132 protein-coding genes, 1 tRNA gene and 1 other RNA gene are annotated in these 164,444 nt (G+C 59.0%); 68 read left to right on the top strand and 66 right to left on the bottom strand.

The annotated features are described in order from the left end of the window. Positions 1-556: 556 nt before the first annotated feature. Positions 557-1,720, top strand: coding sequence for a putative zinc-binding metallopeptidase (locus tag RYB66_RS03900; RefSeq protein WP_005731470.1), 1,164 nt, complete (start codon positions 557-559; stop codon positions 1,718-1,720). Positions 1,721-1,772: 52 nt separating this feature from the next. On the opposite strand, the gene RYB66_RS03895 is transcribed toward RYB66_RS03900, so the two are convergent. Next, on the bottom strand, positions 1,773-2,261 hold the full coding sequence (locus RYB66_RS03895) for a GNAT family N-acetyltransferase (RefSeq protein ID WP_005782942.1): 489 nt from the start codon (positions 2,259-2,261) through the stop codon (positions 1,773-1,775). A 226-nt stretch (positions 2,262-2,487) separates the two neighbouring features. Between RYB66_RS03895 and ffs the strand changes: the two genes are divergently transcribed. After that, positions 2,488-2,584: signal recognition particle sRNA small type (ffs, locus tag RYB66_RS03890), an RNA gene on the top strand. A gap of 180 nt (positions 2,585-2,764) precedes the next feature. Here ffs and RYB66_RS03885 read toward each other — a convergent pair. Then, entirely contained in the window at positions 2,765-3,418 is a 654-nt protein-coding gene (locus RYB66_RS03885; protein ID WP_005744329.1) for a DUF1826 domain-containing protein, read from the bottom strand. A 336-nt stretch (positions 3,419-3,754) separates the two neighbouring features. On the opposite strand from RYB66_RS03885, the gene RYB66_RS03880 reads away from it, so the two are divergent. After that, a complete protein-coding gene (locus RYB66_RS03880; RefSeq protein WP_016981414.1) occupies positions 3,755-4,879 on the top strand; it encodes a mechanosensitive ion channel family protein in 1,125 nt (374 codons plus the stop codon). 17 nt (positions 4,880-4,896) lie between these two features. Here the strand turns inward: RYB66_RS03880 and acpA are convergent, their stop codons facing one another. Both acpA and RYB66_RS03870 read right to left on the bottom strand, forming a co-directional pair. Further along, a complete protein-coding gene (gene acpA, locus RYB66_RS03875) occupies positions 4,897-6,582 on the bottom strand; it encodes an acid phosphatase (protein ID WP_316893849.1) in 1,686 nt (561 codons plus the stop codon). A gap of 93 nt (positions 6,583-6,675) precedes the next feature. Then, positions 6,676-7,461, bottom strand: coding sequence for a substrate-binding periplasmic protein (locus RYB66_RS03870; RefSeq protein WP_004667473.1), 786 nt, complete (start codon positions 7,459-7,461; stop codon positions 6,676-6,678). A gap of 109 nt (positions 7,462-7,570) precedes the next feature. Between RYB66_RS03870 and dnaX the strand changes: the two genes are divergently transcribed. From dnaX to pdxB, 4 genes are all read left to right on the top strand, one after another. Further along, positions 7,571-9,784, top strand: a complete 2,214-nt coding sequence (dnaX, locus tag RYB66_RS03865; RefSeq protein ID WP_005782948.1) for a DNA polymerase III subunit gamma/tau — start codon at positions 7,571-7,573, stop codon at positions 9,782-9,784. A gap of 61 nt (positions 9,785-9,845) precedes the next feature. Then, complete coding sequence (locus RYB66_RS03860) at positions 9,846-10,172, top strand: YbaB/EbfC family nucleoid-associated protein (protein ID WP_002552818.1); 327 nt, start codon at positions 9,846-9,848, stop codon at positions 10,170-10,172. A gap of 156 nt (positions 10,173-10,328) precedes the next feature. Further along, positions 10,329-10,583 carry a sulfurtransferase TusA gene (gene tusA / locus RYB66_RS03855; RefSeq protein WP_002552819.1) on the top strand — a complete coding sequence of 85 codons (255 nt, stop codon included), beginning with the start codon at positions 10,329-10,331 and terminating at the stop codon, positions 10,581-10,583. 89 nt (positions 10,584-10,672) lie between these two features. Next, complete coding sequence (gene pdxB, locus RYB66_RS03850; protein ID WP_005744333.1) at positions 10,673-11,815, top strand: 4-phosphoerythronate dehydrogenase PdxB; 1,143 nt, start codon at positions 10,673-10,675, stop codon at positions 11,813-11,815. 72 nt (positions 11,816-11,887) lie between these two features. Here the strand turns inward: pdxB and RYB66_RS03845 are convergent, their stop codons facing one another. Continuing rightward, a complete protein-coding gene (locus RYB66_RS03845) occupies positions 11,888-12,058 on the bottom strand; it encodes a PA1571 family protein (protein WP_316893846.1) in 171 nt (56 codons plus the stop codon). 280 nt (positions 12,059-12,338) lie between these two features. Between RYB66_RS03845 and RYB66_RS03840 the strand changes: the two genes are divergently transcribed. Beyond that, positions 12,339-14,108: an ABC transporter transmembrane domain-containing protein gene (locus RYB66_RS03840; protein WP_117139978.1), complete on the top strand. Its 1,770-nt coding sequence runs from the start codon at positions 12,339-12,341 to the stop codon at positions 14,106-14,108. 63 nt (positions 14,109-14,171) lie between these two features. Here the strand turns inward: RYB66_RS03840 and RYB66_RS03835 are convergent, their stop codons facing one another. Continuing rightward, entirely contained in the window at positions 14,172-14,453 is a 282-nt protein-coding gene (locus tag RYB66_RS03835; protein WP_004658419.1) for a pyrimidine/purine nucleoside phosphorylase, read from the bottom strand. 112 nt (positions 14,454-14,565) lie between these two features. Continuing rightward, a complete protein-coding gene (locus tag RYB66_RS03830) occupies positions 14,566-15,108 on the bottom strand; it encodes an exonuclease domain-containing protein (protein WP_005744336.1) in 543 nt (180 codons plus the stop codon). Between the two features lie 249 nt (positions 15,109-15,357). Here RYB66_RS03830 and RYB66_RS03825 point away from each other — a divergent pair, with 249 nt between their 5' ends. Then, a complete protein-coding gene (locus RYB66_RS03825) occupies positions 15,358-16,194 on the top strand; it encodes a substrate-binding periplasmic protein (protein WP_016981409.1) in 837 nt (278 codons plus the stop codon). Positions 16,195-16,230: 36 nt separating this feature from the next. Here the strand turns inward: RYB66_RS03825 and RYB66_RS03820 are convergent, their stop codons facing one another. Both RYB66_RS03820 and eat read right to left on the bottom strand, forming a co-directional pair. Then, positions 16,231-16,398: a DUF2897 family protein gene (locus tag RYB66_RS03820; RefSeq protein ID WP_002552826.1), complete on the bottom strand. Its 168-nt coding sequence runs from the start codon at positions 16,396-16,398 to the stop codon at positions 16,231-16,233. 119 nt (positions 16,399-16,517) lie between these two features. Next, positions 16,518-17,882 carry an ethanolamine permease gene (gene eat, locus RYB66_RS03815; RefSeq protein WP_005744338.1) on the bottom strand — a complete coding sequence of 455 codons (1,365 nt, stop codon included), beginning with the start codon at positions 17,880-17,882 and terminating at the stop codon, positions 16,518-16,520. 291 nt (positions 17,883-18,173) lie between these two features. On the opposite strand from eat, the gene pyrF reads away from it, so the two are divergent. Next, positions 18,174-18,872 carry an orotidine-5'-phosphate decarboxylase gene (gene pyrF / locus RYB66_RS03810; RefSeq protein WP_057405192.1) on the top strand — a complete coding sequence of 233 codons (699 nt, stop codon included), beginning with the start codon at positions 18,174-18,176 and terminating at the stop codon, positions 18,870-18,872. Positions 18,873-18,939: 67 nt separating this feature from the next. Here pyrF and RYB66_RS03805 read toward each other — a convergent pair whose 3' ends face one another. Further along, positions 18,940-19,947, bottom strand: a complete 1,008-nt coding sequence (locus RYB66_RS03805) for an NADP-dependent oxidoreductase (protein WP_010197167.1) — start codon at positions 19,945-19,947, stop codon at positions 18,940-18,942. Between the two features lie 231 nt (positions 19,948-20,178). Between RYB66_RS03805 and RYB66_RS03800 the strand changes: the two genes are divergently transcribed. Beyond that, on the top strand, positions 20,179-21,114 hold the full coding sequence (locus RYB66_RS03800; protein WP_005744339.1) for an LD-carboxypeptidase: 936 nt from the start codon (positions 20,179-20,181) through the stop codon (positions 21,112-21,114). A 30-nt stretch (positions 21,115-21,144) separates the two neighbouring features. Here the strand turns inward: RYB66_RS03800 and RYB66_RS03795 are convergent, their stop codons facing one another. Both RYB66_RS03795 and RYB66_RS03790 read right to left on the bottom strand, forming a co-directional pair. Then, positions 21,145-22,338 (bottom strand): benzoate/H(+) symporter BenE family transporter, encoded by a 1,194-nt coding sequence (locus tag RYB66_RS03795; protein ID WP_016981406.1) that lies wholly within the window; start codon positions 22,336-22,338, stop codon positions 21,145-21,147. Positions 22,339-22,454: 116 nt separating this feature from the next. After that, a complete protein-coding gene (locus RYB66_RS03790; RefSeq protein WP_004658431.1) occupies positions 22,455-22,925 on the bottom strand; it encodes a MarR family transcriptional regulator in 471 nt (156 codons plus the stop codon). Between the two features lie 82 nt (positions 22,926-23,007). Here RYB66_RS03790 and RYB66_RS03785 point away from each other — a divergent pair, with 82 nt between their 5' ends. Genes RYB66_RS03785 through RYB66_RS03775 form a run of 3 tightly spaced genes read left to right on the top strand, consistent with a single transcriptional unit; the run spans position 23,008 to position 25,232 of the window. Further along, positions 23,008-24,174: a PLP-dependent aminotransferase family protein gene (locus RYB66_RS03785; RefSeq protein WP_316893841.1), complete on the top strand. Its 1,167-nt coding sequence runs from the start codon at positions 23,008-23,010 to the stop codon at positions 24,172-24,174. 38 nt (positions 24,175-24,212) lie between these two features. Further along, a complete protein-coding gene (locus tag RYB66_RS03780; protein ID WP_005744343.1) occupies positions 24,213-24,815 on the top strand; it encodes a glutathione S-transferase family protein in 603 nt (200 codons plus the stop codon). Positions 24,816-24,845: 30 nt separating this feature from the next. Beyond that, a complete protein-coding gene (locus RYB66_RS03775) occupies positions 24,846-25,232 on the top strand; it encodes a lysozyme inhibitor LprI family protein (protein ID WP_005744344.1) in 387 nt (128 codons plus the stop codon). Between the two features lie 21 nt (positions 25,233-25,253). Here RYB66_RS03775 and RYB66_RS03770 read toward each other — a convergent pair whose 3' ends face one another. The 5 genes from RYB66_RS03770 to RYB66_RS03750 all read right to left on the bottom strand — a co-directional run bounded on the left by RYB66_RS03770 (position 25,254) and on the right by RYB66_RS03750 (position 28,361). Next, complete coding sequence (locus RYB66_RS03770) at positions 25,254-25,631, bottom strand: glutathione S-transferase N-terminal domain-containing protein (RefSeq protein WP_005744345.1); 378 nt, start codon at positions 25,629-25,631, stop codon at positions 25,254-25,256. A 75-nt stretch (positions 25,632-25,706) separates the two neighbouring features. Further along, positions 25,707-26,252, bottom strand: coding sequence for a GTP cyclohydrolase I FolE (gene folE, locus RYB66_RS03765; protein ID WP_002552836.1), 546 nt, complete (start codon positions 26,250-26,252; stop codon positions 25,707-25,709). Between the two features lie 448 nt (positions 26,253-26,700). Continuing rightward, positions 26,701-27,258, bottom strand: coding sequence for a Smr/MutS family protein (locus RYB66_RS03760; protein ID WP_005755898.1), 558 nt, complete (start codon positions 27,256-27,258; stop codon positions 26,701-26,703). Positions 27,259-27,303: 45 nt separating this feature from the next. Beyond that, positions 27,304-27,621: a hypothetical protein gene (locus tag RYB66_RS03755; RefSeq protein WP_002552838.1), complete on the bottom strand. Its 318-nt coding sequence runs from the start codon at positions 27,619-27,621 to the stop codon at positions 27,304-27,306. A 149-nt stretch (positions 27,622-27,770) separates the two neighbouring features. Continuing rightward, positions 27,771-28,361 carry a cysteine hydrolase family protein gene (locus tag RYB66_RS03750; RefSeq protein WP_002552839.1) on the bottom strand — a complete coding sequence of 197 codons (591 nt, stop codon included), beginning with the start codon at positions 28,359-28,361 and terminating at the stop codon, positions 27,771-27,773. A 262-nt stretch (positions 28,362-28,623) separates the two neighbouring features. On the opposite strand from RYB66_RS03750, the gene prmB reads away from it, so the two are divergent. Further along, entirely contained in the window at positions 28,624-29,532 is a 909-nt protein-coding gene (gene prmB / locus RYB66_RS03745) for a 50S ribosomal protein L3 N(5)-glutamine methyltransferase (RefSeq protein WP_002552840.1), read from the top strand. Positions 29,533-29,576: 44 nt separating this feature from the next. Here prmB and RYB66_RS03740 read toward each other — a convergent pair whose 3' ends face one another. Together RYB66_RS03740 and RYB66_RS03735 are read right to left on the bottom strand one after the other, a co-directional pair. Further along, entirely contained in the window at positions 29,577-30,380 is an 804-nt protein-coding gene (locus RYB66_RS03740; protein ID WP_004665837.1) for a hypothetical protein, read from the bottom strand. A 101-nt stretch (positions 30,381-30,481) separates the two neighbouring features. Then, complete coding sequence (locus tag RYB66_RS03735; RefSeq protein WP_002552842.1) at positions 30,482-31,510, bottom strand: alpha/beta hydrolase; 1,029 nt, start codon at positions 31,508-31,510, stop codon at positions 30,482-30,484. A 141-nt stretch (positions 31,511-31,651) separates the two neighbouring features. Between RYB66_RS03735 and aroC the strand changes: the two genes are divergently transcribed. The 6 genes from aroC (at position 31,652) to RYB66_RS03705 (ending at position 36,855) form a co-directional block, all read left to right on the top strand. Then, positions 31,652-32,743 carry a chorismate synthase gene (gene aroC / locus RYB66_RS03730; RefSeq protein WP_316891970.1) on the top strand — a complete coding sequence of 364 codons (1,092 nt, stop codon included), beginning with the start codon at positions 31,652-31,654 and terminating at the stop codon, positions 32,741-32,743. A 30-nt stretch (positions 32,744-32,773) separates the two neighbouring features. After that, positions 32,774-33,937 carry an MFS transporter gene (locus tag RYB66_RS03725; RefSeq protein WP_010197160.1) on the top strand — a complete coding sequence of 388 codons (1,164 nt, stop codon included), beginning with the start codon at positions 32,774-32,776 and terminating at the stop codon, positions 33,935-33,937. Beyond that, positions 33,934-34,548 carry a methylthioribulose 1-phosphate dehydratase gene (locus tag RYB66_RS03720; protein ID WP_005731490.1) on the top strand — a complete coding sequence of 205 codons (615 nt, stop codon included), beginning with the start codon at positions 33,934-33,936 and terminating at the stop codon, positions 34,546-34,548. The genes RYB66_RS03725 and RYB66_RS03720 overlap by 4 nt, the downstream gene beginning before the upstream one ends. 82 nt (positions 34,549-34,630) lie before the next feature. Continuing rightward, positions 34,631-35,176 carry an acireductone dioxygenase gene (locus RYB66_RS03715; protein WP_316891969.1) on the top strand — a complete coding sequence of 182 codons (546 nt, stop codon included), beginning with the start codon at positions 34,631-34,633 and terminating at the stop codon, positions 35,174-35,176. 16 nt (positions 35,177-35,192) lie between these two features. Beyond that, on the top strand, positions 35,193-35,876 hold the full coding sequence (gene mtnC, locus RYB66_RS03710) for an acireductone synthase (protein WP_316891968.1): 684 nt from the start codon (positions 35,193-35,195) through the stop codon (positions 35,874-35,876). Between the two features lie 256 nt (positions 35,877-36,132). Then, a complete protein-coding gene (locus tag RYB66_RS03705; RefSeq protein WP_316891967.1) occupies positions 36,133-36,855 on the top strand; it encodes a helix-turn-helix transcriptional regulator in 723 nt (240 codons plus the stop codon). A 109-nt stretch (positions 36,856-36,964) separates the two neighbouring features. On the opposite strand, the gene RYB66_RS03700 is transcribed toward RYB66_RS03705, so the two are convergent. Then, positions 36,965-37,243 (bottom strand): DUF3509 domain-containing protein, encoded by a 279-nt coding sequence (locus RYB66_RS03700; protein ID WP_002552849.1) that lies wholly within the window; start codon positions 37,241-37,243, stop codon positions 36,965-36,967. Positions 37,244-37,589: 346 nt separating this feature from the next. On the opposite strand from RYB66_RS03700, the gene RYB66_RS03695 reads away from it, so the two are divergent. Beyond that, positions 37,590-38,135, top strand: coding sequence for an ankyrin repeat domain-containing protein (locus RYB66_RS03695; protein WP_316891966.1), 546 nt, complete (start codon positions 37,590-37,592; stop codon positions 38,133-38,135). A 95-nt stretch (positions 38,136-38,230) separates the two neighbouring features. Then, positions 38,231-38,749 (top strand): hypothetical protein, encoded by a 519-nt coding sequence (locus tag RYB66_RS03690; RefSeq protein ID WP_004658449.1) that lies wholly within the window; start codon positions 38,231-38,233, stop codon positions 38,747-38,749. On the opposite strand, the gene RYB66_RS03685 is transcribed toward RYB66_RS03690, so the two are convergent. After that, entirely contained in the window at positions 38,746-39,672 is a 927-nt protein-coding gene (locus RYB66_RS03685) for a ZIP family metal transporter (RefSeq protein ID WP_004665830.1), read from the bottom strand. The two genes, RYB66_RS03690 and RYB66_RS03685, sit on opposite strands and share 4 nt — an antisense overlap. A gap of 152 nt (positions 39,673-39,824) precedes the next feature. Between RYB66_RS03685 and RYB66_RS03680 the strand changes: the two genes are divergently transcribed. The 8 genes from RYB66_RS03680 to RYB66_RS03645 all read left to right on the top strand — a co-directional run bounded on the left by RYB66_RS03680 (position 39,825) and on the right by RYB66_RS03645 (position 48,105). Then, positions 39,825-40,016, top strand: coding sequence for a PLDc N-terminal domain-containing protein (locus RYB66_RS03680; RefSeq protein ID WP_002552853.1), 192 nt, complete (start codon positions 39,825-39,827; stop codon positions 40,014-40,016). 189 nt (positions 40,017-40,205) lie between these two features. After that, positions 40,206-41,066 carry a polyamine aminopropyltransferase gene (gene speE, locus RYB66_RS03675; RefSeq protein WP_005731500.1) on the top strand — a complete coding sequence of 287 codons (861 nt, stop codon included), beginning with the start codon at positions 40,206-40,208 and terminating at the stop codon, positions 41,064-41,066. 262 nt (positions 41,067-41,328) lie between these two features. Next, positions 41,329-43,416 carry an LTA synthase family protein gene (locus RYB66_RS03670; RefSeq protein ID WP_005782986.1) on the top strand — a complete coding sequence of 696 codons (2,088 nt, stop codon included), beginning with the start codon at positions 41,329-41,331 and terminating at the stop codon, positions 43,414-43,416. 192 nt (positions 43,417-43,608) lie between these two features. Continuing rightward, positions 43,609-43,845 (top strand): hypothetical protein, encoded by a 237-nt coding sequence (locus tag RYB66_RS03665; protein WP_002552856.1) that lies wholly within the window; start codon positions 43,609-43,611, stop codon positions 43,843-43,845. 248 nt (positions 43,846-44,093) lie between these two features. Next, positions 44,094-44,435: a ribonuclease E inhibitor RraB gene (locus RYB66_RS03660; RefSeq protein ID WP_002552857.1), complete on the top strand. Its 342-nt coding sequence runs from the start codon at positions 44,094-44,096 to the stop codon at positions 44,433-44,435. Between the two features lie 461 nt (positions 44,436-44,896). After that, positions 44,897-46,306: a circularly permuted type 2 ATP-grasp protein gene (locus tag RYB66_RS03655; protein ID WP_002552858.1), complete on the top strand. Its 1,410-nt coding sequence runs from the start codon at positions 44,897-44,899 to the stop codon at positions 46,304-46,306. Positions 46,307-46,318: 12 nt separating this feature from the next. After that, a complete protein-coding gene (locus RYB66_RS03650) occupies positions 46,319-47,278 on the top strand; it encodes an alpha-E domain-containing protein (RefSeq protein WP_003378609.1) in 960 nt (319 codons plus the stop codon). Then, the gene (locus RYB66_RS03645; RefSeq protein ID WP_002552860.1) at positions 47,275-48,105 is read left to right on the top strand and encodes a transglutaminase domain-containing protein; all 831 of its coding nucleotides are present in this window, start codon (positions 47,275-47,277) and stop codon (positions 48,103-48,105) included. Before RYB66_RS03650 ends, RYB66_RS03645 begins: the two co-directional genes overlap by 4 nt. Positions 48,106-48,164: 59 nt before the next feature. Here RYB66_RS03645 and RYB66_RS03640 read toward each other — a convergent pair whose 3' ends face one another. After that, the gene (locus RYB66_RS03640) at positions 48,165-48,536 is read right to left on the bottom strand and encodes a rhodanese-like domain-containing protein (protein WP_002552861.1); all 372 of its coding nucleotides are present in this window, start codon (positions 48,534-48,536) and stop codon (positions 48,165-48,167) included. 608 nt (positions 48,537-49,144) lie between these two features. Between RYB66_RS03640 and RYB66_RS03635 the strand changes: the two genes are divergently transcribed. Then, positions 49,145-49,873 carry an amidotransferase gene (locus tag RYB66_RS03635; protein ID WP_016981401.1) on the top strand — a complete coding sequence of 243 codons (729 nt, stop codon included), beginning with the start codon at positions 49,145-49,147 and terminating at the stop codon, positions 49,871-49,873. A gap of 40 nt (positions 49,874-49,913) precedes the next feature. On the opposite strand, the gene RYB66_RS03630 is transcribed toward RYB66_RS03635, so the two are convergent. The 3 genes from RYB66_RS03630 to RYB66_RS03620 form a co-directional block, all read right to left on the bottom strand. Beyond that, positions 49,914-50,885 (bottom strand): magnesium and cobalt transport protein CorA, encoded by a 972-nt coding sequence (locus RYB66_RS03630; RefSeq protein ID WP_004664514.1) that lies wholly within the window; start codon positions 50,883-50,885, stop codon positions 49,914-49,916. Positions 50,886-51,009: 124 nt separating this feature from the next. After that, positions 51,010-51,699: a crotonase/enoyl-CoA hydratase family protein gene (locus tag RYB66_RS03625; protein WP_005744361.1), complete on the bottom strand. Its 690-nt coding sequence runs from the start codon at positions 51,697-51,699 to the stop codon at positions 51,010-51,012. 125 nt (positions 51,700-51,824) lie between these two features. Continuing rightward, positions 51,825-52,118: a DUF6388 family protein gene (locus RYB66_RS03620; protein ID WP_004664517.1), complete on the bottom strand. Its 294-nt coding sequence runs from the start codon at positions 52,116-52,118 to the stop codon at positions 51,825-51,827. Between the two features lie 162 nt (positions 52,119-52,280). Here RYB66_RS03620 and RYB66_RS03615 point away from each other — a divergent pair, with 162 nt between their 5' ends. After that, complete coding sequence (locus RYB66_RS03615; RefSeq protein ID WP_316891963.1) at positions 52,281-52,610, top strand: EthD family reductase; 330 nt, start codon at positions 52,281-52,283, stop codon at positions 52,608-52,610. A 1-nt stretch (position 52,611) separates the two neighbouring features. On the opposite strand, the gene RYB66_RS03610 is transcribed toward RYB66_RS03615, so the two are convergent. After that, on the bottom strand, positions 52,612-53,031 hold the full coding sequence (locus RYB66_RS03610; RefSeq protein WP_005782994.1) for a DUF4124 domain-containing protein: 420 nt from the start codon (positions 53,029-53,031) through the stop codon (positions 52,612-52,614). 151 nt (positions 53,032-53,182) lie between these two features. Here RYB66_RS03610 and RYB66_RS03605 point away from each other — a divergent pair, with 151 nt between their 5' ends. Next, positions 53,183-53,353: a DUF6021 family protein gene (locus RYB66_RS03605; RefSeq protein WP_316891962.1), complete on the top strand. Its 171-nt coding sequence runs from the start codon at positions 53,183-53,185 to the stop codon at positions 53,351-53,353. Positions 53,354-53,405: 52 nt separating this feature from the next. On the opposite strand, the gene RYB66_RS03600 is transcribed toward RYB66_RS03605, so the two are convergent. The 3 genes from RYB66_RS03600 to RYB66_RS03590 all read right to left on the bottom strand — a co-directional run bounded on the left by RYB66_RS03600 (position 53,406) and on the right by RYB66_RS03590 (position 55,136). Then, a complete protein-coding gene (locus RYB66_RS03600) occupies positions 53,406-53,774 on the bottom strand; it encodes a c-type cytochrome (protein ID WP_316891961.1) in 369 nt (122 codons plus the stop codon). Between the two features lie 66 nt (positions 53,775-53,840). Continuing rightward, a complete protein-coding gene (locus RYB66_RS03595; RefSeq protein ID WP_316891960.1) occupies positions 53,841-54,371 on the bottom strand; it encodes a hypothetical protein in 531 nt (176 codons plus the stop codon). A gap of 261 nt (positions 54,372-54,632) precedes the next feature. Next, a complete protein-coding gene (locus tag RYB66_RS03590) occupies positions 54,633-55,136 on the bottom strand; it encodes a cupin domain-containing protein (protein ID WP_004661338.1) in 504 nt (167 codons plus the stop codon). Between the two features lie 214 nt (positions 55,137-55,350). Between RYB66_RS03590 and RYB66_RS03585 the strand changes: the two genes are divergently transcribed. From RYB66_RS03585 to RYB66_RS03575, 3 genes are all read left to right on the top strand, one after another. Next, positions 55,351-55,608 carry a DUF1652 domain-containing protein gene (locus tag RYB66_RS03585; RefSeq protein ID WP_004661336.1) on the top strand — a complete coding sequence of 86 codons (258 nt, stop codon included), beginning with the start codon at positions 55,351-55,353 and terminating at the stop codon, positions 55,606-55,608. Positions 55,609-55,954: 346 nt separating this feature from the next. Beyond that, complete coding sequence (locus RYB66_RS03580) at positions 55,955-56,575, top strand: hypothetical protein (RefSeq protein WP_316893837.1); 621 nt, start codon at positions 55,955-55,957, stop codon at positions 56,573-56,575. A gap of 1,393 nt (positions 56,576-57,968) precedes the next feature. Continuing rightward, positions 57,969-58,757 carry a hypothetical protein gene (locus RYB66_RS03575; protein ID WP_316893835.1) on the top strand — a complete coding sequence of 263 codons (789 nt, stop codon included), beginning with the start codon at positions 57,969-57,971 and terminating at the stop codon, positions 58,755-58,757. 137 nt (positions 58,758-58,894) lie between these two features. Here RYB66_RS03575 and RYB66_RS03570 read toward each other — a convergent pair whose 3' ends face one another. The 4 genes from RYB66_RS03570 to RYB66_RS03555 all read right to left on the bottom strand — a co-directional run bounded on the left by RYB66_RS03570 (position 58,895) and on the right by RYB66_RS03555 (position 61,953). After that, positions 58,895-59,704: a DUF6602 domain-containing protein gene (locus RYB66_RS03570; protein WP_316893833.1), complete on the bottom strand. Its 810-nt coding sequence runs from the start codon at positions 59,702-59,704 to the stop codon at positions 58,895-58,897. Between the two features lie 251 nt (positions 59,705-59,955). Next, the gene (locus tag RYB66_RS03565; protein ID WP_316893832.1) at positions 59,956-60,300 is read right to left on the bottom strand and encodes a hypothetical protein; all 345 of its coding nucleotides are present in this window, start codon (positions 60,298-60,300) and stop codon (positions 59,956-59,958) included. A 5-nt stretch (positions 60,301-60,305) separates the two neighbouring features. Beyond that, positions 60,306-60,956 carry a hypothetical protein gene (locus tag RYB66_RS03560; RefSeq protein ID WP_316893831.1) on the bottom strand — a complete coding sequence of 217 codons (651 nt, stop codon included), beginning with the start codon at positions 60,954-60,956 and terminating at the stop codon, positions 60,306-60,308. After that, positions 60,949-61,953, bottom strand: a complete 1,005-nt coding sequence (locus RYB66_RS03555) for a hypothetical protein (RefSeq protein WP_316893829.1) — start codon at positions 61,951-61,953, stop codon at positions 60,949-60,951. The genes RYB66_RS03560 and RYB66_RS03555 overlap by 8 nt, the downstream gene beginning before the upstream one ends. A gap of 228 nt (positions 61,954-62,181) precedes the next feature. Between RYB66_RS03555 and RYB66_RS03550 the strand changes: the two genes are divergently transcribed. Beyond that, positions 62,182-62,430 (top strand): hypothetical protein, encoded by a 249-nt coding sequence (locus tag RYB66_RS03550; protein ID WP_005783010.1) that lies wholly within the window; start codon positions 62,182-62,184, stop codon positions 62,428-62,430. 34 nt (positions 62,431-62,464) lie between these two features. Here RYB66_RS03550 and deoC read toward each other — a convergent pair whose 3' ends face one another. After that, complete coding sequence (gene deoC, locus RYB66_RS03545; protein WP_060403551.1) at positions 62,465-63,145, bottom strand: deoxyribose-phosphate aldolase; 681 nt, start codon at positions 63,143-63,145, stop codon at positions 62,465-62,467. A gap of 102 nt (positions 63,146-63,247) precedes the next feature. Here deoC and deoR point away from each other — a divergent pair, with 102 nt between their 5' ends. Beyond that, positions 63,248-64,018 carry a DNA-binding transcriptional repressor DeoR gene (gene deoR, locus RYB66_RS03540; RefSeq protein WP_004664542.1) on the top strand — a complete coding sequence of 257 codons (771 nt, stop codon included), beginning with the start codon at positions 63,248-63,250 and terminating at the stop codon, positions 64,016-64,018. Positions 64,019-64,023: 5 nt separating this feature from the next. On the opposite strand, the gene RYB66_RS03535 is transcribed toward deoR, so the two are convergent. Genes RYB66_RS03535 through rbsK form a run of 3 tightly spaced genes read right to left on the bottom strand, consistent with a single transcriptional unit; the run spans position 64,024 to position 67,375 of the window. Beyond that, positions 64,024-65,091 carry an aldose 1-epimerase family protein gene (locus RYB66_RS03535; protein ID WP_316893824.1) on the bottom strand — a complete coding sequence of 356 codons (1,068 nt, stop codon included), beginning with the start codon at positions 65,089-65,091 and terminating at the stop codon, positions 64,024-64,026. Next, on the bottom strand, positions 65,088-66,419 hold the full coding sequence (gene fucP / locus RYB66_RS03530; RefSeq protein ID WP_057401569.1) for an L-fucose:H+ symporter permease: 1,332 nt from the start codon (positions 66,417-66,419) through the stop codon (positions 65,088-65,090). The genes RYB66_RS03535 and fucP overlap by 4 nt, the downstream gene beginning before the upstream one ends. Positions 66,420-66,448: 29 nt before the next feature. Further along, positions 66,449-67,375 carry a ribokinase gene (gene rbsK / locus RYB66_RS03525; protein WP_316891954.1) on the bottom strand — a complete coding sequence of 309 codons (927 nt, stop codon included), beginning with the start codon at positions 67,373-67,375 and terminating at the stop codon, positions 66,449-66,451. A gap of 1,182 nt (positions 67,376-68,557) precedes the next feature. On the opposite strand from rbsK, the gene RYB66_RS03520 reads away from it, so the two are divergent. Then, positions 68,558-68,743, top strand: coding sequence for a hypothetical protein (locus tag RYB66_RS03520; RefSeq protein ID WP_004664555.1), 186 nt, complete (start codon positions 68,558-68,560; stop codon positions 68,741-68,743). A gap of 255 nt (positions 68,744-68,998) precedes the next feature. On the opposite strand, the gene RYB66_RS03515 is transcribed toward RYB66_RS03520, so the two are convergent. Both RYB66_RS03515 and RYB66_RS03510 read right to left on the bottom strand, forming a co-directional pair. Next, positions 68,999-69,088: transfer RNA gene (locus RYB66_RS03515), tRNA-Ser, on the bottom strand. Positions 69,089-69,266: 178 nt separating this feature from the next. Continuing rightward, positions 69,267-70,016, bottom strand: coding sequence for a 3-oxoacyl-ACP reductase family protein (locus RYB66_RS03510; RefSeq protein ID WP_316893822.1), 750 nt, complete (start codon positions 70,014-70,016; stop codon positions 69,267-69,269). Positions 70,017-70,130: 114 nt separating this feature from the next. On the opposite strand from RYB66_RS03510, the gene RYB66_RS03505 reads away from it, so the two are divergent. Further along, positions 70,131-70,697: a cysteine hydrolase family protein gene (locus RYB66_RS03505; RefSeq protein ID WP_316893820.1), complete on the top strand. Its 567-nt coding sequence runs from the start codon at positions 70,131-70,133 to the stop codon at positions 70,695-70,697. 12 nt (positions 70,698-70,709) lie between these two features. Here the strand turns inward: RYB66_RS03505 and RYB66_RS03500 are convergent, their stop codons facing one another. The 3 genes from RYB66_RS03500 to mfd form a co-directional block, all read right to left on the bottom strand. Beyond that, complete coding sequence (locus tag RYB66_RS03500) at positions 70,710-73,454, bottom strand: DEAD/DEAH box helicase (protein ID WP_004664558.1); 2,745 nt, start codon at positions 73,452-73,454, stop codon at positions 70,710-70,712. A 75-nt stretch (positions 73,455-73,529) separates the two neighbouring features. Next, positions 73,530-74,054 carry a CsiV family protein gene (locus RYB66_RS03495; RefSeq protein WP_057404814.1) on the bottom strand — a complete coding sequence of 175 codons (525 nt, stop codon included), beginning with the start codon at positions 74,052-74,054 and terminating at the stop codon, positions 73,530-73,532. 11 nt (positions 74,055-74,065) lie between these two features. Then, positions 74,066-77,518, bottom strand: a complete 3,453-nt coding sequence (gene mfd / locus RYB66_RS03490) for a transcription-repair coupling factor (RefSeq protein WP_316891944.1) — start codon at positions 77,516-77,518, stop codon at positions 74,066-74,068. A gap of 190 nt (positions 77,519-77,708) precedes the next feature. On the opposite strand from mfd, the gene RYB66_RS03485 reads away from it, so the two are divergent. Both RYB66_RS03485 and RYB66_RS03480 read left to right on the top strand, forming a co-directional pair. Next, positions 77,709-79,172, top strand: coding sequence for a glyceraldehyde-3-phosphate dehydrogenase (locus RYB66_RS03485; RefSeq protein WP_005734450.1), 1,464 nt, complete (start codon positions 77,709-77,711; stop codon positions 79,170-79,172). A gap of 146 nt (positions 79,173-79,318) precedes the next feature. Further along, positions 79,319-80,581, top strand: a complete 1,263-nt coding sequence (locus tag RYB66_RS03480; protein WP_316893817.1) for an MFS transporter — start codon at positions 79,319-79,321, stop codon at positions 80,579-80,581. 84 nt (positions 80,582-80,665) lie between these two features. Here the strand turns inward: RYB66_RS03480 and RYB66_RS03475 are convergent, their stop codons facing one another. Beyond that, positions 80,666-81,958 (bottom strand): MFS transporter, encoded by a 1,293-nt coding sequence (locus RYB66_RS03475; protein WP_002552884.1) that lies wholly within the window; start codon positions 81,956-81,958, stop codon positions 80,666-80,668. 417 nt (positions 81,959-82,375) lie between these two features. Here RYB66_RS03475 and RYB66_RS03470 point away from each other — a divergent pair, with 417 nt between their 5' ends. Then, positions 82,376-83,368 (top strand): FAD:protein FMN transferase, encoded by a 993-nt coding sequence (locus tag RYB66_RS03470; RefSeq protein WP_016982422.1) that lies wholly within the window; start codon positions 82,376-82,378, stop codon positions 83,366-83,368. 166 nt (positions 83,369-83,534) lie between these two features. Then, on the top strand, positions 83,535-84,929 hold the full coding sequence (gene sthA, locus RYB66_RS03465; RefSeq protein WP_004664563.1) for a Si-specific NAD(P)(+) transhydrogenase: 1,395 nt from the start codon (positions 83,535-83,537) through the stop codon (positions 84,927-84,929). 42 nt (positions 84,930-84,971) lie between these two features. On the opposite strand, the gene RYB66_RS03460 is transcribed toward sthA, so the two are convergent. Both RYB66_RS03460 and RYB66_RS03455 read right to left on the bottom strand, forming a co-directional pair. Then, a complete protein-coding gene (locus tag RYB66_RS03460) occupies positions 84,972-85,694 on the bottom strand; it encodes a glycerophosphodiester phosphodiesterase (RefSeq protein WP_005744379.1) in 723 nt (240 codons plus the stop codon). A 72-nt stretch (positions 85,695-85,766) separates the two neighbouring features. Next, complete coding sequence (locus RYB66_RS03455; RefSeq protein ID WP_002552888.1) at positions 85,767-86,354, bottom strand: PilZ domain-containing protein; 588 nt, start codon at positions 86,352-86,354, stop codon at positions 85,767-85,769. Positions 86,355-86,456: 102 nt separating this feature from the next. Between RYB66_RS03455 and RYB66_RS03450 the strand changes: the two genes are divergently transcribed. The 4 genes from RYB66_RS03450 to queF all read left to right on the top strand — a co-directional run bounded on the left by RYB66_RS03450 (position 86,457) and on the right by queF (position 90,680). Continuing rightward, on the top strand, positions 86,457-87,707 hold the full coding sequence (locus tag RYB66_RS03450) for a lipoprotein-releasing ABC transporter permease subunit (RefSeq protein ID WP_004659831.1): 1,251 nt from the start codon (positions 86,457-86,459) through the stop codon (positions 87,705-87,707). 7 nt (positions 87,708-87,714) lie between these two features. Further along, positions 87,715-88,398 carry a lipoprotein-releasing ABC transporter ATP-binding protein LolD gene (lolD, locus tag RYB66_RS03445; RefSeq protein WP_011168252.1) on the top strand — a complete coding sequence of 228 codons (684 nt, stop codon included), beginning with the start codon at positions 87,715-87,717 and terminating at the stop codon, positions 88,396-88,398. A gap of 77 nt (positions 88,399-88,475) precedes the next feature. Further along, positions 88,476-89,720 (top strand): lipoprotein-releasing ABC transporter permease subunit, encoded by a 1,245-nt coding sequence (locus tag RYB66_RS03440; protein ID WP_005744382.1) that lies wholly within the window; start codon positions 88,476-88,478, stop codon positions 89,718-89,720. A 129-nt stretch (positions 89,721-89,849) separates the two neighbouring features. Next, positions 89,850-90,680 (top strand): NADPH-dependent 7-cyano-7-deazaguanine reductase QueF, encoded by an 831-nt coding sequence (gene queF, locus RYB66_RS03435; RefSeq protein WP_316891943.1) that lies wholly within the window; start codon positions 89,850-89,852, stop codon positions 90,678-90,680. A gap of 254 nt (positions 90,681-90,934) precedes the next feature. On the opposite strand, the gene RYB66_RS03430 is transcribed toward queF, so the two are convergent. Further along, a complete protein-coding gene (locus RYB66_RS03430) occupies positions 90,935-91,204 on the bottom strand; it encodes a DUF4404 family protein (protein WP_005782883.1) in 270 nt (89 codons plus the stop codon). A 103-nt stretch (positions 91,205-91,307) separates the two neighbouring features. Beyond that, entirely contained in the window at positions 91,308-91,916 is a 609-nt protein-coding gene (locus tag RYB66_RS03425) for a hypothetical protein (RefSeq protein WP_005744386.1), read from the bottom strand. A gap of 198 nt (positions 91,917-92,114) precedes the next feature. Between RYB66_RS03425 and RYB66_RS03420 the strand changes: the two genes are divergently transcribed. Further along, positions 92,115-92,816 carry a VacJ family lipoprotein gene (locus tag RYB66_RS03420; protein ID WP_004659844.1) on the top strand — a complete coding sequence of 234 codons (702 nt, stop codon included), beginning with the start codon at positions 92,115-92,117 and terminating at the stop codon, positions 92,814-92,816. An 88-nt stretch (positions 92,817-92,904) separates the two neighbouring features. Here RYB66_RS03420 and RYB66_RS03415 read toward each other — a convergent pair whose 3' ends face one another. Further along, positions 92,905-93,204 carry a PilZ domain-containing protein gene (locus RYB66_RS03415; RefSeq protein WP_002552896.1) on the bottom strand — a complete coding sequence of 100 codons (300 nt, stop codon included), beginning with the start codon at positions 93,202-93,204 and terminating at the stop codon, positions 92,905-92,907. Between the two features lie 267 nt (positions 93,205-93,471). Between RYB66_RS03415 and rssB the strand changes: the two genes are divergently transcribed. Then, entirely contained in the window at positions 93,472-94,656 is a 1,185-nt protein-coding gene (gene rssB, locus RYB66_RS03410; RefSeq protein WP_316893814.1) for a two-component system response regulator RssB, read from the top strand. Continuing rightward, positions 94,653-95,138: an anti-sigma factor antagonist RssC gene (gene rssC, locus RYB66_RS03405; protein WP_002552898.1), complete on the top strand. Its 486-nt coding sequence runs from the start codon at positions 94,653-94,655 to the stop codon at positions 95,136-95,138. Before rssB ends, rssC begins: the two co-directional genes overlap by 4 nt. An 85-nt stretch (positions 95,139-95,223) precedes the next feature. Here the strand turns inward: rssC and tal are convergent, their stop codons facing one another. Next, on the bottom strand, positions 95,224-96,150 hold the full coding sequence (tal, locus tag RYB66_RS03400; protein ID WP_004659848.1) for a transaldolase: 927 nt from the start codon (positions 96,148-96,150) through the stop codon (positions 95,224-95,226). A 208-nt stretch (positions 96,151-96,358) separates the two neighbouring features. Then, the gene (locus tag RYB66_RS03395; RefSeq protein ID WP_316893811.1) at positions 96,359-98,728 is read right to left on the bottom strand and encodes a TonB-dependent siderophore receptor; all 2,370 of its coding nucleotides are present in this window, start codon (positions 98,726-98,728) and stop codon (positions 96,359-96,361) included. 240 nt (positions 98,729-98,968) lie between these two features. On the opposite strand from RYB66_RS03395, the gene RYB66_RS03390 reads away from it, so the two are divergent. The 4 genes from RYB66_RS03390 (at position 98,969) to RYB66_RS03375 (ending at position 102,371) form a co-directional block, all read left to right on the top strand. Continuing rightward, complete coding sequence (locus RYB66_RS03390; protein ID WP_316893810.1) at positions 98,969-100,213, top strand: M20/M25/M40 family metallo-hydrolase; 1,245 nt, start codon at positions 98,969-98,971, stop codon at positions 100,211-100,213. A 134-nt stretch (positions 100,214-100,347) separates the two neighbouring features. Beyond that, complete coding sequence (locus tag RYB66_RS03385; protein WP_029241055.1) at positions 100,348-100,791, top strand: LexA family protein; 444 nt, start codon at positions 100,348-100,350, stop codon at positions 100,789-100,791. A gap of 78 nt (positions 100,792-100,869) precedes the next feature. Continuing rightward, entirely contained in the window at positions 100,870-101,109 is a 240-nt protein-coding gene (locus tag RYB66_RS03380; protein ID WP_002552903.1) for a hypothetical protein, read from the top strand. A 134-nt stretch (positions 101,110-101,243) separates the two neighbouring features. Next, complete coding sequence (locus RYB66_RS03375; RefSeq protein WP_002552904.1) at positions 101,244-102,371, top strand: sensor histidine kinase; 1,128 nt, start codon at positions 101,244-101,246, stop codon at positions 102,369-102,371. A 632-nt stretch (positions 102,372-103,003) separates the two neighbouring features. Here the strand turns inward: RYB66_RS03375 and RYB66_RS03370 are convergent. After that, positions 103,004-103,543, bottom strand: coding sequence for a hypothetical protein (locus RYB66_RS03370; protein ID WP_316893808.1), 540 nt, complete (start codon positions 103,541-103,543; stop codon positions 103,004-103,006). A gap of 689 nt (positions 103,544-104,232) precedes the next feature. Between RYB66_RS03370 and dusA the strand changes: the two genes are divergently transcribed. Beyond that, positions 104,233-105,252: a tRNA dihydrouridine(20/20a) synthase DusA gene (dusA, locus tag RYB66_RS03365; RefSeq protein WP_316893806.1), complete on the top strand. Its 1,020-nt coding sequence runs from the start codon at positions 104,233-104,235 to the stop codon at positions 105,250-105,252. Between the two features lie 194 nt (positions 105,253-105,446). Beyond that, positions 105,447-106,934 carry a glucan biosynthesis protein D gene (locus RYB66_RS03360; RefSeq protein ID WP_316893857.1) on the top strand — a complete coding sequence of 496 codons (1,488 nt, stop codon included), beginning with the start codon at positions 105,447-105,449 and terminating at the stop codon, positions 106,932-106,934. 19 nt (positions 106,935-106,953) lie between these two features. Here the strand turns inward: RYB66_RS03360 and RYB66_RS03355 are convergent, their stop codons facing one another. Next, positions 106,954-108,360 carry a glucosyltransferase domain-containing protein gene (locus tag RYB66_RS03355; protein ID WP_016982468.1) on the bottom strand — a complete coding sequence of 469 codons (1,407 nt, stop codon included), beginning with the start codon at positions 108,358-108,360 and terminating at the stop codon, positions 106,954-106,956. Positions 108,361-108,481: 121 nt separating this feature from the next. Beyond that, complete coding sequence (locus RYB66_RS03350) at positions 108,482-109,960, bottom strand: hypothetical protein (protein WP_316893804.1); 1,479 nt, start codon at positions 109,958-109,960, stop codon at positions 108,482-108,484. 239 nt (positions 109,961-110,199) lie between these two features. Here RYB66_RS03350 and RYB66_RS03345 point away from each other — a divergent pair, with 239 nt between their 5' ends. Beyond that, entirely contained in the window at positions 110,200-110,631 is a 432-nt protein-coding gene (locus RYB66_RS03345; RefSeq protein WP_316893803.1) for a universal stress protein, read from the top strand. An 11-nt stretch (positions 110,632-110,642) separates the two neighbouring features. Here RYB66_RS03345 and RYB66_RS03340 read toward each other — a convergent pair whose 3' ends face one another. Genes RYB66_RS03340 through RYB66_RS03325 form a run of 4 tightly spaced genes read right to left on the bottom strand, consistent with a single transcriptional unit; the run spans position 110,643 to position 115,286 of the window. Continuing rightward, positions 110,643-111,107 (bottom strand): response regulator, encoded by a 465-nt coding sequence (locus RYB66_RS03340; protein WP_316893802.1) that lies wholly within the window; start codon positions 111,105-111,107, stop codon positions 110,643-110,645. After that, the gene (locus RYB66_RS03335) at positions 111,104-113,440 is read right to left on the bottom strand and encodes an ATP-binding protein (protein ID WP_316893801.1); all 2,337 of its coding nucleotides are present in this window, start codon (positions 113,438-113,440) and stop codon (positions 111,104-111,106) included. Before RYB66_RS03335 ends, RYB66_RS03340 begins: the two co-directional genes overlap by 4 nt. Beyond that, the gene (locus RYB66_RS03330; RefSeq protein ID WP_002552911.1) at positions 113,437-114,105 is read right to left on the bottom strand and encodes a response regulator; all 669 of its coding nucleotides are present in this window, start codon (positions 114,103-114,105) and stop codon (positions 113,437-113,439) included. The genes RYB66_RS03335 and RYB66_RS03330 overlap by 4 nt, the downstream gene beginning before the upstream one ends. Further along, positions 114,102-115,286: a sensor histidine kinase gene (locus RYB66_RS03325; RefSeq protein ID WP_057401603.1), complete on the bottom strand. Its 1,185-nt coding sequence runs from the start codon at positions 115,284-115,286 to the stop codon at positions 114,102-114,104. The genes RYB66_RS03330 and RYB66_RS03325 overlap by 4 nt, the downstream gene beginning before the upstream one ends. Positions 115,287-115,479: 193 nt before the next feature. On the opposite strand from RYB66_RS03325, the gene RYB66_RS03320 reads away from it, so the two are divergent. Then, entirely contained in the window at positions 115,480-116,004 is a 525-nt protein-coding gene (locus RYB66_RS03320) for an SgcJ/EcaC family oxidoreductase (protein WP_002552912.1), read from the top strand. A gap of 71 nt (positions 116,005-116,075) precedes the next feature. Here the strand turns inward: RYB66_RS03320 and RYB66_RS03315 are convergent, their stop codons facing one another. Next, positions 116,076-116,612, bottom strand: coding sequence for an RNA polymerase factor sigma-70 (locus RYB66_RS03315; protein WP_002552913.1), 537 nt, complete (start codon positions 116,610-116,612; stop codon positions 116,076-116,078). A 316-nt stretch (positions 116,613-116,928) separates the two neighbouring features. Here RYB66_RS03315 and RYB66_RS03310 point away from each other — a divergent pair, with 316 nt between their 5' ends. The 4 genes from RYB66_RS03310 (at position 116,929) to RYB66_RS03295 (ending at position 132,670) form a co-directional block, all read left to right on the top strand. Further along, positions 116,929-117,687, top strand: coding sequence for a thioesterase II family protein (locus tag RYB66_RS03310; RefSeq protein WP_316893799.1), 759 nt, complete (start codon positions 116,929-116,931; stop codon positions 117,685-117,687). A 96-nt stretch (positions 117,688-117,783) separates the two neighbouring features. Beyond that, positions 117,784-130,794, top strand: a complete 13,011-nt coding sequence (locus RYB66_RS03305; protein ID WP_316893797.1) for a non-ribosomal peptide synthetase — start codon at positions 117,784-117,786, stop codon at positions 130,792-130,794. Between the two features lie 163 nt (positions 130,795-130,957). After that, complete coding sequence (locus RYB66_RS03300) at positions 130,958-132,370, top strand: aspartate aminotransferase family protein (protein WP_117140018.1); 1,413 nt, start codon at positions 130,958-130,960, stop codon at positions 132,368-132,370. Between the two features lie 81 nt (positions 132,371-132,451). Then, on the top strand, positions 132,452-132,670 hold the full coding sequence (locus RYB66_RS03295; protein ID WP_003304661.1) for an MbtH family protein: 219 nt from the start codon (positions 132,452-132,454) through the stop codon (positions 132,668-132,670). A gap of 450 nt (positions 132,671-133,120) precedes the next feature. Here the strand turns inward: RYB66_RS03295 and RYB66_RS03290 are convergent, their stop codons facing one another. The 8 genes from RYB66_RS03290 to RYB66_RS03255 are packed head-to-tail and all read right to left on the bottom strand — an operon-like array spanning position 133,121 to position 139,324. After that, a complete protein-coding gene (locus RYB66_RS03290; RefSeq protein WP_005782918.1) occupies positions 133,121-134,038 on the bottom strand; it encodes a metal ABC transporter substrate-binding protein in 918 nt (305 codons plus the stop codon). Continuing rightward, positions 134,039-134,938, bottom strand: a complete 900-nt coding sequence (locus tag RYB66_RS03285) for a metal ABC transporter permease (RefSeq protein ID WP_005770695.1) — start codon at positions 134,936-134,938, stop codon at positions 134,039-134,041. Continuing rightward, the gene (locus RYB66_RS03280) at positions 134,938-135,702 is read right to left on the bottom strand and encodes a metal ABC transporter ATP-binding protein (protein WP_316893795.1); all 765 of its coding nucleotides are present in this window, start codon (positions 135,700-135,702) and stop codon (positions 134,938-134,940) included. Before RYB66_RS03280 ends, RYB66_RS03285 begins: the two co-directional genes overlap by 1 nt. After that, positions 135,699-136,631, bottom strand: coding sequence for a metal ABC transporter substrate-binding protein (locus RYB66_RS03275; protein WP_316893793.1), 933 nt, complete (start codon positions 136,629-136,631; stop codon positions 135,699-135,701). Before RYB66_RS03275 ends, RYB66_RS03280 begins: the two co-directional genes overlap by 4 nt. 35 nt (positions 136,632-136,666) lie before the next feature. Beyond that, on the bottom strand, positions 136,667-137,233 hold the full coding sequence (locus RYB66_RS03270; protein WP_316893791.1) for a DUF6162 family protein: 567 nt from the start codon (positions 137,231-137,233) through the stop codon (positions 136,667-136,669). Further along, positions 137,230-137,562: a hypothetical protein gene (locus tag RYB66_RS03265; protein WP_004664615.1), complete on the bottom strand. Its 333-nt coding sequence runs from the start codon at positions 137,560-137,562 to the stop codon at positions 137,230-137,232. Before RYB66_RS03265 ends, RYB66_RS03270 begins: the two co-directional genes overlap by 4 nt. Then, on the bottom strand, positions 137,559-138,101 hold the full coding sequence (locus RYB66_RS03260; RefSeq protein WP_005734059.1) for a hypothetical protein: 543 nt from the start codon (positions 138,099-138,101) through the stop codon (positions 137,559-137,561). The genes RYB66_RS03265 and RYB66_RS03260 overlap by 4 nt, the downstream gene beginning before the upstream one ends. Further along, positions 138,098-139,324: a PepSY-associated TM helix domain-containing protein gene (locus RYB66_RS03255; protein ID WP_016982538.1), complete on the bottom strand. Its 1,227-nt coding sequence runs from the start codon at positions 139,322-139,324 to the stop codon at positions 138,098-138,100. The genes RYB66_RS03260 and RYB66_RS03255 overlap by 4 nt, the downstream gene beginning before the upstream one ends. Positions 139,325-139,620: 296 nt before the next feature. Here RYB66_RS03255 and RYB66_RS03250 point away from each other — a divergent pair, with 296 nt between their 5' ends. From RYB66_RS03250 to RYB66_RS03235, 4 genes are all read left to right on the top strand, one after another. Then, positions 139,621-140,598, top strand: coding sequence for a TauD/TfdA family dioxygenase (locus tag RYB66_RS03250; RefSeq protein ID WP_005746825.1), 978 nt, complete (start codon positions 139,621-139,623; stop codon positions 140,596-140,598). A 355-nt stretch (positions 140,599-140,953) separates the two neighbouring features. Next, on the top strand, positions 140,954-144,364 hold the full coding sequence (locus RYB66_RS03245; protein ID WP_316893788.1) for an amino acid adenylation domain-containing protein: 3,411 nt from the start codon (positions 140,954-140,956) through the stop codon (positions 144,362-144,364). Further along, positions 144,361-155,421, top strand: a complete 11,061-nt coding sequence (locus tag RYB66_RS03240; RefSeq protein WP_316893787.1) for a non-ribosomal peptide synthetase — start codon at positions 144,361-144,363, stop codon at positions 155,419-155,421. The genes RYB66_RS03245 and RYB66_RS03240 overlap by 4 nt, the downstream gene beginning before the upstream one ends. A 1-nt stretch (position 155,422) precedes the next feature. Further along, a complete protein-coding gene (locus RYB66_RS03235; protein ID WP_316893785.1) occupies positions 155,423-164,050 on the top strand; it encodes a non-ribosomal peptide synthetase in 8,628 nt (2,875 codons plus the stop codon). The last annotated feature ends 394 nt before the right edge of the window (positions 164,051-164,444 follow it).

The following is a 164,444-nucleotide window of genomic DNA, read 5'->3' as shown; positions in this document are numbered from 1 at the left end:
ATCGTGCGACGCTCCGCGTCGCATGCCGTTCTGGACGCTCTGCGTCCGGTCTTGAATGTGATGGTGCGGCGTAGATCTGTGACGCAGAGCGTCACGCACTGCATTCCCACGCTGGAGCGTGCGGAACGATAATCCCAACTACCGTGCGATGCTCTGCTTAGGCATGTCTTGATCATCGTGAGACGCTCCGCGTCGCATGCCGTTCTGGACGCTCTGCGTCCAGTCTTGAGTGTGATGGTGCGGCGTAGATCTGTGACGCAGAGCGTCACGCACGGCATTCCCACGCTGGAGCGTGCGGAGCGATAGTCCCAACTACCGTGCGACGCTCTGCGTCCGATCTTGAATGTGATGGTGCGGCGTAGATCTGTGACGCAGAGCGTCACGCACGGCATTCCCACGCTGGAGCGTGCGGAACGATAATCCCAACTACCGTGCGACGCACCGTTTTCGCCCACGCAAACGCCGTCGACGCTATCCGTCCCCACCGTTCGATAATATTTTGAACCCCTGAAGCTTAGGCATGATCTAGTCCATGCAAGGCCAACGGGAGATCGCCATGTATCGCTTTTTCGAGCAATTGAGTTCACGCATTACCGCCCCATTTGTCGGCGAATCCAAACGTAACAGCAAGGTCTGGCAGTGCACATGCGGCCAGTCGGTGTTTTTCCCCAATTCCCAATGCCTGGCCTGTTCGGCTGCGCTGGGTTACCTGCCCGAGCAGGGCCGCGTGGCTACGCTTGAAGCGGGGCCTGAGCCTACCTGGCGCCTGAGCGACGAGCCGGGTGCTGGTCTGTATCGACGTTGCGCCAACCTCGATACCCCGGCAGCCTGTAACTGGCTGTTTCCGGAGCACAACGCCGGTGAGTTTTGCGTTGCGTGCAGCCTCAATCGCACCATTCCCGACCTGTCCATCGCCGAAAACGGTGAGCGCTGGCGCAAGGTCGAGACCGCCAAGCGTCGTCTGGTTGCGCAGCTGATTTCCCTGGGGCTGCAGGTCATCCCCAAGAGCGTCGATGAAGAAGCCGGCCTGGCCTTTGACTTTGTCGGTGTCGATCTGGAAGGCAAGCTGCCGACCACTGGCCACGCCAATGGCCTGATCACCCTGAACATCGAGGAGGCCGACGACGCTCACCGCGAAGCGATGCGCGTGCAGATGCACGAACCCTACCGCACCTTGCTCGGCCATTTCCGCCATGAAGTTGGCCATTATTACTGGGATCGACTGATCGCCAATACCCACTGGCAGGACGGTTGCCGCAATCTGTTCGGCGACGAGCGCGCCAGCTACGCCGATGCGCTTGATCACCACTATAAAAACGGCGCGCCCGACAACTGGCAGGAAAGCTTTGTCAGTGCTTACGCCACCATGCACCCGTGGGAAGACTGGGCCGAAACCTGGGCTCACTATCTGCACATGATGGACGCGGTTGACACTGCCTTGGGTTTTGGCATGAGCGCCCGCGACATGGAGCTGGACTACCAGCCATTCCCGCTGGAAGTGCTCTACGATCCACAGCACCCAGGCGGCCCGGCGTTCCTGTCGTTCGTCAACGCCTGGATCGAACTGGCCAGCATGCTCAACGAGCTGTCACGCAGTATGGGTCAGCCGGACTTCTATCCGTTCGTGCTGCCTCCTGCGGTAATCGCCAAGCTGCATTTTATCCACTTGGTGATTCAGGATGCGGGTGGCAAGGCCGACGAGGTGTTGCAGGCTCAGTAACCCAGACAGCGCCTGACATCGCTGGATGTCAGGCGCGTGCTCAAACTTCGTATCAAAGTGTCAGCACCAGCCTGCGCTCAAAACCGATCCTTCCGCGGTAAGCCTCTCCTGTGTCCACCCAGCCCTGACCTGAATAAAGCCCGATAGCAGCGCTATTATCTGCATCTACCGAGAGCATCAAATGCGTGATGTCTGGCCACTTCAGGCGTAGCGCCGCAGGCAACGCCTGCAAGCACGCTTTGCCTAGCCCCTTGCCCTGTTCGCGATGATCTATTTGCAACGCATGCAGCGTCGCAGCCAGCTCCTCCTGAGCCCAGTGCGGCAGACAGTCGCCACGCTTGAGCAGGAAAAAACCAACCGGCTTGTCGTCGCCCAGCAGCACAAAGCCGCAAACATTCGGGCTGGGGTTGACCAGCAGAGTATTGAGCGCGGTGTAAATATCACCGGAGAACTGTGTCTGCTCCTGCGTCACCTCAAGGTGTCCGAGCTGTTGACGTTGAGAGGCGTTGAGGTCGTGGTAGTCGACCAATCGAGTCTGCATGAGCAACCTGCTGGCTGATTATTGTTGAGGCGGGCAGGGTACAGGATCGAATAAGGGTGTTTCGAGGATTTGTGACATCAACGACCGATGCAGCTTTGCGTTTCAGCCCCTGCACACAAGTGCTTGAGCCCCCTCGAAATTTTTATCCGAACCAACGGTTGTAAACTCACGCCAGACCGGTACAATGGCGCGGCTCGCCAACTGGTGAGTGTCGTTATGGTGACCCCATCGGTCCCCCCGCAACGATTACCCGTGAACCTGGTCAGATCCGGAAGGAAGCAGCCACAGCGGGAACATTGTGTGCCGGGGTGTGGCTGGTGGGGGCACCACCTATCTCAAGGTCCTTTTCTGAAAGGGGCTTACCCGTAAAAATGAAAGCCTATTCCTGTTTCGACTGCGCCATGCGCTGGCGAGAACTTCGTGCGTCTGTAAAAACAGTTTGCCCGGCACGGAGATAACCGCCGGATGTCTCCAATCCGGCGGTTAATCCTGCGTGGCCTGCCTTACTGCCATCGTGCCAGGAAGATGGAGCGACCACTCTGATGGGGCGAGCGGTGTACCAGTTTGGGAATGCTGTCTTCGCAAATACCTTTGCCCGCAAAGAAATAGAAGCGGTCTTGCTTGGCTTCTTTGGTTCTCTGCTCAACAGCCCTGGCATCCAGAGGCGTCATTTTCCCAAAATGCCCCGCTTCAAATATTCCTTCTGATTCTGCGCGCTTCACGTATTCGGTGCCGCGACCCTCGATGGTGGCGATGCAGATGACCTTTTTCGGCCCTTTATCCTGATGCCATTGGTCTGCGCCCTGATTTTTGGCCCTTCGCAGTTGGAACTCATGAGGCCTCAATTGTTGTTGCTTCCCGGTAAGAGTGGTTGCAATGTCCTTCGCTACGGCTGTTGTTGATCGTTCGTAGTCGGTTGCTTTCAAATCAATAACCTTTCCAACGGTCTCCTGTCTCCAGGCGGGGTTACTGAGACTGCTTTGCTCATGCAAAAAACGTCTTGTAGGTTCTGCTATGGGAACGGTGAAATACCCTTTCTCCATGAGTTTTGCCGTCTTTTCCTGAATCTGTTCCGGCTTCAGCTTCAACTCATCAAAAGGCTGGGGCTGGGTGTAGTAAGCCGATGTGCCAACTCCGCCGCGAATGCCGTAGGTCACGGATATTTTCCTCTGGTTGAATGTGGTGTTAACCACGAATTGGCCTTTTGGGCCGCTTGAACGCTTGGTGCTTGGTAGCCCGTCGCTCGGGGCCGTGAGTGGCAACTCATTGAGGAGAGGTTCCATGCTGTCCGATCAGTTTCGACGAACAGTGAAAACTCGGTGTGCGTTCAGGTGATCGATCAATAGCCAATTCAACTGAACCCTCACTCCTACACACCCCCTAACCCCTTACGCGTCGCTTGAAACCGTTTTACGGCAAGGGGCAATTCAAGTCGCTGCGGGTGTCACGGGCTTTTCGGTCAGGCGTCTCGTAGCAGTGGAGCCGGGGGCCGGATGGAACAGGACATCATCAGATTTTTCACAGACTCGCAATTTCTGGGCATTTCGCTCGCCAACTGGATACTCGCTGTGTTCGCCTCGACCATGAGTTTTATTCTGGTCAGGGGGGTTATCGGTTTTGTGCTCCGAAAGATGCGCTCGCGGCCTGGTTCGCCCAGCACGCATATGCGCTACATCGTGGTGCAGGTGCTGTCGGGCACCAGTAATACGCTGTTGCTGCTGGCTTCGATTCTGATCGGGGTGGGCATGCTCGATCTGCCAGAGCGCTGGCTTGGGCGGGTCAGCAGTCTGTGGTTCGTGGTTGCTGCATTGCAGGTCGGGTTGTGGGCGAACCGGGCAATTGCACTCGCGCTGCAGCGCTACTTTGTACGTCACAACGCTGGCGGCACCTATCAGGGCAGTGCGCTGGCAACGTTGAGTCTGTGGGGTGCGAAGGTGTTGCTGTGGGCCACGGTGGTCATGGCGATGTTGTCGAACGTCGGGGTCAACATCACCGCGTTTGTCGCCAGCCTCGGGGTGGGCGGTATTGCGGTTGCGCTGGCGGTGCAGAACATTCTGGGTGATGTGTTTGCCTCACTCTCCATCGCAGTGGACAAGCCTTTTGAAGTGGGCGATTTCATTGTGGTTGGCGCGCTGTCCGGTACGGTCGAACATGTCGGTCTGAAGACCACGCGCATCCGCAGCCTGGGCGGCGAGCAGATAGTGATGGCCAACGCCGACATGATCAACAACACCATTCAGAACTACAAACGCTTGCAGGAGCGGCGCATTGTCTTCGAATTCAGGCTTACTTATGACTGCTCTGTCGATCAGATACGGGAAGTGCCAAAGAAAGTAGAAACGATCATCAACGCGCAGAAACTGGCCCGTTTCGACCGCTCGCATTTCCGTGGTTTTGGCGAAACGTCACTGGAGTTCGAGACCGTCTTTATCGTTCTCGACCCCAGCTACAACGTTTATATGGATGTGCAGCAGGCGATCAATCTGGACATCATGGAAGCCTTCGCCGAACTGGATGTGCGTTTCGCGTTCCCGTCCCGCACGGTGTATGTGGCGTCCCTGCCACCGGTCAAGACGTCGCGTCCGACTGCACTGGAGGCAGCCGACGCGAGTATCTGAGCTCTATAGCGACGGACTCAGGCAGGAAAGTGCAATGCGTTGGTCAGGTCGCCCATGGGAGCCTGGCCGCGCGCGATCATGGCGTCGTCGCGGCGCTTCAGCCCGTCGAGCTTTTCCAGGCCGTGAACACGGGTAATCAGGCGCAGAATCGAGGCCGTGTCGTAGACCGTGTGGTCCACCTTGCCTTTGCGGGCGAAGGGTGAAATGACCAGCGCCGGAACACGCGTGCCAGGGCCGAAGCGGTCGCCTTTGGGCGGTGCGACGTGGTCCCACCAGCCGCCGTTCTCGTCTACAGTCACGACGATCACCATGTTGTCCCATTGCGGGCTCTTGCGCAGCACCTTGATCACCCGGTCGATGTGCCGGTCACCCGCAGCCACGTCGGCATAACCGGCGTGCATGTTCAGGTTGCCCTGGGGCTTGTAGAAGGTTACCGCGGGCAACTTGCCGGCTTCGGCATCGGCGAGGAAGCGGTTGGTGCTCGACTCGTCACCCAGGCCGCCGTCACGCAAACGTTTTTTGCGTTCTTCAGGGTTTTGCGGACCCTGTTGCTTGAAGTAGTTGAACGGCTGGTGATGGTATTGAAAGTTAGGGATTTTCGGGATTCCCGTGGAGTCCTTGAACTCGTCCAGCGTCACTTGCCAGGCCCCAGCGTACCAGGCCCAGTCGACATTTCTTTTCGACAGTTTGTCGCCGATGTGTTCGTGGCTTTGCGGAACCAGCACGTTGGGCAGATCCGGTTTCGAGTAATCAGGGTTCTGCGGGTCGCGCAGCCAGGTTGGCCAGTAGGGCGGGGCCATGGTGTTGACGGCGTAGTTGTCCGGGGTAATGGCGCTGGGGCCAAACTGCGGTGGCCCCTCCATTGCGCTGGCAGGCGACTTGTCCAGTGGCTTGAGGCGCGGGTCTTGCGGGTTGAAGCTCTGCAGGGTTGCGATCTGGGATTTGGCCGGAGACTCGGCAGCGTTGGGGTAAATCGGCGCGGTGGCTGAAATCAGGTACTGGTGGTTGAGGAACGAGCCGCCGAATGCACCCTGAAAGAAGTTGTCGCACAGCACGAATTCCGAAGCAACGTCCCACAGGCGCAGCGAGTACTGAGTCTGTGCGTAGTTGCCCATGGTCAGCCCGCCAGCGTCGGCCCAGGCGACGAATCGATCATTGCGGCCGTCGTTGATCTGCATCTGATTCTGATAGAAAACGTGCCACAGGTCGCGAGTGACCAGACTCAGCGGCAGGTCTTCGCCGTTCGGCCCCTTGAGCGGGAAGGGAGCGTTGGGCAGGTCTTTCTGAAACTGCTCGCCTGCCGGGTAGGTCACGCCGTCAACGGTTTGCGGCCCGACCTGCAACACACCACCCCAGGCGGGCGGCAGTTTGGACAATAGCGTGCCGTCGCGGTCGCGCTGTTCATAGTCGGAAGGTCTGAGCGAGGAGAGTGGCTTCTGGACCCCGGGGAAATCGCCGAACAGGTTATTGAAGCTGCGGTTCTCGGCGTAGATCACCACAATGGTCTTCACGTTTTCGCGCAAGGCCCGGTCCAGCGCCGGCCCGGCAAGATGATGATGCTTGTCGTTGTCGGCGGGCGGTTTCTCGTGGGCCGAAACGTAACTGCTCAGCGTGACGCCTGCGCCCAAGGCAGCCATCCCGCCCAGAAAACGACGGCGGCTGGGGTTGTTGTTGGTGTCTTCGTCGTCTGGTCTGTCGCTCATCGCCAAATACTCGCGCTGGTTAATGTATTACCAAAGATTTCAGGCGAGCGTAACGACGGAATATGACGCTATTGCTACACCGCAGATGAAGGGTTACGGGGGCGTGGGCGCGGTGTAGTGATCGATGATTTGCTGAATCTCGCCCGACAGGCGCATTTGCACCAGTGTGCGCAGGATTTTACCTGTCGGCAGCTCGGGGGTGTTGCGTATCAGGCAGGCCGCAGGCTGCTCTGCAACCAGCGATATGGGCTTCAGCCTTCTGCCGACAGGCAGGTTTCGATTGGTCCATTCAAGGATCAACTGGTTGGTCACGGCGTAGTTGTAGCGTCCAGCCATCAGCTTGCCGAGCGTCTGGTTCTGTGTGCGCGCGTCTTCACGTATCAGTTGATGATTATCGAAAAGATGCTGCAGGGCAGGGTAGTTGTAGCCAAGTACCGTGCCGACGGTTTCATTGTCGAACTGCTCCGGGTAAGGACCCGCAGCTGTTTCGGCTGAAGCGACCAGCCAGTCGCGTTGGTAGAGAATCGGCAGGCTCCAGAGGTAATCCCCGGACAGATCGGGATACCACGCCTGTGAGCTGTAGCAATGCATGTCTACTTCGCCACGCTCAAGCGCCGACTGGATGCGCAGGCGCGGCATCACGTGGTACCTGGCTTCAAGGCCGACATGGTGCGCAACGCTTTGCATGATGTCGAACAGAATGCCGGATTCGGGCCGAAAGTCGGTGATATGCATCATCGGCATGGTCCACCCTTCGTTGACCGCGAAGTCCAGAGTGCCTTTGGCCGCGCTCACCGTCTGCATCGACAGCAACAGCATGCACGCCACGGCTGCACGAGGCAGCCGTGGCTCTGCAAAAGTCCGTTTAAAGCGCGTCATTGGATTCATTTGCTCAGCTTAGCCACAATAGAGGCGGACACCAGATGCAATTTTGCCCCTGCTCGGCTAGCATTGGCGGTCTTCCGCTTACCAGTTGCGACGGTTTTAAATGAGTTATCAGGTTCTTGCACGTAAATGGCGTCCGCGCTCGTTCCGCGAAATGGTCGGCCAGGCTCATGTGTTGAAGGCCCTGATCAACGCGCTGGACAGCCAGCGCCTGCACCATGCCTATTTGTTCACCGGCACGCGAGGCGTCGGCAAGACCACTATCGCGCGGATCATCGCCAAGTGCCTGAACTGCGAAACCGGCATCACCTCTACGCCCTGTGGCACCTGCTCGGTGTGCAAGGAGATCGACGAGGGCCGTTTCGTCGATCTGATCGAGATCGACGCCGCCAGCCGCACCAAGGTCGAAGACACGCGCGAACTGCTGGATAACGTGCAGTACGCGCCAAGTCGCGGTCGCTTCAAGGTCTACCTGATCGACGAAGTGCACATGCTCTCCAGTCACTCGTTCAACGCCTTGCTCAAGACGCTTGAAGAGCCGCCGCCCTACGTCAAGTTCATCCTCGCTACCACCGATCCGCAGAAGCTGCCTGCGACCATTCTGTCGCGCTGCCTGCAGTTCTCGCTGAAAAACATGACGCCAGAACGTGTGGTCGAGCACCTGACCCACGTGCTGGGCGTCGAGAATGTGCCGTTCGAAGACGATGCGCTGTGGCTGCTCGGGCGCGCTGCCGACGGTTCGATGCGTGACGCGATGAGCCTGACCGATCAGGCCATTGCCTTTGGTGAAGGCAAGGTCATGGCTGCCGATGTGCGCGCCATGCTCGGCACACTGGATCATGGTCAGGTGTTCGATGTGCTGACTGCGTTGCTGGAAGGCGACGCGCGCGGTGTGCTGGAGGCGGTACGCCACCTGGCCGAGCAGGGGCCTGACTGGAATGGTGTGCTCTCGGAAATTCTCAATGTTCTGCACCGCGTGGCGATTGCCCAGGCGTTGCCCGAAGGCGTCGACAACGGGCACGGCGACCGCGACCGGGTGTTGGCGCTGGCCCAGGCATTGCCTGCCGAAGACGTGCAGTTCTATTACCAGATGGGTCTGATTGGTCGTCGTGACTTGCCGCTGGCCCCGGATCCGCGTGGCGGTTTCGAGATGGTCCTGCTGCGCATGCTGGCATTCCGCCCGGCCGATAACGACGATGCGCCGAGGCAACCGCTAAAGCCGGTGGGGATCAGCCAGGCCACGGTTGATTCCCGAAAAGCAGTGGCCGATGCGACACCTGTTGCATCGGTAGCTCCCGCAGTTTCAACAGCACCGGTGATGGCTGCGCCCGATCCGGCCTTCGAAGCGCTGCCGCCAGCCGCCGCCCCGATGCCGACCGCTGCTGCACGAGCTGAGCCCGCAGCACAGCCAGAATCACAGCCGCAAGCACAGCCCGAGCCGGTCGAAGAAGTCGATCTGCCGTGGAATGAGCCAAAGGCACCGGTTGCCGAAAAAAACGCTGAATCCGCACCTGACACTGGCACTGTTGCAGAACCGGTAGCCGAGCCGGTTCTGGAGACTGTCTCCGAACAGCCAGACCTCACGCCAATGCCGACGCCTGCGCCCGCCAGCCCAGTGCCAGATGCGCCGGAGGCGGAACCTGCGCAGCCGGTTGCCGAGCAGCAGGTTACACCGGCGATGCTTGAAGCCATCCCTGATTCCGCCTATCTGTCCATGAATCCGGATTCGATGTCTTCGAATTCCGGCCCAATGGGGCGCGATGACGAGCCGCCAGCGGATGACGATTACGTCGAGCCGGATATCGACATCGACCCGGCGTCCTATAGCTATCTGGATGAACTGGCCCACGAGAGCGTCGTCGAGCTTGAAGCGGTCGAGCCCGAGCCCGCTCCGGCCGCCAAACCAGCCACCGGCCTTGCTGCCGACTGGCTGGAGGTATTCCCCAAACTGCCGATCTCCGGCATGACCGGCAGCATTGCCGCCAACTGCACCTTGATGGCGGTCGATGGCGATAAATGGCTGCTGCACCTGGACCCGGCGCACAGCGCCCTGTTCAACTCAACCCAGCAGCGCCGCCTGAACGATGCGTTGAACCAGTATCATGGTCGCACGATCAATCTGAGTATCGAGCTGATCAAGCCCGAGCAGGAAACTCCTGCCCAGGCTGCTTCGCGACTGCGTGCCGAGCGTCAGCGTCAGGCCGAAGCCTCGATCCAGGCCGACCCGTATATCCAGCAGATGTTGCAGCAGTTTGGCGCTGTTATCCGGGAAGATACTATCCAGCCCGTAGACGCGCCTGCGGTGCAGCCTCAATAACTGAACACAGGGCGCCATTGGCGCCGCGCAAAAAAACCATCCATTTTCGAGGAGATATCCCATGATGAAAGGTGGCATGGCTGGCCTGATGAAGCAGGCGCAGCAAATGCAGGAAAAAATGGCCAAGATGCAGGAAGAACTGGCCAACGCGGAAGTCACCGGTCAATCGGGCGCAGGCCTGGTGAGCGTCGTGATGACCGGTCGTCACGACGTCAAGCGCATCAATCTGGATGACAGCCTGATGCAGGAAGACAAGGAAGTGCTGGAAGACCTGATCGCCGCCGCCGTCAACGACGCCGTGCGCAAGATCGAGCAGGCCAGCCAGGACAAGACCGCTTCCATGACCGCAGGCATGCAGTTGCCACCGGGCATGAAACTGCCGTTCTGACGGTCGTCTGGGTCACGATCAATGCCAGGCCATGTGCCTGGCATTTTTCTGTCTGCTGTCTTGCTGCGCGCCGCCGTTCGGCATCAGTACAACCATCAGTATTTGGCCTGACCGACTGAATTGAGCGACAATCGTCACCCGCCTCTGGAGTGCCCCATGTCTGAGCCCATTGAAAACCTCACCGTCGACGCCGTGCTGGACGCTGTCGGCCTGTTCTGTCCGGAACCGGTGATGATGCTGCATCAAAAGGTGCGTGACTTGCCTGCGGGCGGCCTGCTCAAGGTGATCGCGACCGATCCGTCCACGCGCCGAGATATTCCGAAGTTCTGTGTATTTCTTGGGCATGAGCTGGTTGCGGAGCAGGCTGAAGAGGGCACGTTCCTGTACTGGATACGCAAAAAGCCTGATTGATTGTTACATCGCTGCAACCCGCGCCGGTTCACGACGCACCTGTTCCCACTGGGGACCGGTCCCTGCTCGCCAGACCCAGAGAGTCTTCCATGCGCATTGTTGCTGACGAAAATATTCCCCTGCTCGACGCTTTTTTCGCTCATTTCGGTGAGATTCATCGCTTGCCGGGACGCGCCATAGATCGCGCTGCGGTGGCGAACGCCGACATCCTGCTGGTGCGCTCCGTGACACCCGTAACCCGTGAGCTGCTCGAAGGCAGCCCGGTGCGGTTTGTCGGCACCTGCACCATCGGCACCGATCATCTGGATCTGGACGGGTTTCAGCAAGCCGGTATCCAGTGGGCCAGCGCACCGGGCTGCAATGCGCGCGGCGTGGTGGATTACGTGCTCGGCAGCCTGCTGACCCTGGCTGAAATCGAAGGCGTCGACCTCGCGCAACGTACTTACGGTGTGGTCGGTGCAGGGCAGGTGGGTGGTCGTCTGGTCGATGTCTTGAAGGCGCTTGGCTGGAACGTACTGGTCTGCGATCCGCCACGCGAGTCTGCCGAAGGTGGTGACTTCGTCAGCCTTGACGAGATATTGCAGCGCTGTGACGTCATCAGCCTGCACACGCCGTTGAGCAAGACCGGGGCGTTGGCAACCTGGCACCTGCTCGACGAAACCCGTTTGCGCCAACTCAGGCAGGGCGCCTGGCTGATCAATGCCAGCCGTGGTGCCGTGGTGGACAACACTGCGCTGCACGACGTGCTGCTTGAGCGCGAAGACCTGCAAGCCGTGCTGGATGTGTGGGAAGGTGAGCCGCAGGTCAACGTGGCGCTGGCCGACCTGTGCGTTCTGGGTACGCCGCACATCGCCGGTTACAGCCTTGATGGCAGGCAACGGGGTACTGCGCAGATCTATCAGGCGCTGTGTGCCTTTCTGGGGCAGCCTGCGGTGATAAAACTGGACGATCTGCTGCCCAAGCCGTGGCTGGCGCAGGTCAGTCTTGATGCTGCAAGCGATCCGGTCTGGGCACTGAACATGCTGTGCCGTGGCGTGTACGACCCGCGGCGTGACGATGCAGACTTTCGGCGCAGCCTCACCGGCGACACTGCCAGTCAGCGGCTGGCCTTCGATGCCCTGCGCAAGCATTACCCGCCACGTCGGGAAATCGAAGGTCTGAAGGTCCGTTTGGAAGGTGAGTCCGGGGGGCTGGCGCAACTCGTGCAGGCGCTGGGGGCCGTACTGGTCTGATCGTCCGGTAAACGCGGGACATAAAAAACCCGACTCAGGGTCGGGTTTCAAGACATTTGGTCAGGTTCGGTTTTATTTTTCCGGGGTTACCCAGTTCTTGTCGCATTCCTGGCAGGCGGCCTGAACCATTGCTTCAGTGATCAGGACTTCTTGCCCATGCTCGTCGAGAATTGTACCGCCAACCGGCAGATTGGGCGTGGCTCGAACGACTGGAACTTCGTTGCTGCGCTCTTGCAGGCTCATGGTGTTTCTCCTTTCATCAGGTAACGGCGTTAAATTAACCGCGCTTGATGACCGGTCCGTGACAGGTTCTGTCAGCCGCTCAAACGCGTTCCCAGTGCAACAGAAATGATGCAAATCTGCCAGCAGGCGCTTAGATCGATGTCTTATAGCGCCTCTGTAAAGCAGTCATAACCTGACCTTTGAAGCCGGGCGCAAGTTCATTCGAAATGATGCACAGCGCGTCATGCATGACAGGTGTAGGCTTCGCTATTCAGACAGATCGGGCAAACAGGCAGGCTTCATGATTTCACGGATTACCCGACGTCACCGCCAGGCACTTCGCCTGGCCGCGAGTTTCATTGCGCCGTATCGCTGGCAAGCGTTCGGAGCGTTGTTGGCACTGGTCATTACCGCGGGTATCACCCTGTCGATCGGCCAGGGCATCAAGCTGATGGTCGATCAGGGCTTCATGACCCGCTCGCCGCAGTTGCTCGAGCGCTCGATCGGCTTTTTCATGCTGCTGACGGTTGGCCTGGCCATCGGAACGTTCGCCCGCTTTTATCTGGTGTCATGGATCGGCGAGCGCGTGGTCGCCGACCTGCGCAAGAAAGTATTCGATCACCTGATAGAGCTGCATCCGGGCTTCTACGAGAACAATCGCAGCTCGGAAATCCAGTCGCGGCTGACTGCCGATACCACGTTGTTGCAGTCGGTGATCGGCTCGTCACTGTCGATGTTCCTGCGCAACGTACTGATGGTCGTTGGCGGCATCATGCTGTTGTTCATCACCAACCCCAAGCTCACCAGCATCGTGGTGGTGGCGTTGCCGCTGATCATCGCCCCCATTCTCATGTTCGGACGGCGGGTACGAAACCTGTCGCGCGAGAGCCAGGATCGGGTCGCCAATGTGGGCAGCTACGTGGCCGAAGCGCTGGGGCAGATCAAGACGGTGCAGGCGTACAACCATCAAGAGCAGGACAAACAGCGTTTTTCACATACGGTGGAGCAGGCGTTCGATACCGCTCGCAAACGGATTTTGCAGCGCTCCTGGCTGATTACGCTGGTGATCGTTCTGGTGCTGGGCGCAGTGGCGGTAATGCTGTGGGTGGGCGGCATGGACGTGATCAGCGGACGTATTTCCAGCGGGGAGCTGGCAGCGTTTGTGTTTTACGCGCTGATGGTCGGCATGGCGTTCGGAACGTTGAGCGAGGTGATTGGCGATTTGCAGCGCGCCGCCGGTGCCGCAGAGAGGATTGGCGAGCTGCTTCAGGCTCGCAGCGAGATCAAAGCGCCAGCCACAGAGCTGCAGAGCCTGCCGCAACGCATCAGCGGGCGGCTGGCGCTGGAGAATGTCACTTTCGCCTACCCGTCGCGTCCCGAGCGCAATGCGCTGGATAACCTGACCCTGAACATCGAGCCCGGTGAAACCCTGGCGCTGGTCGGGCCTTCCGGAGCAGGTAAGTCGACTATCCTCGACCTGCTGCTGCGTTTCTACGACCCGATTCAAGGGCGCATCCTGATTGAGGGCGTGCCGATCGCACAGCTCGATCCGCACGATCTGCGCCGCTGCTTCGCGCTGGTTTCACAATCACCCGCGCTGTTTTTTGGCAGTGTCGAGGACAACATTCGTTACGGAAACGCCACTGCGAGCCTTGAGCAGGTACAGGCAGCAGCGCGTATCGCCCATGCGCACGAGTTCATTCTCGACATGGCCGACGGCTACGGTACGCATCTGGGTGAGGGCGGGGTGGGATTGTCCGGCGGACAGCGGCAGCGTCTGGCGATTGCCCGCGCGTTACTGGTCGATGCGCCGATCCTGTTGCTGGACGAGGCGACCAGTGCGCTGGATGCGCAGAGTGAGCACTTGATTCAGCAAGCCTTGCCAAGCCTGATGCAGGGCCGTACTACGCTGGTCATCGCCCATCGACTGGCCACTGTGCAGAATGCCGACCGGATTGCCGTTATGGATCAGGGCCGGCTGGTGGCGGTCGGTACCCATCAGCAACTGATTGCCAGCAACCCGCTCTACGCACGTCTGGCGGCGTTGCAGTTCAATGCTGGCGTAGAATAGAAAGGGGCAGTATAGGCAGGTGTGCGGGCAAGGTGGGAGGTCAGGCCCCCCACGTGTTCAGTCTCAGCGGTATTCGCACAGGTAAGCGGTATCAACGCTGACCTTGAGCTGGAACTTGCTGTTGGCCGGGACATTGAACTGGCTGCCGGTGGAGAAAGTTTCCCAGTCGGTACTGTCCGGGAGCTTCACGTTCAGCTCGCCGGAGATCACGTGCATGATTTCCCGTTGCGCTGTACCGAACTCATATTCGCCCGCCGCCATGACACCGATGGTTGCCTGACCGTCGACCTGACTGAAGGCGATGGATTTGACGGTGCCGTCGAAGTACTCGTTGACCTTGAACATGGGCGATTCCTTTTGAAAGGGCTGGAAATGGCCAGCCAGTATGCCCAACACGGTAAAACTCGTCACGCCCCTTGCAAGTCGACGCTGAACAAACGACGACGTGCAGCGAGATTCAATTAGGCAGTATCAACGGCAAGAGCCGGGCGGTATTGCGTGCATCAACCAGTGCCCGGTGTTGCTGACCTGTGAATTGCATGCCTGCCAGTTGCAGGGCGCTGTTCAGGCCCATCGGCTTTTGTAACTGACGGGCCTGGGCGAATCGCTGTTTGAGGTTGACATGCGGCATGCTCGACAGTGCGCTGTCGAGGCGATGGTAGCGCCATTCCTCTTCCAGTTGCTGGCGGTCGTAATCCCCCCAGCTGGCCCATCCCAGCACGCGGGCACGGTGATGGCTCAACCAGCGCTCGAACTGAGGCCACACGGTCGTCAGGGGCGCAGCGCTGTCGATACTGCTTTGATTGATATGGGTCAGCTCTCGGCAAAAATGAGTCAGCACAGGCCTGCGTGCGGGTCGTACGAAGCGCTCGAAATGGTCCAGCTCGCGCCCGTCCTGATTGACCAGCGTCGCGCCTATTTCGATGACTTCCATTTCTGCGACCGGCCAGCCACCTTCTTCAGTGGTAGCCTCCAGATCAATCACCAGCCAATGCGGCATCATCAAGCTCCCTTACGATAGTCAATGGCTTCAGCGTAGCCAGATTAGCCTGTTGCGCCCACGCTTGAGGCTGCGCCGACAATATCGTTTTTACAACTGCCCTTACAGTGACCGCTGCTAATGGCATTGGTGCCTCACGCGAGTTCATCGCAGCGGTGCACAATAGTAACCACTGTGAGCAATGCTGACGCCGTTGATTTGACAGTTGTTTAAATCATGGAAACCGCATAGCGTGGAGGGCTTTGATTGATGTCGTGTTTTATGAAAAAATTTGCAGTATTAATTAATGGCGTCGCGCGCACGTTCGCCACAGGCCTTCTGCTCTTTGTGTCGTTCATGGCAACGTCCCAAGTCTATGCCGCGCAGGTCGTGCGGGTGGCCGCCGTGCATTTCCCTCCGTATATGGTCCGCCCTGAAAAAGGCGAAGACGCCGGTCTGTTGCCCAAGCTTATCGATGCCCTGAATGCCGAGCAGGACGATTACGAGTTTGTGATGATCCCCACCTCCGTGCCCCGGCGTTTTCGTGACTTTGCGGAAGGGCGTTTCGATGTTGCGATCTTCGAGAACCCTGACTGGGGCTGGAAGGATATTGCGCACGAAACCGTCGATCTGGGCCTTGAAGATGCCGAGGTCTATGTAGCAAGGCGGGTCGAAGGGCGTGATCAGAATTACTTCGATGATCTGTCTGACAAACGTCTGGCGTTGTTCAGTGGTTACCATTATGGATTTGCCAACTTCAATACCGATCAGAAGTACTTGAGTGAGCACTTCAATGTGACCTCCACCTATTCTCACGACAGTAATCTATTGATGGTGGTGCGCAATCGGGCGGATATCGCGCCTGTTACCCGTTCTTATCTGATTGATTTTATGGCACATAACAAAGATGAAGCGGCGCAGTTAATGGTCTCCGAACGCGTTGATCAGATCTACCGTCAATACGCGTTGTTGCGCCCCAATGGCAACATTGATGTTCCACACTTCAAAGCGCTGCTGGAGAAGTTGCGCGCGGACGGCGAGTTGGAGACGATCTTTCAGCCGCTTCATATCAAGGTGCTTTCGGTCAGCGCAGAGATCGGGAAATAGGCAGGGGCAGGTTTTCAGCCTGCCACCCGGACTTATTTAACGGTCCTTGGCTTCCTTGGCGTCCATTTCGGCGTTGCGCTCATGGACGCGCTTGAGTTGTTCTTCGGTGAGGGGCAGTTTCTTGGCTGTATCGCGCAGCATCATAAGACCGCCGACGATCGAGCCGATGGCTACGAGCAGAATTAACCAGGCATACCAGGGCATAGCGCTCTCCTTGTTGTGATACCGGTTTGAGCAGCGAGGCTGCTCAATGGTTCAAGTGTATGCGCCCTGATCGGGTTGCGTGCAAAACCCTTTGCACGCAACCCCGGAAAGTCTCTGAATTATTGCCCGGTCAGCATCGCGTCGGTCGGTGCATCGGCGCGCGATTTGGCAGTCAGGCTGAAGTAGATAAAACCGATGGCCATCAGCCCGAGGAAAATCAGGCCGATCAGCATGTTGAACCAGGCCATTGCCACCAGGCACACGACTGCCAGAGCCAGCGCAATACCGGGCACCACCGGGTAACCTGGCGCGCGGAAGCTGCGCTCAAGATCAGGCTCGGTCTTGCGCAGCTTGAACAGGCTGAGCATGCTCATGATGTACATGACGATAGCGCCGAAAACAGCCATGGTGATCATCGCGGCGGTGAGTGTCATGCCGCTCAGGTTGACCAGGCCATCGCTGTAAATGGCGGCGATGCCGATCAGGCCACCTGCGATGATCGCCCGGTGCGGTGTCTGAAAGCGTGACAGCTTGGCCAGCGAGGCAGGCAGGTAACCGGCACGGGCGAGGGCGAAGAACTGGCGCGAGTAACCCATGATGATGCCGTGGAAGCTGGCGACCAGACCGAACAGGCCGATCCACACCAGCATGTGCAGCCAGCCGGAGCTGTCACCGACCACGGCTTTCATTGCTTGCGGCAGTGGGTCGTTGATGTTGGCCAGGGTGCGCCAGTCACCTACGCCACCGGCAAACAGCATGACGCCGATCGCCAGTATCACCAAGGTCAGAATGCCGCTGATGTAGGCCTTCGGGATGGTGCGTTTCGGGTCCTTGGCTTCTTCGGCGGCCATTGCAGCGCCTTCAATGGCCAGGAAGAACCAGATCGCAAAGGGGATGGCGGCGAACATGCCGGCAATCGCTTCCGGCCCGAAGGTCTGGGAACCGGCCCAGCCGTTGAGGGCGAAGTTGCTGAAGCTGAATGCAGGTGCGACCACCCCCATGAACACCAGCAGCTCGGCCACGGCGAGAATGCACACGACCAGCTCAAAGGTTGCTGCCAGCTTTACGCCCACGATGTTGAGTGCCATGAACACGATGTAAGCGCCGACAGCCGCATGCTTAGGGTCAAGCCCCGGGTATTGCACGTTAAGGTACGCACCGATTGCCATGGCAATGGCCGGTGGCGCGAATACGAATTCGATCAGCGTGGCCATACCGGCGATCAGCCCGCCTTTTTCGCCAAAGGCGCGGCGGCTATAGGCAAATGGGCCGCCCGCGTGCGGGATGGCCGTAGTGAGCTCTGTAAAGCTGAAGATGAAGCAGGTGTACATGGTCGCAACCATCAAGGCTGTTACCAAAAAGCCCAGTGTACCCGCCACGCCCCAGCCGTAACTCCAGCCAAAGTACTCGCCGGAAATCACCAGCCCGACAGCGATCCCCCATAGATGAATCGTGCCCAGCGTTGGCTTGAGTTGCGTGCTCATGGTCATCTCCCTGAGATTCGGTAATCGTTGAAACATCCTGTTGCAGAGGCCGTGCCAGTGCACTGATCATTGTCGTGTTGCTTCAAAACGGGTCGTTTACAGAACGCTGCAGTGAACCGATTCATCGGGTTGTGCAGGTTTGGTGCAGGCCATCGAAGCAGTGGTCGCTGCGGGTGCAGGGAATCATGACTTTTTATGGACGCGACTGGCTAAATGCCGATCTACGGGTCCCGTCTGCTCGCCGGTTCGGCTACAATGCGCGCCGATTTCGACTTACCTGAGACCACGCTCATGTCCGCCTGCCAGACTCCCGTCATCGTCGCCCTGGATTTTCCGACCCGTGAAGCCGCCTTGCGTTTGGCTGATCAGCTCGATCCCAAGCTGTGCAGGGTCAAGGTCGGCAAGGAGCTGTTCACCAGTTGTGCGGCCGATATCGTCGAGACCCTGCGCAACAAGGGTTTCGAGGTGTTTCTTGATCTCAAATTCCACGATATCCCCAATACCACGGCGATGGCGGTCAAGGCCGCTGCCGAGATGGGCGTATGGATGGTCAACGTGCACTGTTCAGGCGGGCTACGCATGATGACGGCCTGCCGCGAAGTGCTCGAGCAGCGCAGCGGTCCTCAGCCACTGCTGATTGGCGTGACCGTTCTGACCAGCATGGAGCGGGAAGATCTTGCCGGTGTCGGCCTGGATATTGATCCGCAGGTGCAGGTGCTGCGCCTTGCAGCGCTGGCCGAGAAGGCCGGTATGGACGGTCTGGTCTGTTCGGCGCTGGAAGCGCAGGCCCTGAAAGCTGCTCACCCGTCGTTGCAACTGGTGACGCCCGGTATCCGCCCGGCGGGCAGTGCGCAGGACGATCAGCGGCGCATTCTGACCCCGCGCCAGGCCCTGGACGCCGGCTCCGATTACCTCGTTATCGGCCGCCCGATCAGCCAGGCAGCTGACCCGGCGAAGGCCCTGGCTGCGGTGGTTGCCGAGCTGGCTTGAGCGCAAGGGCGCACATCATCAGGCAAGGCACCCCATGCTGAAGCATGAGGTGCCCGGCCCGCGGGCTTTATTCCACTTTCAAGATCAGCTTGCCCTGGTTCTCACCGCTGAACAGCATCTGGAAGGTCTCCGGGAAAGTCTCGAGACCGTCGACGATATGCTCCTTGCTCTTGAGCTTGCCTTCCTTGATCCAGCCCGCCATCACCTCACCGGCTTCAGCGAAGCGCTCGGGGTGGTCCAGTACGATGAAGCCTTCCATGCGTGCACGGTTGACCAGCAGTGACATGTAGTTGGCCGGGCCTTTGATCGCCGTGGTGTTGTTGTACTGACTGATGGCACCGCAGATCACCACGCGCGCGCCGACCGCCAGCTGGCTGAGCGCCGCGTCCAGAATGTCGCCGCCAACGTTGTCGAAGTACACGTTCACGCCATCCGGACAGTGGCGCTTCAAACCATCCATAACGTCTTCGGACTTATAGTCGATGGCTGCATCGAAGCCCAATTCTTCGGTCAGTAAACGGCATTTTTCTGCGCCTCCTGCGATGCCGACAACCCGGCAGCCCTTGAGCTTGGCAATTTGTCCGGCGACGCTGCCGACAGCACCCGCTGCACCGGAAATCACTACGGTATCACCGCTTTTTGGCTGGCCGACATCCAGCAGCGCCAGGTAGGCAGTCATGCCGGTCATGCCCAGAGCAGACAGATAAAGCGGTAGCGGGGCAAGGCTGGTATCGACCTTGTAAAAGCCTTTTGGCTCGCCCACGAAGTAATCCTGAACGCCAAGTGCGCCTTGCAGATGGTCGCCTACGGCAAATTTCGGGTTTTTCGATTCGAGCACTTCGCCCACGCCCAGGGCGCGCATCACTTCGCCCAGCTTTACGGCCGGAATGTAGGATTTTCCGTCATTCATCCAGCCACGCATCGCCGGGTCCAGCGACAGGTATTTGTTCCTGACCAGTATCTGGCCTTCGGCAAGTGCGGTGACCGGAGCCTCTTGATAGGTGAAGTCTTCACGGCGCACATCGCCCGACGGACGCTTGGCGAGCAGGAACTGGCGGTTGGAAAGATCAGTCATGGCAGGGTCTCCAGAAAATGGTTCAAAGATGGATTCAAACGCTCGCCGCGTTGCTCAGGCAAGAAGCGATCATCAAGCGAATGCTGTTTGATCCATGTGATTGATAGGAGTCCGATGCGGCTTTGGCGTTCAGACGGATCTGCAGATGACGCAGGCTGAATGCCGATAGGGCTTGAGTCACTTACGCCGGTGCTCTAGATTCATCGCTCGACAAACGTCTGGATAACCGTAATGCCAGCTACTTCTCCACAGACGCTTCACCCTCAGGTCCTGCGTGCTGGCGACGCCGTGGCGTTGGTATCGCCTGCCGGGCCTGTTGACCCCGGCAAAATCGACGCTGCGGTCGCGGTACTCAAGGGGTGGGGGCTGCGTCCGCGTGTCTATCCGCATGCACTGGGCAAATACTCATTCTATTCGGGAACCGACGAGGAGCGGCTTGCTGACCTTAACGCCGCACTGGCTGATCCGGAGATCCGTGCGGTCATCTGCAACCGCGGCGGCTATGGCGTGCAGCGAATTGTCCAGCAGGTGGATATGGACGCTGTGCGTCGTGACCCCAAGCTGGTGACCGGCTTTTCCGATATCACCGCACTACATGGTGCGCTATGGAACCATGCGCGTCTGGCCACTATTCATGGCCCGGTCGCCTCGCAGCTGGAACGCGGTGGCCTGTTCGTCAGCGGCATGCACCATGTGCTGATGAGTACCGAGCCGGTATTGCTCAAGGCCGATCATGCCTCACCAACGGCGAAGGTCAGAACCGGCGGCAGCGCGCAGGGCCTGTTGCTGGGCGGCAATCTGTGCATCCTCGATACCTCGGTGGGTACGCCGTTCATGCCCGACATGACCGGTGCGATTTTGCTCATCGAAGAGGTCAACGAACCGGCCTATCGGGTTGACCGCATGCTGACCCATCTGGGTAACTGCGGCATCCTTGCGCGTCTGGCGGGTGTCGCGGTGGGCGAGTTCACCCCGGCCGCGAACACCGGCGGCACCATCAGCCCCGCCGATGTGTTGCTGGAACGGCTGGGCAGTCTGGGCATTCCGGTGCTGGGCGGCTTGCCGGTAGGGCATGGAGATCTCAATCAGGCCGTGCCCTTGGGAACGCAGGCAATACTCGATGCAGATGCCGGAACCTTGCTGGTGTCAGCCACTGCCCGTAGTTGATCGTTCTTATGACGTGGGCTTGAGGCAGGCTTATCCGGCCTTGCGTGCATTCAGGATCAGCATGGTCAGCAGGCCCGCAACAATGCCCCAGAATGCCGAACCTATGGAAAACAGCGTCAGCCCTGAGGCCGTCACCATGAAGGTGATAAGAGCGGGTTCGCGCTCGCGGGGCTCGGCCATGGCCACGGTCAGGCCATTGGTGATCGAACCGAGCAGCGCCAGTGCGGCAATCGAAATCATCAGCTCCGTGGGGAACGCACTGAACAGACCTGCCAGCGTGGCGCCGAAAATCCCGGCGATTGCGTAGAAAATCCCGGCCCATATCGCCGCTGTGTAGCGTTTGGACTTGTCCTCGTGCGCATGAGGGCTGGTACAGATGGCGGCGCTGATGGCGGCCAGGTTGATCCCGTGGCAGCCGAACGGTGCGGTAAGCAAAGAAGCAAAGCCTGTTACCGATATCAGCGGTGAGGTAGGCGGGTAGTAACCGTCGGCTCGCAACACCGCCACACCGGGCATGTTCTGCGAGGTCATAGCCACCACGAACAGCGGAATGCCGATGCTGACCGTCGCGGCCCAGGAAAACTCGGGAGTGGTCCAGACCGGCGCGGCGACTTGCAGCGCCAGACCGCTGAAGTTCAGCAAGCCCAGCGCGCCCGATATCCCGATGCCGACCAGCAGTGCGAGCAGCACCGAGTAGCGTGGCGAAAGACGCTTCACCACCAGATACGAGAAAAACATGCCCAACACCAGGCCGGTGCGGTGCTGGGCGGCGATGAAGATTTCACTGCCGATTCTGAACAGGATTCCCGCCAGCAAGGCCGCAGCCAGCGAGGCTGGCAAACGCCTCACGATACGTTCGAAGCTGCCCGTTACGCCGCACAGGATGACCAGCAGCGCGCTGGTCATGAACGCGCCAATTGCCTGCGGATATGTCACGCCACCCAGACTGGTGATCAGCAGTGCGGCACCAGGTGTGGACCACGCCACGGTAATCGGCATGCGGTAGCGCAACGAAAGACCGATGCTGCACACCGCCATGCCCATGAACAAGGCCCACAGCCAGGATGAGATCTGCACGCTGCTCAGCCCCGCCGCCTGTCCGGCCTGAAACATCAGCACCAGTGAGCTGGTGCAGCCAGTCATCATGGCAATGAAGCCGGCAACCACCGCAGACAGCGATGAGTCGGTCAGCGGGCGCAATGGCGCCTTGAGGGTCTCGTTCATGCAGGGCGTTCCTTGAAGCGGGCAGGTAGCAAAGGACGCCAAGCCTAAACGTATGGTCGCGTGGCTTTACGATACAGCGATACGAGTAAACGCCAGCACAGTTGCGACAGTGGCATTTACTCGACGTCAGTCCCGATTGGACACGCACCGGATTGCAGTGTCTGGCCCAGCGCCAGGTTGACTGTCATCCAGCCATCCACCGCTTCCTGACCCGCTTCGGCGAACACGCGTTGCAGCAGCTTGACCTGTTCACGCCGCAACGCCTGCTCGAAACGGGCGCCTTCATCGGTGAGCCCGAGTAGTCGTTTGCGTTTGTCGGTTTCCGGGGCGGTGCTGTGCACCAGGTCCATGCCGATCAGTTGGCGCAACGGGGCATTGAGCGCCTGCTTGCTCACGCCCAATACCGTGAGCAGTTCCTTGACGCTCAGTTCGGGATAGCGAGCGATGAAAAATACAATGCGCTGATGCACGCGACTGAAGCCGCGCTTGGCCAGCATTTCATCAGCCTTGGCGGTGAAGGCCTGATAGCCGAAGAAGAAGGCTTCCATGGCCATTTGTTGATTGGCAGGTTTTTTTAAGTCAAGCATGTTGACGTATCCGGGCTGGGCGTCGTAATTTGAGTCAACAAGTTTGACTTATTTTCCTTCGTCTCGGCTACAGGTAAGTGCCATGGCTTTTTCCGAACGCGTTTCCCGTCTGAAAAGTTCTCTGATTCGCGAGATCCTCGCCGCCGCTCAGCGCCCGCAAGTGATGTCGTTCGCCGGTGGCCTGCCTGCCGAGTCGATGCTGCCCAAAGTCGAGTGGGCTGACATGCCTGTTTCTCTGGGCCAGTACGGCATGAGCGAGGGCGAACCTGCGCTGCGCGAAGCGCTGGCTGCCGACGCCCGCGCCCTGGGTATTGCTTGCGATGCCAGTCAGGTCATGGTGGTCAGTGGTTCTCAACAGACGCTGGACCTTGCGGCCAAGCTCTACATCGACAAAGGCACCGAGATTCTGCTTGAAGCACCCACCTACCTGGCGGCGCTGCAGATATTTCAGCTGTTTGGTGCCGACTGCATCACCGTGCCCCTGCAGGCCGAAGGCCCGGACCTGGTTGCCATGCGCCAGCACCTGGAGCAGCACAGGCCCGCATTCGCCTACCTGATCCCGACGTTCCAGAACCCCTCGGCAGTGCGCTACAGCCAGGCCAGCCGCGATGCGGTTGCGGCTTTGCTTGACGAGTTCGGCGTCACGTTGATCGAGGATGAGCCGTACCGCGAGTTGAGTTTTGACGGCGGCAGTGCCAGGCCGATTGTCAGCGGCCTGAAGACAGCAAGCTGGATCTACACCGGCACGGTCTCCAAAACGCTATTGCCCGGCCTGCGTGTGGGTTATCTGATCGCCAGTCCCGATCTGTTTCCGCACCTGTTGCGCCTGAAGCAGTCCGCCGATCTACATACCAATCGCCTTGGCCAATGGCAGGCCTTGCAGTGGATTGGCACTGAGCACTATCGTGAACATCTGCTGACGCTGTGCGAGTTCTACCGTGGTCGCCGGGATGCATTCGAGGATGCCTTGCAGACGCATTTTTCAGACCTGGCCGAGTGGAACAGCCCGCAAGGTGGATTGTTCTTCTGGCTGACCCTGAAACAGCCGCTGGACACCCGTACCTTGCTGGATGCCGCGTTGGCGCAGGACGTCGCGTTCATGCCGGGCGAACCTTTTTTTGCTGACCCGGACGCCAATCACGGCCATCTGCGCCTCAATTTCAGTCATATCGACCCGGCGCGTCTGAATGAAGGCATAAAGCGACTGGCGTCCGTGGTCCGTGCGGCACAGAATCTGAAAGCCGCCTGATCAGAGCCGGCAATACAGGCATATCGAGGGAGCAGGCGATGTACAAGGTTTATGGCGATTACAACTCGGGCAACTGCTACAAGGTCAAGTTGATGCTTAACCTGTTGGGCAGTGAGTACGAGTGGGTGCCGGTCGATATTCTTAATGGCGAAACCCAGACCCCGGCTTTTCTGGAGAAGAACCCAAACGGCAAGATCCCGGTGTTGGAACTGGAAGACGGCACTTGTCTATGGGAGTCCAATGCGATTCTCAATTTTCTGGCTGATGGTTCCAGGTATCTTCCGAGCGAACCGCGGCTGCGCACCCAGGTTCTGCAATGGCAGTTTTTCGAGCAGTACAGCCATGAGCCGTCGGTTGCGGTTGCCCGCTTCATCCAGTTCTATCTGGGCTTGCCGGCTGAACGCATGACCGAGTATCGGGCCATGCAGAAATCCGGTTATCGAGCGCTGGCGGTCATGGAGCAGCAGCTTGATCGCACACCGTTTCTGGTCGGTGAGAGTTTCTCCATCGCCGATATCGCCCTGTACGCCTATACCCATGTCGCTCATCAGGGCGGTTTCGATCTGGCACCTTACACCGGAATTCGGCGCTGGCTGGATCGGGTCAAGGCGCAACCGGGTTATGTCGGTATGCTGGATTGATGCACCCATTGGCTGAATAAAAGGAAATTTATGCGTGTTTCAATAGCAATTCTGGCCGCTTTCATCGCGCTGGGTATCGGCTGCTCGGCACAGGCTCAGGATTGCGATGCCAATCAGGCCAGCATGAATCAGTGTGCTGCCAATGAGCTGTCGGCGCTCGATGCTGATCTCAACAAGCAGTACAAGGCGCAGATGACGTGGCTGAAGACGCCGGCCAAGAAGCAGGCGTTCAAGGATGCACAACTGAAGTGGATAGCCCTGCGTGACGCCGATTGCCTGTATCAGGCCGGCAAGCCCGAGGACTCAGGCTCCATCTGGCCGTTGCTGCAGTCGCAATGCCTGGCTGACCAGACCCGCGTGCGCCTCAAGCAATTGCAAGCCTATGTCGCCTGCCGCGAGGAAGGTTGCCCGCGTTGAGGCACGTCGGGCACGAGGTGTTCAGATCGCGCCGAACCGCTGATTCAGGTAGTCGATAATGACCTTGGATTCGTACATCCACACGGTTTTGTCGCCTTCTTCGATTCGCAGGCAAGGCACTTTGATTTTGCCGCCCTCGTTAAGCAGCGTCTGACGGTCAAGCTCGTTGTTCTTCGCATCGCGCAAAGCAACAGGAACATTGAGACGGTGCAGGGTACGACGGGTTTTCACGCAGAACGGGCAGGCGTGGAACTGGTACAGCGTCAGGTCTTGAGCCGCCTCAGCGACAACCGCCTGGGCCTGCGGATCGCGCTTCTTCTTGCTCGGGCGGGTCAGGAAGTCGATACCAATGACGAGCTGGCCAAGGCCGACTCTTAACGCTTTCATGAACACGGTCATACCTCTTGCGGACAGTGGCGGGAATCGGCCGGACGTTCAGCGTGCGCCGTGGCACGTGAACGCTGGCTGAACGGGTCACTTGATCAGGCTGAGAAACTCACTGCGAGTGGCAGCATTTTCACGGAATTCGCCGAGCATCACTGACGTGATCATGGCCGAGTTCTGCTTCTCGACACCGCGCATCATCATGCACATGTGCTTGGCTTCGATCACCACCGCCACACCCAGTGCACCGGTAACCTGCTGGATGGCCTCGGCGATCTGACGGCTGAGGTTTTCCTGGATTTGCAGACGGCGGGCGTACATATCAACGATCCGCGCCACCTTCGACAGGCCCAGCACCTTGCCGTTAGGAATGTAGGCGACATGTGCCTTGCCAATGAACGGCAGCAGATGATGCTCGCACAGCGAGTACAGCTCGATGTCCTTGACCATGACCATTTCACTGGCATCGGAGCTGAACAGCGCGCCGTTGGTGACTTCTTCCAGCGTTTGCGCGTAACCGCGACACAGGTACTGCATGGCCTTGGCGGCGCGTTTGGGGGTGTCCAGCAGACCTTCGCGCGAGACGTCCTCGCCCAGTTGCCCGAGTATGGCGGTGTAATTCTGTTCCAGTGTCACAGGGGTGTGTTTCCGTGTGGGTTTCGATGGGTGCGAGGGCAGGCCCGTCGCCGACGGCGCACATAGTAACTTACGCAAGAGTGCGGGTGCACGGCAGCGCTGCAAATCAACCGGGCGTTATGCGTTTTGTATCGTAGCGCTTACACGTTGGCGACCAGATCGCTACCCACTTCCCCGGTGCGGCGCTGTCTGACTGTGCAGGTTATTAATCAATTGCCTGTCGAGAGAGTGAATCCGGATGTTGAGTCGAGTAGCAAAAATAGCGTTGTTCGCAATCGTACTGTCGTCGGTTTCCGGCTGCTGGCCGTTTTGGCCTGGTCCGGGCGGACATGGCGGCGGCGGTGGCCATCATGAAGGGGGTGGACCTGGAGGCCCCGGCGGTCCTGGCCCGCGCTGAGTAATACGCCGGGCAGCAGATTGCTGTCCGGCAAGAGGGGCGCGAGGAGGATTACTCGTCGCGTCCTTCCATCATGGTGCGTCTGAGTATCACGTACACCGCACCCGCACCGCCATGTTTGGCCAGGCATGAACAAAAGCCCAGTACCTGCGAATGCTGACGCAGCCAGGTGTTGACGTGGCTCTTGATCATGGGGCGCTTGCCGTCGAGGCGTACCGCCTTGCCGTGGGTGACACGTACGCAGCGTATTTCCAGTCGAGTCGCTTCAGCCAGAAACTCCCACAGCGTCTCACGCGCCACTTCCACGCTCATGCCGTGTAAGTCCAGGCTGCCTTCGAAGCTGATCTGCCCGAGTTTGAGCTTGCGCATCTGGCCTTCCTGCACGCCGTCGCGCGACCAGCTCAGGATATCTTCCGGACCGACATCGATCACGAATTGATCCGACAAGCCGTCGACGGTCACCGAATCGGTGCGCACAGTCGCCGACTGACGCAGGCGGGCCAGCATTTTTCGATCGGTCTTGGGTTTGCCGACATCGGCGTGTTCATGCTTGAGCGGCTTTACGCCGCGCGTTTCGCTTCTGAACAGGGAAAAATCGTCGTCTTGCATGGGGCCTCCGCGAAGGAAGCCATTCTAACCGTTCAAGCGCCAGGGTCAGTTGTGTTTTTTCATCAGGTGCGCCGAGATACTCAAGCCGCTGGCACTGCGTTGACGGCGGCAGCGGCGCCATAGCCAGACACCCAGATAAAGCACCAGCAACCCGCCGACGGCGACAAATGCGGCGCCTCCAGGGCTGGCATTCAGCTCGCCGAGCATCTGCGGGTGAACGGTCAGGCTGGAAACTCCGGCAACGGTCAGCAACACGCCTGACGCCAAAAGAAGCAGCGCGATCAGCGTACCGATGCGTTTGCCCCAGTTGCCCTGACCCCTGGGGCGCAGGCGACGTGCATCGAAACCATCTGACGTTTTCATGCCTTTTCCTCAATAGGTATCGGCTCAATGGAGTAACGGCGCTGTGACCCGGAGAAGAAGGGGTGGTTCCCGACTCCGGGATGATACGAGCCGGCAAGGGATAGGCGGTTATGTGAATACGCCCACACAACCACTCGTTCCGGCGCAGATCAGATCAGGTCTTTGGTCAGCGCCAGTGTGGCGAAGTTGTCGGCCATGATCGCCATCTCGGTTCTATGCACCACCTGCGCGCTGACGACGCCGTGCGGGCTCGGCAAGTCGCGGGTTGCGCAGGCATCGTCGACCAGTGTGCAGCGATAACCATAGTCCTTGGTAGCGCGAACCGTGGTGCTGATGCTCGAGTGGCTCATGAAGCCGCAGACGATCAGGTCCAGATGACCCAGCTTTTGCAGAAGATCATGCAGCCCGGTGCCGTTGAAAGCGTTGGGCAGGCGTTTTTCGACCAGATGTTCGTCGTCCTTCGGCAACAGCTCCGGCACCAGTTGACCGCGCTCGCCCTGTGGGTCGAACAGGCCGCCCACAGTGCCCAGATGGCGAATATGAACAATCGGGCACTTGACCGCACGGGCCTTCTCGACCAATTGGCAGATGTTGGCCAGGGCTTCGTCGACGCCGGTCAGGGCCAGCGGGCCGCTGAGGTACTCTTTCTGGGCATCGATGATGATCAGCGTCGCATTGCTCAAATTGGCGGGCGCATGCACCCGGCCGCTGAGTTGGAACATGGTCTTTAAATCGGACATTCACGGGCTCCTTGGTGTGGGGCTTTTGTGACATTGTCCTCTGGCTGAGGCGTTCTGGGAATGGCAACCATCGCAGGCCACGGTTTTTATGGCCTGCAGGGCAGTTGGCGGTGGGGGTGGCTGGCGGTTTGCCTTGATGGCAGTACGCGAATCATGGAAACTTCCATGCCTATCGGGTACGAAGAATGTGCATTGTTCGGAACCAGACTTTTCACCGTGGCTCGTCTTACAGCAGCTCGTCGTCTTTCCAAGGAGTTTGTCCATGATCACTTCCCGTTTGCGTACCGTGCGCGACCATATACGGTGGGCCGTCAGCCGCTTTCACGAGGAAGACGTATTTTTCGGTCATGGCACCGACAATGCCTGGGATGAAGCGCGGCAGTTGGTGCTGGGCGCATTGCATCTGCCTTGGGAAATCGCCGACAGCTACCTGGATTGCCGCCTGGAAGTCGACGAAATATCCGAACTGCAACGCCTGATCAAACGCCGAATCGATGACCGTGTGCCAACGCCATATTTGCTGGGCGAAGCCTGGTTCTGCGGTATGTCGTTCATTGTCGATGATCGTGTATTGATCCCGCGTTCACCTATTGCCGAACTGATCGAAGAGCGTTTCGCGCCCTGGCTGGCCAACGAACCAGCCCGGATTCTGGACTTGTGCACCGGCTCCGGTTGCATCGGTATCGCTTGTGCCGAGGTGTTTCCCGAAGCTGAGGTGGCCTTGGCCGACTTGTCCTACGACGCACTGGAGGTGGCTAACCAGAACATCGAGCGTCACGGCATGGAGGATCGCGTCTACACCGTGCAGGGCGACGGGTTCGACGGTTTGCCGGGGCAGCGCTTCGACCTGATCGTGTCCAACCCGCCCTATGTGGACGCCGAAGACTTTGCCGACATGCCCGACGAGTATCAGCATGAGCCTGAGCTGGCGCTGGCCTGTGGCAGCGATGGTCTGAACCTGGTACGCCGTATGCTCGCCCAGGCAGCCGATCATCTGAACGAGAAAGGCTTGCTGATCGTCGAAGTAGGCAACAGCCAGGTGCACGTGCAGGCACTGTACCCGGAAGTCGATTTCGCCTGGCTGGATTTCCAGCGCGGCGGTCACGGGGTGTTCATGCTCACAGCAGAACAGTGCCGCAACCATCAGGCGTTGTTCCAGTCGAAGGTTTGATAGGGAAGACCGAGAGAAGGGGGAGCTGAGATCAGCTCCTTTTTTTATCGGTGGGTCGCGATCCAGATCAACAGTCCCGCCTGAAACACCGCGAAGGTCACCAGGCAGGCAATCGTGAAGCGCAGACCGGCGTCCTCGCGCTTGTACTTGCCGACCCGGTCCTCGTGCTGGCGAATGGTCACTTCCTGTTCGATCAGGTTCTTCTCGGCCTTTTCCAGCATTTGCGAGGCTTCGAGAATTTCGATGATCTGCACCTTGTCGTTGTTCCAGGTGCTGTGCAGGTTGCCGACGTGTACGTCCTTGATGGTGCCTTTCATGTGCTGGGCATCGGCGTACGCTACTTCAAAACCCAAGGTGCGCAGAAAGTGGTCACGACGCAGGCGTGTGTCTTCGTTCAGGCCGTCCTTGCTCGCCAGCGCTACGCCTTCAATCTTGTAGGATGACCATCTTTTCTGCGCCCAATGCACGGCATGGGCGATCATGAAACGACCGATGCCGCGGTTCCACGGCTCAATCTGCAAGCCTGATTCGGGACCGAAGCGCACAGTGCGCTTTTCGTGATCGGCCCAGACATCCAGATTGTTCTGCTCCTTGCGGACCCGTTGGCCTGGCAGCTGCACATTGATGCGCAGCAGGCTCAATTCCTTGCTGTGCCGCTCGGCACGACCAAACTGCACAAAACGCAAGGGCCGTCCGCCGGTGGCGCGGTCGGTAGGCTGTGGTGCCAGACGCAACATCTGAAAGTTCTCGGGCAGAACGTCTTCCCACGGCTGCGGCGGTGCCTGAACCTCGGCTTCTACGCTTTCGGGTGCTGCAGTGGTTTCAGTCATGATATTCGCGTCAGTCATAATGGTGTCCTTTCCTGGGCCTTGCACCGGGATACTTGCAACGGAACAAGAAGCCAGCAAACCGCTATCGGCCAGATATCCGAAGACTGAAGGGTTTGCAATTATCTGACGTCAGATTTTTTTCCTGGTTGGGGCAGGGCCTTGATGAAGGCCAGGATCCGCTTGGTCACTTCACTGGCCAGCGGCTGGGTCGGGTTGCGGTAGGACAACAACTGCTGCTGTAAGTCGTCTGGCACGATACGCAGCACATGATTCATTCCGTCGATCAGGGCCAGTTCAGCATCCGGTCTGGCTTTTTGCAGCAGCAGGGCATCGCCCACGCCCACCTGAATGTCGTTGCGCCCCTGAACGATCAGCGCCGGGATGTGCACCGCAGCGAAGGCTGCGGCGGGGTCCTGGCGAAACAGCGAGATCAGATACGGCTGGACACTGGGGCGAAATACCACTTCCAGCTCGGCGGGCACGTTGTCGTCGGTCTTGCCCGCCTTCAGTTCATCGAGCAACTGATTGCTGCGTTGCAGCAGATCCGGTGGCAAGCGCTCCTGAAATTGTTCGCGCAGCACCTGATCGACAGGCCGTCCGGTGCCCGCCACGGAAATCAGCGCCGCTGCACCCACTTTTTCAGCCGCCAGCGTCGCCACCAGCGCACCCTCGCTGTGGCCCAGAAGAATCAGCTGGCCAAGGCGCGGGTTGGCTTTGAGCGCTCTGGCCCAGAGTTGAACATCGGCCACGTAGCGCTCGACGCTCAGGTTGCGTTCATCCGGCGTGACTGCCTTGCTGGCTGCGACGCCGCGTTTGTCGTAGCGCACGCTGGCGATATTGTTTTTAGCCAGAACCACCGCCAGGCGTTTCATGCTGTCGTTGCGTCCACCCTCAGGGTTGTTGCCGTCGCGGTCGGTGGGGCCGGAACCGGCGATGATCAGCACCACCGGGACCGGTTTGTCCGAACGGGGCATCAGCAGAGTGCCGTACAGTTTGCCGTTTTCGGTATCCACCGTGATCGGCCGCTGCACCACGCTGGGCGCCGCAGCACTGGCTGTTCCGGCGATTAGGCTCAGGGTCAATGTTATCGGCAGGGCCAGCAGACGCAGCGCGTTTGGTACTCGAAGCAGGGAATTACCGGATAACATCGCAAGGCCATCATGGGGAGAGTCTCGCTTGGACGCGCGGCGTGACAGAAGGTTCGAGGATGAACTGAACCGCGAGCCTGCGTATACTGGCGCGCTTGGTTTAACGATCTGGTTTTTTGGCTGATTTTTCGGAGCGCCCGCATGTCCGGCAACACTTTCGGCAAGCTGTTCACTGTCACCACTGCCGGCGAAAGCCACGGCCCGGCGCTGGTCGCTATCGTCGACGGCTGCCCGCCGGGGCTGGAGCTGGACCTGCAAGACCTGCAGCGTGATCTGGACCGGCGCAAGCCAGGCACCAGCCGTCATACCACGCAGCGTCAGGAGGCCGATGAGGTCGAGATCCTGTCTGGCGTCTTCGAGGGCAAAACCACCGGTGCCTCCATAGGCCTGCTGATCCGCAACACAGACCAGAAGTCCAAGGACTATTCGGCCATCAAGGACCTGTTCCGTCCGGCCCATGCCGATTACACCTACCACCACAAGTACGGTATTCGCGATTACCGCGGCGGCGGCCGCAGTTCGGCACGGGAAACCGCCATGCGCGTGGCAGCGGGGGCGATTGCCAAGAAATACCTGGCAACCCAGGGCATCGTCATTCGCGGCTACATGAGCCAGCTGGGCCCGATCCAGATCCCGTTCAAGACCTGGGATTCGGTCGAAGACAACGCGTTTTTCTGCCCCGACCCTGACAAGGTGCTGGAACTGGAAGCCTACATGGACCAGCTGCGACGTGATCAGGACTCGGTCGGGGCGAAAATAACGGTAGTGGCCGAAGGCGTAATGCCCGGCCTCGGCGAGCCGATCTTTGATCGTCTGGACGCCGAGCTGGCACACGCGCTGATGAGCATCAATGCGGTCAAGGGCGTGGAGATCGGTGCCGGTTTCGACTGCGTTGCACAGCGCGGCACCGAGCACCGCGACGAGATGACCCCACAGGGTTTCCTGTCCAATCAGGCGGGCGGCATTCTTGGCGGCATTTCCTCCGGCCAGCCGATCATTGCGCATCTGGCGCTCAAACCAACCTCCAGCATCACCACGCCGGGGCGTTCGATCGATACCGATGGCAACGCGGCTGACGTCATCACCAAAGGCCGGCACGACCCGTGTGTCGGCATTCGCGCCACGCCAATTGCCGAGGCGATGATGGCCATCGTGTTGCTTGATCATCTGCTGCGTCATCGCGGTCAGAACGCCGATGTCAGCGTCAACACGCCTGTGCTGGGACAGTTGTAATGCGCGCTGTCACGGTCGCGGACTGCTAGCGTGACGCAAACATCCGGCGGACAGCTTCCTTACTGGCGGCTGTCCGGGTTCTACGTGTGCTATTTCGCTTTGCTCGGCCTGTCTGCGCCGTTCATGGCCCTTTATCTTCATCACTTGGGTTTTTCCAGCTCACGCATAGGCGAACTGATCGCCATCCCTATGCTGATGCGCTGCGTTGCGCCCAATCTCTGGGGGTGGCTGGGTGATCACACTGGTTGGCGTCTGACCATTGTGCGGTCTGGTGCCATCTGCACATTGTTGGCGTTTTCGCTGATTCTGTTCGAAAAAAGCTATGCCTGGCTGGCGATGGTCATGGCGTTCTATGCGTTCTTCTGGCATGCCATCCTGCCGCAGTTCGAAGTCATCACCCTCGCGCACCTGCAAGGCCAGACCTCGCGTTACAGCCAGATCCGGCTGTGGGGCTCGATCGGTTTCATTCTGGCGGTCGTGGTGCTGGGACGGGTGTTCGAATGGTTCAGTCTGGATCTGTTTCCTTACATCGCGCTGGCGATCATGGCCGGTATCGTTGTCAGCAGCTGGTGGGTGCCGAATGCGCATCCCTCACCGTCGAGCCGTGAAACCGTGTCGGGCGGCTTTCTCAGGCAACTGGCGCGTCCTGGTGTCTTGGCGTTCTACCTCAGTGTCGCGCTGATGGTGCTCAGCCATGGGCCGTATTACACCTTTTTGACCTTGCACCTCGAAGCGCTCGGTTACAGCCGTGGCCTGATCGGCCTGCTATGGGCGGTCGGTGTGGTGGCTGAAGTGCTGATGTTCATGGTCATGAGCCGGATTCTGCAGCGTTTCTCCGTGCGCCAGGTACTGTTCGCCAGTTTTCTGCTGGCCGCATTGCGCTGGCTGCTGCTGGGACTGTTTGCCGATCACCTGACCGCGCTGCTGATTGCCCAGGTGATGCACGCCGCCACGTTCGGCAGCTTTCACGCCGCTGCCATTCATTTCGTGCAAAGTAGCTTTGGCCCGCGTCAGCAAGGACAGGGGCAGGCACTGTATGCCGCGTTGTCCGGCGTGGGTGGCGCGTTGGGCGCTCTGTATTCCGGTTACAGCTGGAACGCGCTGGGGCCAGCCTGGACGTTTGCCATTGCCAGCCTTGTAGCCTTTGCCGCAGCCATCATGATTATCACACCCAAGAAAGAGGAAGGTGTATGAGCCGCGAACAACTTAGCGTGGAAATAATCGAGGCCGGGCGCTTCCTGTATGGCCGCGGCTGGTCGCCTGCCACCAGCAGCAATTACTCCGCGCGTCTTTCAGCCACCGAGGCGCTGCTGACCGTATCGGGCAGGCACAAGGGCCAGTTGGGTCCTGACGATGTGCTGGCTACCGATATGGCAGGCAACAGCCTGGAGCCCGGGAAAAAGCCGTCTGCTGAAACCTTGCTGCACACCCAGTTGTACAGCAGCAGGCCACAGGTCGGCGCGGTGCTGCACACCCACTCGGTGAATGCGACGGTGCTGTCGAGGCTGACTGCCGCCGATCATCTGGTGTTCGAGGATTACGAGCTGCAAAAGGCCTTTCACGGCGTGGTCACTCATCAGTCGCAGGTCGTGGTACCGATTTTCGACAACGATCAGGATATTGCCCGTCTCGCCGCAAAGGTGCAGCCTTGGCTGGACGCCCATCCCGAGTGCGCTGGTTACCTGATCCGCGGTCACGGTCTCTACACCTGGGGGGCAAAAATGAGCGACGCCTTGCGCCAGATCGAAGCGTTCGAGTTTCTGTTTGAATGCGAACTTAAAATGCGCGCGGTATTGAACCGTTGAAAACGTCGTATTAAAACCAGCCTGTAAGCCTGACCTGCCTGTAAAAGCCGGAAGGTGGTGCCCCAAACCGAGGATTCATGCCATGAGCAGCCTGTCCGTTTATCACGTTTCAAGCCCTGACACGCCCAACAAGGTGCTGACCCATCTGGAAGATATTGCTTCGACGCTGGCCGAGCACGGCGTGGCGTTCGACCGCTGGGAAGCGGCAGCGCCGATTACCCCCGGTGCCAGCCAGGAAGAAGTGATCAGCGCCTATCGTACCCAGATCGACAAGCTGATGACCGAGCATGGTTATGTCACCGTGGACGTCATCAGCCTCAACAGTGACCACCCGCAGAAAGCCGAATTGCGCGCCAAATTTCTTGAAGAGCATCGGCATGGCGAGGACGAAGTGCGCTTTTTCGTAGCCGGGCGGGGCTTGTTCACATTGCACATCGACGACTACGTATACGCCGTGCTGTGCGAAAAGAACGACCTGATTTCCGTACCGGCCGGCGCCCGGCACTGGTTCGATATGGGCGAAAACCCGCATTTCGTTGCCATCCGCCTGTTCAACAATCCGGAAGGCTGGGTGGCGAATTTTACCGGTGAAGACATTGCTGGCCGTTTTCCACGGCTGGAAGACTGACAGGAGCCCGATTCTGATGCCCATCAAAGCTATCCTCACGGATATTGAAGGCACCACCAGCGCAGTGAGTTTTGTTTTCGACGTGCTGTTTCCGTTTGCCAAAAAGCACCTGCCCGGGTTTGCTCGGCAAAACGCCGGACAACCGGCAGTGGCGTCGCAGCTGCAAGCGGTACGCAGCGAGGCCGGCGAGCCTGATGCCGATGTCGAGCGGGTTATTGCAATACTGCTGGAATGGATTGCCGAAGACCGCAAGGCCACGCCGCTCAAGGCGTTGCAGGGCATGGTCTGGGAGCAGGGCTATAACGCCGGACAGCTCAAGGGCCATGTTTACCCGGATGCTGTCGATGCCTTGAAACACTGGCATCAACAGGGCTACAGGCTTTACGTTTATTCCTCGGGCTCAATTCAGGCTCAGCAATTGATTTTCGGCTGTTCCGAGGCGGGCGATCTGTCCGGTCTGTTCAGTGGTTACTTCGATACGACGTCCGGCCCCAAGCGCGAAGCGCAGTCCTACCGGACGATTGCGCAGGCAATCGAGTGTCCTGCCGAGCACATTCTGTTCCTCTCGGATATCGTCGAAGAGCTCGACGCAGCGCAGGCCGCTGGCATGGTCACCTGCGGTCTGGCGCGTGACGGCGGGGTGCTTGCGGGTCACAGATATGTGAGCAGTTTCGCGCTCATTGACCCTGCTTCGTTCTAAACGACATCAGCCTGTCGTGCGCGGCATTGTCCTGATGCCGCGGTATGAAAATCTGCCCGCCGCAAGGCTTGCACGCTATTTTCTGTCTGGAGCGTCCTGTTTTTGAGTGGGACGTTGCCTACCTGAAAGTGCGTTGAGTCTGTTTGTTCTGCTCGTCATTCTTCAACGCGATTATTCGTGTAAGTTCTGCGCCCATCGTCCCCTGAGTCACGGACAACACCTGTACCGATTCACGGGCGCATAAGGAGCGGCAGCGATGTGCAGTGCCATTACAGAAAGCGCAAGCAGGGACTTATTGATACAGCAGATGGTGAGCACGATCAGCGAACTCGATGGCCAGACCGCTATCGAGAATGCCCTCGAATGGCTAAGGCGCGAATGCAACAGTGAGCGGGCGATGTTCTATCAGTTCAAAGGGCCGGTGCTGCTGACGTTCATTACCTGCAATGTCGATGATGCCTGGGGCAAGGCTTACCGCCAGCGCGAGTTCATCACCCAGGATCCGGTCATCCGCTGTTATCGCAATCAGTTCGGATTTGTGAACTGGCAGGATGCATTCAGACAGTATCCGGTGTCAGCGTGTTACGAAGAAATCGTCGATACGTGCGAACTGCTTCCGGCCATTTCCTACGGTTACATGAACCATTGCCGTGGTGCCGACAGCGTGACGTCGGTTTGTACGCTGGGTGAAGTGGGGCGAGCGATCTCCGCTGAACAAAAATACCTCATGAGCAGTCTCATGCCGGTGCTGCACAGCGTTGCGCGGGGTTTGAAGTTCTGCTCTCGCGGTTTGACCCATCGGGAACTGGAGGTACTGCAGTGGGCCAGGGATGGAAAAACTGCCTGGGAGATCTCAATGATCCGCGACGTGTCGGAGTCGACGGTGAAGTATCACCTCAAGACCATCTATTCCAAGCTCGGTGTCGCCAATAGGGCGCAGGCGGTAGGCGAAGCGCTTTGCCGGGGTTTGATCAGGTAATCGACACCTGAAAACGCGGGCAAAAAAAAGCCGCGAGAACAAGGTGTAATCGCGGCAAACAAGGGATGAGAGCGTACAGCGGGTGCCGCCTGTCAAGGCGGCGGGAAAATCAACGGGTGTGGTAAGTCGGCAGGTCGAAGCGGTGCTGACTTTGCAGCATCGAAATAGCTGGCAACTCGCTGGCTTGTGCAGCGAGGTCGCGGCGGATAGCACTGATTACCCATTCCAGCTGGACCGGAGTGTGCAACTGAGCATAAGACACGGAGCGACGGATCTGCTTGCCATCGTGAGTACGCAGTGACAACAGAACACCACCATCAGGACGTGGCTGGGTGGTAACGGTGTAGTCGGAGAATACGGAAGCGAATTTTTCTTGAATAAAAGTCATGTCAGGCGGCTCCATTGCTCATGGGATAATAAGCTTGGAAGTACTATTGCAGTGTCTGTGCCAGTCTTTGACTTAAAATAAATCCTTTAAAATCAATAACTTGAAATATTGTCTATTTTAAGGCTTCGTGCATTTTGCATGAACACCCTTCGTGCGCCCTGCATTTTGCCGTTTCCTGCACGATGGGTATCGGGCAGAAGGGGGATTGCATGGCTTGCGGTGATCAGGAGCAGGTATTGCGCATCCATATCCATGCTGATCGAACAGCTGGCGAGACTTGAGGTCAGTGTGTGTATCGACGCCGGGTCAACGCATGCCCGGAGTACCGTGCGCCAAGGAGTAGTTAATGACCGATACAAATATCAGCGCTTCGCAAACCATGACTGAAGACGAAGCCGCCGAGTTCGCCGAGCAGGTATTCGATGTGGCTCGCCAGGGAAATGCAGTCATGTTGGAGCGTCTGCTTGAAAAGGGCCTGCCTGCAGACTTGCGCAACCACAAGGGCGACACGCTGCTGATGCTGGCCAGTTATCACTGTCATGCGGATGCGGTCCGGGTGCTGCTTGATCACAAGGCCGATCCGGAAATTCGCAACGACAATGGTCAGAGCCCTATCGCCGGTGCCGCGTTCAAGGGCGATCTGGCGGTGGTGAGGCTGCTGGTCGAGGCCGGTGCAGACGTTGACGGCTCCTCTGCCGATGGTCGTACTGCGTTGATGATGGCGGCCATGTTCAATCGCAACGAGATAGTCGATTACCTGATCAGTCAGGGCGCGGACCCGCATGCCACTGATGCCAAGGGCATCACGGCACTGGGTGCCGCTCAGGCAATGGGTGCGACTGTCACCATTGATCAACTGATCAAACTGGGTGTGCAGCCGGCCCGGTCCTGATGCTGAGTGCCTTCAGGGCATGAACACATAGAGGCGCGATGGATTTACCGTTATCCTTCGCGCCTCTTTTTTTGCCCGTTATCAGGATCGCTCCCATGAAAGACTCACTGGTCGAATTAATCAGCAAAGTCAGCTCCGGCTGCATGGGCGACGACGAAATCGTGCGTATTGCCGATGAAGCCGCGCAGGCGTATGCCGACCCTCAGGCTTTTCTGGCCGCCAATCCTGATATCAACTACGACGACACCTTTCCGATTCCGCTGGGCGAATGGGTGGTGGTGGGCAGTCTGCCGGAAACCGTGCTGTTTCAGGCCGACAGTTATATGGACCTGTTCGAGCAGATCGTGCAGTCATTCGGCAAGGACGTGACGTTCAACATCAAGCCGAAACAATTGGCCAAGGTCGAACCACTGGTAGCGCTCAACCGGATTCAGATTCAATTGAGCAGCATGAACAAGGACATGGGCGGCTATGTGCTGATGAACTTCAGCCAGCCGCTGGATGACGAACTGCAGGCGGTGCTGGTGTACGGCCGTGACGAGGCGCGGGTGCTTGAACTGGCGGCGTTGGCCGGCATCCATGCCGCACCCGCTTTGCAGGCATTGCGCGGTTAACCCAGCGCCGTGTCGAGAAACATCATTACCGCGAAGCCGCCCATCAGGCCGAGCGTCGCCGAGGTCTGATGGCCGTTGCGGTGGGTTTCCGGGATGACTTCATGGGACACCACGAAGATCATCGCACCTGCCGCCAGCCCCATGCTGAGCGGGTAGGCGATGGCAAACCCGCTGGAAATACCCAGGCCCACCAGCGCGCCCAGCGGCTCCATGAGTCCTGAACCGATGGCCACCAGCATTGCCTTGAATGCCGACAGCCCGGTAGCACGCAGGGCCAGCGCAATGGCCAGGCCCTCAGGGATGTCCTGAATAGCAATGGCAGTAGTCAACGGCAGGCCGACGTTCATGTCGCCGCTGGCGAAGCTCACACCTATCGCCATGCCCTCCGGCAGGTTATGCAGGGTAATCGCCAGGACAAACAGCCAGACCCGGCTGATTCGCTCTGAATGAGGACCCTGACGGCCCACGCTTTCATGCTCGTGCGGGGTGAACTTGTCCAGCCCAAGCATCAACAGCACACCCAGGCCCAGACCGGTCACCACCGTCGCAGCGGCCCAAGGGCCGCTGTCGGTTATGCCCCGGGCGGCCTCCAGCCCTGGCAGTATCAGCGAGAACGAGCTGGCAGCCAGCATCATGCCGGCAGCAAAACCGAGCATGATGTCTTGAGCGCGTTGCGAAACGTTGCGCAGGGCGACCGCCATGACTGCACCCAGCGCCGTCGCCAGGAAGCCGGCCGTACCGCCCAGCAGTGCATGATTGAAGTTGACCTGGCTAGTGCCATAGAAGGCGTTGTAAAGACTGATGCCGCCGAGGCCGACGACGATCAGCAGAGCAAGGGCGAAACCCAGGCTCACCAGCGGGCTGCCCTGAAGATGGTTAAACCATGTCGCCCAAGGCGTTCGGGGTTGTGCGGGCGTTGGCATGAAGACGGCTACCTGTGTGAGGGTGAAAGCGATAATGAATGAAATGCGAAGTCGACCCCCGTTGGGAGCCTGAGAATATAAGGTTGGTTCAACGGAACCCCCGAACGGCGCAACTATCCTAGGAAGGTAAGCATTCAATTAGGGGCAACACCATGGGTTCTAGTTTCAACGGCCTGGTCGGCTTGATCATTCTGGCGCTCGATATCTGGGCCATCATCAATGTCTTGAAAAGCGGCGCCGAGACCGGCAAGAAAATTCTCTGGGTATTGTTGATCGTGCTGTTGCCTGTTGTGGGCCTGATCATCTGGGCAATCCTCGGACCGCGCGGCAACGTGCGAATCTGACACGCCGGAAGGTTGGCAGCGAACGCTTGATTACCCTGGGTAATCAGGCGTTTTTCGTTCATGGGCCAGGGCATTTGCAAGCAAGACGCTGCACAGAGGTTCGACCTGTCATGTTCCTCGACGTAGAATGCGCGCCTTTGTTGTGGGCGGTCGGCCGTCCTGTCATCAGTACCCAGCGGGAGCTTACCCATGAGCGATTATCAGGAAACGTTGTACGAAGGCTACGGCCAGCGCTTTCGTATGGAAAAAATGCTGCACGAAGTGCGTACCGAACACCAGCATCTGGTGATCTTCCAGAACCCGCGCATGGGCCGCGTCATGGCGCTGGACGGCGTGATCCAGACCACCGAGGCGGATGAGTTCATCTATCACGAAATGCTCACTCACGTGCCGATTCTGGCCCACGGCGCTGCCAAACGTGTACTGATCATTGGCGGCGGCGATGGCGGCATGCTGCGCGAAGTCGCCAAGCACCTGACCGTCGAGCACATCACCATGGTCGAGATCGACGCCACGGTGGTCGAGATGTGCAAGGAGTTCCTGCCCAATCACTCCAGTGGCGCTTTTGACGATTCGCGCTTGAACCTGGTCATCGACGACGGCATGCGCTTTGTCGCGACGACCGAAGAGAAGTTCGACGTGATCATCTCCGACTCCACTGATCCTATCGGTCCGGGCGAAGTGCTGTTTTCGGAGAACTTTTATCAGGCCTGTCATCGCTGCCTGAACGAGGGCGGCATTCTGGTTACCCAGAACGGTACGCCCTTCATGCAACTGAGCGGTGTGCAGACCACTGCAGGACGCATGAATGGCCTGTTTGCCGATTGGCATTTCTATCAGGCCGCCATCCCGACCTACATCGGCGGTGCAATGACTTTTGCCTGGGGCGCCACTGACAAGAGCTACCGCAAACTGCCACTGGAAACCCTGCGTCAGCGCTTCATGGGCAGCGGTATTGTTACGCGCTATTACAACCCGGAAGTTCACATTGGCGCATTCGCCTTGCCGCAGTACGTACTGCAGGCTGTGAGCAAGGCCAGCAACGACTGATCAATAGATCTGACGTTAGCGGCCGGGTCAGCCCTAACGCCGCCTGAGAGGCGTTGAAGCGCGCAACTGGCGACAGAAATTTCACACTTTCTTTCCCAGAATTGCGCGCGAAGCTGAACAGGCACGCGTATTCATGGGCCGCCCCGGCCCCTGGTGACCCGCAATCAAGTAATATCTGCGCCCTGTCGTACGCCGCCCGCCCTTGGTGAAGGGCGGTGCTGCACCCTGAACCTACCCCTGAATCCACCGGATCCTGACAACCATGGCTAAAACGGACGCCCAGATTCATCGGCAAGCCCGCCTGCTGAACCCGACTGTCAAATCGCATCTGGCTTACATCCTGCTCAGCGGTTTCGCTTTGATGGTGATGTACACGCTGTTGCGTATCGGTCTGCTGGTCTACAACCGCGAGATGATTGGCGACACGCCAGCCTCGACATTCCTTGAAGCACTGTTTAACGGCACGCGCTTCGACCTGCGCCTGACCATGTATCTGCTCATTCCGCTGGTGCTGTCGCTGTTCAGCGCCCGGGCCATGGCTGCACGCGGGTTTTTCCGGTTCTGGCTGACCTTGGTCGGCAGCATCACGCTGTTCTTCGGCTTGATGGAAATGGACTTCTACCGTGAGTTTCACCAGCGCCTGAACGGTCTGGTGTTTCAATATGTCAAGGAAGACCCCAAGACTGTCCTGAGCATGCTCTGGTATGGCTTTCCGGTGGTTCGCTACCTGCTCGCCTGGGCAATCGTGACCTGGCTGTTGAGCCTGGTGTTCAAGGGCATCGACCGCCTGACGCGGCCACGCCTCGTAACGACGAAGGGCACCCAGACGGTCAGTACAGTTGCGCCGTGGTACATGCGTGTTGGCGTTTTCGTGCTGGTATTGCTGGTTATGGTGGTGTGCATCCGTGGCACCCTGCGCCAGGGCCCACCGCTGCGTTGGGGTGACGCTTACACCACCGACTCCAACTTCGCCAACCAGCTGGGCCTGAACGGCACACTGACCCTGATTACGGCGGCCAAGAGCCGTATGTCCGAAGATCGCGACAACATCTGGAAGGCGACGCTGCCACAGGCCGAGGCGCAGCAGACGGTGCGCGACATGCTGCTGACCTCGCATGACAAGCTGGTGGAACCCGATATTGCCGCTGTGCGTCGTGACTTCACGCCACCGGCAGAGAACACCTTGCCGATCCGCAACGTGGTCGTGATCCTGATGGAAAGCTTCGCCGGTCACTCGGTAGGGGCGCTGGGCAACGATGCCAACATCACGCCGTATTTCGACAAGCTGTCGAAAGAGGGTCTGTTGTTCGACCACTTCTTCTCCAACGGCACCCACACCCATCAGGGCATGTTCGCCACCATGGCGTGCTTCCCGAACCTGCCGGGTTTTGAGTACCTGATGCAGACGCCAGAGGGCAGCCATAAGCTGTCGGGCCTTCCGCAATTGCTGAGCGCGGGTCGCAACTACGATGACGTCTATGTCTATAACGGCAACTTCGCCTGGGACAACCAGTCGGGCTTCTTCAGCAACCAGGGCATGACCAACTTTGTTGGTCGCGAGGACTTCGTCAATCCGGTGTTCTCCGATCCGACCTGGGGCGTTTCCGACCAGGACATGTTCGACCGTGGCGCCCAGGAGCTCAAAGCCCGTCAGGACGGCAAGCCGTTCTATGCGCTGCTGCAGACCCTTTCCAACCACACGCCGTATGCGTTGCCGGACCCGCTGCCGGTCGAGCGTGTGACCGGACACGGCTCGCTGGATGAGCATTTGACCGCCATGCGTTATGCCGACTGGGCGCTGGGCCAGTTCTTCGAGAAGGCCAAAAAAGAGCCTTACTACAAGAACACCCTGTTCGTGGTGCTGGGCGACCACGGTTTCGGCAATGACAAGCAGTTGACTGAAATGGACCTGGGGCGTTTCAACGTGCCATTGCTACTGATCGGGCCTGGTGTACAAGAGAAATTCGGCCAGCGCAGCAGCATTGTTGGCACGCAGGTTGACGTCGTGCCAACCATCATGGGTCGTCTGGGTGGCCTGAACCGCAACCAGTGCTGGGGCCGCGATCTGCTGAACCTGCCGGAAGGCGACAAGGGTTTTGGCGTGATCAAGCCGTCGGGCAGTGAGCAGGTGGTCGCGATCATCAGCGGCAACCGCATTCTGATCGAGCCGACAGAAATGCCGGCCAAGCTGTTGACCTACACACTGGGTGCCAAGCCGTCTGCCGAAGAAGTGCCTGATGCACCTGACACTCAGGAGCTCAAGCGCAAGCTGGAAAGCTTCCTGCAGACCGCCACCAAGAGCCTTCTGGACAACACGGCCGGTGTCGAGGCCAGCAAGAACCGTAACTGACCATGACTGACTTGTCCGGGTACCCGGCAAGTCGGATCAGCAGCACACAAAAGGCCCTCGGCATCCATTGCGAGGGCCTTTTGTTTTGCCCGTCATCGCGGGCTGTCCGGCGTAATTCGTTGGAACGAATGCGAGGGCCAAAAGGTCCTTATCACATAAGCCAGAGTGCCTGGCTTCGTTCTGGAGGCATTGATGAAACAGTGGGCCATTTCGTATCTGGACAAGGATGGTGTGCAGCAACTCCGTGAGGCTGGTTTTGACGAGCGTCCCAGTGAGGAGGAGGCCGCGCGTTTCCTGCGCAAGGACCTGTATCCAGTCACCGATGAGCTGGATCTCAATGATCTTGACGGGCGCACCGACGAGCCTACGGTTAAAACGCTTAAAGACCATAACAGTGTGCGGATCATTTCCATTACAGAAGTTGCCTGACCTGCGGTGATTCAAAAAGCTTTTCGTGGCAACCACTTGGCATCCTGCCCACGATGGGTCTACTCTGCAGATGAGGCTGTTCAAACGGCCTCTGACATCTCGATACCCGACCTGTGCCAAGCCTGGTCTGGTCAGCTACATGCTTGATTCCCCACGCCGGATTATCTGTCGTGCGGCGGCCCCCGATGATTCGGCGGTCGCTCTGGAAGAGTTGAAACTCTATCTATCGTTGCATAGGAGGACGTTTCATGAGCACAGCCTATCAAGAGGACATCAGCAGTAACGTACTGCGCCGCATGAAAGAAGGCGGTTTTGATTTCGCGCGAATCTATCCCATCGAGTTTTACGCCATCTTCCCGGATGAGGAGCGGGCACGGCAGGCTGCAGAGCAATTTCGCGGTGAATCCCTCAATACTCAGGTAAACGTACGTGATGACGGTAACTGGCACTTGCAGTTGAGCAAAGTGATGTACGCCACTTATGACGGTATCGGTGATTTCGAGCAGGACTTTCAGATGGTGATTTCGCCCATGGACGGTGAGGTCGAAGGTTGGGGTGTTACTCAGGAGATCAGAAGACTGCACGCTTGACGGCTTTTGATTGTCAGGCAACACATTACCGGCTGATTCGGGATACGTTCTGGATCGGCCGGTTCTGTTTTTGCTTCGCGCTCATAAACAGTGGTCAAAAAAAAGCCACTCAAATGAGTGGCGCAAAGGGAAGTCTGTTTAAAATCCGCACGCGTTCTTCGCCTGCTGGACAAAATAACGGTTAGCGCAAAAACGGCGTTTGGTGCCCTGTTTGCTCGGTTGCTGTGGAGTGTGGCGAACTAATGTTGTTGGCGGAAATCAACTCTGACTATGCTGATCATAGATTTCACGGTTGAATGACGCTTCCGAATGAGGCGCGAAATAATCGGCTTGGGCGTTTAGTGCACAGGAATGGTGCGTAGAACGTCGAGTGTTTACCTAACCTTTTGAAATCAAAGCGTTTATGCCGGTGGCACGGGCTTTGCGATGGTCTTGGTGTCCATGGTGACAAGGAGTACGGCATGATCCGCACCTTTTATGACGAGATGTACGATGCGGGCGGCGTAGTCCGTCCGCACTATCGGGAGTTCGCCCGCTGGCTGGGTGATACGCCTCCCGAGCTTTTGGCTCAACGCAGGCGCGAGGCCGATCTGCTGTTTCACCGCGCCGGGATCACGTTCACACTCTATGGTGATGAGCAGGGCACCGAGCGGCTTATCCCCTTCGATACCATCCCGCGCAGCATTCCCGCCAGCGAATGGCGTGTTGTCGAGCGTGGCTGTATCCAGCGCGTAAAGGCGCTGAACATGTTTCTGGCGGATCTTTATCACGACCAGCGGATTATCAAGGCCGGGATAATTCCTGCCGAACAGGTGCTGGCCAACGAGCAATATCAGTTGGCGATGCAGGGCCTGAACCTGCACCGCGATTTGTATTCGCACATTTCCGGCGTCGATCTGGTGCGCGACGGTGATGGCACGTATTACGTGCTGGAGGACAACCTGCGAACCCCGAGCGGCGTGAGCTACATGCTCGAAGACCGCAAGATGATGATGCGTTTGTTCCCCGAGCTGTTCTCGGCCCAGCGCATTGCACCGATCGATCACTATCCGAATCTGTTGCTCGACACGCTCAAGAGTTCCAGCCATCTGGACAACCCGAGTGTCGTGGTACTGACGCCCGGGCGTTTCAACAGCGCCTTTTTCGAGCATGCGTTTCTGGCTCGCGAGATGGGGGTCGAGTTGGTTGAAGGTGCCGATCTGTTTGTCCGCGACGACCGCGTGTTCATGCGTACCACCGACGGTCCCAAGGCTGTCGATGTTATCTACCGTCGGCTTGACGATGCATTCCTTGATCCGCTGGCGTTCAACCCTGATTCCATGCTGGGCGTTCCAGGACTTCTGGCCGCGTATCGCTCCGGCAATGTGGTTCTGGCCAATGCCATTGGTACCGGCGTTGCCGATGACAAGTCGGTTTACCCCTACGTCACCGACATGATTCGTTTCTATCTGGACGAAGAGCCAATTCTCAAGAACGTGCCGACCTGGCAGTGCCGCAAGCCGGAAGAGCTGTCACATGTGCTGGCTAACCTCGGCGACCTGGTCGTCAAGGAAACCCAGGGCTCCGGGGGCTACGGCATGCTGGTCGGCCCTGCAGCGACCGCCGCCGAGATCGAAGCCTTCCGGGCGCGCCTCAAGGCCAAGCCGCATGCGTACATCGCCCAACCCACCTTGTGCCTGTCGACTTGTCCGACCTTTGTCGAAAATGGCATAGCACCGCGACATATCGATCTGCGCCCCTTTGTTCTGTCCGGTCGCGAAACCCGCGTCGTACCTGGCGGGCTTACCCGAGTGGCCTTGCGTGAAGGCTCACTGGTGGTCAATTCGTCACAGGGTGGCGGAACCAAAGACACCTGGGTGGTCGAGGATTAAGGATGCCTGCCAATGTTAAGTAGAACTGCCTCTGATCTTTTCTGGATGTCGCGTTACCTGGAGCGAGCGGAGAACCTCGCCCGAATGCTGGACGTGAGCTATTCGCTGTCGCTGATGCCGCAGGACGGGCGGGGCGACGGGCTGGATGAAATAGCCATGCCGTTGCTGATTACCGGAACGCTGGAAACCTACATCGAGCGTCATGGTGAACTGCATGCCGAGCGCATGCTGCATTTTTTCGCGCTGGACGCGACCAACCCGGCCAGCATCTACAGCTGCCTGGGTGCCGCAAGGGCCAGTGCGCATGCCGTGCGTGGGCGTATCACTGCCGACATGTGGGAGAACATCAACTCCACCTGGCTGGAAATTCGCGGCATTGCTCAACAGGGTCTGACCCGTTACGGCATGAGTCGCTTTTGCGAGTGGGTCAAGGAGCGTTCGCACCTGTTCCGTGGTGCGACCTACGGCACCATCATGCGTAACGATGCGTTCCGTTTCATTCGTCTGGGAACGTTCATCGAGCGCGCTGACAACACCATGCGCATGCTCGACGCCCGCTATGAGATGCTCGAACTGCGTGGGCCACAGGCCAACGCCGCGGCGGACAACTCGGCGGCCGGTTATTACCAGTGGAGCGCCTTGCTGCGCGCACTGTCCTCGTTCGAGGCTTACACTGAAGTCTATCGGGATGCGCCAGGCGCGCGTCAGGTTGCCGAACTGTTGCTGCTGCGTGCCGACATTCCGCGCTCGTTGCGCGCCTGTCTGGAGGAAATGGACGTCATTCTGGCCAGTCTGCCCGGCGTCAATGGCCGACCTGCGCAGCGCATGGCCGCCGAGATGGATGCAAGATTGCGCTACACCAGTATCGACGAGATTCTGGATGAGGGCCTGCATGAGTGGTTGAACGAATTCATTCCAATGCTGGCCCAACTGGGTGATGCCATTCACACTTCGTACCTGGAGGCTGCATGAGACTTTCGATAAGCCATGAGACCACCTATCACTACGATGACCAGGTGCGCTCGAGTATCCAGTATCTGCGTCTAACGCCTCACGACAGTGAGCGCCAGCAAGTGCTCAGCTGGCAGCTGACGTTGCCACGTCCGGTGCGTGCGCAGATCGACCCCTTTGGCAATATCCTGCACGTCCTGAGCCTGGAAGAGCCGCACGAAGCGATCATCATCGGCGCGCGCGGGCAGGTGGAAATCGACGAAACCCGCGAGGCCGAGCACGAAAGCCAGTCGGCATTACCGTTTTTGCGCGTGACGCGACTGACCGAGCCTGACGAAGCGATTCGCAGTTTCGCAGCCAGGGAATGTCGCAAGCGCGCTGACCGTAGCGCATTGATCGACCTGATGCAGGCGCTTAACCAGCACATGACTTACACGCAGGGTGCGACCGAAGTCGACACCAGTGCCGCCCAAGCCTTCGCCGGACGCTCGGGAGTCTGTCAGGACCATACCCACGCCTTCTTGGCCTGCGCCCGCAGTCTTGGGGTGCCGGCACGTTATGTATCCGGTTACCTGTGCAGCGAAGACAGCGAACATTTATCCAGCCACGCCTGGGCCGAAGCCTGGATAGATGACGCCTGGTACAGTTTTGATGTCACCAACCAGCTGGCCATTCCTGAGCGCCATTTGAAGCTGGCGGTAGGGCTGGACTATCTGGATGCTTGCCCGGTGCGCGGCATGCGCCGGGGTGGCGGGTCTGAGCAGATGCACGCCAAGGTCGTGGTTTCACCCATGACCGGTACGCCAAAAGTGAAAACCCGCGTGCAGGTCCAGGCGCAGCATCAGTAGCTTTAACGCACTGACCTGCGCTTCACTGAAATGGCCGGAATTCAAACTCCGGCCATTGCTTATTCGGCAGGGTCGTCGGTGGTGCTGTAGAGCGCGTTGTGCAGCTCTTCGTAATTACCGCCATTGATGACGCTGAAATAGCCCGCCGCCCTGAGCTTTTCCTGAGCCTTGTCGGCTTTGCTGTCGGTGCTGCTGAAAATAACGAAAACCGCATTGCGGTCGTTGAGCACCTGCTTCATCTGATTGACCAGCCGCCGGTCATCGACCCGTACTGCATTCAATACCGTGCCAGCGTCATAGTCGGTCTGGCTGCGTACATCCATCGCCAGTTTGCCTTCCTTGAGCGCAGCCACCGCTGCAGCCTGATCTACCATGCCCGCGTGGGCTGCGAAGCTGCTGACAAGTGCAAAAACAGCAATCCATTGGCGCATAGGCGCGTCTCCTTCAGTCGAGTGGAAAGAGTGGCACAGTTACACACTGACCGAAAGCGTGTCAGATCAGCCGAACAACCTGTTCAGGTTAGGCACGATCAATAACAGCGCAGTGGTAAAGAGGATTAATCCCGCCTGACGTACTTTGGAGTGTTTGAACTTGAACATGGCTGACCGCCTTTTGTTGTTATTCCTGAGCGACAGAAGCAGGTCTATTCCGCAACGCAGAGAGTCGACCGCTGGCATGGGTGCGCATTGAACAGCTGGACCCGGTCATTTGACCGCTGGCTAGAGCGCTGAAAGGATTTTGCGCGCCTCCTGTTACAGATTTAACAATAGAGCCGAGGTGCCCCACGCCTTAGAACGGTTGGGAATTTAAACGTCTACTTATCCAACTTAACGTTATCAATCAACTGCTCGCCAGAGGCTCAGGCCTTTGCTAGACGCTTCATTCACATCGGTCAGCTTTGCACCGTTCGTCCGGGTCAGACTTTTCCTACGTGCATTAAACCTCCGACAAGGCGCGGGGTGCTGCTTGATTTGCCGATGCCTTCAAGGCAGGCTCTGCCCGTGCGCTATTGCCTCATCATTGTTTCAGGGCCTCTTTTATGTCTTTACGCATCTGTATTCTGGAAACCGACAACCTGCGACCGGAGCTGGTCGAGCAATACCAGGGGTACGGGCGGATGTTCGAATTGCTCTTCGCTCGCCAGCCAATCGCTGCAGAGCTGACGGTTTACAACGTGGTGCAAGGGGACTATCCACCTGCAGACGAGCAGTTCGATGCTTATCTGGTGACCGGCAGCAAGGCAGACTCGTTTGGCACCGATCCCTGGATTCAGACCTTGAAGGTTTATCTGCTGGAGCTGTATCAGCGCGGCGAAAAACTGCTGGGTATCTGCTTTGGTCACCAGTTGCTGGCCTTGCTCCTGGGCGGCAGGACCGAGCGTGCCGTGCAGGGTTGGGGTGTGGGTATTCATCACTATCAATTGGCACCCGCCAGACCGTGGATGACGCCAGCAATGGACAAGCTCACGTTGCTGATCAGCCATCAGGATCAGGTGACCGCGCTGCCCGAGAACGCAACGGTGCTTGCATCCAGCGAGTTCTGTCCATTTGCGGCCTACCATATCAATGATCAGGTGCTGTGTTTCCAGGGCCATCCCGAGTTCATTCACGAGTTTTCCCGGACCTTGCTTGATCTTCGTCAGGAAGCGCTGGGCGAACAGGTTTACCAACAGGGTGTTGCCAGCCTGGATCACGACCATCATGGGACGACGGTGGCAGAATGGATGATGCGCTTTGTGGCGCACAAGCCGGAAAAACAGTCTGTCTGATCCGGCGCATGGCTTTTTGAACGGGAATGCAGTGGCGGTGCTATAGCCAGCCAGAGCGCTTGAAGCTGGCAAACAGCGCCGTACACCCGCCCAGAATGACGCCCAGCACGATGAAGTAGCCGTACTCCCACTTGAGCTCCGGCATGTTCTCGAAGTTCATGCCGTAAATGCCGGCAATTGCGGTTGGAAAGGCCAGTATCGCTGCCCAGCCAGCAAACTTGCGCTGCACGATGCTTTGCCTCGAAGACTCCAGCAACAGGCCGATTTCGATTGTCTGGCTGGCGATGTCACACAGGTTGCCCAGGTCTTCCATCTGCCGCTTGACGTGAATTTCTACGTCGCGAAAGTAGGGGCGCATGTTCTTGTCGATGAACGGGAAACTGAGTCTCTGCAGTTCTTCACCCACTTCCACCATCGGCGCTACATAACGGCGCATGCGCAAAAGGTCACGGCGCAGTGCATGAATGTGCTGGATGTCGGATTCGCGCAACGAGCCGCCGATGACACTTTGCTCCAACAGTTCAAGTTCGGCATGGATGGCTTCGGTCACCGGTTGATAGTTCTCGGTGACGAAGTCCAGGAGGGCGTAGAGCACGAAGTCTTCGCCGTGCTCCAGCAGCAGTGGCCTGGCCTCGCAGCGCTGACGCACCAGCCCGTAGGACTTGGAATGGCCGTTGCGCGAGGTGATGACATAGCCCTTGCCCGCGAAGATATGGGTTTCGATGAACAGCAGCTTGCCGTTTTCGCGTACCGGCGCGTAGGTCACGATAAACAGCGCATCGCCAAAGGTTTCCAGCTTTGGACGGCTGTGAACCTCCATGGCATCTTCAAGGGCCAGTTCATGCAGGTTGAACTGTTCTTTCAGGCTGGTCAGTTCCTCATTACTGGGCTGCTCCAGGCCGATCCAGACGAAATGATCGGGTTTGGCGGCCCAGGCGGCACCCTCATCAAGGGTAATGTCGCGGACTTTTTTGCCTTTGCTGTACACCGCTGCTGCAACAACTCGACCCATGGCGCTATCGCTTCTTCAATATGTCAGTGGCGCAAAAAACATGCGCGGTAGCTGATCAGATTGATCAAATGCGTATGAGTTCGCCGGTAAACAAAAGCCCGCGCGGGCGGGCTTCGATTGGGTATCACAGCATGTGTTGCCGATCCTGCTCGATAGCTGCATCCAGTGTATCGAGCAAGGCTTTTCTGACCTTGAGTTTGGTCTTCTTGTGCGCGCTCATGTTGATCTTCTTCAACTGTGCGGCGACCGCAAGTGCGGTGCCTTGCAGTTCATCGACGCTGACCACCTTGTCCAGGAAGCCGGCGGCCATCGCTCCTTCAGGGTCGAACATTTCGGCATTGATCACCGAGCGATTGAAGGCTGATTTACGTAACCGGTCACGCGCCAGTTCGATGCCGGCGTGGTGCATGGTCATGCCGATCTGTACTTCGTTCAATCCGATACTGAATGGCCCTGCGACACCGATTCGATAATCGGCGGACAGCAGCAAAAAGGCACCCTTGGCAACGGCGTGGCCGGGGCAGGCGACGATGATCGGGAAGGGGTGCGACAGCATTCTGCGCGCCAGGGTGGAACCCTGAGCAACCAGATTGATCGCCGCTTCGGCGCTCGAGGTCATCACCTTGAGGTCGTAGCCGCCCGAGAGAATGCCGGGCTGTCCAGTGACGATCACGATTGCCCGGTCCTGTTCAGCCTGATCCAGCGCAGCATTGAACGCGATGATTACGTCCGGGGAAATGGCATTGACCTTGCCGTTGTTCAGGGTCAGCGTGGCGACACCGTCGTCCAGATGGTACGAGACCAGATCACTCATGACGTGATTCCTTTATTGAAGTGAGCAAACGTTACTCACCCATAAGGAACAGGTAAAGCGCTGACTGATGAGTCACTCGGTAGATCGCCAATCAATGGCCGATTTACCCTCAACGGCGGCTCGGGTCATGGCTGGATATCATTGAAGCCGCAATATTCTTCCCAGTCCATGCCCAGCGCCTCGGCCACCTGGCGGTGTGCTTCAAGGCGCATGCTCTGCAACTGTTCGGGCGACTCGGCAATCAGTTCCAGCGCCAGTTCCCAGGTCTCGATGCCCTGGCTCTCGGCCTCATCTTCAAAAGCCCACTGTAATTGCTGCTTTTGCTCTTTCGGGCTCAACGCGCTGATTTCGTCCTTCAAGGTCGGATGGGTAGCGAGGTATTTCGCCAGCGCGGCCTCGTTCCACTCAAGCGTATTCATGCGGGGTTCCTCAAAACGTTTCGATAGCCCGGCCGCTTTTCAGGGCAGGGGGCAAGACGGCGTGATTGTGAGGGAGCACGTCATTGATGTCAGCACCCGGCCGCAATAATCGCTAAAGTGCTCAGACGAATGTATTGATCCTTCACTCAGGAGCCTATCGAGATGATCAAAGTCAGTGTGCTGTATGCGTATGAAGAGGGTGCCCGTTTCGACCACGATTACTATCGCGACAAACACTTGCCGCTGGTGCAAGAGCTGATGGGCAGTTACTGCAAGGGCTACAGCGTCGACAGAGGCATAGGCGGAGCAACGCCGGGCTCGGAGCCTCGGTATATCGGCATGTGCCACATCTATTGCAATTCCATTGAAGACTTTGAAGCCGGCATGGGGCCGCATTCAAAGCAGATCAATGCCGACATCACCAACTACACCGACCTGATCCCGGAGATACAGATCAGCGAAGTGCGTGCCGATGTGAAAACCGCGCGATAGCTTATCGAGCGGCGTCCTGGCGAGCCGCTTGTTTTTTTGAAGACATGCCACCCGACGGATCAAAGCACTGGCTGTCGTAACGTGGGCTCTGGCACTGCGAAGGGATGTTCGGCGGTGGCGGGCGGTTTCGTTGATACGCCTTGTAGCGTTCCGTCTCGTAGACCGTCACGTGGGTGCGGCCACTGATCTTCAGGTATTCAGTGGCCTTGAGATTGGTCTGGTGAACATAATCGATAGGCTCACCCTCGCGCCGCATGTTCGGCGGGCCCTGGCGCTGCAGCGCGCTCTGTGCAGCGTTGTCACAGGGGATCGACGCATAGCTCACCTGTCCCTGCGCTGATGTGCATTTGAAGATCTCGCCGTACGCCGTGCCTGCACCCAGCAGCGCTAACACTGCCAGCGTGATTGAAAGCCTTTTCATGGTTCTCTCCTTACATGGCGCAAGGCTACCATTTGCCTATGGGTGTCGCCATATCTCCTTGCTGTCAGGCCCCGTTCGTCAGACATATCGCACGGCTATGTTGATCCGCTTTCTGACTATCAGGTTCTGAATTTAACCAGTGGAGGCTCACATGACCGGCACCAAGCCAGGCAGCAGCAACGAAGACAAGAATGATCCGGGTTTTGACGAAGAGTCACCGAGAACCCAGGACCCGCAAATCGATCCGAGCGAGCCCGCCAAGACTCCAGCCACTGACAAGGGCAGCAAGGATGATTACCCGCCGTACACCCCGGATAAGTAACTGAGCGACTGCCCTCGGTAAACACCGAGGGCGGTTTATCTACCTGTCCGTATTATTTGTTTGCGTCCAGGTATTCGAGCAGGTCTTCCATTCGCTCATCGTTGCCCATCCACCACAGTTTCATCCGCGTGCCAGGCACGACTTCGCCTGGGTCTTTGATATACGTGCGCAACTCTTCACGCGTCCAGACCAGTCCCGAGTTTTTCATCGCGTCGGTGTAGATGTAGCCTTCCTGTTGCCCTGCCTGACGACCAATAATGCCGTTAAGGGGTGGGCCAAATGCGCTGCGTGCAGAAGGGCCGATCTTGTGACAGCCGGAGCAGAGGCGGGTAAAGACTGCTTTTCCGGCCTCTGCATTACCTGCGCCATAAGCCAGCGGTTGCAGTGCCAGCGCCACTATGAATAAGGCAGTTTTTCTCATCGATATCCCACAGCGCGTGCGGCCGTCTGGTCAAAAGCGACGAATGTTAGCGCAATTATCGGAGGTTCACTTGCTGTCAGGTATCTGGCTCGACAACTCGTCGAAGTCACGCTTGTAACTCGCCATCTCTGCGGCACTGACGAAGCTCTGTTCAAGGACCACTTTCTTCGCGCCGGACTCGATGGTGTCCAGTTGATGAAGGAAGCGCTTCTTCTTTCTCGCCTCCATCCGTGCGCCAGCCTCATCGATAGCCGTGCGTAGCTCAGTTGCTCGCTGGTTTACGAAATCCTGGCCTCGACGATCAACGGTGAGCCCGTCGTTTTCGACATAGCCCTCCAGCCCGGTTTTCTTCAACACCAGCCAAAGCGCCTGATCCGGCGTGAACGTACCCTTGAATTTCTTGACCTTTCTGCTGCTGTCAGCGCCCAGGTCGACCTTCACCGGGCAGCCGGATCGATGCGCCAGTTGCTGCAAGGCCTCGTCCAAACGTTGCGAAGGCATGTCATACGCCACCGGCGTCATCTGACACGCAGCGAACGCGGGAGCAGCCGCCAGACACGCAACGGCGATGAGCAGTTTTTTCAGGGTATTTTTCATGATTGCAGGGTTTCATCCGGGAGGTAGGGCTTGGAAATCGTTTTCTGCATGATGTTCCCTGTCTGCCCGACGCTTGCTTGAGCAGTCGTGTCCCTGATGTCTTTTGACCCATGCCAGACGCTGCATGCTCAAATCGCAGACAAAGAAAAGCCCGCGATGGGGGGTAGCGGGCTTAAGGTCTTGCTGGGAATTAAGTTAACAATAAACCCGCGAACGTGAAAAAAGCGTGAACTGCCGGATACAATTTATGAACAATTGAAATCAGGGTTCGCCTTCCCAGTAATCGAGGTTTTCAGTGGTCCGCTGGTTAGCGGTAAACACCCGGGTTCCCTGCACTGAAACCATCGCCTGATACTTACCCGAGTCCGGGTATTCACAGACCTCCGGCGTTTCCCGGGTGCTGATCGACAGGTACTTCAGCGGCGCCTGCGAGGTGTTGATTATCTGATGAGGGTATTCGGAGCCCGCCGGGATAAACACGATGTCACCCGTCCGGATCGGCAGCATCTCGCCTGCGACACGCAAACTGCCTTCGCCCTCGATGATCACGAACATCTCTTCCTGCGCATGATGAAAGTGATAAGGGCACGAGCGCTTGCCCGGCGCCACGACATCAATAGAGGCCCCGAGCTTTTGCGCTGCCGTGCCTGTGCCCAGGCGGGCTGCCGAGCTTTCATAGAGAGGTTCACGAACCTCATGTTGGAGTGGGGCCTCATTGAAATTGCGAATCAGACGAGACGCCAGTTCACGTGCGCGTTCATTCATGTCGGTCGACGCTCGGGGAGTTCAGAAGAGGATACTTTAGACCAGACGGCGTGATGCGTTGCAGGCAGTTACCTTGATCAGGAAAAACAATCCCGGGCAGTCGCCACAAAAAGCCTGCCGCGCCGTGTGCAGCAGTTGCGCAGGTCGGAAACCTATTCACCTAAAACTCGTCTACTCTTTACATCACGATTCAGCCTTTTGCAGAGGACGCACCATGTTTTCAAAACCCGATATTCAACGCGTTCTTGAAACGGCCTTTCTGCCGTCAAAGTGCGAGTGTGTCGTCGCGTTGGATGAAACCTTTTCAGTGAAGCTCCTCCACCCCGAGTCAGGTGATATCCAGCTGTATGTAAAGGGGCTGTCCTTGTCCGAGGTAGAGAGCAGCCGATCCATCGCGCGGCTGGTGCTTTCGCTGAGAGAACAGAGAGATCTGATGGGGTTGATGGATTTGTCCATGAGGCGGTTGGCCTAGGGGCTGGGGGCGGATTTTGATTGTGGTTATTTGATTGCATTCACAGAACACTAGCGTTTCCAGGCTTGTAGCGGGTATCCGCCCATGTGGCGTCTGATAGCTGCTTTTTGAAACGTCGGAAACCGCAAAGCATGCGGAAGCCACAGATGACCTATTCAGCCGGTTCATCCATTGCGCTTGGATCTGCAGATGGTCAGATGCTGTATAGAAGCAAATTGCATTCGGGGTAGGCTTGAGGATCTTAAGAATACCTTTAAAGAATCTGTATAGATTCTTATAGGAAACCGTGTAGAATCTGAAAAGGCTCATTGTTGGGTCTTCTCGGAATCAATACGGAGCGATGTTGATGAGCGATTTCTTCTCAAAGTTGGAAGCTAAACGGAAAAGGGCTGCGCTGACCGAATCCATGACCATACGAGTCACCGTGGAAGAGGATGCGATCATCAAGGAGCTGGCGAGCGTTTTTGATCTGACCCGGCAGGACTTGATACATGATCTGATTGTTGAGTACCTGCTTCCTGCGTGGCGAAAAGTGGAGGCAGATTCAGCGTCGGTGGCGCCGCCACCACCAAGGGATGACGGGAGACTCTTCCACTACGTTCTCAATACGAACAAAGCGAATAGCTCTGAGGATCATGAGGCGATGCTATCGGAAGGGATCGCTGCTGCATTCGAGGATGGTTACAAGGAAAAAATTGATCGCATCAAGAAAAGCGACATAGTTTTCCTTTACGAGTCAGGTAAGGGGATTGTGGGATACGGTCTGGCCAATGGTATCACCGAGGAGCGCGATCATTTTGGTGTCCCCGGGAAGACTCGTTTCCAACGCCTTGATGCTTTCATTAGGCTCGGCAAGCCAGTGTCGGCAAAAGAGATTTGCCAGCGCCTAGGGCGGACTATAAGGTTTGCGCAGACCCTGACCTATCTATCAGATGGAAAGGTTTTGCTGGAGTCATTGAAGGAATAGTCTTATGAGGCGCCGGTAGGCGCTTATTGATTTACGGGGTTGTGTTTGTGTCGATTGGTGAGTTCGTCGATCCACTGGAACATCTCTTTGGCGCTTTCTCTTGGGACTCTGCCGCAGTTTTTGATTGAGCCAAGGTCAAGCTGGTGCTCTAGGGTCTGTACGAATCGATAAATGCTCTCGAAGAACGCCTTTCGCTCGTGGTCTTCATGTGCTCTTGGCCCGGATTTTCTGGGCCAAGCTTTTATAGCTCACGAAGGGTTTCATGGTTCAGATAGGCGCATACTCTGTTTCGAGCTTCCTTGGCAACGGCCATAGGGAATCCTTGAGCCACTTCGACGCATACAGCGATTTCCTGCCTAATAGCGTCGTCAGCGAGTAGGTCGCACGCATCAAAGGTCGGCTTGAACTCTAATGAACGTTAGATTCGCTCGCTCCTGACCCTTTCTGCCGGATGTAGCCTCGTCAGTAAGCTTGTGCACCTGAACCAGAAATTCGTTTAGGAGGATATAGCTCAGAGCGTTAAAGAAGTGAGGATCCATCCGCCGCATCAGTTCCCGCTGTCTTTCATCACCTTCAAACAAGTCCTCGTACATGTTCAGGTTTAGTTTCCAGTTGCTGACACTGGGCCCGGAACATTTCGAAGTCACTTGCAAGAGCCAAAGTCGCCTTACCCATCGCTAGCCCCTCGCTCTATCAAGAAACGTCATGCAGCATTATCGATTGCTGTTGGTCTCCGTGGATTCCAACTTTGCAACCTGCCTCGTGCTGAAAAGCCGTTTCAGCTTTTGACAACGGCTGCTCGCTGAGACAGCTTGGGCAAATCACTAGTCCGACAATCAACATCCAATTCGTGTTCCAATCGATCATGCCTTGATCCGTGTCCATACTGCGCATTTCGAAAAGCTCACGCGCAGAAATTTAGAGAAGGTCTGTGCGGCGTTCTTCGCCGGAGGCTGGTTAGTCGAGGACTGATATGTTCTACATCGCCGTGCAATGTCCACTGGATCGCGTCGGGTTGCAGGCGCCTCCGCTTGGGTTTGAATCTGCCGGTGGTGACTGACCGCTATCGGCCGATTGTGTTGAAAAATTCGGTCCTTCCAGGCTGCGCATGTACTAAGTGCTGAAAATGCCTTTTTCGCGCGCATCTACGCGAAATCTGAACCCGGAACCCTCTGCTCAAGCAACGATTTCAAGCTCAGACGCGTACTTCTCTACCGTGGAAACCATGGCCGACTTTTTCAACAGGACCGGCCAGAAGCAGTCTGTCGATTTAGGTGGCTTTTAACATGACCAGCCCCTAAAAGACGATAGACGCTTGGCTGTATAATTCTGACGATTGATAAATGGCTCCATGCTCAATAACATCAGTGCACAAAACAACCGAGAGTAAGGCATGGAAACCGCTTGGACGAAATTGCTCAGTCCTATACTCAAGGTATTTTTGGGGCCGATTTGGCGAATTCTAGCAGGGTACTTCGCACCTGGACTTTTATGGACGAGCTGCTTTAAACGGGCAGCGATCAGCGCTAACGTCGATCCGAAATTAGCACTTGCCTTGGCAAACTCTCCCTCCCTCAGACGGCTCATGATCAATACGTTCAAATCCGATCGCTCCGTACCTACGGCCACTGATTTTGCTGTATCTCTTCTGTTCGAACTCCATGAGCTAGGTCTGGCTGCGAGCGAGAAACCGTCATCTGCAAACATCAGGTACTTCGCAGTGGATTTACGCCGAGCCTGGATTAACGGCCTGATAAAAAACGCGATATTGAGAAGCCGTTTTCAATCGGTCCGAGACGAGCATCCCGCAAAATCTATCGCGGTGAACTCTTCCTGCCTTGATGCGCAAAGCCTGAATTTAGACGATCTGAAAGCACTGCAATGCCGGTATTTTGAAAGTTTCTCGGTTCCAGACGCGACCGAGGTCGTGTGCGTATGGCTTCCAGACCATGAAGGGATTGTTCATTACGATGCGCAGAAAAGTCACAGGATTGAGGTCGCACTTAACACGTCGACTGGAGCGGATCGAGGCTTCTTTCGAGTCGGATATGACTACTCGATAAAGCGAACGGGCGATCATCTCCACGTGTGCTTCTTGAATACGCAAACAGAGATGGAGGCCGGACACTTCGGTCGCTATTGTGTGGGGAGTGCAACTAGAATAACTTTGTGGGCTCGGTAATCATAATTCACATCCAACGTCTATCACTGCTGAGAGCCGCAGGGTTCCTTTGTCCTAAGCGTCTGCATCGGGTCGATTGCAGCCCTTCGCGAGAGGCAGCAGTCGGCCCAGAGCGGAGCATAGATAACTCATGACCATTATCTCGACGTAACATCTGCCTTCAAAGAATGCATATACGGCACCATATTTAGGAATGTCCCGCTGACATTCATTGAGGCTTGAGTGAGCATATGGAAAAGCCAGAGCATCGATCCATGAGCCATGGACGCAGCCACCCACTTCACCGTCGGAGCGCTTGCCCGGGCAATATCATTAAAAAAGCCCGTTGGAAAATTATCAAAGGTAATGAATCCTTTTCCCAACAGAAAAACTCCGTCTATGGACGCGCTTGCTGTTCTCAGCCTTTCCTCTCCTAAAGGAAGCGGCGGAAGCGATATCCCCATATCAGATTCTAGTTCACCAATCCAATTCAATACTGTATCCATTTGTTGAGGCCCGTCATAGGCAACGACAAGATTAAGAATTGCCGGGGGGATATAACCAGTGCGGAATGACCAAGTCTCGCTTTTTTTAAGCTTTTTCGCCTCCTGTGCGGCCGTCATAGCTTGATACATACCAGATTTATCAAGCAGCGACTTGACTTCGATTGTTGCTATCACCGATTCGGCCAAAAAACCACTGATTCCGCCACCAAAATCTAATTTTGGGAGATTTCTTTTGTAGACAACTAAATCGAATTGCCTGCGGGGACTCGCGGATTGCGATCCGCTATCAATTATCTCACCAGAACCAATAGCTAATGTACTAGGGAGGTGAGATTCTAAAAACTCTTTGATGAAAGCTTCGCGAGGTGTTCCTTTATGTAACGAATGACCAGAGTTAGCAGGAATTCGGGATGTCGCTAAGAGCTGGTCTTCCACCGCGGCCATGTGGGAAAAAAGCATCATGAATATCCTGATCATTAATTCTGTGAAAAGCTAGGATAGCAAACCTTAGGATGTTGAACACGCATTAAGGCCTCTTCCCTTAATGCAACGCTCCTAGACCGCTTCTGACCGTTTTCTGCCAGCCACCACTGGCAGCTGTGGGTCGACTACTGCTTGTCGCCAGAGGCGGCAGTCAACCCATGATAGACTCTTGTCCGGTGCTACCCTCAGCGGGCAGGATCACTGGGTATTGCGACTGGTCTGCTTGAGCTTTACACCCGCAATGGGTAGATGTGATAGCGATTCATCCCAGTTCTTTCAATTATTATCCGGCTACCAGCGGACAGGGAATGGGATTGGAAAAACGCCCCCAACCAAGAGCGTTTCCTAAAAATCTTCTTGTCACCTGCAATATCAGTAAAAACAGGCTCTGCAATGCCGCAGTGGATCTCAAGTTGAGCGCCAAGCTCGCTTTCATTGGGACCGCCAATGGATTCAGGCGGAAATAAGTCCATTATGCTAGAGAGGTAGATATGATTATTGTTCAAATTACCTTGCGTGAGTTCAATAGTTCGAAACAATATAAATTCCTCCTTAAGCAAAATAAAGCTGGCCATCGCTATCAGCGAGGCAGAGTCTGATATTGCCCGGGCTCGCCCTCCACCTTGCTGTACCTCACCGCGGCTGTCCCAGACAGAGCCTGAGATGCGTTGCCACCTAACAACAAGGCTTTGATAGGCTTGACGATAGAGGTCTGTACATCCGCAGAGCTATTAATGTCTGTCAGGCGCAGGCTATAGCACCACTCGTTTTCGAATAGCGAATGTGACCAAAAAAATAAGCGCTCTTCTTCAAGTGTCAAATTGTATCCATTTTCGAGACCCATTGGAAAACCCATCTGGATTTCGTCGAAATCGAGAGGATTGCCCCACCACCCAACGTGCAGCAATGGCTCGTGGTTGTCTTTTGCATCGACTCCGGGACCCGTGAGACTGATTTGGACGACGAGGTAACCGCCGACGGATCGCTTGGGCTTGATAATCACCGGTAGAGATGAGCCAAGCTCAGTATTTACCCAGTTCTGATCGTCACTTGCATAGGTATCCACCCATCCGCCGACTGCTCGGTAGCGTTTGGAGACTTCTGGAGCAAGCAGTAGTCGGCTCAACTCTTCTTTAATCAGTTTAGTCAGGTGAATGCATTCTGCGCCAAGCCTAGAAACGAACCTAATATTCTCAGTAATCGACTTGCCGATGTCAGATGGATTACTCATTGCGCTGAACTCCAACTAAAAAAGGCGACTGAAAGTCATTTGGCATGGAGGCAGGCGCTACGAGCCCTGAGAAACCATTCAATGGACTCCAGAACACTGGCGACTTGGTAGGTGCTAGCGGGGGTGAGAGGTATCTGAACCCTTGAAATCGATTGATCCCTAGTTGCCCGAGGAAAGCAATAACCTGAGACTTCCATTTCTCCAAGCCCGAGATTCTGGATCGATCCAGATGGCGCAATACATCAAGAATGGTGATCCAGGATCGTAAAATCAGTCTTCCGTTCCAGATGTCTTGTTCACCTAAGGCACTTAGGCCTGCACTGATCTCCGGGGCGATGAAAATGTGGTAGGCGTCTTTCAGCTCAGATGAGATCAGGAATTCTCGCCATTGCCGATGCAACTGATCATCACCACTTAGCGGAGCATTCCATTTGAACTCTACCAACAGAAGACGTCGCTCCGCCGTAGGCCAATGTAACTCGACAAGGAGGTCTGGCTCGATACCTCGACGTGGCCAAAAATGCATTTGAGCGCGACTGACAGGTCCAATGGGGAAAGGAGCAGGCAAATCTATGCCGCCATGTTCTACGAGCGCCCTCCAGAATATGCCACTTGCTTCGGCAGGCAGATAATCTAATGGTCCCATGATCAGCGCGGTGATCTCATCTTCTTCGCATACACGTTTTTCACTTGGCTCACGGTGTCCAAGGTAGCGTTTGTACAGGCCGCTTTTTCTGTGGCAAATGGCGTGCAACATTCCGTAGGTTTCGCTGTTTTTGGTGTTCCGCGATAATGGCGTTTTGCCGCCGTCTTGGCTAGAGCCATCATTAGAATTGCTAGAGTCAGTTTCAAACACGGGAGTACGTTTCCCCTCTACGACCGCTTCTTGGTCTGAACTGCCCCACACGATGGCTGCATCTGGCCGATTGCTGCATGTCGCGAGGGGCCACAAACGATCCAAAGCTGACATTGCTTGTAGCTGAAGTTGATCGGCCATGAGTCAGTATCGCAGTCATAGAATTGAGATGGCCTTCGGGCTGATTGCTTTTCTCGTTTTACAGCCTCCCTGAAGCCTCCCGGCGCAAGATAAATATGCAAATACCTAGAGTGTCGGGAGCCAGGCGCAAAGCCGAAATGACAGCTCATTCGCATCCCGCTCAAACCCGACTGAACTGTGAAGCCCTCACGGGGACTGAACTTAACACCCCTTGAAGGAGCCAGCCCCATGAACAGCGATCAACTCAATCAACACGACGCCGAGCGTCTTCACCAGCGAGTAGCGTCCGAACTGGGCATTACTGCCGAAGAGCTGACCACCTGGATGATCAACGATATCGAACGCGTGACCGAGGGCGGTAAGGACGTCGGGCACATGGTGGTGTTCCGCGAGTCGACCCCTGCGCAGGTTCTCGACAAGGTTCAGCACAAGCAAAGCCATTTCACGGCTATGACCGGCGTGATTGATCTGAGCTAAGTGCAGCGGGCTTTGATGTTCAAAGCCCGCGGACTCAATAGCCTGCCCCCGTACCCGCGCCTGTCACGATCGCAATCCCGGAACTGGTGCCCAGGCGTGTTGCGCCGGCTTCGATCATTGCTCTGGCCGTGGCCACGTCACGCACTCCGCCAGACGCCTTAACGCCGATATCGGGGCCTACTACGCGGCGCATCAGTGCCACATCCTCAAGCGTTGCGCCACTGCGGCTGAAGCCGGTGGAGGTCTTGACGAATGCCACGCCCAGTTCGCGGCAGATCTCGCAGGCGCGCACCTTCTGCGCTTCATCGAGCAGGCAGGTTTCCAGGATCACTTTGAGCGGTACCTTGCCACAGGCCTGCAACACCGCGGCGATATCGTCGCGGACCTCATCGAACAGGCCGTCCTTGAGGCAGCCGATGTTCAGCACCATGTCGATTTCCTGAGCTCCGGCGGCGATCGTCAGGGTTGCTTCCGACGCTTTGCTGGCACTCAGCCCGGCGCCTAACGGAAAGCCCACCACTGCACAGACCTTCACGGCAGACCCGGCCAGTTGTCGAGCGGCAAAAGGCACCTGGCTGGAGTTCACGCACACCGAGTAGAAGCCGTGTTCCCGGGCTTCGGCGCAAAGTGTGGCAATCTGCTCTCGGCTGGCATCCGCGGCCAGCAAGGTGTGATCGATGGCCTGGGCCAGTGCAGCGGGTTCGAGTGAATTCATCAAAGGATTCCTGTCATCATTAAAAACACTTGGGTGGATACCCGTAAGTTATAAAATTAACACTTGGTGTTACTCTAGCGACACCAACAACGGATTGCCGGGATGCCCGTGGACGTCAAGAAAACCGACCGCATCAAACAGATTCAACAGGCCCTCCAGGACCAGAAAGCCATCCATCTGCGGGAGATGGCGGCGCTGCTCGAGGTGTCCGAAATGACCTTGCGTCGCGACCTCAGCCGGCACCCCGGGCAGTTAAGGCTGCTGGGCGGCTACATCACCCGCGCCCACGATGATCCTGAACCGGGGGATTACCGGGTCAGCGAGCAGGGCACCCGCCATGTCGAGGAGAAGCGCCGCATCGGCAAGCTGGCCGCTGCTTTCATCAGTCCTGGCGACACGGTTTTTTTCGACTGTGGCACGACGATCCCTTTCGTGGTCGACTTCATCCCCGACGAGCTGGAGTTCACCGCGGTGTGCAACTCGCTCAACGTGCTGCTCAAGCTGCAGCAGAAACCCAACTGCAGCATCGTCCTGTGCGGCGGTGTATTCCACCGCAAGAACCAGGTGTTCGAGAGCCACGCCGAGACCAGCATCCTCGATGGTGTGCGCCTGACCTGGGCTTTTGTCTCGGCGGCCGGGGTCAGCTTGGACTGCGGCGTCACCTGCTTCAATTTTCACGAGGTGGAGGTCAAGCAGAAGGTCATGCGCCAGGCCCGGCAAAGTCTGCTGCTGGCTGATCATTCCAAATTCGACGCCGTACGCACTGCGCACTTCGGTGCCTTGAGCGACTTCCATTGCGTGGTCAGCGATAAGAAAATCCCGCGTAGCTACCGCGAGGCCATCGAGGCCGGCGGGGCGCAGCTTGTAATCTAGAGACATCACGGTTGCAGCGCCCGGCGTTCGGCTGCGTTCAGGTAACCGGTGGTCACGCTGAACTCAGCGCTGGCACCGGGCGCGAGGCTGCGCACGTTGCCTTTGGCGAGTTCGGCGCGGTAGCCCTCCGGTTCACAGGTGGCGGGCAGGACGAAGGCCGCCACCTGCTGATCGGTGTTATGCAGGATCCAGCGCGCGGCATGTTCAAATTGCCGGGGGCTGTAGCGGGTGTAGAACGCCGCGCCGTCGGGATGATCAAGGAAGAAGTGCGCCTGTCCCTGGGCGTCGCTGCGCACGTCGTCGAAGAAGCAGACGATCTCTGGGTCATACAGCGCAGGCGAGTCGAGCACCTTGAGGCGAGTCGGGTCCTGACTGAGTTCGGCGATATAGGCGCTCCAGGTCGGCGTCGGCCGCACATGGGCCGGCACGCTGGTGCGCACCCGTGTGCGCTCGCAGCCCAGCGGCTGGGTGAGGAGGGCGTCTTCGACGTAGGCGTAGTTCATGTGCGCCATGTACATCAGGTCCATGGCCTTGCCGGCCAGATTGACCACCTGCATGTCGATCTCGAACAGCCCGCTGGCCGGGCGCAGGGTCACGCTTGGGCTGGCCCGGTAATGGTCGCCGAAGCCTTGCACATATTCATAGGTGCCGCTGAGGCGCAGATACGCACCGTGCTCGTCTTCGCCTGTTTGCAGCCAGGCATCGTCCATCGGTGCGCAAGGCATTTCGCCGTGCAGCGCATGATCATCCTCGGGCCCCGGGCAACCGTTGCGCAACAGGCCGCTGTGAAACATGAAGCAGCCGTAAGTGCCGATCACGCTGGCACTGGGCCGCGGCTGGGTGAACATATTGAGCATGGTCAAATCAACGCCGTCGAATTCGGCCGACCAGATCATTTGCCCCTGCCAGGGCAGGATTACCAGCTTGCCGCGGCTGTTTTCCAGTGACAGCGCCTTGACCCCGCTGGGGTAGGTCCACGCACGCACGCTGAAATTCGCGGATTCGAGCAGTAGCCTGCTGGTCTGGTCCCAGAGCTGTGGGTAGAGCGGCAGGCGCAACGTTTCGCTACTCATTGCGCCACCGCCGTGGCCGAGCCACCCAGTACCGGTTGCGGCTGACGCATGCAGTGCACTGCGTACATCACGATGACCACGAAGCACAGCAGCGGCACGCTATAGGCAATCTGCATGTTGCCGCCATTGGCATCGCTGAGCAGGCCCTGGAAGATCGGCATCACGCCACCGCCGACGATGCTCATCACCAGCAACGAGCCGCCGACACCGGTGTCCTCGCCGAGCCCGTCGATGGTCAGACCATAGATGGTCGGCCAGCAAGGCCCGAGAAACACACTGACCCCCACGGCGGCATACACTGCGGTGATGTTCGGCACCAGAATGGTGTAGGCCAGTAGCACGATGCACAGCACGCCATACACCGCGAGAACTTTGGCCGGGTGCATTTTGCGCATCAGCAGGTTGGCGATCATCTTGCCGATAAAATAGGCGGCAAAGGTGGTCAGCAGGAACCACGAGGCACTGCGCTCGTTCATGCCGCCCATTTGCATGGCCAGGCGAATAGTGAAGCTCCACACCCCGACCTGCGCGCCGACGTAGAGGAACTGCGCCAGTACACCGAAGCAGAAGCGCGGATTGCGTCGCAGACGGCCAAGGCTCTGGCCGATGCTCGTCCGCGGTTCGCTGACGGTGCTGTTGCCCTTGCACGCGGGAAAGCGGGTGATGGCGATCAGAATGAACATCAATATGAGTACCGCGATCATCCATTTGTACGGCAGCAGGGTCGACTGGATCATTTGCAATTGCTGCGCCGCTGCCTCGCTGGCGCTCATCTGGGCCAACTGTTCGCTGGTGGCGTCGGTGTCCTTGAACATCACGAAGCTGCCGACGTATACCCCGGTCATGGCGCCGAACGGGTGGAAGGTCTGCGAGATGTTCAGGCGCCGTGTGCCGGTTTCCCGCGGCCCCATCAGTGTCGAATAGGTGTTGCACGCGGTCTCGAGAAACGACAGGCCGGCAGCGATGACGAACAGCGCCATCAGGAACATGCCGTACTTGGCGGTCGACGCCGCCGGAAAGAACAGGGCGCAGCCGAACAGGTACAGCATCAGGCCGATGAGGATGGTGGTCTTGTAGCTGAAGCGGCGCACCACCAGTGCCGCCGGAATGGCGACGAAAAAGTAGCCCAGGTAGAACGCCGACTGGACGAAAGCGGTCTGGAAGTCGCTAAGCATGAAGGCTTTCTTGAAGTGCGCGATCAGCACGTCGTTCATGCTCGCGGCCGCCGCCCAAAGGGCGAAGATGCTACAGAGCAGGAGGAAGGCGAACCACGGCGTGCGGTTCAGGTAGAACCCGTCCGGGGTTTGTTGCAGCGCAGGCTTATTCATTATTGTTCTCCGCGAGATGCTGGTGAGTGTCAGTTGGCCGATGCATCGAGGAATCGTGCAAACGTGGACGCATCGGGGTAAGAAGATTGCGTGCCGAGGCCGGTGACCGAGCAGGCGGAGTAGGCCACCGCCTGCTGCATGGCCTGGCGAATATTGCCGTCCTGGCTCCAGTGTCGGGCGAAGCAGCCAATGAAGGCGTCACCGGCACCGGTGGTGTCACGCGCCTGAACCTTGACCCCTGGCACCTGCCATTCGCCTTCGTTGCCGACGTACAACGCCCCTTGTTCGCCCAGGGTGACGATGACGTGGCGCACGCCAAGCGCGACCAATTGGCGTGCAGCCTGAGCCGCTTCCTCGGCGCACGTGACCGGCTGGCCGCTGATCAGTGCCAGCTCGCTTTCGTTGGGGATCAGGAAATCCAGCTGCGCCAAGTGCTCGCGGCTCAGGCCGGCCAAGGCCGGGGCGGGGTTGAGCAGCACCGGGATGGCATGCCGGTGAGCGAAGGCGATGGCGTGGTAAACGGTCGCCAGCTCGACTTCCAGTTGCAGCACAATCAAAGCGCAATCGCGCAGCTGCGCCTCGGCACGGTCGATATCGGCCGGGCTCAGGTGGGCATTGGCGCCTTTGACGATGAGGATGCTGTTGTGGGAGTTCTCCTGAACGAAGATCGGCGCCACGCCGCTCGACACGCCCGGCACCCGTTCGACAAAGCGCGTATCAATGCCCAACCGTTGAAAATTGGCCAGGGTGGTATCGGCAAAAGCATCGTCGCCGACCTTGCTGAGCATCAGTACGTCGGCACCCAACAGCGCCGCAGCGGCGGCCTGGTTGGCGCCCTTACCACCGCAGCCCATGGCAAACCGCGGTGCTTCGAGCGTTTCGCCTTGGGCAGGCATGCGTTCGATGTAAGTGATCAGGTCGACCATGTTGCTGCCGATGACTGCAATCTTGCTCATTGTTATTTTGACCTCACCAGCGCCGACGGAAGCATCGGCGGCCTTTATTTCTGTTATTTAAATAACATTTTTTGTGAGGATTCAATCTTTATTTTTGATGTGAGCGTGCGCTATCAAAACGCCTTCAGGGCGTTTCGGTGGCCGTTTGAATCGGAGAAAGGGGGGGGCGCGTGTGAGGCCTGCTGCTAAACAAATCGATCCCACGACCATTTTTTCAAGCCTAGAAACCACTAAGCCCCTGAAGCTCTTCAACGAATTCAGGGGGGTTGTGTGTTTCAAATATGACGTTGAAGGAGGGATTCGAACCTGCCCGATATAGACCTCGGAAGGAAAAGGGTGTCTAAATTAGTGCAATCTTGGATGTTTTAGTCGGATGCACCTGACCGCTTTTTAAGTCGTCAACAATTTCTTGGACACATCTGGCCGACAGCTTTTGGTCGACTCTTTTGAACATGTCGTTTTTCTTCGAAATCGTCAGTAGGCTGGCCAGGAAACTTTGGCGGTGCACGTCACGTTTTCATATCACTGCTTTTCGCGCAAATAAAGCGCGGAGAAATATTCTGCTGGTGAACCGATTATTGATCCGACCAGCCAGCGACCACGCACGTTCTGTCCGATCCGTTATCGGCTGCCCAAGCAGCTGCCAGCATTGATCCTTGATCTGATTCACCGAAGTGCAAAGTGAGCCAGACCAAGGCGCTACGAAATTGGGTATACACCCTGCACATCAACGATCCATCGGGGCCGTAGTACGTCATCTTCTAGATCCGCAAAGCGGTGCAGCCAGGACGGCAGAAACAGGATCTGATAATCAGAAAAGCTTGTGGACGCGATTTCTGACGGCAATCTAGTACTTTTCAGAAAAACCCTAGGAAAAACCGGAGAGGCGACAAATATTCTGACACCGGGACGCGTGTGCTGCCTGACCTTGTGGCATGAGGCTATTAGCCCATTTGTGCTATTGATCGTATTGGGTTTCAGTACTCAAATGTGCCATAGAGAAGCGCATCTCTAAATCAAAAATCATACAGCTGACTTAGGGTCGCTGTTTGCCTGGTCACGTTTTAGGGCCGCGGCAGTGTACCTTGAGTGCCGATAATAAAGCGTTAAAGTCGGTAAGGTATTGTGACGTTCATGCAGCCTTTACAGGTTCGCATTACCTGCTAAAACTATGGAGCATTTATGAAAGATAATATGAAGAAAGTGCGTTCGCGAAATATTGGAATCGCCTTGGCGCTCGCATTGGGCGTTGCATTCAGCGGCACTGCAAGTGCGTTTACATTTGAACACGGGTGGAGTTGCCAGAATAAATGGTATCAAATGGGACTTATTGAACTGATTTCGTGCGGCGGTGGCGGCGAAGGTTGAGTTTTTTACGATACACGCTATGTGCGGTAAAAATAACATGTGCTTCAAGCCTGTACATGCCTGTGAAGATGCGGTCACACGGTCGCATCTTCACGCCGCATCATCGTGTCCGACGTCCTTGGCATTGCCACCCTTAATTTCTGCTCTGTCCCAGCTCTGTCCCATGTAGCGTCCAACGATCACTTTTTCAGACCCCAGAAACCACAAAACCCCTGAATTCTTCAGCGAATTCAGGGGTTTTGTGTGTTTCAAATATGGCGGTGAAGGAGGGATTCGAACCCTCGATACAATTTCTTGTATACACACTTTCCAGGCGTGCTCCTTAAGCCACTCGGACACCTCACCGTATCTCGATGACAACGTTGTGTCTGTCGAGGCGCGCTAATGTAGTCGAAACCTTTTCCTAACGCAAAACTTTTTTTCAGATTTTTCATGCGGTTAAGCAAATAAACGCTTATGCGCCACTGAAAAGCCCAAGAAGGCGGTGCGGCGCTGAGGCGCACCGCCGCTCGTATCGTGAAGTTCAGGCGCTGAAGCCGCCGTCGATGGTCAGGCTGGCGCCGGTTATGTAGCCGGCTTCCGGGCCTGCCAGGTAGGCAACGAAGCTGGCGATTTCTTCGCTTGTGCCGTAGCGGGGCAGGGCCATCAGTGCTTTCAGGGTTTCGGCGAATTCGCCCTGTGCCGGGTTCATGTCGGTATCCACCGGGCCGGGTTGGACGTTGTTGACGGTGATGCCCTGCGGACCGAGGTCGCGGGCCATGCCTTTGGTGAGGCCAATCAGCGCCGATTTGCTCATGGCGTAGGTTGCTCCGCCTGCAAAAGGCATGCGGTCGGCGTTGGTGCTGCCAATGTTGATGATGCGGCCGCCTTCTTCCATGTACCGGGCGGCTTCCTGGCTGGCGATGAACACGCTACGCACGTTGATCGCCAGGGTTTTGTCGAAGTCCTGCATGCTGAATTCATTGAGTGGCGCAATGGCCAGAATGCCGGCGTTGTTGACCAGAATGTCCAGCCTGCCAAGGGTTTCGGCGGTGGTCTGCACGGCCTGGCGAATGGCTTTCTCATCGGAGCTGTCTGCGCGAATGGCCAGGGCCCGGCCGCCATTGGCGACGATGCTGTCCTGAATCTCCAGAGCGTTGACCTCGGAGCTGACGTAGGTAAATGCCACGGCGGCGCCTTCTTTGGCCAGTCGCTGGACGATGGCTGCACCGATGCCTCGGGAGCCGCCCTGCACGAGCGCTACTTTGCCAGCGAGTTTAAGGTGTTCGATCATGATGTTCTCCTTGGGGGGCGGGTCTCGGACAAGCCTGAGCCTGTCGACGATTGCGACCAGAATAGACCTTGATTGCGATAGTCTTGCTGAACCAAAAGTTCGGACTGATTCATCATGGATATTCAAGGCAACAGCGCGCTGATCCTGATCGACATGCAGCAGGGGATCAATCATCCCAGGCTGGGGCGGCGTAACAATCCGCAAGCCGAGGCGAATATAGGCGCGCTGCTGGGTGCCTGGCGACAATCCGGGCGTCCGGTGATTCACGTTCGGCATTTCTCGACGTCGCCGCAATCAGTGTTCTGGCCGGAGCAGTCGGGGGTCGAGTACCAGTCAGCGTTCTTGCCGCACGCCGATGAGCGGGAGTTGAGCAAGCAGGTGCCTGACGCGTTTTGCGGGTCGTTTCTGGAGATGTGGTTACGCTCGGACGGGATCGGGCAGGTGGTGATTGTCGGTGTGATTACCAACAATTCCGTCGAGTCCACCGCGCGCAGTGGAGGCAATCTTGGCTTTAACGTGATCGTCGCGCATGACGCCTGCTTTACATTTGATCAAGCAGACTTCTTCGGCACGCCGCGCAGTGCCGAAGATGTGCACGCGATGTCGCTGGCCAACCTGCACGGTGAATACGCTACGGTGTTGTCCACGGCGCAGATCCTTCAGCATATTGCTGTCGAATAGCGCCGGACGGGTTTACTTGCGGGTTTTCTTCGGGGCTGCGGGAAGCGGGGCAAACAGGGCCTGAAGGTCTTCGTCGCGCAGTTTCCAGTCGCCGGTTGTGCGGCCATCAAGCACACCGGCTGCCAGCGCTGATTTTTCCCGTTGCAGGCGCTGGATTTTCTCTTCCACGGTGCCGCGCGCGATCATCTTGTAGACGAACACCGGCTTGTCCTGACCGATACGATAAGCACGGTCGGTCGCTTGATTCTCCGCTGCCGGGTTCCACCACGGGTCATAGTGGATCACGGTATCGGCGGCAGTCAGGTTGAGGCCGGTGCCGCCAGCTTTCAGGCTGATCAGGAAGATCGGCAGCTTGCCGCTCTGGAAGTCATGAATCGGCGTGCGTCGATCCCGGGTCGAGCCGGTCAGCAGGGCGTAGGCGATACCGCGCTGCTTGAGCTCTTCCTCGATCAGGCTGAGCATCGAAGTGAACTGCGAGAACAACAGAATCTTGCGACCTTCGGCCAGCAGTTCTTCGAACATCTCCATCAGGCTGTTGAGCTTGCCTGAAGTGCCCTGTTTGCTGTTGACCGGCATGTCCTGATTGACCAGACGCAGGTCACAGCACACCTGGCGCAGCTTGAGCAACGCTTCGAGAATGATTATCTGGCTGCGTGCCACGCCCTTGCGGGTGATTTCGTCCCTGACCTTCTTGTCCATCGCCAGGCGTACAGTTTCGTACACGTCGCGCTGGGCATCGTTAAGGTCGACCCAGTGGATGATCTCGGTCTTGGGTGGCAGCTCGGTGGCCACTTGCTCCTTGGTGCGACGCAGCAGAAACGGCTTGATACGCGCATTGAGGTGGTGGAGGCGGTCCTGGTTGCCATGCTTTTCGATGGCGGTGCGGTAATTGCTGTTGAATTCCTTGCTGTTGCCCAGCCAGCCGGGCATCAGGAAGTGGAACAGTGACCACAGCTCGCCCAGGTGGTTTTCCAGTGGCGTACCGCTCAGGCACAGGCGCTGACGTGCGTTGAGGTTGCGTGCGGCCTGGGCGGCCTTGCTGTTGGGGTTCTTGATGTACTGCGCTTCATCGAGAATCAGCACGTGGAAGGGCTGTTTTTCGAGCAGTTCCAGGTCCCGTGGCAGCAATGCGTAAGTGGTCAGGATCAGGTCGTAATCCTGCAGGTTGCCAGCGTCCTGATGACGATTGGCGCCATACAGGGCCAGTACCTTGAGGTCCGGGGTAAAGTGCTCGGCTTCATCCAGCCAGTTGGGTATCAGGCTGGTCGGCATGACGGCCAGCGCGGGTCGGTCGAGGCGTCCGGCCTGTTTTTCCATCAGCAGGTGAGCCAGGGTCTGCAGCGTTTTGCCCAGCCCCATGTCATCAGCCAGCACGCCGCCGACTTCCAGCTCGCGTAGCGACTGCATCCAGCTCAGGCCTTCCAGCTGATAAGGGCGCAGTGTGGCGTTAAGGCCATCGGGCAGGCTGACCGGCGCGTCCTTGATGTTGATCAGGCGTTCGGCGAAATGGCGCAGACGGTCGCCACCCTGCCAGGTCAGCGGCAGGTCTTCTAGCTGGGTAAGGCGCGCGGCATCGGCTTTACTCATGCGCAGCGCGTTGTTGCCCTCCTGACGCCAGTAGAAATCGCCCAGCGTCGCCAGTACCGGCTTGAGTCGGCCGTAGGGCAGGGCGATCTGCACCGGGCTGCCGCCGCTCTGGGTGAAGTGGTTGAGCTGCACCAGCAGTTGTTCTTCGTCGCCGCGCTTGGCCACTGCCGACGGGCTCATCAGTTCGGGGTGGCTGCGAATCAGGTTGATCAGGATCGGCAGCAGGCTCAGGCGTTCGCCGTTGACGATGATGCCCAGTTCCAGGTCGAACCAGTCGCGCTCGTTCTCTTCATCAATGACGGCATACCAGTCTTCCACGGGAGTAACGTCGAAGCCGAACTCGTCCTGAATGTCGATTTCCCAGCCTTGCTCGCGCAACCGTGGCAGGTCGTCGAGGACGAAATGCAGCCAGGCCTTGTCATTGGGCAGTTCGTACATGTCGCCGGCGCTGTCGGGCAGTGCCTTGCTTTGCCGGGTGGCGACCTTGAAGCCCAGGTCGGCCAGTTCCTGACGCAACTGCCGCTCCCGTTCGCCCTGACGACGGATGCGCAGGGTTTCGGTGTCGGTGTGCTCGATGATGTCGCTTTTCTGATTCACCAGATCGCTGCCCAGAGAACTGACCAGAATGCTGACGTTGGTGGTGCCGACCGCGTAATGCTTGCCGTAGGCAAAGGCGAGCGCGGCACGGTGCTGAATGTGCCGCTGCATGCGCCCGTTGCGCGGCTCGTAGGCACTGAACTCGATGCTGGCCAGAATCAGCCTGGGCCGTGGCTGCAGGTCATCGATCAGGCGCTCCGGCAGCCTGGGTTTTTGCTCGACGGGCTTTTCCGGCTCTTGCTGGTGCGAGGCCAGTGCGGCCTGCAGCAACGGACGGTTTTGCGGGTCCTGCAGAAACAGCAGGGCGGCCACGCAATGTTTGCAATCGTTGCGAACCGGACAGGTGCATTTGCAGGTCAGGTAATTCTTGTAGCGATCGGGGTCCTTGAACAGCAGTGTCTGGGTATAGATTTCCAGGCCCGAGCCCCGACAGGCGGTGCGGATGATCTGCGGGCTGGAGTCTTCCAGCACGATGCGTTTTTGCCGGGCGTAGTCGCGCCCTCGCTCGAGCGTTCGCTCGTGGAATAGGTCTGTCCAGGCCGCAGCCAGGACTTTTTCGAGAATGGACGACAAGTTTTAAAAAGCCCTACGCCGCAGCGATGCTCAAAAAGAAAGGGGGCGCCTTGGCGTCCCTTGCGTACGTAAAGATCAAAGAGGAGAAACTTTGATCAGCAACGCGAGGTTGCCATTGTCCAGATAGGTCAGCTCACCGTTTTTTACCCTGGCGGTCTGCTTCAATCGTTCACTGCTGATGACCACGCCATGCGGGTCCAGCTGGTTGACCCAGAATTGTGCACCAATATCGGTAAAACGTGCCATCGCCAGACTCACGGTGCCCTCGATAGGGAAGTGCCCAAGCCGCTCGTCACCACTGGTGACGGCAACCTTGCCCGGCTCGGTGCCGATGCTCTGCTGCCAGGCGCGCTGCATCAGCACCTGGTAATTGCCACTGCCCTGCAGTTTGCTGGCCAGATCATTGAGGGCGGGGCTTCGTTCATCGGTCGCGGCGATCTTCTGCGCGTCCTTGTCCCAGTTTTCCGGGACAAGCTGACGGGTCGAGGCGGGTTCGCCGTTCTGGCGAAACAGCAGAATCTCGACCTGATACAAGCCGTCGGCGAACGCGGTCGGCGCGATCAGCGTCAGCAGCAGGACCAATGAACGAAACAGACGCATGCGTGAATCCTTCAAGCAGTTTTCGGGGTCAGGCGCTCAAGCAGCGCTTCGATGGTATTGAAACGCTCTTCCGGGCGCTCCATGGGCACCAGGAATTTGAACAGCGTGGCACCTTCGAACTTGTAACGGTTGGGCTGGCTCTGGATCAGCTTGATCAGGGTCAGCGGATCAACTGGAGTCTCGGTCGCGAATTCGATGCGTCCACCTTGCGGGCCGCCGTCGATTTTCTTGATACCCAGCTGTTCGGCGTGCAGTTTGAGCTGCGTGATGCGCACCAGGTTCTTGGTCGGCTCCGGCAACAGGCCGAAGCGGTCGATCATTTCTACCTGCAAGTCTTTCAACGCCTCTTCGTCTGCCGCGTTGGCGATGCGTTTGTAGAGAATCAGGCGGGTGTGTACATCCGGCAGGTAGGCTTCGGGGATCAATGCCGGTACACGCAGGTTGATTTCCGGTCCGCCGCCCAACGGTTGATCGAGATTGGGCTGTTCGCCCTTGCGAATCGACTTGACCGCGCGCTCGAGCATTTCCATGTACAGGGTAAAACCTACGGCCTGGATCTGACCGCTCTGGCCGTCCCCGAGCAGTTCGCCTGCGCCTCGGATCTCCAGGTCATTGGTGGCGAGCACGAAGCCCGCGCCCAGGTCCTGGGTGTTGGCAATCGCTTCCAGACGCTTTTCCGCGTCGGGGGTGATTTGCTTGCGCGGCGGGGTCAGCAGATAGGCATAGGCCTGGTGGTGACTGCGTCCGACGCGGCCGCGCAACTGGTGCAACTGGGCCAGGCCGAACTTGTCGGCACGCTCGATGATGATGGTGTTGGCGCTCGGCACGTCGATGCCGGTCTCGATGATGGTCGAGGCGATCAGTACATTGAAGCGCTTGTGATAGAAGTCGCTCATCACCTGTTCGAGTTCGCGCTCGCGCATCTGCCCGTGGCCGATGCCGATACGGGCTTCCGGCACCAGTTCGGCCAGATCCGCCGCGCATTTCTCGATGGTTTTGACGTCGTTGTGCAGGTAGTAGACCTGGCCGCCGCGCAGCAACTCGCGCAGCAGGGCTTCCTTGATGGTCGGCTTGTTCTGCTCCATGACGAAGGTGCGTACCGACAGCCTGCGCGCCGGTGGCGTGGCGATGATCGACAGATCACGCATGCCCGACACGGCCATGTTCAGGGTTCGCGGAATCGGCGTTGCGGTGAGGGTCAGAATGTCGACCTCGCTGCGCAGTGCCTTGAGCTGTTCTTTCTGGCGGACACCGAAGCGGTGTTCTTCGTCGATGATCACCAGACCGAGATTCTTGATCTTGACGTCATCCTGCAACAGCTTGTGTGTACCGATGACGATGTCGATCTTGCCCTCGGCCAGATCGGCAACGGCGGCACTGACTTCCTTGGCCGACTTGAAGCGGCTCATCACTTCGACCGTCACCGGCCAGTCTGCGAAACGGTCGCGGAAGCTGTTGTAGTGCTGCTGGGCGAGCAGGGTGGTCGGCACCAGAATGGCCACCTGACGCCCGCCGTGCACGGCAATGAAGGCGGCGCGCATGGCCACTTCGGTCTTGCCGAAGCCCACGTCGCCACACACCAGGCGATCCATCGGTTTGGGTGCCAGCATGTCGGCGCGCACGGCCTCGATGGTGGTCTGCTGATCCGGCGTTTCTTCGAACGGGAAGCCCGCGCTGAAAGTGGCGTAGTCGGCTTTCGGGTCGGCGAAGGCATAACCCTCGCGGGCTGCCCGGCGTGCGTAGATATCCAGCAGCTCGGCAGCTACGTCGCGAACTTGTTCAGCCGCCTTGCGCTTGGCTTTCTGCCAGGTTTCCGAGCCCAGGCGGTGCAGTGGCGCGCTCTCGTCGTCGCTGCCGGTGTAGCGGGCAATCAGGTGCAGGTTGGCGACCGGGACGTACAGCTTGGCGTCCTCGGCGTAGGCCAGCATCAGGAATTCGGCGACCTGATTTTCGACTTCCAGTGTCGCCAGCCCCAGATAGCGGCCCACGCCATGGTCGATGTGCACCACCGGCGCGCCTTCACGCAGTTCGGTAAGGTTCTTGATGACGGCGTCGTTATTGCCGCCATCGGTGCGCTTTTCGCGACGGCGGCGCTGCATGACCCGCTGGCCGAACAGCGGGCTTTCAGCGACCAGCGCCAGTGCCGGTTGCTCCAGCAGCAGGCCGTCGTCCAGCGGGGCGATGGTGATTGCCAGCCTGTCCTTGCCATCGACGAAGTCCTGCCAGCTGTCGACCGTTTTCGGCCGCAGCTTCAGGCGTTCAAGCAGTTCCAGCAGCACTTCACGGCGACCGGCGGACTCGGCGGTAAACAGCACGCGACCGGGGAAGTCATCAAGAAATGTCGACAATGCCGCCAATGGCTGACTGGCCTTGGCTTCAATGGACAGATCCGGCAGGGTCTGGGCCGGGAAGCGTTCGCGTCCGGCTCCGGCATCGACATCCTGCTGGCTGGCCACCACGCGCGGCCAGTTTTTCAAGCGTGCAAAGCAGTCTTCCACCGGCAGGAATAGCTCGGCCGGTGGCAGCAGTGGCCGTGCAGGGTCGACGCGGCGTTCTTCATAACGGTTGCGCACGTCGTTCCAGAAATTCTCTGCGGCCTGCTCGATACCCGGCAGGGAAAACACCTGAGTGTCCTGCGGCAGATAATCGAACAGCGTCGAGGTTTCTTCGAAGAACAATGGAATGTAGTACTCGATACCGGCAGGCGTGATGCCGCTGCTCAAGTCCTGGAAAATCGGGCTGCGCCGGAAGTCCACATCGAAACGCTCGCGAAAGCGTGCCTTGAAGCGCGTGACTTCTTCTTTTTGTAGCGGGAACTCACGAGCAGGCAACAGGCGCACCGACTCGACCTTGTCGATGGAACGCTGCGTGTCCGGATCGAAGGTGCGCAGGGTTTCGATTTCATCGTCGAACAGGTCAATACGGAACGGCAGCTTGCTGCCCATCGGGAACAGGTCGATCAATGCGCCGCGCACGGTGAACTCGCCGTGCTCGTAAACCGTGTCCACGTAGCGATAGCCGCTGGCTTCCAGGCGCGTGCGCATGGCCTCCACATCAAGCTTCTGGCCGACATCCAGCACCAGGCTGCTGCCGAGCAGGAATTTGGTCGGCGCGAGTCTGTGTAGGGCGGTCGTGATCGGTACTACCAAAACGCCATGCTCCAGCTCCGGCAGGCGATAAAGGCTGGCGATGCGCTGGGAAATGATGTCCTGGTGCGGCGAAAACAGGTCGTAGGGCAGGGTTTCCCAGTCCGGGAAGTGCAGAACCGGCAGCGTGGGCGCGAAAAACTTCAGCTCCTGCTCCAGCCGCTCGGCGCTCTGGCTGTCGGCGGTCAGTAGCAGGGTAAAGCGCTTGGCTGCGCTGGCGGCCTCGGCAATGGCCAGGCTCAGTGCGGCACCGGGAAGATTGCCCCAGTGTTGTTTGCCTGCAGCGGCAGAAAGATGCGGTAGACGCAGAACTGGCACGGGAAGGTCGGGCTCCAGGCGTTGCAACAGGGGCGGCGATTGTAACGGGGGAAGGTGGTGGCTGTCAGTTTTCCAGAGTGTTACCGCGTATTTACGGGCGAAAATTATGTAGTGCCCATCGATATGACAGTCGCGCATTGCTCATAAACAAAGGCGCGGTCATAATGTAGCCCCTTTTTTCAGCCCCTACATGTGGAAGGTTCCCGTGACTCAGAAGCCCGACCAGTGTCTTGGTGAATGGATCGATCGTGAAGCTCTCGCCGAAGCGATGATCCCGCTCATCGGTCAGCTCTACCGCAATAATAATGTGGTGAGTTCGATCTATGGCCGCAGCCTGATCAACCGTTCAGTCATCGCGATTCTCAAAGCTCACCGCTTTGCGCGTCATCGTCAGTCCGATGCGGTTGAGTTGTCCGTACACGAGACGTTCCCGCTTGTAAAAGCGATGAGCGAGCTCAAACTGGGTGCCGCTTCGGTGGACCTGGGTAAGCTGGCCGTGAAGTTCAAGACTGAAGGCAACGGCCGCACGCCCGAGCAGTTCGTACGTGAGGAGCTGGCCAGTGTAGTGGGTCAGCAGGGCACCAGCCCGCGCAAGGGCACCGATGTCGTGCTTTACGGTTTCGGTCGTATCGGTCGCCTGCTGGCGCGGATTCTGATCGAGAAGACCGGTGGTGGCGACGGTCTGCGTCTGCGTGCCATCGTGGTCCGCAAAGGCGCGGAAAACGATCTGGTCAAGCGTGCCAGCCTGCTGCGTCGTGACTCGGTACATGGTCCGTTCGATGGCACCATCACCATTGATGAAGCCAACAGCACCATCACTGCCAACGGTAACCTGATTCAGGTCATCTACGCCAAGAACCCGTCCGAGGTGGATTACACCCAATACGGTATCAAGGACGCTCTGCTGGTGGACAACACCGGTGTATGGCGTGATGCCGACGGTCTGGGTCAGCATCTGGCCTGCCCTGGCGTCGACCGCGTGGTATTGACCGCGCCGGGCAAAGGCAAGCTGAAGAACATCGTGCACGGTATCAACCACGGTGAAATCACGGCGGACGACAAGATCGTGTCCGCGGCATCCTGCACCACCAACGCCATCGTGCCGGTGCTCAAGGCTGTCAACGACAAGTTCGGCATCACCAATGGTCACGTTGAAACGGTTCACTCGTACACTAACGACCAGAACCTGATCGACAACTTCCACAAGGGTGACCGTCGTGGTCGCAGCGCTGCGTTGAACATGGTGATCACCGAAACCGGTGCCGCCACCGCTGCTGCCAAGGCACTGCCTGAACTGGCCGGCAAGCTGACCGGTAACGCGATCCGCGTTCCAACGCCGAACGTGTCCATGGCCATTCTCAACCTCAACCTCGAGAAGCCGACCACCCGTGAAGAAATGAACGAGTACCTGCGCTACATGGCGCTGCACTCGGACCTGCACAAGCAGATCGACTTTGTGAACTCGCAGGAAGTGGTGTCCACTGACTTCGTCGGCTCGCGTCACGCCGGTGTTGTGGATGCCGAAGCCACCATTGTCAACGATAACCGCGTTGTGCTGTACGTCTGGTACGACAACGAGTTTGGCTACAGCCACCAGGTTGTTCGCGTGATGGAAGACATGGCAGACGTCAATCCGCCTGCCTTTCCGCAGTAAATGTTGAACGCTTGAACTGCCCGGTCTGACCGGGGCATCAGATAAACGGGCCGAACCCTGCGCATGCAGGTTTCGGCCCGTTTTGTTTTGTGGCTGACCATGAGAATCTGTCACGCGCAGATTTTCTGGACGATGGAGTATCAAGGATGAGCAGTTCGGCCATGGACGGTTCGCAACCCCCCCTCAAAAGCAGCTTCTTCCTGCTGTTTCTGACGATCTTCATCCCCTTTGGTCTGGGGCATTTCGTTTCCTACCTGTTTCGTACCGTCAATGCGGTGATCTATGTCGATCTGCAGGCCGACCTGAGTTTGCCCGCGAGCAGCCTGGGGTTGTTGACTGGCGTGTATTTTCTGACCTTCGCTGCCGCACAGATTCCCCTCGGCGTCATGCTTGATCGTTACGGCCCGCGCAGCGTGCAGGCGCCGATGCTGTTGTTCGCAGTCGCCGGTTCGGTCATCTTCAGTATTTCCAGCACCGAGACAGGGTTGTTGATCGGGCGGGGTCTGATTGGTCTGGGCGTGGCGGGTTCGCTGATGAGTGCGATCAAGGCATGTGCCATCTGGTTGCCGGTCGAGCGTTTGCCACTGAGTACTGCCTGCCTGCTGTCGATTGGCGGGCTGGGCGCGATGGCGTCGACCACGCCTTTGCATGCGTTGCTGAGCTGGCTGACCTGGCGAGAAGCGTTTCTGATGCTGGCGCTGCTGACCTTTTGTGTGGCCGTGGTCATACACCTCAGTGTTCCCAAAGCCTACGAGACCAGAAACACCCGCTACAGCGATATGTTTGCCGCAGTCGGCAAACTTTACTCTTCCTGGACGTTCTGGCGTCTGGCGTTGTATTCAGTGTTTTCGCACGCCATCTACATGTCGGTACTGTCGCTGTGGATGGGTCCGTGGTTGCGTGACATGGCCGGGCTGAGCGATTCAGGCATGGCCAATGTACTGCTGTTCGGCGCCATCGCGATGGTGGCAGGGTCTCTGACGTTTGGCACGATCACTGATTATCTGCGCAGGTTCGGTGTACAGCCGATCATGGTCTGTGGTGCAGGGATGGTGATCTTCATCGGCTTCCAGATGCTGATGGCCAGTGGTCTACCGGTGTCACCCTATATTGTTGCGATGGGCTTCAGCTTCTTCGGCACGTCGACCACCATGAACTACGCCATTGTGGCGCAATCGGTGGCACCGGAGCTGGCGGGCAGGGTCAGCTCTTCCTTCAATCTGGTGGTGTTTGTGCTCGCGTTCTTCCTCCAGTGGCTGATGGGATTGGTGCTCAACCTGTGGCCGGTTGCGCAGGGTGCCGGTCATCCGCTTGAGGCCTATCAGTGGTCGCTGGGTTTAATGATTGCGTTGCAATTGCCCGGGGTGCTGCTCTGGCTTGGCTTTCGACCCTGGAGGCGCGCTGTCTGAAAAAGCAAAACCCCGGCCGAGATCAACTCGTGCCGGGGTTTTTGCTTTTAGCCGTTACGGCTATCTGATCGATCAAGCGATGAATCAGGCGGTTGCAGGTGCTCCGGGCGCTTCCAGCTTCTGCCCGCCTTTGCGGAACAGCACCAGCGTAGCAACCAGACCCAGCACAGCGGCACCCGTCAGCCAGATACCGGGCGCTGCCTTGTTACCCAATTCGTGAATCAGGTAAGTACAGGCCGCCGGGGTGAAGCCACCAAAGGTTGCGGTCGCCAGGCTGTAGGCCAGCGAGAAGCCGGTGGTGCGGACTTCGACCGGCATGATCTCGGTCAGCGCCACGACCATTGCGCCGTTGTAGGAACCGTACAGGAACGAGAACCACAGCTCGACCATCAGCAGGTGGCTGAAGCTTGGGTGCTCTACCAACCACGACAGCGCAGGGTAGGCGGTGGCGATGGCCAGCACGGTCGCTGCAATCAACAGCGGCTTGCGGCCGATACGATCCGAGAACGAGCCCATGATCGGCAGCCAGATGAAGTTGGACACGCCGACGCAGACGGTCACCAGCAAGCTTTCCAGGTCAGTCAGGTTCAGTTCGTTCTTGCCGAAGGTCGGGGTATAGGCGGTAATCAGGTAAAACGACACCGTGGTCATCACTACCAGCGCCATGCCGCCCAGCACCAGACCAAAGTTCTGGCTGATGGAGCGCACCACTTCACGCAGCGTCGGGCGGTGCGTGCGGGCTTCGAACTCCGGTGACTCTTCCAGCGAACGGCGGATGATGAAGATCGCCGGCACAATCAGGCAGCCGATCAGGAACGGCACGCGCCAGCCCCATTCGCCCATTTGCTCCGGGCTCAGCCAGTGGTTCAGACCAACGCCCAGCAAACCGGCGAATACCACTGCAGCCTGTTGGCTGGCGGACTGCCAACTGACGAAGAAGCCTTTGCGACCTGGTGTCGAGATTTCAGCGAGGTACACCGAAACACCACCCAGCTCGACGCCAGCCGAGAAGCCTTGCAGCAGGCGACCGAGCAGCACCAGCAGCGGTGCAACAACGCCCAGAGTGGCGTAACCCGGCACACAGGCAATCAGCAAAGTGCCCATTGCCATCATCGCGAGGGTGATAATCAGGCCCTTGCGACGTCCGTGACGGTCGATATAGGCACCGAGAAAGATCGCGCCCAAGGGTCGCATCAGGAAGCCTGCGCCGAAGGTCGCCAGCGACAGCATCAACGAAGCGAATGCGCTGTCGGATGGGAAAAATGTCTTGGCAATGGCCGTGGCGTAAAAGCCGTAGACCATGAAATCGAACATCTCGAGGAAGTTACCGCTGACAACGCGAAAGATCGCTTTGCCCTTACTTGTTGTGGAGGCCATTTAGTTACTCGCTCAGGCTCGTCGGCTTGGAGTCCGTTGTCGTTTTTTTATCCCGTTTACATCGCCATTACGTGTGTGCGACTGGCGATGCACATTTGTAACAGTATGTGTAACAGGGCTCAAAGACAACCGTTTCGGCGATTTGCTATTACTTAACAGACGCTTGACAGGTATGACTGGTCGATGCGTGCACGGCTTATCAACCAGATGAAACCGGATGAACAGGCATGCCGTATGGGAACCATAAGCCCGACACTGACCACTCAATGCTTTGGTCGGCCTCATATGGTTGAAGCCGGCCCTGGTCCGAGCGGGCCGCTACGGAAGGTTTCTGTCTTGCCTGCCAATGATGGCAAGTCACTCTGAAAGGTTTTTTTAGTGCGGGGCATCAGTTTGCGTGGGTTTTGCAGGGTTGCAGTGTGCCTGGTGCTGCTGGCGTGTGCTGGTTGCGGTCAGGAACGCAAGCTGGAGAGCTTTGGCGGGCCGGCCATGGGCAGTCACTATTCAGTGGTGTACGTGCGCGCCTCCGGGCAGCCTGAACCTGAGGTCGTGCGCCCGCAGATCGAATCAATTCTGGCCGAAGTCGATCAACAGATGTCGCTTTGGCGCAGTGACTCGGATATCGAGCTTTTCAATGCATTGCCTGCCAATAGCTGCCAGACCATGCCCGAACCGGTTTTGAAACTGATCGGTGTTGGCGAGCAGCTGTCACGGGACAGTGATGGTGCGTTCGACCTGACGGTGAAGCCGCTGATGGACCTGTGGGGGCTGGGCGCTCATGCACTGTTTGAGCAAATGCCGCTGGTGCGCCAGTTGGCCCGCACTCGGGCGACGGTGGGCTATCGCGGTCTGCGTGTCGTCGGGCAGCAGTTGTGCAAAAGCGACGCTGTGCAAGTGGACCTCAACAGTATTGCCGCCGGTTATGCGGTAGATCGCATCAGTGAGCGCATGGAAAAGCTGGGGTTGCACGATTATCTGGTGCAAGCCACGGGTGAACTGAAAGTCAGCGGGCTCAAGCCCGACGGTTCGCCCTGGCGAGTAACGCTGGACGCGCCGCTCGACGATGGCAATGTCACGCAAAAAGTATTTCCGCTGAAGGGCTACGCCGTATCTACGTCGGGCGACTATCGTCGTTACGCCGACCATGACGGGTGGCGCATTTCCGATACGCTCGATGCCTTGACCGGTAAGCCGATCAGCCACAGCCTGGCGTCGGTGACGGTCATTCATCCCTCGGCGCTGATGGCTGACGGCCTCTCCTCACTGCTGTTGATTCTCGGCCCGCGGCGCGGCTGGAATTATGCGCAAGAACATAAAATCCCTGCTTTTTTTGTGATTCGTGCCGATAAGCGCTTTATCATCCGCAGCAACGCGTCGTTTGATCGTCTGGCAGTGGAGCAGCCACGGTAAGTCAAGAGGCCGGAACTTCCGGTCAATTGCCACCTTGCACAGACAAAAATTGGCCTTCGACGCGACCAAGGGTTAATGTTCGCCGCCTCGGTGCAGCGCTAGACTGCGCCGCGTGATTTAGCCAGAGATGCCAGAGTGGCGCCTCGGTCTGTTTAAAGGAGTACGCATGGCTGTCTACAACTACGACGTAGTGGTACTGGGTTCCGGCCCTGCCGGAGAAGGCGCGGCAATGAACGCCGCCAAGGCGGGGCGCAAGGTCGCCATGGTCGACAGCCGTCGGCAAGTGGGCGGTAACTGCACCCATTTGGGCACCATTCCGTCCAAGGCTCTGCGTCACTCGGTCAAGCAGATCATTCAGTTCAACACCAATCCCATGTTCCGTGCCATCGGCGAGCCACGCTGGTTTTCGTTTCCGGATGTGTTGAAAAACGCCGAAATGGTCATCTCCAAGCAAGTGGCCTCGCGCACCAGTTACTACGCCCGCAACCGCGTCGACGTATTCTTCGGCACCGGCAGTTTTGCCGACGAGACCAGTGTCAACGTGGTCTGCTCCAACGGCGTAGTCGAAAAGCTGGTGGCCAACCAGATCATCATCGCCACCGGTTCGCGCCCCTATCGTCCGGCCGACATCGATTTCAGTCACAAGCGCATCTACGACAGCGACACCATCCTCAGCCTGGGCCATACCCCGCGCAAGCTGATCATTTATGGCGCGGGCGTGATCGGCTGTGAATACGCCTCGATCTTCAGCGGTCTGGGTGTTCTGGTCGAGCTGGTGGACAACCGTGACCAGTTGCTGAGCTTCCTGGATTCGGAAATCTCTCAGGCATTGAGTTATCACTTCAGCAACAACAACGTGATGGTTCGCCACAACGAAGAATACGAGAGGGTCGAAGGCCTGGACAACGGCGTTATCCTGCACCTCAAGTCCGGCAAGAAAATCAAGGCAGATGCGTTGCTCTGGTGCAATGGCCGTACCGGCAACACCGACAAGCTGGGGCTGGAAAATATCGGTCTCAAGGCCAACGGTCGTGGCCAGATCGAGGTGGACGAGAACTATCGCACCAGCGTTTCCAATGTCTATGGCGCAGGCGACGTTATCGGCTGGCCAAGTCTGGCAAGCGCTGCCTACGATCAGGGCCGCTCGGCGGCTGGCAGCATGGTCGACAACGGCAGCTGGCGCTATGTCAACGACGTACCAACCGGGATCTATACCATTCCGGAGATCAGTTCGATCGGCAAGAACGAGCACGAGCTGACCCAGGCCAAGGTGCCGTACGAAGTGGGCAAGGCGTTCTTCAAGGGCATGGCCCGTGCGCAGATTTCCGGTGAGCGGGTCGGGATGCTGAAGATCCTGTTCCACCGCGAAACGCTGGAAGTGCTGGGCGTGCATTGCTTCGGTGACCAGGCTTCCGAGATCGTGCACATCGGTCAGGCGATCATGAGCCAGCCGGGTGAAGCGAACACCATGAAGTACTTCGTCAACACCACGTTCAACTACCCGACCATGGCCGAAGCCTATCGGGTAGCGGCATACGACGGCCTCAACCGGCTTTTTTAAGCGACTCCGGCCGGTGGCCTGAGCCGGCCGGGGAGACCGACTTCAGCGACTCCCGAGCGTGGCGGTGGCCAAACCGGGAAAGTCTGTAATCAGGCTGTCGACGCCGAAATCAGCGAGCCTGCGCATCAGTGCAGGCTCGTTGACTGTCCACACTGACACATGCAGGCCCTGACGCTGTGCTTTCTGCAGGCGCTCCGGGGTACACAGTGTCCAGTTCAATGCCAGAATTTCACAGCCGTAGCTTTGCGCGACCTTCAACGGGTCGAGCCAGGCGTACTCGGCCACCAGCCCGCGCGAGATGTCCGGCGTCAGGTCCAGCGCGGCGCGCAACACTTCACGAGAGCTGGAAGTGATGGTGACCTTGTCGAGCAAGCCATGACGCTGAGCCATTTCACGAATGGCCAGAACGGTGTTGGCGGCGCGGGTGCGTGAAGCGCTTTTGACTTCCAGTTGCCAGTGCTCGAAATCGCATTGCTCGAACAACTCTTCAAGACGCGGAATCGGGCAGGGCGAGACCCAGCCGGGGCCACCTTTGCGCGCGTCATAGGTCACCAGGTCGGCCGCCAGATGCTCATTGACCTTGCCGCGTCGGTCGGTGGTGCGCTTGAGGGTCGGGTCGTGAATGACCATCAACTCTCCGTCCAGTGAAAGATGCAGGTCCAGTTCACAGCGGCGCACGCCGTGCTTGATGCATTCCTGGAAGCTGACCAGGGTGTTTTCCGGTGCTTCGCCCTTGGCGCCGCGGTGGCCGTAGATAAAGGTCACGTTTACTCCTGGCCGTTAAGGCACCCACTGCTGATATGAAAATGATGAGGTGAAAAGAGATATACCGGAAGCTCAATTGCCGGATGGCTGACCCTGTTCAAGGGCCTGGCGTCGATGCTGAGCCTGACGCTGCAACACGTGCCGTGCGAGCAATTGACGTTGAGCGTCCGGCAGATTGACGAAGTCGGTGCTGATGTCAAAACCGCCATCTGCCCGTGCATCGCACTGGCTGACCCTGGCGCGCAGCATCAGACCTGCCGCCTGGGGCATCAGCACCATCTTGATCGACAGCTGTTCGCCCACGGCAAAACCTTGTTGTGAATTGAATTGAATGCCGCCTTCGGACAGTTTTACCGGCTGTGGAGCGCCCAGTTTGCCCAGTGCCGTGTGTGCAACCACTTCGCCCAGCAGGTCGATGCGCTTGCTCAACGACTTGAGAAAACTGTTCAGCACCCGGTCGCGCTCGTCGAGTTGGCGCATCAAATGCTGTGATTCGAACTCGCTGACGTGTAGCTCGCTGAGCAGGTCGAACAGTGTCGAGGTGTCCTGCATGGCGTCCTGACTTGCCTGGTCGGCACCAGACAGGGGGTTAATTTCCAGTGCGACGCTGTCGTCGATACGGTAGTATTCGCGGCGTCCTGCTTCATCTAATGTCGACATGGCGAACCCAAGCTAGCGGCGGTGGTCTGAGAGTTTCGAGTGTAAAGCTGCACGTCAAGGCCCGCCACATGGACGTCCTCATTCCTGCGAACAAATTCCTACATGTTCAGACCTCTTTTTGTATTTATCGGCACGCGCTACACACGTGCCAAGCGACGCAACCATTTTGTTTCGTTCATTTCCCTGACGTCCATGATCGGCCTCGCCCTCGGCGTGGTAGTGATGATAGTCGTGTTATCGGTGATGAATGGCTTCGATCACGAAATGCGTACCCGCGTGCTGGGCATGGTGCCGCACGCGACCATCGAATCGGCTGACCCGATCACCGACTGGCGTGGCCTGGCCGCGAAGGTTCAGGAAAACCCGCAGGTGCTGGCCGTTGCGCCATTCACACAAATGCAGGGTTTGCTGACCCACGACGGCAAGGTTCAGAAGGTGCTGCTCAATGGCATCGACCCGGCCGAGGAGCGCAAGGTCTCGATCATTGACCACTTCATCAAGCAGGGCCAGCTCGACAGCCTGTCTCCCGGCAGTTTCGGCATCATGATCGGCGACAAGGCGGCTGCCAAACTGGGCGTCGTGGTCGGCGACAAACTGACCTTTGTCGCGCCTGAGGTGACTGTCACGCCTGCCGGCATGTTCCCGCGCATGAAGCGTTTCGAGGTGACCGGTATATTTCATGTCGGCGCTGGCGAAATCGACGGCTTTCTGGGGCTGACCAACCTCGATGACCTGGCCCGTCTGCACCGCTGGAAGCCCAATCAGGTGCAGGGCCTGCGGCTCAAGTTCGATGATCTGTTTGCAGCGCCGCGCACTTCGTGGGAAATCGCCCAGAAACTGGGCGAAAACAATTTCTATTCCCGTGACTGGACACGCACCCACGGCAACCTCTATCAGGCCATCCGCATGGAAAAAGCCATGATTGGCCTGTTGCTGTTGCTGATTGTGGCCGTTGCGGCATTCAACATCATTTCCACGCTGGTGATGGTGGTCAATGACAAGAAGGGCGATATCGCCATTTTGCGCACACTGGGCGCGACACCGCGGCAGATCATGGCGATCTTCATGGTGCAGGGCACGGTGATCGGGGTGGTCGGTACGCTGATTGGCGCTGCGCTGGGCATCCTTGCAGCGCTTAACGTCAGTGCTGCCATCGCTGCGCTGGAAGGGCTGATCGGCCACAAGTTTCTCAACGCCGACGTCTATTTCATTGATTACCTGCCTTCGCAACTGATGGCCCAGGACGTATTCCAGGTCTGCGGTGCGGCGTTGGTCCTGAGTTTCCTCGCCACCCTGTATCCCGCCTGGCGTGCTGCGCGCACCCAGCCGGCGGAGGCGTTACGTTATGAGTGAGTCGGGCATGTCTGATAAAGCAGTATTGAGTTGCCGCAACCTGGGTAAATCCTACGAGGAAGGCCCGGAGTCGGTCGTGGTGTTGTCCGGTCTGCAACTGGAGCTGCATCCCGGTGAGCGGGTGGCTATTGTCGGCAGTTCGGGGTCGGGCAAAAGTACTTTGCTCAATCTTCTCGGCGGCCTGGACACACCTTCCGAAGGCAGTGTCTGGCTGGCGGGCGAAGAATTGTCGGCGCTGGGCGAAAAGGCGCGTGGCTTGCTGCGTAACCGGGCATTGGGTTTTGTCTACCAGTTCCACCATTTGCTGCCCGAATTCACGGCGCTGGAAAACGTCTGCATGCCCTTGCTGATCGGTCGGACGGCGATACCCGAGGCCCGTAAACGCTCCACCGCGTTGCTCGAACGTGTCGGCCTAGGCCATCGTCTTGCGCACAAGCCTTCGGAGCTTTCCGGTGGCGAGCGGCAGCGTGTGGCCATTGCTCGTGCGCTGATCAATCAGCCCGGTCTGGTGATGCTTGACGAGCCGACCGGCAACCTCGATCACCACACCGCGCAGGGCATTCAGGACCTGATGCGTGAGTTGAGCACTTCATCGCGTACGGCGTTTCTGATCGTGACCCACGACATGAGCCTCGCCAGGCAGATGGACCGCGTCCTGCGTCTGGAAGACGGCCGCCTCGTCGAGGCCTGATTGACCCGGCCCGGCGCAACTCATCGCGTCGGGTTCTACGTTTTTTATACGGTGTTTTTTCCCACGGTGCTTCGCGAATGTTCAGACCGTTACCCATCTTCATCGGCATGCGCTATACCCGCGCCAAACGCCGCAAAAGCTTCATCTCGTTCATTTCGATGACTTCGATGATCGGGCTGGCACTCGGTGTGCTGGCGATGATCGTGGTGCTGTCGGTCATGAACGGTTTCCAGCGGGAAATGAGTTCGCGAATCCTGGGCATGGTGCCGCATGCGGTTATCGCCGGTGCCACACCTGTGGATGACTGGAAACCGCTGGCCGACGCAGCGTTGAAAAATCCTGAAGTCACCGCTGCTGTACCGTTTACCGACATGGAAGGCATGCTGTCCTACAAGGGCTCGATGCAGCCGATCCAGATCAGCGGCGTTGACCCTGCGCTGGAGCATGAGGTGTCGATCGTCACTCAACACATTACGCGTGGAAGTCTTGAAGACCTGAAGCCGGGCGAATTTGGTGTGGTACTTGGCGATATAACCGCGCGTCGCTTTCGCTTGAGCATCGGCGACAAGCTGACCCTGATCGTACCGGAAGTCAGCAGTGCGCCGGGCGGCATCACGCCGCGCCTGCAACGTCTGACCGTCGTGGGTATTTTCAAGGTCGGTGCCGAGCTGGACGGCTCGATGGGCTTGATCAACATTGCCGACGCCGCGCAGATGCAACGCTGGCAACCCAATCAGGTTCAAGGCGTGCGACTGGCGCTCAAGGACCTGTACAAGGCGCCTCAGGTGTCCACAGCCATTGCTGCCGGTCTGGGTGCCGGGTATCACGCCGATGACTGGACCCACACTCAGGGAAGCCTGTTCAGCGCCATGAAAATGGAAAAGACCATGATCGGCCTGTTGCTGCTGATGATCGTTGCGGTTGCGGCGTTCAACATCATTGCCACGCTGATCATGGTGGTCAATGACAAGGGCGCGGACATCGCCATTCTGCGTACCATCGGCGCCACGCCGCGGCAAATCATGGCGATCTTCATGGTCCAGGGCACGGTGATCGGTATTGTCGGCACCCTGATCGGCGGCGTGCTGGGCATTATTGCCGCGCTGAACGTCAGCAGTCTGGTCGGTTGGGTCGAGCGGGTCAGTGGCCAGCACATCTTCAGTTCCGACGTGTACTTCATCAGCAACCTGCCTTCCCAATTGCAGGGCGGCGATGTGCTGCTGATCTGCAGTGCCGGGTTTATCCTGAGCTTTCTGGCCACGATCTACCCAGCCTGGCGCGCCGCGCAGATCCAGCCTGCGCATGCATTGCGTTATGAGTGATCAGAACCGAGTGTCCTCGCCGAGGCCGCATTGCGGCCCGCGACGGCTGCGGGCTGAAGCGGATTTTCGCTGAAAGCCCGTCGCAAACGCTATAAACTCGCCGCGTTAATTCATGATCCAGGTATCGCCATGCATCCCGCAGCCGAACACTCGCCGCTGGGCAAGTCCAGTGAGTACATCGCCACCTATACGCCGTCTTTGTTGTTCCCGATCCCCCGCGCTGCAAAATGGGCCGAGCTTGGGCTGACGGCTCAGACGCTGCCTTATCAGGGTGTCGATTTCTGGAACTGTTACGAGTTGTCCTGGTTGCTGCCATCCGGCAAGCCAGTGGTGGCCATTGCCGAGTTCAGCATTCCGGCCGATTCGCCGAACATCATCGAATCGAAGTCCTTCAAGCTGTACCTGAACTCGCTGAATCAGACCGCCTTCGCCACTGTCGAGGAGGTGCAGACAACCCTCGAACGGGATCTGTCAACTGCGGCCGGAAAGCCGGTTGGCGTGCGCATTCGCAGTCTGAGCGACATTGAGGGGGAGGGTGTGGCGACTTTGCCGGGCGTTTGCATCGACGATCTGGATATCACGGTCAGTAGCTACGATCGCCCTCAGCCAGAGCTGCTGCGCTGCGATGAGTCGCAAATTATCGAAGAAAGCGTGCACAGTCATTTGCTCAAATCGAACTGCCCGGTTACCAGTCAGCCCGACTGGGGCAGTGTGGTGGTCGAGTATCGCGGGGCGGCGCTGGATCACAGCAGCCTGCTGGCTTACATCGTCAGCTTCCGCCAGCATTCGGACTTTCACGAGCAATGTGTGGAAAGAATCTTCCTCGACCTGCAGCGTTTGCTCAAACCGGAAAAACTGACGGTTTACGCACGCTACGTGCGCCGCGGTGGTCTGGATATCAACCCGTATCGCAGCACAGAAACGCTGGACGTGAATAATCGCAGGCTGGCGCGGCAGTAGTATCGTCTGGGGCTCAGGGCGTGGACGCAGAGCGTCCGCAACGGCATTCCCACGCGGAGCGTGTGGAACGATAGTTGTCTGTGTCCATCAGTGCCGATGCAGCGCGTCGTTACCCACTGGCTGATATTTCCAGGTTCAGGATTGTCGTGCCGACGCTCCGCGTCGGCATGCATTGGGTGACGCTCTGCGTCACAACTCTACGCCTCACCATGCATCAGCGGCCTTACGCAGAGCCAGCAGAGCGGCATTCCCCATCAGACTCCGATATTGCCCAGCGTCTGCACGATGTTGCGCAAGGTGCCAGCGATGGTCGGATGCTCCAGCTCGAAACGCTCGACGGCCAGGTTCACGCCGTCAGCCAGACTGCTGTCCTGTTCATGGGTGGCGTGTTCCAGCTGAATTTCAGTTTCGATTTGTTGCATGAGTTCGTGAAGATTTTCCCGGTCAGACTCCGAAAGCGGGGGGTTATGCTCCAGTTGCTCGCGCAGGGTGTTGAGTTGTTCTTGCAGTTCGCGGGCGGGCATGACGTGCTCCTTGATTGATAAGTCTGTCTCATGGACTTCGCCGAAGAGCTAAAGGTCCGTGATCACTCAAGACTAATCCAGTCAGTGCCTGACTGCATGTGTATCAGGGTTTTTCACCTTTGCTGCGGCGTAATGCGATATCGGCCAGGCAGGACTCCAGATCGCCAAGGTGATCAATGACCGAGTGTACTCCCAGCGAATAGAGTTTGAGCGTGGCCTGCGCGCGTCGCTGCTCGCGTTCGGCGTCACTCAGTGCCTGCCATTGCGAAGGCGAAAGTCCGCACAGTGGCCCGCAAGACGCCAGGCCAATGGTCCACAGCCCGGCATTCAGCCCTGACTGTAGCAAGCGCGGGTCGCCGCTGATCAGCACGCAGCCATCCAGCTGGCTGACCTTCAGGGCCATCAGCGCCATCCAGCAAGCATCCGGGGCGGGCCATTTGGCGGTTGGGCGAGGGGCGGGAATCATCCAGTCACTTACTGGCTCAGCCAGCGTAGCGCTGACGGTTTCAGGCAGCTCGTCAAGCCAGGCGCAAGGCATTCCCTGATCACGTAGAGTGCGCAGAATATCCGTTGCGCCAGGTGTGAGCTGTGTGTGCTCATGGCCTGGTGCAAGCGAGGTCGCGGCCTGTGCACCGAAGTCCACCAGACAGCCGCTAAGGCCGAACAGCAGGGCGGGGAAGGTTGGCAGAGGCGTGAGGACCGGCGCGAGCATGAGGAACTCTCTGAAATATCCAGAAACGCTACCGGTATTTTGTGACACTTCGATGAATGTGCGATGACGGGGTTTATCCGGAACCCTTTGCTGACAGACCTGCCTTATTCATGACAGAAGGCTTTATACTCCCTGTCCTAGCGTGTGGGGCGTAGCACCCGCGTCATTATTTCGATATCTCGATCAGGAGTGTCAGCTATGCCCGTGACCGGTGCAGGCTTTATCAAGCGTTTGCTGCAATTGTCCCTCTGTGCCGGCATTGCGCTGGTGCCGGTAGCCGTTCAGGCCGCCGAAGATGACCCGTGGGAAGGCATCAACCGCTCCATTTTCAGCTTCAACGATACCCTCGACGCTTATACGCTCAAGCCGCTGGCTAAGGGTTATCAGTACATCGCGCCACAATTTGTCGAAGACGGTATCCATAACTTCTTCAACAACATCGGCGATGTCGGCAACCTGGCGAACAACGTGCTGCAAGCCAAGCCTGAAGCGGCCGGTGTCGACACTGCGCGCCTGATCGTCAACACCACGTTCGGGCTGCTGGGTTTCATTGACGTGGGTACCCGCATGGGCCTGCAACGCAACGATGAAGATTTTGGCCAGACACTGGGCTACTGGGGTGTGCCGAGCGGCCCGTTCGTGGTGATTCCGCTGCTGGGTCCAAGCACCGTGCGTGATGCCTTCGCCAAATACCCGGACACCTACACGTCTCCGTACCGCTACATCGATCATGTGCCGACCCGTAACACGGCGCTGGGCGTCAACCTCATCGATACGCGTGCCAGCCTGCTGTCTGCCGAGCGTATGGTCAGCGGTGATCGTTACACGTTCATCCGTAACGCTTACCTGCAGAACCGCGAGTTCAAGGTCAAGGACGGAAAGGTCGAAGACGATTTTTAATCGACACTTTACCTCTGCGTGAATCAATAAAGGCGACCCTGGGTCGCCTTTATTATTTTTTGAAAGTGTGAAGTAATTCCGCCTGCAGTCAGCGCATCGAGACGATGGAAAGCCCCAGTTTCTGTCCGCCGCCTTCTTCGTCATTGACCCACACCACCTCGGTTTCGGCCTCAAGTCCCTTGAGCGCAGGATGATCAGAGTCGATGCTCACGCTAAGCTTGTCCCCGACCTGGAATGAGCGTGGTGCCTGGACCTGCATGCCTGAGCTGGAAAGGTCAATGCATACGGCGGGAATCACCTGGCCCGCGTGGATCAGGTTGACGTCTGCTTCGACGCGCATGCGGATGTAATCCCGCTTTTCCTCGTAGTTGCGATCATTTCCACTCATGTACAGTCCTTCGTTTTAGTTGCTGATTTGTGAGTTCTTATAACTCCGGGTGATTTGCGATGTAAAGAGCGCAAAGTGAGGATAGGAGCATGCTTGAAACACCCGTCGGATGGGAGTACCGTCTGCGCCTTGAAGGGCACCTCTGAGACACGCCACGCACATCCAGTTGTCGCGTGTTATTACGGAGAGGCTAGAAGCGAATCCAGTAAGCTGGTTCCGGAAACACCGGGCCGCCTACGCCAACCTGATCTGGCGCCGTTTGCCCCCATGCCAAAAACCAGTGCCAAGCTGCTGATTATCGATGACGACGACGTAGTGCGCGCGAGCCTTGCCGCCTACCTTGAAGACAGTGGCTTCAGCGTTCTGCAAGCGAGTAATGGCTTGCAGGGAATTCAGATGTTCGAGCAAGAGAACCCCGATCTGGTGGTCTGCGATCTACGCATGCCTGAGATGGGCGGTCTTGAGCTGATCCGTCAGGTCACCGCCATTGCTCCGCAGACGCCTGTCATCGTTGTATCCGGTGCGGGCGTTATGAGCGATGCGGTAGAGGCCTTGCGCCTCGGCGCTGCCGATTATCTGATCAAGCCCCTTGAAGATCTTGCCGTGCTGGAGCATTCAGTGCGTCGGGCGCTGGACAGGGCTCGTCTTCTCACTGAAAACCAGGTCTACCGCGAAAAGCTGGAAAAGGCCAATCGCGAACTCGAAGCCAGTCTTCACCTGTTGCAGGAAGATCAGGATGCCGGTCGGCAAGTGCAGATGAACATGTTGCCGATCACCCCGTGGTCGATTGACGAATTCAAGTTTGCGCATCAGATCATTCCGTCGTTGTACCTGTCCGGCGATTTTGTCGATTACTTCAGGGTCGACGAACGGCGTGTTGCCTTCTACCTGGCAGATGTTTCAGGTCACGGTGCGTCATCGGCATTCATCACGGTGCTGCTGAAGTTCATGACCACGCGGCTGCTGTTTGAGTCCAGGCGCGGCGGAACGCTGCCGGAATTCAAACCGTCTGATGTGCTGGGGCATATCAACCGCGGGCTTATCAGTTGCAAACTGGGCAAGCACGTTACGATGGTCGGCGGTGTTATTGATGAAGAGTCAGGTAAACTGACGTATGCCGTGGGTGGTCATCTGCCACTGCCGGTGTTGTATTCCGAAGGGCAGGCGCGTTATCTGGACGGCCGCGGGCTTCCGGTCGGTTTGTTTAACGAAGCGACCTATCAGGATCACGAAATCGACCTGCCAGCATCCTTCAGTCTGACCATGTTGTCTGATGGCATACTGGATCTGTTGCCCGGTGATACACTCAAAGAGAAAGAAGCCGTCCTTCCCGAGTTGGTCAAGACGGCTGGCGGCAGCCTGGATGGCTTGCAGCGGGTTTTTGAATTGGCAACGCTAGGGGAGATGCCGGATGATATCGCCTTGTTAGTGTTAAGCAGGAATCTTGAATGAGTACCGGTAGAATCCAGTTCGCCGAGCAGGAAGGCACCTTCGTTCTCAAGTTCGTGGGTGAAGTGCGGTTGACGCTGTGTTCGGCCCTGGATGCGACTATCGAGCGTATCTTCACTGCGTTGAATTTCTCGGCGGTGGTCATCGATCTTACCGAGACACGCAGCATTGACAGCACAACGCTTGGCTTGCTGGCCAAACTTTCGATCCTGTCGCGCCAGAAGGTCGGACTGTTGCCGACTCTCGTGACCACTCACGAGGACATCACGCGCCTGTTGCAGTCGATGGGCTTTGATCAGGTGTTCAACATCGTTGACCGGCCCCTGCCGCGGCCTGAGAGCCTGACTGACCTGCCTTCGCAGGATCAGTGCGAGGAAGTGGTCAAGGCCAAGGTACTTGAGGCGCACAAGATCCTCATGGGCCTTAACGACTCGAATCGTGAAGCATTCCATGATCTGGTCAATGCACTGGAAGGTCAGCGCTAGGGGCCATTGGCGTCTGTCCTTCTGATCACTGAACGACAGGCAGCAAAAAGGGCGACACCCGTTAAGGTGTCGCCCTTTTTTGTTATCAGGCTTTTGCGGAGAGCAGCGCTTCCAGCTTTTCCTGATCGCGAGCGAACTGACGAATGCCTTCAGCCAGTTTTTCAGTGGCCATGGCATCTTCATTGGAGGCCCAGCGGAACTGGCTCTCTGTCAGGCTCTGGCGAGCCTCACCGGCATTGCCCGGTGCAAGCTTGCGTTCCAGCGTACCGGTATCTTCAGCCAGTTTCTTGAGCAGGTCGGTGCTGATGGTCAGGCGATCACAGCCCGCCAGCTGTTCGATCTGGTTCAGATTGCGGAAGCTTGCCCCCATGACCACGGTCTTGAAGTCGTTGGCCTTGTAGTAGTTGTAGATGCGCGTCACGGACTGCACACCCGGATCCTCTGCGCCTACGTAGTCGGTGCCTGAAGATTTCTTGTACCAGTCGTAGATACGGCCCACGAACGGAGAAATCAGGAACACGCCAGCCTCGGCACAGGCGATTGCCTGGGCAAAGGAAAACAGCAACGTCAGATTGGTCTGAATGCCGTCCTTCTCCAGCTTCTCAGCGGCACGGATACCTTCCCACGTCGCTGCCAGCTTGATCAGCACTCGATCACGTTTGATACCGGCGGCATCGTAAAGGCCGATCAAGCGCTCGCTGCGCTCAATCAGGGCATTGGTGTCGAACGAGAGGCGTGCGTCCACTTCAGTGGATACGCGGCCCGGAACCACCTTGAGAATTTCCTGACCGATGGCGACTGCAAAGCGGTCGCAGGCCAGGCCGATGTCACCCTTGGCACCGCTGAATGCGTCGGCAAGCATCTGAGCGTTGTTTACGTCGGATGCGGCCTTGAGCAGCAGCGAAGGGTTGGTGGTGGCGTCCTCTGGTTCGAGGCTTTTGATTGCGCCGAAGTCGCCTGTGTCAGCAACAACGGTAGTGAATTTCTTGAGTTGATCCAGCTTGGAAGTCATGAGCGTGCTCTGTCCTGTGCGGTTGGATGACATTACCCGAGCGCTGCCGACCACTCAAGGCCGCAGCGTTTCCTGCTGCCGATGATAGGCCCTGAGGGACGGCATTGTCGTGAATACCTTTGTCGAGACTGTTTTTGAGCCTCGCATGCACTGCTTGTTCCCTTGATGTGAATTTAACGGCTATCAGGTAGCTTGCAGCGTGCAAGAGTCATAGCGACCACTTCAGCGAGACCATCAGGTTGCGCGGGTCACCGTAAACGCCGCTACCGGTCGCCAAGGGAATGCCCTGCCAGTATTTTTCGTCGAATACGTTGTTGAGGTTGACCCGCGCGTCCCAGTGCTCGTCGAAGCGGTAGCCTGCCATCAGTCCCACAACCGCATAGGCGTCCTGCTCGGAGTGGCCGGTGCCGACCCGGTTGTACGTCTCGCTTTGCGCCAGAACGTCGGCACCCACGCGCCATTTGTTCAGGTTGCCGGGCAGGTGATAGGACGTTGCTGCCTTGAATAGGTGTTTCGGTTGATTGGGCGCAAACAGGTCGCCCTTGTCATTGGTGCGGTCCTTGACGTACTGGCTCAACACCAGTGTGTAGGAGGCGGAAGCCTGCCAGTCAGGTGTCAGCTGGCCGCTGATTTCTGCGTCGATCCCTCGGCTGCGCACTTCACCGGCTGCTTCGTAGCAGACGCGATTCTGCTGCTGGCAAGTGACTGGCGGATTGACGATGGCGTACGCGCGGTTTTCCTGGGTCATGTCGAAGACTGCCAGCGATGCGTTCAGACCACCGTCGAAGTATTCGCCTTTCAGGCCGATTTCGTAACTTTCGCCCGTCATCGGGTCCAATACGCCGCCTCCCACATCCAGCTGGTTCTGCGGCTTGAAGATCTCGGTATAGCTTGCGTAGGCCGAGTAGGTATCGTTCAGGTCATAGACGATGCCGGCATAAGGCGTGACCTCACGAATGACTTTGTAGTCACCATTGCTGGCCGAACGATTCTGATAGTCGTACCAGCTTACCCGGCTGCCGACGATAACGTGCAATGGATCAATCGGGTTGAAACGTGCGGCGGCGTAGACGCCTTCCTCGGTGGCGGTGTTCTGATTGACGTAGGCGGTACGCGTGGCAGGGTCCGGTTTTGCAATGAGATTGGGGTTGAAGGTGTAGATATCGACCGGCGTGGAGCCGTAAAAGCCGCCTTTCTGGTCAAACTTTTCTTCGCGCCGACTGACGCCGAGCATCAGCTCGTGCTGCCGGCCAAACAGCTGGAATGGACCGGACAGCGAACCATCCAGACTGGTCTGCACGTCTGTGGTGTCGTACTCGCCAGCCGCCTGGCCGTAACCGGTGCCACTGGCGGTCAGGTAGTTGGAGTACATGTCGGATTCAGCCCAGATTCTGGTCGCCGCCAGTTTGCTGCTCCAGCCGTTGTCGAAGCGATGAGTCAGGTCCGTGAAAACACTGACGTTTTCCCTGTCCCAATACGCCCAGTCGTTACTGAGGAAGGTGGAACGTGGCAGGTGAAGGTTTTCACCGTTAGGGCCGGATGGCAGGCTGCCCCAGTCCGACGTTGCATCATCGCGCTGCTTCGAGGCCCCGATGGTCCAGGTGGTCGACTCGTTAAGGTCGGCTTCCAGAACGCCATAGAACGTCTGACGCTCTTTATCGCGCTCATCGACAAAACTGTTGCCCGTTTCATAGGCTGCCACCACCCGGCCACGTAACGTACCGGAATCGTTGAGCCTATTCGACGCGTCCACCTCGGTACGGTAGCGGTCCCAGCTCCCGGCGCTGGTGGTCACGCTGACTTGCGGGGTAGCAGTAGGGCGCTTGCGAATCAGATTGAGTGTCGCCGAGGGGCTGCCTGCACCGGTCATCAGCCCCGTAGCGCCGCGTACCACTTCAACGCGGTCGTACAAGGCCAGGTCAGCACCGGAGATGGTGTCCAGTGTAAAGGTGCTGACGATGGTCGGCAGACCGTCATACATCAGGTTATCGATGGTAAAGCCGCGCGCCAGAAACTGCTGACGGTCCGAGCCGAATTTGCGCAGTGTCACGCCGGGTGCATATTTGACGACATCATTGAGGTCGTTCATGCCCTGATCTTCAATTCGCTGGCGAGTGATCACGCTTACCGACTGCGGCGTCTCGCGAATCGAAAGGGGCAACCCGGTCGCGCTGCTCATCGAGCCCGTGGTGTACGAACCGCTGCCTTCTGTGGTGGCCATTCCTGCAATGCCCGCCTGAGCGCTGATGTCCACGTTGCCCAGCGTCATCGAGCCACCGCTCGATGGCTGGAACACCCTCACAGCATTGCCCTGTGCCTGCGTATCTAGGCCGCTGCCCAACAGTAGCTGATTCAATGCCTGAGCCGGTTCCAGGCTGCCGCTAATGGCTGGAGCCTGCTTGCTTGCAATCAATTTGTCATCCACTGATATCTGCATACCGCTCGCTTGGCTCAGCTGTGCGAGCGATCTGGAAAGCGCCTGTGCAGGCAGATCGAGTTGAACGGGACTGGCCAGAGCGGCGGCCGACAGACCGAGAGTCACAAGGCTGGCCAACGAAGGTAGAAGCGGACGAAGCATTGGGGTAATTCCTGCAGGAACTGGGACGTGGCGGGACACCTGGATGATGGTGTGCTGGCTGGCAGGTCGTGACAGACGGCAGCGGAGGGCGAGACTAACAAATTTTTCACATTTTATTAAATGCTAATCACTATCAGTTACATTCTCATACATATCTGTCTGATGAGACTCGTTTGTAGCGTCGAGCAGTGCATTGGGGTAAAGATGCTGTTCAACTCGCGATGATCTGAAGGAGCCAGCATGCATTCACGACGTTTCCCCATCACTGCCGCAATCGGCTTTTCATTGTTTTCCATGGGCGTCATCGCCGCCGAGCTGCCATCTGATCTGTTACTGAAAAAAGCCCAGGCCGAACAACAGTCCTACCTCAAAACCGTCCGGCAACTCGTGGATATCGATACGGGCACTGGTCAGGCACCCGGACTGAAAACAGTCAGCGCGATGCTGGTGGAGCGTCTCAAGGCATTGGGTGCCGAAGTTTCCACCACGCCGGCAGACCCTTCTGCGGGTGACAACATCGTCGGCAGGTTCAAAGGTAATGGCAGCCGGTCCTTTCTGTTGATGGTCCACTACGACACAGTCTTCGGGCCGGGCACTGCCGCGAAACGCCCGTTCAGGCTCGACAGCGAACGCGCCTATGGCCCCGGTGTGGCAGATGCGAAGGGCGGTGTTGCGATGATTCTGCATTCTCTGCAACTGCTGCAGGACCAGAATTTCAAGGATTTCGGCACGCTCACCGTGCTTTTCAACCCGGACGAGGAGACCGGCTCCAGCGGGTCGAAAAAAGTCATAGCCGAACTCGCTCGTCAGCATGACTACGTGTTTTCGTATGAGCCGCCTGACAAAGACGCCGTGACTGTCGCCACCAATGGCATTAATGGCCTGCTCCTCGACGTCAAAGGCAAGTCGTCACACGCAGGCTCGGCCCCTGAAGCCGGGCGCAACGCGGCCATCGAGCTGGCGCACCAACTGCTGCAACTCAAGGACCTTGGCGATCCGGGCAAGGGTACGACCGTCAACTGGACGCTTGTCAAAGGCGGTGAGAAGCGCAACATCATCCCGTCCAGCGCTTCGGCCGAGGCGGACATGCGCTACTCCGATCTGAGCGAGAGCGACAGGGTGCTCGCTGACGGTCAGCGGATTGTGAAGAAAACCCTCGTTGATGGCACCGAAGTGACCTTGCGCATGGAGAAAGGCCGTCCGCCACTGGCCAGGAACCCTGGTTCCGAGCAACTGGCGAAAACCGCGCAGACGCTCTATGAAAAAATAGGTCGCAGTATCGAGCCGATCGCCATGCGCTTCGGCACCGATGCGGGCTACGCCTACGTACCGGGCAGCGCAAAGCCTGCCGTGCTGGAAACCATGGGCGTTGTCGGGGCTGGCTTGCATGCGGACGATGAGTACATCGAACTGTCGAGCATCGCGCCCAGGCTTTACCTGACAGTGGCGCTGATTACCCGATTGTCGCAAGACGAAGCGCCGTGACAGTACGCGAGCATTGACCGTGCATCGGGTTGAGTCCACACCATTTGTCGATGTGTCAGGTCGTGGAGATTGACCTGGCCCCTGATAAACGATTAACTGTATATGTATACAGCTAATCATAAAAGGCTCGTCCCATGAGTGTCACATTCCTTGGCCCCTTGTCGGCAGGGGGCATCAAGCTCCCTTTGCTATCCTTGTCATCCGTCGGCTCCAGGTCGCCAGTGGTCGAGAAGCATGTCTCTATCGCAGAGCTTTGTGAGGTCCGTGAGCCGCACGTTTATCTGGCCAGGGTCGAGGATGAAGGGATGCAGGGAGGCGGCATGCGCACCGGTGACATGCTGGTTGTCGACCGCAGTCAGTACGCCGAGCACGGTGACATCGTCGTCGCCTCACTCAACGCAAGGCAGATGTGTCGGCGTTTGCACATGCGTGGCGACGTCGTGATCCTCAAGTCCGAACACCCGGATTATCCACCACTGCATGTCACTGACCATGACGACCTGATCATTCTGGGTGTGGTGACCTACAGCCTGAAAAACCTTCTTGAAGGGCGCACCGCCTCTTCAGCTCATCGATGAGCGGGCTCATGGCCTTGCATTGCACGCTTCACCGTGATCTGCTGCCGACCCTATAGTTTTAACCCGGAAATTGAGCGAATGCAGGAACAACTTGACCAGTTACGGCTCCCCAAGGCTGTCCAGGGGGCTATCAGTGATCTGGTAAGAGCGCTCGAGGCAACCAGCACCCGCGCTGACGTGGAGGCCGAAGGGGCGTTGCAGATCGAATACATTCACGGTCTTGAGACAAGCAGAAAACTGCGTCCCGCCGATGCCGAGGCGCTCTACATCATTTTTGACGACGCAGTTCAGGCTCGTTTACAAGCGCTTTCCGATTAGCTCCGGGCCTCGATATTTTCCTGGTCTGCGTGAAATTCATTTAACAAATGTATCCGTCTTTTTGATCGGAATTGTTGTTTAACTCGCCCCACGAATCTGCAATTCGCGGGGTTCATTTTCGGGTTTTAATTGCTATGCGGTTATCGGGCTTCATCCTTGAGAACATCGAGCCTATTGTACTGGAGTGGACCGACTTCGCGCGCACCATGTCCACGCTCGGCGAGCCTCTGGATACCAAGGAGCTCAGAGATCACGCCGAGCAGATGCTTCGGGCCATTGCCACCGATTTGAGGACTGATCAGTCGTCGCAGCAACAGGTCGAAAAATCTCAGGGCCAGGTCGTATCGCAAGAAGACACCGCGGCGAAAAGCCATGCGATCACTCGTTTGATGTCAGGTTTCACCATCGATCAGGTGGTCTCGGAGTTTCGAGCGTTACGCGCGAGCGTGATAAAACAATGGATGATGCGCGCGACCTCGGACACCCAGCAGCAGATGGAGGACATGATCCGCTTCAACGAAGCAATAGATCAGGCTCTCGCGGAATCCATCTCCAGCTATACCGGTGCGGTTCAGGCCTCGCGCAATATCTTTCTGGGCATCCTCGGGCACGACTTGCGCACACCGTTAAGTGCCATATTGCTGGGTGCAGACGTGCTGTTGCGTACCAATGACCTGGGCGCGCGGCCGACCAAGGTGGCATCAAGGATCTACTCAAGCGTGAAACGAGCCAATCAGATCGTTGGCGATCTGCTCGACTTCACACGCTCACAGATCGGTCCCGGCATTCCGTTGAAAAAGACTCAGACAGACATCCAGCCCGTCTGTGCTCGCATCGTTGACGAATCGCGTACGGTCAATCCAGAGGCGGATATTCACCTCACTTCCAACGATCCGGTCATTGGCAATTTTGATGGTGATCGCCTGGAGCAGGTCTTCTCGAACCTCATTGGCAATGCCATACAACACGGCAACAGCCGCGACCCTGTCGAGGTAACGCTGGCAGCTTCTGACGGCACACTTCAGTTCACCGTGCACAACACAGGCAGTCCAATTCCCGAAGACGTGCTTCCTTTCATCTTCAACCCGATGGATCGCTACTCGCCCGAGAAAATGACTGACAACGGTCCCTACTCAAGCCTTGGGCTTGGCTTGTTCATCGTCGCCAAGATCGTCGATGCCCATGGCGGGCGTATTGAAGTGACATCAAAAGCGGATCTTGGGACTACCTTTGCGGTGTTTATTCCGTTGAATGCGGAGTGAGCCCCCGACAGATGGAGTGCGCTTACCGTGTTAGTTACCACCTGTGCAGTTTTGCAAATCCAGGTGTTCTCCAAGCCAAATAAGTGTAACAACCTCACTCAACGAATACTCATGCGCTCCAAGCAGATAGTCTGTCCTGGCTGTGACGATAAAATAGGCATTAGGCGCATGGACTGCCTAACTGGCAGCACGCTTACCTCACACCACGCATTGGGCATGACGAATAACTCATCGTGTTCATGTGGTTTTCTGAATGCTTGAGTAGTGTTCACGGCGACTCCCTGAGAGCGCAATGTTAGTACCTTCACAATAGACAGGATTAAAAAAGTTAGGGTGGTTACAAAGGTTAAGCAGGCAAAAGGTAGCGCATATGAGATGCTTTATTCACTTTATCTCACGTGCGTCGGCTGATGGGAAGAATTGCTTCTGCCGAGTTATTTTCTTCCTGTACCACCGCCTTAATGGTGGATACCTTCCCTGTGCTTGCTACAGCGGCGCGTCTGTGCGTGGAAGCTCTTGTATGGCCCCACGCTACGGCCATGCAAATGCGCCATTTTTATTCGCCGTCTTTTAATGAGCGTTTTTCGGATGCCTATTTGTCGCGTCACTGAAGCTTTCGTGGCAAACATGACTCAGTATTTCAAACGACTGCCCAATTTGATTGGGTTTTTATTGTCGATATTTTTTCCCGCAGCTGCCAAGAAATCGTGAAGTATGGAAAGAGCACCGCTAAACATTAACGTCATGATGATGTAACCAATAACATCCAGGTGCTGGTTAGGCAAAAGTTGAACGGTGTTTTTAAATAAAACGACTGCGTAAAAGCCTATGAGTGCGCCCAGTCCTGTCCTTAGCATTGTCAAAAAGCTTGCGCCAACCTCTGCAAAAATCTTATAGATGAATCGGAAACTTTCCACCGCAGCGTCTGACCTAAAACGCAGCGCAAATTTTAAAGCGCACACCAGTAAGTAGGGGATTAAAAGTGTGAAGTAATGCTTTATCAATGCTTCGGGCGCCAAGAGCATAGAGAAGGCATCATCAATTTCTTTTTCCGTGCTTGAATACTCCAGAATGGGAATGGTCCCAAGCAGAAAACCCACGATGAGCTCTGTTGGGAGCTTTTTTGCGTAGGCAATACTTTCAGTTTTTAAATTGTTGGTTCTTTTTCTCATGATTCTCCTGAATGGGCTTGTCAGCCTCAAATGTTTGTACTGGCTGAAGAGGTGACTGAGACGATTGCCGCAGCGTTCGACCAATCCACTGTCCTCTCAGCTTACTCTTGCAAGTCCAACCATCGCCTCTGCTCTGTGCTCTAAGTGGAGCTCAGCGCCTCGTTCGTATCCTGTGAGGGCTTGCTTTGGCCCTTTGGCTAAAAAATACGTAACGCCGCTCATACACCTCCGGCGTCAGATCCAATCAGGTCAATACGTTGGTTTCGTGCATTTCCTGCCACTGCTCTGACGCGGCACCATTTGAACTACCGATAGGCTTACAGCTGTCATAGGCTACACCTGTAGCGCGTGTCGGCCTGTCAAAATGTAGCCCGGTCGCCGATCTGCATCAGCACGAAGGCCAGCGGTTACCGTTTGAGATATCGAGCAGAGTTTGACTTCTATCCCCACTGGGCCTTGACCTGAGCCACCTACTGCACTCCACAGCCTGCCTTCCTGTTAAACTGCCGCGCATTCCTGACAATCCGTATCTGCGCCGTGAGACCAGTGGTTTTACCGTTGCGTTTACGTGCTGTGATCGTACCCATCTCACATTGCTACATTTCCAGCGTCGGTTGCTACATTGTGGCAACCGCTTGCTGAAAATGTAGCAACCCGGGTAGGAGCGGCTGCATAAAAGATCAATTCACATGACAACTGAAAACCACGAAACCCCTGCAATCATTGGCCAATCAGCCACCACGCTGTCCCGTCGCTTCTCCGTCGCCCCGATGATGGATTGGACCGACCACCATTGTCGCTACTTCATGCGCAAGCTCTCAAAGCATGCCTTGCTGTACACCGAAATGGTCACCACCGGTGCCTTGCTGCACGGCGACCGTGAGCGGTTCTTGCGTCATGACGAGACCGAGCACCCGTTGGCGTTGCAGCTGGGCGGCAGCACGGCGGCGGACTTGGCTGCCTGTTCCCGGTTGGCTGAGGAGGCGGGCTACGACGAGGTCAATCTGAACGTCGGTTGCCCAAGCGACCGGGTGCAGAACAACATGATCGGCGCATGCTTGATGGCGCATCCTGAGTTGGTGGCGGATTGCGTGAAGGCGATGCGCGATGCGGTTGGTATTCCAGTTACGGTCAAGCACCGGATCGGTATCAATGGCCGCGACAGCTACGCCGAGTTGTCTGATTTCGTCGGCAAGGTTCATGAGGCCGGTTGCGAGAGTTTTACGGTTCACGCGCGCATCGCGATTCTGGAGGGCCTGTCGCCTAAGGAAAACCGCGATATTCCGCCGCTGCGTTATGACGTGGTCGCGCAACTGAAGTCTGACTTTCCTGACCTGGAGATTGTACTCAACGGCGGCATCAAGACGCTGGACCAGTGCGGCGAGCATTTGCAGACCTTCGACGGCGTCATGCTGGGGCGTGAGGCTTATCACAACCCGTATCTGTTGGCGCATGTTGATCAGCAGTTGTTCGGCAGTACAGCACCGGCCATCAGCCGTCATGAAGCGTTGGAAGCGATGCGGCCTTACATTGCGGCGCATATTGCCAGCGGCGGCAATATGCACCATGTCACCCGGCACATGCTCGGGCTTGGTTTGGGGTTCCCCGGCGCACGGCGTTTCCGTCAGTTGCTGTCGGTTGATATACACAAGGCCGAAAATCCCATGCTGTTGCTGGATCAGGCAGCGGCGTTCCTCGAGGGGCATTGAGTTAATCGGACGAACTGAACGGGTGGCTTTGGCGGGCTGATCTATGCTCAGGTCTACCGCCCACCAGATCCACCCCCACCAGGTCACTCCCCACCATGTTGAATCGACGAAACTTTCTCGAGTTTTCTTCGATATCTGCTCTGTTGTTCGTATCAGGTATCCCTTCTTCCTCACAGGCTGACGAGCCGCTGAAAATGGCCGATAGCGAGCCCTTTTCGTTCGATCTTTTAGTGCAGCGCGCAAAAGAGGCCGCCTCACAGCCGTATATTGTGCCGTCAACTCTTTCGGCGGAGGTACTGGCGAAACTGGACTATGACGCTCACGGCAAGATTCGCTTCAAGCCGGAGTACGCATTGTTCGCGGAGGGACCGGGGCAGTTTCCGGTCACTTTTTTCCATCCGGGGAAGTTCTTCCCCAAGCCTGTGCGGCTCTATGTCGTCGATAAGGGGGCTGCCAAGGAAATTCTCTACGATCAGGCGTATTTCGACATGCCCGAAGACAGCCCTGCGCGTCAGTTGACTCAGGGTGTTGGCTTTGCCGGGTTTCGCTTTCAGGAAAGTCGAACAGGCGATCAGAAAAAACTGGATTGGCGTAATAACGATTGGACGGCTTTTCTCGGCGCTGCGTACTTTCGTGCCATTGGCGAGCTGTATCAATATGGACTTTCCGCACGGGGTATTGCGCTGGATGTCGCCCAGCCCGAGCGTGCGGAAGAATTTCCCGATTTCACTCACTTCTGGTTTGAATCGCCGGATAGCAATACATCCGACTCGGTCGTTGTCTATGCACTGCTTTACGGGCCGAGTATCTGTGGGGCGTATCGCTTTGCCATACAGCGGGGCAAAGGGGTGGTGATGGAGGTCGAGGCCGCACTGTTCATGCGCGGCGAAGTGCAAAGGTTCGGCATCGCGCCGATCAGTTCGATGTACTGGTTCAGCGAACAGGCCAAGAAAACAGCTGCTGACTGGCGGCCCGAGGTGCATGACTCCGACGGACTGGCGATCTGGACCGGTGCAGGCGAGCGAATATGGCGACCGTTGAACAACCCGCCGAGAACCATGGCATCTGCGTTCAGTGACAATAACCCGCGAGGTTTCGGTCTGCTGCAGCGGGATCGCGAATTCAGCCATTACCTGGATGGCGTGCATTATGAACGGCGGCCGAGCCTGTGGATCGAGCCCTTGGGCGATTGGGGGAAAGGCGCCGTACAGTTGGTTGAAATTCCCACTGACGATGAGATCCACGACAATATCGTCGCCATGTGGGTGCCTGAAAAACCGGCAGGCCCCGGAACAGATTACCGGCTGCGTTATCGTCTGCACTGGCTGGCGGACGAGCCATACCCCGGTGAGTTGGCACATTGCATGGCGACGCGCTTCGGTAATGGAGGCCGGCCCGGACAGACGCGACCGCAAGGCGTGCGAAAATTTGTCGTCGAATTTCAGGGCCGCACTCTGGAAAACGTGCCGTTCAATACGTTTCCGGAAGCGGTATTGTCCAGCTCAAGAGGGACTTTCTCCAATATTTTCACTGAGGCGGTGCCTGACGGTATGGCGGGGCATTGGCGGGCGCAATTCGACCTGACGGTAGAAGGTGCAGAACCGGTAGACATGCGTCTGTATCTGCGGCTGGGTGAGCAGACGTTAACCGAGAGCTGGCTGTACCAATACCATCCATCCTGACGGATGAGGCCCGATGCGGTCAGTGCTCTGGATGATAGTCCTGCGGCTCGGTGATTTTTTTGAGTACCAGATAACCCGTATTTTCAGACAGGTGAACGCGATAAAGCGGCCTGATCAGCACCGGGGGCTGAAGATGTTCACCGACTGGCGGTTCGGTATATTTATGGACATTGATGATGCCGGTTCTCGGCAGTGCTTCCGGCAGCGTCAGGTAATGAGTATTCAGTAGGTAACCCAGTACCGGTAAGACGTTTGAGGCCGACTGCGCCGCGGGCAACCAGTTTTGCAAATAGAACCCTCGCAAATGTATACGCTCCAGCGTTCTCGACTGTGATAGCGCGTCGATGTCGTAGGCAATGCTTCGTGCAACATGCTGGCCCAGCTCTTTTTGCGCGCTCAGAACATTCCCGTAGACAAACGAAAGCGAGAGCATGCCCGCCAGTGGCAGGACGATAAACAGTCTGGGTAACAGCGTTTCCGGCGGGCAGGAACGTTCGTAAAGATAGAGCGCTGCGACAATCAGTATCGAAAAACCGGTCAGGGTTCGGGCCTCCGGGATGAAGTCTTTGAGCATCAGGGTTGTACCCGATACAAGAAATATCAGCAGTGGGGCGGTGACCAGAAATATGAAAAACACGCCCACTCTGCGCCAGAGGGGCTCGGAATATTGCAGCAGGGCTGTCGCGATGGAAATGAGTTTCACAGTGGCAACAAGGGTGATAATCGTGGCGGTCATTTCAAGTAACTCACCGTGCACGAGCAGTGCTATTTGCTGAGCCAGAAACTGTATACGGTCATCTAACTCCTGTAACGCGCCCTGATTTATATTCAGCAGATGCGTGCGGCTGCCTTTGATGAACGGTATCGCCAGGCACGCATAAATCAGAAGCCCCATTGCCAGGATGATCAGTTGGCTCAGTAGTGAAGAGAACAAGGCGTTGAACGTCTTTCTCACCTCGACGCTGCGAATAAACTCAATACAGTACAGGCCCACTAAAACATTGAGTGCCGGCTGATAGAGTGCAAGCGCTGCAGCCACCCATAAGGCCGCTTTCCAACTGCTTTTCAACGGCTTGCAGGTCGAATGCAGCAGTGCCTCCACCGCCAGGCACAGGCTCAGTACCATCCCAGGACCGTCGTATTGGTAAGACAGGTTCTGCAGGAAGAAGGGGTTGTACAGAACAGGCAACACAATCAGGCAGTTCAGCGCGGTAGGGCGGCTAAAGTAATGATGCGCCAAGCGGGTCAGGGATACCGCCAGCAGGCCAGTGGTCAGCAATAACGGCAGCGGGAACAGATTGATCGCGCCTGACGAAAAACCGAGCACCATATAAAGCAGGTCTACGCCGGGGCGGCCTTGTTCTGTCCAGCGACCCTGTGCAAGTTGCGACCTCCAGTAGTCATCGGCGTAAGTCTGGTCGGCCATGAGAAACGGAACTATGTACAGCAGGCTTGCCCCGAGCAGTAGCCAATATGAGTGTTGCCAGGAAAGTGCTTGACTCAGCCATCTGATAGGGGGCATGGGAAGTGTCGCTGCGGAAAGTGGGTTACGGTTCCCAGATATAAGTATCGGGGGTTGTAATTTTTTTCATGACGATGCAGCCGGTCTGCTGATGAACCTTAATGCTGTAGAACGTGCGATCAACTATCGGTGCACTGGACGTCAGGTCCTGTGCAGTGCATGGCGATGTCAGCCATTCACCGCGAGTGATACCAACGCGTTGCAGTCTTGCAGGTGTCGCGCGCTCGTCGACATTCATGATGTATTTGATCGCAGGAAGTTTTTCGAAGGTCCCGCTGGCCGCTGGCAGCCAGTTTTGAAGTGGCTGACTGTCGAAGTGAAAAGTGTCTATATTTTGCAGATCAGGCAGGGTGTCGATGTCGTAGGCAAGGCTGAAAAGTACATAAGTGCCGAGCTCTTTCTGCAGGATCAGCACCCTGGCGTAGGCATAAGAAAAGGACAGCATGCACACGACCGGCAGGATCAGCACCAGACGCACTGCATCATGCTGTTTCCAGGCATGCGTGTTGATCAGGAAAAAAAGCGCGATCAGCAGTGTCGAGAATCCCGTCAATGTTCCGGCCCGGCCGGCGAAATCATTCGCCAACAAGGCTGTTCCGGGAATCAGCAGCAAGAGTGCAACAGACAGGCTCAGGTAAAAGAGGACAGCGACTGCCTTGTGGGCAACGCCGTTCGGTCGCCTGAATGCATTGAGTACGTGGCTGACGTAACCAGGTAGCGCAACCAGTAAAAGCGCGATAGCCAGCCAGGTGGTGCCTGTGTTGAACAAAAATCCCACGTTCTGGTGGAGCAGGGCCAGCCGCCTGATTATTTCCGCAAGCCAGTGACTGTCCATTGTCAGCAAGTCGTATGCGCCGACCGTCGCGTAAAGGCACAATCCGCACAACAACTGCGTCAGCCTGATCATCAGTAGCCTGCCAATGAAACCCGGAATGCGCTGCTGTATCAGCGCTCTCATGCATTCAACGCAACAGAGGCCGAGGAAAACATTGAGGCTTGTTGTACTGGACGCCAGTGCGCAGGCGATCATCAGGCCTGGAATGGCCAGTTTTCTGACCATTGCGGGGGAGTCATAAACAATTGCGAAAACGATCAAAGCGATGCCCAGCGCAATGATCGGGCCGTCGTAGTGGCTAGAAAGGCTTTGCAGGAGGAACGGGTTGTACCAAAGCGGCAGTACCACCAGACAGTCAATCACTGTGGGCGTCGCAAAGCAGTCACGCACCCACTTGAACATGGCCCACGAAATCAGCGCTGTAGCGATTAACAGTGGCAGTGGGAAGAGTTCGGGTGCGCCGGTTGTAAAGGTCAGCGCGCGATAGGCGAGGGTGGCAAGTGGATATCCTTGCTCTGCCCATTGCCCCTGAGCATTGCTTGAGATCCGGTCATCTTCGGCAGAGGGCGCATTGGCGAGCAGTAACGGCAGAATATAGAAAACGTTGGCAGCCAGGATGAATAGCAGCGTGGCCTGTTTCGAGAGGCGTTTGTTCCAATGGGCAGTCATTGACTGATCGTTCCATGAGACCGATACCGCCACTGCCGGTCGTTGCTGGCACTACTGCACTCACTCTAGAAGAATAAATGCCTTCGTCAAATCAAATCATCTTCCAGCCCATCGTGTGTTGCGGTCGCAGAGGTGTAGGCCAGCACACATTGCCCTGAATCAACAAGCTGCCGTTCAGCAGTGGTTGCCTGCCAGTCAACGGATTATATTGATCGCATACCCCCTCAAGGAAAGCGCACATGCACAAAGTTTTGGTTCCCTTCGACGGCTCCGAGCACGCCATGCGTGCCTTGGGCTATGTCATCGAATTGTCTAGCGACCTCACCAAATCGCTTGAGGTGCATATCCTCAATGTGCAGGCCAGCCCCATTGATTACAGCCTTTATCTGGCCCCCGACATGATTGATGGTGTGAAGGCCGGGCTGACCAATGAAGGCAAGCGGGTGCTCGATGATGCGATTGCGCTGCTGACCGCAGCGGGCGTGCCGTTCCAGGCCCACGTCGAGCTGGGCAACGTCGCCGAGCAGGTAGAAGCCGAGGTTCAGCGATTGGGGTGTGATGCTGTGGTCATGGGCACCCGCGGGCTAGGCAACTTTGGCGGCCTGCTACTGGGCTCGGTAGCCACGCGGGTGATCCATGAAGTGTCAGTGCCGGTGACGCTCATCAAATAAATAAAGACGCCTCACTGTTGCGCCAGCGTCCATGGCTGGCGCAACAGCTCGATGTTTTCCGGCGGCACCAGCTTGCGCAGCGATTTATACAGCGCGCGGGTTTCCAGCAGGTTCCAGATACGCAACATGGTTTCCAGCGCATCCAGCGGCTTGCTGATGAAATCCCGTGCGCCCAGCGCCAGTGCGCGTAGTCGGGTATCGCGTGTCGCGTCGGCGGTCAGCACCATGATCGGCAGATAGTCATTGGCCGGAATGCGCCGGTTGAGCTGTTCCAGAACCGCAAAACCATCGAATTCGGGCATGTGTAGATCAAGCACCACCAGGTCCGGCTCAAAGCTGTTGAACAGGTCCAGCGTGCGCAACGGCTCGGTGCTGCTCAGCACATTGGTCAGGCCCTCGCGGGCAAGCAGTTGCTCCATCAGATCAAGGTTGGGCCGCTGGTCGTCAATGATCAGAATGCGAAAATCTCCGGTCATGTTGGCTCCGGTAAATACTGGTCCAGGAGGGCAAGAAACACCGGCACCTGAATGGGTTTGGTCAGAATGGCCGTTGCACCGGCCTGTTTCAGTTCGCAACTGGCTTTATCGCTGGTGTCGGCTGTAATCATCAGTACGGGGGTATTGGCCGTAGCCGGCAAGCGCCGCAGACGTTGCAGCACCTCAAGGCCTTTGATGTCCGGCAGGTTCAGGTCCAGCAGAATCAGCTGCGGCGCATGCTGGCGGGCCAGATCCAGCCCCAGCTGCCCCTGCATGCTCGACAGCAGCTGGATACCGGGCCTGCGCTGCATCAGCGTCTCGATCAAGGCCATGCTCGACAGGTTGTCTTCGATGCACAGCAGCTTGCCGTGATAAGCCGGGCGAGCAGGCGGGCGGGCGACAGGGGCGGCGTCAGCAGGCATGCCAGTCTGTGGCAGGGGAGCTGTGGGGGCGTGCACCAGAACAAGTGGCAGCTCCAGTATGAAGCGGCAGCCTTCAGCCGGTGTGTTCTGCACTGACAGGGTACCGTGCATCATTTCCAGCATGCTTTTGCTCAGCGCCAGCCCCAGCCCGGTGCCCTCGACGCTCGGGTTGGCATCCAGTCGTTCGAACGGTTTGAACAACTGCCCGATACGCTCTGGCGCAATTCCGTAGCCTGTATCGATTACGCTCACGGTAACGCGCTCGTCCGACTGCTCGACTTCAATCCGCACCTGACCTTCGGGACGGTTGTATTTGATGGCGTTGGACAGCAGGTTGAGCAACACCTGAATCAAGCGCTGGCGGTCCGCGACCACGCCAAGCTTGTCAGGCAACTGCGGCAACGCCTTCAATTCGATGTTGGCATCAGCCGCCATCGGCGAGACCAGCACCAGCGCTTCTTCAAGTACGCTCGACAGTGATACCGGCTCCAGGCTCAGGGACACATGCCCGGCTTCGATTCTGGCGATGTCGAGCACTTCATTGATCAGTTTCAGCAGGTGCTGGCCGGCTCTCAGGATATGGCCGATTTGCGGTCGCTGGCTTGCAGGCGAGTCCATGTCCAGCAACTGGGCAAAGCCCAGAATCGAGTTCAGGGGCGTGCGCAACTCGTGGCTCATGCGCGAGAGAAACTCGCTTTTCGCCCGGCTGGCCCGCTCGGCTTCCTCGCGGGCCGTACCCAGGGCTATTTCGGCGACACGACGATCACTGATGTCACGGGTGATCTTGGAAAAGCCGCGCAGTTCATCATTGCCATCGTATTGGGCGGTAATCACCACGCTGGCCCAGAAACGGCTGCCGTCCTTGCGTCTGCGCCAGCTTTCTTCTGTGTAGCGGCCGTTGACCGTTGCTTCACGCAATGCCATGTCAGGGTGTTGCGGACATTCCTCCGGCAGGTAGAAAACAGAGAAGTGCTTACCGATGATCTCTTGCTCTGTGTAGCCCTTGATGCGCTCGGCACCTGCGTTCCAAGTGGTGACATAGCCGTTGCGGTCCAGCGCAAAGATGCCGTAGTCCTTCACGCCTTCGATAATCAGCCGCAAACGTTCTTCATTGTCGCGCAGGGCGCGTTCGCGTTCGGCCAGCAATTGGCCGGCTTCGACCAGTCGGGTGCCGAGCTGGCCGATTTCGTCCTTTTCCGGGGGTTGGGGCAGCAACGGGTGCCCGAGCGCCAGCCGCTGAGCATTGCGTTGCACCTGATGCACTCTCGCGACGATGCCTTTGGACAGCATCAGCACGGCAAGAATGGCTCCGAATATTCCGCAGGCGGCTGCCAGCAGGGTCGAGCGCAGCAGGCGTTCGCGGGTAGCGGCCGCCGCTTCGGTGCGTTCGGCGAGCAAGGCGTCTTCGCGCTCGCGCATGATGCCGATCCGCTCGCGCAACTGGTCGAGCACGTACTTGTTTTCGACCAGAATGCGGGCAACGGTTTGTTGATCTTCCATGCTCATCGAGCGCAGTTTTTCCAGGCCGTCGACCTTGGTGTTGATCAGCGGCTCGATGGCTTTGAGGTGTTCGCGCATCTGCTCATCGCGCACATTGTCGTTGAGTCGCGCCAATGCCGCACCGATCAGCGGCTGCGCGTTGATGTAGCCAGGCAGGAAGTCTTCCTGATGAGTCAGCAGGTAGCCGCGTACGCTGGCCGCACCTTCTGCGATCTGGGTGTGCAGTGTCTGGATGTCGCCTTGCACCAGCAGCACACGGCGTACATCTTCCTCTGCCTGAGCGGTCTGGCGTTCAGCGATATAGATGAGCACCAGCGAGAACATGAGAATCGCCAGCGGCAAAGAAATGGCCACCAGCGCCTTGCCGCGTAACGGAAGGTCTTCCCAGCGACTGCTTCCGGTTGTCGTCATCGCCACTCGCTCGTCGACTGGCTCACCAGGCCCAGCGCCACGCCACGCACGGCGGCCTGAGTACGGTCCGAGGCACCCAGTTTGCCGATGACCTTTTCCACGTGTGCCTTGGCGGTGCCGGTAGTAATGCCGAGTTTTTCGCCGATTTCACGATTGCTGAAGCCGCCCGCCACCAGTCCCAGTACCTGACGTTCGCGGGGTGTGAGGGATTCCGGCAGAGCTGCGCCACTGGTGTTGCGCTCGGTCATGCGCCTTAGCAGGCGCGCACTGACGGTGCTGTTCAAGGCTTCTTCGCCACGGGCCACACGTTGCAGACCGGCGATTACTTCGTCGCGGCTGGCGTCCTTGAGCAGATAGCCCACCGCCCCCGCGCTGATCGCGGCTTCCAGATGATCAGTGCTGTCGTCCATGGTGAAAATCACCACTTTCAGGTCCGGCATACGCTGCTGGAGAATTCGCGCAGCGCCCAGTCCGTTGAGCACTGGCATGCGAATGTCGAGAATTGCGATGTCCGGTTGCAGTTCCTGGCACAGGTCGATGGCTTGCTGGCCGTCTGCGGCCTGGCCGACCACTTCGAATTCCGGATGCCCCGCCAGCAGCGAGACGAACCCGGTGCGGGTCACTTCATGATCGTCCGCCAAAACCAGTCGCACAGTGTCAGTCATGTTGTTGCCTTGTCTGCGGTAAAAGGGACGATGGCGCGCAGCCGGGTGCCGCGCTCAAGGCGGCTGAAGCAGGTCAGGCGACCGCCCAGAAGGCTGGCGCGTTCCTGCATGGCCACCAAGCCCAGCTTTTGAACGCTACTGCCGTTACGCGGCTTTTCGGTGATGAAACCCCGGCCGTTGTCTTCCAGGCTTAGTGAAACATTGTCGTTACTCAGTTCCAACGCCAATTCTACGCGGCTGGCACCGGCGTGTTTGAAGACATTGTTGATGCCTTCCTGAGCGATGCGGAATAACGCAATTTCCAGGTGGCTGGGCAAGCGTGCCTGGGAACGCGAAGTCCACTGCACGGCGATGCCCGCTTCACGCAGCCGGTCGGCTTCCTTGTCGACTGCCTGCAACAGCCCGAAATCATCCAGCACGCTTGGTCGCAGACCGCTGATCAACTGCCGACCTTCACCGACGCAGTGCTGCGCCAGCTTGAGAATGGCTTGCAGGTCGGCATCCAGCGGTTCAGGCAGTTGCGGACAGCGACCGGCAAAACCCTGCAGTCGCTGGTGCAGACCGGCGAGTGTCTGGGCCAGCCCGTCGTGCAGGTCGTAGGCCATGCGTTTGCGTTCGTCTTCCTGAGCGGTGAACAACTGGCGGACCAGTTCGGACATGGTGCGCTCTCTGACGACCAGCGCTTCAAGCAGCCGATTGTTTTCCAGATGTGCCGCCAGCAACGTTGCCAGCAGTTGCAGGGACTCGATGTCCTCATTGTCCGGGGCATTGATGCCTACGCTGTTGGCCAGCATCAAGGTGCCGAAACAGCCTTCGTCGGCACCACGCAACGGCAATAACAGCACACAAGGCAAGTCGGGACCGCTGCGCTCCAGCCATTGCGGGCCGATGGCCAGCGGGTCGGCAACTGTTTCAAGGGTACTCAGGCGGTCGGCATTGCCATGGCTGGCGGTGGTCTGCACATTGTTGTCGGTGCCCCATTCCAGCAGCAGGCCATGGTCCATGGCGACGAATGCGCAGGCGCGCTGCAGCACTCGCTGGCGCATGGCCTCGGGAGGTAATTGTGTCAGCTCCTGACCGGTATCCACTAACAGACGCAGGCGAGCAGCGCGGCTTTGCGACTGGCGATACTGATTGCGGATTGCCAGCGCGCTTGCCGGGTCATGGGGGGGGCTTTGCATGGGGAGCTCCAGCGAGGGTGGATGCCCGCGCGGGCATAACGGAAGTGACGCTATTAGAACTTTATCAGGAGATAAAGCCTATCTGCCGATTGGCATACACAGTTAACCCCGGTTGGCCGATGGCGCGCAGTGGCGGGGAGGGCAAAGTGGCACTCACTGAATCCCTGAACAGATACCCCGTAGGAGAGTAGCGATGAAAACTAAATTGACCGCCCTGGCCCTGTTGCTGGCTGTGAGTGCACCGATGGTTCAGGCTGCTGCCGAGCCGTCCGGCTACACCTACCGCATGGTGGCCGAGACGCCAAGCAATGTGAATGACAAGGAAATCGCCGGTCTGTTTGACCGCTGGAATAAAGCCCTGCAGACCGGTAACTCAAAGACAGTCGCCTCGTTGTATGCGCAGGACGCAGTATTGCAGCCAACGGTCTCCAATAAGGTACGTGCTACTCCGGCAGAGATTACCGACTACTTCGATCACTTCCTGGCGCTCAAACCGGTTGGCGAGATCAACTACCGTGAGATTCGTCGTCTGGGGCCTGATGCCGCTGCGGACAACGGTGTCTACACCTTCACTCTGACGGCTGCAGACGGCAAGAAAACCAAGGTACAGGCGCGTTATTCGTTCCTTTACCACCGCATCGGCAACGAGTGGAAGATTCTCAACCACCACTCTTCGGCCATGCCGGAAGTACAGCCTGAATATCAGGTCAGCCGCTGATCGACTGTCTATTCAAGGCAGAAACAAAAAATCCGGAGCCAGTGCTCCGGATTTTTTGTCTTTCTGAATTATCACGCTTCAGCGTTGGCACCGTTGACCTTGCGGCAATGAACAAGCGCATCGCGGATCATGAAGTTGACCAGCGTCGGCGACACACCCAGTTCCTTGGCGATGTCCTTTTGTGGCACGCCGTGCAGACGGTACATCTCGAACGCGTAGCGCGTGCGGGGCGGCAGTTCGGTCAGGGCGTCGGCAATTTTCTCCAGGCTGGAGAAGTTGATGTGCGAGGTTTCCGGCGATGCACCCTGAATGACCACATTCAGCCCCTCGGCCTCGGGGCCGGTGTATTTCTGTTCCAGCGCCTGCTTGCGGTAATGATCGATGGCCAGATTGCGCACGATCTGAAACAGGTAACTGAGCTGGGCCTTGAAAGTCAGCGTGGCTTGAGGTGCCGAGCGCAGTCTGAAAAAGGCGTCCTGCACTACGTCCTCGGCCCGGGACCGGCAACCCACGATGCGCGCCGCGATTTTGACCAGCAGCAAGTAGTTGTCGACGAATGCCTGGAGTAATGGTGAGTCGCACTTACTTGTGATTACGTGTTCCGTCATGGAATTCACCTTGCTGCTTGAACAATTGAGGGGGAGGGCCGCAGGAGGTGCAGCGCCGTCACATGGGGCAACAAATTAGCCTTAATGATAATTATTGTCAAATGCGAAAGCCAATCAGCGCACTTTAACAGTGCGGCCTCGTCAGGCGCGCTCTCGCGACGCGCATCTCCACTAATTATTTGCAGACGCCATCCGTTCTCATTGGTGACAGGCCCGACCACGGTTGCGGCCAGAGAATACCTCAGGAGAACCCCATGCGCTTCGATCACGCGCAACGCCGCTTTCACATCCGCGCCAACAGACGGACGGTTCAGATATGAGTACGTCCGTGAGCCTGACGCTGTTCTGCCTGCCTTTTTCCGGTGCCAGTGCGATGTTCTACAGCCCCTGGCGGCGCAAATTGCCGGAGTGGCTGAACGTACGGCCTCTGGAGCTTCCCGGCCGCGGTATGCGTATGGAAGAGGCGTTACAGACCGATATCGTGCAACTGGCCAACCGTCTGGCCGACGAAATCAGCGCCGAGCTGGACAAGCCCTATGCGTTGTTTGGCCACAGTCTGGGCGGGCTGCTGGCCTTTGAGCTGGCGCACGCCTTGCGCGAGCGCGGTCTGCCCGCACCGCTGGCGCTGTTCGCATCAGCGACTGCCGGTCCGGTGCGCCGCGATGTCAGCGAATACGTCGCCGCCAAGACCGATGCTCAACTGATCGACCGGCTGCGCACGCTCAAGGGCACCAGCGAAAACGTCATCGCCAATCAGGAGCTCATGCAGTTGATGCTGCCGATCCTGCGCGCCGATTTTCTGCTCTGCGGCAGCTTTGTGTATGGCGTGCGCGAGCCACTCAGCGTGCCGATCCATGTATTTGGCGGCAAGCAGGACAGCATCAGCGTCGAGGAACTGCTCGACTGGCAGGAAGAGACCCGCACCGGATTCTCTTTGGACATGTTCGAGGGCCATCACTTTTATCTGGTCGACGAGCAAACACAGCTGCTCCGTCTGCTGCGGCGCTATTGCGAACAGCACCTGGCCCGCTGGCGCAACAGCACCTCACGGCAAATGAACCGGGCCGCCGGTTGACCCTGTTTGCCTCGCGCGCGGCCTCTCTGCAGGGCGCGTGTCTTTTTTTGAAATTCAGATCTTATCTGGCACGCCGAATCTAGCAGGAACTCCATCATGGATGCGTTTGAACTCCCCGACACTCTGGCCCAGGCTCTTCAGCGTCGCGCCTTGCACACGCCGGATCGGCTGGCGCTGCGTTTCCTCACCGACGAGAAAGACCAGGGGCTGGTGTTGACCTACCGTGACCTGGACCTGCGCGCGCGGACCATCGCTGCTGCGCTGCAACGTCAAGCCGTGCCGGGTGATCGGGCAATTCTGCTGTTTCACAGTGGGCCGGACTATGTCGCTGCGTTTTTCGGCTGCCTGTACGCCGGGGTCATTGCGGTGCCGGCTTACCCGCCGGAATCCAATCGTCGTCATCATCAGGAACGGCTGCTGTCGATCATCGCCGATGCCGAGCCACGGCTGGTACTGACCGGTTCCGACCTGCAGCCCGCCTTGCTGCAGATGGATGAGCTGGCTGCTGCCGATGCCCCGCAACTGCTCTGCGTCGATACGCTGAACAGTGCGTCTGCCGACAATTGGCAGGGGCCACAATTGCAGGCCGACGACATCGCGTTCCTGCAATACACCTCGGGCTCGACCGCCTTGCCCAAGGGCGTGCAGGTCAGCCATGGCAACCTGGTTGCCAACGAACTGTTGATTCGTCATGGCTTTGGCATCGACGTCAATCCGGACGACGTGATCGTCAGCTGGCTGCCGCTGTACCACGACATGGGCCTGATCGGCGGCTTGTTGCAGCCGATTTTCAGTGGCGTTCCGTGCATCCTTATGGCCCCCGCTTACTTCCTCACGCGGCCATTGCGCTGGCTGGAAGCTATCAGCGAATACGGCGGCACCATCAGCGGCGGGCCCGACTTTGCCTACCAGCTGTGCAGCGCGCGGGTCAGTGATTCGGCGCTGGAGCGGCTCGACCTGAGTCGCTGGCGCGTGGCGTATTCCGGCTCCGAGCCTATCCGCGAAGACAGCCTGAATGTGTTTGCCGATAAATTCGCCAGTTGCGGCTTCACGCCTGACAGCTTCATGGCCTCCTATGGGCTGGCCGAAGCCACGCTGTATGTAGCGGGTGGCAAACGCGGCAAAGGCATTCCTTCGCTGCGTTTGAACGCGCAGGCGCTGGCGCGCAATGTGGCAGAGTTGGGCGACGGTCAGCCGGTCATGAGTTGCGGCACCGGCCAGCCGGGGCATGGCGTATTGATTGCCGACCCCGCCACACTGCAAATACTGGACGAAAACCGTATCGGCGAAGTGTGGGCCAGTGGGCCGAGCATCGCCCACGGTTACTGGCGCAACCCTGAAGCCACCGCCAAGGCGTTCGTCCAGCATGACGGCCAGACCTGGCTGCGTACCGGCGACCTGGGCTTTCAGCGGCATGGCGAGTTGTACATCACCGGTCGTTTGAAAGACATGCTGATCGTCCGTGGCCACAACCTGTACCCGCAGGACATCGAGAAAGTCGTCGAGCGCGAGGTCGATGTGGTGCGCAAAGGCCGTATTGCGGCATTTGCGGTCAATCAGGACGGTAGCGAAGGCATTGGGATCGCTGCCGAAGTGAGCCGCAGCGTGCAGAAAATACTGTCCGCCGAGGCGCTGATCAAGATCATTCGCCAAGCCGTTGCCGAGGCGTTTCAGGAGGCGCCGAGCGTTGTGGTGCTGCTCAATCCGGGCGCTCTGCCCAAAACCTCCAGCGGCAAGTTGCAGCGCTCGGCCTGCCGCACGCGTCTGGCCGATGGCAGCCTGGACAGCTACGCGGTGTTTCCCGCGAACGATACGACGCTTCAAAACCGGACCCTGAGCACAGGATCGGACCTGCAAGCGCAGATCGCCAGCGTCTGGTGCGAGCATTTGCAGTGTGAGCAGGTCAGCGCCGACGATCATTTCTTTCTGCTGGGCGGCAACTCCATCGTCGCCACCCAAGTGGTGGCAAGGTTGCGTGAAACACTGGGCATCGACCTGAACCTGCGCCTGCTGTTCGAAGCGCCGACGCTGGCCGCCTTTGCGGCGCAGATCGAAGCGCTTCAAATCGCCGCATCGCAAGGCGACAGCCAGACGCAGAACGCTATCGTCCGCCTGCCGGGCAACGAGCATCTGCCACAATCGCTGGCACAGAACCGCCTGTGGTTCCTTTGGCAACTTGACCCGCAAAGCAGCGCCTACAACATTCCCGGTGGTCTGTACCTGCGTGGCGAACTGGACACCACGGCGTTGCGTACCAGCTTCCAGCGCCTGATCGAGCGCCATGAATCGCTGCGCACGCGCTTCTATGAGCATGACGGTGTCGCCCTGCAGCGCATCGACGCGCCCGGTGAGTTCCATTTCGACACTCTGGATATCAGCGACCTGCCGAGCGACGAACGCCAGACGCGTGCGCTGGCGATCCGCGAAGAGCAGGCGCGTCTGCCATTCGATCTGCAAAACGGCCCGTTGCTGCGCGTTACGCTGCTGCGACTGGACGAGGAAGAGCATCAGTTGCTGGTCACGCTGCACCACATCATTGCCGATGGCTGGTCGCTGAATGTGCTGATCGACGAATTCTCGCGGCTCTATGCGTCGGCTGTTCAGGGGCAGCCACTGGAACTGGCACCTCTGCCACTGCGTTACGCCGACTATGGCCAATGGCAGCGCGAATGGCTGGCAAACGGCGAGGCCGAGCGCCAGCTCGACTACTGGAAGCAGCAACTGGGCGATGAGCAGCCAACCCTGGAATTGAGCACTGATCGTCCGCGCTCGGCACATCAGCAGCACAGCGCTTCGCGTTACAGCCTGCGCCTGAGTGCCGAGCTGAGCGCCGCCGTACGCAACACCGCGCAAGCCTGGCAATCAACGTCGTTCATGCTCTTGCTGGCGGGCTTCCAGGCCTTGTTGCATCGCTACAGCGGGCAGACCGACATTCGCATCGGCGTGCCCGGTGCCAACCGTCCTCGTCATGAAACCCAGGGCCTGATCGGCTTCTTCATCAACACCCTGGTGCTGCGTGCGCAACTCGATCCGCGCCTGCCGTTTTCCACACTGCTGGCCCAGACCCGCCAGGCCGCGCTGGACGCTCAGGCGCATCAGGACGTGCCGTTCGAACAACTGGTCGAAGCGTTTCCGCAGGCCCGTGAACGCGGGCTGTTTCAAGTCATGTTCAACCACCAGCAACGCGACCTCGGCGCACTGCGTCGTCTGCCGGGGCTGCTCGCCGAAGAACTGCCGTGGCACAGCCGCGAGGCCAAGTTCGACCTGCAACTGCACAGCGAGGAAGACCGTAACGGTCGCCTCAACCTGTCCTTCGATTACGCCGACGAGCTGTTCGAGTGCGACACCATCGTGCGTCTGGCGCGGCACTACGTTCAGTTGCTGACCCAGGTCAGTCAGCAGGCGCAGGTTGCGCTGGGCGACGTGCAATTACTTGGCGCTGACGAGCTGGCCGAACAGGCGCAGTGGAGCGCTGCCGCCTGCACGCCTGCACACATCTGGCTGCCTGAAATGCTGGAGCGTCAGGCGCTGCAAACCCCGGAACGCATCGCGCTGGTGTGGGAGGGCGGCAGCCTCGATTTCGCCAGCCTGCATGCCCAGGCCAACCGTCTGGCGCATTACCTGCGCGACAAGGGCGTCGGCCCGGACGTCAAGGTGGCAATCGCCGCCGAGCGTTCGCCGCAACTGTTGATCGGTCTGTTGGCAATCCTCAAGGCCGGGGGCGCCTACGTGCCGCTGGACCCGGATTACCCGATTGAACGACTGGCCTACATGCTGCAAGACAGCGGCGTCGAGCTGCTGTTGACCCAGAGCCATCTGCTCGGCGACCTGCCGAGCGCAGACGGGGTCTGCACGGTTGCGATGGACATGCTGCACCTGGACAACTGGCCGGTCAGCGCGCCGGGCCTGCACCTGCACGGCGACAACCTGGCCTACGTGATTTACACCTCCGGCTCCACCGGTCAGCCCAAAGGCGTCGGCAACACCCACGCGGCACTGGCCGAGCGCCTGCAATGGATGCAGGACACTTATGGGCTGGATGAAAGCGACGTGCTGATGCAGAAGGCGCCGATCAGCTTTGACGTGTCGGTCTGGGAATGCTTCTGGCCGCTGATTACCGGTTGCCGACTGCTGCTGGCAGGCCCCGGCGAACACCGCGACCCGCATCGCATCGCGCAATTGGTCAACGAGCACAATGTGACCACGCTGCACTTTGTGCCGCCCCTGTTACAGCTGTTTGTCAACGAGCCGCTGGCGCAGCAATGCACCAGCCTGCGTCGCCTGTTCTCTGGCGGCGAAGCGTTGCCGAGCGAACTGCGCAACCGGGTGCTGGAGCATCTGCCGGGCGTACAACTGCACAACCGTTATGGCCCGACCGAAACTGCGATCAACGTCACCCATTGGCAATGTCAGGTTAGCGACGGCCTGCGTTCACCGATTGGTCGTCCGCTGGGTAACGTGCTGTGCCGGGTGCTGGACAGCGAGCTCAACCTGCTGCCGCGTGGGGTTGCCGGGGAACTGTGCATCGGTGGCATCGGCTTGGCGCGTGGCTACCTGAATCGTCCGGGCCTGACCGCCGAGCGCTTTATCGCCGATCCGCTGGGCCAGCCGGGTGAGCGCTTGTACCGCACCGGCGACCTGGTGCGCTGGGCCGCTGACGGTGCGCTGGAATACCTTGGGCGTCTGGATCAGCAGGTCAAACTGCGTGGCTTTCGCGTCGAACCGCAGGAGATCGAAGCCCGTCTGCTGGCCCAGCCGGGTGTTGGTCATGCTGCCGTGCTGGTGCGCGAAACCGCCGCCGGCCCGCAACTGATCGGTTACTACACTGCCGAAGCCGGGCAGGATGTTCAGGCCGAGCGCATCAAATCGGCGCTGGCTCTGGAACTGCCGGATTACATGGTCCCGGCGCAGCTGGTGCGCCTCGACAGCATGCCGCTGAGCCCGAGTGGCAAGCTGGATCGACGCGCCTTGCCCGAGCCTCAATGGCAGACTCGCGAGCATGTCGAGCCGCAAACCGACCTGCAAAAGCAGATCGCCGCTGTCTGGCGCCAGGTGCTGGGCGTGCCGCGCGTCGGCCTGCGCGACGACTTTTTCGAGCTGGGCGGGCACTCGTTGCTGGCCACGCAGATCATTTCCCGGGTGCGTCAGGTCTGCGATATCGATTTGCCGTTGCGTGCGCTGTTCGAAGCCAGCGAGCTGGGCGCGTTTGTCGAACAGGTTCAAACCATTCAGCTGTCGGGCGAGCGCAGCAGCCTGCAACCGATCGCCCGTGTCGACCGCAGTCAAGCGGTGCCGCTGTCTTATTCCCAACAGCGTATGTGGTTCCTCTGGCAGATGGAACCGGACAGCCCGGCGTACAACGTCGGCGGCATGGCACGCCTGAACGGCGTGCTCGATATCGAACGTTTCGAAGCCGCGCTGCAAGCCTTGATCCTGCGCCACGAAACCCTGCGCACCACCTTCCCGAGCGTCAACGGCGTAGCCTGCCAGAAGGTCAGCGAACAGACCGGCCTGCGCGTGCAATGGCAGGATTACTCGGCCCTGCCTGCCGAGCTTCGTCAGCAGCGCCTTCAGGCACTGGCCGACAGCGAGGCGCATCAGCCTTTTGATCTGGAGACCGGTCCGCTGCTGCGTGCCTGTCTGGTCAAGGCGGCTGATCTTGAGCATTACTTCGTTCTGACCCTGCACCACATCGTCACCGAAGGCTGGGCGATGGACATTTTCGCTCGCGAACTGGGCCTGCTCTACGAAGCATTTCTGCAAGGCAAGCCGTCGCCGCTGGAACCGCTGGCGGTGCAATATCTGGATTACAGTGTCTGGCAGCGTCAGTGGATGGAGGCGGGCGAGCGCCAGCGCCAGCTGGATTACTGGACCGCGCAGTTGGGTAACGAGCATCCGCTGCTGGAACTGCCCGCTGACCGGCCACGCCCAGCGGTACAAAGTCACCAGGGCGAACTGTACCGTTTCGACCTGAATCCCGAACTGGCCGCCAAAGTCCGCGCGTTCAACGCCCGCAATGGCTTGACCCTGTTCATGACCATGACCGCCACACTGGCGGTGCTGCTCTACCGTTACAGCGGCCAGAATGACCTGCGCATCGGTGCGCCGGTGGCCAACCGCATCCGTCCGGAAAGCGAAGGGCTGATCGGCGCGTTCCTCAACACCCAGGTGCTGCGCGTGCAGCTTGACGGGCAAATGAGCGTTGCGCAGCTGTTCGAACAGGTTCGTCACACCGTCATTGAAGGCCAGTCGCATCAGGACCTGCCGTTCGATCATCTGGTCGAAGCCCTGCAACCGCCACGCAGCGCGGCCTACAACCCGCTGTTCCAGGTGATGTGCAACGTGCAGCGCTGGGAATTCCAGCAAAGTCGCGAGCTGGCGGGCATGACCGTTGACTATCTGGTCAACGATGCGCGTGCCACCAAATTCGACCTCAACCTGGAGGTCACTGAGCTGGATCACCGCTTGGGTTGCTGCCTGACCTACAGCACCGATCTGTTCGACGAGCCGCGCATCGCGCAGATGGCCGGGCACTGGCTGAACCTGCTACAAGCACTGCTCGCCGACCCGCAACAGCGCCTGAGTGAACTGCCGCTGTTGCAGGACGCCGAACGTCAGCAACTGCTCGACAGCCTGGGCGTCGAAGCCGGCGAACAACGGCTTGATCAGTGCATTCACAGCCTGTTCGCCGAGCAGGCCCGGCTGCGCGCAGATGCGCCTGCGTTGACCTTTGCCGGGGAAACCCTGAGCTACGCCGAGCTGGACGCCCGCGCCAACCAACTGGCCGGAATGCTGCGCCAGCGCGGCGTCGGCCCGCAGGTTCGCGTCGGCCTGGCGCTGCCGCGCTCGCTGGACATGGTCGTCGGCCTGCTGGCGATCCTCAAGGCCGGTGGTGCCTACGTGCCACTGGACCCGGAATATCCGTTGGAACGCCTGCACTACATGATCGAAGACAGCGGCGTCGGCCTGCTGTTGAGCGACCGTGCGCTGTTTGCCGCGCTGGGCGAGCTGCCTGCCGGTGTGGCCCGCTGGTGCCTGGAAGACGATCAGCCGCTGCTGGCGTCTTTCTCAACCGATGAACTGCCGTTTATCAGCCTGCCGCAGCATCAGGCGTACCTGATTTACACCTCCGGCTCTACCGGCAAGCCCAAGGGGGTGGTGGTGTCCCACGGTGAAATCGCCATGCATTGTCAGGCGGTGATTCGTCGCTTCGACATGCAGCCCGATGACTGCGAACTGCATTTCTATTCGATCAACTTCGATGCCGCCACTGAGCGCCTGCTGGTGCCACTGCTCAGCGGTGCGCGCGTGGTATTGCGCGCCCAAGGCCAGTGGGACGCCGAAGAAATCTGCACGCTGATTCGCCAGCAGCAGGTCAATATTCTCGGCTTCACCCCCAGCTATGGCAGCCAGTTGGCGCAGTGGCTGGCCACTCAAGGCCAGACCTTGCCGGTGCGCATGTGCATCACCGGCGGTGAAGCGCTGACCGGTGAACACTTGCAGCGTATTCGCGCAGTCTTCCAGCCGGAACTGTTGTTCAACGCCTATGGCCCGACCGAAACCGTGGTCATGCCGTTGGCCAGCCTGGCCCCGCAGCAATTGGAAGAGGGCGAAGCCAGCGTACCGATCGGTCGTGTGGTCGGGGCGCGGGTTGCCTATATTCTCGACGCCGATCTGGCCCTGGTGCCACAGGGCGCGAGCGGCGAACTGTATATCGGCGGTGCCGGTCTGGCGCAGGGCTACCATCAGCGCCCCGGCATGAGCGCCGAGCGCTTCGTGGCCGACCCGTTTGCCAGCAACGGCGGGCGTCTGTATCGAACCGGCGACCTGGTGCGCCAGCGCGCCGATGGGCTGGTGGAATATCTGGGGCGTATCGACCATCAGGTGAAGATTCGTGGCTTCCGTATCGAACTGGGGGAAATCGAAACCCGTTTGCTGGAACACGAGGCCATCCGCGAAGCCGTGGTGCTGGCGTTGGACACGCCGTCGGGCAAGCAACTGGCGGGTTATCTGGTCAGTGATGTGGCCGGGCAGGGCGACGAGCAGCAGGCGCAATTGCGTGAATCGCTCAAGTCGCACCTCAAGGCGCAACTGCCGGATTACATGGTGCCAACTCACCTGATCCTGCTCGACAGCATGCCGCTGACCGCCAACGGCAAGCTCGACCGACGCGCATTGCCTGCACCGGACCCGGAACTCAATCGTCAGCATTACGTAGCCCCGGCCAGTGAACTGGAGCAACAGCTGGCAGCGATCTGGTGTGCGGTGCTGAATGTGGAGAAAGTCGGCCTCAACGACAACTTCTTCGAACTGGGCGGCGATTCGATCCTGTCGATTCAGGTGGTCAGCCGGGCGCGTCAGGTGGGTATTCATTTCAGCCCGCGTGATCTGTTCCAGCACCAGACCGTGCAGACCCTGGCCGCCGTGGCGACCGCCAGCGAACTGATTCAGGCCGAACAGGGCCTACTGCAAGGCGCATCCGTGCTGACGCCGATCCAGCACTGGTTCTTCGACACGCCGATCCCCGAGCGTCAGCACTGGAACCAGTCGCTGGTGCTGGAACCGATCAATGCACTCGACCCGCGTCTGCTGGAGCAGGCACTGCGGGCGCTGCTCGAACAGCATGACGCACTGCGCCTGAGCTTCACCGGGCAAAACGGCAAATGGCAGGCCGAGCACCGCGCCGTCACCGCCGAAACCCTGTTAATACAGGCGCAGGTCGCCGACATGGCCGAATGTGCCGCGCTGTACGCCGACACCCAGCGCAGCCTCGACCTGCAAAACGGCCCGCTGTTGCGCGCCTTGCTGGTCGATGGTCCGCAGGGTCAGCAACGTCTGCTGATGGTCATTCACCACCTGGTGGTCGATGGCGTTTCGTGGCGGGTGCTGCTCGACGATTTGCAAACTGCCTATCGACAGTTGAGCGAAGCAACGCCAGTGCGCTTTGCCGCCAAGACCAGTGCGTTCCGTGACTGGGCCGCACGTTTGCAGGCCTACGCGGGTAACGAATCGTTACGTGAAGAGCTGCACGTGTGGCAGCGTCAGCTTGGCGGTCCAGTGGCGCAGTTGCCGTGCCACAACCCGCAGGGCGGCCAGCAGAATCGTCATGCGCAAACCGTCAGCGTGCGGCTGGATGCCGAACGTACCCGACAACTGCTGCAACAGGCACCCAGCGCATACCGCACTCAGGTCAACGACCTGCTGCTGACGGCGTTGGCGCAAGTGGTCTGCCGCTGGAGCGGGCAACCATCGACGCTGGTCCAGCTGGAAGGGCACGGCCGCGAAACCCTGTTTGACGACATCGACCTGACCCGCACGGTCGGCTGGTTCACCAGCGCTTATCCGCTGCGCCTCACGCCAGCAGTGGCTGGCGATGCAGCGCCGGGGGAGTCGATCAAGGCGATCAAGGAGCAGCTGCGTCAGGTGCCGCACAAAGGCCTGGGCTATGGCGTGCTGCGCTATCTGGCCGACAGTGCCAGCAAAGCCGCCATGCAGGCGCTGCCGGTGGCACCGATCACCTTCAACTACCTCGGTCAGTTCGACCAGAGCTTCGCCAGCGATGCGTTGTTCCGTCCGCTGGAAGAGTCAGCGGGCGCGGCCCACGATCCGCATGCGCCGCTGCCCAACGAGCTGAGCATCGACAGCCAGGTGTATGGCGGCGAACTGCTGCTGCGCTGGACTTTCAGTGCCGAGCGTTATCAACCCGCCGCCATCGAAGCGCTGGCGCAGGATTACCTGGCCCGGTTGCAGGCGCTGATTGCCCATTGCCTGAGCGATGGCAGCGGTGGCCTGACGCCTTCGGACTTCCCGCTGGCCGATCTGGATCAGGCGCAACTCGACGCACTGCCGGTCGCTGCGACGCACATCGAGGACGTCTACCCGCTGACACCAATGCAGGAGGGCATGCTGCTGCACACCCTGCTGGAACCGGGCACCGGCCTGTATTACATGCAGGACCGCTATCGCATCAACAGCGCGCTCGACCCAGAGCGTTTTGCCCAGGCCTGGCAGGCGGTGATCGCCCGTCATGAAGCGCTGCGCGCCTCGTTCTGCTGGGACATCGGCGAAACCATGCTGCAGGTCATCCACAAGCCGGGTAGCACGCCGATTGATTATCTGGACTGGCGTGACGTACCGGAGGACCAGCAGGAGCCGCGTTTGCAGGCCTTGCTCAAGTCCGAGCGCGAGGCCGGTTTCAACCTGCTCGATCAGCCGCCGTTCCACCTGCGCCTGATTCGCGTCGATGAAGCGCGCTACTGGTTCATGATGAGCAACCACCACATCCTCATCGATGCCTGGTGCCGTTCGCTGCTGATGAACGACTTCTTCGATATCTACACTGCGCTGGGCGAAGGTCGTGAAGCACAACTGACGCCTGCCCCGCGTTATCGCGACTACATCGGCTGGCTGCAGCGCCGTGGCCTGGCGCAGGCGCGTGACTGGTGGCAAGACAACCTGCGCGGCTTCGAACGGCCGACGCCGATCCCCAGCGACCGGCCGTTCCTGCGTGAACATGCGGGCGACAGCGGCGGCATGGTCGTGGGCGATTGCTACACCCGTCTCGATGAACGCGACGGCGCACGACTGCGCGAGCTGGCGCAGCAGCATCAACTGACCGTCAACACCTTCGCCCAGGCAGCGTGGGCATTGACCCTGCGGCGTATGAGCGGTGATCGCGACGTGGTGTTCGGCGTCACGGTGGCCGGTCGTCCGGTGGAACTGCCGCAAATGCAGCGCACCGTTGGGCTGTTCATCAACACCATCGCGCTGCGCGTCGGCATGCCCGGCGACGATCAGCGTTGCAGCGTGCGCCAGTGGCTGAGCCAGTTGCTGGACAGCAACATGCAACTGCGCGAGTACGAATACCTGCCGCTGGTGACCATTCAGGAAAACAGCGAACTGCCCAAAGGCCAGCCGCTGTTCGACAGCCTGTTCGTGTTCGAGAATGCGCCGGTGGAAGTCTCGGTGCTCGACCGTGCGCAAAGCCTCAACGCCACGTCGGATTCCGGCCGCACCCACACCAACTATCCGCTGACGGCCGTCTGCTATCCGGGCGATGATCTGGGCCTGCATCTGTCTTACGACCAGCGTTATTTCGATGAGTCCACCGTGCAGAACATGCTCGGCGAGTTCAAGCGTCTGCTGCTGGCGCTGATCGAGGGCTTCCACGGCGACATGAGCGAACTGGCACTGGTCAGCGAGCAGGAGCGCACGTTCCTGATCGAGGGCTGCAACCAGAGCGAGCACGCGTACCCGCTGGATAAAAGCTACGTCGAACTGTTCGAAGCGCAGGTCGAAGCACATCCGCAGCGCATTGCGGTCAGTTGCCTGGATCGCCAGCTCAGTTATGCCGAGCTGAATATTGCCAGCAACCGTCTGGGCCATGCCCTGATCGAGGCCGGTGTCAGTTTCGATCAGCCGGTTGCCTTGCTCGCCGAGCGTGGCGTTGAACTGCCGGGCATGATCATCGGCAGCTTCAAGGCCGGTGGCGGTTACCTGCCGCTGGACCCGGCGCTGCCCGATTCGCGACTGAGCGGCATCATCGGCCAGAGCGGCACGCCGCTGCTGGTGTGCAGCGCGCAATGTCTGGAACAGGGCAGGGCGCTACTTGAAGCGCTGCCCGAGTCCGCTCGTCCGCAGTTGCTGATCTGGGAAACTGTGCAGCAGCGCGAATCAGCGCAGCACAACCCCGGCCGCTACAGCGCACCGGAAAACCTCGCTTACGTGATTTTCACCTCCGGCTCCACCGGGCTGCCGAAGGGCGTGATGGTCGAGCAGCGCGGCATGCTCAACAACCAGTTGAGCAAGGTGCCGTACCTGAGCCTGAGCGAAAGAGATGTCATCGCCCAGACCGCTTCGCAGAGTTTCGACATCTCGGTCTGGCAGTTCCTCGCTGCGCCGCTGTTTGGCGCGCGGGTGGACATTGTGCCGAACGACATCGCCCGCGACCCGCAGGCCTTGTTGGCGCATGTGCAGGCCCAGCGCATCAGCGTGCTGGAAAGCGTGCCGTCGCTGATAACCGGCCTGCTCGCCGAGCAGCAGGCAACGCTCGACAGCCTGCGCTGGATGCTGCCTACCGGCGAAGCCATGCCGCCCGAGCTGGCCAGCCAGTGGCTGCAACGCTACCCGCAGATTGGGCTGGTAAATGCCTATGGCCCGGCTGAGTGTTCCGACGACGTGGCGTTCTTCCGCGTTGATGCAGCGTCCACACGCAGCGCTTATCTGCCGATCGGTTCGCCGACCGACAACAACCGCCTGTACCTGCTCGACGAAGCGCTGGACCTCGTGCCGCTGGGCGCAGTGGGTGAGCTGTGCGTGGCCGGGGCCGGAGTCGGCCGTGGTTACGTCGCTGATCCCTCGCGCAGCGTGCCGGTGTTCGTGCCGCATCCGTTCGGTGCACCGGGCGAGCGTCTATACCGCACCGGTGACTTGGCGCGGCGGCGCAAGGACGGCGTGCTGGAGTACGTCGGCAGGGTCGATCACCAAGTGAAGATTCGCGGTTATCGTATCGAGCTGGGCGAAATCGAAACCCGCTTGCTGGAGCATTCGGCGATCCGCGACACGGTGGTACTGGACGTCGACGGTCCGCTGGGCAAAGTGCTGGCGGCCTATCTGGTGCCAAGCGCTGCCACGCAGGATCCCGATGCGCTACGAGACGAGCTGAAAAACCATCTCAAAGCCAGCCTGCCGGACTACATGGTACCTGCGCATCTGGTGATTCTGGAGGCCATGCCGCTGACGCCGAACGGCAAGCTTGACCGCAAGGCCTTGCCTGCGCCGGACGTCAGTCAGGCGCAGCAGGAATACCTCGCGCCGCAGACCGAGATGGAGCAGCAACTGGCGACCATCTGGGCCGATGTGCTCAAGGTCGAGCGGGTGGGCATTACCGACAACTTCTTCGAGTTGGGAGGACACTCGCTGCTCGCTACCCAGGTCGTCACCCGTGCGCAGAAGCTGTTGCAGCGCAACGTGCCATTGCGGGCGATGTTCGAATTCAACACCGTTCAGGCGTTGGCCGAGCATCTGCAAAGCCTTGGCGGAGCGCAGGTTGACGAGCAGAAATTCGACCGTCTGGCGGACTTGATGGCGGAACTGGAAGGGCTCTGATCGGCCTCTCGTCGGCGCGCTGGCGTTGCGGATAAAAAACTCGTTACCGGGTGTAAATCCGCAGCTCGCTGGCGCGTTTTCAAGGGAAGGAATAAACGCCTGAGCCCGCATGGCCAACCGTCATGCATCAGGTCATTCAACCAGCGTATTGAGGGTTGCACAGATGTCAGTTGCTACCAGGCTTATCGATGATCAGTTGACACGGGTTGCCCCGGCAGCGGCTGAAACGCTCTACCAATTCGAAGAGTCGCCATTGCTGGCGCGGCAAAATCGCCAGGAATCCAATGCGCGCAGTTACCCGCGGCGTATCCCGCTGGCGCTCAAGCGAGCCAAGGGCATTCACGTCGAGGATGTCGAAGGGCGGCGCTTCATCGATTGCCTGGCAGGCGCGGGCACGCTGGCGTTGGGGCATAACCATCCAGTGATCATCGAAGCGATTCAGCAGGTGATCAGTGATGAGTTGCCGCTGCACACCCTGGACCTGACCACGCCAGTCAAAGACCAGTTCGTTCAGGACCTTTTCGGTCTGTTGCCCCCAGCGCTGGCCGATGACGCGAAGATTCAGTTCTGTGGCCCGACCGGCACCGATGCGGTGGAAGCCGCGTTGAAACTGGTACGCACTGCCACGGGACGCAGTACGGTACTGTCGTTTCAGGGCGGTTATCACGGCATGAGCCAGGGCGCGTTGAGCCTGATGGGCAGCCTGGGGCCGAAAAAGCCGCTCGGCGCGTTGCTCGGCACAGGCGTGCAGTTTCTGCCGTACCCCTATGATTACCGCTGCCCGTTCGGGCTTGGCGGCGAACAGGGCGTGCGCGCCAACCTGCATTATCTGGAGAACCTGCTCAACGACCCGGAAGCCGGTGTGCAGTTGCCTGCAGCGGTCATTCTTGAAGTGGTGCAGGGCGAGGGCGGGGTCATTCCTGCTGACCTGGACTGGTTGCGCGGCGTGCGGCGTATTACTGAAAAGGCCGGTGTGGCGCTGATTGTCGATGAGATCCAGAGCGGTTTTGCCCGCACCGGCAAGATGTTCGCCTTCGAACACGCCGGGATCATCCCGGACGTCGTGGTCATGTCCAAAGCCATCGGCGGCAGCCTGCCGCTGGCGGTGGTGGTCTATCGTTCATGGCTCGACACCTGGCTGCCAGGTGCCCACGCAGGAACTTTCCGTGGCAACCAGATGGCGATGGCTACCGGTTCGGCGGTAATGCGCTATCTTCAGGAACACAATATTTGCGAGCACGCGACGGCGATGGGCGCGCGTCTGTCCAGGCACTTGCATGCCTTGCAGCGTGACTTCCCGCAACTGGGCGATATTCGCGGGCGCGGGCTGATGCTGGGTGTCGAATTGGTCGATCCGGCCGGTACGCGCGATGCGCAGGGTCATCCGCCGGTATTTGCCCGTCTGGCCCCGCTGGTCCAGCGCGAATGCCTCAAGCGCGGGCTGATTCTGGAACTGGGTGGTCGACACGGCAGCGTGGTGCGCTTCCTGCCACCGCTGGTGATCACCGCCGAGCAGGTCGACGAAGTGGCCGAAATCTTTGGTCGCGCACTCAACGCCGCTGTCGCACAGCTTTAATTTTTCGACGTAGCGATACGTTCAATCCCTATAGCTGCTATGAATTGGCACAGCAGCACTGAACCAACACGGAGAGCAGCAATGACTTCAGTATTCGATCGGGAAGACATCGTCTTTCAAGTTGTGGTCAACCACGAAGAACAGTATTCGATCTGGCCCGACTACAAAGCCATCCCCAACGGCTGGCGCACCGTTGGCAAAAGCGGCTTCAAGAAAGAGTGCCTGGCCTACATCGAAGAAGTCTGGACCGACATGCGCCCCCTGAGCCTGCGCCAGAAAATGGAAGCGCAGACGGCCTGATTGGCTGGTAGACCAACCAGGCTGTCGTGCGACGCTCCGCGTCGTCATGCCGTTCGGGACGCTCCGCGTCCTCTTGCGACGCAGAGCGTCGCGACCTGCATTCCCACGCTGGAGCGTGCGGAACGATAATCTCAACTATCGTGCCGATGCTCCGCGTCGTCACGCCGTTCTGGACGCTCCGCGTCCTCTTGCGACGCAGAGCGTCGAGACCTGTATTCCCACGCTGGAGCGTGCGCAACGATAACTGACTATCGTGCGACGCTCCGCGTCGTCATGCCGTTCTGGACGCTCCGCGTCCTCTTGCGACGCAGAGCGTCGCGACCTGCATTCCCACGCTGGAGCGTGCGGAACGATAATCTCAACTATCGTGCCGATGCTCCGCGCGGCTATCGTGCGACGCAGAGGTTCGCGACCTGCATTCCCCACGCTGGAGCGTGAGCAACGATAAGCTCACCCCTTGCCAGCCAGCACCTCGATAACCCCCTGAATATCCCCCTGCAACTCCGCCAGCGGATCAGCGCCATCAATCCCCAGCACCAGCAACGTGCTGCCTGCCGCTTCAATTGCAGACTTCACCGCTTCTGGCGGCTGACGATGATCAAGCACCAGCGCCACGTCGTTATCCTTGAGGGTCGCGCTCAGTTTGCTCAATGCCTCGGGCGTCCACTGTTCGTCGGTCAGCACTAGGCTGTCGATCAGCTCCAGATTCAGCCCGCTGATCAGGTAGCCGAAGCGGTCTGACAAACTCACCACACTTAAATTGTCGGCACCGGCCAGTGCCGCTTCGCTGCTGGCACTCAGTTTGAGCAGTTGCTGCTTGAACGCCGCCAGATTGGCCTCGATCTTCGGCTTTGCGCTCGGCGCCAGGCGCACAAGGTCCGCCGCCAGCACATCGGCCATGCGCCCCATGTTGTTGCTCGCCAGCCACGGCTGACTGTTCAGCCCGTCAGTGCCCTGGCCCGGCTGCACGGCAATCCCCGGTAAACCACCGTCCACCGGGCGGGCTGCATCAATTTCGACGATGCGAATATTACTGCGGCGTGCGTTCGGGTAAAGCGGGTCATCGGCCCAGATCGACCGCAAGCCGATTACCGCATCGGCGTTGTTCGCCAAGCCGCGCAATGCATCGGCACCGCGCCCTGTGAAGTAAGCAGTCTGGCGCGAGCCGGGCAGGTTGGCCGCGGCAGCGCGTTCCAGCATTACACCGCTGTCCTTGAGCAGAATTTCCCCCAGCCCGTAGGTAATCGGCAGGCTGGCCAGCACCCGTACCGGTTGAGCGCTGTCGGCTTTGGCGTCGGCGGCATACAGGCTGTTGCTGAACAGGCCGGTCATGGCCAGCGCCAGGGTCAATGTACGTAAAGTAGGCATTTATCCAATATTCCCTTTCAGGCCGGGCAGCGTGCCGCGGGCGATGGCGGCCAGGGCAAAGGCAACGCCAGCCACCAAAATGATCGCCGCGCCGGACGGCACAGGCAGGTCGAAGACGATAGGCAGCAGAATGCCGCACAGGGTGCTGACGGTAGCAATCGCCACCGATATCCAGAAAAAGCCTTTCAGCGACTGGCTCAACAGGCGTGCCGCCGCCGCTGGAATCACCAGCAACGCTCCGACCAGAATCGCGCCGATGACTTTCACGGCTGCAACAGTGATCAGCGTGACCAGGATCACGAACAGGTAATCCAGCGTCTTCACTGCCACACCGCGCACTGCAGCCAGTTGCGGATTGAAGCTGGCCAGCATGATGCGGTTGTATAACGGCAGGCTCAGGCCCATGACCAGCGAACCAACGATCAGCAACACCAGCAGGTCATTGCCGTTGACAGTCAGTACCGAGCCGAACAGCACGTTTTCCAGAATGTGCACGTTGATCTTGCCGGCCAGCACCAGCAGCAGGCTTGCGCCGAGCGCAAGGGACACCGAGAGGAACACGCCAATCAGCGTGTCCGGTGCCAGTCCGGTGCGGTTGCGCAGGTAGTTGAGGACGATACCGAACAGCAGGCAATAGCCGAACAGCGCGCCATAAGGCCCGGTGTACGGCTCACCGAGCAGAATACCGATGGCCACGCCGGTCAGTGCCGCATGGCCCACCGCTTCGGAGAAGAACGCAAAGCGCTTGACCACCACCAGCGTGCCCAGACCGCCCAGCACCGGACCGATCAACAGGCCCGCAAGCAGGGCGTTGACCACAAAGCCATAGGCCAGCGCCTCCGGCAGATAGCCGGATGAAGCGAGGCCCTGAATGAACAGGCGAAACGTTTCGTAATCCATCACGCAGCGCTCCCGTTAACGGCATCGGCAGTGCGCGGATGAGCAGAAAACAACGTCAGCAGGCGTTCCGGCGTCAGTGCTGTGGCGGCAGGCTCGTCGAACAATACGCGGCGATTGAGCCCGGTCACCTGATCCGCCAGCCGCCGTACTGCATCCAGATCGTGCTCGATCCACAACACGGTGATACCGCTTCGGCGCCAGTCACCGAGCAGGCGCTCGAAGACTTGAATCCCTGCTTCATCCAGAGCCGACATCGGCTCATCCAGCACCAGTAATTGCGGCGCAGGAATCAGCCCCTGCGCCAGCAGCACGCGCTGCCGTTCACCACCGGACAACGCGCCCATGCGCCGCTTGCGCTTGTCCTGCATGCCGACCCGTTCCAGCGCATCGCCAATTGCTGCCGCGTAGTGTTTCGACAAGCCCAGAAACGCCGGGCGTCGCTGGCACATGGCAGCCATGAAATCGTCGACGGTCATCGGCAGGCCGCGATCGAACTCCAGCGCCTGCGGCACATAGCCAATCAGGCCCGGCGCGGCAGGCCATTGCAGGCTCAATTGGCCTTGATGCGGTGTCTGCCCGAGCAGGGTCTTGATCAGCGAGCTTTTGCCGCCGCCGTTCGGCCCGACCAGCGCGTGTACGCTGCCAGCGCGCACGTTGAAATGCACGCGGTCGAGAATCGTTGTGCGGCCCAGGGTCAGGCTCACCTGGTTAAACTCGATGCCTGGCCCCTGGCTGACGATGTCGAGGCTCTGCGCGACAGTCATGTGCCCGACTCCTGAATGGCCCGCACCACGGTGTCGAGGTTGCCGGCCATTTCCTTCTCGTACTTGTCGGCGGTGTATTCGCCATAGGAAATGTGTGACAGCGGGTACAGCTTGACCCCGGATTCACGCTGGATGGTGTCGACGTAAGTGGACGGGAAATCCATCTCCGAGAAGATCACCTTCACGTCCAGTTCGCGCAGTTGGTCGATGGTCTTTTTCAACTGGCTCGGGCTGGGCTCGATGCCATGTGCCGGTTCCACCACTGCTGTCACTTCCAGGCCGAATTCACGCAGCAGGTAGTCGTAGGCGGCGTGTACCGTGGCCACGCGCAGGTCGGCGTTGGGGGCCTTGGTCAGTTTGGCGAGGGCGTCGGCGCGCATCTGCCGCAGTCGCTTGCCATAGGCGCGGGCGTTGGCAGTGTAGGTTTTGGCGTTGTCCGGGTCCAGCTTGCCCAGCTCGCGGGCGATGTTGTTGACCTGGGCGATGGACGCGCTGATCGACAGAAAGGTGTGCGGGTTGACCACCTTGCCTGCGCCGCGTGCTGCAACCCCGGTGGCAGCCAGCAACGGCACGTCGGCGTTGGCTTCGATGGTCTTGATGTTCGGCGTTTCGCTGGCCGCGATCATGTGGTCGGCGAAATCGTCGTGGCCGACGCCATTGAGCACGATCACGTCCAGCGAACCGATGCGTTTGATGTCCTCGGCGCGCGGTTCGTAGGCATGCGGGTTGAAACCGGCCGGGATCAGCGGCACGACGTCGGCCTTGTCACCGACAATATTGCTCACGTAGCTGTAATACGGGTGCAGCGTGATGCCGATGCGCAGGCGCTTGGCCGGGTCGGCGGCGTAGCTGGACGGTGCCAGCAGGGCGGCAAACAACCCTGCCAACAGGACGCGCAGCAAGGGACGGCGTTTGAATGAAATAGGCATGGGCAAGCGGTCTTCTTTCAAAGGAATGCGAAGTTTCAGTGTGGGTGCTGACGGGTTACGCCAGCATCGAATTGCGCGACGACCTGTTTCCAGCCCGCGTCGACCAGGGCTTTGTCGCCGAGGTCGCTGACAGGTGCGATGGAGGCGCTGCGGTTGATCCAGATGTCAGGCTGGTTGTCCGAATCGATGCGCATCAGAAACGAGCCGGCCACGTTCGGCGTCTGGCTCAGGCCCAGATAGGACTGCTCGACCATTTGCCACTCGTGACCGCCACGGCTCACCGAACTGGCGTCCTGGGCGAACGGCGCAAAGCCCTCGTCACCCAGTTGTTGCGGGGTAACAGGGGTTTGCTGTTCGGTTGCCAGCAGGCGAATTTCGTCGAGGGTCACGCGCAGGTCGGCGTAGATGCCTTGTTCGGCAGCGGTCAGGTCTCGTCGCGCATCAAGTTGATGGCTGGCAAGGCTGTGTGTTTCCTGAGTATCACGGTGCAGGCTGACGACTCCGGCCGCGACGCCGAGGATCAGTAGGCACAGCAGCAGGACGTACAGGGTTTCATGCCCGGCGCCGGCCGGGCGGACGATTTGTCGGGTTGGCGCACTCATGGGCTGGGGATGTCCGCCTGATCGATTTCCACCACATGGCCGGGGCCGGCATCGAACAGCACATAGAACTCGGAAGCCGGACGCTTGAAGGTCACGGTCGAATCCTCACCGAGCTTGCCGGGCACCAGAATGGTTTCGTCGTAGCCGATCACGTCGAGGGTCACGCCCGGTGCGCCACTGCCGTCGGAAAAACCGCCGGTGCAGCGAATCTGCTCGTTGTCGATCTGTTTGCATTCGCACATCGGGTTGTGCGCCAGTGCGTTGCCACTCAAGCCAAGCAGGCACAGGGCACTGGCCGTCAGCCAGCGCAGGGAAGGGCGGGCACTCATGGTTTGGCTCCTTGTTTTTTCAGCCACGCCACGGTGGTGGGCGAAGCCTGTTGCAGCGGAATGGAAGTCTGATGCACGGCGCCGTCCCAGCCTTCCATGGTGATCCACAGGTCTGAGTCGGGGCTGGTGTTTTCGGGAATCTGCATGAACGCACTCATGCGGTAGCCACCGCCAAAGAAAATAACCCCGGCGGTGCGCAGGCTGCGTGGTTTGCCGATGCGCAGGTAAGTGGCCTTGACCCGGTCGATGCAGGCGTTGCACAGCGCGGCATTGAAGCTTTTCATGTAGCCCGACGGACCGGACAGGCGCGGGGCTTCGTTACGGTCTTCGGCCAGACGCAGGCTCCACGGGCCGACCTGAATCTCGCCGACGTCGCGTTGGCCAAGGCCCTGATCGCCGCGATCCAGCGCGTTGTCGGAGAAGTACTTGGGCATGAAGCCCAGCGGAATCAGCACCAGCAGCACGTTGATGTGGAAGCGCCACTTGTACCAGAAACGACTCAGCGACGATGCAGGTTGTGCAACAGCGGCCTTGCTCACAGGCTGTTCTCCGGGGTGCGGGTCGCCAGTGGCGAGTGGGTGGTGTCCGGAGTCGATGCCGGGGTGAAGGTGGCCGGGCTGGTTCTGGACTCACGCTTGAGGGCATTGAGCGTCGCCAGCGCGGTGCGCTTGCTCCAGATCAGCAACCCGCTGAGCACCATCATGCTCAACAGCAGGCCGAAGAACGCCCAGATCAGCTTGATCCAGATACCGCCGAAGTCGCCGGTGTGCAGTGGGCGCATGGATTCGGTGACGAACTCCAGCTTGTTGCGGTCCGACAACAGGTGTGACGCTGCGATTTCGCCACTGTACGGGTTGATTTCGGCGGTCTGAAACATCAGCGGATACCAGCTGCGCCCGCCAACCTGCATGTTGCTGTAGGCATTGAAGGGCGGAGTGATGAAGCTTGCTTCAAGACCTGGAATCCGCTCCTTGGCGATTTCCACGGCCTTTTCCAGACTGATGGTCTGTGCCGGGCGGCCGTCGGCAGTCAGCGGCACGGCGCTGTGTGGAATGATCGAGGCAACCTGGGATTTGCTCGAGATACTGATCTGGTTATCGCCAAGAATTGCCTGAATCAAAAACCACGTGCCGGTGATGGAAATCACCGCAATGAACCAGATCGACCACACGCCGCTGAGGCGATGCAGGTCGCCCCAGAAAATCCGCGGGCCCTGGCTGAAGCGTACCGGCTTGAAAAAGCCGCGCCAGAATTTCTTGTAGACCACCAGCCCGGTCACCAGCGACGCGAGCAGGGGCAGGCCGAGAATCGACACCAGGTACCAGCCCCACGAATAGCCATTGGTGAACGGCACCAGCCACCAGCCGTGCAGCGCGCGGGTGAAGCGGCGGAAGTCGAACGACGGCGTGAGGCCCTGAATCACCCCGGTGTAAGGGTTGACGTAAGCCGGCACCGAGCGGCCGTCCGGGTAGGTGACGAACACGCTCAGGGCGAAGTAATCGCCGTCAGGCTGCATGATCGTACCGACGATGAGGTCCGGCTCGTTGCGCTCGATGGTTGCGCGAATCTGCTCGAAGCTCATGCGCTGGGCGTCGTCGGAGGGGCGGTTGTCACGCATCTCCGGGTTGGCCAGCCACATGATTTCCTTGCTGATGACCGCCAGCGTGCCGGTCACACAGACGATCAGCACAAAAAACCAGATGGGCAGGGCAAGCCAGCTGTGGACGAGAAACCAGATTTTTGAACGGGACTTCTTCGACATGGATAAACAATCTCGATTCACGATGTAAAGCAGCCGCAAAGCGACTCCTTCTGTCTGTACGCGCGGGCGATATAAAGCCTCGCATTCAATTAAAGACGAATGAGAATGAGATTCCTGTAGGAATATTTTGCGTTTAAATGAAAAAAATTGTTTCAGAGCTACCGGAATCCCCCGTATGGCACAGGAAAAGGGCTTGGACGGCTAATTTTCTCGTGGCGAAGTACGTTCAATCTGGACATTGGTGTTGCGCCAGGCCGCAGGGGCTCGGGCGCTTTTGCCATCAAGGGAGAGACATCATGAGTCATGCGTTGAGTTTGGATATCCGGCCGCTGCTTGCAGGGGCGGGCAGCTTGCCCATGCTGGTACAGGCACCCGAACCCGGTCTGGACTTGATGGAAGCGCTGGGCGAACTCAAGCCACTGGTGGCCGCGCACCTGTACAGCGCGGGCGGCATTCTGTTTCGCGGCTTCGACGTCGGCGGTGCGGAAGCGTTTCGTGAGTTCGCTGCCGGTTTCGGCGATCCGCTGCTCAACTACGAGTTTGGCTCCACGCCGCGCAGTAACGTGACCAAGGGTGTGTATACCTCCACCGAATACCCGGCGCATCAGAGCATCCCGTTGCACAACGAGCAGGCCTACACGCTGGACTGGCCGATGAAGATCTGGTTCTACAGCATGATCGCGGCGCAGACCGGTGGCGAAACGCCGATTGCCGACAGCCGTGAGATCTACCGGCGCATTCCGGCGCGTATTCGTGATCGCTTCATCGAAAAGAAGCTGATGTACGTGCGTAACTACGGCAACGGGCTCGATGTGGAATGGAGTCAGGTATTCAATACCGAAGATGAGTCCGTGGTCGAAGCCTACTGCCGGGCGCACAACATCGAGTGCGAATGGAAAGACGACGGCGAACTGCGCACCCGGCAGATCTGCCAGGCCGTGTCCCGCCATCCAGTGACCGGCGATACCGTCTGGTTCAATCAGGCGCACCTGTTTCACATCTCCAACCTGCAACCGGAAGTGCGCGAAACCCTGCTGGATGTCGTGGATGAAGAAGACCTGCCGCGCAATGTTTACTACGGCGACGGCTCACCCCTCGAAGAAAGCCTGCTGGACGAGATTCGTGGCGTGCTCGACGACTGCACCGTCAGCTTTCCATGGCTGGAAAACGACGTACTGATGCTCGACAACATGCTCACCGCCCACTCCCGTGCACCGTTCACCGGCAAACGCAAAGTGGTGGTGGCCATGGCGCAGGGGCATTCGGATAAGTAGTTGTTTATTGATTTCCGTGCCAACGCTCCGCGCCAGCGTTATACCCCGGTCCTGCAGAACTCAAGTAATCGTGCTTTTGTGGGAGCGGACTTGTCCGCGAAGACGGTAGTTCAGCCGGTACATTTTTGGAGAATGTACCTGCCCTTTCGCGAACAAGTTCGCTCCCACAAGGTTTTAACTACCGTGCGATGCTCCGCTTAGGCATGCAGTTCTGGACGCTCTGCGTCATCGCTTGAGTGTGCGATGCAATGCAGAGCACCAGCCTTGAGAAACCTTTCTAAATATTTCCCCGCCAATTCGTTCTTGTTGATACGACCCCGCCCGACGGTCAGCCCCATTCAGCAAGGATCGACCCATGAACCCCGAACACGCCCAGAAACTCGCTCGTCGTTTTGTCGAGTTGCCCCTTGAAAAACGTCGTCTGTTTCTCGATGGCATGCGCAAGGAGAACATGGATTTCTCGCTGTTCCCGATCCCTTCCTGCGCAGGGCTGGCCGAGCGTGACGGGCTGTCTTATGCCCAGCAACGCATGTGGTTTCTCTGGCAACTGGACCCGCACAGCGCAGCCTACAACCTGCCGATGTCGGTGTGCCTGAATGGCCCGCTGGAGCTGCCGTTGCTGGAGCGAGCCTTCAGTGCGCTGGTCGAGCGGCATGAAAGTCTGCGCACCACCTTCGGTCAGGACGGCGACCGGGCGTTTCAGCGTGTTGCGCCGCCGACACCCGTCAGCATCCGTCTGATCGACCTGAGCCAGCAGCCTTGCGAACAGCGCTGGGCGAGTGCGCGGCAGGCGATGGCCGAACAGTCGGCGCAGACCTTCGACCTGCAGCGCGGGCCATTGTTTACCGTGCAGGTATTGCGCCTCGCCGAACAGGAACACCTACTGCTGCTCAACCTGCACCACATGATCACCGACGGTTGGTCGATGAACGTGCTGATCGACGAATGGCTGCGCGGCTATGATGCGCTGCTGGCTGGTAAACCGCTGCCTTTTCAGCCGCTGCCTGTGCAGTACCGCGACTATGCGCTGTGGCAACGCAGCTGGCTGGAGGCTGGCGAACAGGAACGTCAGCTGGATTACTGGCGCAGCCATCTGGGCGAAGAGCACCCGGTACTGGAGCTGCCCACAGACCGCCCGTACCCGGCACTGCCCAGCCATGATGGCGCGCGCCTGGAACTGGCGCTGGAGCCCGAGCTGCTGCGCAACCTGAAAAACCTCGCGCAACGTCAGGGCGTGACTCTTTTCGTCGTGTTGTTGGCAACCTTCAAAAGCCTGCTGCACCGCTACAGCGGGCAGACCGACATTCGTGTCGGCGGCCTGATCGCCAACCGCACCCGAAGCGAAACCGAAGGGCTGATCGGCTGTTTTATCAACACCCAAGTGCTGCGCAGTGAAGTGACGGCGCAGACGCGCTTTATCGATTTGCTGCACACCGTGCGCAATGCCTCGACCGGTGCTCAGGCGCATCAGGAGTTGCCGTTCGACGCGATCATCGACGCCTTGCAACCCGAGCGCAGCCAGAGCCACAACCCGCTGTTTCAAGTGATGTTCAACCACCAGCCGGTGGTTGCCGACCTGCTGGACAAACAATTGAGCGGCGGCCTGCGCGTGGCCAATTTGCCTGCCGAGCAACAGGCACTTGCCCAGCGTTCGCACGCCGCGGCCAGTGATCTGATGCTTGCCACCAGCGGCGAAGGCGAGCAGCTGAACGCCGCTTTCACCTACGCCACCGATATTTTCGACCAGGCGACCATCGCTTGTCTGGCCGCACATTGGCGCAACCTGCTGGCGTCGGTCTGTGCCGACCCGCTGCAAACCGTTGCCGAACTGTCGATGCTGTCGACCGATGAGCGCGCTCAGTTGCTGGATATCGACAGCGCAGCCAAAGCCGACACCACAACCCCCGCGCATCGCCAGTTCGAAGCGCAAGTGCAGCGCACACCGAGCGCCCCGGCATTGATCCTCGCCCGTGAAGGCCAGGCGCCCAGCCTGAGTTACACCGAACTGAATGAGCGCAGCAACCGTCTGGCCTGGCAACTGCGTGAGCAAGGCGTCGGCCCGGACGTGCTGGTCGGCGTGGCGCTGGGCCGTTCGCTGGACATGCCCGTCGCGCTGCTGGCGGTGCTCAAGGCAGGCGGTGCCTATGTGCCGCTGGACCTGAGCGCGCCGAGCGAGCGTCTACGTCATGTGCTGCAGGACAGCGGCCTGAAACTGCTGCTGACCCACAGCCAGCAAAAGACGACGCTGCCTGAGCTGGCGGGTATTCAGTGCCTGTGCATCGATCAGATGAGCAGTGCGGCAGCCAGCCCGCAAAACCCGGACATTGCCGTTGATCCGGCCAATCTGGCCTACGTGATCTACACCTCGGGCTCTACCGGTCGGCCAAAAGGCGTGGCGATCAGTCATGGCGCGCTGGCCGAATTTGTAACGTTGGGCGCGAACTACAGCGGCCTGCGCGAAGGCGACCGGGTGCTGCAATTTGCCACCCATAGCTTCGACGGCTTCGTCGAGCAGTTCTACCCACCGCTGTGTCGCGGCGCGGCCGTGGTCTTGCGTGACGAGCGTTTGTGGGACAGCGCCACCTTCCATCAGGCTGTCGTCGAACATGGCGTAACCCTGGCTGACCTGCCTGCGGCCTACTGGCTGACACTGGTTCAGGATTTTGCCGCCAGCCCGCCCGCGCATTACGGCGTGCTGCGGCAGATTCACGTCGGCGGCGAAGCGATGGCCGTCGAAGGCCTGCGCCTGTGGCAGCAGGCCGGGCTCGGGCACGTGCGCCTGCTCAACACCTATGGGCCGACCGAAGCCACGGTGGTGTCGAGTATTCATGATTGCAGCGCGCTGACTGCGGAACAGGTGTCGTGGCGCGGCGTGCCGATTGGTAAAGCGCTGGCGGGACGACGGCTGTACGTGCTCGACGATCAACTGAATCTGCTGCCGCAGGGCGCAGTGGGCGAGTTGTATATCGGCGGTCCCGGCCTGGCGCGGGGTTATCACGCCCAGCCCGGCCTGAGCGCCGAGCGTTTCGTGGCTGATCCGTTCGTGCCCGGTGAGCGCCTGTATCGCACCGGTGACCGCGCCAGGCTGCGCGCTGACGGCGCTGTCGAGTACATCGGACGGGTCGACCATCAAGTGAAAATCCGCGGTTTCCGTATTGAACTGGGCGAAATCGAATCGCGCCTGCAGCAATGCACAGGCGTGCGCGAAGCGGTGGTACTGGCTGTCGAGCTGGCGGGCAGCACGCAACTGGTCGCTTACGTGGTGCCGCAGGTCATGGCGAACGGCGATGCCGAGCAACTGGCGCTGCGCCAGGGCATCAAGAGCCAGTTGCAATCCAGCCTGCCGGATTACATGGTGCCGACGCATTTATTGCTGCTCCCGGAGTTGCCACTCACGCCCAGCGGCAAACTGGACCGCAAGGCACTGCCAGCGCCCGATTCAAGCCAGTTGCAGGCGCGTTATCGCGCGCCGCACAGCGATGTGGAAATCTGCCTCGCTGCTATTTGGCAAGAAGTCCTGCACGCACAGCAGGTCGGTCTGGATGATCACTTTTTCGAGCTGGGCGGCCATTCGTTGCTTGCCGCGCAAGTCATCGCCCGGATCAAGACGCGACTGGGCATCAGCCTGCCGTTGCGCACCCTGTTTGAAAAACCGCTGCTCAGCGATCTCGCCTTCGAAGTGGCCGCGCTGACCGACAACACAACGGATAACGACTGGAGCGACATGGACCAGTTCATGGACTCACTGGAGGAATTTGGCGCATGACCGGGACCACCGCTGCACGCATCGCGAAACGTTTTGTCGGCCTGCCGCTGGAACAACGCCAGCAGTTCCTCGCCCGCTTGCGCCAGGAAGGCAAGGATTTCAGCCTGTTGCCGGTACCGGTCAGCCGTCATGATTTCAGCGCGATTCCGCTGTCGTTCGCCCAGCAACGCCTGCTGTTCCTCTGGCAGCTCGACCCGCAGAGCGACGCCTACAAGATGACCACCGGCCTGCGTCTGCAAGGCCCGCTGAACGAGTCGGCATTGCGCCGCGCCTTTGATCATCTGATCGAGCGCCATGAGGTGCTGCGTACCGTGTTCCATACCGACGGTGATCAGGCGCAGCAAGTGCTGCTGCATGATCAGACCGTGGCGCTGGACAGCATTGATTTGTCCGGTCTGGCTGATGTCGAACTGCGCGATGCCGAACTGGCGTTGCGAGTTATTACCGTCACCAGCCAGCCGTTTGATTTGCGCACAGGCCCGTTGCTGCGTGCGCACCTGTTCCGTCTTGCCAGTGACGAGCATGTGCTGGTGGTGAGCATGCACCACATCGTCTCCGACGGCTGGTCGATGGACGTCATGATTCAGGAGTTCGTGCACTGCTATCAGGCGTATTGCGAAGGTCGCGAACCAGCGCTGCCAGAGCTGCCGCTGCAATACGCCGACTACGCTATCTGGCAGCGCAGCTGGCTGGAGGCGGGCGAGGGCGCGCGGCAACTGGATTACTGGCGCAGCCAGTTGGGTGACGAACAACCTTTGCTGGACGCCGCGCAGGATTTCCCGCGCCCGGTGACACAAAGCTATCAGGGCGAGCACCTGCGCTTTGATTTCGGCGCTGATCTGTCGCGCCAGCTCAACGCCTTTGCGCGCACGCAGGGCATGACCCTGTTCATGCTGGTGCTGGCCGGTTTTTCGCTGTTTCTGTCGCGCAAGGCCGGGCAGCGCGATATCCGCATCGGCGTGCCAAACGCCAACCGCGGTCGTGCTGAAACCGAAGGGTTGATCGGCTTCTTCATCAATACTCAGGTTTTGCGCTGCCAGGTGGACGAGCGCCTGAGCTACCTTGACCTGCTGGCGCAGATCCGTGACACCTCGTTCGGCGCGCAGGCGCATCAGGACGTACCCTTTGAGCAACTGGTCGATCAACTGGCACCCGAGCGCAGCCTGGGCCACAACCCGCTGTTTCAGGCCAAGTTCAACCAGAACGTAATCCTCAAACAGAAAACCGCGCTCAAGCTGGCCGGGCTGGAAGTCAGCGAATACGCCTTCGACAAGCAGGGCGCGCATTTCGATCTGGCGCTGGACATCACCGACGATGGCACGCTGATTCATGGCGACATGGCCTACGCCAGCGACCTGTATCGACGCGCCACCGTCGAAGGGTTCATTCCCGAAATGCTTGCGCTGTTCAAAACCCTGCTCGATGCGCCGCAGGCGCCGTTGTTCAGCCTCGGTGCACTGGCAATCGAGCCACCGCGCCAAGTGCGCGAGGCAGCGCCTCAGGTGCTGCAACTCTGGGACCAGCAGGTGCGGACGCAGCCTGATGCGCTGGCCGCTCGGTGTCTGGATCGTAGCCTGACGACACTGGAGCTGGATCAGGCCGCCAATCAACTGGCCCATCATCTGATCCGTATGGGTATTGGCGAAGGCCAGCCGGTTGCGGTGTTGATGGAGCGTTCGCTGGACTGGCTCACGGCGGTGCTGGCGATCTTCAAGGCCGGTGGCGTGTACATGCCGCTGGACGTCAAAGCCCCGGATGCGCGCCTGCAACAGATGCTCTGCAACGCCGAGGCCAAACTGCTGCTGTGCGCCGAAGGCGATGTGCGTAAGACGTCACTGGATGTTGCCGGTTGTGAGGGCCTGGCCTGGACACCTGCGCTGTGGCAGGACTTGCCGGTCAGTCGTCCTGATATCACGCTGTCAGCCGATTCAGCGGCTTACGTTATTCATACCTCCGGCTCCACCGGTCAGCCCAAGGGCGTATTGGTCAGCCAGGGCGCGCTGGCCTCTTACGTGCGTGGACTGCTGGAGCAGTTGCAACTGGCTCCCGAGGCGAGCATGGCGCTGGTCTCGACCATCGCCGCCGACCTTGGTCATACCGTGCTGTTCGGCGCGCTGTGTTCAGGACGCACGCTGCATGTGCTGACCGAGGCGCTGGGTTTCGACCCGGATGCCTTTGCGGCTTACATGGCCGAGCATCAGGTTGGCGTGCTGAAGATCGTGCCCGGTCATCTGGCCGCGCTGTTGCAGGCCAGCCAGCCTGCCGATGTGTTGCCGCAGCATGCACTGATCGTCGGCGGCGAAGCCTGTTCGCCTGCGCTGGTCGAGCAGGTGCGTCAGCTCAAACCGGATTGCCGGGTGATCAACCACTACGGCCCGAGCGAAACCACTGTTGGCGTACTGACCCATGAATTGAAAGTGGACACGATTCCCTGTGGGAGCGAACTTGTTCGCGAAGAGGCCAGCACAGGCTTGCAAAAGGCTGAGGCCCTACCACCGCTTTCGCGAGCAAGCGAAGCGTCGCCCGGCTCGCTCCCACAAGGTTTATATCTATCCACTAAGGTGCCGGTCGGTGCGCCATTGCCGGGGGCCAGTGCTTATGTGCTGGATGATGTGCTGAACCCCGTTGGCACTCAGGTCGCGGGCGAGCTGTACATCGGTGGCGACAGTGTCGCGCTGGGCTACATCGGTCAGCCTGCGCTGACCGCCGAGCGTTTCGTGCCGGACCCGTTTGCAGAGAATGGCGCACGCGCCTATCGCAGCGGCGACCGCATGCGTCGCAATCATCAGGGCTTGCTGGAATTCATCGGCCGTGCCGACGATCAAGTGAAAGTGCGCGGTTATCGTGTCGAGCCTGCCGAAGTGGCGCGGGTGCTGCTGAACCTGCCGTCGGTTGCGCAAGCCAGCGTGCTGGCATTGCCTGTCGATGAAGACGAATCGCGCCTGCAACTGGTGGCCTATTGCGTCGCGGCAGCCGGTGCCAGCCTGACCGTCGACAACCTGCGCGAGCAATTGGCTGCACGCTTGCCCGACTACATGGTGCCCGCACAGATTATGCTGCTGGACAGCCTGCCACTGACCGCCAACGGCAAACTCGACAAGCGCGCCTTGCCCAAGCCGGGCGTGGTCAAACAGCGTTACACCGCGCCGGTCGGCGAGATCGAGGAAAAGCTCGCCGCCGTATGGGCTGACGTACTGAAACTGGAACAAGTCGGCAGCACCGACAACTTCTTCGAACTGGGCGGCGACTCGATCCTCAGCCTGCAGATCATCGCCCGCGCCAAGCGCCAAGGCATCAAGCTCAGCCCCAAGCAGTTGTTCGAAAAACAGACCATCAGCCAGTTGGCCTCGGTGGCAAAACTGATCCAGAAAAAGCCTGCTGCGCCGGTCGAACAGATCAGTGGTTCGCTGCCGTTGCTGCCGATTCAGGCGCGCTTCTTCGAACTGGACATTCCCGAGCGTCAGCACTGGAATCAGGCGCTGATGCTCAAGCCTTTGCAAACGCTGGATGCAATCCACCTTCAAGCTGCACTGACCGCGCTGATCGAACAGCACGACGCGCTGCGTCTGGGTTTCACCCAGCAAGACGGCCAATGGCAAGCCACATTCGGCGCGCTGAACACTCGCGACCTGCTGTGGATTCATGAGCTGGACAGCATCGAGCGCTTGCCTGAACTGGCCGACGAGGCGCAGCGCAGTCTTGACCTGAAAAACGGCCCGTTGCTGCGTGCGGTGCTGATCGACTTGCCGCAGGGCGAGCAGCGTTTGTTGCTGGTGATCCATCACTTGGTGGTGGATGGTGTGTCGTGGCGGGTGCTGCTGGAAGACTTGCAACAGGCTTACGTCGCCCTGACTAAGGGCCAGCTTGTGGCGTTGGCAGCGAAAACCACGTCGCTCAAGCATTGGGCCGAGCAATTGCAACAGCATGCGACCGGCGAAACGCTGACCGCCGAGCGCGATTACTGGCTACACGCTTTACAAGGCGCAGATCAACCGTTGCCGCGCGATAAGCCCGAAGGTTCGATGCGCAATCGCGATGCGGCCCATGCGTCATCCTGGTTGAGCAAGGACCTGACCCACAAACTGCTGAAAGTCGCACCTGCCGCGTACCGCACGCAAGTTAACGATCTGCTGTTGACCGCGCTGGCGCAAGTGTTGTGCGAGTGGAGTCAGCAGCCGTCGGTGCTGATCCAGCTGGAAGGGCATGGCCGCGAAGACTTGTTTGACGACACCGATCTCAGCCGTACCGTCGGCTGGTTCAGCAGCCTGTTTCCGGTTCGCCTCACGCCGCAAATCGCGCCGGGTGCGAGCCTGTGCGGGATCAAGGAACAACTGCGTGCCGTACCGAACAAAGGTATTGGTTACGGCGTATTACGTCATCTCGGCGAGCCGTCGTTTAAGCAACAATTGGCCGCCTTGCCGCAGGCACGAGTCACGTTCAATTACCTGGGCCAGTTCGACGGCAGCTTCAACGAACAACAAGGCGCGTTGTTCATGCCGAGTGCCGACAAAACTGGCACTGCGCTGTGCGAAGACGGCCCGCTGGGCAACTGGCTGAGCCTCAATGGTCAGGTGTTCGATGGCCAGCTGCAACTGGACTGGAGCTTCAGCCGTGAGGTGTACCACGCCTCGACCATCGATACCCTGGCGCGCCGCTACGAGCAGGCGCTGACCACGCTGATCGACCACTGCACCGTCGGGCATCAGGGCGTCACGCCGTCGGACTTCCCGCTGGCGCGCCTCACTCAAACGCAACTCGACGGCTTGCCGATTGCCGCGGGCGAGATCGAAGACATCTACCCGCTGTCGCCGATGCAGCAGGGCATGCTGTTCCACTCGCTGTTCGATGAGAGCGCGGGCAACTACATCAACCAGATGCGCGTGAGCATCAGCGGGCTGGATGTGCCGCGTTTCCATAACGCATGGCAATCAGCGGTGAACAACCACGAAGTGCTGCGCAGTTGTTTTATCAGCCAGAGCGAACAGTCACTGCAAGTCGTGCAACGTCAGGTCACACTGCCTTTTGTCGAGCTGGATGCGCGTGGCAAGCCGCAAAACTGGCTCGACGACTGGGCGCAGGCCGACCGTCAGCAGGGTTTTGATCTGGCGCACGGTCCGCTGTTGCGCCTGGCGGTAGTGCGCACTGGCGACGACGCGTGGCAGCTGGTCTACACCAGTCACCATATTTTGATGGATGGCTGGAGCAGCTCGCGGCTGCTGGGCGAAGTGCTGCAACGCTACAGCGGTGAGACGCCGCCGAAACAGGCGGGACGTTATCGCGATTACATCCAGTGGCTACAGGATCAGGACGCCGATGTCAGCGAGCGCTTCTGGACCGCAGAGCTGGCCGAACTGGACGAGCCGACCCGCTTGCTGCAAGCCTTCAAAACATCAACCGATCAGCAGGGCTATGGCGATTACATTCAGCTGATCGACGCCGACGGCACCCGGCGCTTGAGCGAGTTTGCCCGCGAGCAGCACGTGACCCTCAATACGCTGGTGCAATCCGCCTGGCTGTTGCTGCTGCAACGCTATACCGGTCAGTCCAGCGTGACCTTTGGTGCCACGGTGGCCGGGCGTCCGGCTGAATTGCCGGGCGTCGAGGAGCAACTGGGCCTGTTCATCAACACCTTGCCGGTGATCGCCAGCCCGCGTTCGGAACAGACCGTCGGCGACTGGGTGCAGCAGGTGCAGGCGAAGAACATTGCCCTGCGCGAGCATGAGCACACGCCGCTGTATGACATCCAGCGCTGGGCACGTAACAGTGGCGAGGCGCTGTTCGACAACATACTGGTATTCGAAAACTACCCGGTGTCTGAAGCCTTGCAGCGCGCGCCGGACGGTCTGACGTTCAGCGACCTGCGCAATCAGGAACAAGCGCATTACCCGCTGACCCTGGTGGTCGAGGCCAACGACGTGCTGTCGGTACGTTTCAGTTACGACCGGCAACACTTCAGTGCAGAAGGCATTCTGCAACTGGCGGCGCATTTCGATCACTTGCTGCAAAGCCTCAGTACATCCGCAACGGCACGTCTCGGCGAGCTGACCCTGCCGACTGCCTGGACGCAAAGCGTGCAGCATTACCCGACCGGGCAGTGCGCCCATCAACGTATCGAAACCCAGGCCGAGCGCACGCCGTTGGCCATCGCCCTGACTTTTGCTGGCGAGCAATTGAGCTATCAACAGCTCAACAGCCGCGCCAACCAACTGGCCCATAAACTGCGCGAGCAGGGCGTCGGCCCGGATGTTCGCGTGGGGCTGGCCGCTGAACGCAGTCTGGACATGATCGTAGGGATGCTGGCGATCCTCAAGGCCGGTGGTGCATACGTGCCGCTGGATCCGGATTACCCGCAGGATCGCCTGAGCTTTCTGATGCAGGACAGCGGTATCGAATTGTTGCTGAATCAAGCACATTTGTTGGGCCAACTGCCGATTCCTGCACATGTTCAGACACTGGATCTGGCGGATTCGCTGGACGGTTACAGCACCGAAAACCCGGTCAACCAGACCTCGCCGGACAACCTGGCCTACGTGATCTACACCTCCGGCTCGACTGGCAAGCCGAAAGGCACCTTACTCGCCCATCACAACCTGATGCGCCTGTTTGCCGCCACGAACGAGTGGTTTGCTTTCAACGAAAAGGACGTGTGGACGCTATTCCATTCCTTCGCCTTCGACTTCTCGGTGTGGGAAATCTTCGGCGCGCTGCTGCATGGCGGCCGACTGGTGATCGTGCCGCGCGAAGTGACCCGCTCGCCGGAAGAGTTTCATGCGCTGCTGGTTGAACAGCAGGTCACGGTGCTTAACCAGACGCCGTCGGCGTTCAAGCAGTTGATGCGTGTGGCGTGTGATTCGCCTGTGCCGATGTCACTGGAAAAAGTCATCTTCGGCGGCGAAGCGCTGGACGTGGCCAGCCTGAAGCCGTGGTTCGACCGTTTCGGCGATCAGGCAGCGCAGCTAATCAACATGTACGGCATTACCGAAACCACGGTTCACGTGACCTACAGGCCAATAACCGAGGCCGACACGCAAAACCCGGCCAGCCCGATTGGCGAGGCGATCCCGGATTTGTCGTGGTACGTGCTGGACGCTGATTTCAACCCGGTCGCCCAGGGTTGCAGCGGTGAACTGCACATCGGCCATGCCGGTCTGGCGCGCGGTTATCACAATCGCGCGGCGCTGACTGCCGAACGCTTCGTGCCGGACCCGTTCTCCAGCGACGGCGGTCGCCTGTACCGCACCGGCGACCTGGCCCGTTATCGCGCTGCCGGAGTGATCGAATACGCCGGGCGTATCGACCATCAGGTGAAGATCCGTGGTTTCCGCATTGAACTGGGTGAAATCGAAGCGCGGCTGCAAGCGCACCCGACCGTGCGCGAAGTGATCGTGCTGGCCGTGGACGGGCGATTGGCCGCGTATCTAGTCCCAGCCGAGCCTGATCAGGATCAGCAAAGCCTGCGCGAAACCCTGAAGACCGAGCTCCGTGCGCATCTGCCGGATTACATGGTGCCGACGCATTTTATCGTCCTCGACAAGATGCCGCTGACCGCCAACGGCAAGCTGGACCGCAAGGCGCTGCCCGCGCCGGATGCCAGCCAGTTGCAGGCGACCTACATCGCCCCGCAAGGCGATCTGGAGCAACAACTGGCGGCGATCTGGGCCGATGTGCTGAAAGTTGAGCAGGTCGGGCGTAGCGACAACTTTTTTGAACTGGGCGGGCATTCGTTGCTCGCCACTCAGGTGATCTCGCGCATCCGTCAGCAACTGGACGTCGAACTGTCGTTGCGCGACCTGTTCGAAGCCCGTGATCTGGCAGCTTTCGCCCAGGCTGCGGGCAACGGGCAGGGCAATGCTGCGCCACGCTTTATCAAGGCCGACCGCAGCCAGCCGCTGGGCTTGTCTTACGCGCAGCAGCGCCAGTGGTTTCTCTGGCAGCTTGATCCTGAAAGCACTGCTTACACCATTCCTGCGGCCCTGCGTCTGAGCGGCTCGCTGGACATTGCCGCGCTGGAGCACAGTTTCAGCGCATTGATTGCCCGCCACGAAACCCTGCGCACTACCTTCCGCCAGCAGGGCGAACAGGCTGTGCAGATCATCCATGCGCCGCGTGCCTTGACCCTGATGGTCGAGTCCGTGCCTGCCGGTCAACCCCTTGAAGCCTGCGTGGAGCAGGAAATGCAGCGCCCGTTCGATCTGGAAAAGGGCCCGCTGCTGCGCGTCCGCTTGCTGAACCTTGCTGCTGACGAACATGTGCTGATTCTGACCCAGCACCACATCGTTTCCGATGGCTGGTCAATGCCGATCATGGTCGATGAACTGGTGCGCCTGTACGAAGGCTACAGCCAGGGCCGTGAGGTGGTGTTGACCGCGCTGGACATGCAATACGCCGACTACGCGCTGTGGCAGCGCAACTGGATGGACGCCGGAGAACAGGCGCGGCAGCTGGATTACTGGAAGCAGCAACTGGGCGAACAGCAGCCTATTCTGGAATTGCCCGCCGATCATCCGCGCCCGGTGGTGCAAAGCCACGCCGGTGCGCGGCTGGCGGTCGAGCTGGCGCCAGCGTTGATCGACGACTTGAAACAGGTCGCGCGGCAACAGGGCGTCACACTGTTCATGCTGTTGCTGGCGTCGTTCCAGACCTTGCTGCATCGCCACAGCGGCCAGTCGGACATTCGTGTCGGCGTGCCGATTGCCAACCGCACCCGCGCGGAAACCGAAGGCCTGATCGGTTTCTTCGTCAACACCCAGGTGCTGCGCGCCGAATTCGACCTGCACACCACGTTCAGCGAGCTGCTGCAACAGGTCAAACAGGCGGCCCTGCAAGCTCAAGCGCATCAGGAACTGCCGTTCGAACAGCTGGTCGAGGCCTTGCAACCTCAACGCAGCCTCAGCCACAGCCCGCTGTTCCAGGTGATGTTCAACCACCAGAGCCAGGCCAGTGCTGAGGTGCGCGCACTGCCCGGTTTGCAGGTCGAAGCGCTGACGTCCGAGAGCTATCCGGCGCAGTTCGACCTGACCCTCAACACCGCCGAACACGATGGCGGTTTGAGCGCGGGCCTGACCTATGCCACCGCGCTGTTCGAACGCAGCACCATCGAGCGCATGGCCGGGCACTGGCTCGCGCTGTTGCAGGCCATTTGCGCCAATGCGGGTCAGCGTATTGCTGAGGTGCCAATGCTTGACGCTGCCGAACAGCAGCAGATTGTTCGCGACTGGAACGCCACGGCTGCCGATTTCCCTGGCGAGCACTGCCTGCACAGCCTGATCGAAGCCCAGGTACAGGCTACGCCGGACGCTCCGGCACTGATTTTTGCGGCTGAACAACTGAGCTACGCGCAACTCAACGCCCGCGCCAACCAGCTTGCCCATCGCTTGCGTGAAGCGGGTGTTGGCCCGGATGTGCTGGTGGGGATTTGTGTCGAGCGCAGCCTCGAGCTGGTCATCGGCCTGTTGGCGATCATCAAGGCTGGTGGCGCTTATGTGCCGCTGGACCCGGATTACCCTGAAGATCGTTTGGCCTACATGATGCAGGACAGCGGCATTGGCTTGCTTTTGACCCAGAGTGCGCTGCTACAGGGCCTGCCGGTTCAGGTGCAGAGCCTTTGTCTGGATCAGGAGGGCGATTGGCTTGACGGTTACAGCACCGCCAACCCGATCAACCTCAGTCACCCGCAGAACCTGGCATACGTAATTTACACCTCCGGTTCGACCGGCAAGCCCAAGGGCGCCGGCAACAGCCATCGCGCCCTGGTCAACCGTTTGCACTGGATGCAGAAGGCCTACGGGCTGGATGGCAGCGATACGGTATTGCAGAAAACCCCGTTCAGCTTCGACGTGTCGGTCTGGGAATTCTTCTGGCCGCTCATGACCGGTGCACGTTTAGCCGTGGCGCTGCCGGGCGATCATCGCGACCCTGAACGGCTGGTGCAGACCATCCGCGTACATCAGGTCACGACACTGCACTTTGTCCCGTCGATGCTCCAGGCGTTTCTGACTCATCCGCAGGTAGAAGGCTGTAACAGCCTGCGTCGTGTGGTTTGCAGCGGCGAAGCACTGCCTTCCGAACTGGCCGGTCAGGTGCTCAAGCGTCTGCCGCAGACGGGTTTGTTCAACCTGTACGGCCCGACCGAAGCGGCTATCGACGTGACGCATTGGACCTGCACCAAGGACGACGTGCTCAGCGTGCCGATTGGTCGACCCATCGATAACCTGAAAACCCACATTCTGGATGACGGCTTGCTGCCTGCCGCGCAAGGCGTTGCGGCAGAGCTGTACCTGGGCGGTGTGGGTCTGGCGCGGGGTTATCACAACCGTGCAGCGCTGACGGCTGAACGCTTTGTGCCGGACCCTTTCGACGAGCAGGGCGGGCGTCTTTACCGCACCGGAGATCTGGCGCGTTATCGCGATGAAGGCGTTATCGAATACGCCGGGCGTATCGACCATCAGGTGAAAATTCGCGGCCTGCGTATCGAGTTGGGCGAGATCGAAGCCAGCCTTCTGGAACACGAAAACGTTCAGGAAGCTGTAGTTGTCGACGTTGACGGCCCGTCCGGCAAGCAGCTGGCAGCCTATCTGGTGGCTGAGCACAGCGGCGATAACCTGCGTGATGCACTCAAGGTGTATCTCAAGGAAACACTGCCCGATTACATGGTGCCGACCCACTTCGTCTGGCTGGCAAGCATGCCGCTGAGCGCCAACGGCAAGCTGGATCGCAAAGCCCTGCCGGCACCGGACGCCAGCCAGTTGCAGCGCCAGTACGTCGCGCCGTCGACTGAACAGGAGCAGCAAATGGCTGCGATCTGGGCCGACGTGCTGAAAGTCGAGCGCGTCGGGTTGAGCGACGATTTCTTCGAACTGGGCGGCCATTCGCTGCTGGCCACACAACTGATTTCCAGAATTCAAACGGGCCTGGGGATCGACATCCCGCTGCGCCTGATTTTCGAGAAACCGCAATTGAACGAATTTATTCAGGCTTTCGCCAGCAGCGGTTTGTCGCTGACCGAGGACGGCTTGTCCGATATTGAAAAAATGATGAATGAAATGGCGGGTATCTGACATGGACAAGTCTGCAGCAGAGCGTATCGCCCAGCGTTTCGTTGGTTTGCCCGTCGAACAGCGCCGCCAGATTCTGAACAAGATGCACGAGACCGGGCAGAGCTTCAAACTGCTGCCCATCGCTGTAACCCGGCATGATGTAGCGCGTATCCCGCTGTCCTACGCCCAGCAGCGCATGCTGTTTCTCTGGCAGATGGAACCGGGCAACGCCGCGTACAACGTGCCTATGGCAGTGCGTCTGAATGGCCCGCTGGACCGCCAGGCATTGAGCGCAGCGCTGGACAATCTGGTGCAGCGCCACGAAACCCTGCGCACCCGGTTTGTTTCCGAGGACGGCGCGTTCTATCAGGAGATTCTTCAGCAGGCGACCGTTGCCCTTGAGTTTGCCTCGGTTGCGCCAGCCGACATCGAAAACCAGGTGCGCGCCGAGCTGCAAAAGCCCTTCGATTTGCTCAGCGGTACATTACTGCGGGTCAGGCTGTTTCAGCTGGGCGAAGCCGAACACGTCCTGACCGTGTGCATGCATCACATCGTCTCCGATGGGTGGTCCGGTGAAGTGCTGATTCGTGAGTTTGTGCAGTTGTATCAGGCTCAGGTCTCCGGGCAGCCAGCGCAATTGCCTGCGCTGGCCATTCAATATGCCGACTACGCGATCTGGCAGCGCGCATGGCTGGAGGCCGGGGAGGGCGAGCGGCAGTTGAATTACTGGAAACAGCAGTTGGGCACTGAGCATCCGCTATTGAGTCTGCCGCTGGATCATCAGCGTCCGCTGCAACCGAGCCAGCGTGGCGCGACGGTGCGCGTCGATGTGCCGGAACAATTGTCCGCGCAACTGAAAAGCCTGGCGCGTAACAGTGGCCAGACCTTGTTCATGCTGACTCTGGCGGCACTGTCGGTGGTGCTGTCGCGTTTCAGTGGTCAGGCCGACATTCGCATTGGTGCGCCCAACGCCGGGCGCACCCGCAGCGAGCTGGAAGGCCTGATCGGCTTCTTCATCAACACTCAGGTACTGCGTGTGCAGGTGGATGAGCAGCAGAGCTTTGCGCAGTTGCTGGATCAGGTGAAACAGGTCGTGACCGGTGCCCAGTCGCATCAGGAGCTGCCCTTTGAACATCTGGTGGACGCGCTGGCACCCGAGCGTAATCTGGGCCACAACCCGTTGTTCCAGTTCAAGATCAATCAGCACGTGCTGGCGGCCGACGACAGCGGGCAACGTGTGTCGGGTCTGACTGTCGATGAATTTCCGATTGGCAGCAGCGATGCGCGCTTTGATCTGGCCTTCGACTTCACCGACACGCCGGGCGGCATACGCGGTTATTTCACTTACGCCACCGACCTGTTCGAGCCATCGACCATCGAGCGCATGGCCGAGGCGCTACGCGCTGTACTGCAAGCGCTGGTCGCAGACACCGACCAGCGACTTGCCGATCAGCCGCAAGCATTGTCGTTGCCGGTCGCTGAGCAGAGCGCAGATTTTGCCTGCGACGACTTCCTCAGCCTGTGGCAACAGGGCCTGCACATCGGGCGCGGCAAGACCGCGTTGCGCGTTGGCCAGCAGGTGTTGAGCTTTGATGAACTTGAACAACGCAGTAACCAGTTCGCCCGCTACCTGCATGCGCAGGACATCAAACCGGGCATGACCATTGCGCTGTGCCTGGACCGCTCTGTGGAATGGGTGGTCAGCCTGCTGGCGGTGCTTAAACTCGGTGCCGTTTACCTGCCGCTGGACAGCGCACAGCCCGCCGAGCGTTTGCAGCAACTGGTTCGTGACAGCGGCGCGGCGTTGTTGATTCACGCGTTCGGCGACGACAAGGCCGCGCAACTGGGTGTGTGCCCGGTGCTGGCCTTCGATGCTGCGCTATGGTCCGAGGTGGATGGCAGTACGCTTAATGTGCGTGTCATCGCCGAACAACCGGCGTACATCATCTACACCTCCGGCTCCACCGGGCAGCCGAAGGGCGTGGTGATCAGCCACGGCGCGCTGGCCAACTACGTGCAGGGCGTGCTTGAGCGCCTGTCGCTGGATGACGGGGCGAGCATGGCGATGGTGTCGACTGTCGCCGCAGACCTGGGCCATACCTTGCTGTTTGGTGCGCTGGCGTCTGGGCGCCCGCTGCATCTGCTGTCCCACGAGCAAGCGTTCGACCCTGATGGCTTCGCCCGTTACATGGCCGAGCATCAGGTTGAAGTGCTGAAAATCGTACCCAGCCATTTGCAGGGGCTGCTGCAAGCCGCCAACCCGACCGACGTGCTGCCGGGCCAATTGCTGATTCTGGGTGGCGAGGCCAGTTCCTGGGCGTTGATCGAGCAAATCCGCGCGCTCAAACCGGGCTGCCGGATCGTCAACCACTACGGCCCGACGGAAACCACGGTCGGCATCCTCACCCATGAAGTCGCCGAGCGCGTTGACGCTTGCCGCAGTGTGCCGGTCGGTCAACCACTGGCCAATGGCAAAGCGCGGGTGCTGGACGCCTATCTCAACCCGGTTGCCGAGCGTGTGGCGGGCGAGCTGTATCTGGGCGGTCAAGGCTTGGCGCAGGGCTATCTGGGCCGTGCGGCGATGACCGCCGAACGCTTCGTGCCGGACCCGCACGCCGAGGGTCAGCGCCTTTACCGTGCGGGTGACCGCGCGCGCTGGGTGGACGGCGTGCTGGAGTACTTGGGGCGCGCGGATGATCAGGTGAAAATCCGCGGTTACCGGGTCGAGCCGGGGGAAGTCGGCCAGTTGCTGCAAACCCTGGAAAACGTCGCCGAAGCCGTGGTGCTGGCGCAGCCGCTGGAAAGCGACGAAACACGCCTGCAACTGGTGGCGTACTGCGTTGCGGCGGCCGGTGCGAGCCTCAGTGTCGACAGCCTGCGCGAGCAACTGGCTGCGCGCTTGCCCGAATACCTGGTGCCCGCGCAGATCATGCTGCTGGACAGGCTGCCCGTGACCGCCAACGGCAAGCTCGACAAGCGCGCCTTGCCTAAACCCGGCGTGGTCAAACAGCGCTACACCGCGCCAGTTGGCGAGATCGAGGAAAAGCTCGCCACCGTGTGGGCGGACGTATTGAAACTGGAGCAGGTCGGCAGCACCGACAACTTCTTCGAACTGGGCGGCGATTCGATTCTCAGCCTGCAGATCATCGCTCGCGCCAAGCGCCAGGGCATCAAGCTCAGCCCCAAGCAGTTGTTCGAAAAGCAGACCATCGGCCAGCTGGCCTCGGTGGCAAAACTGATCCAGAAAAAGCCTGCTGCGGCGGCTGAACAGGTCAGTGGCTCGCTGTCGCTGCTGCCGATTCAGGCACGTTTCTTTGAGCAGGATATCCCAGAGCGTCAGCACTGGAATCAGGCGCTGATGCTCAAGCCTCTGCAAACGCTGGATGCAATCCACCTTCAAGCTGCACTGACCGCGCTGATCGAACAGCACGACGCGCTGCGCCTGGGTTTCACCCAGCAAGACGGCCAATGGCACGCCACATTCGGTGCGCTGAACACTCGCGACCTGCTCTGGACCCACGAACTGGACAGTGCCGAGCGCTTGCCTGAACTGGCCGATGAAGCACAACGCAGTCTGGACCTGAAAAACGGCCCGTTGCTGCGTGCGGTGCTGATCGACTTGCCGCAGGGCGAGCAGCGTTTGTTGCTGGTGATCCATCACCTGGTGGTGGATGGCGTGTCGTGGCGGGTGCTGCTGGAAGACCTGCAACAGGCGTATGTCGCCATCGCAGCAGGCCGGCCATTGGCGCTGGCGACGAAAACCAGCTCGCTGCAAAGCTGGGCCGAGCACTTGCAGGCCTACGCGCAAAGCCCTGCGTTGACGCAGGAACTGGATTATTGGCAGACGCAGTTGCAGGATGTCAGCGACGCCTTGCCCTGCGATCACCCGCACGGCGGTCAGCAACAGAAGCACGCGCTGTCGGTGGTCACGCAACTGAATGGCGAGCAGACCCGGCAACTGCTGCAAGACGCTCCGGCGGCTTATCGCACGCAGATCAACGACCTGCTGCTGACCGCGCTGGCGCGGGTGGTCAGTCGCTGGACCGCGCAGCCGCATGCCCTGATTCGTCTGGAAGGGCATGGCCGCGAAGACCTCTTCGACACGCTGGACATCACCCGTACGGTCGGCTGGTTCAGCAACCTGTACCCGGTCCGGCTCACGCCGCAGGCCACGTTGGCTGATTCGCTCATGGCCATCAAGGAACAGCTGCGCGCAGTGCCCGACAAGGGCATTGGTTACGGCGCCCTGCGTTATCTGGGCAGTGAATCGGCGCGGCAGACCCTGCAAGCGTTGCCGCTGGGCAGTATCGTGTTCAATTACCTCGGGCAGTTCGACGGCAGCTTCGACGCACAAGGCGCGTTGTTCACGCCCTCGGCCGAGAGCAGCGGCGCGTCGCAGAGCGCCGATGCACCGTTGGCTGCGCCGCTCAGCATCAATGGCCAGGTGTATGGCGGCGAATTGCGCCTGAGCTGGACCTTCAGCGGTGCGGTATTTGAACGCGACACCGTGCAGCGGCTGGCCGACGAATACGCGGTTGAACTGCAACAATTGATTGCGCATTGCACCACTGATGGCGCGGCTGGGGTAACTCCGTCGGACTTCCCGCTGGCACGCCTGAGCCAGTCGCAGTTGAGCAGTTTGCCAATCCCTGCGGCGCAGATCGAAGACATCTACCCGCTGGCACCGATGCAGCAGGGCATGCTGTTCCACACCCTGTTCGAGCAGGACGCGGGCAATTACATCAACCAGATGCGCGTCGAGGTCAGTGGCCTGGACGTGCCGCGTTTCCGTGCCGCCTGGCAGGCCACGCTGGATGCCCATGAAGTACTGCGCAGCGGCTTTGTCAGCCATCTTGAGCAGTCGCTGCAAGTGGTGTTGCGCAATGTCAGCATGCCGTTTGTCGAACTGGATGCCCGTGCGCAATCAGGCGAATGGATCGACGATTGGGCGAATGCCGATCGCCAGCAGGGCTTCGACCTGGCTCGGGGGCCACTTCTGCGCCTGGCCGTATTGCGCACTGGCGAACAGACGCATCAACTGATCTACACCAGCCATCACATTCTCATGGATGGCTGGAGCAGCTCGCGTCTGCTGGGCGAGGTGCTGCAACGCTACAGCGGCCAGACGCTGCCGAGGCAAGTCAGTCGTTATCGCGACTATATCGAATGGCTGCAACGCCAGGATGCTGCGCTCAGTGAACGTTTCTGGACCGGCCAGCTTGCCGAACTGGACGAGCCGACCCGGCTGGTTCAGGCCTTCAAAGCGTCCGGGAGCGAGCAGGGGCATGGCGATTACCTGCAACTGATCGATGCCGATGGCACCCGCCAGTTGAGCGAGTTTGCCCGCGAGCAGCGCGTCACCCTCAACACGCTGGTGCAATCGGCCTGGCTGCTGGTGCTGCAACGCTACACGGGGCAGTCCAGCGTGACCTTCGGCGCAACCGTGGCCGGGCGTCCGGCTGACCTGCCGGGCGTCGAGGAGCAACTGGGGCTGTTCATCAACACCTTGCCGGTAATTGCCAGCCCGCGCCCGGAACAGCGGGTGGCGGACTGGGTTCAGCAAGTGCAGGCGAAGAACATCGCCCTGCGTGAGCATGAACACACACCGTTGTACGAGATTCAACGCTGGGCACGCAGCGCTGGCGAGGCGCTGTTCGACAACATTCTGGTGTTCGAAAACTACCCGGTGTCCGAAGCGCTGCAACAGTCCGCGCCGCAGGGGCTGGTGTTCGGCGGCCTGCACACCCAGGAGCAGACTCATTACCCGCTGACTCTGGTGGTCAATCTGGGCGAAACCCTGTCGATGCGCTTCAGCTATGCCCGCCAGCATTTCAGCGAGCAGCACATGGCGCAGTTGTCGGCGCATCTGAGCCAGGTTTTGCAGGCATTGGTGCGTGATCCGCAGGCGGCGATTGGTGAGCTGGCGTTGTTGGATGATCACGAACAGCAGCAGATTGTTCGCGACTGGAACGCCACGGCTGCCGATTTCCCTAGTGAGCACTGCCTGCACGGCCTGATCGAAGCGCAGGTGCTGGCCACGCCGGACGCTCCGGCACTGATTTTTGCGGCTGAACAACTGAGCTATGCGCAACTTAACGCCCGCGCTAATCAGCTTGCCCATCGCTTGCGTGAGGCGGGTGTTGGCCCGGATGTGCTGGTGGGGATTTGTGTCGAGCGCAGTCTGGAACTGGTCATCGGCCTGCTGGCAATCATCAAGGCCGGTGGCGCTTACGTACCGCTGGACCCGGATTACCCTGAAGATCGTTTGGCGTACATGATGCAGGACAGCGGTATCGGTTTGCTGCTGACCCAGACTTTCTTGCTGGAAAGTCTGCCGGTTTCTGCGCAGCTACAAAGTCTGTGCCTGGATCAGGACGGCGACTGGCTGGTCGGTTACAGCACTGCCAACCCGGAAAACCTCAGCCACCCGCTAAATCTGGCGTATGTGATTTACACCTCCGGCTCGACCGGCAAGCCCAAGGGCGCGGGTAATAGCCATCGCGCCCTGGTCAACCGTTTGCACTGGATGCAGAAGGCTTACGCGCTGGATGGCAGCGATACGGTATTGCAGAAAACCCCGTTCAGCTTCGACGTGTCGGTGTGGGAATTCTTCTGGCCGCTCATGACCGGCGCACGTTTGGCCGTGGCGTTGCCGGGCGATCATCGCGATCCGGAGCGGCTGGTGCAGACCATCCGCGAACATCAGGTCACGACGCTGCACTTTGTCCCGTCGATGCTCCAGGCGTTTCTGACTCATCCTCAGGTGGAAAGCTGTAACAGCCTGCATCGTGTGGTGTGCAGCGGCGAAGCACTGCCTGCCGAACTCGCCGGTCAGGTGCTCAAGCGTCTCCCGCAGGCGGGTTTGTTCAACCTGTACGGCCCGACCGAAGCGGCTATCGACGTCACCCACTGGACCTGCACCCCGGACGACGTGCTCAGCGTGCCGATTGGTCGACCCATCGATAACCTGAAAACCCACATTCTGGATGACGGCTTGCTGCCTGCCGCGCAAGGCGTTGCGGCAGAGCTGTATCTGGGTGGCGTTGGCCTGGCGCGGGGTTATCACAACCGTGCAGCGCTGACGGCTGAACGCTTTGTGCCGGACCCGTTCGACGAGCAGGGCGGGCGTCTTTACCGCACCGGGGATCTGGCGCGTTATCGTGACGAAGGCGTTATCGAATACGCCGGGCGTATCGACCATCAAGTGAAAATTCGCGGGCTGCGTATCGAGCTGGGCGAGATCGAAGCGCGTCTGCATGAGCATGCCGGTGTGCGAGAAGCCAATGTAATCGACATTGACGGGCCTTCCGGCAAGCAGCTGGTGGCGTATCTGGTGCGCACTGATGCTGGTCTGGATTCGGACGCTCTGCGCGAAACCCTGAAAACGCACCTCAAGGCTCACGTGCCGGATTACATGGTGCCGACATACTTTGCCTTCATTGATGTGATGCCGCTGACCGCCAACGGTAAGCTGGATCGCCGGGCACTGCCTAAACCGGACGTGGCTCGTTCACAGCAAGGCCACGTCGTGCCACGTACGGAATTCGAGCAACGTCTTGCCGCGTTGTGGGAGCAGGTGCTGCAGGTCGAACCGGTAGGGCTCAACGACAACTTCTTCGCCCTGGGCGGCCACTCGCTGCTGGCGGTTTCGCTGGCAGGCAGGATTCGCGAGACGTTTGATGTCTCCATCAAACTGCATGATTTCCTGTTGATGCAGACCCTCGGTGAGCTGGCCGATTTCATGCGTACCAATGAGGCTAAGGTCAAATCGGCGGTCATCGTCATGAACGCCAATCGATCGGACAATGCGCCGTTGTTCTGCCTGCCACCGGGCGGTGGCGGCACCTACTCGTATTACCCGCTGGCGGGTCAATTGAGCGACAGCCGACCGGTTTACGGGCTGGTCAACAAGGCTTACGTGGTGCCGGGCTGGTTTGATACGTCGTGGCAGGAAATGGTCGATTACTACGTCGAGCAAATCCGTATGACTCAATCGCACGGGCCTTACAACCTGCTGGGCTGGTCGATGGGCGGTGCGTTGGCCATCGAGGTGGCGCATGTACTTGAGCGTGAGGGCGACACGGTGAGCTTTCTCGGGCTGGTGGACACCCAGTTGCCTGCCTCGGTGGGGATGGAGTGGGTCGAAGAAGCGCCGGAAGTCACCACGCAAAAACAGGGCGAAAACTACTACCGCAGCCTGATCAAAAGCTTGCAGGCGTTTGTGCCGGGCTTGCAGGAAGCGTCGATTGTGGGGCTTATCGAAACCGCCCGGCAGTCGCTGTCCAGCGAGGGCGAGGTGATTGACTGGGTGGTCGACCATGTCGCGCTGGAGGCCGGCATGAACGCCGACAACCTGCGCAGCATATTCCAGGACATCGCCGTGCAGGACGAGATCGAAACCGGTTACAAACTACTGGAAGCCAACGCACAACTGAGCCAGGCATTTACCCTGAAAACGCTTAACGTACAGGCCGATTGCTGGTGGGCCGGGCAGAGCCGTGCGCCAGGGCAGATTGCCCGGGCTGAAGCGGTGCTGCTTGAACAGTGCTCGGTGAACGGGCTGCGCAGCTCGACAACGGTTGATCAGCGGCATGACAACGTGGTGCTCGCGGAAGTGTTTCTGCAGGGGCTTGCCGAGCGGCTTGTGTGACGCAGAGCGTCACGAACGGCATTCCCACGCGGAGCGTGCGGAACGATAGGTGTCTGGTCCGGCGACTATCGTGCGGCGCTCTGCGTCGCATGCAGTTCTGGACGCTCTGCGTCCGATCTTGACTGTGTGGGGCGGCGCAGATCTGTGGCGCGAAGCGTCACGCACGACATTCCCACGCGGAGCGTGCGGAACGATAATCCCAACTATCGTGCGGCGCTCCGCGTCGCATGCAGTTCTGGACGCTCTGCGTCCGGTCTTGAGGTTGCGGCGCGGCACAGATCTGTGACGCAGAGCGTCACGCACGGCATTCCCACGCTGGAGCGTGCGGAACGATAATCTCGACTATCGTGCGGCGCTCTGCGTCGCATGCAGTTCTGGACGCTCTGCGTCCGAT

This window comes from Pseudomonas syringae group sp. 243L2, from assembly GCF_032587875.1.
GTDB lineage: Bacteria > Pseudomonadota > Gammaproteobacteria > Pseudomonadales > Pseudomonadaceae > Aquipseudomonas > Aquipseudomonas amygdali.
This window is presented reverse-complemented; position numbering and strand designations above follow the sequence as displayed.

Coding starts and splice junctions, on each gene's coding strand:
- RYB66_RS03900 (WP_005731470.1), top strand. CDS start 557: ATGTATCGCTTTTTCGAGCAATTGAGTTCACGCATTACCGCCCCATTT.
- RYB66_RS03895 (WP_005782942.1), bottom strand. CDS start 2,261: ATGCAGACTCGATTGGTCGACTACCACGACCTCAACGCCTCTCAACGT.
- RYB66_RS03880 (WP_016981414.1), top strand. CDS start 3,755: ATGGAACAGGACATCATCAGATTTTTCACAGACTCGCAATTTCTGGGC.
- acpA (WP_316893849.1), bottom strand. CDS start 6,582: ATGAGCGACAGACCAGACGACGAAGACACCAACAACAACCCCAGCCGC.
- RYB66_RS03870 (WP_004667473.1), bottom strand. CDS start 7,461: ATGACGCGCTTTAAACGGACTTTTGCAGAGCCACGGCTGCCTCGTGCA.
- dnaX (WP_005782948.1), top strand. CDS start 7,571: ATGAGTTATCAGGTTCTTGCACGTAAATGGCGTCCGCGCTCGTTCCGC.
- RYB66_RS03860 (WP_002552818.1), top strand. CDS start 9,846: ATGATGAAAGGTGGCATGGCTGGCCTGATGAAGCAGGCGCAGCAAATG.
- tusA (WP_002552819.1), top strand. CDS start 10,329: ATGTCTGAGCCCATTGAAAACCTCACCGTCGACGCCGTGCTGGACGCT.
- pdxB (WP_005744333.1), top strand. CDS start 10,673: ATGCGCATTGTTGCTGACGAAAATATTCCCCTGCTCGACGCTTTTTTC.
- RYB66_RS03845 (WP_316893846.1), bottom strand. CDS start 12,058: ATGAGCCTGCAAGAGCGCAGCAACGAAGTTCCAGTCGTTCGAGCCACG.
- RYB66_RS03840 (WP_117139978.1), top strand. CDS start 12,339: ATGATTTCACGGATTACCCGACGTCACCGCCAGGCACTTCGCCTGGCC.
- RYB66_RS03835 (WP_004658419.1), bottom strand. CDS start 14,453: ATGTTCAAGGTCAACGAGTACTTCGACGGCACCGTCAAATCCATCGCC.
- RYB66_RS03830 (WP_005744336.1), bottom strand. CDS start 15,108: ATGCCGCATTGGCTGGTGATTGATCTGGAGGCTACCACTGAAGAAGGT.
- RYB66_RS03825 (WP_016981409.1), top strand. CDS start 15,358: ATGTCGTGTTTTATGAAAAAATTTGCAGTATTAATTAATGGCGTCGCG.
- RYB66_RS03820 (WP_002552826.1), bottom strand. CDS start 16,398: ATGCCCTGGTATGCCTGGTTAATTCTGCTCGTAGCCATCGGCTCGATC.
- eat (WP_005744338.1), bottom strand. CDS start 17,882: ATGAGCACGCAACTCAAGCCAACGCTGGGCACGATTCATCTATGGGGG.
- pyrF (WP_057405192.1), top strand. CDS start 18,174: ATGTCCGCCTGCCAGACTCCCGTCATCGTCGCCCTGGATTTTCCGACC.
- RYB66_RS03805 (WP_010197167.1), bottom strand. CDS start 19,947: ATGACTGATCTTTCCAACCGCCAGTTCCTGCTCGCCAAGCGTCCGTCG.
- RYB66_RS03800 (WP_005744339.1), top strand. CDS start 20,179: ATGCCAGCTACTTCTCCACAGACGCTTCACCCTCAGGTCCTGCGTGCT.
- RYB66_RS03795 (WP_016981406.1), bottom strand. CDS start 22,338: ATGAACGAGACCCTCAAGGCGCCATTGCGCCCGCTGACCGACTCATCG.
- RYB66_RS03790 (WP_004658431.1), bottom strand. CDS start 22,925: ATGCTTGACTTAAAAAAACCTGCCAATCAACAAATGGCCATGGAAGCC.
- RYB66_RS03785 (WP_316893841.1), top strand. CDS start 23,008: ATGGCTTTTTCCGAACGCGTTTCCCGTCTGAAAAGTTCTCTGATTCGC.
- RYB66_RS03780 (WP_005744343.1), top strand. CDS start 24,213: ATGTACAAGGTTTATGGCGATTACAACTCGGGCAACTGCTACAAGGTC.
- RYB66_RS03775 (WP_005744344.1), top strand. CDS start 24,846: ATGCGTGTTTCAATAGCAATTCTGGCCGCTTTCATCGCGCTGGGTATC.
- RYB66_RS03770 (WP_005744345.1), bottom strand. CDS start 25,631: ATGACCGTGTTCATGAAAGCGTTAAGAGTCGGCCTTGGCCAGCTCGTC.
- RYB66_RS03760 (WP_005755898.1), bottom strand. CDS start 27,258: ATGCAAGACGACGATTTTTCCCTGTTCAGAAGCGAAACGCGCGGCGTA.
- RYB66_RS03755 (WP_002552838.1), bottom strand. CDS start 27,621: ATGAAAACGTCAGATGGTTTCGATGCACGTCGCCTGCGCCCCAGGGGT.
- RYB66_RS03750 (WP_002552839.1), bottom strand. CDS start 28,361: ATGTCCGATTTAAAGACCATGTTCCAACTCAGCGGCCGGGTGCATGCG.
- prmB (WP_002552840.1), top strand. CDS start 28,624: ATGATCACTTCCCGTTTGCGTACCGTGCGCGACCATATACGGTGGGCC.
- RYB66_RS03740 (WP_004665837.1), bottom strand. CDS start 30,380: ATGACTGACGCGAATATCATGACTGAAACCACTGCAGCACCCGAAAGC.
- RYB66_RS03735 (WP_002552842.1), bottom strand. CDS start 31,510: ATGTTATCCGGTAATTCCCTGCTTCGAGTACCAAACGCGCTGCGTCTG.
- aroC (WP_316891970.1), top strand. CDS start 31,652: ATGTCCGGCAACACTTTCGGCAAGCTGTTCACTGTCACCACTGCCGGC.
- RYB66_RS03720 (WP_005731490.1), top strand. CDS start 33,934: ATGAGCCGCGAACAACTTAGCGTGGAAATAATCGAGGCCGGGCGCTTC.
- RYB66_RS03715 (WP_316891969.1), top strand. CDS start 34,631: ATGAGCAGCCTGTCCGTTTATCACGTTTCAAGCCCTGACACGCCCAAC.
- mtnC (WP_316891968.1), top strand. CDS start 35,193: ATGCCCATCAAAGCTATCCTCACGGATATTGAAGGCACCACCAGCGCA.
- RYB66_RS03705 (WP_316891967.1), top strand. CDS start 36,133: ATGTGCAGTGCCATTACAGAAAGCGCAAGCAGGGACTTATTGATACAG.
- RYB66_RS03700 (WP_002552849.1), bottom strand. CDS start 37,243: ATGACTTTTATTCAAGAAAAATTCGCTTCCGTATTCTCCGACTACACC.
- RYB66_RS03695 (WP_316891966.1), top strand. CDS start 37,590: ATGACCGATACAAATATCAGCGCTTCGCAAACCATGACTGAAGACGAA.
- RYB66_RS03690 (WP_004658449.1), top strand. CDS start 38,231: ATGAAAGACTCACTGGTCGAATTAATCAGCAAAGTCAGCTCCGGCTGC.
- RYB66_RS03685 (WP_004665830.1), bottom strand. CDS start 39,672: ATGCCAACGCCCGCACAACCCCGAACGCCTTGGGCGACATGGTTTAAC.
- RYB66_RS03680 (WP_002552853.1), top strand. CDS start 39,825: ATGGGTTCTAGTTTCAACGGCCTGGTCGGCTTGATCATTCTGGCGCTC.
- speE (WP_005731500.1), top strand. CDS start 40,206: ATGAGCGATTATCAGGAAACGTTGTACGAAGGCTACGGCCAGCGCTTT.
- RYB66_RS03670 (WP_005782986.1), top strand. CDS start 41,329: ATGGCTAAAACGGACGCCCAGATTCATCGGCAAGCCCGCCTGCTGAAC.
- RYB66_RS03665 (WP_002552856.1), top strand. CDS start 43,609: ATGAAACAGTGGGCCATTTCGTATCTGGACAAGGATGGTGTGCAGCAA.
- RYB66_RS03660 (WP_002552857.1), top strand. CDS start 44,094: ATGAGCACAGCCTATCAAGAGGACATCAGCAGTAACGTACTGCGCCGC.
- RYB66_RS03655 (WP_002552858.1), top strand. CDS start 44,897: ATGATCCGCACCTTTTATGACGAGATGTACGATGCGGGCGGCGTAGTC.
- RYB66_RS03650 (WP_003378609.1), top strand. CDS start 46,319: ATGTTAAGTAGAACTGCCTCTGATCTTTTCTGGATGTCGCGTTACCTG.
- RYB66_RS03645 (WP_002552860.1), top strand. CDS start 47,275: ATGAGACTTTCGATAAGCCATGAGACCACCTATCACTACGATGACCAG.
- RYB66_RS03640 (WP_002552861.1), bottom strand. CDS start 48,536: ATGCGCCAATGGATTGCTGTTTTTGCACTTGTCAGCAGCTTCGCAGCC.
- RYB66_RS03635 (WP_016981401.1), top strand. CDS start 49,145: ATGTCTTTACGCATCTGTATTCTGGAAACCGACAACCTGCGACCGGAG.
- RYB66_RS03630 (WP_004664514.1), bottom strand. CDS start 50,885: ATGGGTCGAGTTGTTGCAGCAGCGGTGTACAGCAAAGGCAAAAAAGTC.
- RYB66_RS03625 (WP_005744361.1), bottom strand. CDS start 51,699: ATGAGTGATCTGGTCTCGTACCATCTGGACGACGGTGTCGCCACGCTG.
- RYB66_RS03620 (WP_004664517.1), bottom strand. CDS start 52,118: ATGAATACGCTTGAGTGGAACGAGGCCGCGCTGGCGAAATACCTCGCT.
- RYB66_RS03615 (WP_316891963.1), top strand. CDS start 52,281: ATGATCAAAGTCAGTGTGCTGTATGCGTATGAAGAGGGTGCCCGTTTC.
- RYB66_RS03610 (WP_005782994.1), bottom strand. CDS start 53,031: ATGAAAAGGCTTTCAATCACGCTGGCAGTGTTAGCGCTGCTGGGTGCA.
- RYB66_RS03605 (WP_316891962.1), top strand. CDS start 53,183: ATGACCGGCACCAAGCCAGGCAGCAGCAACGAAGACAAGAATGATCCG.
- RYB66_RS03600 (WP_316891961.1), bottom strand. CDS start 53,774: ATGAGAAAAACTGCCTTATTCATAGTGGCGCTGGCACTGCAACCGCTG.
- RYB66_RS03595 (WP_316891960.1), bottom strand. CDS start 54,371: ATGAAAAATACCCTGAAAAAACTGCTCATCGCCGTTGCGTGTCTGGCG.
- RYB66_RS03590 (WP_004661338.1), bottom strand. CDS start 55,136: ATGAATGAACGCGCACGTGAACTGGCGTCTCGTCTGATTCGCAATTTC.
- RYB66_RS03585 (WP_004661336.1), top strand. CDS start 55,351: ATGTTTTCAAAACCCGATATTCAACGCGTTCTTGAAACGGCCTTTCTG.
- RYB66_RS03580 (WP_316893837.1), top strand. CDS start 55,955: ATGAGCGATTTCTTCTCAAAGTTGGAAGCTAAACGGAAAAGGGCTGCG.
- RYB66_RS03575 (WP_316893835.1), top strand. CDS start 57,969: ATGGAAACCGCTTGGACGAAATTGCTCAGTCCTATACTCAAGGTATTT.
- RYB66_RS03570 (WP_316893833.1), bottom strand. CDS start 59,704: ATGATGCTTTTTTCCCACATGGCCGCGGTGGAAGACCAGCTCTTAGCG.
- RYB66_RS03565 (WP_316893832.1), bottom strand. CDS start 60,300: ATGGCCAGCTTTATTTTGCTTAAGGAGGAATTTATATTGTTTCGAACT.
- RYB66_RS03560 (WP_316893831.1), bottom strand. CDS start 60,956: ATGAGTAATCCATCTGACATCGGCAAGTCGATTACTGAGAATATTAGG.
- RYB66_RS03555 (WP_316893829.1), bottom strand. CDS start 61,953: ATGGCCGATCAACTTCAGCTACAAGCAATGTCAGCTTTGGATCGTTTG.
- RYB66_RS03550 (WP_005783010.1), top strand. CDS start 62,182: ATGAACAGCGATCAACTCAATCAACACGACGCCGAGCGTCTTCACCAG.
- deoC (WP_060403551.1), bottom strand. CDS start 63,145: ATGAATTCACTCGAACCCGCTGCACTGGCCCAGGCCATCGATCACACC.
- deoR (WP_004664542.1), top strand. CDS start 63,248: ATGCCCGTGGACGTCAAGAAAACCGACCGCATCAAACAGATTCAACAG.
- RYB66_RS03535 (WP_316893824.1), bottom strand. CDS start 65,091: ATGAGTAGCGAAACGTTGCGCCTGCCGCTCTACCCACAGCTCTGGGAC.
- fucP (WP_057401569.1), bottom strand. CDS start 66,419: ATGAATAAGCCTGCGCTGCAACAAACCCCGGACGGGTTCTACCTGAAC.
- rbsK (WP_316891954.1), bottom strand. CDS start 67,375: ATGAGCAAGATTGCAGTCATCGGCAGCAACATGGTCGACCTGATCACT.
- RYB66_RS03520 (WP_004664555.1), top strand. CDS start 68,558: ATGAAAGATAATATGAAGAAAGTGCGTTCGCGAAATATTGGAATCGCC.
- RYB66_RS03510 (WP_316893822.1), bottom strand. CDS start 70,016: ATGATCGAACACCTTAAACTCGCTGGCAAAGTAGCGCTCGTGCAGGGC.
- RYB66_RS03505 (WP_316893820.1), top strand. CDS start 70,131: ATGGATATTCAAGGCAACAGCGCGCTGATCCTGATCGACATGCAGCAG.
- RYB66_RS03495 (WP_057404814.1), bottom strand. CDS start 74,054: ATGCGTCTGTTTCGTTCATTGGTCCTGCTGCTGACGCTGATCGCGCCG.
- RYB66_RS03485 (WP_005734450.1), top strand. CDS start 77,709: ATGTGGAAGGTTCCCGTGACTCAGAAGCCCGACCAGTGTCTTGGTGAA.
- RYB66_RS03480 (WP_316893817.1), top strand. CDS start 79,319: ATGAGCAGTTCGGCCATGGACGGTTCGCAACCCCCCCTCAAAAGCAGC.
- RYB66_RS03475 (WP_002552884.1), bottom strand. CDS start 81,958: ATGGCCTCCACAACAAGTAAGGGCAAAGCGATCTTTCGCGTTGTCAGC.
- sthA (WP_004664563.1), top strand. CDS start 83,535: ATGGCTGTCTACAACTACGACGTAGTGGTACTGGGTTCCGGCCCTGCC.
- RYB66_RS03455 (WP_002552888.1), bottom strand. CDS start 86,354: ATGTCGACATTAGATGAAGCAGGACGCCGCGAATACTACCGTATCGAC.
- RYB66_RS03450 (WP_004659831.1), top strand. CDS start 86,457: ATGTTCAGACCTCTTTTTGTATTTATCGGCACGCGCTACACACGTGCC.
- lolD (WP_011168252.1), top strand. CDS start 87,715: ATGTCTGATAAAGCAGTATTGAGTTGCCGCAACCTGGGTAAATCCTAC.
- RYB66_RS03440 (WP_005744382.1), top strand. CDS start 88,476: ATGTTCAGACCGTTACCCATCTTCATCGGCATGCGCTATACCCGCGCC.
- queF (WP_316891943.1), top strand. CDS start 89,850: ATGCATCCCGCAGCCGAACACTCGCCGCTGGGCAAGTCCAGTGAGTAC.
- RYB66_RS03430 (WP_005782883.1), bottom strand. CDS start 91,204: ATGCCCGCCCGCGAACTGCAAGAACAACTCAACACCCTGCGCGAGCAA.
- RYB66_RS03425 (WP_005744386.1), bottom strand. CDS start 91,916: ATGCTCGCGCCGGTCCTCACGCCTCTGCCAACCTTCCCCGCCCTGCTG.
- RYB66_RS03420 (WP_004659844.1), top strand. CDS start 92,115: ATGCCCGTGACCGGTGCAGGCTTTATCAAGCGTTTGCTGCAATTGTCC.
- RYB66_RS03415 (WP_002552896.1), bottom strand. CDS start 93,204: ATGAGTGGAAATGATCGCAACTACGAGGAAAAGCGGGATTACATCCGC.
- rssB (WP_316893814.1), top strand. CDS start 93,472: ATGCCAAAAACCAGTGCCAAGCTGCTGATTATCGATGACGACGACGTA.
- rssC (WP_002552898.1), top strand. CDS start 94,653: ATGAGTACCGGTAGAATCCAGTTCGCCGAGCAGGAAGGCACCTTCGTT.
- tal (WP_004659848.1), bottom strand. CDS start 96,150: ATGACTTCCAAGCTGGATCAACTCAAGAAATTCACTACCGTTGTTGCT.
- RYB66_RS03395 (WP_316893811.1), bottom strand. CDS start 98,728: ATGCTTCGTCCGCTTCTACCTTCGTTGGCCAGCCTTGTGACTCTCGGT.
- RYB66_RS03390 (WP_316893810.1), top strand. CDS start 98,969: ATGCATTCACGACGTTTCCCCATCACTGCCGCAATCGGCTTTTCATTG.
- RYB66_RS03385 (WP_029241055.1), top strand. CDS start 100,348: ATGAGTGTCACATTCCTTGGCCCCTTGTCGGCAGGGGGCATCAAGCTC.
- RYB66_RS03380 (WP_002552903.1), top strand. CDS start 100,870: ATGCAGGAACAACTTGACCAGTTACGGCTCCCCAAGGCTGTCCAGGGG.
- RYB66_RS03375 (WP_002552904.1), top strand. CDS start 101,244: ATGCGGTTATCGGGCTTCATCCTTGAGAACATCGAGCCTATTGTACTG.
- RYB66_RS03370 (WP_316893808.1), bottom strand. CDS start 103,543: ATGAGAAAAAGAACCAACAATTTAAAAACTGAAAGTATTGCCTACGCA.
- dusA (WP_316893806.1), top strand. CDS start 104,233: ATGACAACTGAAAACCACGAAACCCCTGCAATCATTGGCCAATCAGCC.
- RYB66_RS03360 (WP_316893857.1), top strand. CDS start 105,447: ATGGCCGATAGCGAGCCCTTTTCGTTCGATCTTTTAGTGCAGCGCGCA.
- RYB66_RS03355 (WP_016982468.1), bottom strand. CDS start 108,360: ATGGCCGACCAGACTTACGCCGATGACTACTGGAGGTCGCAACTTGCA.
- RYB66_RS03350 (WP_316893804.1), bottom strand. CDS start 109,960: ATGACTGCCCATTGGAACAAACGCCTCTCGAAACAGGCCACGCTGCTA.
- RYB66_RS03345 (WP_316893803.1), top strand. CDS start 110,200: ATGCACAAAGTTTTGGTTCCCTTCGACGGCTCCGAGCACGCCATGCGT.
- RYB66_RS03340 (WP_316893802.1), bottom strand. CDS start 111,107: ATGACCGGAGATTTTCGCATTCTGATCATTGACGACCAGCGGCCCAAC.
- RYB66_RS03335 (WP_316893801.1), bottom strand. CDS start 113,440: ATGACGACAACCGGAAGCAGTCGCTGGGAAGACCTTCCGTTACGCGGC.
- RYB66_RS03330 (WP_002552911.1), bottom strand. CDS start 114,105: ATGACTGACACTGTGCGACTGGTTTTGGCGGACGATCATGAAGTGACC.
- RYB66_RS03325 (WP_057401603.1), bottom strand. CDS start 115,286: ATGCAAAGCCCCCCCCATGACCCGGCAAGCGCGCTGGCAATCCGCAAT.
- RYB66_RS03320 (WP_002552912.1), top strand. CDS start 115,480: ATGAAAACTAAATTGACCGCCCTGGCCCTGTTGCTGGCTGTGAGTGCA.
- RYB66_RS03315 (WP_002552913.1), bottom strand. CDS start 116,612: ATGACGGAACACGTAATCACAAGTAAGTGCGACTCACCATTACTCCAG.
- RYB66_RS03310 (WP_316893799.1), top strand. CDS start 116,929: ATGAGTACGTCCGTGAGCCTGACGCTGTTCTGCCTGCCTTTTTCCGGT.
- RYB66_RS03305 (WP_316893797.1), top strand. CDS start 117,784: ATGGATGCGTTTGAACTCCCCGACACTCTGGCCCAGGCTCTTCAGCGT.
- RYB66_RS03300 (WP_117140018.1), top strand. CDS start 130,958: ATGTCAGTTGCTACCAGGCTTATCGATGATCAGTTGACACGGGTTGCC.
- RYB66_RS03295 (WP_003304661.1), top strand. CDS start 132,452: ATGACTTCAGTATTCGATCGGGAAGACATCGTCTTTCAAGTTGTGGTC.
- RYB66_RS03290 (WP_005782918.1), bottom strand. CDS start 134,038: ATGCCTACTTTACGTACATTGACCCTGGCGCTGGCCATGACCGGCCTG.
- RYB66_RS03285 (WP_005770695.1), bottom strand. CDS start 134,938: ATGGATTACGAAACGTTTCGCCTGTTCATTCAGGGCCTCGCTTCATCC.
- RYB66_RS03280 (WP_316893795.1), bottom strand. CDS start 135,702: ATGACTGTCGCGCAGAGCCTCGACATCGTCAGCCAGGGGCCAGGCATC.
- RYB66_RS03275 (WP_316893793.1), bottom strand. CDS start 136,631: ATGCCTATTTCATTCAAACGCCGTCCCTTGCTGCGCGTCCTGTTGGCA.
- RYB66_RS03270 (WP_316893791.1), bottom strand. CDS start 137,233: ATGAGTGCGCCAACCCGACAAATCGTCCGCCCGGCCGGCGCCGGGCAT.
- RYB66_RS03265 (WP_004664615.1), bottom strand. CDS start 137,562: ATGAGTGCCCGCCCTTCCCTGCGCTGGCTGACGGCCAGTGCCCTGTGC.
- RYB66_RS03255 (WP_016982538.1), bottom strand. CDS start 139,324: ATGTCGAAGAAGTCCCGTTCAAAAATCTGGTTTCTCGTCCACAGCTGG.
- RYB66_RS03250 (WP_005746825.1), top strand. CDS start 139,621: ATGAGTCATGCGTTGAGTTTGGATATCCGGCCGCTGCTTGCAGGGGCG.
- RYB66_RS03245 (WP_316893788.1), top strand. CDS start 140,954: ATGAACCCCGAACACGCCCAGAAACTCGCTCGTCGTTTTGTCGAGTTG.
- RYB66_RS03240 (WP_316893787.1), top strand. CDS start 144,361: ATGACCGGGACCACCGCTGCACGCATCGCGAAACGTTTTGTCGGCCTG.
- RYB66_RS03235 (WP_316893785.1), top strand. CDS start 155,423: ATGGACAAGTCTGCAGCAGAGCGTATCGCCCAGCGTTTCGTTGGTTTG.